This window comes from Streptomyces fragilis, from assembly GCF_003112515.1.
GTDB classification, from domain to species: Bacteria; Actinomycetota; Actinomycetes; order Streptomycetales; family Streptomycetaceae; genus Streptomyces; species Streptomyces fragilis.
This window is the reverse complement of sequence record NZ_BEVZ01000004.1, coordinates 400,150-628,508: the sequence shown is the minus strand read 5'-3', so window position 1 is coordinate 628,508 and position 228,359 is coordinate 400,150. Positions and strand designations below refer to the sequence as shown.

The 228,359-nt window shown below is 73.5% G+C and carries 199 protein-coding genes, 1 tRNA gene and 2 pseudogenes (1 of these 202 running past the window's edge); 122 read left to right on the top strand and 80 right to left on the bottom strand.

The features are described 5' to 3' along the window. Positions 1 to 44 precede the first annotated feature (44 nt). Positions 45 to 2,729, top strand: coding sequence for a winged helix-turn-helix domain-containing protein (locus Sfr03f_RS16055; RefSeq protein WP_108954573.1), 2,685 nt, complete (start codon positions 45 to 47; stop codon positions 2,727 to 2,729). 78 nt (positions 2,730 to 2,807) lie between these two features. Here the strand turns inward: Sfr03f_RS16055 and Sfr03f_RS16050 are convergent, their stop codons facing one another. Then, positions 2,808 to 4,214, bottom strand: coding sequence for a DUF2252 domain-containing protein (locus tag Sfr03f_RS16050; RefSeq protein WP_108954572.1), 1,407 nt, complete (start codon positions 4,212 to 4,214; stop codon positions 2,808 to 2,810). Between the two features lie 290 nt (positions 4,215 to 4,504). Here Sfr03f_RS16050 and Sfr03f_RS16045 point away from each other — a divergent pair, with 290 nt between their 5' ends. The 7 genes from Sfr03f_RS16045 to Sfr03f_RS16015 all read left to right on the top strand — a co-directional run bounded on the left by Sfr03f_RS16045 (position 4,505) and on the right by Sfr03f_RS16015 (position 8,863). Next, a complete protein-coding gene (locus tag Sfr03f_RS16045; RefSeq protein WP_108954571.1) occupies positions 4,505 to 4,933 on the top strand; it encodes a DUF7144 family membrane protein in 429 nt (142 codons plus the stop codon). A 132-nt stretch (positions 4,934 to 5,065) separates the two neighbouring features. Continuing rightward, complete coding sequence (locus tag Sfr03f_RS16040; protein WP_245967577.1) at positions 5,066 to 6,427, top strand: diacylglycerol/lipid kinase family protein; 1,362 nt, start codon at positions 5,066 to 5,068, stop codon at positions 6,425 to 6,427. Positions 6,428 to 6,456: 29 nt separating this feature from the next. Further along, positions 6,457 to 7,023, top strand: coding sequence for a hypothetical protein (locus Sfr03f_RS16035; protein ID WP_245967576.1), 567 nt, complete (start codon positions 6,457 to 6,459; stop codon positions 7,021 to 7,023). Between the two features lie 143 nt (positions 7,024 to 7,166). Next, positions 7,167 to 7,364 carry a DUF8691 family protein gene (locus tag Sfr03f_RS16030; protein WP_108954570.1) on the top strand — a complete coding sequence of 66 codons (198 nt, stop codon included), beginning with the start codon at positions 7,167 to 7,169 and terminating at the stop codon, positions 7,362 to 7,364. A gap of 137 nt (positions 7,365 to 7,501) precedes the next feature. Beyond that, positions 7,502 to 7,963 carry an SHOCT domain-containing protein gene (locus Sfr03f_RS16025; protein WP_108954569.1) on the top strand — a complete coding sequence of 154 codons (462 nt, stop codon included), beginning with the start codon at positions 7,502 to 7,504 and terminating at the stop codon, positions 7,961 to 7,963. Positions 7,964 to 8,058: 95 nt separating this feature from the next. Further along, positions 8,059 to 8,475, top strand: a complete 417-nt coding sequence (locus Sfr03f_RS16020; RefSeq protein ID WP_108954568.1) for a DUF7144 family membrane protein — start codon at positions 8,059 to 8,061, stop codon at positions 8,473 to 8,475. A gap of 82 nt (positions 8,476 to 8,557) precedes the next feature. Continuing rightward, positions 8,558 to 8,863, top strand: coding sequence for a chorismate mutase (locus tag Sfr03f_RS16015; RefSeq protein ID WP_108954567.1), 306 nt, complete (start codon positions 8,558 to 8,560; stop codon positions 8,861 to 8,863). A 51-nt stretch (positions 8,864 to 8,914) separates the two neighbouring features. On the opposite strand, the gene Sfr03f_RS16010 is transcribed toward Sfr03f_RS16015, so the two are convergent. Further along, the gene (locus Sfr03f_RS16010; protein WP_108954566.1) at positions 8,915 to 9,469 is read right to left on the bottom strand and encodes an NUDIX hydrolase; all 555 of its coding nucleotides are present in this window, start codon (positions 9,467 to 9,469) and stop codon (positions 8,915 to 8,917) included. A gap of 335 nt (positions 9,470 to 9,804) precedes the next feature. Here Sfr03f_RS16010 and Sfr03f_RS16005 point away from each other — a divergent pair, with 335 nt between their 5' ends. Continuing rightward, positions 9,805 to 10,701 (top strand): alpha/beta fold hydrolase, encoded by an 897-nt coding sequence (locus tag Sfr03f_RS16005; RefSeq protein ID WP_218028155.1) that lies wholly within the window; start codon positions 9,805 to 9,807, stop codon positions 10,699 to 10,701. Between the two features lie 27 nt (positions 10,702 to 10,728). Here the strand turns inward: Sfr03f_RS16005 and Sfr03f_RS16000 are convergent, their stop codons facing one another. Next, entirely contained in the window at positions 10,729 to 11,787 is a 1,059-nt protein-coding gene (locus Sfr03f_RS16000; RefSeq protein ID WP_108954565.1) for a phosphotransferase family protein, read from the bottom strand. A gap of 188 nt (positions 11,788 to 11,975) precedes the next feature. Here Sfr03f_RS16000 and Sfr03f_RS15995 point away from each other — a divergent pair, with 188 nt between their 5' ends. Continuing rightward, a complete protein-coding gene (locus Sfr03f_RS15995; RefSeq protein WP_108954564.1) occupies positions 11,976 to 13,343 on the top strand; it encodes a M28 family metallopeptidase in 1,368 nt (455 codons plus the stop codon). 90 nt (positions 13,344 to 13,433) lie between these two features. Here Sfr03f_RS15995 and efeU read toward each other — a convergent pair whose 3' ends face one another. The 5 genes from efeU to Sfr03f_RS15970 all read right to left on the bottom strand — a co-directional run bounded on the left by efeU (position 13,434) and on the right by Sfr03f_RS15970 (position 19,307). After that, positions 13,434 to 14,372, bottom strand: a complete 939-nt coding sequence (gene efeU, locus Sfr03f_RS15990) for an iron uptake transporter permease EfeU (RefSeq protein ID WP_108954563.1) — start codon at positions 14,370 to 14,372, stop codon at positions 13,434 to 13,436. 60 nt (positions 14,373 to 14,432) lie between these two features. After that, positions 14,433 to 15,671, bottom strand: a complete 1,239-nt coding sequence (gene efeB, locus Sfr03f_RS15985; RefSeq protein WP_108954562.1) for an iron uptake transporter deferrochelatase/peroxidase subunit — start codon at positions 15,669 to 15,671, stop codon at positions 14,433 to 14,435. A gap of 46 nt (positions 15,672 to 15,717) precedes the next feature. Next, positions 15,718 to 16,881, bottom strand: a complete 1,164-nt coding sequence (gene efeO / locus Sfr03f_RS15980) for an iron uptake system protein EfeO (protein WP_108954561.1) — start codon at positions 16,879 to 16,881, stop codon at positions 15,718 to 15,720. A gap of 288 nt (positions 16,882 to 17,169) precedes the next feature. Then, positions 17,170 to 17,607, bottom strand: coding sequence for a hypothetical protein (locus Sfr03f_RS15975; protein WP_108954560.1), 438 nt, complete (start codon positions 17,605 to 17,607; stop codon positions 17,170 to 17,172). Between the two features lie 242 nt (positions 17,608 to 17,849). Beyond that, complete coding sequence (locus Sfr03f_RS15970) at positions 17,850 to 19,307, bottom strand: aminotransferase-like domain-containing protein (RefSeq protein ID WP_108954559.1); 1,458 nt, start codon at positions 19,305 to 19,307, stop codon at positions 17,850 to 17,852. Here Sfr03f_RS15970 and Sfr03f_RS15965 point away from each other — a divergent pair. Beyond that, positions 19,306 to 20,202, top strand: coding sequence for a DMT family transporter (locus Sfr03f_RS15965; RefSeq protein ID WP_108954558.1), 897 nt, complete (start codon positions 19,306 to 19,308; stop codon positions 20,200 to 20,202). The genes Sfr03f_RS15970 and Sfr03f_RS15965 overlap by 2 nt on opposite strands. A gap of 27 nt (positions 20,203 to 20,229) precedes the next feature. Here Sfr03f_RS15965 and Sfr03f_RS15960 read toward each other — a convergent pair whose 3' ends face one another. Continuing rightward, on the bottom strand, positions 20,230 to 20,997 hold the full coding sequence (locus tag Sfr03f_RS15960) for a restriction endonuclease (RefSeq protein WP_108954557.1): 768 nt from the start codon (positions 20,995 to 20,997) through the stop codon (positions 20,230 to 20,232). Between the two features lie 288 nt (positions 20,998 to 21,285). Here Sfr03f_RS15960 and Sfr03f_RS15955 point away from each other — a divergent pair, with 288 nt between their 5' ends. Beyond that, positions 21,286 to 23,370, top strand: a complete 2,085-nt coding sequence (locus Sfr03f_RS15955; RefSeq protein WP_108954556.1) for an MMPL family transporter — start codon at positions 21,286 to 21,288, stop codon at positions 23,368 to 23,370. A gap of 44 nt (positions 23,371 to 23,414) precedes the next feature. Next, entirely contained in the window at positions 23,415 to 24,224 is an 810-nt protein-coding gene (locus Sfr03f_RS15950; RefSeq protein WP_108954555.1) for a GNAT family N-acetyltransferase, read from the top strand. Between the two features lie 386 nt (positions 24,225 to 24,610). Here Sfr03f_RS15950 and Sfr03f_RS15945 read toward each other — a convergent pair whose 3' ends face one another. Together Sfr03f_RS15945 and Sfr03f_RS15940 are read right to left on the bottom strand one after the other, a co-directional pair. Beyond that, on the bottom strand, positions 24,611 to 26,146 hold the full coding sequence (locus tag Sfr03f_RS15945; protein ID WP_108954554.1) for a vWA domain-containing protein: 1,536 nt from the start codon (positions 26,144 to 26,146) through the stop codon (positions 24,611 to 24,613). Between the two features lie 312 nt (positions 26,147 to 26,458). After that, on the bottom strand, positions 26,459 to 27,805 hold the full coding sequence (locus Sfr03f_RS15940; protein WP_174721593.1) for a glycoside hydrolase family 18 protein: 1,347 nt from the start codon (positions 27,803 to 27,805) through the stop codon (positions 26,459 to 26,461). Positions 27,806 to 28,345: 540 nt separating this feature from the next. Between Sfr03f_RS15940 and Sfr03f_RS15935 the strand changes: the two genes are divergently transcribed. The 9 genes from Sfr03f_RS15935 to Sfr03f_RS15895 all read left to right on the top strand — a co-directional run bounded on the left by Sfr03f_RS15935 (position 28,346) and on the right by Sfr03f_RS15895 (position 37,585). Then, positions 28,346 to 29,911 carry a S8 family peptidase gene (locus Sfr03f_RS15935; RefSeq protein ID WP_108954553.1) on the top strand — a complete coding sequence of 522 codons (1,566 nt, stop codon included), beginning with the start codon at positions 28,346 to 28,348 and terminating at the stop codon, positions 29,909 to 29,911. A 233-nt stretch (positions 29,912 to 30,144) separates the two neighbouring features. Beyond that, positions 30,145 to 31,047: a DUF4190 domain-containing protein gene (locus tag Sfr03f_RS15930; RefSeq protein ID WP_108954552.1), complete on the top strand. Its 903-nt coding sequence runs from the start codon at positions 30,145 to 30,147 to the stop codon at positions 31,045 to 31,047. After that, positions 30,963 to 31,655, top strand: a complete 693-nt coding sequence (locus tag Sfr03f_RS15925) for a septum formation family protein (protein WP_159105654.1) — start codon at positions 30,963 to 30,965, stop codon at positions 31,653 to 31,655. Before Sfr03f_RS15930 ends, Sfr03f_RS15925 begins: the two co-directional genes overlap by 85 nt. Before the next feature lie 364 nt (positions 31,656 to 32,019). Then, the gene (locus Sfr03f_RS15920) at positions 32,020 to 32,280 is read left to right on the top strand and encodes a hypothetical protein (protein WP_159105653.1); all 261 of its coding nucleotides are present in this window, start codon (positions 32,020 to 32,022) and stop codon (positions 32,278 to 32,280) included. A gap of 312 nt (positions 32,281 to 32,592) precedes the next feature. Further along, entirely contained in the window at positions 32,593 to 33,345 is a 753-nt protein-coding gene (locus tag Sfr03f_RS15915) for a GntR family transcriptional regulator (RefSeq protein WP_108954549.1), read from the top strand. A gap of 251 nt (positions 33,346 to 33,596) precedes the next feature. Continuing rightward, positions 33,597 to 33,809: an SPOR domain-containing protein gene (locus tag Sfr03f_RS15910; RefSeq protein ID WP_108954548.1), complete on the top strand. Its 213-nt coding sequence runs from the start codon at positions 33,597 to 33,599 to the stop codon at positions 33,807 to 33,809. A 24-nt stretch (positions 33,810 to 33,833) separates the two neighbouring features. Further along, positions 33,834 to 34,241 carry a (deoxy)nucleoside triphosphate pyrophosphohydrolase gene (locus tag Sfr03f_RS15905; protein ID WP_108955011.1) on the top strand — a complete coding sequence of 136 codons (408 nt, stop codon included), beginning with the start codon at positions 33,834 to 33,836 and terminating at the stop codon, positions 34,239 to 34,241. A gap of 63 nt (positions 34,242 to 34,304) precedes the next feature. Further along, positions 34,305 to 34,790, top strand: a complete 486-nt coding sequence (locus tag Sfr03f_RS15900; protein ID WP_108954547.1) for an ATP-binding protein — start codon at positions 34,305 to 34,307, stop codon at positions 34,788 to 34,790. A gap of 188 nt (positions 34,791 to 34,978) precedes the next feature. Beyond that, positions 34,979 to 37,585, top strand: a complete 2,607-nt coding sequence (locus Sfr03f_RS15895; protein WP_245967575.1) for a SpoIIE family protein phosphatase — start codon at positions 34,979 to 34,981, stop codon at positions 37,583 to 37,585. A gap of 118 nt (positions 37,586 to 37,703) precedes the next feature. Here the strand turns inward: Sfr03f_RS15895 and Sfr03f_RS15890 are convergent, their stop codons facing one another. Further along, positions 37,704 to 39,389 (bottom strand): hypothetical protein, encoded by a 1,686-nt coding sequence (locus Sfr03f_RS15890; RefSeq protein WP_108954545.1) that lies wholly within the window; start codon positions 39,387 to 39,389, stop codon positions 37,704 to 37,706. Positions 39,390 to 39,758: 369 nt separating this feature from the next. Here Sfr03f_RS15890 and Sfr03f_RS15885 point away from each other — a divergent pair, with 369 nt between their 5' ends. From Sfr03f_RS15885 to Sfr03f_RS15830, 12 genes are all read left to right on the top strand, one after another. Then, positions 39,759 to 42,065, top strand: a complete 2,307-nt coding sequence (locus Sfr03f_RS15885; protein ID WP_108955010.1) for an ABC transporter family substrate-binding protein — start codon at positions 39,759 to 39,761, stop codon at positions 42,063 to 42,065. Positions 42,066 to 42,356: 291 nt separating this feature from the next. Further along, a complete protein-coding gene (gene typA, locus Sfr03f_RS15880; RefSeq protein ID WP_108954544.1) occupies positions 42,357 to 44,264 on the top strand; it encodes a translational GTPase TypA in 1,908 nt (635 codons plus the stop codon). Between the two features lie 703 nt (positions 44,265 to 44,967). Beyond that, positions 44,968 to 46,002, top strand: coding sequence for an ABC transporter permease (locus Sfr03f_RS15875; protein WP_170145093.1), 1,035 nt, complete (start codon positions 44,968 to 44,970; stop codon positions 46,000 to 46,002). A 101-nt stretch (positions 46,003 to 46,103) separates the two neighbouring features. Further along, positions 46,104 to 47,897 (top strand): ABC transporter substrate-binding protein, encoded by a 1,794-nt coding sequence (locus Sfr03f_RS15870; protein WP_108954543.1) that lies wholly within the window; start codon positions 46,104 to 46,106, stop codon positions 47,895 to 47,897. A 97-nt stretch (positions 47,898 to 47,994) separates the two neighbouring features. Then, entirely contained in the window at positions 47,995 to 48,972 is a 978-nt protein-coding gene (locus tag Sfr03f_RS15865) for an ABC transporter permease (RefSeq protein ID WP_108954542.1), read from the top strand. Between the two features lie 15 nt (positions 48,973 to 48,987). After that, positions 48,988 to 50,049, top strand: coding sequence for an ABC transporter ATP-binding protein (locus tag Sfr03f_RS15860; protein ID WP_372514383.1), 1,062 nt, complete (start codon positions 48,988 to 48,990; stop codon positions 50,047 to 50,049). Positions 50,050 to 50,062: 13 nt separating this feature from the next. Continuing rightward, on the top strand, positions 50,063 to 51,214 hold the full coding sequence (locus Sfr03f_RS15855; protein WP_108954540.1) for an ABC transporter ATP-binding protein: 1,152 nt from the start codon (positions 50,063 to 50,065) through the stop codon (positions 51,212 to 51,214). Positions 51,215 to 51,496: 282 nt separating this feature from the next. Then, entirely contained in the window at positions 51,497 to 53,203 is a 1,707-nt protein-coding gene (locus tag Sfr03f_RS15850; RefSeq protein WP_108954539.1) for a peptide ABC transporter substrate-binding protein, read from the top strand. Between the two features lie 48 nt (positions 53,204 to 53,251). After that, positions 53,252 to 54,175: an ABC transporter permease gene (locus tag Sfr03f_RS15845; RefSeq protein ID WP_108954538.1), complete on the top strand. Its 924-nt coding sequence runs from the start codon at positions 53,252 to 53,254 to the stop codon at positions 54,173 to 54,175. Continuing rightward, positions 54,168 to 55,196, top strand: coding sequence for an ABC transporter permease (locus Sfr03f_RS15840; RefSeq protein ID WP_108954537.1), 1,029 nt, complete (start codon positions 54,168 to 54,170; stop codon positions 55,194 to 55,196). The genes Sfr03f_RS15845 and Sfr03f_RS15840 overlap by 8 nt, the downstream gene beginning before the upstream one ends. A 7-nt stretch (positions 55,197 to 55,203) precedes the next feature. After that, positions 55,204 to 56,220 carry an ABC transporter ATP-binding protein gene (locus Sfr03f_RS15835; protein ID WP_108954536.1) on the top strand — a complete coding sequence of 339 codons (1,017 nt, stop codon included), beginning with the start codon at positions 55,204 to 55,206 and terminating at the stop codon, positions 56,218 to 56,220. A gap of 197 nt (positions 56,221 to 56,417) precedes the next feature. Then, entirely contained in the window at positions 56,418 to 57,491 is a 1,074-nt protein-coding gene (locus Sfr03f_RS15830) for an ABC transporter ATP-binding protein (protein WP_108955008.1), read from the top strand. A 137-nt stretch (positions 57,492 to 57,628) separates the two neighbouring features. On the opposite strand, the gene Sfr03f_RS15825 is transcribed toward Sfr03f_RS15830, so the two are convergent. After that, positions 57,629 to 59,782 carry a prolyl oligopeptidase family serine peptidase gene (locus Sfr03f_RS15825; RefSeq protein ID WP_108954535.1) on the bottom strand — a complete coding sequence of 718 codons (2,154 nt, stop codon included), beginning with the start codon at positions 59,780 to 59,782 and terminating at the stop codon, positions 57,629 to 57,631. A 177-nt stretch (positions 59,783 to 59,959) separates the two neighbouring features. On the opposite strand from Sfr03f_RS15825, the gene Sfr03f_RS15820 reads away from it, so the two are divergent. From Sfr03f_RS15820 to Sfr03f_RS15805, 4 genes are all read left to right on the top strand, one after another. Further along, positions 59,960 to 60,154 carry a hypothetical protein gene (locus tag Sfr03f_RS15820; RefSeq protein ID WP_108954534.1) on the top strand — a complete coding sequence of 65 codons (195 nt, stop codon included), beginning with the start codon at positions 59,960 to 59,962 and terminating at the stop codon, positions 60,152 to 60,154. Between the two features lie 104 nt (positions 60,155 to 60,258). Beyond that, positions 60,259 to 61,176: an N-acetyl-1-D-myo-inositol-2-amino-2-deoxy-alpha-D-glucopyranoside deacetylase gene (gene mshB, locus Sfr03f_RS15815; RefSeq protein ID WP_108954533.1), complete on the top strand. Its 918-nt coding sequence runs from the start codon at positions 60,259 to 60,261 to the stop codon at positions 61,174 to 61,176. Continuing rightward, entirely contained in the window at positions 61,173 to 61,583 is a 411-nt protein-coding gene (locus Sfr03f_RS15810; RefSeq protein ID WP_108954532.1) for a DUF6113 family protein, read from the top strand. The genes mshB and Sfr03f_RS15810 overlap by 4 nt, the downstream gene beginning before the upstream one ends. Positions 61,584 to 61,762: 179 nt before the next feature. Further along, entirely contained in the window at positions 61,763 to 63,910 is a 2,148-nt protein-coding gene (locus Sfr03f_RS15805; RefSeq protein ID WP_108954531.1) for a hypothetical protein, read from the top strand. A 138-nt stretch (positions 63,911 to 64,048) separates the two neighbouring features. Here the strand turns inward: Sfr03f_RS15805 and Sfr03f_RS15800 are convergent, their stop codons facing one another. Both Sfr03f_RS15800 and Sfr03f_RS15795 read right to left on the bottom strand, forming a co-directional pair. Next, entirely contained in the window at positions 64,049 to 64,927 is an 879-nt protein-coding gene (locus tag Sfr03f_RS15800) for a transglutaminase-like domain-containing protein (RefSeq protein WP_108954530.1), read from the bottom strand. 17 nt (positions 64,928 to 64,944) lie between these two features. Then, on the bottom strand, positions 64,945 to 65,967 hold the full coding sequence (locus Sfr03f_RS15795; RefSeq protein WP_108954529.1) for a GNAT family N-acetyltransferase: 1,023 nt from the start codon (positions 65,965 to 65,967) through the stop codon (positions 64,945 to 64,947). A 140-nt stretch (positions 65,968 to 66,107) separates the two neighbouring features. Here Sfr03f_RS15795 and fdxA point away from each other — a divergent pair, with 140 nt between their 5' ends. Continuing rightward, positions 66,108 to 66,428, top strand: coding sequence for a ferredoxin (gene fdxA / locus Sfr03f_RS15790; RefSeq protein ID WP_077966227.1), 321 nt, complete (start codon positions 66,108 to 66,110; stop codon positions 66,426 to 66,428). Positions 66,429 to 66,565: 137 nt separating this feature from the next. After that, on the top strand, positions 66,566 to 67,663 hold the full coding sequence (gene dapC / locus Sfr03f_RS15785) for a succinyldiaminopimelate transaminase (protein WP_108954528.1): 1,098 nt from the start codon (positions 66,566 to 66,568) through the stop codon (positions 67,661 to 67,663). A gap of 69 nt (positions 67,664 to 67,732) precedes the next feature. On the opposite strand, the gene Sfr03f_RS15780 is transcribed toward dapC, so the two are convergent. Together Sfr03f_RS15780 and Sfr03f_RS15775 are read right to left on the bottom strand one after the other, a co-directional pair. Next, positions 67,733 to 68,134: an ATP-binding protein gene (locus Sfr03f_RS15780; protein WP_108954527.1), complete on the bottom strand. Its 402-nt coding sequence runs from the start codon at positions 68,132 to 68,134 to the stop codon at positions 67,733 to 67,735. Positions 68,135 to 68,554: 420 nt separating this feature from the next. Beyond that, positions 68,555 to 69,601 carry a VldE C-terminal domain-containing protein gene (locus tag Sfr03f_RS15775; protein WP_245967574.1) on the bottom strand — a complete coding sequence of 349 codons (1,047 nt, stop codon included), beginning with the start codon at positions 69,599 to 69,601 and terminating at the stop codon, positions 68,555 to 68,557. An 86-nt stretch (positions 69,602 to 69,687) separates the two neighbouring features. On the opposite strand from Sfr03f_RS15775, the gene dapE reads away from it, so the two are divergent. Together dapE and Sfr03f_RS15765 are read left to right on the top strand one after the other, a co-directional pair. Beyond that, a complete protein-coding gene (gene dapE / locus Sfr03f_RS15770; RefSeq protein WP_108954525.1) occupies positions 69,688 to 70,767 on the top strand; it encodes a succinyl-diaminopimelate desuccinylase in 1,080 nt (359 codons plus the stop codon). Between the two features lie 143 nt (positions 70,768 to 70,910). Further along, a complete protein-coding gene (locus tag Sfr03f_RS15765; RefSeq protein ID WP_108954524.1) occupies positions 70,911 to 71,717 on the top strand; it encodes an LOG family protein in 807 nt (268 codons plus the stop codon). Between the two features lie 42 nt (positions 71,718 to 71,759). Here Sfr03f_RS15765 and folP read toward each other — a convergent pair whose 3' ends face one another. Further along, positions 71,760 to 72,620, bottom strand: coding sequence for a dihydropteroate synthase (gene folP / locus Sfr03f_RS15760; protein ID WP_108954523.1), 861 nt, complete (start codon positions 72,618 to 72,620; stop codon positions 71,760 to 71,762). Between the two features lie 133 nt (positions 72,621 to 72,753). Here folP and Sfr03f_RS31245 point away from each other — a divergent pair. Next, positions 72,754 to 73,092: pseudogene (locus Sfr03f_RS31245) on the top strand (DivIVA domain-containing protein); the annotation flags it as partial. A gap of 164 nt (positions 73,093 to 73,256) precedes the next feature. Then, a complete protein-coding gene (locus tag Sfr03f_RS15750; protein ID WP_108954522.1) occupies positions 73,257 to 73,895 on the top strand; it encodes a DNA-3-methyladenine glycosylase I in 639 nt (212 codons plus the stop codon). 36 nt (positions 73,896 to 73,931) lie between these two features. On the opposite strand, the gene chcB is transcribed toward Sfr03f_RS15750, so the two are convergent. Next, complete coding sequence (gene chcB, locus Sfr03f_RS15745; RefSeq protein WP_108954521.1) at positions 73,932 to 74,750, bottom strand: 2-cyclohexenylcarbonyl CoA isomerase; 819 nt, start codon at positions 74,748 to 74,750, stop codon at positions 73,932 to 73,934. Positions 74,751 to 75,117: 367 nt separating this feature from the next. On the opposite strand from chcB, the gene Sfr03f_RS15740 reads away from it, so the two are divergent. After that, positions 75,118 to 75,285: a DUF3117 domain-containing protein gene (locus Sfr03f_RS15740; protein ID WP_003966491.1), complete on the top strand. Its 168-nt coding sequence runs from the start codon at positions 75,118 to 75,120 to the stop codon at positions 75,283 to 75,285. 214 nt (positions 75,286 to 75,499) lie between these two features. Here Sfr03f_RS15740 and Sfr03f_RS15735 read toward each other — a convergent pair whose 3' ends face one another. Then, on the bottom strand, positions 75,500 to 76,180 hold the full coding sequence (locus Sfr03f_RS15735) for an O-methyltransferase (RefSeq protein WP_108954520.1): 681 nt from the start codon (positions 76,178 to 76,180) through the stop codon (positions 75,500 to 75,502). Between the two features lie 168 nt (positions 76,181 to 76,348). Here Sfr03f_RS15735 and sigE point away from each other — a divergent pair, with 168 nt between their 5' ends. The 5 genes from sigE (at position 76,349) to Sfr03f_RS15710 (ending at position 82,025) form a co-directional block, all read left to right on the top strand. Continuing rightward, entirely contained in the window at positions 76,349 to 77,140 is a 792-nt protein-coding gene (sigE, locus tag Sfr03f_RS15730) for an RNA polymerase sigma factor SigE (RefSeq protein WP_108954519.1), read from the top strand. Then, complete coding sequence (locus Sfr03f_RS15725; RefSeq protein ID WP_108954518.1) at positions 77,137 to 77,952, top strand: zf-HC2 domain-containing protein; 816 nt, start codon at positions 77,137 to 77,139, stop codon at positions 77,950 to 77,952. Before sigE ends, Sfr03f_RS15725 begins: the two co-directional genes overlap by 4 nt. An 816-nt stretch (positions 77,953 to 78,768) precedes the next feature. Continuing rightward, on the top strand, positions 78,769 to 80,547 hold the full coding sequence (locus tag Sfr03f_RS15720; protein ID WP_108955006.1) for a trypsin-like peptidase domain-containing protein: 1,779 nt from the start codon (positions 78,769 to 78,771) through the stop codon (positions 80,545 to 80,547). A gap of 180 nt (positions 80,548 to 80,727) precedes the next feature. After that, positions 80,728 to 81,180: a sec-independent translocase gene (locus Sfr03f_RS15715; protein ID WP_108954517.1), complete on the top strand. Its 453-nt coding sequence runs from the start codon at positions 80,728 to 80,730 to the stop codon at positions 81,178 to 81,180. A gap of 191 nt (positions 81,181 to 81,371) precedes the next feature. Beyond that, positions 81,372 to 82,025 (top strand): hypothetical protein, encoded by a 654-nt coding sequence (locus Sfr03f_RS15710; protein WP_108954516.1) that lies wholly within the window; start codon positions 81,372 to 81,374, stop codon positions 82,023 to 82,025. A gap of 201 nt (positions 82,026 to 82,226) precedes the next feature. Here the strand turns inward: Sfr03f_RS15710 and Sfr03f_RS15705 are convergent, their stop codons facing one another. The 3 genes from Sfr03f_RS15705 to Sfr03f_RS15695 are packed head-to-tail and all read right to left on the bottom strand — an operon-like array spanning position 82,227 to position 85,381. Beyond that, positions 82,227 to 83,360, bottom strand: a complete 1,134-nt coding sequence (locus Sfr03f_RS15705; RefSeq protein ID WP_108954515.1) for an Mrp/NBP35 family ATP-binding protein — start codon at positions 83,358 to 83,360, stop codon at positions 82,227 to 82,229. 43 nt (positions 83,361 to 83,403) lie between these two features. Continuing rightward, the gene (locus tag Sfr03f_RS15700; RefSeq protein ID WP_174721592.1) at positions 83,404 to 84,066 is read right to left on the bottom strand and encodes a DUF1003 domain-containing protein; all 663 of its coding nucleotides are present in this window, start codon (positions 84,064 to 84,066) and stop codon (positions 83,404 to 83,406) included. Further along, positions 84,056 to 85,381: a magnesium transporter MgtE N-terminal domain-containing protein gene (locus Sfr03f_RS15695; protein WP_108954514.1), complete on the bottom strand. Its 1,326-nt coding sequence runs from the start codon at positions 85,379 to 85,381 to the stop codon at positions 84,056 to 84,058. The genes Sfr03f_RS15700 and Sfr03f_RS15695 overlap by 11 nt, the downstream gene beginning before the upstream one ends. Positions 85,382 to 85,587: 206 nt before the next feature. On the opposite strand from Sfr03f_RS15695, the gene Sfr03f_RS15690 reads away from it, so the two are divergent. Continuing rightward, positions 85,588 to 86,340 carry a hypothetical protein gene (locus Sfr03f_RS15690; RefSeq protein WP_174721591.1) on the top strand — a complete coding sequence of 251 codons (753 nt, stop codon included), beginning with the start codon at positions 85,588 to 85,590 and terminating at the stop codon, positions 86,338 to 86,340. Positions 86,341 to 86,390: 50 nt separating this feature from the next. Here Sfr03f_RS15690 and Sfr03f_RS15685 read toward each other — a convergent pair whose 3' ends face one another. Further along, positions 86,391 to 86,972, bottom strand: coding sequence for a hypothetical protein (locus Sfr03f_RS15685; RefSeq protein ID WP_108954513.1), 582 nt, complete (start codon positions 86,970 to 86,972; stop codon positions 86,391 to 86,393). 23 nt (positions 86,973 to 86,995) lie between these two features. Then, positions 86,996 to 88,153: a magnesium and cobalt transport protein CorA gene (locus tag Sfr03f_RS15680; protein ID WP_108954512.1), complete on the bottom strand. Its 1,158-nt coding sequence runs from the start codon at positions 88,151 to 88,153 to the stop codon at positions 86,996 to 86,998. Between the two features lie 557 nt (positions 88,154 to 88,710). Between Sfr03f_RS15680 and Sfr03f_RS15675 the strand changes: the two genes are divergently transcribed. From Sfr03f_RS15675 to Sfr03f_RS15660, 4 genes are all read left to right on the top strand, one after another. Continuing rightward, on the top strand, positions 88,711 to 89,295 hold the full coding sequence (locus Sfr03f_RS15675) for a suppressor of fused domain protein (protein ID WP_108954511.1): 585 nt from the start codon (positions 88,711 to 88,713) through the stop codon (positions 89,293 to 89,295). A 181-nt stretch (positions 89,296 to 89,476) separates the two neighbouring features. After that, positions 89,477 to 90,136, top strand: a complete 660-nt coding sequence (locus Sfr03f_RS15670; RefSeq protein WP_108954510.1) for a DUF6758 family protein — start codon at positions 89,477 to 89,479, stop codon at positions 90,134 to 90,136. A gap of 163 nt (positions 90,137 to 90,299) precedes the next feature. Continuing rightward, the gene (locus Sfr03f_RS15665) at positions 90,300 to 91,190 is read left to right on the top strand and encodes a PHP domain-containing protein (RefSeq protein ID WP_108954509.1); all 891 of its coding nucleotides are present in this window, start codon (positions 90,300 to 90,302) and stop codon (positions 91,188 to 91,190) included. Between the two features lie 142 nt (positions 91,191 to 91,332). Further along, positions 91,333 to 91,938, top strand: coding sequence for a MarC family protein (locus Sfr03f_RS15660; protein ID WP_108954508.1), 606 nt, complete (start codon positions 91,333 to 91,335; stop codon positions 91,936 to 91,938). Positions 91,939 to 92,031: 93 nt separating this feature from the next. On the opposite strand, the gene Sfr03f_RS15655 is transcribed toward Sfr03f_RS15660, so the two are convergent. Further along, complete coding sequence (locus Sfr03f_RS15655) at positions 92,032 to 92,184, bottom strand: DUF8834 family protein (protein WP_108954507.1); 153 nt, start codon at positions 92,182 to 92,184, stop codon at positions 92,032 to 92,034. A 197-nt stretch (positions 92,185 to 92,381) separates the two neighbouring features. On the opposite strand from Sfr03f_RS15655, the gene Sfr03f_RS15650 reads away from it, so the two are divergent. Further along, positions 92,382 to 93,287, top strand: a complete 906-nt coding sequence (locus tag Sfr03f_RS15650; protein ID WP_108954506.1) for an NYN domain-containing protein — start codon at positions 92,382 to 92,384, stop codon at positions 93,285 to 93,287. Positions 93,288 to 93,455: 168 nt separating this feature from the next. Here Sfr03f_RS15650 and Sfr03f_RS15640 read toward each other — a convergent pair whose 3' ends face one another. Then, complete coding sequence (locus tag Sfr03f_RS15640; RefSeq protein ID WP_108954505.1) at positions 93,456 to 94,361, bottom strand: alpha/beta fold hydrolase; 906 nt, start codon at positions 94,359 to 94,361, stop codon at positions 93,456 to 93,458. 80 nt (positions 94,362 to 94,441) lie between these two features. Then, entirely contained in the window at positions 94,442 to 96,721 is a 2,280-nt protein-coding gene (locus Sfr03f_RS15635) for a DEAD/DEAH box helicase (RefSeq protein WP_439959679.1), read from the bottom strand. A gap of 583 nt (positions 96,722 to 97,304) precedes the next feature. Between Sfr03f_RS15635 and Sfr03f_RS15630 the strand changes: the two genes are divergently transcribed. Next, a complete protein-coding gene (locus Sfr03f_RS15630) occupies positions 97,305 to 98,060 on the top strand; it encodes a ferritin-like fold-containing protein (RefSeq protein WP_108954504.1) in 756 nt (251 codons plus the stop codon). Positions 98,061 to 98,194: 134 nt separating this feature from the next. Here Sfr03f_RS15630 and Sfr03f_RS15625 read toward each other — a convergent pair whose 3' ends face one another. The 4 genes from Sfr03f_RS15625 to Sfr03f_RS15610 form a co-directional block, all read right to left on the bottom strand. Continuing rightward, on the bottom strand, positions 98,195 to 98,479 hold the full coding sequence (locus Sfr03f_RS15625; RefSeq protein ID WP_108954503.1) for a hypothetical protein: 285 nt from the start codon (positions 98,477 to 98,479) through the stop codon (positions 98,195 to 98,197). 130 nt (positions 98,480 to 98,609) lie between these two features. Then, entirely contained in the window at positions 98,610 to 98,837 is a 228-nt protein-coding gene (locus Sfr03f_RS15620; protein ID WP_108955003.1) for a DUF3107 domain-containing protein, read from the bottom strand. Between the two features lie 134 nt (positions 98,838 to 98,971). Further along, the gene (locus Sfr03f_RS15615; RefSeq protein ID WP_108954502.1) at positions 98,972 to 99,613 is read right to left on the bottom strand and encodes a TetR/AcrR family transcriptional regulator; all 642 of its coding nucleotides are present in this window, start codon (positions 99,611 to 99,613) and stop codon (positions 98,972 to 98,974) included. A gap of 420 nt (positions 99,614 to 100,033) precedes the next feature. Continuing rightward, positions 100,034 to 100,264, bottom strand: coding sequence for a hypothetical protein (locus tag Sfr03f_RS15610; RefSeq protein ID WP_108954501.1), 231 nt, complete (start codon positions 100,262 to 100,264; stop codon positions 100,034 to 100,036). Positions 100,265 to 100,502: 238 nt separating this feature from the next. Here Sfr03f_RS15610 and Sfr03f_RS15605 point away from each other — a divergent pair, with 238 nt between their 5' ends. From Sfr03f_RS15605 to moeZ, 6 genes are all read left to right on the top strand, one after another. After that, positions 100,503 to 101,549 (top strand): alpha/beta fold hydrolase, encoded by a 1,047-nt coding sequence (locus tag Sfr03f_RS15605; protein ID WP_108954500.1) that lies wholly within the window; start codon positions 100,503 to 100,505, stop codon positions 101,547 to 101,549. A 242-nt stretch (positions 101,550 to 101,791) separates the two neighbouring features. Next, positions 101,792 to 103,051 carry a DUF3152 domain-containing protein gene (locus tag Sfr03f_RS15600; protein WP_308216766.1) on the top strand — a complete coding sequence of 420 codons (1,260 nt, stop codon included), beginning with the start codon at positions 101,792 to 101,794 and terminating at the stop codon, positions 103,049 to 103,051. Between the two features lie 223 nt (positions 103,052 to 103,274). Beyond that, positions 103,275 to 104,888, top strand: a complete 1,614-nt coding sequence (locus tag Sfr03f_RS15595) for a DUF3492 domain-containing protein (RefSeq protein ID WP_108954498.1) — start codon at positions 103,275 to 103,277, stop codon at positions 104,886 to 104,888. 53 nt (positions 104,889 to 104,941) lie between these two features. Beyond that, positions 104,942 to 106,180, top strand: coding sequence for a hypothetical protein (locus Sfr03f_RS15590; RefSeq protein ID WP_159105652.1), 1,239 nt, complete (start codon positions 104,942 to 104,944; stop codon positions 106,178 to 106,180). Between the two features lie 105 nt (positions 106,181 to 106,285). Next, positions 106,286 to 107,254 (top strand): NAD-dependent epimerase/dehydratase family protein, encoded by a 969-nt coding sequence (locus Sfr03f_RS15585; RefSeq protein WP_108954496.1) that lies wholly within the window; start codon positions 106,286 to 106,288, stop codon positions 107,252 to 107,254. 185 nt (positions 107,255 to 107,439) lie between these two features. Beyond that, entirely contained in the window at positions 107,440 to 108,618 is a 1,179-nt protein-coding gene (gene moeZ / locus Sfr03f_RS15580) for an adenylyltransferase/sulfurtransferase MoeZ (RefSeq protein WP_108954495.1), read from the top strand. A 359-nt stretch (positions 108,619 to 108,977) separates the two neighbouring features. On the opposite strand, the gene Sfr03f_RS15570 is transcribed toward moeZ, so the two are convergent. Beyond that, complete coding sequence (locus Sfr03f_RS15570; RefSeq protein ID WP_108954493.1) at positions 108,978 to 110,519, bottom strand: alpha/beta hydrolase; 1,542 nt, start codon at positions 110,517 to 110,519, stop codon at positions 108,978 to 108,980. 362 nt (positions 110,520 to 110,881) lie between these two features. Then, positions 110,882 to 113,875: a lysylphosphatidylglycerol synthase transmembrane domain-containing protein gene (locus Sfr03f_RS15565; protein ID WP_435841942.1), complete on the bottom strand. Its 2,994-nt coding sequence runs from the start codon at positions 113,873 to 113,875 to the stop codon at positions 110,882 to 110,884. A gap of 185 nt (positions 113,876 to 114,060) precedes the next feature. Between Sfr03f_RS15565 and Sfr03f_RS15560 the strand changes: the two genes are divergently transcribed. The 5 genes from Sfr03f_RS15560 (at position 114,061) to nudC (ending at position 124,714) form a co-directional block, all read left to right on the top strand. After that, a complete protein-coding gene (locus Sfr03f_RS15560) occupies positions 114,061 to 114,420 on the top strand; it encodes an MGMT family protein (protein WP_108954492.1) in 360 nt (119 codons plus the stop codon). Between the two features lie 284 nt (positions 114,421 to 114,704). Continuing rightward, a complete protein-coding gene (locus Sfr03f_RS15555; protein ID WP_108954491.1) occupies positions 114,705 to 118,385 on the top strand; it encodes an ATP-dependent helicase in 3,681 nt (1,226 codons plus the stop codon). Between the two features lie 159 nt (positions 118,386 to 118,544). Then, positions 118,545 to 122,222, top strand: coding sequence for an ATP-dependent helicase (locus tag Sfr03f_RS15550; RefSeq protein ID WP_108954490.1), 3,678 nt, complete (start codon positions 118,545 to 118,547; stop codon positions 122,220 to 122,222). A 10-nt stretch (positions 122,223 to 122,232) separates the two neighbouring features. Next, the gene (locus Sfr03f_RS15545; protein WP_108954489.1) at positions 122,233 to 123,636 is read left to right on the top strand and encodes a dipeptidase; all 1,404 of its coding nucleotides are present in this window, start codon (positions 122,233 to 122,235) and stop codon (positions 123,634 to 123,636) included. A 175-nt stretch (positions 123,637 to 123,811) separates the two neighbouring features. Next, positions 123,812 to 124,714 (top strand): NAD(+) diphosphatase, encoded by a 903-nt coding sequence (gene nudC / locus Sfr03f_RS15540; RefSeq protein ID WP_245967620.1) that lies wholly within the window; start codon positions 123,812 to 123,814, stop codon positions 124,712 to 124,714. Between the two features lie 155 nt (positions 124,715 to 124,869). On the opposite strand, the gene Sfr03f_RS15535 is transcribed toward nudC, so the two are convergent. From Sfr03f_RS15535 to Sfr03f_RS15520, 3 genes are all read right to left on the bottom strand, one after another. After that, on the bottom strand, positions 124,870 to 125,526 hold the full coding sequence (locus Sfr03f_RS15535) for a hypothetical protein (RefSeq protein ID WP_159105651.1): 657 nt from the start codon (positions 125,524 to 125,526) through the stop codon (positions 124,870 to 124,872). Then, on the bottom strand, positions 125,523 to 126,338 hold the full coding sequence (locus Sfr03f_RS15525) for a MerR family transcriptional regulator (RefSeq protein ID WP_108954485.1): 816 nt from the start codon (positions 126,336 to 126,338) through the stop codon (positions 125,523 to 125,525). The genes Sfr03f_RS15535 and Sfr03f_RS15525 overlap by 4 nt, the downstream gene beginning before the upstream one ends. 175 nt (positions 126,339 to 126,513) lie before the next feature. Continuing rightward, positions 126,514 to 126,771, bottom strand: coding sequence for a mycoredoxin (locus Sfr03f_RS15520; RefSeq protein ID WP_108955001.1), 258 nt, complete (start codon positions 126,769 to 126,771; stop codon positions 126,514 to 126,516). Positions 126,772 to 126,963: 192 nt separating this feature from the next. Between Sfr03f_RS15520 and Sfr03f_RS15515 the strand changes: the two genes are divergently transcribed. From Sfr03f_RS15515 to Sfr03f_RS15500, 4 genes are all read left to right on the top strand, one after another. Beyond that, positions 126,964 to 129,186, top strand: a complete 2,223-nt coding sequence (locus tag Sfr03f_RS15515) for an ATP-dependent DNA helicase UvrD2 (RefSeq protein ID WP_245967572.1) — start codon at positions 126,964 to 126,966, stop codon at positions 129,184 to 129,186. Positions 129,187 to 129,372: 186 nt separating this feature from the next. Continuing rightward, a complete protein-coding gene (locus Sfr03f_RS15510; protein ID WP_245967571.1) occupies positions 129,373 to 129,813 on the top strand; it encodes a hypothetical protein in 441 nt (146 codons plus the stop codon). A 166-nt stretch (positions 129,814 to 129,979) separates the two neighbouring features. Next, the gene (locus Sfr03f_RS15505) at positions 129,980 to 130,348 is read left to right on the top strand and encodes a WhiB family transcriptional regulator (RefSeq protein WP_108954483.1); all 369 of its coding nucleotides are present in this window, start codon (positions 129,980 to 129,982) and stop codon (positions 130,346 to 130,348) included. After that, on the top strand, positions 130,345 to 130,677 hold the full coding sequence (locus Sfr03f_RS15500) for a putative WhiB-interacting protein (protein ID WP_108954482.1): 333 nt from the start codon (positions 130,345 to 130,347) through the stop codon (positions 130,675 to 130,677). The genes Sfr03f_RS15505 and Sfr03f_RS15500 overlap by 4 nt, the downstream gene beginning before the upstream one ends. 179 nt (positions 130,678 to 130,856) lie before the next feature. Here Sfr03f_RS15500 and Sfr03f_RS15495 read toward each other — a convergent pair whose 3' ends face one another. Beyond that, entirely contained in the window at positions 130,857 to 132,194 is a 1,338-nt protein-coding gene (locus tag Sfr03f_RS15495; RefSeq protein WP_108954481.1) for an ABC1 kinase family protein, read from the bottom strand. Then, positions 132,187 to 133,410, bottom strand: coding sequence for a ThiF family adenylyltransferase (locus Sfr03f_RS15490; protein WP_108954999.1), 1,224 nt, complete (start codon positions 133,408 to 133,410; stop codon positions 132,187 to 132,189). Before Sfr03f_RS15490 ends, Sfr03f_RS15495 begins: the two co-directional genes overlap by 8 nt. Positions 133,411 to 133,641: 231 nt before the next feature. Here Sfr03f_RS15490 and Sfr03f_RS15485 point away from each other — a divergent pair, with 231 nt between their 5' ends. The 4 genes from Sfr03f_RS15485 (at position 133,642) to Sfr03f_RS15470 (ending at position 137,565) form a co-directional block, all read left to right on the top strand. Then, positions 133,642 to 134,247 carry a M48 metallopeptidase family protein gene (locus Sfr03f_RS15485; RefSeq protein ID WP_108954480.1) on the top strand — a complete coding sequence of 202 codons (606 nt, stop codon included), beginning with the start codon at positions 133,642 to 133,644 and terminating at the stop codon, positions 134,245 to 134,247. 109 nt (positions 134,248 to 134,356) lie between these two features. Continuing rightward, a complete protein-coding gene (locus tag Sfr03f_RS15480; protein WP_108954479.1) occupies positions 134,357 to 136,099 on the top strand; it encodes a TerD family protein in 1,743 nt (580 codons plus the stop codon). 11 nt (positions 136,100 to 136,110) lie between these two features. Further along, positions 136,111 to 136,791, top strand: a complete 681-nt coding sequence (locus Sfr03f_RS15475; RefSeq protein ID WP_108954478.1) for an AIM24 family protein — start codon at positions 136,111 to 136,113, stop codon at positions 136,789 to 136,791. Positions 136,792 to 136,809: 18 nt separating this feature from the next. Next, complete coding sequence (locus tag Sfr03f_RS15470; RefSeq protein WP_108954477.1) at positions 136,810 to 137,565, top strand: AIM24 family protein; 756 nt, start codon at positions 136,810 to 136,812, stop codon at positions 137,563 to 137,565. A 61-nt stretch (positions 137,566 to 137,626) separates the two neighbouring features. Here Sfr03f_RS15470 and Sfr03f_RS15465 read toward each other — a convergent pair whose 3' ends face one another. Beyond that, a complete protein-coding gene (locus tag Sfr03f_RS15465; protein WP_108954476.1) occupies positions 137,627 to 138,154 on the bottom strand; it encodes an NUDIX hydrolase in 528 nt (175 codons plus the stop codon). Beyond that, on the bottom strand, positions 138,151 to 139,668 hold the full coding sequence (locus Sfr03f_RS15460; RefSeq protein WP_108954475.1) for a zinc-dependent metalloprotease: 1,518 nt from the start codon (positions 139,666 to 139,668) through the stop codon (positions 138,151 to 138,153). Before Sfr03f_RS15460 ends, Sfr03f_RS15465 begins: the two co-directional genes overlap by 4 nt. A gap of 195 nt (positions 139,669 to 139,863) precedes the next feature. Between Sfr03f_RS15460 and Sfr03f_RS15455 the strand changes: the two genes are divergently transcribed. From Sfr03f_RS15455 to Sfr03f_RS15435, 4 genes are all read left to right on the top strand, one after another. Further along, positions 139,864 to 140,994 (top strand): SDR family oxidoreductase, encoded by a 1,131-nt coding sequence (locus Sfr03f_RS15455; protein ID WP_108954474.1) that lies wholly within the window; start codon positions 139,864 to 139,866, stop codon positions 140,992 to 140,994. A 687-nt stretch (positions 140,995 to 141,681) separates the two neighbouring features. Then, the gene (locus Sfr03f_RS15450) at positions 141,682 to 142,152 is read left to right on the top strand and encodes a molybdenum cofactor biosynthesis protein MoaE (RefSeq protein ID WP_108954473.1); all 471 of its coding nucleotides are present in this window, start codon (positions 141,682 to 141,684) and stop codon (positions 142,150 to 142,152) included. A 226-nt stretch (positions 142,153 to 142,378) separates the two neighbouring features. Next, a complete protein-coding gene (locus tag Sfr03f_RS15440) occupies positions 142,379 to 142,561 on the top strand; it encodes a hypothetical protein (RefSeq protein ID WP_108954472.1) in 183 nt (60 codons plus the stop codon). 107 nt (positions 142,562 to 142,668) lie between these two features. After that, the gene (locus Sfr03f_RS15435) at positions 142,669 to 143,763 is read left to right on the top strand and encodes a YlbL family protein (RefSeq protein WP_108954471.1); all 1,095 of its coding nucleotides are present in this window, start codon (positions 142,669 to 142,671) and stop codon (positions 143,761 to 143,763) included. A 126-nt stretch (positions 143,764 to 143,889) separates the two neighbouring features. On the opposite strand, the gene Sfr03f_RS15425 is transcribed toward Sfr03f_RS15435, so the two are convergent. After that, positions 143,890 to 144,432, bottom strand: a complete 543-nt coding sequence (locus Sfr03f_RS15425) for a PPA1309 family protein (RefSeq protein WP_108954469.1) — start codon at positions 144,430 to 144,432, stop codon at positions 143,890 to 143,892. 137 nt (positions 144,433 to 144,569) lie between these two features. Here Sfr03f_RS15425 and Sfr03f_RS15420 point away from each other — a divergent pair, with 137 nt between their 5' ends. From Sfr03f_RS15420 to Sfr03f_RS15410, 3 genes are all read left to right on the top strand, one after another. After that, positions 144,570 to 147,458 (top strand): UPF0182 family membrane protein, encoded by a 2,889-nt coding sequence (locus Sfr03f_RS15420; RefSeq protein ID WP_108954468.1) that lies wholly within the window; start codon positions 144,570 to 144,572, stop codon positions 147,456 to 147,458. A 262-nt stretch (positions 147,459 to 147,720) separates the two neighbouring features. Continuing rightward, the gene (locus Sfr03f_RS15415) at positions 147,721 to 149,631 is read left to right on the top strand and encodes a tetratricopeptide repeat protein (protein ID WP_174721589.1); all 1,911 of its coding nucleotides are present in this window, start codon (positions 147,721 to 147,723) and stop codon (positions 149,629 to 149,631) included. A gap of 179 nt (positions 149,632 to 149,810) precedes the next feature. Then, positions 149,811 to 149,884 (top strand) — tRNA-Met (locus Sfr03f_RS15410). A 136-nt stretch (positions 149,885 to 150,020) separates the two neighbouring features. Here Sfr03f_RS15410 and Sfr03f_RS15405 read toward each other — a convergent pair. The 3 genes from Sfr03f_RS15405 to hisN all read right to left on the bottom strand — a co-directional run bounded on the left by Sfr03f_RS15405 (position 150,021) and on the right by hisN (position 151,909). Next, positions 150,021 to 150,434, bottom strand: coding sequence for a Fur family transcriptional regulator (locus tag Sfr03f_RS15405; RefSeq protein WP_108954466.1), 414 nt, complete (start codon positions 150,432 to 150,434; stop codon positions 150,021 to 150,023). Between the two features lie 50 nt (positions 150,435 to 150,484). Next, on the bottom strand, positions 150,485 to 150,898 hold the full coding sequence (locus Sfr03f_RS15400; RefSeq protein WP_108954465.1) for a CBS domain-containing protein: 414 nt from the start codon (positions 150,896 to 150,898) through the stop codon (positions 150,485 to 150,487). 210 nt (positions 150,899 to 151,108) lie between these two features. Beyond that, entirely contained in the window at positions 151,109 to 151,909 is an 801-nt protein-coding gene (gene hisN / locus Sfr03f_RS15395) for a histidinol-phosphatase (protein ID WP_108954464.1), read from the bottom strand. A gap of 196 nt (positions 151,910 to 152,105) precedes the next feature. Between hisN and Sfr03f_RS15390 the strand changes: the two genes are divergently transcribed. Continuing rightward, positions 152,106 to 152,699, top strand: coding sequence for a TetR/AcrR family transcriptional regulator (locus tag Sfr03f_RS15390; protein WP_108954463.1), 594 nt, complete (start codon positions 152,106 to 152,108; stop codon positions 152,697 to 152,699). Between the two features lie 136 nt (positions 152,700 to 152,835). Here Sfr03f_RS15390 and Sfr03f_RS15385 read toward each other — a convergent pair whose 3' ends face one another. After that, the gene (locus Sfr03f_RS15385; RefSeq protein ID WP_108954998.1) at positions 152,836 to 153,510 is read right to left on the bottom strand and encodes an alpha/beta hydrolase family protein; all 675 of its coding nucleotides are present in this window, start codon (positions 153,508 to 153,510) and stop codon (positions 152,836 to 152,838) included. A gap of 58 nt (positions 153,511 to 153,568) precedes the next feature. Then, positions 153,569 to 154,435: an SOS response-associated peptidase gene (locus Sfr03f_RS15380; RefSeq protein ID WP_108954462.1), complete on the bottom strand. Its 867-nt coding sequence runs from the start codon at positions 154,433 to 154,435 to the stop codon at positions 153,569 to 153,571. A gap of 171 nt (positions 154,436 to 154,606) precedes the next feature. Between Sfr03f_RS15380 and Sfr03f_RS15375 the strand changes: the two genes are divergently transcribed. The 10 genes from Sfr03f_RS15375 to def all read left to right on the top strand — a co-directional run bounded on the left by Sfr03f_RS15375 (position 154,607) and on the right by def (position 164,259). Next, entirely contained in the window at positions 154,607 to 155,293 is a 687-nt protein-coding gene (locus Sfr03f_RS15375) for a M50 family metallopeptidase (protein WP_108954461.1), read from the top strand. A 124-nt stretch (positions 155,294 to 155,417) separates the two neighbouring features. Further along, a complete protein-coding gene (gene aroA / locus Sfr03f_RS15370) occupies positions 155,418 to 156,767 on the top strand; it encodes a 3-phosphoshikimate 1-carboxyvinyltransferase (protein ID WP_108954460.1) in 1,350 nt (449 codons plus the stop codon). Between the two features lie 8 nt (positions 156,768 to 156,775). Then, positions 156,776 to 157,786, top strand: coding sequence for a ribosome small subunit-dependent GTPase A (rsgA, locus tag Sfr03f_RS15365; RefSeq protein ID WP_108954459.1), 1,011 nt, complete (start codon positions 156,776 to 156,778; stop codon positions 157,784 to 157,786). A gap of 95 nt (positions 157,787 to 157,881) precedes the next feature. Continuing rightward, complete coding sequence (locus Sfr03f_RS15360) at positions 157,882 to 158,205, top strand: DMT family transporter (protein ID WP_108954458.1); 324 nt, start codon at positions 157,882 to 157,884, stop codon at positions 158,203 to 158,205. Between the two features lie 259 nt (positions 158,206 to 158,464). Next, on the top strand, positions 158,465 to 159,142 hold the full coding sequence (locus tag Sfr03f_RS15355; protein WP_170145091.1) for a sigma-70 family RNA polymerase sigma factor: 678 nt from the start codon (positions 158,465 to 158,467) through the stop codon (positions 159,140 to 159,142). After that, positions 159,139 to 159,474, top strand: a complete 336-nt coding sequence (gene rsrA, locus Sfr03f_RS15350) for a mycothiol system anti-sigma-R factor (protein WP_108954456.1) — start codon at positions 159,139 to 159,141, stop codon at positions 159,472 to 159,474. Before Sfr03f_RS15355 ends, rsrA begins: the two co-directional genes overlap by 4 nt. 144 nt (positions 159,475 to 159,618) lie before the next feature. Beyond that, positions 159,619 to 161,124 carry an HD-GYP domain-containing protein gene (locus Sfr03f_RS15345; protein WP_108954455.1) on the top strand — a complete coding sequence of 502 codons (1,506 nt, stop codon included), beginning with the start codon at positions 159,619 to 159,621 and terminating at the stop codon, positions 161,122 to 161,124. Next, positions 161,121 to 162,449 carry an HD-GYP domain-containing protein gene (locus Sfr03f_RS15340; protein WP_245967570.1) on the top strand — a complete coding sequence of 443 codons (1,329 nt, stop codon included), beginning with the start codon at positions 161,121 to 161,123 and terminating at the stop codon, positions 162,447 to 162,449. Before Sfr03f_RS15345 ends, Sfr03f_RS15340 begins: the two co-directional genes overlap by 4 nt. Positions 162,450 to 162,543: 94 nt before the next feature. Further along, a complete protein-coding gene (locus Sfr03f_RS15335; RefSeq protein ID WP_108954454.1) occupies positions 162,544 to 163,524 on the top strand; it encodes a tetratricopeptide repeat protein in 981 nt (326 codons plus the stop codon). Positions 163,525 to 163,608: 84 nt separating this feature from the next. Then, positions 163,609 to 164,259, top strand: coding sequence for a peptide deformylase (gene def / locus Sfr03f_RS15330; protein WP_108954453.1), 651 nt, complete (start codon positions 163,609 to 163,611; stop codon positions 164,257 to 164,259). Between the two features lie 88 nt (positions 164,260 to 164,347). Here def and Sfr03f_RS15325 read toward each other — a convergent pair whose 3' ends face one another. From Sfr03f_RS15325 to Sfr03f_RS15305, 5 genes are all read right to left on the bottom strand, one after another. Continuing rightward, entirely contained in the window at positions 164,348 to 165,082 is a 735-nt protein-coding gene (locus Sfr03f_RS15325) for a D-Ala-D-Ala carboxypeptidase family metallohydrolase (RefSeq protein WP_108954452.1), read from the bottom strand. Positions 165,083 to 165,229: 147 nt separating this feature from the next. Next, positions 165,230 to 165,739, bottom strand: coding sequence for a GNAT family N-acetyltransferase (locus Sfr03f_RS15320; RefSeq protein ID WP_108954451.1), 510 nt, complete (start codon positions 165,737 to 165,739; stop codon positions 165,230 to 165,232). A 122-nt stretch (positions 165,740 to 165,861) separates the two neighbouring features. Next, positions 165,862 to 167,487: a monocarboxylate uptake permease MctP gene (mctP, locus tag Sfr03f_RS15315; protein WP_108954450.1), complete on the bottom strand. Its 1,626-nt coding sequence runs from the start codon at positions 167,485 to 167,487 to the stop codon at positions 165,862 to 165,864. Beyond that, positions 167,484 to 167,765, bottom strand: a complete 282-nt coding sequence (locus Sfr03f_RS15310; RefSeq protein WP_108954997.1) for a DUF3311 domain-containing protein — start codon at positions 167,763 to 167,765, stop codon at positions 167,484 to 167,486. Before Sfr03f_RS15310 ends, mctP begins: the two co-directional genes overlap by 4 nt. Before the next feature lie 177 nt (positions 167,766 to 167,942). Further along, on the bottom strand, positions 167,943 to 168,707 hold the full coding sequence (locus Sfr03f_RS15305) for a GntR family transcriptional regulator (RefSeq protein ID WP_108954449.1): 765 nt from the start codon (positions 168,705 to 168,707) through the stop codon (positions 167,943 to 167,945). 388 nt (positions 168,708 to 169,095) lie between these two features. On the opposite strand from Sfr03f_RS15305, the gene Sfr03f_RS15300 reads away from it, so the two are divergent. The 4 genes from Sfr03f_RS15300 to Sfr03f_RS15285 all read left to right on the top strand — a co-directional run bounded on the left by Sfr03f_RS15300 (position 169,096) and on the right by Sfr03f_RS15285 (position 173,767). Beyond that, on the top strand, positions 169,096 to 170,376 hold the full coding sequence (locus Sfr03f_RS15300) for an extracellular solute-binding protein (protein ID WP_108954448.1): 1,281 nt from the start codon (positions 169,096 to 169,098) through the stop codon (positions 170,374 to 170,376). 118 nt (positions 170,377 to 170,494) lie between these two features. Continuing rightward, on the top strand, positions 170,495 to 171,436 hold the full coding sequence (locus tag Sfr03f_RS15295) for a carbohydrate ABC transporter permease (RefSeq protein ID WP_435841947.1): 942 nt from the start codon (positions 170,495 to 170,497) through the stop codon (positions 171,434 to 171,436). Continuing rightward, on the top strand, positions 171,433 to 172,263 hold the full coding sequence (locus Sfr03f_RS15290; protein WP_108954446.1) for a carbohydrate ABC transporter permease: 831 nt from the start codon (positions 171,433 to 171,435) through the stop codon (positions 172,261 to 172,263). The genes Sfr03f_RS15295 and Sfr03f_RS15290 overlap by 4 nt, the downstream gene beginning before the upstream one ends. A gap of 7 nt (positions 172,264 to 172,270) precedes the next feature. Then, on the top strand, positions 172,271 to 173,767 hold the full coding sequence (locus Sfr03f_RS15285) for a glycoside hydrolase family 3 protein (RefSeq protein ID WP_108954445.1): 1,497 nt from the start codon (positions 172,271 to 172,273) through the stop codon (positions 173,765 to 173,767). A gap of 74 nt (positions 173,768 to 173,841) precedes the next feature. Here Sfr03f_RS15285 and Sfr03f_RS15280 read toward each other — a convergent pair whose 3' ends face one another. Further along, positions 173,842 to 174,102, bottom strand: a complete 261-nt coding sequence (locus Sfr03f_RS15280) for a UBP-type zinc finger domain-containing protein (RefSeq protein WP_108954444.1) — start codon at positions 174,100 to 174,102, stop codon at positions 173,842 to 173,844. Between the two features lie 59 nt (positions 174,103 to 174,161). Here Sfr03f_RS15280 and Sfr03f_RS15275 point away from each other — a divergent pair, with 59 nt between their 5' ends. Further along, the gene (locus Sfr03f_RS15275) at positions 174,162 to 175,766 is read left to right on the top strand and encodes a Na+/H+ antiporter (protein ID WP_108954443.1); all 1,605 of its coding nucleotides are present in this window, start codon (positions 174,162 to 174,164) and stop codon (positions 175,764 to 175,766) included. Positions 175,767 to 175,779: 13 nt separating this feature from the next. Here Sfr03f_RS15275 and Sfr03f_RS15270 read toward each other — a convergent pair whose 3' ends face one another. Further along, positions 175,780 to 176,679: a 1-aminocyclopropane-1-carboxylate deaminase/D-cysteine desulfhydrase gene (locus tag Sfr03f_RS15270; RefSeq protein ID WP_108954442.1), complete on the bottom strand. Its 900-nt coding sequence runs from the start codon at positions 176,677 to 176,679 to the stop codon at positions 175,780 to 175,782. 67 nt (positions 176,680 to 176,746) lie between these two features. Then, entirely contained in the window at positions 176,747 to 177,337 is a 591-nt protein-coding gene (locus Sfr03f_RS15265; RefSeq protein ID WP_174721588.1) for an N-acetylmuramoyl-L-alanine amidase, read from the bottom strand. A 275-nt stretch (positions 177,338 to 177,612) separates the two neighbouring features. Between Sfr03f_RS15265 and Sfr03f_RS15260 the strand changes: the two genes are divergently transcribed. The 5 genes from Sfr03f_RS15260 (at position 177,613) to Sfr03f_RS15240 (ending at position 182,714) form a co-directional block, all read left to right on the top strand. Then, positions 177,613 to 179,019: a family 2B encapsulin nanocompartment shell protein gene (locus Sfr03f_RS15260; protein WP_108954441.1), complete on the top strand. Its 1,407-nt coding sequence runs from the start codon at positions 177,613 to 177,615 to the stop codon at positions 179,017 to 179,019. 98 nt (positions 179,020 to 179,117) lie between these two features. Continuing rightward, positions 179,118 to 180,371, top strand: coding sequence for a family 2 encapsulin nanocompartment cargo protein polyprenyl transferase (locus Sfr03f_RS15255; protein ID WP_108954440.1), 1,254 nt, complete (start codon positions 179,118 to 179,120; stop codon positions 180,369 to 180,371). 102 nt (positions 180,372 to 180,473) lie between these two features. Then, on the top strand, positions 180,474 to 180,701 hold the full coding sequence (locus Sfr03f_RS15250) for a hypothetical protein (protein ID WP_108954439.1): 228 nt from the start codon (positions 180,474 to 180,476) through the stop codon (positions 180,699 to 180,701). A gap of 412 nt (positions 180,702 to 181,113) precedes the next feature. After that, positions 181,114 to 181,527 (top strand): ATP-binding protein, encoded by a 414-nt coding sequence (locus Sfr03f_RS15245; protein ID WP_108954438.1) that lies wholly within the window; start codon positions 181,114 to 181,116, stop codon positions 181,525 to 181,527. Between the two features lie 17 nt (positions 181,528 to 181,544). Beyond that, a complete protein-coding gene (locus tag Sfr03f_RS15240; protein WP_435841945.1) occupies positions 181,545 to 182,714 on the top strand; it encodes an RNA polymerase sigma factor SigF in 1,170 nt (389 codons plus the stop codon). Between the two features lie 9 nt (positions 182,715 to 182,723). Here Sfr03f_RS15240 and Sfr03f_RS15235 read toward each other — a convergent pair whose 3' ends face one another. Then, complete coding sequence (locus Sfr03f_RS15235) at positions 182,724 to 183,188, bottom strand: hypothetical protein (RefSeq protein ID WP_372514376.1); 465 nt, start codon at positions 183,186 to 183,188, stop codon at positions 182,724 to 182,726. Between the two features lie 73 nt (positions 183,189 to 183,261). Here Sfr03f_RS15235 and Sfr03f_RS15230 point away from each other — a divergent pair, with 73 nt between their 5' ends. Both Sfr03f_RS15230 and Sfr03f_RS15225 read left to right on the top strand, forming a co-directional pair. Further along, positions 183,262 to 184,230 (top strand): diacylglycerol/lipid kinase family protein, encoded by a 969-nt coding sequence (locus tag Sfr03f_RS15230; RefSeq protein ID WP_108954436.1) that lies wholly within the window; start codon positions 183,262 to 183,264, stop codon positions 184,228 to 184,230. Positions 184,231 to 184,548: 318 nt separating this feature from the next. Beyond that, positions 184,549 to 184,806 carry a WhiB family transcriptional regulator gene (locus tag Sfr03f_RS15225; protein ID WP_108954435.1) on the top strand — a complete coding sequence of 86 codons (258 nt, stop codon included), beginning with the start codon at positions 184,549 to 184,551 and terminating at the stop codon, positions 184,804 to 184,806. 186 nt (positions 184,807 to 184,992) lie between these two features. On the opposite strand, the gene Sfr03f_RS15220 is transcribed toward Sfr03f_RS15225, so the two are convergent. Next, on the bottom strand, positions 184,993 to 186,471 hold the full coding sequence (locus Sfr03f_RS15220; protein ID WP_108954434.1) for a sensor histidine kinase: 1,479 nt from the start codon (positions 186,469 to 186,471) through the stop codon (positions 184,993 to 184,995). A gap of 402 nt (positions 186,472 to 186,873) precedes the next feature. Between Sfr03f_RS15220 and nagB the strand changes: the two genes are divergently transcribed. The 3 genes and pseudogenes from nagB (at position 186,874) to Sfr03f_RS31800 (ending at position 190,685) form a co-directional block, all read left to right on the top strand. Next, positions 186,874 to 187,659: a glucosamine-6-phosphate deaminase gene (nagB, locus tag Sfr03f_RS15215; RefSeq protein ID WP_108954994.1), complete on the top strand. Its 786-nt coding sequence runs from the start codon at positions 186,874 to 186,876 to the stop codon at positions 187,657 to 187,659. 541 nt (positions 187,660 to 188,200) lie between these two features. Beyond that, positions 188,201 to 188,583: pseudogene (locus tag Sfr03f_RS31805) on the top strand (IS1380 family transposase); the annotation flags it as partial. Between the two features lie 945 nt (positions 188,584 to 189,528). After that, positions 189,529 to 190,685 (top strand): IS630 family transposase gene (locus tag Sfr03f_RS31800; protein WP_435841944.1). Its coding sequence is split into 2 segments (ribosomal slippage): positions 189,529 to 190,024 and positions 190,024 to 190,685, totalling 1,158 coding nucleotides; the frame shifts between segments, so codons are not numbered across the junction. Here the strand turns inward: Sfr03f_RS31800 and Sfr03f_RS15190 are convergent. Next, positions 190,596 to 191,090, bottom strand: coding sequence for a hypothetical protein (locus Sfr03f_RS15190; RefSeq protein WP_108954992.1), 495 nt, complete (start codon positions 191,088 to 191,090; stop codon positions 190,596 to 190,598). The two genes, Sfr03f_RS31800 and Sfr03f_RS15190, sit on opposite strands and share 90 nt — an antisense overlap. Before the next feature lie 729 nt (positions 191,091 to 191,819). Here Sfr03f_RS15190 and Sfr03f_RS31240 point away from each other — a divergent pair. Continuing rightward, the gene (locus Sfr03f_RS31240; protein ID WP_245967569.1) at positions 191,820 to 192,158 is read left to right on the top strand and encodes a hypothetical protein; all 339 of its coding nucleotides are present in this window, start codon (positions 191,820 to 191,822) and stop codon (positions 192,156 to 192,158) included. 222 nt (positions 192,159 to 192,380) lie between these two features. Here the strand turns inward: Sfr03f_RS31240 and sodN are convergent, their stop codons facing one another. Next, positions 192,381 to 192,776, bottom strand: coding sequence for a superoxide dismutase, Ni (sodN, locus tag Sfr03f_RS15175; RefSeq protein WP_108954432.1), 396 nt, complete (start codon positions 192,774 to 192,776; stop codon positions 192,381 to 192,383). A gap of 144 nt (positions 192,777 to 192,920) precedes the next feature. On the opposite strand from sodN, the gene sodX reads away from it, so the two are divergent. After that, positions 192,921 to 193,367 carry a nickel-type superoxide dismutase maturation protease gene (gene sodX / locus Sfr03f_RS15170; protein ID WP_108954431.1) on the top strand — a complete coding sequence of 149 codons (447 nt, stop codon included), beginning with the start codon at positions 192,921 to 192,923 and terminating at the stop codon, positions 193,365 to 193,367. On the opposite strand, the gene Sfr03f_RS15165 is transcribed toward sodX, so the two are convergent. From Sfr03f_RS15165 to Sfr03f_RS15150, 4 genes are all read right to left on the bottom strand, one after another. Further along, entirely contained in the window at positions 193,262 to 193,900 is a 639-nt protein-coding gene (locus Sfr03f_RS15165) for a CGNR zinc finger domain-containing protein (protein WP_108954430.1), read from the bottom strand. The genes sodX and Sfr03f_RS15165 overlap by 106 nt on opposite strands. A 168-nt stretch (positions 193,901 to 194,068) precedes the next feature. Then, positions 194,069 to 194,839, bottom strand: coding sequence for an amino acid ABC transporter ATP-binding protein (locus tag Sfr03f_RS15160; protein ID WP_308216764.1), 771 nt, complete (start codon positions 194,837 to 194,839; stop codon positions 194,069 to 194,071). Continuing rightward, positions 194,836 to 195,774, bottom strand: a complete 939-nt coding sequence (locus Sfr03f_RS15155) for an amino acid ABC transporter permease (RefSeq protein ID WP_108954429.1) — start codon at positions 195,772 to 195,774, stop codon at positions 194,836 to 194,838. Before Sfr03f_RS15155 ends, Sfr03f_RS15160 begins: the two co-directional genes overlap by 4 nt. 39 nt (positions 195,775 to 195,813) lie before the next feature. Continuing rightward, positions 195,814 to 196,779 carry an ABC transporter substrate-binding protein gene (locus Sfr03f_RS15150; RefSeq protein WP_108954428.1) on the bottom strand — a complete coding sequence of 322 codons (966 nt, stop codon included), beginning with the start codon at positions 196,777 to 196,779 and terminating at the stop codon, positions 195,814 to 195,816. Positions 196,780 to 197,309: 530 nt separating this feature from the next. On the opposite strand from Sfr03f_RS15150, the gene Sfr03f_RS15145 reads away from it, so the two are divergent. The 4 genes from Sfr03f_RS15145 (at position 197,310) to Sfr03f_RS15130 (ending at position 200,590) form a co-directional block, all read left to right on the top strand. Further along, positions 197,310 to 198,524 (top strand): NAD(P)-dependent malic enzyme, encoded by a 1,215-nt coding sequence (locus Sfr03f_RS15145; protein ID WP_108954427.1) that lies wholly within the window; start codon positions 197,310 to 197,312, stop codon positions 198,522 to 198,524. A gap of 168 nt (positions 198,525 to 198,692) precedes the next feature. Next, positions 198,693 to 199,658, top strand: coding sequence for a zinc-binding dehydrogenase (locus tag Sfr03f_RS15140; RefSeq protein WP_108954426.1), 966 nt, complete (start codon positions 198,693 to 198,695; stop codon positions 199,656 to 199,658). A gap of 153 nt (positions 199,659 to 199,811) precedes the next feature. After that, the gene (locus tag Sfr03f_RS15135; RefSeq protein WP_108954990.1) at positions 199,812 to 200,021 is read left to right on the top strand and encodes an HTH domain-containing protein; all 210 of its coding nucleotides are present in this window, start codon (positions 199,812 to 199,814) and stop codon (positions 200,019 to 200,021) included. Continuing rightward, positions 200,021 to 200,590, top strand: a complete 570-nt coding sequence (locus Sfr03f_RS15130) for a Clp protease N-terminal domain-containing protein (protein ID WP_108954425.1) — start codon at positions 200,021 to 200,023, stop codon at positions 200,588 to 200,590. The genes Sfr03f_RS15135 and Sfr03f_RS15130 overlap by 1 nt, the downstream gene beginning before the upstream one ends. A gap of 169 nt (positions 200,591 to 200,759) precedes the next feature. On the opposite strand, the gene Sfr03f_RS15125 is transcribed toward Sfr03f_RS15130, so the two are convergent. The 8 genes from Sfr03f_RS15125 to Sfr03f_RS15090 form a co-directional block, all read right to left on the bottom strand. Next, positions 200,760 to 201,935, bottom strand: a complete 1,176-nt coding sequence (locus tag Sfr03f_RS15125; RefSeq protein ID WP_108954424.1) for a PadR family transcriptional regulator — start codon at positions 201,933 to 201,935, stop codon at positions 200,760 to 200,762. A gap of 1 nt (position 201,936) precedes the next feature. Further along, on the bottom strand, positions 201,937 to 202,809 hold the full coding sequence (locus Sfr03f_RS15120; protein ID WP_108954423.1) for a DUF4097 family beta strand repeat-containing protein: 873 nt from the start codon (positions 202,807 to 202,809) through the stop codon (positions 201,937 to 201,939). Between the two features lie 223 nt (positions 202,810 to 203,032). Beyond that, entirely contained in the window at positions 203,033 to 203,368 is a 336-nt protein-coding gene (locus tag Sfr03f_RS15115) for a YnfA family protein (RefSeq protein WP_108954422.1), read from the bottom strand. Between the two features lie 174 nt (positions 203,369 to 203,542). Continuing rightward, positions 203,543 to 203,722: a DUF6104 family protein gene (locus Sfr03f_RS15110; RefSeq protein WP_003992906.1), complete on the bottom strand. Its 180-nt coding sequence runs from the start codon at positions 203,720 to 203,722 to the stop codon at positions 203,543 to 203,545. Positions 203,723 to 203,821: 99 nt separating this feature from the next. Continuing rightward, a complete protein-coding gene (locus tag Sfr03f_RS15105; RefSeq protein ID WP_108954421.1) occupies positions 203,822 to 207,613 on the bottom strand; it encodes a multifunctional oxoglutarate decarboxylase/oxoglutarate dehydrogenase thiamine pyrophosphate-binding subunit/dihydrolipoyllysine-residue succinyltransferase subunit in 3,792 nt (1,263 codons plus the stop codon). Between the two features lie 306 nt (positions 207,614 to 207,919). Then, entirely contained in the window at positions 207,920 to 209,053 is a 1,134-nt protein-coding gene (locus Sfr03f_RS15100) for a sensor histidine kinase (protein ID WP_108954420.1), read from the bottom strand. Next, positions 209,050 to 209,787 carry a response regulator transcription factor gene (locus Sfr03f_RS15095; protein WP_108954419.1) on the bottom strand — a complete coding sequence of 246 codons (738 nt, stop codon included), beginning with the start codon at positions 209,785 to 209,787 and terminating at the stop codon, positions 209,050 to 209,052. Before Sfr03f_RS15095 ends, Sfr03f_RS15100 begins: the two co-directional genes overlap by 4 nt. Positions 209,788 to 209,884: 97 nt before the next feature. Continuing rightward, on the bottom strand, positions 209,885 to 210,631 hold the full coding sequence (locus Sfr03f_RS15090) for a spermine/spermidine synthase domain-containing protein (RefSeq protein WP_245967568.1): 747 nt from the start codon (positions 210,629 to 210,631) through the stop codon (positions 209,885 to 209,887). 165 nt (positions 210,632 to 210,796) lie between these two features. Here Sfr03f_RS15090 and Sfr03f_RS15085 point away from each other — a divergent pair, with 165 nt between their 5' ends. Further along, on the top strand, positions 210,797 to 211,648 hold the full coding sequence (locus tag Sfr03f_RS15085) for a lysozyme (protein WP_108954417.1): 852 nt from the start codon (positions 210,797 to 210,799) through the stop codon (positions 211,646 to 211,648). Positions 211,649 to 211,678: 30 nt separating this feature from the next. On the opposite strand, the gene Sfr03f_RS15080 is transcribed toward Sfr03f_RS15085, so the two are convergent. Together Sfr03f_RS15080 and Sfr03f_RS15070 are read right to left on the bottom strand one after the other, a co-directional pair. After that, entirely contained in the window at positions 211,679 to 213,283 is a 1,605-nt protein-coding gene (locus Sfr03f_RS15080; RefSeq protein ID WP_108954416.1) for a M28 family metallopeptidase, read from the bottom strand. A 698-nt stretch (positions 213,284 to 213,981) separates the two neighbouring features. Next, positions 213,982 to 214,785 (bottom strand): hypothetical protein, encoded by an 804-nt coding sequence (locus Sfr03f_RS15070; protein WP_108954414.1) that lies wholly within the window; start codon positions 214,783 to 214,785, stop codon positions 213,982 to 213,984. Positions 214,786 to 215,190: 405 nt separating this feature from the next. Here Sfr03f_RS15070 and Sfr03f_RS15065 point away from each other — a divergent pair, with 405 nt between their 5' ends. The 5 genes from Sfr03f_RS15065 (at position 215,191) to Sfr03f_RS15045 (ending at position 221,230) form a co-directional block, all read left to right on the top strand. Next, positions 215,191 to 218,376, top strand: a complete 3,186-nt coding sequence (locus Sfr03f_RS15065; protein WP_108954413.1) for a sensor histidine kinase — start codon at positions 215,191 to 215,193, stop codon at positions 218,374 to 218,376. Next, positions 218,373 to 218,876 (top strand): roadblock/LC7 domain-containing protein, encoded by a 504-nt coding sequence (locus Sfr03f_RS15060; RefSeq protein WP_108954412.1) that lies wholly within the window; start codon positions 218,373 to 218,375, stop codon positions 218,874 to 218,876. The genes Sfr03f_RS15065 and Sfr03f_RS15060 overlap by 4 nt, the downstream gene beginning before the upstream one ends. After that, entirely contained in the window at positions 218,873 to 219,271 is a 399-nt protein-coding gene (locus Sfr03f_RS15055; protein ID WP_108954411.1) for a DUF742 domain-containing protein, read from the top strand. The genes Sfr03f_RS15060 and Sfr03f_RS15055 overlap by 4 nt, the downstream gene beginning before the upstream one ends. Beyond that, positions 219,252 to 219,902, top strand: a complete 651-nt coding sequence (locus Sfr03f_RS15050; RefSeq protein WP_108954410.1) for a GTP-binding protein — start codon at positions 219,252 to 219,254, stop codon at positions 219,900 to 219,902. Before Sfr03f_RS15055 ends, Sfr03f_RS15050 begins: the two co-directional genes overlap by 20 nt. Positions 219,903 to 219,997: 95 nt before the next feature. Then, positions 219,998 to 221,230 carry a styrene monooxygenase/indole monooxygenase family protein gene (locus Sfr03f_RS15045; RefSeq protein WP_108954409.1) on the top strand — a complete coding sequence of 411 codons (1,233 nt, stop codon included), beginning with the start codon at positions 219,998 to 220,000 and terminating at the stop codon, positions 221,228 to 221,230. A gap of 73 nt (positions 221,231 to 221,303) precedes the next feature. On the opposite strand, the gene Sfr03f_RS15040 is transcribed toward Sfr03f_RS15045, so the two are convergent. From Sfr03f_RS15040 to ligD, 7 genes are all read right to left on the bottom strand, one after another. Next, on the bottom strand, positions 221,304 to 221,975 hold the full coding sequence (locus tag Sfr03f_RS15040) for a hypothetical protein (protein WP_108954408.1): 672 nt from the start codon (positions 221,973 to 221,975) through the stop codon (positions 221,304 to 221,306). 102 nt (positions 221,976 to 222,077) lie between these two features. Continuing rightward, complete coding sequence (locus Sfr03f_RS15035; RefSeq protein WP_108954407.1) at positions 222,078 to 222,365, bottom strand: DUF8847 domain-containing protein; 288 nt, start codon at positions 222,363 to 222,365, stop codon at positions 222,078 to 222,080. A gap of 70 nt (positions 222,366 to 222,435) precedes the next feature. Continuing rightward, positions 222,436 to 223,374 carry an AurF N-oxygenase family protein gene (locus tag Sfr03f_RS15030; protein WP_108954406.1) on the bottom strand — a complete coding sequence of 313 codons (939 nt, stop codon included), beginning with the start codon at positions 223,372 to 223,374 and terminating at the stop codon, positions 222,436 to 222,438. Positions 223,375 to 223,568: 194 nt separating this feature from the next. Next, positions 223,569 to 225,020: a penicillin-binding transpeptidase domain-containing protein gene (locus Sfr03f_RS15025; protein WP_108954405.1), complete on the bottom strand. Its 1,452-nt coding sequence runs from the start codon at positions 225,018 to 225,020 to the stop codon at positions 223,569 to 223,571. Next, positions 225,017 to 226,573, bottom strand: coding sequence for an FtsW/RodA/SpoVE family cell cycle protein (locus tag Sfr03f_RS15020; protein WP_108954404.1), 1,557 nt, complete (start codon positions 226,571 to 226,573; stop codon positions 225,017 to 225,019). Before Sfr03f_RS15020 ends, Sfr03f_RS15025 begins: the two co-directional genes overlap by 4 nt. A 42-nt stretch (positions 226,574 to 226,615) precedes the next feature. Beyond that, complete coding sequence (locus tag Sfr03f_RS15015) at positions 226,616 to 226,981, bottom strand: SH3 domain-containing protein (protein WP_108954403.1); 366 nt, start codon at positions 226,979 to 226,981, stop codon at positions 226,616 to 226,618. Between the two features lie 193 nt (positions 226,982 to 227,174). Continuing rightward, positions 227,175 to 228,056, bottom strand: a complete 882-nt coding sequence (gene ligD / locus Sfr03f_RS15010; RefSeq protein WP_108954402.1) for a non-homologous end-joining DNA ligase — start codon at positions 228,054 to 228,056, stop codon at positions 227,175 to 227,177. 61 nt (positions 228,057 to 228,117) lie between these two features. Here ligD and ku point away from each other — a divergent pair, with 61 nt between their 5' ends. After that, positions 228,118 to 228,359, top strand: partial view of a non-homologous end joining protein Ku gene (ku, locus tag Sfr03f_RS15005; RefSeq protein ID WP_170145089.1) — the 5' end (the start) only. It continues 781 nt past the right edge of the window; the window shows 242 of its 1,023 coding nt (coding positions 1-242); it begins with the start codon at positions 228,118 to 228,120; its stop codon lies off the right edge, out of view.

The following is a 228,359-nucleotide window of genomic DNA, read 5'->3' as shown; positions in this document are numbered from 1 at the left end:
CCGGGGGCGGAAGCGGGTACGGGGCCGGGAGCGACGCGGGTCCCGTGACGGAGCCGGCCGGGCCCGTCGGGGAGCCGCCGCCGGACCCGTTCCTGCGGACCCGGATCGTGCCGCCCGCGCGGCCCGCCGCGTACCTGCCGCGCCCCCGGCTGGTGCGGCACCTGGACCGGGCGCTGCGGACCCCGCTCACGCTGGTCGACGGGCCGGCCGGCGCGGGCAAGACCCTGCTGACGGCCGACTGGGTGGCCGGCCTCCGGGAGCCGGTCGCCTGGCTCACCGTCGAGGAGGGCGACGAGCGGCCGGGCGTGTTCTGGGCGTACCTGCTCGGAGCACTCCGCGGCTGCGGCGCCCTGGGCCCCGGGCCGCTCCCGGCGGACGCCTCCCAGGTGGACGGCAGACTGCTGGCGGCGCTGGCCGCCGAGCTGGACGCGAGCGGCAGGCACGTGGTCGTCGTGCTCGACGAGTTCGACCGGGTGGACGCGCCGGAGGTCGCCGAGCAGCTCGAATTCGTCCTGCACCACGCCGGGCCCTGCCTGCACCTGGTCCTGGTCACCCGCACCGAGCCGCTGCTCCCGCTGCACCGCTACCGGGCGGCGGGCGGGCTGACCGAGATCCGCGCCGCCGACCTGGCGTTCACGCCCGAGGAGACCGTCTCCCTGCTGGAGCTGCACGGGCTGAACCTCTCGGTGCCGACCGCCCGCGCCCTGGTGGACCGCACCCGCGGCTGGGCGGCCGGGCTCGGCCTGTCCGCGCTGGCCGCGCGGGAGAGCCCGGACCCGGAGGGCTACCTGAAGGAGTTCGAGGCGGGGCACAGCGCGATCGCGGACTTCCTGCTCGCCGAGGTGCTGGAGGGACGGACCGCGCGGACGCAGGACCTGCTGCTGCGCGTGAGCGTCCTGGAACGGTTCTGCCCCGACCTGGCGAACGAGCTGACCGGCCGGGTCGACGCCGAGCCGCTGCTCGTCGACCTGCACCGGGCGAACGCCTTCGTCGAGGACCTCGGACAGTCCTGGTACCGGCTCCACCCGCTGTTCGGGGAGATCCTGCGGGCCCACCTGCGGGTGCGGCTGCCCGGTCTCGAGCCGGAGCTGCACCGGCGGGCCGCACGGTGGCTGCACCGGTCCGGCTTCCTGCCGGAGGCCCTGGCCCACGGTGCCGCGGCGGGGGAGTGGGACTTCGCGGCCGGAGCCCTCGTCGGCGACCTCGCCATCGGCGGGCTCTTCACGGGGCTGCGCGCCGGCGACCTGACGGAACTGTTCTCCGGCATGGGGCCCGAGGCCCGGACCCCCGCGACGGAGCTGGTGCGGGCGGCCCGCGACCTGGCACGGTGCGACCCGGAGCGCGCGGTGGCCCGGCTGCGCCGCGCCGAGGCGGGCCTGCCCACCGGGCGCTTCCCCGAGGAGTGCCTGGCCGACGGCTTGCCCGACCCGGCCGCCGTCCGGCTGAGCCGCACGCTGCTGGAGGCACTGGCCGCCCGGCTGTCCGGCAGCCCGACGCGGGCCGACGAGGCCGCCCGGGCGGCGGACGAGCTGCGACGGGAGGTCCCGGAACGCCTCCTGGAGGAGCACCCCGAACTGACGGCCCTCCTGCTGACCCACGTCGGGTCGGCACGCCTGTGGGCCGGACGGTTCGAGGACGCGCGCGCCGCGCTGACCGCCGTGGTGCGCGTCCCCGCCGGACCCTCCACCGTGCTGCCCCGACAGGACGCCCTGGGGCACCTCGCGCTGCTCGACCACCTCACCGGCTGGACCGGCAGGGCGGAGCGCAGGGCGCTGGCGGCGCTGGCCGAGGAGGAGCGGGCGGGGCTGGCCGAGCCCTCCGGCTCCGGCCTGGCCCGGCTGGTGCTGGCCGCCGTGGCCGTGGACCGCCACGAACCGGACCGGGCCGGGGAACTGCTCGGCACGGGGGACCCGGCGTCCGGCCACCTCGCCCCGGGCGGGCGCGACCCGGTGCCGGCGGCGGGCAGGGCCCTCGTCACCGCCCGTCTGCTGCTCGCCGAGGGCAGGGCCCAGGCCGCCGCCGAGGCCGTGGCGCTCCCGGTCGCGGCCGTCGAGGACTCGCCGTGGGCCTCCGGGCACGCGGCGGTCGTCACCGCGGCCGCCCACCTGGCCGAGGGACGCCCGGACGCGGCCGCCGCACTGCTCGACGGCGTGTCCGGCGACCAGCCGGCCTGCGCCGTGGAGGCGGCCGCGCTCCAGCTCGCCGCCGGGCGCGCCGGGGCGGCCGCCGGCCTGCTCGACGGCCTGCGCGCCCACGGCGGAACGGGCCCGGCGGTGGCCGTGCGGGCCGCGCTGGTGCGCGCCCGGGCGGCGGACGCCGCGGGGGACGCGGCCACCGCGCGCAAGCTGGTCGAGCGGGCGCTCCTCGACGCCCGCCGGGAGCGGCTGCGGCGCCCCTTCCTCGACGCGGGCGCCTGGATCCGGCCGGTCCTGGCCTCCGGCGGCACCCGCGAGCTGGCGGCCGGCTGGCTCACGCCCGGGTCGTCGGCGCGAGGCGGGGAACGGCCGTCGTCCCCGCCGCCCCCGGACCTCGTGGCGGCGGAGCTGAGCGGGCGGGAGCGGGACGTGCTGGTGCGGCTGGCCGGGATGATGTCGGCCGAGGAGATCGCCGCGGACCTCCACGTGTCGGTGAACACGGTGAAGTCCCACCTCAAGAGCGTGTACCGGAAGCTGGCGGTGAACCGGCGCGGCGACGCGGTGCGCCGCGCCCGCGAGCTCGAACTGCTCTGATCCCGGGGGCCCCGCCTCCCCCCGGCAGGAGTACGCGGCAGCCCAGCCGCTCCCGCCCCTCGGCGCCGTCCGCCCCCCTCACAGCTTCCGCGAGGGGAGGCGGCCCGAGGCGCAGGCGGCCCGCAGCGCCGCGAAGTCCCGCTCGTTCTGGTCCGCGTAGGCCTGGGCGAACTCGGCGACGGCCCGGTCGAAACGGTCGCCGCCGCCCAGGTAGGCGGCGACGGCGACGGGATCGCCGGAGCGGGCGTGGGCCCGCGCCAGGCAGGCGCCGCACTGCCGGGCGAACAGCACGAGCAGCTCGTGATCCATGGTCTCCGGCCGCGGGATGCCCTTCCAGTTCCACAGCTGGCGGACGTAGAAGTCCCGCTCCTGCCCGTCGAGGCCCACGACGCGCGTCCACCCGAGGAAGATGTCGCTGGTCGTCTGCATCAGGTGCTGGCCGGTCACCACCCGGCGGCCCTGGTTCTCGTGACGCTCGCCGTCCACGTGGTCGGCCAGGACGGACTCCTGCGCCTCCTTGGCCTGCAGCAGCAGGGGATCGTCGTCGTCCCTGCCGAGGAGCAGCACCACCCAGCAGCGGGTGCCGACGCTGCCGACGCCGACCACCTTCCTGGCGATGTCGACGAGGCGGTAGTGCCGCAGCAGGTGCCGGCGCTCGGGTGGCAGGGACTCCGCGTACCCGTCCAGGACGGTCCGCATCTCCTGGGCCCGCGCGGCCTCCGAGGGCCGGTCGCGCAGCTCGCGCAGCGGGGTGAGCAGCGGGGGGTCCGAGGCGATGCGGCGGCCCTCGTCCGTCACCCGGGTCAGCTTGGCGAAGGCCTTCAGGTGGGTCCGGGTGCGGGCCCGCTGGGCGGCCTCGGCGGTGCGGCGCCCGGCCTTGGCGTCCGCCGTCGCGGCCAGCTCCCGTATCCGGTCGGCGTCGTCCTGCGCGTACCAGACGTCGAGGGTGCGCATGCCGGCGAACTGCCGCATCCGCTCCCGGTAGGCGCGCACGCAGGCCCGCACGACCTCGTCCTGCCGCCGCACGGACAGGCCGTTCGCCCGGGCCGCCGTCACGAACCCGGCCGCCAGCCGCTCGACGTCCCACTCGAAGGGCCCCTGGTGGGTCTCGTCGAAGTCGTTGATGTCGAAGACCATCCGCCGCTCCGGGGACGCCAGCAGCCGGAAGTTCAGCGGGTGGGCGTCACCGCAGAGCTGGACCCGCAGCCCGGTGTCGGGGCGCGGCCCGAGGTCCGCCGCCATGATCGCCGCGGCCCCGCGGTAGAAGCGGAACGGCGACTCGAGCATGCGGCCGTAGCGGATCGGCACGAGCTCGGCGACCCGGGACCGGGACTGCTCCTCCAGCAGGCGGATCGGGTCGAAGCGCCCCTTCGCCGGCTCGTACCGGCCGTGGCCCGACCGCGGCACCCGGGCGCGAGCGTCCTGTCCGTACGCGGCGCGCTCGGCGGGGGACAGGGAGGGGGTGAAAGCGCTGGACACGGTCATCGTCCGGCCTCCTGGTGGTGGTGCGGACACGTGCGGAAACGTGCGGCCCCGCGCGGACACGGCGGAACGTGCGGCCCCGCGCGGACACGGCGGAACGTGCGGGCACGTGCGGCCCCGTGCGGACCCGGTGGGACCCGTGCGGACACGGCGACCGTGCCCTCCATGGCACCACCCGCGGGTCCCCCGCGGCTCACCCCTGCCGGGTGAGGCCCCAGGGGGGCCCGCCGGTCCACGCTGACCTGGTACCCACCGGTCGCCGAGCGTCCGGACCACACGAAACGAGGTGCACGATGAGCGCGTCCCACACCACTCAGACCCGGTCGGCGAACACGGCCAAGCAGGGTTGGGCGAGCGGCCTGACCGCCTTCGCCGCCGTGATGCTGTTCCTCCTCGGCCTGCTCAACCTCTTCCGGGGGATCATGGCCATCGCGGAGGACGACGTCTTCGTCGCCACTCCGAACTACGTGTTCGAGTTCGACCTGACGAGCTGGGGCTGGATCCACCTGATCCTCGGCATCATCGGGATCCTGCTCGCCCTCGGGCTGTTCAAGGACGCCCTCTGGGCGCGGGTCGCGGGCGTGGCCATCGCCTCGCTGCTGATCATCGCCAACTTCCTGTCGCTGCCGTACTACCCGATCTGGTCGCTGGTGATGATCGCCATCGCGGGCTTCGTCATCTGGGCCCTGTGCGTCCATCGCGACTCCGGGTTCGACCGCTGAGGGCCGGTGTCCTCCGCGGAGAAGGCAGGACGACCGGTGGCACGTGACGGCGGGAACAGGGACCGGACCGGGACCAGGACCGGACGGGGACCCGCGGCGACGGGGGCGGCGACAGCCGCCCCCGTCGGCGCCGTGGGACGGGCGCGGCTCGCCCTGCTCGCCCTGGTGGCGAGCGTGGCGGTGCTGCTGGTCGCCGCCGGCCTGCGCAGCGTGCTGTGGGTGCTGCTCGGCCTGGCCGGGCCGGCGCTCGCCGCGGTCGGCCTCTGGTGGGTGCTGGCGCACACCGGCGTCCTGCGGGTGCTCGGAGCCCTCGTCGCGGTGGCCGCGCCCACCGCCGTCCTCGTCCTGTTCGCCGTCTCCGGCATGCTCCTGCCCGCGCTGCTGTCCCTCGCCCTGTGGGCGCTGGCCTCCACGACGGCGCGCACCGCCCTGGGGCCCGCGAGGCCCCCCGCCGCGCGGCAGCGGGGGCGGGCCGCCGCCGAGGTGCCCCGCGCGCCCTGGGTGCTGATGAACCCGCGCTCCGGCGGGGGCAAGGTGGGCCGCTTCCACCTGGTGGAGAAGGCCGAGGCGGCGGGCTGCCGGGTGGTCCTGCTCGACGGGGGCCAGGACGTCGCCCGACTGGCCCGGCAGGCGGTCGCCGAGGGAGCCGACCTCCTCGCGGTGGCGGGCGGGGACGGCACCCAGGCCCTGGTGGCCGAGGTGGCCGCCCGCCACGACGTGCCGTTCATGGTGATCCCGGCCGGCACCCGCAACCACTTCGCCCTCGACCTCGGCCTGGACCGCGAGGACCCGGCGGGCGCGCTCGACGCGCTGGCGCACGGGACCGAGGTCCGGGTGGACCTGGGGTTCGCGGCGGACCGGGTCTTCGTCAACAACGCGTCGTTCGGCGTGTACGGGTTCGTCGTCACCGACCCCGCGTACCGCGACGCCAAGGCGGGCACCGCCCTGCGCGCGATGCCGGCGCTCCTCACCGGCGAGGACGCGCCCCGGCTGCGGATGCGGGCCGGCGACGTCGGCGTGGACGGACTCCAGGCCCTGCTGGTCAGCAACAACCCCTACGGACGGGCCGTCGACGCGGCCCGGCCCGGGCGCCGGGAACGGCTCGACACGGGGCTGCTCGGCGTGGTGTGCGTACGCGTCGCCAACGCCGCCCAGGCCGCGGGCCTCGCCCGGGGCCCGCACGCGGAGGGCCTGATCCGGCTCACCGCCGAACAGGTCGTCGTCACGGCCGGCACGGACACGGACGCGGACATGGACATGGACATGGACACGGGTACGGGTACGGACACGGACGCGGGTACGGACCCCACCCTGCCGGCCGGCATCGACGGCGAGCACGTCGTCCTGCCGTCGCCCGTGGTGTGCCGCATCGAGCCCGGCGCGCTCCGGGTCCGCGTGCCGCGCCGGCGCCGGCTGCGCCCGTCCCGCGCCGCGGCCACCGACTGGCGGAAGGTGACCCGGCTGGCCCTGGGCCGCACGCCGGGACGGCCGTGACGTGCGGGACGACGTGAAGGGAGAGGCCCGTGTCCGCGACCTCCGGCAGACCGGGAACGCCCGGTGAGGACCGGACCGGTTCCGGCGGAGCCACGGCGCACCGCGCCGACGGCGAGGGCGGGGCGGGACGGACCCGGCAGGACTACACCGGCGGCGTCCACGGATCCATGCTCGCCGCCTCGGTGGTGATCGGCGCCGGCAGCCTGGGCCGGTTCCCGCGCCTGCACCTGGTGCTGCTCCTGCTGCTCACCGGCGTGGTGTTCTGGACCGCGCACGTGCACGCCCACCTGTTCGGGGCGCGCCTGGCGCAGCGGGCGCCGGACCGTTGGGCGGTCCTGCACGTGTGCCGGGAGGAGTGGCCGATCGTCAAGGCCGCCGTCCCCCCGGCCGCGGCGGTCGCGGTCAGCGGGCTGCTGGGCCTGGACGTGCAGGGCGCCCTGTGGCTCGCCGTCTCGGTGGCCGTCGCCGGGCAGGTGGGCTGGTCGGTGGCCGCGGCGCGGAGCGCGGGCGCCCCTTGGCGCCTGGTGGCGGTGACCGCGTCGGTCAACCTGCTGCTCGGCCTGCTGATCATCTCCTTCAAGGTCGTCCTCAAGTGACCGGCCCGCGCCGCCCGCGTACCGGGCCCGGTGAGCCGGTCACCTTCGTGGGGTGAGGCAGGCGGGGGAGCGGGGGTGGAGCATCGCGGGGAGAGGGCACCGTCGGACCTGCCGGAGACGCCTGGTCCGGGGAAGGACACCTCGTGCGCTACGAGATCCGAGTCGAGGGACACCTGTCGGAGACGCTCGCCAGCACCTTCCAGGAGCTGGACCACGTGGTGATGGCCGGGCAGACCGTGCTGTACGGCCCCGTCGTGGACGAGGCGCACCTGTACGGCCTGCTGGCGCGCTGCCGGTCGCTGGGGCTGCGGGTGGTGGAGATGCGGCAGCTGCCGGAGTGACGCGACGCGGCCGGGCGGCCGCCGGGTCACCCGTGCTGGGTGAGGCCGCGCCCCCGCCGCCGTGGGCACCCTGAACACCGGTACACCCCCGCTGCCGGGAGAAACCCTTCCGGAGCGGCACGGGACGGAGGACGGACATGCACGCTCCCACCTATCTGGCCTACGACTTCCCCCTGCTGGGCGCCCTGTGGACCATGTTCGTGTTCTTCCTGTGGGTCATGTGGTTCGCCCTGCTGTTCCGGGTGATCATCGACGTCTTCCGCGACGACGCGATGAGCGGCTGGGCGAAGGCCGGCTGGCTCGTCGTCTGCACGTTCGTGCCCTTCCTGGGCGTCTTCCTCTACGTGCTGGTCCGGGGCAAGGACATGGGCCGCCGGGAGCGCGCCCAGGCGCGCGCGCAGCGGGAGGAACTGCGGGAGTACTTCGCGGACGGCGGGGACGGCGGGCGGCGCAGCAGCGTGGACGAGCTGGCCCGGCTGTCGGAGATCCGCGCCAAGGGCGACATCACGGACGAGGAGTTCCGGCGGGCGAAGGAACTGGTCCTGAGCGGCCACGGTCCGGCCGGCCCCGGCCCGTCCTCGCAGCCCTCCGGCTCCTGACCCGAGGGTCCGAGCGGCCCGGTCACCGCGCCCGAGGCTCCGAGGGTCCGGTCACCGCGTCCCGATCGTCCCTCCCCCGCGAAACGAGGCACACCATGACCGCGAAGCACGACCGGCACGCCCCTGCGGCGGCAGCGGGAGCGCCCGACGGCCTGAGGTTCTTCGCCGCCGTGATGCTCCTGCTCGCCTCGGTCCTGGACCTCCTGCGGGGCGTGATGGGGATCGCCGGGGACGACGTCTTCGTCGCGGCGCCGCACTACGTGTTCGGGTTCACCCTGACCGCCTGGGGCTGGATGCACCTGGCCCTGGGCGTGCTGGGCGCGCTCGTCGCCCTCGGGCTGTTCCGGCGGGAGCGGTGGGGGCGGGCCGGCGGGGTGGCCGTCGCCTTCTTCCTGGTCGTCGCCTCCTTCCTGTCGCTGCCGTACTCGCCGCTGTGGTCGGTGGTGGTGATCGTGCTGGCGGCCTTCGTCATCTGGGCCCTGTGCGGGGGCGGGCGGCCCCGCGGGCACTGACCGGGCCGCCCCGGCTCCGGCCTTGCCCCCGCGTGCGGGTGAAAGCGCCCCGCGCGGGGGCGAGGGCTGGAAGCATGGGCCCATGCCTCAGCCCGGGACCCCCGCCTCACTGGACGAGATACGCGACCGCATCGACGCCCTCGACGCCGACCTGGTCCGACTGCTGGCGCGGCGCGAGGAGTTGGTCCGTGCCGCGGCCGGCTTCAAGAAGGACGAGCAGGCGGTGCGGGCGCCCGACCGCGTGGAGCGCGTCGTCGCGGCCGCCCGGGCGGAGGCGGAGCGGGCGGGGCTCAGTCCGCAGGTCGCCGAAGCGGTCTGGCGGGCCATGATCGCCGCGTTCGTCGACCTGGAACTGACCGCCCACAGCCGTATCCGGCCGCGACCCTGACCCTCCGCCCGCGCGCCGTGGCCCCGCGAGGACGCGACGTCCGGAGCGGCGTCAGTCGGCGGCCGGGCCGCCCTCCGCGGGGGCCGGGTCGAGCAGGAGGGCCATCAGAGCGACCAGCGTGGCGCTGCTGACGATCTCCCGCCGGGAGATCATCCCGCGCACCCGGTCCAGCGGGACCCACTCCCGGCGGTCGGACTCGTTGCGTTCGGTCGGCTCGCCCGCCCGGACCGCGTCGTCGGTGCGGAACACGAAGTGGCGGGCGTCGGTGATCCCGGCCGCGGGCTCCGCGTAGACCAGCTCGCGCAGGGACCGCGGGCGCCACCCCGTCTCCTCCTCCAGCTCCCGCGCCGCCGCCGTCGCCGGGTCCTCGCCGTCCTCGACCAGGCCCATCGGCAGCTCCCAGGCCCAGGTGTCCGTGACGAAGCGGTGGCGCCACATCATCAGGACCCGCCGGTCCGCGTCCACGGCGGCCGTCACGGCCACGTCGCGCAGCCTGACCACGTGGTAGTCGGCGCGGGTCCCGTCGGGCTGTTCGACGTCCAGGCTACGCAGCCGCACCCAGGGTGTGTCGTGCAGCGCGTGCTCGGCATGGACGGTCCAGCGCATCAAGCCCTCCTCGGCCCGTTCGTCGTACCGGTATCCAAGCCCGCCTCCGCCCCGGTGCGGGAGGTGAACTGCGAGAGCCGGTCCTATTGACAGGAATTCGACAACGCTTACCTTGGGTAACTCCGTGCGGCGACACATGTCGGTCTGCGTCTCCCGCGCGGAGGAGGGAACCCTTCTCGCACCGGACGTGCCGGCCCCCGGCGCCGTCCCCGCTCCCGCCGTCACCCCTGCCGCTGCCACCGACGAAGGCGAGACCCCGCAGCCATGAGCACAGCCACAGCCCGGCCCCGCCTCCCCGGGCCGCCCGCGTTCCCCGTCGACCGGGCGGTGGCCCGGTGAGCGCCGCCGCCGAGGTGCGCCGCACCCGGGTCACCTCCGGGGACGTCTCCCTGGCCGTGTGCGAGCAGGGGGATCCGGCCGCGCCGACCGTGCTGCTCGTCCACGGCTACCCGGACACCCATCACGTCTGGGACGAGGTGGCCGAGGTGCTGGCCGCCGACCACCACGTGGTCCGCTACGACGTGCGCGGCGCGGGCGACTCCGAAGCCCCGGCGAACCGGGCCGGATACCGCCTGGAACTGCTCGCCCGGGACCTGTTCGCGGTCGCCGACGCCGTCAGTCCCGGGCGGCCCGTGCACGTCGTCGCCCACGACTGGGGGTCCATCCAGTCCTGGGAGGCGGTGACCGACCCCGGAGCCGCCGCGCGCATCGCCTCGTACACCACGATGTCGGGCCCCTGCCTGGACCACATGGGGTTCTGGCTGCGCCGCCGGATGCGCCGGCCGAGCGCCCGTCACCTGCGGCAGCTGGCCGTCCAGGGGGTGCACTCCTGGTACATCTACCTCTTCCACCTGCCGGCGCTGGCGCCCGCCGCCTGGAAGCTCGGCCTGGCCCGCCGGTGGGGCACGGTGCTGCGGGTGTTCGAGGGCGTCACCCCCCGCCCCGGCCACCCGGCCGCCACCCTCGCCTCCGACGCGGTGCGGGGCATCGAGCTGTACCGGGCCAACATGCGGCAGCGGCTGCGCAGGCCGCGCCGGCGTCCCACCGAGGTGCCGGTCCAGCTGGTCACCCTCACCAAGGACAGCTTCGTCAGCCCCGCGCTGAGCGAAGGGCTGGAGGAGTGGGTCCCGCACCTCGAACGCCGGGAGCTGCCCGCCGGCCACTGGTCCGCCCTGCTGAACCAGGCGCCCGAACTCGCGGCACTGGTGCGGACGTTCGTCGCCTCCACGTAGCGCGTCGGCGCGCGGTCCGTCGCCGCCCTAGTACCAGGGGCGGGTGTCGTGCGGCGGGAGCGGGCGCAGGCGCGGCCAGCGCTCCAGCAGACGGCCGGCCAGGGCGAAGCAGAGGCGGCCCAGGGCGTGCAGGTGGTCGTGGTCGCGGGTCAGCCCCGCGACCACGCCCAGACGGTGGACGAGCCGCTCGCGGGCGGAGACGTAGCCCCAGGTGAAGTCCTCGGCGGGCACCCGGGCGAGCTGGTCGGCCGTCCCGCGGTGGGCCCGCTCGACCAGCGCGTCGCCCTGGATCAGCCAGCCCGCACACGCGTCGGCGAGGTCGCCCGGCACGTCCCGGCCGGTGAGGTTCCGCCAGGTGGCGCGGTAGACGTCCTCGACCTCCGCCAGCGGGGCCCCGGTGACCGACATGGCGCACCAGCAGGTCGGGAAACCGATGCGGAAGTAGGCGAGTTCGACCAGGCCGTTGCCGAGCGAGGCCCGCTCGAAGTCGACGAAACGCACGCCCTGGGCGGTGCGCAGGTCGTTGCCGGGGCAGGGGTCGCCGTGCAGCAGCGCATGGTGCGCGGCCGGGTCCAGCCGCTCCAGCAGGCCGCCGAGTTCACCGGGGACCTCGGACGGCACGGGCACGTCCAGGGCCTTGGCCAGGGCGAGGAAGGACTCCGCGTCGGCGCTCGTGGGGCCCGAGAAGCGCGGAAGCGCCTCCGCGTCGGCGGGTCCGGTCAGGGCGTGCAGCCGGGCGAGCGCCTCGGCGTACCCCGGCATCCAGTCGTCCGTCCTGCCGAGGTCGTCGACGTGCTCGAGGACCATCAGCCGCGAGGAGGGGTCCACGGCGAGCACCGCGGGGGCCACGGCGGGCGCCGCCGCCCGCCCCGCCAGGCGCAGACCGGCGACCTCCCGCGCGAAGCGGGTGTCCGCGTCGGCGCCCGCGTCCCCGCCGTCGGCGATCTGCTTGACGATCACCGTCTCCGGGCCGGCCAGCCGCACCCGCCACACCCGTGACCGCGGACTGCTGTCCAGCAGGTCGGCCTCGCGGGGGGTGCCGACGCCGGAGAGCAGCGCCTCGTCGAACGGAACGCGGTTCGCCATGCCGACGAGCGTAGCCCCGGCTGCCCGTTCGCGGGGGCGTGTGGCCGGGGAGCGACGTGAGCCCGTCCGGAACCAGTATTGACGGAACACTGACAACTCGGTGAGCATCGGGCCGCACAGGGCCCACCCGGCCCTGAGCCCCCGTTCCGGACACCCTCCGGATCCACCGACGAGAAAGAGCGGCCCTCATGACGAGCTACCAGGCCGGCCCGCCCCGATCGTTCCGCAGACGCACCGCGACCGTCGCCGCCGTGGCGGTGGGAGCGCTGCTCGCCGTCACCCCCGCCTCCTACGGCAGCACGGCGGGCGCCCCCGCGGCCCCCGCTCCCGCCGCGGCCGCGCAGGCCGCCGCGCTCGCCGCCCCCGACATCCCGCTGGCGAACGTCAAGGCGCACCTGACCCAGTTCCAGTCGATCGCCACCGCCAACGGCGGCAACCGCGCGCACGGCCGCGCCGGCTACAAGGCCTCCGTCGACTACGTGAAGGCCAAGCTGGACGCCGCCGGGTTCACCACCACCGTGCAGCAGTTCACCTCCTCCGGCGCCACCGGGTACAACCTGATCGCCGACTGGCCCGGCGGCGACACGAGCCAGGTCCTGATGGCCGGGGCGCACCTCGACTCGGTCTCCAGCGGCGCGGGCATCAACGACAACGGCTCCGGCTCCGCGGGCGTGCTGGAGACCGCGCTCGCCGTGTCGCGGGCCCAGCTCCAGCCGACCAAGCACCTGCGGTTCGCCTGGTGGGGCGCCGAGGAGCTGGGCATGGTCGGCTCCAAGTACTACGTCAACAGCCTGACCAGCACCGACCGTTCGCGCATCGCCGGGTACCTCAACCTGGACATGATCGCCTCCCCGAACCCGGGCTACTTCGTCTACGACGACAACGCGGCACTGGAGAAGGTCTTCAAGGACTGGTACGCGGGCATCGGTGTCCCCACGGAGATCGAGACCGAGGGCGACGGCCGCTCCGACCACGCCCCGTTCAAGTCCGCGGGGATACCCGTCGGCGGTCTCTTCACCGGCGCCAGCAGCGTGAAGACCTCGGCGCAGGCCACCAAGTGGGGCGGGACGGCCGGTCAGGCCTTCGACCGCTGCTACCACTCCTCCTGCGACAGCACCACGAACATCAACGACACCGCCCTGGACCGCAACACCGACGCCCTCGCGCACGCGGTCTGGACCCTGGGCACGCAGGCCACGCCGCCGCCGGGCACCACCTTCGAGAACACCGCGGACGTCGCCATCCCGGACGGCGGCGCCGCGGTCACCTCGACCATCGCGGTCACCGGCCGCACCGGCAACGCGCCCTCGACGCTGCAGGTGGGCGTCGACATCAAGCACACCTGGCGCGGCGACCTGGTCGTCGACCTGCTCGCCCCGGACGGCACGGCCTACCGGCTGAAGAGCTCCAGCGGCTCCGACTCCGCGGACAACGTGATCGCCACCTACACCGTGAACGCCTCCACCGAGACGGCCAACGGCAGCTGGCGCCTGCGGGTCCAGGACGTGGCCGCCCAGGACACCGGCTACATCGACAGCTGGAAGCTGACGTTCTGACCCGGCACATCCCGCGTCCCGCGTCGCCACAGGCGAACGGCCCCGTCCGCGTGCAGCGGGCGGGGCCGTCCGGCGTGCGCGCTACGGGGGTCAGCCGCGGTCGGCCGTTGTGGAACCGGTGGCCGTCGTGGAGCCGGTCGCCGTCGTGGGGCCGGTCGCCGTCGTGGGGCCGGTCGCCGTCGTGGAGCCGGTCGCCGCCGTGGTCCCGGCGACGGCCGCCGCGGCGGGGCGGCGGCGTTCCGGGGCCAGGAAGAGCACCATCGCGGGCACCAGGTAGAGCAGCCAGACGGCGAGCTGCAGGACGGTCGGGTCGGGCTGGAAGTTGAAGACGCCCTTGAGGAGGGTGCCGTACCAGGACTCCGGCGGGACGGTCGCGCTGATGTCGAAGGCGCGGTCGCCCAGGCCCGGCAGGAAGTCGGCCTCCTGGAGGTCGTGGACGCCGTAGGCGAGGACGCCGGCCGCGACGACGACCAGCATCGCGCCGGTCCAGCGGAAGAACTTCGACAGGTTGATCCGCAGCGTGCCCTGGTAGAACAGCCAGCCCAGCGCCACCGCGGTGGCCAGGCCCAGCAGGGCGCCGACCAGCGGACGGACGCCGTCGCCGCTGGCCTGGACGGCGGTCCAGATGAACAGCGAGGTCTCCAGCCCCTCCCGGCCGACGGCGAGGAAGGAGGTGACCACCAGGGCGCCGGTGCCCAGGGCGAGCGCGGCGTCGAGCTTGCCGTGCAGTTCGCGCGCCAGATGACGGGCGGTGCGCCGCATCCAGAACACCATCCAGGTGACCAGGCCGACGGCCACGATGGACAGGGTGCCGCCGAGGGCCTCCTGCGCCTGGAAGGTCAGGGTGGAGGAGCCGAACTGGAGCGCCGCGCCGAAGGCGAGGGAGAGCGCCACGGCGACGCCGACGCCCGCCCAGACGGGCACGAGCCGGTCCCGGTTGCCGGTCTTGACCAGGTAGGCGATCAGGATGCAGACGACGAGGCTCGCCTCCAGCCCTTCACGCAGGCCGATCAGGTAGTTGGCGAACACGCCGGTTCCTTTCTCCGAGCGGGGACGGACAGGGGTCGAGCAGCGGGGCCGTGCGGTGCGTCAGGTGAACAGCGCCCGGCCCCACCAGTCGTCCTCGTCGCGGACGCCCGGGGGGACGGCGAACAGTGCCGAGCCCACGTGCTGGATGTACTCGTTGAGCGCGTCGGAACGCGCCAGGGCCCTCTGGACGGGGACGAACCCGGTCCGCGGGTCGCTCTGGTAGGCCAGGAAGAACAGGCCCGCGTCCAGGCGGCCGAGGCCGTCGGTGCCGTCGGTGAAGGAGTAGCCGCGCCGCAGCATCGCCGCGCCGCCGTTGGAGTCCGGGTGCGCGAGGCGCACGTGGGAGTCCGGCTTCATCGCCTTCAGGAACGGCTCGTCGTGCTCCCCGCTCCTGCCGACCGCCGCGCCCCGCCGCTTGTCGCGGCCGAAGACGTCCTCCTGCTCCTGCAGGGAGGTGCGGTCCCAGGTCTCGACGTTCATGCGAATGCGGCGGGCCACCAGGTAGGAACCGCCCGCCATCCAGCCGGCGTTCCCTCCGCCCGCCCAGACGTGCTGGTCCAGCGAGGCGGTGTCGGTGCCGGAGATGTTGCGGGTGCCGTCCTTGAAACCGAACAGGTTGCGCGGGGTCTGCGCCTCGGGCGTGGTGGAGGAGGTCTTGCCGAAACCGAGCTGGGACCAGCGGATCGCGACCGTGCCGAAGCCGATCCGGGTCAGGTTGCGGATGGCGTGCACCGCCACCTGCGGGTCGTCGGCGCAGGCCTGCACGCACAGGTCGCCACCGCTGCGCGCCGGGTCCAGGTTGTCGCCGGGGAACTTCGGCAGGTCCTCCAGCGCGTCGGGGCGCCGGCCGGCCAGGCCGAAGCGGTCGTCGAAGAGGGACGGGCCGAAACCGATGGTCAGGGTCAGCCGGGACGCCGGCAGCCCGAGGGCCTCACCGGTGTCGTCCGGCGGCGCCTCCGGTATGCCGCCGTAGGCGCCCTCGCCCACGGCGCGGCCGGCCGTCATCCGCTCGGCCGCCCGCGTCCACTCCTTCAGCATCCGCACCAGCTCGGCGCGGTCCTTCGTCCGCACGTCGAAGGCGGCGAAGTGCAGCCGGTCCTGGACGGGCGTGGCGATGCCCGCCTGGTGCCGGCCGTGGAAGGGAACGACGCCGTCGGACGAGGAGGGGCCGTCCTCCCCGGCGCCGGCGACGGCCACGGTGCCCCCCACCGCGGCGGCGCCGAGCGCGAGCCCGGCGCCGCCCCAGCCGAGCACCGCGCGACGCGAGGGTGCGGCGTCGCCGTGCGGCTTCTCGGACATGTCTCGCTTCTTCCTGACGGTCGTGCGGGCGGGAGGGGCCGGGCGGTTACTTCGCGACGGCGGCGGACAGCTTGGACAGCGGCTCGGCCAGGGCGTTCACGCCGTCGGAGAGCTCCTTGCGGTCCGCCTTGCCGACCTTGTCGTACGAGACGTAGGTGTAGGAGTCCGGCTCCTCGCCCTTGTCCGTGCGGTACTCGTCCAGCAGCTCGGTCAGCGCGGCGAACCGCTCGTCGAGCGTCTTGACCAGCTCGGGGTCGTTCTTCCCGGCGACCGGCTTGAGCAGTTCGTAGGACTTGGCGGCGCCCTCGAGGTTGGCCTTGAAGTCGACCAGGTCGGTGTGGGAGTAGCGCTCCTCCTCGCCGGTGACCTTGCCGGTGGCGACCTCGTCGAGGAGTTCCTTGGCGCCGTTGGCCATGGAGGTCGGGGTGATCTCGGCCGTGCCGACGCGCTGCACCCAGTCCTCGAGGTCCTTCATCAGCTGGTCGGCGAGCTCCTTCTCGCGGTCGCCGATCTTCCCCTCGTCCCAGAGGGCCTTCTCCAGGCGGTGCCAGCCGGTCCAGTCCTTCGCCGGGTCCTGGCCCTCCTCGAGGCCGTCCTCACGGACGTCGACCTTGGGGTCGATGTCGCCGAAGGACTCCGCGACGGGCTCGGTGCGCTCCCAGCCGATGCGGGACGGGGCGTAGAGCTCCTTGGCCTTCTCGACGTCGCCGGCCTTCACCGCGTCGGCGAACGCCTGGGCCCGGGGCAGCGTCTGCTCGGCCTGGGCCAGCACGTACGAGCGGAAGGAGGCGACCGCGGCGTCCGCCTCGGCGCTGCGCGCGGGGGCCTTGCCCTTGCCGGTGGCCTCGACCTTCTGGCGGATGCCGTCGCCCTTCATGCCGGGCTTGCAGGCGATCTGGTAGTCGCCGGCCTTCACCTCGGCGACCAGGGACGCCTTGGTGCCGGGGCCTATGTTCTCGCGCTCGGCCACGATCCGGTCGTCGGGGAAGAGGAGGTACACCTCGGTGACCTTGGACCCCTTGTTCTCCACATTGAGGGTGACGTGGCCGGCGGGGAAGTCCTTCGCGGAGACCTCGCAGGCCGAGTCGGTGGCCGTCACCCGGAGGGCGTCGTCCTCGCTCGCGGCCTTCTGGGTGCAGCCCGACAGGGCCACGACGGCGGCCAGCGCGGTGCCGGCGCCGAGAAGAAGGGGGCGAGTGCTGACGGACATGATGCCTCGATTCACGCGGGGTGGGCCTGGGGGCGCGGGCGTGACCGTCCGGGCCGCAGCGGAGTCTAGGCACGTGGAGGCGGGTTAGGAAAGGCTGTCCTTATCAGGATTTGGTCAAGCTTGCGCGTGCGCGGAACGGTGGCCGCCGCCGTGGGGGTGCGGCGGCGGTGTCGTGGATCCGCGACGGCGGCCGCCGGAACGCGCGAAGGCGCCCCGTGCGGACGGGCCGCACGGGGCGCCTTCGGGTGCCGGAGCCGGCGGCTCGGTCCGCCGCGGGCCGCCGGGGCGTCAGACCGCCGCGGCGGCCCGGCTCTCCTTGCGGTCGCGCAGGCGGCCGCGGAGCATGAAGGCGCCGAAGCCGAAGATGATCACGCCGGTGCCGCCGGGGATCGCCCACTTCTTCGGGTCGTCGGCCACGACGGTGGTGGCGTCCGGGCCCTCCGCCTTGGCCGCCACCGGGGCGGTGGGCTCGGAGTCGAAGGTGGTGTCCATCTCGGCGGACTCGAGGGTGAACGACTTGTCGTCGGCCACGAACGATCCGGTGCACGACCAGTTGACGCCGCCGCGCCGGGTCGTCTCGCTCTCGCAGAGCTGGGCCGTGAACCGGCCGGGCGTGCCGGTGAGCTGCGTGTCCATGCGGATGATGCTGAAGCCGATCAGGCAGACGCCGCCGACCAGGCCGACGATCATGATCAGGAACTGCCGGAGCGCGAAAAGGCGTTCCACGGGAACCCCCCCTGGGGTGTGGTGCACGGGTGTGACGGATGAGGCGCGTGTCCCCACGGGGACGGGCCGCAGGGCAGCGTAGGTGATCACCGTTGTTGGTGTGCAGTCATTTTGATCACGTAAGCGTTGCGGTCCGGCGCGCGATCGCCAGGTCGCGCGGCGTCCAGCCCGCGCGGTCCTCGGGGTGCGCGGTCCTCGGGGTGCGCGGTCCGCGGGCCGTGTGGTCCCGGGCCGTGCGGTCCTCAGGCGGTGGTCCCGCCCCCGAGCGCCTGCGCCAGCCGCTGGACGCCCTCCTCCAACTGCGCGGCGCCGGGTGTGCCGACGTAGCTGAGGCGGAGGTGGGCCGCGGCCGGCCCGGCGGGGAAGTACGGGGCGCCGGGGGTGACGGCCACGCCGCGGCGCAGGGCGGCGGCGGTGACGTCCCGCTCGTCGAGGCCGCCGGGCAGGCGCAGCCAGAGGTGGTAGCCGCCGTGCGGCGGGCGCGGCGGCAGCAGGCCGGGCAGCGCGGAGGCCAGGGCGGCCAGCAGGGTGGTGCGGCGGTCGCGCAGGGCCGCGGCGAGCGTCCGCAGGTGGCGTGACCAGGCGGGGGAGCAGACCAGTTCGAGGGCGGTCTCCTGCAGCGGGCGCGGCACGAAGAGGCTGTCGACCGCGTGCACCGCGCGCAGCCGCTCCAGCGCGGGGCCACGCGCGGTGAGGGCGCCCACGCGCAGGCTCGGCGCCGAGGCCTTGGTGAGCGAGCGGATGTGCACGACCACACCGTCCGGGTCGTCGGCGGCCAGTGGCCGCGGCGGCGCCGGGGCGTCCGCGTGGACCAGACGGCGCGCGAAGTCGTCCTCCACCACGAAGGCGCCCGCCCGGCGGGCGACGGCCAGCACCTCCTGCCGGCGCGCGGGGGAGAGCACCGCGCCGGTGGGGTTCTGGAAGAGGGGCTGACAGACCAGCAGGCGGGCCCGGGTGGCGGTGAAGGCCTCGGTCAGCAGGTCGGTGCGGATGCCGTCCGCGTCCACCGGGACCGGCACCGGACGCAGACCGGCGGCCCGGGCCACGGCGAGCGTGCCCGGGTAGGTGGGGGACTCCACCAGCACCGGCGAGCCCGGGGCGGTCAGCGCGCGCAGCGCGGTGGTCAGCGCGCTCTGCCCGCCGGCGGTGATCAGCACGTCGCCCGCGGTCAGCGCTCCGCCGGGGCCGCCGACATCGCGGGCGAACCATTCGCGCAGCTCCGGCAGGCCCTCCACCGGAGGGCGCGACCAGGTGCCCGGACGCCGGCCCGCCCGGGCGAGGGCGGCCGCGAGGGCGCGCTCCGGCTGCAGCGCGGCGTGCGGGTAGCCGCCGCTGAGGTCGACCACCTCGGGCGGCGGCGCGGAGAGGGTGGTGAGGATGCCGGAGGCGTCCGCGGCGCGCGCTCCCACGTCCAGCGCGGTGCGCGGGGGGTCGGCGCTCAGGGCGACCTCCTGCCAGGACAGGTCGCCGGTGGCCGCGGCGGCGGGCGGCGCGGCGGCCCGGAAGACACCGGCGCCCGGACGGGCCACGACCAGTCCCTCGTCGGCCAGGACGGCGACCGCGCGCGACACCGTCACCGGACTCACCTGGTGGCGGTCGGTCAGTTCCCGGCTGGAGGGGAGCTTGTGCCCCGGCGGGCGGTGCTCCAGCTCCCTGCGGAGGATCGCGGCCAGCCGGTCGACACTGCTACCGTCATTCATGACAGCACACGATAGCGCTACTGCGGTGACCGCACCGGACTTCCGCAGCGGTACTCTCCCCGCCGCCCTCGGCGTGGTCTCCTTCTCGCTGAGCTTCCCGGCCACCGTGTGGGCCCTGGAGGGCTTCGGCCCCTGGACCGCCACCGGTGTCCGCGGCCTGCTCGCCGGGCTGCTCGCCGCGCTCTGCCTGCGCCTGGCCCGGGTGCCCGTGCCCGCCCGCGCGCACTGGCCCGCCCTGCTCACCGTGGCCGGCGGTTGCGTCGTCGGTTTCCCCCTGCTGACCACGCTGGCGCTGCGGGTGTCCACCACCGCCCACTCCGCCGTGGTCGTCGGCCTGCTGCCGCTGGCCACCGCCGTGTTCTCCTCCGCCCTGACCGGCCGGCGGCCCTCCCGCGCGTTCTGGGCTGCGGCCGGGACGGGGGCGCTCGCCGTGCTGGCGTTCACCCTCCACCACAGCGGCGGCCGGCCGGCCCTGGGGGACCTCTACCTCTTCGCCGCCCTGCTCGTCTGCGCCGCCGGGTACGCGCAGGGCGGACGCCTGGCCGGGCACATGCCGGGCTGGCAGGTCATCGGCTGGGGCGTGGTGGCCGCGCTGCCCGTCTCGGCGCTGGTCACCGCGCTCGCCCTGCCCGCCGAACCGGTGCACCCGAGCGGCCGGGCACTGGCCGGGATGGCGTACATCGCCGCCGTCTCGCAGTTCGGGGGCTTCGTGGTCTGGTACCGGGGGATGGCCGTCGTCGGGGTGCCGCGCGCGAGCCAGCTCCAGCTCGCCCAGCCGCTCCTGACGATCGGCTGGGCGGTCTGGCTGCTGGGCGAGCCCCTCTCCCCCCTCGCCCCGCTGACCGCCCTGGCGGTCCTCGCCTGCATCGCCGTGACACAGCGGGCCCGTACCTGAGCACCACCTCGAGCGCCCGGCGGTCGGTCAGGCCGGGGCGGGTGCGCCCCAGGGCGGCAGGGCGGCGCCCAGCGTCCAGGCGAGCAGCGCCTCGCGGTCGACGCAGAGGATGCCGCACTGCTCGGCGTACTCCAGGGCCGGGGCGGTGAAGTCGCTGGTGGTGACCAGGGCGGCGACGTGCGCCTCGTGGACGGTGAAGCAGGTGCCGCCGAAGCGCTGGAGGTCCTGGGAGCCGACCTTGTTGGTGGCGCTGTAGCGCTTGCACTGCAGGACCACCCGGCGGCCGTCCGGGGTGACGGCGAGGACGTCCGCACCCAGGTCGCCCGCCCCGCCGACCACCTCGACGCCGGTGCAGCCGTCCCGCTCGCACAGCTCCGCCACCGCCTGCTCGAACTCGTCGGCGTCCATGGCGTCGTAGTCGGGCAGCGGGGGCAGCGCGACCGTCGGCTCGGGGGCGGAGGCCGGCAGGTCGGTGGCCGGCGCGGGCTCGGTCTCCAGCTCGTCCATCGCCGTCCCGGTGGCGCGGTCGAGCGCGTCGGCGGTGGTGCGGGCCAGCTGGGCGACCGAGCGGCGGCGTCGTCGTCGCCGCACGGCGAGGAAGGCGAAGACCGCCAGCAGGGCCAGCACGGCGATCCACCCGGGCCGGCGGCCGATCGCCCCCGCGGCCACCCGGGCCACCAGGCCCAGCATCAGCACCAGCACCGCGAGCAGGCCGAACTGCATCGCCGTCGAGTGCAGGTCGAAGCGGCGACGGCGGCCCGTCGCTGGAATCCGTTCACCGGGTGTGGTGGTCATGCCGTCCTCCCCCTCGCCGTCGCGCGCAGGGCCGCCGTCCGGCCGCCCGTCGACGGCCGTCTACCCAGGTGACGACGTTTCACCGAACGGGTGTTCAGGGGGTCCTGCCGGACCGAGGGCATTGGCCCGGCACCCGGACCCTGACGGCGGGGGCCTCCGCGCCGGCGCCGAAGCGCGGCACGCCCGGTCGCGTGGGGATGGGGCGCGCCGGGCGGGGCACCGGCCCCCGGGAACCGTAGGCTCCGCAGAGGGCGGCAAGACCTGACGGTGCGGCGGAGGAGACAGTCCATGCAAGCAACCCGCCGGTGGCGGCGGCTCGTCCCGGTCCTGCTCGTGGTGGTCGTCTGGGTGCTGGCGGGAGGCGTCCTCGGCCCGTACGCCGGGAAGCTCAGCGGCGTCGCCACCAACGACCAGGCCTCGTTCCTGCCCGAGAGCGCGGAGTCGACCGAGGTCGCCGAGGAGCAGCGGAAGTTCGAGAGCGACCGGACGGTGCCCGCCATCGTCGTCTGGGTGACCGAGGAGGGACGCGTCACCGCCGCCCAGCGCCAGGCGGCCGGTGAGGCCCTCGCCGAGGCCGCCAGGACACCCGGCGTGAAGGCCGACACCCCCGGCGCCGGACAGCTGATCCCCTCCGAGGACGGGCGGGCCCTGTCCGCCGTGCTGCCGCTGGAGTCGGCCGACGAGGAGGAGTCCAAGGCCGCCGTCGACTCCATCCGCTCCGACGCGGCCCGCGTGGACGGCATGAACGCCTACGTCACCGGGCCGGCCGCCACCCGCGCCGACCTCTCCGAGGCCTTCGCCGGGATCGACGGCATCCTGCTCCTGGTGGCGCTCTGCGTGGTGCTGCTCATCCTGCTGGTCGTCTACCGGAGCGTCCTGCTGCCGCTGGTCGTCATCATCACCTCGGTGTTCGCGCTCTCCCTCGCCTGCGCCGTCGTCTACGCGCTGGCCCGGCGGGACGTGGTCTCCGTCGACGGGCAGGTGCAGGGCATCCTCTTCATCCTGGTGATCGGCGCGGCGACCGACTACGCCCTGCTGCTCACCGCCCGCTTCCGCGAGGAACTCGCCCTGGGCCACGAGAAGTACGCCGCGATGCGCACCGCCCTGCGGCAGACCGCCGGCGCGGTCACCGCCAGCGGCCTCACGGTCGCCCTGGGCCTGCTGGCCCTGATGGTCAGCGACCTGTCCAACAACCGCGCGCTCGGCCCGGTCGGCGCGATCGGCGTCGTCTGCGCGATGGCCGCCGCGCTCACCTTCCTGCCCGCCGTCCTGGTGCTGCTGGGCAACGCCGCCTACTGGCCCACCCGCCCCGCCTCGGCCAAGGCGAAGGACCGCCGCGAGCACGGCCTGTGGCACCGCGTCGCCGACCTGGTGGACCGCAGGCCGCGCCGGATCTGGATCACCGCCCTGATCGGCCTGGCCGTCTGCGCCGCCTTCTCCCCGCTGCTCGCCGCCAAGGGGACGCCGCTGGACGAGATCTTCGTCAACGACGCCCCGTCCGTGACCGGACAGCGGGCGCTGGGGCAGCACTTCCCGGCCGGCTCCGGCAACCCCGCCGTGATCGTCGCCCGCGCCGACCGGGTCGGGGAGGTCACCCGGGCGGCCGCCGCGACCGAGGGCGTCAGCCGCGCCGTACCGGTCTCCGCGGAGGGCCCCGGGCGCGGGAAGCCGCTGGTGGTCGACGGCGAGGTGCGGATCGACGCCACGCTGGAGGCGGCCGCGGACAGCGACGCCGCCAAGGAGACCATCCCCCGGCTGCGCGACGCCGTGCACGCGGTGGAGGGCGCGGACGCCCTGGTCGGCGGCTACACCGCCCAGCAGTACGACACCCAGGCCACCGCCGCGCGGGACCGCGCGCTGATCGTGCCGGTGGTGCTCGCGATCATCCTGGTGATCCTCGTCGTGCTGCTGCGGGGCCTGCTCCTGCCGGTCCTGCTGGTCCTCACGGTGGGCCTCAACTACCTGGCCACCCTCGGCGTGACCGCGCTGCTCTTCCGCTACGGCTTCGGCTTCACCGGCACCGACGCCTCGGTGCCGCTGTACGGGTTCGTGTTCCTGGTGGCGCTGGGCGTCGACTACAACATCTTCCTGATGACCCGGGTCCGCGAGGAGACCCTGCGGCACGGCACCCGGGAGGGCATCCGCACCGGGCTCGCCGCCACCGGCGGGGTGATCACCTCCGCGGGCGTGGTGCTGGCCGCGACCTTCGCGGCGCTCACCGTGATCCCGCTGGCCTTCATGGCGTTCATCGCCTTCATCGTCGCGTTCGGCGTGCTGCTGGACACCCTGGTGGTGCGTTCGCTGCTGGTGCCGTCGCTGGCGCGCGACCTCGGGGCGCGGGTCTGGTGGCCCAACCGGTCGATGCGGCCCTGATATTCGGTTGCCCGCGGGAGGACGGGGGCCCAGAGTTCGGCCCCATGGACCACGCCACCGCCCTCCTGCGGGCCTACGACACCCAACTGCGCACCGACGCGGAGACCTCCAGCGCCCTCGCCGTGACCCGGCTGGGCCCGCTCCACCTCGCCCGCTACGAGGGCGGCCGCGGCTTCGTCACCTACCAGGACCTCGGCAGCCCCGACGCCGCGGAGGTGCGCCGGCTGGTCGCCGCGGCGGTGGAGCACTTCCGGGCGGACGCCTCGGTGGTCCGCGCCGAGTGGAAGACCCGCGGCCACGACCACGCGCCCGGTCTGCACGAGGCGCTTCTGGAGCACGGGTTCGTCCCCGAGGACCCCGAGTCGGTGATGGTCGGCGACGCCCGGGCGCTCGCGGTGGAGGTCCCGCTGCCGCCGGGCGTGACGCTGCGGCAGGTGACCGCGGAGGCGGACGTCCGCGCCATGTGCCGCATGCAGGCCGAGGTGTTCGGCCACACCGCCGACGGGGGCGCCCGCGACGCCGACGAGCAGCTGCGGCGGCTGGCCTCCGGTGAGGACCTGGAGCTGTGGGTCGCCGAGGCGGAGGACGGCCGGGTGGTGAGCGCCGGCCGGCTCGAGCCGGTGGACGGCACGGAGTTCGCCGGGATCTGGGGCGGCTGCACCCGCGAGGAGTGGCGCGGCCGGGGCGTCTACCGCGCCCTCACCGCCGCGCGGGCCCGGTCCGCGATCGCGCGCGGCAAGCGGCTGGTCCACAGCGACTCCACCGAGTACAGCCGCCCCATTCTCGAGCGCTACGGATTCCTCCGGGTCACCACGACGACGCCGTACGAATGGTCCCGCGGCCCGGGGGAGTGACGGGGCGTCGGGGCGCCGACGGCACCGGTGCGCGGGCGCCGCGCGATGCGGGGCAGCCGGGGCGCGGGGCCGGCGGGGTGTTACCCCGGGCCCGCGGGGCCTGCGGGGTGTTGCCCCGGGGGCGTGGGGCCCGCGGGGCCGACGGAGTGCGGGGTCGGGAACGTAGGACCCGTGGGGCCGACGGGGTGCGGGGCCGGGGACGCGGGACTCGTGGGGCCGGCGGGGTGTTGGGCCAGGGTGCGGGGCCTGCGGGGGTGCGGGGCCGGGGGCGCGGGGTCGGCGGAGCCGGCGGGTCGCAGGGCCAAGGGAGGCGGAGCCGGCGGGGCGCGGGGACGGCGGGAGGCGGAGGCCGGGGGTGGGTGACGCCCGGCCCCGGCCCCCTGCCGTCACTCCCCGCCGCGGAGGGCGACCGCCTGGTGGAGTGCCTCGGCGAGCTCCCGCACCTGCGGGTCCTCCGTGCGCTCCGCCAGTGCGTCCGCGTGCTCCGCGAGGCTCGACAGCTCCGGCGTCGCGGGCCCGAACCCGCTCTCCCGCAGCGCCGCCGCGAAGTGCGCCGCCACCGCCGTGACCTGGAACCGCGCCGACGCCTGGCGGACCGAGTCGTGCAGCGCGCCGGTCCCCAGCGACCGCGAGGCCTCCCGCGCCTCCTTCGTCTCCGGGTCCAGCCACCGCACCGTCGCCGTGGCCAGGCGCCCCTCCTCGCCCTTCTTCAGCCGCACCGCGTAGAGCGCGGTGACCGTGTGCCCGGGGCCGACCTCGCCCCCGTCGACCCGGTCGTCACGGAAGTCCTCGTCGGCCACCCTCCGGTTCTCGTAGCCGATCAGCCGGTGCTCGGCCACCGTCCGCGGGTTGAAGGCCACCTGCGCCTTGGCGTCCCGCGCCACCAGGTCCACGTTGCGGGGCAGGTCCTCGGAGAAGACCCGCTCCGCCTCCTCGGTGGAGGAGACGTAGACGGTGTGGCCGTCGCCCCGGTTGGTGAGCCGCTCCATCAGGTCGTCCCCGTACTCGCTGCCCACCCCCACGCCGAAGAGGGTGATCCCGTGGTCCGCGCGGGCGTGCGCCACCTCCCGGAGAATGGCGTCGGCGTCCGTCTCCCCCGTGTTGGCCAGGGCGTCCGACATCAGCACCACCCGGTTGGTGGCGCCGTCGCGCAGCCCGTCCAGCGCCGCCGTGTACCCGGCCCGCACGCCCGCGGCCAGGTTGGTGGAGGACAGTGCCTCCAGCCGGTCGACGGCGTCGCGGACCTCACCGCGGTGGCCGCCGACACGGGTCATCGGCAGGAGGGTCTCGGCCTCGTCGCTGAAGGCGACCAGCGCGACGGAGTCCTCGTCGCGCAGCCGCCCGGCCATCGTGCGCAGCCCTTCCTGGACCAGGCCGAGGCGGTCCTCGTCGGCCATCGAGCCGGAGACGTCCACGACGAAGGTGAGCGCGGCCGGCGCCCGGTCGCCGTCACCGGCGCCCGGCTCGGGCCTCGTGGCCAGGCCCACCCGCATCAGCGCCCACCCCGCCTCCCCGGCCCGCGCCCCGTCCAGGCTCACCGAGAAGCCGTCGCCCTCGGGCCTGCGGTAGTCCTGCCGGAAGCTGTTGACGAACTCCTCCGCCCGCACCGTGGACGGCTCGGGCAGCCTGCCGTCCGCCAGGGCGCGGCGGGCGTAGCCGTAGGAGGCGGTGTCCACGTCCAGAGCGAAGGTGGACAGCCGGTCGCCGCCCCGGTCGTCGTCGCCCCGCGAGGGCGCGGCGGAGGGGGCGGGCGCGCCCTCCTGCACGGACTTGTCCTGCGCCGTGCCGCTGCCGGCGCTGTCGCCGCCCGCCGAACAGCCGGTGAGCAGCAGCCCCGCGGCCGCCGCGCCCGCGAGCAGGGCGCGCAGCCGGCGCGGGCCGGTCGGCGCGGTGGCGGTTCCTGTCGTGTGCGGGATGCTCATCTCCCGTTCCCCCCTGGGATGTCGCGGCGCCCTCGGACGCCTGCGGAGTGCCCTTGCGCCACTGTGACGCGGGGGAGCGGGGGAACGTGCGGCACGGCCGGTTGCGCTTCGGTATCGGACCGGACACGGCGTGCCGGGTCCGTGACCGGCCCGTGAGCGGGGGGAGACGTTCCGCGTGGGCCCCGGGGCGGAGGGTTGTGGTCGCCCGCCGCCCGTCCGGACGGAACGATGCGGAGGGGGACGGGGCCGCCCGCGCCCGCCCCGTCGGGCGGGCGCGGACGCGGGCGGCACCCGGCCGGGCGCCGGGAGGGGTCAGCCGTTCAGACCGGCGTCCAGGGCCTTGATCAGCTCCCCGTCCGGGGTGTCCCCGTCGAGCGACCAGATCATCGCCCCGCCGAGCCCGCGGGACTTCACGTACGTGGCCTTGCGGGCCAGCACCTGCGGATCGTCGTAGGTCCACAGCGTGGTGCCGTCGAAGATCCAGGCGTGGCCGCCGGCCCGGTTCCGGTGGACGGTGAAGCCGCCCGATCCGGCCAGCGCCTTGAGCTCCTCGTAGTCGGCGTACCCGTTCGCCCACAGGGCGGGCGCCGGGCCCGCGGCCGGCTGCCCGAGGCCGTCGCCGCCGCCGGTCACGCCGGTCCAGCCCTGGCCGTAGAAGGGGACGCCCACCACGAGCTTGCGCAGCGGGGCCCCGCGCTCGCGCCAGGCCTCGACGGTGCCGTGGACGCTGTAGTCGCCGGCCGCGAACAGGGCGGACTGCTGCGCGGTCACCGGCTCGCCGCTGACGTGGAAGTCGTAGCCCTGCAGGGTCACGAAGTCCAGGTCCCGCATGATCTTCGGCACGTCGAAGCCGGCGTCGATCTTGGCCTCGGCGGTGGGCACGAACGCGGACAGCTCGTAGTGCCGGTCCTGCCGCCGGCCGAGCGCGTCGAGCTGCCGGCGGAACTCCGCGACCAGCTTGGTGAAGTTCCTCCGGTCCTCCGGACGGAAGACGGTGTCGGTGTCGCCGGAGGAGCCGGGCCACTCCCAGTCGAGGTCGATGCCGTCGAAGACCCCGGCCGCCGAACCCGGGCCGCCACGGCCGCTGTCCGCGGGCAGGTTGCCCTTCAGGTACAGGTCGACGCAGGAGGACACGAAGCGCTTGCGCGAGGCCTCGGTGCGGGCCGCGTCGGAGAAGTGGGTCGACCAGGACCAACCGCCCAGCGAGATCATCACCTTGAGGCCCGGGTGCTTCTCCTTCAGCTTCTTCAGCTGCAGGAAGTTGCCCGCCAGCGGCTGGTCCCAGGTGTCGGCCACGCCGTCCACGGAGTCCGCGGCGGCCAGCGGCCGGACGTAGTCCGCCCAGGCGTCGGCCTCGCCGGGGACATTGCCCATCAGGCACTCGCCCTGCGGACTCACGTTGCCGAAGGCGTAGTTGAGGTGGGTCAGCCGCTCGGCCGTGCCGCTGAGGTCGACGTCCTGGACCTGGTAGTCGCGGCCGTAGACGCCCCACTGGGTGAAGTAGCCGACCTGCCGCGGGGTGTTGTGCGAGCGGGTCGAGGCGGTGGTGGTGGGCGCGTCGCCGGGGGCGGCGGACGAGGCCGGGGCGAGCCCGACGACCAGTGCGAGCGCGGGAGCGACAACTCCCGCTGCGGAGAAGAGTCTTCGAGGCAGACGCATGCGCGGAAGCTATTGGTCTGGACCATCCGGGTCAAGGGTGAGGGGGCGAACAGGAGGAGCGGGAAGGGGAGTCGCGTGTTCCGGGGCCGGCCCGCCGACGGCGTGAAAGTGACTCTGCGTGCCGGGCTGCCGTCGTGGCGGGACGCGGGCGCCGGTGTCCGGAAAGCGTCCCGCTGGGTGCGGGGGAGCGGTTCGTGCCAGGTCAGGCCAATGGCGCCGCATGCCGGAAGCGCGGCGGTGCGTTCCCGGGACCGAGGGGGTGTGACCCTCGTCTCGTTTACCGAGCGTGTGTGTGCCGTTTGGTGGCGTTGTGTCGTCCCGTTATGTGAAACCGGTGTTACGGCCGTACGAAAGTCGGCCGGTGTCGCCACAGGGCCTCTTGTGCAATCCGCGTAGACCCTCCAATCTTTCGGCTTGACGACAGGGAGGCCACCGGGGTCCGAGCGGCCGCGATTGGCATGGACCTGTCGGCGCTCACGCCCCGGGGCGGACCCGACCGGTCCACCCGACACCGCTCCCCAATGCAGGAGGAATCCTCGGATGGCAGTCATGCGGAGCTCCCGTAGCAGAATGCTCGCCGGCGCCGGCGCCCTGGCCGCGGCCGCCCTCACCGGCAGCCTGTTCACCGCGCTTCCCGCCCAGGCGGCCGGGGCCACCGGCACGATCGCCTACGCGAACGCGGAGAACGCGGTCAAGGGCAGCTACATCGTCACGCTGAAGTCGGACACCAAGGCCGGCTCGGCCAAGGGCAAGGACGTCGCCAAGAAGCACGGCGCCCAGGTCGAGAAGACCTTCCGCAAGGCGGTCAACGGCTACACGATCGAGGCCACCCAGGCCGAGGCCGCCAAGCTGGCCGCCGACCCGGCCGTCGCGCTGGTCGAGCAGAACCGCACCTTCACCATCCAGACGACGCAGACCAACCCCACCTGGGGCCTGGACCGCATCGACCAGACCGCGCTGCCGCTGAACAGCTCGTACACCTACGACGACACGGCCGGCGCCGGCGTCACCGCGTACGTCATCGACACCGGTGTGCGCATCTCGCACACCGACTTCGGCGGCCGTGCCCGCAACGGTTACGACGCGGTCGACGGCGACAGCGTCGCCCAGGACGGCAACGGCCACGGCACCCACGTCGCCGGCACCATCGCGGGCTCCACCTACGGGGTGGCCAAGAAGGCGAACATCGTCGGCGTCCGCGTGCTGGACAACAGCGGTTCGGGCACCACCGCCGGCGTGATCGACGGCGTCGACTGGGTCGCGTCCAACGCGGTCAAGCCGGCCGTCGCCAACATGTCCCTGGGCGGCGGCGCCTCCTCCACCCTGGACACCGCGGTGCGCAACGCCATCGCCTCCGGCGTGACCTTCGCGGTCGCCGCGGGCAACGAGTCCGTCACCGCGACCGGGTCGCCGGCCCGGGTGAGCGAGGCCATCACCGTCGGCGCCACCACCAGCACCGACGCGCGCGCCAGCTACTCCAACTACGGCTCGGCGCTGGACATCTTCGCCCCGGGCTCGTCCATCAAGTCGACCTGGAACACCGGCGACTCGGCGACCAACACCATCTCCGGCACCTCGATGGCCACCCCGCACGTCGCGGGCGCCGCGGCCCTCTACCTGGCCGACAACACCTCGGCCTCGCCGGCGACGGTCGCCTCCGCGCTGATCGCCAACTCGGTCTCCGGCAAGGTCACCAGCCCGGGCACCGGTTCGCCCAACCGCCTGCTGTACGTCGGCGCGGGCGGCACGACCCCGCCGCCCGGCACGTCCTTCAGCAACACCACGGACTACGCGATCGGCGACAACAAGACCGTCGAGTCCTCGATCACCGTCAGCGGCGTCACCGGCAACGCGCCGGCCACCCTGCAGGTGCCGGTCAACATCGTCCACACCTACATCGGTGACCTCCAGGTCCAGCTGATCGCCCCCGACGGCTCGGCCTACACGCTGAAGGCGTACGGCACCGGCACCTCCACGGACAACATCAACACCACCTACACGGTGAACGCCTCCTCCGAGGTGGCCAACGGCACGTGGAAGCTGCGGGTCAGCGACAACGCCGCGGGCGACACCGGCTACATCAACAGCTGGGGCCTGACCTTCTGAGGTCACCCCGCCCCGCCGCGTCCCTGAGCCCCGCCCCCGTCACGTCCGTCGTGACGGGGGCGGGGCCTTTGGGGTGCCGCGGTGTGCCATGGGGCGCCCGTGGGGTGCCCTGAGTGGGGGAAAGGCCGTTCGAATAACATGCGCTCCTCACGCCCACCCCCGCCCGACCCCGATCCCGGCGCCGCGCCGACGCGGCACCGGATACCGGACACCCGCACGAGGAGCACCACCCAGTGGCCACCGAACCGCCCACCCCGCCGCCGCACCCCGGCAGTCCCGACTCCGACGGTCCGGAAACCGGCGCCGCTCCGACGCCTCCGGCGGTCTCCTTCACCAAGCCCCCGGCCACCTTGGGCGACCAGCCTTCCCCCGTCGAGCCGCCCACGCCGGCCGACGCCGTGCCGACCGCACCGGCGGCCGCCGTGCCGGCCGCCGTCGAGCCGCCCGCGCCGGCCGACCCCGCCCCGGCCGGACCGCCGCCGCAGGTGCCTGCGGCCCCGCGGGACCTGTGGGCCCCGCCGGAGTCGAGCGGTGTTCCGCAGGCACCCGCGCCGCCGGCCCCCACCCCCTACCCGGCGCCGCCCGGTGGGGCCGGCGGGTTCGGACCGCCGGTCCCGGCCGGCCCGCACGGCGCGGGGCCGTACCCGCACGGCCCGGGGCCGTACCCGTACGGCGCGCCCGCGCCGTTCGGCGGGTTCGCTCCCCAGAAGCCGCCCTACAACGGCCTGGCGATCACCGCCCTGGTGCTCGGCCTCCTGTGCTGCGTGCCGCTGGCCGGCGTGATCCTCGGCGTGATCGCCCTCGTCCAGATCAGGAAGAAGGGGCAGCGCGGCAAGGGCCTGGCCGTCACCGGCATCGTGCTCTCCACCATCGGCACTCTCTTCGCCGTGCTCTTCTTCACCACCGGAGGATGGACGGCGTTCAAGGGCGGCTTCGAGGAGGGCCTCCGTGGGGCACCGGCACGCTCCGGCCGGGCGACTGCTTCGACCGGCCGGGCGGCTGGGAGGGCGGCCCGGCGGAGGACGGCGGGCAGGCCGACCAGATCGACGAGGTGCCGTGCGACGTCCCCCACGACGGTGAGGCCTTCGCGCGCTTCGACCTCACCGACGGTGCCTACCCCGGGAAGGACGATGTGACCGACGAGGCCGACCGGCGCTGCGTCGCGCAGCTGTCCCGGTACGCCATGGACGCGTGGAAGCTCGCCCCGGAGGCGGAGTACTTCTACAACTACCCGTCCGATGCGGCCTGGTCGCTCGGTGACCGCTCCGTCGTCTGCGCTCTCGCCGCGCGGGAGGGGCAGCTGACCGGGCCGCTGCGCCTGGACGAAACGGTCCTCGGCGGCGACCAGCTGGCCTACCTGGAGCCGGTCGCGGGGCTCAACACCGCGCTGGCCGGTGCGCCGTTCACCGGGGTGGACGAGGACCTGGCGGCCCACCAGAAGTGGGCGGGCGAGGTCGCCGGCGAACTCTCCGCCGTCTCCGAGGCGTTGCGGGCCCACGAGTGGGACGCCGAGGCGGCCCCGGACGCCGAGCAGCTCGCGGACGAGGTCGACGTCGCCCGCGCCCTGTGGGAGAAGCTGGACACCGCGAAGAACGCCGACGAGTTCCGCATCGGCTGGTCGGCGGCCCTCTTCGCGCTGACCGACGGCACCGGCGGCGCCGAGGACCTGCGCAAGGCGCTCGACCTGAGCTCCGAGCGTCCGGACTCCGACTCCAGCCCCGTCATCCCCGCCGGCGCCCTCTAGGAACCGCGCTCCCCCGCCCCGCCGTGGCACCGCCGCGACGGGGGACTCCCCCCGGGCGCGCGCCCCACCCGCTGGGGGGAGTTCGGAAGGCGGATCGGCGTCGTCGGGACGGACGCCCGTCCGGCCGACGCGCGAACGACCCTGGCGGTGGGTGACCGCTTCGACGAGTCCGGGGAGGCGGAGGCCACCGCCGAACCGGAGGGCCACGAGGTGCCGGACGACGAGAAGGCGTCCTGCGACACCCCTCACCACGGCGAGACCTACGCGCGCTTCGACCTGCCGGACGCGTCCTACCCGGGCGAGGGCGAGCTGGTCACGGGGCGACCGCTCCGCGGTCTGCGTCTTCGTGGCGGCCGGCGAGGGGTTGGAGCTCCCCTCGGGGCTCCGCCAGGACCGGGACGCCTGCAGCAGCCACCAGCTCGCCTACCTGGAGGCAGCCGGCGAGATCAACGCCGTGCCGGCCCGGGTACCGCTGGGGGACATGGAGGCGGAACTGTGGGTCTACCAGGAATGGTCGAACGAGGTCGCGGGCTACCTCGGTCTGTTCTCCGCCGCGCTGCGCGACCACCGCTGGGAGGGCGAGGCCGCGCCGTTCGCCGCCGAACACGGCTCCCAGCTGTTCTGAGGACCGGCCGTCGGACACCGGGCCGGTGGGTCGCCCCCACCGGCCCGCCCGGTTCCGCTCCGTGAGGTGACCGGCCCTGGCGCTCCGGCGTCCGCGGCCCGTCCGGAGGCGCGCCGGGCGTACCGGAGCACGCCGGGGCACACCGCGGACGGCGGACTGAACGGGTCCCGCGCTGGGCAGGATTTGCCCCTCCAGAGCCTGGTCAACCGTGGTTCATCACTTCGGGTGAAACACTGGCCCTTGCTTGCGTGCAGCTACCCACGGTTGCCAGTCTGTGGCTGCCTGTACAGCCCGAGCGAAGCGGAGCGGCCAGTGACATTCGGTGAGCAGCCGGCGTACCTGCGCGTCGCGGGTGATCTCCGGAAGAAGATCGTCGACGGTTCGCTCGCGCCGCACACCCGCCTCCCCTCGCAGGCCCGGATCCGCGAGGAGTACGGGGTCTCCGACACGGTCGCCCTGGAGGCCCGCAAGGTGCTGATGGCCGAAGGGCTGGTCGAGGGCCGTTCGGGCTCCGGTACCTACGTGCGTGAGCGCCCCGTGCCGCGCCCGGTCGCCCGCTCCGGTTACCGCCCGGCGGGCGGCGCCAACCCGTTCCGCCAGGAGCAGGCCGACGAGAGGTCCCGCGGCACCTGGGACTCCCGCAGCGAGCAGGCCGAGGCGGAGCCGGAGATCGCCGAGCGGCTGCGCATCGCCCCCGGCGACCGGGTGATGCGCACCCGCTACGTGTTTCGCGAGAACGGGGAGCCGATGATGCTCTCCACCTCCTGGGAGCCCCTGGAGGTCACCGGGCGGACCCCCGTGATGCTGCCGGAGGAGGGGCCGCTCGGCGGGATGGGCGTGGTCGAGCGGATGGCCGGGATCGACGTGGTGGTCGACAACGTCACCGAGGAGGTGTCGGCCCGCCCCGGACTGGCCGAGGAACTGCTGGCGCTGGGCGGCGTGCCCGGCCACGTGGTGCTGGTGATCCGCCGGACGTTCTTCGCCTCGGGGCGGCCGGTGGAGACCGCGGACGTGGTGATTCCGGCCGACCGGTACCGGGTCTCCTACCACCTTCCGGTGCGGTAACTCCCTTACCGGCCGCGGTGGGCGGCCTGTCGCGGGCGTCGGATTCCGGACGATCTGATGGCCTGTGGGTCGTTCCGCGGCACGGGAGCGTGAAGGTCAGGCGCACGCCGGAGGGGGGCGTGCGCCCCCTCGTTATGGCCGGTTGCCTGCCTCTTTGGCCGAAGTCGTGTTCGCTGCGTGAAGGTTGGGCGTACGCTCGGGCATATGCGTACAGCGGTTTCATCGGCGAGACCGGCGAGCGGGGAGGCGCGATGAGCGACGGCACGATCACCCTTCCCTGGCAGGTCATCCGCCAGGACGACAACGGCAACCGCTACCGGGTGGGCCAGTACGCCACGCGCGCGGAGGCACAGAAGATCGCCGACAACCTCGACTCGCGCGGGCACAAGCAGCTGTACTGGGTCGAGCGGATCGGCGGGTCCACGGGTCCGGCCGGCTTCCCCGGCCCGTCCGACGCGGCCTGACCCGCGTCCCTTATGCTCCGGCGCATGACGGTTGGTGTCACCGTGGTCGGGGCGGCCCTCTTCGACGAGGGCAGGCTGCTGGCCGCGCGCCGCAGCGCGCCGCCCGAGCTGGCGGGCCGCTGGGAGCTGCCCGGCGGCAAGGTCGAGAAGGGCGAGACGCCCGAACAGGCGCTGGTGCGCGAACTGCGCGAGGAACTGGGCGTCGACGCGCGGACCGTCGGGCGGGTGCCCGGCGAGTGGCCGCTGCGCGAGCCCTATGTCCTGCGGGTCTGGACGGCCCTGCTGGAACCGGGCTCCCCGGCGCCCGCGCCGCTGCAGGACCATGACGAGCTGCGCTGGCTGTCCCCGGAGGAGATCTGGGACGTCGACTGGCTGGACCAGGACGTGCCGGCGGTGCGCCGGGCCCTGGAACACCGTCCCCCTGTCCGCTGAACATTTCTCGAACATCTCTTCGGCCGTGATGGTAAGCACCCTTGTGCCCGGGTATGGGCCCTTATGTCATCCATCGTCCGGCGGGCGGCCGGGGCCTTCCGGGGAGAGGTGGTCGAGGTGCTCGACGTACGGAAGACGCCCCGCGCCGAGTGGACCTTCCCGTCGTCGCCCCGCGCGGTGCCGGCCGCCCGGTCGGCGGTCGTCGGGCGGCTGGAGGCGTGGGGGCTCGACGGCGTGCGGGACACCGCGGCGCTGCTCGTGACCGAGCTGATCACCAACTCCGTCCGGCACGGGCCGGGCGGCCCCATCGACCTGCGGATCTTCGCTCCGGATGCCGAGGGCGGCCCGGAAGTCGAGGGCGGCCCGGGGACCGTGCGGATCGAGGTCCGCGACGAGGATCCCCTCCCGCCGCGGCCGCGCGAGGAGGTGCGCCCGGAGGACGAGAGCGGGCGCGGACTGCTGCTGCTCACCTCCCTGGCGAGGGCATGGGGTGTACACCCCGGACTGCGGGGGAAGACGGTGTGGTTCGAGCTGGCGGTGCCCGGGTGAGGGTCCCGCACCGGTCGCGGCTCGAGATCTCTCAGGTCACCCGACGTACTGGCGGTTCGGGCGGGATATGGGTGGTTAGGAGACCGGGGGAGTGAAGGACGGTGTCGCACGGCGGCGCGGTGCTGGATACTGCGGGCAGCCGCCCGAGGTGACCGGCCCGGGTGGGTGTGCTGGAGGGGACGGTTCGCGTGGGCGGGATACCACCGAGGGGCCCGGGAGAAGAGGCCCCCGAGGTCGACGGGGTGTGGCAGAGCGGGCCGCCCGGATCTCTGAGCGACGCGCTGGGCATCGCCACGTTCTCACTCGGCCCGGACGGGCTGGTCGACCAGTGGAGCGCACGCGCCGAGAGCCTGCTGGGCGTACCGGCCCGGCTCGCCGTCGGGCGCGACCCGGTGGAGACCTTCGTGCGGCCCGAGCTGCGCGGCGGCGTCCGCCGAAAGATGGCCGAGATACTCGACGGCCGTGAGTGGACCGGCGTCGTCCCCTACCTCCGCCCCGCCGAGGGCGGCGACGGCACCGCGGGCCGCGACGGCACCGCCGACCGCGCCGGACGCGGCGCCGGCGGCGGCGCGACCGAGGCCCTGGCCGAGATCCACGTGATGCCGACCCGCAACGCCGAGGGGGAGCGCGCCGCGCTCTGTCTGGTGATCGACGTCCGCACCCTCCAGGGACTCGAGGCGGACCTGGCCGCCTCGCAGGCGATATTCGGCCAGTCCCCGTTCGGCTTCCTGCTGATCGACGCCGACCTGCGGATCCAGCGCGCCAACCAGCGCTTCGCCTCCGTCTTCGGCGGCCGCCCCGACGACCACCTCGGCCGAGGCGTCCACGACTACCTGGCGCCCCCGGAGGCCGAACGCGTCGCCACCGCGCTGCGGCAGGTCCTGGAGACCGGCCACTCCGTCACCGACATGCACGTCACCGGCAGCGTCGGCGACGGCGCCCGGACCCGCGACTGGTCGATCAACCTCTACCGCGTGCACGCCGGCAGCGGCCGCCCGATCGGCGTGGCCTGGCTCGGCATCGACGTCACCGCCCGCAAGGAGGCCGCCCGCGAGGCCGCGGCGGCCCGCCGCAACCTCCAGCTGCTCAACGAGGCCGGCGCCCGCATCGGCAACAGCCTCGACCTGCAGACCACCGCGCGCGAGCTGCTGGACGTCGTCGTCCCGCACTTCTGCGACCTGGCCACCGTCGACCTCTACGAGGCGCTGCTGGTGGGCGACGAGGCCGCCCCCGGCCTCGCCGACGGCAGCGCCGCGCTGCGCCGGGTCGGCTTCTCCAGCGCCGTCGCCGACCTGGCCTTCCCCGCCGACGACGCGCCCCACGAGGTCGGCACGGTGCACCACTACCCGTTCAACTCGCCGTGCGCGGACGCGCTGCGCACCGCCGAGCCGCGGCTGGTGCCGCCCACCGGGGGCCACCGCAGGACCCTCTCCACGCTGGCGGTGCCGATGGTCGCCCACGACACCGTGGTCGGCCTGGTGAAGTTCGCCCGGGTCACCGGCAGCGAGCCCTTCGGCGAGCGGGACCGGGCGCTGGCCGCGCAGCTGGCCTCGCGGGCCGCCGTCTGCATCGACAACGCGCGCCTCTACCGGCGCGAGCACCAGCGGGCGCTCATCATGCAGCGCTCCCTGCTGCCGCCCGGCGACCCCGAGGCGGCCGGCCTGGACATCGCCTGCCGCTACCTTCCCGGCAGCTCCACCGCCGAGGTGGGCGGCGACTGGTTCGACGTGATCGAGCTGCCCGGTCACCGCACCGCCCTGGTGGTCGGCGACGTGATGGGCCGCGGTCTGCGGGCCGCCGTCGCCATGGGCGAGCTGCGCACCGCCGTCCGCACCCTGGCGCTGCTCGACCTCAGCCCCGCCGAGGTGCTGGGCGCGCTCGACGAGATCGCCCGCGGCCTCGGCTCGCCCGGACTGCCCGCGCAGAAGAGCGGCCGCACGGCACGGCGGCCGGACGGCGCCGACCCGGCCGAGGTGTACCTCGCGACCTGCGTCTACGCCGTGTACGACTCGGTCACCCGGCGCTGCGTCTTCGCCAACGCCGGGCACCTGCCGCCGGTGGTCGTGGAACCGGGCGGGCGGCCCGGGCGCATGCTCGAGGTGCCGCCCGGGATGCCGCTGGGCGTCGGGGGCGAACCCTTCGAGGAGGTCGAGGTCGAGCTCCCCGACGGGGCGCTGCTGGCCCTCTACACCGACGGCCTGGTCGAGTCCCGCCACCAGCCGCTGGACGACGGGCTCGACGCGTTCGTCGCCGCGATCACCGACCCCACGCGGCCGCTGGAGGAGGTCTGCGACCAGGTCCTGGGCGCACTGGACACCCACCACGGCGAGGACGACATCGCGCTGCTGCTGGCCCGGATCCGCGGACTGCCGCGCGAGGCGGTGGGGGACTGGACCTTCCCCGCGGAGGCGCGCAGCGTGGGCCGGGCGCGCGACCACACCCGTGAGCAGCTCGCCTCGTGGGGACTGGACGCGCTGGACGACACGGCGGAACTGCTGGTCAGCGAGCTGGTCACCAACGCGCTGCGGTACGGCGAGGGCGACATACGGCTGCGGCTGCTGCTGGACCGGACGCTGGTGTGCGAGGTGTGGGACGCGGGGCTGGTGCAGCCGCGGCGGCGGCGGGCGCGGGACACGGACGAGGGGGGACGCGGGTTGCAGCTGGTGCAGCTGCTCTCCGCGGCGTGGGGATCGCGGCGGACCCACCGCGGCAAGACCGTCTGGTTCGAGCTCGCCCTCCCCAAGGCCGGCGCCCCCGCCCCCGACCCCACCGAGGCCTTCCTCGACCTCTTCTGACGGGTCCGGCCCCCCGGCCCCCCTTGGCCCACCGGCCCCCCGCCCCCGGGACCTCCGCGCCCTGCGGGCGCCGCCCGCCCTTCGGCGGACGGCCGCTCCCGGCCCGGGGCCGCGGGGGTCAGGGGGTGATGCCGCCCGGGTCGGTCTCGCGCGGGGCGGTGGTGGAGCCGCGGCGGCCGCGGGTGGCGGGGCCGCCGAAGGAGCCGGGAGGGCCTCCGTCCGCGCCGCCCCCGAGGAGCACGCCCCCGAGCACCGCACCTCCCACGCCACCGCCCCGCGGCCCGTACGCGTCCCGGTATGCCCGCACGTCCTCCTCCGCCAGCCTCCGCGCCTGCCGCGCCAGCCCGTCCGCGTCCCGCGCGTCCTCCGGCGCCCGCTCCTGCACCGCGCGGCCCAGCAACCGGTGCGCCTCGGCCAGCCGCACCCGGGCCCGCACCCCCACAGCGCCCCGGTGCGCCCCCACGTAGTCCTCGGCCGCCGCCGCCGAGCAGCGCGCCACCAGCACCGCCGCCGGGAACAGCGCGTCGTCCTCCCCGGGCGGCTCCGCCTCCGGCAGCGGCACCGCCGTCGTCGCCGTCCGCACCACCCGCCGCAGCACGTCCAGCGGGTCGCACGCCCCCTTGTCCACCTCCGCCCGCAGCGCCGCCAGCGGCTCCTTGCCCACCCGGGCGAACGCCGCCTCGAAGGCCTGCGGGATCGCCTCGTCGGCCTCGGCGAGCTCCGCGGACAGCCGGTCCACGCCGTTCACCAGCGCGGCGACCTGCGAGATCGCCCCCTCGGCGGCGCGCAGGTGCAGCGCCGCGGCGACCGGGTCGCCCAGGTCGCCCGTCTGCCGCGAGCGGTTGAGCCGGCTGGTTGCGAAGACCAGCCGCTCCTTGGCCAGCTCGACCTGGCCCGACACCGTCATCACCGCGGACGGCGCGTAGCGCGCCCCGATCGCCGCCAGGTTGGCCTCGCTCGCGCCGACCCGCCCGGTCAGCGCCCGGAACCGCTGCTCCGCCACGGTCAGCGCCTCGGGGACGCCGGTCCCGTCCTCCAGGGCGCGCAGCCGGTCGAACTCCTCGGCCTCCGCGTCCAGCCGCCGCCCCACCGCCCGGCACCGGTCCAGCACGTCGTGCAGCACGGCGATTCGCCCGGGGCCGGGCGGCGTGCCCTCGGCGGGCGGCTCACCGGCGTCGTGGAGCAGGGCGAACACCGCGGCGACCTCGGTCTCGGCGCCGCGGACCGCGCGGGCGAAGCCCTGGACGGCGGCCGCCCCGAACCTCGCCTCGGCGAACCCCAGCTCCTCGCGGCTGGTGTGCACGCAGTCGTCGGCCGCGACCAGCGCGGCACCGGCCCGCGCCTCGAGCTCGAGGACCGGCACGTCGCCGCGCCCGGTCCGGGCCCGCAGCCGGGTCAGCGCGCCGCCGCCCTGCACGGCGGGCTCGGGCGGCGCCGAGGCGGCCGGCGCCGCGGCGGACTCCGCTCCGGTGCGCAGGGTCCGGGTCCGGGACCGCCGGGTGCGGCGGACGTAGCCGTACCCGGCCAGCACGCCGACCGCGCCGCCGATCACGACGGGCAGCGCCACGTCGGCCACCGAGGCGGCGGCCCGCGCCTCGGCCGGTATCCCGGCGGATCGCCGGGCCCGGTCGTCGGCGGGCTCGACGCGCCCGTCGGCCGCGGCGACCGCCACCGGGGCGGTCGCCGCGGCCGCGGGCGGGCTCCAGGCCGGGGCGGTCAGGAGAAGGAGGAGGGCGGCGGCCCTGGCCGGCAGAGGGGTGTGCCGGTGGGGCCGGGTGCGGGTCGATGGTGACGGGGTGGGCATCACAGGGGGGAGCGTATGGCCGGGTGCGTCCGTTGGCGACCGGTATGCGTCTGAATCAGGTCAAGGGCAGGCCATGAGTGGACGCGCGGTGATCGGAGGCGATCCGATCCACGTCACCGCACCCTCGCGCCCGGAACGGCCCCGGACCCCTTCCCGTTCGGCCGCACGTTGCTCCCAACGGGTGGGATCCGGGGCGAACTGTCGCCGTGTCGTGGGACAGGAGTGCGTGAGTTCGCCTTCAGTGAGCCATAAATCTCATCGGTTAATCGGGAAAATCGACCGCAGGCCGCGTTGCCCGGACGTTACGAGGAGCGGCTCGCCCCGGAGGCAGCAGTGACGTACCACCACCGTGTCGGACCGCGCGCCGTCATGCGCTCGGTCGTCTTTCTCACCGCGGGCCTGCTCGCGGTGACCGCGCTGTCCGGCTGCGGCTCCGGGGAGCAGGCGAGCGAGCCGCTGGCAGGCCCGGACATCGCGCCCGCCACCCGCGAGCGGATCAAGGACGGCGGCACCCTGCGCTGGGCCGTCGACTCCGTCCCGCAGACCCTGAACACCTTCCAGTCCGACGCCGACGCCACCACCACCCGCGTCGCCCAGGCCGTGCTCCCCGCCATGTTCCGGCTGGACTCCCGGGGCCGCCCGCAGCGCGCCGCCGAGTTCCTCGAGTCGGCGGAGGTGGTGGGGACCGAGCCCAAGCAGGTGGTGCTCTACAAGCTCGACCGGGCGGCGGTGTGGAGCGACGGCAGGAAGATCGGCGCCGCGGACTTCGCCGCCCAGTGGCACGCGCTGTCCGGGCGCAACAGCGCCTTCTGGACCGCCCACAACGCGGGCTACGACCGGATCGAACGGGTCCAGCGCGGCACGAACGACCAGGAGGTCAAGGTCACCTTCGCCCGCCGCTACGCCGACTGGCGTTCGCTGTTCTCCCCGCTGTACCCCAAGGACGTCATGGGCACCGCGGAGGCCTTCAACAACGGGGCCCGCAAGGCCCTGCGGGTGACCGCCGGCCCGTTCACGGTCAAGGAGGTCGACCGCAAGGCGGGCGACGTCACCCTGGAGCGGAACGAGCGGTGGTGGGGCGAGCCCGCCAAGCTGGACCGGATCGAGCTGCGCGCGGTGCCGCGCGGGAAGCGGACCGCCGAGCTGGCCGCGGGCAGGCTGGACCTCGCCGAGGTGGACGGCCCCCAGGCCCGCCGGATCGGCTCCGCGGCCCCCGGTCCCAAGGGCACCCCCGCGCCCGGCGGATCCGCGCGGGCGCTGGGTGGCCCCGGCGCCGCGAAGGCGGCGACGCCCGCGCTGCTGACCGGGGCGCCCGGAGCGGGCGCCGCCGGCACGGTGGCCGCCGCCGCGGCCACCCTCTCCTGGGCCGCCCTGCACGGCTCCGACGCGAAGGCCGCCGCGGCCGAGGGGGCGGCGCGCGCGAAGCGGGCCGAGGCGGAGAAGAGGTTCGCCGCCGAGCAGCAGGGGCTGGGCCGCTACACCGTGCGCAAGTCCCTGGAGCCCGCCTACACCCAGCTCGCCCTCAACGGCTCCCAGGGTCCGCTCGCCGACGAGCGGGTCCGCCGCGCGGTGGCCAGGGCGCTGGACCGCGAGGAGCTGGCCAGGACGGTGCTGGGTCCGCTGGGCCTGCCCACCGAGCCGGTCGGCAGCCACGTCGCGCTCGCCGGGCAGTCGTACTACGCCGACGGCAGCGGGGCGCTCGGGGACCACGACACCGAGAAGGCGCTGTCGCTGCTGGCCGAGGCCGGCTGGAAGGCGGGCGGTCCGGTCAGGGAGCCGGCCGCCGGCGTGGCGGGCGCGGGCGGCAACGGGCCCGGCGGGAAGTCCGCGACCTCGCCGTCCCCGGCCGGCTCCCCGCCAGCAGGCACCGGCGACTCCACCGGTTCCCCCACCGCCGGGGCCCCCACCCCGAGCGCGTCCGCCGCCGCTTCCTCGGCGTCCCCGGCCTCCTCGGAGTCCTCGCAGACCCCCGAGTCCTCGGAGTCCGCGTCGGTCGCGGAGGAGGACGACGGCGACGCGACCTACGTGGTCGGGGAGGACGGCAAGCCCGCCCGCGACGCCCGCGAGCAGCAGGGCGGCGGAATGCCCGGCGCCTACGCCCCGCGGGGCACCGCGGCGCCCGCCGGGGCGGAGACGGCGCAGCTCGCCAAGGACGGCCGCCCGCTCTCGCTGCGGTTCGTGCTGCCCTCCGGCCCGGGCTCGGAGTCGCTGCGGGCGGTCGGCGACCGCGTCCAGCGGATGCTGCGGCAGGTCGGCATCCGCGTCGAGATCACCCGGGTGCCGGACGAGGGCTACTTCAAGGACCACGTCGCCAACGGCCAGTACGACCTGGCGCTGTACTCCTGGCCGGTCTCCGCCTACCCGGCCACCGACGCCCGGCCGATCTTCGCCAAGCCGGTCCCGGCGGCCGACGGGTCGCTGGTGGTCGAGCAGAACTACACCCGGGTCGGCACGGACGAGGTGGACCAGCTCTTCGACCGGGCCGTCTCCGAGCTGGACGAGGAGGAGGGGCGCGAGCTGATGCGGCGGGCCGACGAGCGGATCTGGACGGCGGCCGGGTCGGTCCCGCTGTACCAGCGGCCGCAGCTGGTGGCCGTCCGGCGCACCGTCGCCAACGCCGGGGCGTTCGGATTCGGCACCCCCGTCTACGAGGACATGGGCTTCCTGAAGAAGTGATCCTCCGCCCTGAGCGGCCCCGCCCCCTCGGGAGCGGGGCCGCTCAGGGCGCGGGAGGCCGGCCGCCCCGGGTGCCGCGCGGGCGGTGGCTGCCGCGGGAGCCGGTGGAGGGCGGAGCGGAGGCGGCACAAAAGGGCGATGAGCTGGGCAGACTCTCCCTGGGGCGGGAAAAGCCGCCGTACCCCCGTACGATGGGGTAAGGCCGTGGCGTGCAACAGCCCGGCAGAAGGCCCCGCGCCACCCACCGAGGCGCGCGTTTGGCCACCTCACACTCCGGGAGATAGTCGCAATATGGCCACGCGCCACGACATCCGTAACGTCGCCATCGTCGCCCACGTCGACCACGGCAAGACGACCATCGTCGATGCCATGCTCAAGCAGGCCGGCGCCTTCGCCGCCCACCAGCTGGAGTCCGTCGACGACCGCGTCATGGACTCGAACGACCTGGAGCGTGAGAAGGGCATCACGATCCTCGCCAAGAACACGGCGGTGAAGTACCACCCCAAGGACGGCGGGGAGCCCATCACCATCAACATCATCGACACCCCCGGCCACGCCGACTTCGGCGGCGAGGTCGAGCGCGGTCTGTCGATGGTGGACGGCGTCGTCCTGCTGGTGGACGCCTCCGAGGGCCCGCTGCCGCAGACCCGCTTCGTGCTGCGCAAGGCGCTGATGGCCCGCAAGCCCGTCATCCTGTGCATCAACAAGACGGACCGCCCCGACGCGCGGATCGACGAGGTCGTCAACGAGACCTACGACCTGTTCCTCGACCTGGACGCCGACGAGGACCAGATCGAGTTCCCGATCGTCTACGCCTGCGGCCGTGACGGCGTCGCCTCGCTGACCAAGCCGGCCGACGGCACGGTCCCCGAGGACAGCACCAACCTGGAGCCGTTCTTCTCCACCATCCTGGAGCACATCCCGGCGCCGACGTACGACGAGGAGGCCCCGCTCCAGGCGCACGTCACCAACCTGGACGCCGACAACTTCCTCGGCCGCATCGCGCTGCTGCGCGTGATGAACGGCGAGCTGCGCAAGGGCCAGACCGTGGCCTGGATGAAGCGCGACGGCTCGGTGGCGAACGTCCGCATCAGCGAGCTGATGATGACCGAGGCGCTCACCCGCAAGCCGGCCGAGGTGGCCGGCCCCGGCGACATCTGCGCCGTCGCGGGCATCCCCGACATCACCATCGGCGAGACGCTGGCCGACCCGGAGAACCCGGTCGCCCTGCCGCTGATCCAGGTGGACGAGCCGGCCATCTCCATGGTCATCGGCACCAACACCTCCCCGCTGGTCGGCCGCGGCGCCACCGGCAAGGGCGCCGACAACAAGGCGGCCGTCAAGGACCGCAAGGTCACCGCCCGCCAGGTCAAGGACCGCCTGGAGCGCGAGCTCATCGGCAACGTCTCGCTCCGCGTCCTGGACACCGAGCGCCCCGACGCCTGGGAGGTGCAGGGCCGCGGCGAGCTGGCGCTGGCCATCCTGGTCGAGCAGATGCGCCGCGAGGGCTACGAGCTGACCGTCGGCAAGCCGCAGGTGGTCACCAAGGAGATCGACGGCAAGGTCCACGAGCCCGTCGAGCGCCTGACCGTCGACGTGCCCGAGGAGCACATGGGCGCCGTCACGCAGCTCATGGGCGTCCGCAAGGGCCGGATGGACAACATGTCCAACCACGGCTCCGGCTGGGTGCGCCTGGAGTTCGTGGTGCCGTCCCGCGGCCTGATCGGCTTCCGCACGGAGTTCCTGACCCAGACCCGCGGCACCGGCATCGCCCACTCCATCCACGAGGGCCACGAGCCCTGGTTCGGCACCCTGACGACCCGCAACAACGGTTCGCTGGTCGCCGACCGCTCCGGAGCCGTCACCGCCTTCGCGATGACCAACCTCCAGGAGCGCGGCGTGCTCTTCGTGGAGCCGGGCACCGAGGTGTACGAGGGCATGATCGTCGGCGAGAACTCCCGCTCCGACGACATGGACGTCAACATCACCAAGGAGAAGAAGCTCACGAACATGCGGTCGTCCTCGGCCGACTCGTTCGAGGCGATCGTGCCGCCGCGCAAGCTGTCGCTGGAGCAGTCCCTGGAGTTCTGCCGCGACGACGAGTGCGTCGAGGTGACCCCGGAGGCCGTCCGCATCCGCAAGACGGTCCTCGACCAGCGCGACCGCGCCCGCACGGCCTCCCGCGCCAAGCACAACTGAGCCGCCTCGCCGGCCGCCACGCGGCCGCGCACGGCCCGTTCCCGGAAGCCCGGGCGCCCCACAGGGGCGCCCGGGCTTCCGGGGTTTCCGGGGCGCCTCCGGACGCAACCACTTTGACTTGCGCGATGTCCGGTATTCGGCGCGCTTCGACCGGTAGCCATGTAACACGTCCGTTTCGTGGGCTTCTCGTGGTCGTCGGAATGTCTGGAGTCTGGGAATTTGGGCGCGAGATGTGATTGAACCGAGACCAATAGACAGTGGTCCCGGTCCGGGGTCATGGCAGATAGTTAGCGGCATGGCGCTTCGGTGAACAGTCCGCTGCCTCTGCGGAACGCGGTACGAACCATCGACGCCATGGGGGGTGTTCGTCCATCTGCCGCCGTCACCGGTGGTGACGTGGCAGTGGCGTGCTCCCTCCCCTGTTGGTGAACACGTGGAGTCATGAGGAGGAGTCCCATGGGTGGTGTGACAAGCAGCCTGTGGGCCCGGTCGTCCGCCGGCCGCGTCCAGGCCTGCGGGCTCGACGACTGGCTCTGAACCCACTCCCGGTGGTCCCCGCGAACAGCGCTACGCGCGTAGGTACGTGGTGGCCCGCCATCAATCCGGGTTCTCTGACACTTCATGATCCGGCCGACGGGCCGGCACCAGGTACACCCGTACCGGATGCCGAACGCGGCAAACCCAGACGCGAGATGGGCGAACAGTGACAAGTCCGATCGAGATCGAGGACAGCGCGACGAAGGTCGCCGCCGAGGGCGAGGCGAAGCCCGAAGCGGCCGAACCGACGCTGGAGGGCCGGTCCCCCGGTCAGTTGATGTGGATGCGCTTCAAGCGCGATCGCGTCGGCGTGATCTGCGCGTGGATCGTCCTCGCGTATTTCGTCATCGGCCTCGCGGCCCCGCTGCTCACCATGCTGAGCGGCACCGACCCGTACACCATGTACGGCCAGGACCCGGCGTACAGCGACAAGCCGGTGATCGACGAGTTCGGTCTGCCGCTCGGAACGTTCGGCGGAGTCTCGGGAGACCACTGGTTCGGCGTGGAACCCGAATTGGGCCGTGACATGTTCGCCCTCCTGATCTACGGCATCCGCACCTCGCTGCTGATGGCGCTGCTGGTCACCGTGCTGTGCATGGTGACGGGCGTGGTCATCGGTCTCGTCGCGGGCTTCCTGGGCGGCAAGACCGACTTCTTCGTCGGACGGGTCACGGACTTCTTCCTCGCGTTCCCGAGCCAGCTGTTCTTCATCGCCTTCATGCCGGTCATCACGGCGCTCTTCGTCGATCCGCAGGAGGAGACCCCGACCTACTTCCGGGCCCTCGCCATGCTGATCGTGCTGTGGATCCTGGGATGGATGGGCATGTCCCGCCTGGTGCGGTCGGTCGTGATGATGCTGCGCGAGCGGGAGTTCGTGGAGGCCGCCAAGGTCTCCGGGGCCTCCAACTGGCGGATCGTCTTCAAGGAGATCCTGCCCAACGTGGTCTCCCCGATCATCGTCCAGTTCACCTACACGCTGCCCAGCACCATCCTGACCATCGCGTTCCTCTCCTTCGCCGGCGTCGGCTTCGTCGAGCCGACCCCTGACTGGGGCCGTCTCTTCGCCAACGGTGCCGACTACACGCAGATGGTCCCGTCCTACATCTTCTTCCCCGGTCTCGCACTGGTGATCTTCGTTCTGGCCTTCAACCTTCTCGGAGACTCCGTACGGGACGCCTTCGACCCCAAGTCCGGACGGTGACCGTCCTTGGTGGGGGGTGACTGTCGCCCCCGGCCCGGCTTCATCGGGCCTGTGTCTCGGCAGTACTCAGGAAACAATCGACAGGTAGGTATCCACTCGTCATGAGAACCTTCAACAAGCGCACCACACGCGCCATAGTGGTGGCCCTGGCTGCCGGTTCGCTGGCACTGACCGGCTGCTCCTCCAACGACGGCGGGAGCAAGGGCGAGTCCAAGGCGAAGACGCAGGACGAGGCCAAGAAGCAGCAGAAGCCGGTTCAGTACGCGGACGCCGCTGCTTCCAACGGTCCGGCCGCCCCGGTCAAGGGCGCCAAGGCCGGCGGCACCATCAAGGCCTACTCCGAGACCGACCTGACCCACATGGACCCGGGTCAGATCTACGTCTCCGACGCCGGTCTGTGGGCCAACCTCGTCCACCGGGGGCTGACGAACTTCCAGGAGGACGCCGACGGCAACCTCACCGTGGTCGGTGACCTCGCCACCGACTCCGGCAAGTCGTCCGACGACGGCAAGACCTGGACGTACACCCTCAAGGAAGGCCTTGAGGACGAGAACGGCAACCCGATCAACTCCGCCGACGTCCGCCACACCATCGAGCGTCAGTACGCCGAGTTCATCTTCGACGGCCCGACGTACCTGCAGACCTGGCTGAGCGGCGCGGACTACCGCAAGGACCTGCCGGACGGCGGCTTCAAGAAGAAGCACCTGCCGGACTCCGTCCTGGAGACCCCGGACGACAAGACGATCATCTTCCACTTCGAGAAGCCGCAGCTCGACGTGCCGCAGATGCTGACCATGCCGGGCTACGCCCTGGTGCCGGAAGAGACCGACACCAAGGAGAAGTACGACAAGAAGCCCGTCGCCACCGGCCCGTACAAGATCGCCGAGTTCAAGCCGGGCAAGTCGCTGAAGCTGGTCCGCAACGACAAGTGGAAGGCCGAGAGCGACCCGGTGCGCAACGCGTACCCGGACGCCTGGGAGTTCGAGATCGGCATCACCGGCCCGACCCAGACCCAGCGTCTGATCGCCGACCAGGGTGACGACAAGAACGCGATCCAGTTCACCGGCTCCGTCGACGCGCCGCAGATCCCCAAGGTCGTCCGGGACAAGAAGCTGCGCTCCCGCACGGTCGAGGGCTACCAGCCCTACGTGTGGCAGCTGAACTTCAACCTTGACCGCGTCAAGAACAAGAAGGTCCGCGACGCCATCACCATCGGCATCAACGCCGAGGCGGTGCTCGCCCTCGACGGCGGCAGCTACGCCGGCGACCCGGCGCCGAACTACTTCGCGCCGACCCTGCCGGGCTACAAGGCCGACTACGACCCGTACGGCCGTCTGAAGAACCCCAAGGGCGACGTCGCCAAGGCCAAGGAGCTCCTGAAGGACGTTCCGGCCGAGGACAAGAAGATCGTCTACGCGTACCGCAACAACGAGCTCGGCCAGAAGCAGAAGGCCACCATCGAGAGCTCGCTGACCTCGCTCGGTCTCGACGTCGTCGCCAAGGAGGTCGAGGCCGCCAGCTTCTACGAGCAGATCGGCAAGGTCGACAACCCGTACGACGTCTACATGACCGGCTGGGGCCAGGACTGGCCGTCGCCGTCCACCGTCGTCACCCCGGTCTACGACCCGTCGCAGCTCCAGGACGGTTCGCCGAACTACTCGCACATCCGTGACGAGAAGGTCCAGCAGCTGATCGACAAGGCTCTCGGGCAGAAGCCCGAGGAGGCCGCCGCCACCTGGCAGGAGGCGCACGAGTACCTCCTCGAGGAGATCAACCCCGGTGCGCCGCTGTATTACACGAAGCAGCTGCAGCTGTTCGGTTCGAACATCGGTGGCGCTCGCTACAGCGTCGAGTCGAGCTACATCAACGTCAACGACCTCTTCCTGAAGTCCTGACGCCCCTCGGCTGACCGCGGGGATGCGCACCAGGCGGAGCGCATCCCCGCGGTTCCGTGACCCCCGTCTCCGTTTCCGCAGAGAGCAGCTCCCCGCCATGTTCAAGTTCATCCTCCGGCGCTCAATGGGTGCCGTGATCACGCTTTTCCTGATCGGAACGGTGACGTTCTTCCTGTTCCTTTCCGGACCCTCCGATTACGCCTCACTTGCCTGCGGCAAGGACTGCTCGCCTGCGAGAATCGAGTCCATCCGGCACGCCATGGGCCTTGATCTGCCGCTGTTCCAGCAGTGGTGGGACTTCATGTCCGGCATCGTGATGGGCCGTGACTTCCCGACCGGGCACTGCAGCGCCCCGTGCCTGGGCGTCTCCTACTCCAGCAACGAGCTGGTCTGGGACACCGTCGTGGACCGCATGCCGCTGACCCTGTCGCTGACCGTCGGCGGACTGGTCGTCTTCCTGTTCATCGGTCTGGCGGCCGGAATGATCGCCGCGTACAAGAAGGGCACCGCGGTCGACAAGTTCGCCACCGGTGCCTCGACGGTGCTGAGCTCCTTCCAGATCTACCTCCTCGGCCCGCTCGCCCTGCTGCTGTTCGTGTGGAGCACCGGCTGGTTCGAGAACCCGAAGTACTACCCTTTCCTGGAGAATCCGTTCCTGTGGCTCGCCGGCCTGTGGATCCCCATCCTGGTGATGTCGACGATCTTCACGGCCCAGTACACGCGTATGGCGCGCTCCGAGCTGGTGCAGCAGCTCCAGGAGGAGCACGTGCGAACCGCGCGGGCCAAGGGGATGAGCAAGAAGTACGTCTTCTTCCGTTACGCGTGGCGAGGCTCGCTGATCCCGATCCTGACGGTGATCGGCATCGACATCTCCAGCCTGCTCTCCGGCGGTGTCGTCACCGAGCTGACCTTCTCGCTGCACGGCCTCGGCCGGCTCGCCGTCGACGGCGCCACGACCAAGGACCTGCCGCTGACCATGGGCGTGATGCTGGTCTCCGCTTTCTTCATCCTGATCTGCAACATGGTCACCGACATCCTGTACGCGTACGTCGACCCGCGTATCCGGCTCTCCTAGGAAGAACGAACCACAGTGACCTCTCAGACCATGACTGAGGACGTGCCGAGGACGACCGGCTCGGACGCGTTCCTCTCGGTCCGCGACCTGCGGGTGCGTTTCTCCACGGAGGACGGCATCGTCAAGGCGGTCGACGGCCTCTCCTTCGACGTCGAGCGGGGCAAGACGCTCGGCATCGTGGGCGAGTCGGGCTCCGGAAAGTCCGTCACCAACCTGACGGTCCTGGGCCTGCACAACCCGGATACCAGCACCATCGAGGGGTCGATCAACCTCGACGGCCAGGAACTCCTCACCGCTTCCGAGCGTGAGCTGCAGAAGCTCCGCGGCAACAAGATGGCGATGATCTTCCAGGACCCGCTGACCGCGATGTCGCCGTACTACACGGTCGGCCGGCAGCTGTCCGAGCCCTACATGAAGCACAGGGGTGCCTCCAAGAAGGAGGCGAAGGACCGCGCCGTCCAGATGCTGGAGAAGGTCGGCATCCCGCAGCCCAAGCTGCGCTTCGACGACTACCCGCACCAGTTCTCCGGCGGTATGCGCCAGCGCGCCATGATCGCCATGGCCCTGATGTGCGACCCGGAGCTGCTGATCGCGGACGAGCCGACCACCGCGCTCGACGTGACCGTGCAGGCGCAGATTCTCGACCTGCTGAAGGACCTTCAGCAGGAGTTCGGCTCCGCGATCATCTTCATCACCCACGACCTGGGCGTCATCGCCAACATGGCGGACGACATCATGGTGATGTACGGCGGCAGGGCCATGGAACGAGGCACCGTCCGCGAGGTCCTGCACACGCCCCGCCACCCCTACACCTGGGGTCTGCTCAGCTCGATGCCGCGGCTGGACAGCGATGTCGACATCGCCCTCGAGCCGATCCCGGGCACCCCGCCGTCGCTGCTCAACCCGCCGACGGGTTGCCGCTTCAGTCCGCGTTGCGTCTTCAAGGACCAGGTGGCCGGGGACCTCTGCACGACGGTGACGCCCGAGCTGGGTGAAGGCCGGGACACCGCCTGCCACCTGACGTCCGCCCAGAAGCAGTCCATTTTCATCGACAAGATCCAGCCCCGGCTGCGCTAGGGAGCACCGAGACATGAGCGACAACCTCACCGCCCCCGAGCAGAAGCACGCCGAGGCAACCCCCGCCGCCGAGCGTAGGACGTTGCTCGAGGTCAAGGGCCTGACCATGCACTTCCCGATCTACGGGGGCTTTCCGTTCAAGCGGAAGGTCGGTGCGGTCCAGGCCGTGGACAACGTGGACCTGACGGTCGCCGAGGGCGAGGCCCTCGGCGTGGTCGGCGAGTCCGGCTGCGGCAAGTCGACCACCGGCCGCCTGATCACCCGCCTGATGGAGCCCACCGCGGGCACCATCACCTATCGCGGGCAGGACATCACCCACGCCTCGCGCCGGCAGTTGAGCCCGATCCGGTCCGAGATCCAGATGATCTTCCAGGACCCGTACTCGTCGCTGAACCCGCGCCAGACGGTCGGCACGATCATCAAGTCGCCGATGGAGGTCAACGGGATCGAGCCCGCGGGCGGCCGGACGAAGCGCGTCAAGGAACTCCTGGAACTCGTCGGCCTCAACCCCGAGCACTACAACCGGTTCCCGCACGAGTTCTCCGGTGGTCAGCGACAGCGCATCGGCGTGGCGCGAGCCCTCGCTCTCAACCCGAAGCTGATCGTCGCCGACGAGCCGGTCTCCGCGCTCGACGTGTCGATCCAGGCGCAGGTCGTCAACCTGCTGAAGAAGGTGCAGGACGAGCTCGGCATCGCGTTCGTCTTCATCGCGCACGACCTGGCGATCGTGCGGCACTTCTCGCAGCGCGTCGCGGTGATGTACCTGGGCAAGGTCGTCGAGGTCGGCGACCGGGACGACATCTACAACCGTCCCCGCCACCCGTACACGCACGCCCTGCTGTCGGCCGTTCCCGAGGTCGAGATCGAGGACGCCGAGCCGCGCGAGCGCATCCGCCTCTACGGCGACGTGCCCTCCCCGGTCAACCCGCCGTCCGGCTGCCGCTTCCGCACCCGTTGCTGGAAGGCGCAGGACAAGTGCGCGACGGAGGAGCCGCCGCTGGTCCAGATCTCCGGCAACCGCGACGGCCACCTCACGGCCTGCCACTTCCCGGAGGAGCCGACCACGCAGGCGCGCGGCGAGGACGTCGTCCTCGACCCGGCGCTGCAGGCCCTGGAGGCCGAGCACGCCGAGAGCGCCGAGAGTGCCGTGAGCGACAAGGACTGACCTTCCGGCCGGTCCGCCCACGAAGGGCCGGCAGGGGCATCACGCCCCTGCCGGCCCTTCGTCCTTCCCTCGCCCGGCCGGGCGACCTCCTCACCCGTACGGGTGGACATCGGGTGAACCGGAACGTCAACGGCGATATGCATCGTTCACCGGATGAATCGGTCGGCGATCGGTCGGTGATCGGTCGGCGACCGGCCGGCGATCCGTCGGTGACCGGTCACCGACCGGCCGGACCCCGACACGGGACCGGTCAGGCCCGGCCAAGGGAGAGGGAGGCACGCCATGCGCCGAGGACGAGACGGGGGCGCGGCGGACGCGAGGCGCCCGCGCGTCGTGACGGGCGCGCGCACCGCGCCCCGCACCGTGACCCGCACCGCGACCCGCACGGCCGCCGCCGCGGGCGCCACCGCGGTGGTGCTGCTCGCCGCGGCCTGTGGCGGCGGAGGCGGAGGCGGGGACGAGGGCGCGGTGCTCAGCTCGTCCTGGGGCGACCCGCAGAACCCGCTGGAGCCGGCCAACACCAACGAGGTGCAGGGCGGCAAGGTCCTCGACATGATCTTCAGGAACCTGAAGAAGTACGACCCGAAGACCGGCGCGGCCCAGGACATGCTCGCCGAGAAGATCGAGACCTCCGACTCGCAGAACTTCCGCATCACGGTCAAGGACGGCTGGAAGTTCAGCAACGGCGAGCCGGTCACCGCCCGCTCGTTCGTGGACGCGTGGAACTACGGCGCCAGCCTGAAGAACAACCAGAAGAACGCCTACTTCTTCCAGTACATCGACGGCTACGACAAGACCCACCCGGAGAGCGGCTCGCAGAGCGCCGACACCCTCTCCGGCCTGAAGACCGTCGACGACCGGACCTTCACCGTCAAGCTGTCCCAGAAGTTCTCCACCTTCCCGGACACCCTGGGCTACAACGCCTACGCCCCGCTGCCGCGCGCCTTCTTCGACGACCACGACGCCTGGGTCGCCAAGCCGGTCGGCAACGGCCCGTACCAGGTCGACTCCTACGCCAAGGGCTCGCAGATGTCGCTGCGGAAGTGGGACGGCTACAACGGCCCCGACAAGGCGCAGAACGGCGGGGTGGACCTCAAGGTCTACACGGACAACGCCACCGCCTACAACGACCTGATGTCCGGCAACCTGGACCTGGTCGACGACATCCCGGCCAGCCAGCTGAAGAACGCCCCGAACGACCTGGGCGACCGGTACATCAACACCCCCGCCGGCATCCTGCAGACGCTGGCCTTCCCCTTCTACGACAAGGCGTGGAACAAGCCGGGCATGGAGAAGGTCCGCAAGGGGCTGTCCATGGCGATCGACCGCAAGCAGATCACCGAGACCATCTTCCAGAAGACCCGCACCCCGGCCACCGACTGGACCTCCCCGGTCCTCGGCGAGGACGGCGGCTTCCGCGAGGGGCTCTGCGGGGACGGCTGCGAGTACAGGCCGAGCGACGCCAAGAAGCTCATCCAGGAGGGCGGCGGCCTGCCCGGCGGCCAGGTCAAGATCACCTTCAACGCGGACACCGGCTCGCACCGGGACTGGGTCGAGGCGGTCTGCAACAGCATCAACCGCGCCCTGGGCCAGGGGAAGGCCTGCGTCCCCAACCCGGTGGGCACCTTCGCCGACTACCGCAACCAGATCGGCGACGAGAAGATGCCCGGCCCCTTCCGGGCCGGCTGGCAGATGGACTACCCGCTGATCCAGAACTTCCTCCAGCCGCTCTACTACACCAACGCCTCCTCCAACGACGGCAAGTGGTCCAACCAGGAGTTCGACGACCTGGTCGACCAGGCCAACGCCGAGTCCGACACCACCAAGGCCGTGGACACCTTCGTCAAGGCCGAGGAGGTGGTCCGCGACGAGATGGCCGCCATCCCGCTCTGGTACCAGAACGGCTCCGCCGGCTACTCGGAGCGGCTCTCCGACGTCACCCTGAACCCCTTCAGCGTCCCGGTGTACGACCGGATCAAGGTCGGCTGAGCCGGAACCCGCCGTGGGTTCGGCCCCACCCCGAGGCCGGGAGGCACCATGGGACGCTACGTGATCCGGCGTCTGCTCCAGATGATCCCCGTGTTCGTGGGGGCGACGCTGCTGATCTTCCTGATGGTCAACGTCATGGGAGACCCGATCGCCGGGCTCTGCGGCGAGCGCGCCTGCGACCCGGCGACGGCGGCCCGCCTCAAGGCGGAGTTCGGCCTCGACCAGCCCGTCTGGAAGCAGTACCTCACCTACATGGGCAACGTGCTCACCGGCGACTTCGGCACGGCCTTCAACGGCCAGAAGGTCACCGAACTGATGGCCACCGCCTTCCCGGTGACCATCCGGCTGACCCTGGTGGCCATCGTCTTCGAGATCGTCATCGGCATCGTCCTCGGCGTGGTCACCGGGATGCGCCGCGGCCGCCCGGTCGACACCGGCGTGCTGGTCGCCACCCTGGTCGTGATCTCCGTCCCCACCTTCGTCACGGGCCTGCTGCTCCAGCTGCTGCTGGGCGTGAAGTGGGGCTGGATCAACCCGTCGGTCTCCTCCGACGCCACCTTCGGCGAGCTGATCGTCCCCGGCCTGGTGCTGGCCTCGGTGTCGCTGGCCTACGTCACCCGGCTGACCCGGACCTCCATCGCCGAGAACCGCCGCTCCGACTACGTCCGCACGGCCGTCGCCAAAGGGCTCCCGCGCCGCCGGGTGGTCTCCCGGCACCTGCTGCGCAACTCGCTGATCCCCGTGGTCACCTTCATCGGCACCGACGTCGGCGCGCTCATGGGCGGCGCCATCGTCACCGAGCGGATCTTCAACATCCACGGCGTCGGCTACCAGCTCTACCAGGGCATCCTCCGGCAGAACACCCAGACCGTGGTCGGCTTCGTGACGGTGCTGGTGCTGGTCTTCCTCGCGGCGAACCTGATCGTCGACCTCCTGTACGCCGTTCTCGACCCGAGGATCCGCTATGCCTGAGCCCCGGCCGAACACCGACCCCGGCGAGCTGGACGGCGGACGCTCCGACGACGGCGCCGGCCCCGAGGACGGGGCGGTCGCCGGGACGGGCTTCGGCGGCTCCATGGACCTGGCGGCCGACGAGGGCCGGACGCTGGAGCGCGACCCCGAGCACGACGGCGCCGAGCCGGCCGGCCGGCCCCGGTCCCTGTGGTCGGACGCCTGGCGCGACCTGCGCCGCAACCCGGTCTTCGTCGTCTCCGCGTTGCTGATCCTCTTCCTGGTCCTCATCTCGGTCTGGCCCACCCTGCTGACCTCGGGCGACCCCCTCGACTGCGACCTGGCGAAGGCCCAGCAGGGCTCCCAGCCCGGCCACCCCTTCGGCTTCAACGCCCAGGGCTGCGACGTGTACACCCGCACCGTGTACGGCGCCCGCACCTCGGTGACCGTCGGCGTCTGTGCCACCCTCGGCGTCGCCCTCCTCGGCAGCGTCCTGGGCGGGCTGGCCGGGTTCTTCAGCGGCATCTGGGACGCCCTGCTCTCCCGGCTCACCGACGTCTTCTTCGCCATCCCGGTGGTGCTGGGCGGCCTGGTGCTGCTGTCGGTGGTCACCAGCAACACCGTCTGGCCGGTGATCGGCTTCATGGTGCTGCTGGGCTGGCCGCAGATCTCCCGCATCGCCCGCGGCTCGGTCATCACCGCCCGGCAGCACGACTACGTGCAGGCCGCCCGCGCGCTCGGCGCGTCCAGCCCCCGGATGCTGCTGCGGCACATCGCGCCCAACGCCGTCGCCCCGGTGATCGTGGTCGCCACCATCGCGCTGGGCACCTACATCGCCCTGGAGGCCACACTGTCCTTCCTGGGCGTCGGCCTCAGACCGCCCACGGTCAGCTGGGGCATCGACATCTCCTCCGCCTCCCCGTACATCCGCAACGCCCCGCACATGCTGCTCTGGCCGGCCGGCGCGCTGGCGATCACGGTGCTGGCGTTCATCATGCTCGGCGACGCGGTCCGCGACGCCCTCGACCCGAAGCTGAGGTGAGCCGCCCATGCTGCTCGAGGTCCGCGACCTGCGCGTGGAGTTCACCACCCGGGAAGGCGTCGCGAAGGCGGTCAACGGGGTCAGCTACGAGGTCGCCGAAGGGGAGACGCTCGCCGTGCTCGGCGAGTCCGGCTCCGGCAAGTCCGTCACCGCCCAGGCGATCATGGGCATCCTCGACGTGCCGCCCGGCCGGATCACCGGCGGCGAGATCCTCTTCCAGGGGCGCGACCTGCTGCGCCTGAAGGAGGAGGAACGGCGCGGCATCCGCGGCGCGGAGATGGCGATGATCTTCCAGGACGCGCTCTCCTCCCTCAACCCGGTGCTCACCGTGGGGGACCAGCTGGGCGAGATGTTCGTCGTCCACCGCGGCATGTCGAAGAAGGACGCCCGCGCCAGGGCGGTCGAGCTGATGGACCGGGTCCGCATCCCGGCCGCCGCCCAGCGGGTGCGCGACTACCCGCACCAGTTCTCCGGCGGCATGCGCCAGCGCATCATGATCGCCATGGCGCTGGCCCTGCGCCCGGCGCTGATCATCGCCGACGAACCCACCACCGCGCTGGACGTGACGGTCCAGGCGCAGGTCATGGACCTGCTCGCCGAGCTGCAGCGCGAGTACCGGATGGGCCTGATCCTGATCACCCACGACCTCGGCGTGGTCGCCGACGTCGCCGACAGGATCGCCGTGATGTACGCCGGGCGGATCGTCGAGACGGCCCCGGTGCACGACCTCTACAAGGCGCCCGCCCACCCGTACACCCGGGGCCTGCTGGACTCCATCCCGCGCCTGGACCACAAGGGCCGCGAGCTGTACGCGATCAAGGGCCTGCCGCCCAGCCTCACCGCCGTCCCGCCCGGCTGTCCCTTCCACCCGCGCTGCCCGATGGCCCAGGACGTCTGCCGCACCGACGTGCCCCCGCTGTACGCGGTGGAACCCGGCGGCGCCGCAGGGCTCGCCACGGGGGAGGGGCGGGGCAGCGCCTGCCACTTCTGGCGCGACTGCCTGGAGGGCACCGGGTCCCGCTGACCGCCCGCCCCTGCCTCGCCGCCCGCGCCCCGCCTCGTCGCCCGTCCCAGTCCCCGCGCCTGCCCGCCGCCTCGCCGGTGGGAGTCCGCCACCCGCCCGTTCCCGTCCCCGCCTCCACCCGCCGCCTCACCGGTGGGGATCCGCCGCCCGACCGCCCCCGCCGGCCGAACCGACCGCCAGGAGAACCGATGGCCACCATGGCGCCCGTGCCCGGCACGGAGACGACGACCGAGCCGATCCTCGAGGTCGAGGGGCTCGTCAAGCACTACCCGCTCACCCGGGGCATCCTCTTCCGCAAGCAGACCGGCGCGGTGAAGGCGGTCGACGGCGTCGACTTCGCCCTCGGCCGCGGCGAGACCCTCGGCATCGTCGGGGAGTCCGGCTGCGGCAAGTCCACGGTGGCGCGGATGCTGGTCAACCTCGAACGCCCCACCGCGGGGGCGATCCGCTACAAGGGCGAGGACGTCACCCGGCTGTCCGGGCGCGCGCTGAAGGCCGTCCGCCGCAACATCCAGATGGTGTTCCAGGACCCCTACACCTCGCTCAACCCCCGGATGACGGTCGGCGACATCGTCGGCGAGCCCTACGACATCCATCCCGAGGTCGCACCGAAGGGCGACCGGCGGCGGCGCGTGCAGGGGCTGCTGGAGGTGGTGGGCCTCAACCCCGAGCACATCAACCGCTACCCGCACCAGTTCTCCGGCGGGCAGCGCCAGCGCATCGGCATCGCGCGGGGCCTGGCGCTGCGCCCCGAGATCATCGTCGCCGACGAACCGGTCTCCGCGCTGGACGTCTCGGTCCAGGCGCAGGTGGTCAACCTGCTGGAGCGGCTCCAGGACGAGTTCGGCCTCGCCTACGTCTTCATCGCGCACGACCTGTCCGTCGTGCGGCACATCTCGGACCGCGTGGGGGTGATGTACCTCGGCCGCATCATGGAGATCGGCACCGACGGCCAGATCTACGACCACCCCACGCACCCCTACACGCAGGCCCTGCTCTCCGCCGTCCCCGTCCCCGACCCGCAGGCCCGCGACCGCCGGGAGCGGATCATCCTCACCGGGGACGTGCCCTCGCCGACGAACATCCCCTCCGGCTGCCGCTTCCGCACCCGCTGCTGGAAGGCGCGGCAGCGGTGCGCGGACGAGGTCCCGCTGCTCGCCGTCCCGGAGGCGTTCCGCGGCGAGGGGGGCCCGGCCGCCCATCCGTCGGCCTGTCACTTCGCGGAGGAGAAGCGGGTCGTGCCGCCCGACGACCCCGCCGTCCAGCCTTAACAGCACGGCAACTGCGCGGACCCGCCCCCGCCACACGGACGGGGAAGACTCCGTACCGTACGGCCGTGCGGGTGCCGTGAACCGGGCCGGGGCCTCCCAAGACCCCGGCCCGGGCCCCCGGGCGCCGTGCCCCGGCCTCACCCCACCGCGGAACCGCCCCTCGGCGGCGTCAGGCCCAGGGACCGCCGCAGGAAGTCCACCTGCAGCAGGAGCAGGTTCTCCGCCACCCGCTCCTGCGGCGTCATGTGCGTCACCCCCGACAACGGCAGGACCTCGTGCGGCCGCCCCGCCGCCAGCAACGCGGAGGACAACCGCAGCGAGTGCGCGACCACCACGTTGTCGTCCGCCAGCCCGTGGATCACCATCAACGGCCGCACGGTCTCCGCCGCCCCGGAGAGCCCTTCGTCCGTCACCAGCGAACTCGCCGCGTAGGCGTCCCCGTCGACCGCCGGATCCCCGAGGTAGCGCTCGGTGTAGTGGGTGTCGTAGAGCCGCAGGTCGCTGACCGGCGCCCCCGCGACCCCCGCGGCGAAGACGTCCGGCCGCCGCAGCACCGCCAGCGCGGCGAGGTACCCGCCGAACGACCAGCCCCGGATCGCGACCCGCGTGAGGTCCAGCGGATACCGCTCGGCGAGGTCGTGGAGGGCGTCGATCTGGTCCTCCAGGGCGAGCGTCAGGTCACCCGCTACGGCCTTCTCCCAGGCGGGCGAGCGCCCCGGCGTTCCCCGCCCGTCGGCGACGATCACCGCGAACCCCTGGTCGGCGAGCCACTGCGAGGTCAAGTGGGCGTTGTGGGCGGCGTACACGCGCTGCCCGTGCGGTCCGCCGTACGGGTCCATCAGGACGGGCAGGAGGTCGCCGGCGCGGTGGTGCGCGGGCAACAGCACAGCGCACGGAATGCGCCGGGCGCCCGCCTCGGTCAGGGAGATCCTCGGGGTCAGGCCGGGGTCCGCGGCGTGCGAGGCGATCCGCGCGACCTCCTCCCCGTCGCGCAGCACCCGCGCCACCGCCCCGGGCCGGTCGAGCACGGAGGACACCAGGACCGTCACCCCGCCCGAGCGCACCGCCGTGTGGACGCCGGGCTCCCGCGACACCCGCTCGACCCCGTCGGCGGTGACCCGGTGGACGTGCACCTCGCCGAGTTCCGCCTCGCGCGCCCCCTCGCCCGCGGAGGCGGACACCAGGACGTCGTCCTCGCCGACGTCCAGCACCGCCCGCAGGTGCAGCCGTGCGTCGGTGAGGGTGCGGTCGCCCACCGCCAGGGCCCGCGCCCCGCTCTCGTCGGTGATCCGCACCAGCTCCCCGCCGGGACTCCAGCAGGGCGTGGCGGCGAACAATTCAAGCCATGTTGGATCTTTCTCGCGGAGCACCGTGCGGGTGGCCCCGGTGTCCGGGTCGACGGCGAGCGTGAGCTGCGTGCGCTGGTCCCGGCTCTGCACCAGGATCAGCGGCGAACCGGCCGCTGACCAGTGCACTCGCGCCAGGTACGGGAACGCCTCGCGGTCCCAGACGACCTCCGCGCGACTGCCGTCGAGACCCAGGGCGAACAGCTGTACGTCCGCGTTGGGGGTTCCGGCCGCGGGGTACGCGTGCGCCCGCGGTTCGCTGCCGGGGTTCGCGGGATCGGCGATCCACCACCGCCGGACCGGCGCGTCGTCGTACCGGGCGACCAGCAGCCGGTCCGATCCCGGGGACCACCAGAAGCCCCGGTCGCGTCCCATCTCCTCCGCCGCGACGAACTCGGCGAGCCCGTACGCGACCGTCCCGGACTCCGGTTCCGCCAGGGCCCTGTCCCCCTCGCCGTCCGCTCCGACGACCCTGAGCGCGCCGCCCGCGGCATAGGCGACGAGACGTCCGTCGGGGGAGGGGCGAGGGTCGGTCACCGGCCCGGGGACCCGCAGTTCGCGCACCGCCCCGTCCGCCGTCGCAGCGCAGAAAAGCCGCCCTGACAAGGCAAAACATGCCAAATCAGCGGCGGCGTCGGTGGCGTGGGAGACGATGCCGGCGCCGCCCTCGCGGCTCCGTTCACGCCGGGCCCGCTCCTGCGGGGAGAGGTCCTCCTCGCCGCCGCCGAGCAGGGCGACCGGGTCCGCCACGAGCCGTTCCGCCGGCTCCTGACCGGGCCGCAGGTCCAGCACCCACAGGGCGCCCGCCCGGTCGGTGCCGGAACGCGAGCGCAGGAAGACGACCCGTGAGCCGTCAGGCGCGACGGTGAACGCGCGGGGCGCTCCGAGGGTGAATCGCTGGGTGCGGGCGTACCGCCGGGGGAAGGATTCGGTGTCCGTCTGCATGACCCGACCATATTGGCCATGCGCCCCCCTTGTGCGGCTGTGCGCCGACCGATGCGTTGCCCCGAATAGTTATGATCACTGCCGTCCGGTGGGTATCAACCTGCTGGCTGCGCGAAGGATTTGTCGCCCCTTCGGTCCGACTGCCTGTGTCCTCGGGAGCTTTGGAGGTGAACCGCCGTGGCACTCTCGATCTCGGTGGTGGTGCTGCTGGCGATCGTCGTCTTCCTGCTGATCAAGAAGTCGGGGCTGAAGGCGGGGCATGCGATCGTCTGCATGCTGCTCGGGTTCTATCTCGCCGCGTCGTCGGTGGCCCCCACGATCAACGAGCTGACGAACAACATCGCCGGCATGATCGGCAGCTTCAAGTTCTGACCCGGCGTCCTCCACCGTCCCGGATACCCCCAGGACGGCGGCGTACACCAGGCGGTGCCCCGGGGTGTTCCGCCGGGCGGCGGGCCCGCGCCTAAGCTGGCCCCATGACGGAAACGCCCGCTCGCCGCCTGCTGCTGGTGCACGCGCACCCGGACGACGAGTCGATCAACAACGGCGCCACGATGGCCCGCTACGCGGCCGAGGGCGCCGGGGTCACCCTGGTGACGTGCACGCTGGGCGAGCTCGGCGAGGTGATCCCGCCCGAGCTGGCGCACCTGTCCGGCGCCGCCCTGGGCGCGCACCGCCGCCAGGAACTGGCCGCCGCCATGCGCGAACTGGGCGTCCACGACGTCCGGCTGCTCGGCGGGGCTGGCCGCTACGGCGACTCCGGGATGATGGGCCTGCCCGACAACGACGCGCCGGGCGCCTTCTGGGGAGCCCCCGTCGACGAGGCCGCCGAGCACCTGGTCGCCGTGATCCGCGAGGTTCGCCCCCAGGTCCTGGTCACCTACGACCCGAACGGCGGCTACGGCCACCCCGACCACGTCCAGGCCCACCGCGTCGCCATGCGCGCGGCCGAACTGGCCGCCGACCCGGGCCTGCGCCCCGACCTCGGCGAGGCCTGGGACATCCCCAAGATCTACTGGACCCGGATGCCCCGCGCGGTCGCCGAGGAGGCCTTCGCCCGCCTGCGCGAGGCGCTGCCCGGTCTCCCGTTCGCCGCGGCAGCCGCCGTGGACGACCTGCCCGGCATCGTGGACGACCCGTCCCTGGTGACTGCCCGGCTCGACGCCGAGGGCACCGCGTACGCCGCCGCCAAGGCCGCCGCGATGACCGCCCACGCCACCCAGATCGCCGTCCACGGCCCCTGGTTCGCGCTCTCCAACGACCAGGCCCAGCCGCTGTTCGCGGTGGAGCACTACCAGTTGGTGAAGGGCCGGCCGGGCGGACCGGGCGTCGAGACCGACCTGTTCGCCGGCATCACCCCGGCGCCCGCCGCGACCGAGGGAGGCGCCGCATGAGCGCGAACTTCAAGGACCCCGGGCAGCGGCCCGCCGGGAGCCTGCTGGCCCAGCCGCTGCGGATGCCGTCGGCCGGCCGGACCGCCGCGTACGCCGGGCTCCTCCTGCTGGGCGCCGTGGTCGGGGTGGCCGGGGCGCTGGTGCAGGGCGCCTTCTTCCCGGCCGGGCTGCTGCTGGCGCTCGCCGGGGCCGCCGGGACCTTCCTCGGCGGCGCCCGCCTGACGGGTACGCGGGCCGGCGCGGCGGTGCCGGTCGTCGGGTGGCTGGCCGCGGTCGTGCTGCTCACCACCAGCCGGCCCGAGGGCGACTTCGTGTTCGGCGCGAGCCTGCGGCCCTACCTGTTCCTGCTCGGCGGGATGGTGGTCGCTATGATCTGCGCCACCCTCGGGGGTGGCCGCAACCGCTGAGTCAGCCGCCCGACTTGGGAGAGACGTCCCGCTTCGTCCTGCCGTCCCGGCGTCCCCCGGGGCGGGAAAGCCCTCGGCCGTGGGTTACCCGCGGGAAGCGGCCAGTATCGTGGAGCGCGCCGCCGAGAAGCCCGCTGTGAGGTCGTGACGGGCGGCGGAGCCAACCGGGAGAACCTGCCTTGAGTCGTGAAACTGACAGTCCGTCCCCCACGCCCAACGGGCCCGGCGGATCCTCGCACCCCTCCGAGCCGTCGCGGCCCGAGGAGCGTAAGACCGAGACCACACTGACGACCCGGGTGAAGATCAACATCCCCGGGTCCCGGCCGATCCCGCCCGTGGTGGTACGCACACCGGTCGGCGACGGTTCCCCCGCCCAGGGCGACCAGCCCGAGGCGGGCGGTCCCGCCGCGCCGTCCGGGAGTGCCGTGCCCCCGTCCGCCGCGTCCGGCGACAAGCCGTCCTCCCCGTCCTCTCCCGCCGCCCCGGCGAAGGAGAAGACCAGCGACTGGTTCGCGCCGCGCAAGGCCCCCTCGGCCCCGCCGCAGGGCGCGTCCGAGACCGCCGCGCAGGGCCGGCCGGCGCTGCCCGGCCCGCCCTCCCAGGGCGGCGCTCCGGGCCAGGGAGGTGCTTTGGGCCAGGGTGGCGCCCGCGGCCAGGGTGGAACTCCGGGCCAGGGCGGAACTCCGGGCCAGGGTGGAGCCCCGGCGGCCGGTGGCCAGAGCCGCACGTCCGCCGCCGGCGCCCCGGCCCTCCCGCAGCGCCCCACCGCGCCCCGCCCCGGCGGCGGCGCGCCCACCGGGCAGCGCCCGCCGGGCGCCCCGCGTCCCTCCGGCGCGTCGGGCGCCCCCGGCGCCCCGCGCCCGGGCGGTACCAACGGCGCCGGGCTCCCCGGCGCGACCGGCGGACCGGTGGCTCCCGGCCACGGCGGCGGCACCGGCTCGGTCGACGTCACCGAGGCGCTCAACGCCGGCCCGTTCGCCCCCCGCGGCGGTCAGGCGCCGGGCGGCGGCCCGGCCGGGCAGGGGACCGGTCCCAAGCCCCCCACGGGCCCCACCGGCGGCCCCGTCACCGGCAGCGGCCCGCTCACCCCCGACCTCGGCGGCGGCCTGAGCGACGACACCGCGGTCCTCACCCCGCAGCGGCCCTTCCCCGGCGGCAGCGGCGGTACCGGCGCCCCGGCCGCTCCGGGCGCCCCCCGCCGGGACACCATCTCCGGCGACACGCTCACCAGCGGGCTTCCCCGGGTGCCCGGGGGCTCCGGTCCGGCCGGACCGGCCGGCGGCGTCCACGGCGGTCCCGCCGCGCCCCCGCCGGGCAGGCCCGGCGGTCCCGTGGCCCCCGCCCCGGCGCCCGTGCCCGCCCCGGCGGCGCAGCCCGCGCGGAAGAAGGGGCGCAACAAGCTGGCCCTGCTCGGCGGCGGCCTGGTGGCCCTGTGCGCCGTGGCGTACGGCGCCGGACTGCTGCTGAACCACTCCGACGTGCCCAAGGGCACCACCGTGCTCGGCGTGGAGATAGGCGGCGGCACCCGTGACGAGGCCGCGCAGAAGCTGGACCAGGCCCTGGGCGACCGCGCGGACAAGCCGCTGCAGCTCACCGTCGAGGGCGACACCGTCAGCCTCGAGCCCGACCGGGCCGGCCTGGACCTCGACACCCGGGCCACCGTCGGCGCCGCCGCGAAGAGCGACTACAACCCGGTCTCGGTGATCGGCTCGCTCTTCGGCCAGGAGCGCGAGATCGAGCCCAACCTGCCGGTCGACTCCGAGAAGCTGCGCGCCGCGCTCGAGGAGGCCGCCGGCGGCGCCGGCTCGGTCACCGAGGGCGGCATCGAGTTCAAGGCGGGCAAGGCCGTCGCGGTCCACGGCAAGCCCGGCAAGGGGCTCGACGTCGAGAAGGCCCTCCCCGCCGTCAAGGAGGCCTACCGCCGGCAGGTCGCCACCGGCGAGGCCGGGGCCGTCGAGCTGCCGGTCGCCACCCGCGAGCCCAGCGTCCCGGACGCCGAGGTGGACCGGATGATGAAGGAGTTCGCCCGGCCCGCCATGTCCGGTCTGGTGACCGTGCAGACCGACGCCGCGCACACCATCTCCTTCAGCCCGGAGAAGTCGCTGTGGCGCTTCCTGCGGGTGCAGGCCGTCGACGGCCGGCTGGTGGAGAGCTACGACAAGGCCGAGCTGGAGAAGCTGTACGGCGAGACCTTCGACGGCGTGCTGATCACCCGCGGCACCGGCAAGAAGACCCCGGTGACCGTCGAGGACGTCATCGGAGCGCTGCGTCCGGCCCTGGTCAGCACCACCGAGCGGGTCGGCGTCATCGACACCGACCCCAGCTGACCCGCGGCACTGCCGCACCGACGGGTCCGCCCGCACCGCCCCGGAGGCGTGCGGGCGGACCCGTTCGCGTACGGGCCGAGCCCTGCGGCAGGGCGCCGGTTCGGTCGCGAACGGGCCGGTCGGGCAGGGGGCGCCGGGTCAGTTGAGGCGGGCGCGGGCCGCGCGGGCCTGGCCGCGCACCCGCTCCGCCAGTTCCTCGTCCACCGCCTCCACCACGTCGGCGTACACCTCGAGTTCCTCCGCCCCGGCCATGAAGTCGCCCCTGGCGATCAGCAGCTGGGCGTACTCGTGGCGCAGGGTCGCCGGCCGGGCGGGCAGCAGCAGCGACAGCTCCAGCGCCCACAGCGCGGTCGCGGACTGCTCGGGGCGGGCCGCCGCCCAGGCACGGATGTTGTTGAGGATCCGCAGCACCACCTCCAGCGGCCGGGCGGGCGTCCACACCGAGGGGTCCGCCGGGTCCGGGGAGTCGCCCGTGGCGTCCAGCACCAGCAGTTCGGCGTCGGGCCCGGTGAGCAGCCGTCCGCCCGCGAACGGGTCGGCCAGCACCTGCCGCGCCGGATCGTCCGCGGGCCCGAAGCCGACGACGAAGTGGCCCGGCAGCGCCACGCCGTGGACGGGGGCGCCCGCCCGGCGGGCGACCTCGGTCCACACCACCGACAGCAGGATCGGCAGACCCCGCCTGCGCCGCAGCACCTCGTGCAGCAGCGAGGACCGCAGGTCGCGGTAGTCGGCCCGGCCGCCGCCGAAGCCCTCGCCCTCGCCGAGCAGCCGGCGCGCCGCCTCGGCCCACTCGCGAGGGCCGCCCGGCCGGTAGGGCAGCAGCCCGGCCAGCCGGTCGAGCTCCATCTGGGCCTCGTCCATGCCGCTCTCGTCGAGCGAGCCGTCCGCGACCGCGCCGATCAGCAGACAGAGCATCACCAGGTCGGGACGCTCGGCTCGGGCCTCGGCGGCGAACCGGGCGGTCCAGCGGGCGCGTTGCCCCGGCCCGGCCGGGGTGGGAGGTTTGGGGGTCAGCATGCCGTGCGGTCGCCTCCTCAGGCCTCGGGGGAGCGGTAGTGGTGGTAGGCGTGGTGGGCGGTGAAGCCCAGGGCGTCGTAGAGCCGCCGCGCCCCGGTGTTGTCGGTCTCCACCTGGAGCCAGCCCGCCGAGGCGCCCTCCTCCATCGCCTTCCCGGCGAGCGCCGCCATCACCCGGGTCGCCAGCCCTTCACGCCGCCGTTCCGGAGCGACCTCGACGGCGGCGAACCCGGCCCACCGGCCGTCCACCACGCAGCGCCCGATCGCCGCGGGCGGCTCGCCGTCCGCGCCGGGGACGGTCGCGAACCAGACCGACGGTCCGCCCTCCAGCACCCGGCGGGCCACCTCGCTGACGCCCTTGCGCCGGTAACGCGCCAGCCAGGACTCGCTCGTGTGCCGGGAGAACTCCACCGGGGCCGGCGCCCCCCGTCCGGCCCCCGCCGGGTCCACGGCGTCGGCCACGGCCGCCAGGCCGCCGATCCACAGCTCCGCGGTCACCTCACGGACCCAGCCGCGGTCCTCCAGCGCGGCGCAGAGCAGTTCGTCCGCGCCCTGGGCGCCGGTCGCCGCCTGGACGTAGGCGGGCAGCCCCCGTGCGGCGTACCAGGCGCGCACGGCCTCCAGCGCCTCGTCCAGGTCCCGCCCCGGATCACCCAGCGGGAGGACCGAGTTGGCGCGCCGGGTGAACCCGGAGGAGGCGCGCAGCACCCACTCGCCGAGCGGCTCGCTCTCCACCGGCGGCCACGCCCGCGCGCTGACGCGGGAGAGCTCCGGACAGGTCGCGGCGGGACCGCGGCGGCGCGCCGGAGCGTCCGGCACGACCTTGCCCGCCACGAGGGCGGACTCCTCGATCCGCACCCGCTCGCCGTTCCGACGGGTGATCAGGAGCACGCCGTCGTCCCATGATGTGAGAACGCCGACCGTGTCGGTGAACTTCGCCCCCGCGCCGCCCTCTTCGGCGAGCCGCCGTACGGAGACGCGTTTGCCCACGTCAGAGCCGGTAAGGTGCAGCGCGGCTCGAGCTGCGGTGGAGAATTCCACGGGTCGGTTCACCCCTCGTGTTCGGTTCGGGTCCCGAAGTGGAGATACTAGGGGCGGGCATCGACGACGCCGCGCTCCCGCGCGCCAGGCGGCGGAGCCTGCGGAGGCCCGCCAGCGCCCTATCGAGGAGGAACGACAGCGTGACCTACGTCATCGCGCAGCCTTGTGTCGACGTGAAGGACAAGGCGTGCATCGAGGAGTGCCCGGTCGACTGCATCTACGAGGGGCAGCGCTCCCTCTACATCCACCCGGATGAGTGCGTCGACTGTGGGGCCTGCGAGCCGGTCTGCCCGGTCGAGGCCATCTTCTACGAGGACGACACGCCGGACGAGTGGAAGGACTACTACAAGGCCAATGTGGAGTTCTTCGACGAGCTCGGCTCTCCCGGCGGGGCCAGCAAGCTGGGCCTGATCGAGCGCGACCACCCGTTCGTCGCCGCGCTGCCCCCGCAGAACCAGTAGCGGAACCCGTCGGAGTGATCCTCCGTGATCTCTCCCCCTCGGTCCCGTACGGCGATCCGGCATCGGTCGCCTGCGGGACCGAGGCGTTCCGCCCCCACGCCGCGGGCGCCGCGGCACGAGGAAAGTGAGCGAAACCCGTGTCCGAGCTCCTGAGCCGCCTGCCGGACTTCCCCTGGGACAAGCTGGAGCCCTACAAGGCGACGGCGGCGGGGCACCCGGACGGCGTCGTGGACCTCTCCGTCGGCACGCCGGTCGACCCGGTGCCGGACCTGATCCAGAAGGCGCTGGCCGCTGCGGCCGACTCGCCGGGCTACCCGACGGTCTGGGGCACCCCCGAGCTCCGTGACGCGATCACCGGCTGGGCCGGGCGCCGCCTCGGCGCACGCGACCTGACGCACCGGCAGGTGCTGCCGGTGGTGGGCTCCAAGGAACTGGTGGCCTGGCTGCCGATCCAGCTGGGGCTCGGCCCCGGCGACACCGTGGCCTTCCCGCGGCTGGCCTACCCCACCTACGAGGTCGGCGCCCGGCTGGCCGGCGCCCGCCACGTCGCCTACGACGACCCGGTGGCCGACCTGGACCCGGCCGGACTCAAGCTGCTCTGGCTGAACTCGCCGTCCAACCCGACCGGCCGCGTGCTGCCCGAGGAGGAGCTGCGGCGGATCGTCGCCTGGGCGCGCGAGCACGGCGTGCTGGTCGTCTCCGACGAGTGCTACCTGGAACTCGGCTGGGAGGCCGACCCGGTGTCGGTGCTCCACCCGGACGTCTGCGGCGGCTCGTACGAGGGCCTGGTGGCCGTCCACTCGCTCTCCAAGCGGTCCAACCTGGCCGGCTACCGGGCGGCGTTCCTGCTCGGTGACTCCGCGGTGCTGATGCCGCTGCTGCAGCTGCGCAAGCACGGCGGCATGATGACCTCCATGCCCACCCAGGCCGCCGTGGTGGCCGCGCTGGGCGACGACGCCCACGTGGCCGAGCAGCGGGAGCGGTACGCGGCCCGGCGCGAGACGCTGCGCGGGGCGCTGGAGCGGCACGGCTTCCGCATCGAGCACAGCGAGGCCAGCCTGTACCTGTGGGCCACCCGCGACGAGTCCTGCTGGGACACCGTGGCGTACCTGGCCTCGCTGGGCATCCTGGTGGCCCCTGGCGACTTCTACGGCCCGGCCGGCGAGCGCCACGTCCGGGTGGCGTTCACCGCCACCGACGAGCGGGTGGCCGCCGCGGCGGCCCGCCTGGGCTGACGCCCCGGGAAAACGCGAGGGCCCCCGGCGCCGTGCGCGCCGGGGGCCCTGCCGTCGTGCGGGGCGGCGTCAGACCGGCAGCGGGAGGGTGCCGACCGGCAGGTCGCCCACCGGCAGCTCGCCGGTGGCGTCGCCGACCATGGTGCCCGCCTGCCCGGCCACGCCGCCCACCACCTGCTGGACGTCCGGAGCGCCCTCGGCGGCCTTGGTGGCCATGCCGACGCCGCCCTCGGCGGCCTTGGTGCCGCCCTCGAACGCGCCGCCGGCCTGGCCCGTGAGGCCGGTCGCGTGGGAGGTCACGCCGCTCAGGGCGGAACCCAGGTCGCCGGCGCCGTCCAGCGCCGACAGCGGAGCCAGGTCCGGGACCGCGGGGGCGGCCTGCGCGGCGCCGGCCGCACCGACGACGGGCGCGGCGCCCGCGGCGACGAGGAGGGCGGCACGGGCGATCCGGCGGGTCAGGGGGAGGGACATGGTGCTCCTTCTGTTCGGTCCGCGGCCGCCTCGCGGGGCGGCCGCCAGGTCTGGGTCCGGTGAGGCGGACGCAGTGATTACGGACCGGGCGGGGCGAAGGTTGCGGACCGCCGCCGTAAAGAGTTGGCAATGCGTCGCATTATCGGCTGCGGACGGAACGGGGCGTTCCGGACAAGGGTCGGCGCGCTGCGGAAACCTTCCGCCGCAGCTGCCCCAACGGATTCCGCGCCCGGTGGGCCACCAGTGCGAAAACCGCCGCCGGACGCGGGGCGGCGGTCGTGGAGTTGGTCCCGCGGAGTGACTCGTCGAACGCCCGCACGACGGTGGTGGGCGGGCCGGGCGGGTGGCCCGCGGGACGCACGCCGGAAGGAAGCACGCCGGACGGGCCGGCCCGCAGGCCGGCCCCGCGGGCCCGGCCGTCTAACGCGAGGTCACGATGCGGACCCGGCTGTCGGTCGCCGGGGAACCGTGTGCGCCCCCGGCGCCGTCACCGGCGGCCTTCTGCCAGGAACCCTCGTCCGCCGTCCACACCCGGCCGCCGTAGGCCACCCGCTCGAGGCCGAGGTCGGAGGCGTTGGCCACCGCCCAGTGGGCGAACTGCCAGCCCCGCTTCCGGGCGCCCGGCTCCGCCACCGGGACCGTCACCGTCCGGGCGGCCGCCGGGGAGGGCGACTTCGGCGCCGCCGAGTCCCGGGAGCCCGCCGTCGAGACGTGCCCCCGCGCTTCCTCGCCCTGCCGGACGTCCGCCTGCCGGGCTGCCGCGCCCCGGCCGGCGGAAACCTCCGCGCCGGCCTTGCCCAGCACCTCGGTGCCGAAGTCCCGGGTCAGCGCCGCGCGCACCGCGTCCGGTCCGGCCGGCGCTTCCTGCGCGGGCCGCCCCGAGCAGGTCAGGGTGGCCGCGCTGCGGCCGGTCAGCGCCGCCGCCAGCAGTTGCGCGTCGGGCTCGTGCTTGGCGTAGGCGTCGGGGTACGCGCTGCGCTGCACCTCCTGCGCGGCCACCGTCAGCGGTAGGTCCTTGTAGTCCTGGACCTTCACCAGGTGGTCGTAGAACTGGCCGGCCGCGTAGGCCGGGTCCATGATCTCCGCCGGCGTGCCCCAGCCCTGCGAGGGCCGCTGCTGGAACAGCCCGAGGGAGTCCCGGTCGCCGTAGCGGATGTTGCGCAGCGCGGACTCCTGCAGCGCCGTCGCCAGGGCGATGGTGACGGCCCGCTCGGGCAGCTCGCGCGCGGTGCCGACGGCGGTGATGGTGGCGGCGTTCACCGCCTGCTCGGGCGTGAACTCGTACCGGGCGGGCTCGCCGCGGCCGCCGGAGGCCACCACCTCGCAGCCCGGCCCGGGGTCGGCTGCTCCGCCGCCGGGCAGGTACCGGGAGACGAAGCAACCCGAGAGGGAGAACAGCACCGTCAAGGCCGCCCCGTAACGGACGAGGCGACCACGACGCTTGGGGGCGGTTGACGTCTCTGTCACGGGTAACACGTTAACCGAGGTGCGCCCACAACCCCGAGCCCCTGTGGACAACCTCTCGCCGGCCCGCACGGGTTAGGGTCGGAGCCATGGCAGAAACCGAGCTCGACCTTGCGTCGGACGCCGCCGACCTGACCGCGCGGCTGGTGGACTTCCCCTCCGAGAGCGGCAACGAGAAGCCGCTCGCGGACGCGATCGAGGCGGCGCTGCGGACGCTGCCCCACCTGACCGTCGACCGGCACGGCAACAACGTGGTGGCCCGCACCCACCTCGGGCGCCCGGAGCGGGTGGTGCTCGCCGGGCACATCGACACCGTGCCGATCGCCGGCAACGTGCCCTCGCGGCTGGACGAGGAGGGCGTGCTCTGGGGCTGCGGCACCTGCGACATGAAGTCGGGCGTCGCCGTCCAGCTGCGGATCGCCGCCACCGTCCCCGAGCCCAACCGCGACCTCACCTTCGTGTTCTACGACAACGAGGAGGTCGACGCCCGTCTCAACGGACTGGGCCACGTGGCCGAGGCCCACCCCGACTGGCTGGCGGGCGACTTCGCGGTCCTCCTGGAGCCCAGCGACGGCGAGGTCGAGGGCGGCTGCCAGGGCACCCTGAGGGTGAAGCTGCGGACCACGGGCGAACGGGCCCACTCGGCGCGCTCCTGGATGGGCGCCAACGCCATCCACGCGGCCGCGCCGATCCTCGAACGCCTGGCCGCCTACGAACCGCGCCGCCCGGTGATCGACGGGCTGGAGTACCACGAGGGCCTCAACGCGGTGGCCGTCGAGGGCGGCGTGGCCGGCAACGTCATCCCCGACGCCTGCACCGTCACCGTGAACTTCCGCTACGCCCCCGACCGCAGCGAGGAGGAGGCGGTCGCGCACGTCCGCGAGGTGTTCGAGGGCTGCCCGATCGACGAGTTCGTGATCGACGACCACAGCCCCGGCGCCCTCCCCGGCCTCTCCCACCCGGCCGCCCGGGCCTTCATCGAGGCGGTCGGCGGCGTCGCGCGGCCCAAGTTCGGCTGGACCGACGTCTCGCGCTTCAGCGCCCTGGGCGTTCCGGCCGTCAACTACGGCCCCGGCAACCCGCTGCTCGCCCACAAGAGGGACGAGCGGGTCCTGGCGTCGAAGATCCCCGACGCCGAGCGGCGCCTGCGGGAGTGGCTCACCGGCTGAGGCGCGGCGGCCGAGTCGGCCGATTCGTACCGAAACGGGTACCGGACGGCACACGGCGGACATGTTCGCGTCCCCAGCGGGTAACCCGCGTAGACCTACTCTCTGCGGAGGACGCGGAGAACCCGTCACGGAGGGGAGAGCCCATGACCACAGGCAACTCCGAGGGAACGAAGGTGTCGGTGCGCCAGGAGAGGCGAGGTTACCTGCTGCACGGCCTCGACCCGGTCGAGGCCGAGGAGGCCGAGCAGGCGGGTCCGGCCGGCCGGACCGACGGCGGCGCGGGGGACAGCGACCGCAGACTGCTCGACCCGGACGGGGAGTCCGGCTGGACCGAACGGGACGCCTGGCAGGTGGCCCGTATCCAGGCGGAGTTCGGTGAGGGCTTCCGGGCGCTGTCCGGGCTGCCGCACGCCGTCAGCGTCTTCGGCTCCGCCCGCACCAGCCCCGACTCGGCCGAGTACGCGGCGGGCGTCCGGCTGGGCCGGGGCCTGGCCGAGGCGGGCTGGGCGGTGATCACCGGGGGCGGCCCGGGCGCCATGGAGGCCGCGAACAAGGGCGCCCAGGAGGCCGGGGGAGTCTCCGTGGGCCTGGGCATCGAGCTGCCGTTCGAGAGCGGGCTCAACCCGTACTGCGACATCGGGCTGAACTTCCGGTACTTCTTCGTCCGCAAGACCTGCTTCGTCAAGTACTCGCGGGGCTTCGTCGTCCTGCCGGGCGGCCTGGGCACCCTGGACGAACTCTTCGAGGCGCTCACGCTGGTGCAGACGGGCAAGGTGACGCGCTTCCCGATCGTCCTGTTCGGCACCGAGCACTGGGGCGGCCTGGTCGACTGGATCAAGTCCACCCTGGTCGCCTCGGGCAAGTGCTCCGAGCACGACCTGGACCTGTTCCACCTCACGGACGACGTGGACGAGGCCGTCGCCCTGCTCTCCCGCGAGACGGAACGCTAGGGCCTGTCCCGCCGCGTTCCGCCCGCCCCGCCCGACGCGCCGTCAGGCCAGGCCGCGTCGGGCCACCGCCGGCGGGCGGTGGCCCGCGATGGAGGCCACCATGTCCAGTACCTGCCGGGTCTCCGCGACCTCGTGCACCCGGTAGACCTGGGCGCCCAGCCAGGCCGACACCGCCGTCGTCGCCAGCGTGCCCAGCAGCCGCTCCTTGACCGGGCGGTCCAGCGTCTCGCCGACGAAGTCCTTGTTGGAGAGCGAGACCAGCACCGGCCAGCCGGTCTCCGTCATCTCGCCCAGCCGGCGGGTCGCCTCCAGGCTGTGCCGGGTGTTCTTCCCGAAGTCGTGCCCCGGGTCGATCAGCACCGACTCGCGGGGCACGCCCAGCGCCACCGCCCGCTCGGCCAGCGAGACGGTCACCCGCAGGATGTCCGCCATCACGTCCTCGTAGGTCACCCGGTGCGGACGGGTGCGCGGCTCGGCGCCCCCCGCGTGCGTGCACACCAGGCCCACCCGGTAGCGCGCGGCGACCTCCGCCAGCTTCGGGTCGACGCCGCCCCAGGCGTCGTTCAGCAGGTCCGCGCCGGCCTCGCAGACCGCCTCGCCCACCTCGTGCCGCCAGGTGTCCACGCTGATCACCACGTCGGGGAAGCGGCGGCGCACCTCGGCCACGAAACCGACCGTGCGGCGGACCTCCTCCTCGGCGCTGACCTCCTCGCCGGGACCGGCCTTCACCCCGCCGATGTCGATGATCGCCGCGCCCTCGGCCACCGCCTGCTCCACCCGGGCGAGCGCCGGCTCGTCACGGAAGGTGGCGCCCCGGTCGTAGAAGGAGTCCGGCGTCCGGTTCACGATGGCCATGATCACCGGTTCGTGCGCCTCGAACTCACGCCTGCCCAGCCTGAGCATCCCGTACGGCCTCTTTCCTCTACGTACGTCCGGTGTCCGGTCTTCCGGTCTTCGGCTGTCTGCGACCCTAACCGCAGCCGCGGCATGGCACGATCGGACCCCTGGCAACTACGACACGCGGGGGGCCGCAGCCTTGGCAACGTTTCTTCTCCTGGTCGTCGCGCTCGCCGTGGTGGTGACCGCGACCACGTTGGCCGTCGTCGGCGGCGGTGACCGCGCCGTGCTTCCCGACGCGCCGCCGGACGCCCTCCACGTCCCCCTGCCCCACGCGCGGGCGGTCACCGCGCGGGACGTGGAGGAGCTCCGCTTCGCCCCCGCCCTGCGGGGCTACCACATGGGCGACGTGGACGACGTCCTCGCCCGGCTCGCCCACGAGCTCGCCGACCGCGACGCGCGCATCGCCTCGCTGGAGTCCTCCCTGGGCGCCGCGCGCGGAGCCGCCGGCGCGACGCGCCCCGCCGCGCGGGACGAAGCGGAGACCGAGCGCCCCGGGGGCCTCCTCGTCAAGCGCGAGGAGGAGCCCCCCGCCCGGACGGAGGAGGAGAAGCCGGACCGGGCCGTGGCCGACGCCGGCGAGAGCGGCGGGCACGACGGCCCGCGCGAGGAGCAGGGGCCGGCCACCCCCGGGGAGGCCCGATGAGCCCTGCCGAACCACCGGTCGTCCCCGAGGCCGCGCCCGATGCCGCCCGAGCGGCGACCGGCGCCGTGCCCGGCCCCGACGGACTGCCGCGCTGCCCCTGGGGGCTGTCCGCCCCCGACTACGTCGCCTACCACGACGAGGAGTGGGGCCGCCCGGTCCACGGGGACGACGCCCTGTTCGAAAGGCTCTGCCTGGAAGCCTTCCAGTCGGGCCTGTCCTGGCTGACCATCCTGCGCAGGCGGGAGGGCTTCCGGGCCGCCTTCGCCGGGTTCCGGATCGCCGAGGTGGCCGCCTTCACCCAGGAGGACCGGACCCGGCTGCTCGCCGACCCGGGGATCATCCGCAACCGGGCCAAGGTCGACGCCACCCTCGCCAACGCCAGGGTGCTGGCCGACTGGCAGCCGGGCGAACTCGACGAGCTGATCTGGTCCCACGCGCCCGCGCCGCGCCCGGCCCCCCGCACCCTCGCCGACGTCCCGGCGGTGACCCCGGAGTCGACGGCCCTGTCCAAGGAGCTCAAGCGCCGCGGGCTGCGCTTCGTGGGCCCCACCACCGCCTACGCGCTGCTCCAGGCCTGCGGTCTCACCAACGACCACCTGGCCGACTGCGCGATGCGCGAGGCCCCGCGGCACTGACGGGGCGGGCGGCGCCGGCCGGGCCGGCGCACCCGGTCAGCGCCCCAGGTAGCGGGGGCGCTCCTTGGCGAGGAACGCCCGCACGGCGATCCGGTGGTCCTCCGAGGAGCCGGCCCGGCCCTGCAGTTCGTCCTCCTTCTCCAGCGTCTCCTCCAGCGAGTGGGTCAGGCCGTAGGTGACGGACTCCTTGAGCGCCGCGTAGGCGACCGTGGGTCCCTCGGCGAGCCGGCGGGCGACCTTCTCCGCCTCCTCGCGCAGCTGGGCGGCCGGCACCACGCGGTCGGCCACGCCGAGCCGCAGCGCCTCCTCGGCGTCGATCGAGCGGGGGAAGAGCAGCAGGTCCATGGCGCGGCCCGGGCCCACCACCCGCGGCAGCGTCCAGGAGACGCCGGAGTCCGCGGTCAGCGCGACCCCGGCGAAGGAGGTCGTGAACTTGGCGGTGTCGGCGACCACCCGGTGGTCGGCGGCCAGCGCGAAGCCGAAGCCCGCCCCGGCGGCCACCCCGTTGACGCCGGCCACCACGGGCTTCGCCATCCCCGCGATCGCGCGGACGATGGGGTTGTAGTGCTCAGTGACCGTGCTCAGCCGCCCGGCGTCCTCGCCGCCGTCGCCCTCGCCGGCGTCCTGGGCCGCGAGCAGTTCGATGTGCTCCTTGAGGTCCTGGCCCACGCAGAACGCCCGGTCGCCGGCCGCGGTGAGCAGCACCGCCCGCACCCCGGGGTCCTCCGCGGCGCTCCGCAGCGCGTCCCGCAGCGCGACCTTCGTCTCCACGTCGAGCGCGTTCATCGCCTCGGGGCGGTTCAGGGTGATGATCGCCAGCGCGTCGCTGACCTCGTAGAGCACGGTGTCGCCCATCTCGGCTTCCCTCCGTCGTTAAGTGGTCCGAGGACAGCATGGCGGACGTTCGGGAGGGCGGACGGTGGCCGGGGTGTGACCTCCGACAAAGAATTCCGGTCACCATTCGGTCGCGGCAGGTCAGATCGGGGGCGCAGTATCGCAGTGACATCCCCGAATTGAGTGGTTTTGGCCTCGCGCGTTGCGCAAGCGATGCGGACTGATGTTGGTGATTGGTGCATGAGATGCGGGATAATGGCCGGGAAGCAATGTGTTCGATGCCGGTGACGCCTGCCCCGCCTCGGGACGGGCGAGCCCTTTTCGAGGCGCGTCCTCCTCAAGGTCTTCCGGCACGGCGGTTGAGCTGGTTTCAGGAAGGGGAACGAGCATGGCGGCCATGAAGCCGCGGACGGGCGACGGCCCGCTCGAGGTGACCAAGGAGGGGCGGGGCATCGTCATGCGCGTTCCGCTCGAAGGCGGCGGTCGGCTCGTCGTCGAGCTGACTCCGGACGAAGCGGATGCGCTCGGCGACGCCCTCAAGAAGGTCGTCGGCTGACGCGCGAGTGACGCGCGACCACCACTCAGCGTGATGCCGCTGCCCGGCTCCCTCCCAGGGAGCCGGGCAGCGGCCTTTTTCCAGGGGGCGGGCACCGGCGCCCTCCGCGGGGGCCGCGCAGTGGCTTCTTCCCAGGCGGCCGGGCAGCGGCTACCTCCCAGGGGGCGTCGGGAAGTGGCTCCTTGCCGGAAGGCCCCGGCCGGCGCCGGCCCGGTCAGCGCTTGGCGGCACAGAGCAGGCCGTCGCCCACAGGCAGCAGGGAGGACACCAGGTCCTCGCTCTCGCGCACCTCGCGGATCAGCTCCCGCAGCCGCAGCACCTCCGTCGGCTGCGGCCCCGTCCCCACGGTGCGTCCGTTCGCCAGCACCCCGGCGAACACCACCAGGCCGCCGGGCCGCAGCAGACGCAACGATTCGGCGAGGTACTCCAGCACCTCCAGGCGGTCCGCGTCGCAGAAGACCAGGTCGTACCCCAGGTCCGCGAGCCGGGGCAGCACGTCCAGGGCCGGCCCCGGGATCAGCCGGGCGCGGTTGACCGCGAAGCCCGACGCGCGGAAGGTCTGGCGGGCCGCCTGCTGGTACTCCGGCTCGGTGTCCACCGTGGTGAGCACCCCGTCCGGGCGCATGCCGTGCAGCAGGTGGACGCCGGAGACGCCGGTGCCGGTGCCGATCTCGGCGACCGCCTTCGCGTCGACCGAGGCGGCGAGCAGCCGCAGCACCGAGCCCGCGGCGGGCGTCACCGGACGCAGCCCGGCCTCGCGCGCACGGTCGCGGGCGAGGAGCAGCGCCTCGTCCTCCGTGACGAACGCGTCGGCCAGCGTCCAACTCGCCTGCCCGTTGCCGCTGATGGCCGCCTCCCGTCCCCGTCCGCGCCTTCGGCGTCCCGCTGGATCCATCTCGCCCGTGACTGTATCCGGCGCGGTCGGGAACCTGGCGGCGGGACGCCGCGTTTGAGGAGTGAGGGGAAAGGCGTGCACGAGACGCACGGGACGGGGGAAGCGTCGATGGAGCGAGTGGTGAACTCTCGCAAAACTGCTTATCCGGAGCTGACGGACAAGATGGCTATGGTAGGGGCTCCACTGGACACCACCAGAGCCGACAGGGGAGGTGCGGCCGCACCCGCTGACCGCGGCGGAGGGCTGAGGCGCCTTCTCGGGTCGGCGGCCAGGCCGAAATCCGTGACCGACACCGCTGCTGACCGTCCGGCCGGCCCAGAGGCCGACCGTTCCTCCGAGCCCGCCCGCACCGCGACGTTCGCCACCGACGGCGACGGGCCGGCGTGGACTCCGCCCACCTGGGAGGAGATCGTCAGCACGCACAGTGCCCGGGTCTACCGGCTCGCCTACCGCCTGACCGGCAACCAGCACGACGCCGAGGACCTCACCCAGGAGGTCTTCGTCCGGGTGTTCCGCTCGCTGTCCACGTACTCGCCCGGCACGTTCGAGGGCTGGCTGCACCGGATCACCACCAACCTCTTCCTGGACATGGTGCGCCGCAAGCAGCGCATCCGGTTCGACGCGCTCGCCGAGGACGCCGCCGAGCGGCTGCCCGGCCGTGAGCCGTCGCCCCAGCAGGTGCTCAACGACGCCCACTTCGACGCGGACATCCAGCAGGCGCTGGACACCCTCGCGCCCGAGTTCCGTGCCGCGGTCGTCCTGTGCGACATCGAAGGACTGTCGTACGAGGAGATCGCCGCGACCCTGGGCGTGAAGCTTGGCACGGTCCGCAGCCGGATCCACCGGGGCCGTTCGCAGCTGCGCAAGGCGCTCGCCCACCGCTCCCCCGAGGCGCGCGCCGAGCGCAGGTTCGGCGTCACCCGCCTTCCGGCGCTGAGAGGAGGAGGCGCGACCGCGTGAGTGAGTCACGTCCGACGCCGGCCGAGCAGCACCTCGGGGACCGGCTCTCCGCCCTGGTGGACGGCGAGCTGGGACACGAGGCGCGCGAGCGTGTGCTGGCCCATCTGGCCACCTGCACCAGGTGCCGGGTCGAGGCCGACGCGCAGCGCAGGCTGAAGAACGTCTTCGCCGAGGTCTCCGGCCCCACGCCGTCCGAGAGTTTCCTCGCCCGTCTGCAGGGTCTCCCCGCGGTCGGGCCCGACGAGCTGCGCGATCCCGGCCCCTCCGGTGCCGAGGAGGAGCCGGGTGCCGCGTTCCTCCTCGGCTCCCGACGCGGGCTGCCCTTCGGGCCGGCCGCCTCCGCCACGCACGGCTTCCCGATCCATCACGTGGGGCGCGCCGACGTCGGCCGCGCCCAGGCGGAGCGGGCCGCCTCCCGAAGCCGCCGGCTCGCCTTCGCCGCCGCGAGCGCGGTCTCGCTGGCCGCGGTGGCGCTCGGCGGGGTGACGACCGGGGTCCCGGTCGCCGACTCCGACCGCGGAGGTCTGCGCAGCAACGCCACCCCTCCGGCGGGCCGGCAGAACACCGGCACCGTGGGCGCGGTGGATGCCCGGCGCCGTGCCGTGCCTCCGCTCGCGCACAGCGCCGCCGCCCAGCGTCAGCTCGCGCCCGTGGCGGCCCCCCTGCTCTCCGGAGGGGCCCAGTCGGTGGCCGGCGACGGTGTGCCCACGCCGCTGATAGGGCCCGGCGTCCCGGTGACGCCCGGGCTTCCGGTCCCGCTGACCGCGCCCGCCCCGACCGGCACCCTGGCCCCGCCCGCGGCGGGACGCTGACCAGGTTCTCTGCGCGCCCGCGCGGGAACCTGATTGAATCCGCACTGCGCCGTGTGGGCGGCGCGTCGACGAATCACGCCAGGTGTTGGGGAGAGCATGAACGAGGGCACGCCGGGGAAGTCCGCGAGGCCCAAGTGGTGGAGCCGCCCCCGCCCCGTCCCGGGACCGGACGCCTCCGGCGACTTCCCCCTCGCGGCCCCCGAGGCGGCCGGAACGGATCCGGCGGCTCCCGGTTCCGCGGCCCCCGGCCCTGCGGCTCCCGGCTCCGAGGTCCCCGGCCCTGCGGCTCCCGGTTCCGCGGCTCCCGGTCCTGAGGTCCCCGATCAGGCGGCTCCCGGTCCTGAGGTCCCCGGTCAGGCGGCTCCCGGTCCTGAGGTGCCCGGTTCGGCGGTTCCTGATCAGGCGGCTCCCGGTCCTGAGGTCGCCGGTCTGGCGGCTCCCGGTCCGGCGGTCGGTCCGGAGGCTCGTGACCTGGCGGCCCGTGACCTGGCGCAGTCCGGTGCGCCGGTACCCGGGCCGTCCGGCCAAGGGGAAGGCCCGCCCGAGGGTCGGCCCGCCCCACTGGCCGCGGCCCCCCGCCCCCTGCACGAGCCCGACCACTACAGCACGCCCCCGTACGGCAACCCCGGCCCCTGGGCCCCCGCCCCGCCGGTCCAGCACCCCTCCACGCCCGCCGCGGGCACCCCGGCGGGCGGCGGCCACCTCCCTCCGACGCCGCCGCCCGCCGACCAGGCTCCGGCCGACACCGGGGCCCACACGGTCCCGCCCGTCGGCCCCGCCGCCCCGGTGGGTCCCGGAGCGGACGAGCGGTCCTGGATGTCCGCCCCTCCGCCCCAGCAGCCGCCCGTCCCGGCGGGCCGGACCCTTGCCGCCCCCGACCCGTACACCCCGGACCCCTACGCCCCGCCGGTTCCGCCGCGGCAGGCCGCTGCCCCCGTGCCCCCCGCGGGTCCGGCCGGGCAGGACGCTCAGGCGGCGCAGACCTGGGCGGCCCCGGACGACCACGGGACCGCGGGTCGCGCGGTGGGCGAGAGCGTCGCCCCGCGGCCGGCCCCCGGCCCCGCGCCCGCTCCCGGGGACCCCGCACCGGTCGGAGCGGCCCCCGCAGCCCCGCAGGACGCGGCGTACGCGTCCACCACGGACCCGGACCGGTCGCCCGCAGAAGCCTGGCCCCCGCAGGCCCCCGGCGCCCAGCCCCCGGCGGCCGGCGCCGCGCACGCACCCGTGACTCCCGCAGCCGATCCGGCGCACGCACCCGTGGCTCCCGCTTCCGATGCCGCGCACGCGCCCGTGTTCCCCGCGGCCGATGCCGCGCACGACCCCAGCGCACCCACCGCCCCCGGCGCGTCAGGACCCGATCCGGACACCGCCGGCCCGTGGAGCCGCTACGACCCCTGGGCCACCCCCGGACCCGGACCGGCCGCCCCCGTGGCCCCGGGCCCGCTGCAGGGCGGCGCGGAGGCGGCCGAGCACCCCGCCCGGCGGCGGGCGCGCCGCAGACGCGCCTTCGTCGGCGGCGCCGTCGCGGTCGCCCTGGTGGCCGGGCTGGCCGGCGGCATGGCGGGCGTGTACCTGGAGCGCCACGGCGGCCTCGGCGTCGTCGAGCTCTCCCAGGCGCCCGCGGAGGACGTCCCCCGTGATCCGGACAGCGTCGCGGGGATCGCCCGGCGCGCCCTGCCCAGCGTCGTCACGCTGCACGTCCAGGGCAGCGGCCAGGCCGGAACCGGAACCGGGTTCGTGCTCGACGACCGCGGCCACATCCTGACCAACCGCCACGTCGTGGAGGCCGCCGAGGACGCGGGCGACGGCCGGATCACCGTCACCTTCAGCGGTGGCGAGACCGCCCGCGCCGAACTGGTCGGCGGCGACTCCGGCTACGACCTGGCCGTGGTCCGGGTGAAGGGCGTCAAGGGCCTGCGCCCGATGCCGCTGGGCAACTCCGACAGCGTCCGGGTCGGCGACCCGGTGGTGGCCATCGGCGCCCCGTTCGACCTGGCCAACACCGTCACCGCGGGCATCATCAGCGCCAAGGAGCGCCCCATCACGGCCGGCGAGGGCGACGGCGGCGACGTCTCGTACGTGGACGCGCTGCAGACCGACGCCCCGATCAACCCGGGGAACTCCGGCGGCCCGCTGCTCGACGGCCGCGGACGGGTGATCGGCATCAACTGCGCGATCCGGTCCGCCGACACCGGCATCGACACCGACGACGGCAAGTCCGGCTCGATAGGCCTCGGCTTCGCCATCCCGGTGAACCAGGCCAAGCGGGTGGCCGAGGAGCTGATCAACGAGGGTGAGGCCACCCACCCGGTGATAGGCGTCACCCTCGACATGGCCTACGCCGGCGACGGCGCGCGGGTGCACACCCGCGGCGCCGGCGGCGGGTCCTCCGTGACCCCCGGCGGCCCCGGCGCCGAGGCGGGGCTGAAGGGCGGGGACGTGATCACCGCCGTGGACGGCGTCCGGGTGCACTCGGGTGACGAGCTCATCGTCAAGACCCGGGCCCACCGCCCCGGCGACCGCCTCGAGCTGACCGTGAGGCGGGACGGCGAGGAGCGGAAGGTCTCCCTGGTCCTCGGCTCCTCCGCGGACTGACCGGCCGCCCCGGCCCTCGTCCGGCCCCCGCGCGCACCGAGCGCCACGCGGACGTCACCCGGCCGTCACCCCCGTGCGGCCGGGGATGTGTCGTACGCGTCAGAGGGTGTCGGGGCGGTACCGGTGGGGCGGGTTCGCCGGGTACCGTGGATCTGCCCCGGGACACGCAAGGAGCTTCAGGTGTTCAATGACATAGGATCGCTCGAGCTCATCACGCTCGTCGTCCTCGCCGTGCTCGTCTTCGGGCCGGAGAAGCTTCCGAAGGTCATCCAGGACATCTCCCGGACCATCCGGAAGATCCGCGAGTTCTCGGACAGCGCCAAGCAGGACATCCGCCAGGAGCTCGGCCCGGAGTTCAAGGACTTCGAGTTCCAGGACCTGAATCCCAAGACGTTCATCCGCAAGCAGCTGCAGAACGACGACCTCGGCCTCGACGAGATCCGCGAGTCGCTCGACCTGAAGAAGGACATCCAGCAGCTCGCGGACCCGAGCATCGCGAACGACCCGTCGTACAGGTCCCCGGCGGCCGCCTCGCCGCCGCCCGCCGCGGCCGCCTCCGGCCCGGTCGGCCTGGAGAAGAAGACGCCGCAGTCGGCCGCCGAGCGCCCTCCGTACGACCTCGACGCCACCTGATTCCGGCCCCGCACGGGCCCTGCGCGCGGCCGCGCCCCGTTCGCCGCTCCCCGCCCGCCCGACCCACCCGGTCGGCGGTAATCCCGGACCGGTGAAGCGGGGTGGCTATGCTGCCGAGTTGTTGTGCGGACCGGCGGACGATCCTTCACGATCCCTCCGCGGTCCGGCGAAGAACGAGGAGGCGTCCGGGCATGGAGACGAGAAGTCGGGTAGGCGCGCAGGCGTCGGCGGTCGTGGGCGGCTGGCCCACCGCGGGCGGCAGCGGGGTCGACGGCTACCTGCGGGCGCCGTTCCCGTGGTACGGCCTCGATGACGCGTTCACCGGTGAGCGCTGGCTGATGCAGGTGGGAGCCTCCACCGACGGCGCCGTCGAGCACGGCTCCCTCGGTCACGGCGACGAGCCGTCGGTCCGCTATGAGGCCGCCGAGGACAAGGAACGATTCGCCGTGGTGGTGACCGTGGCCGACCAGCCGGTCCGCCACAGCGCCGACGGCACCGGCGTGCTGGACGCCACCACCGTCTCCTCCGCCGCCTGGCTGGCCGGTCTGGGGCTGCTGTCCTACACCTGGCCCCTCCAGATGGACCACAGCCTGCGCGACGACTGGCTGGAGCAGCAGACCGAGACGGCCTGGGTGCTCGCCGACGACCTGGAGAGCCCGGCCTGGACCACCCTGCAGCTGCCGGTGGACGGCGAGGCGACCACCTTCCACTACCGGGAGTCGGAGTTCGGCTGGGTGCTGGCCGGCACCACCGGCCGCGGCGTCCACCTCGGCGCCTACGGACGCGGGATGAGCGCCTACGGCCTGGGCTTCTCGGCGGTCGAGGACATCGAGACCTACGCCTGATCCCGCCACGCCGTGCGGCCCACGCCTGACCCCGCCACGCCGGGCGGCCCCCGCCTGACCCCGCCACGCCGGGCGGCCCCCGCCGGGCGGCTCCCGCCGGGCCGCGTGACGGCGCCCCGGCACGACGAAGGGCGCCGTCCCGGGAAGGACGGCGCCCCTGGTGCGCGGCCGCGGGCGGGCGGCCGGTGCGCCGGACGCGGGTCAGAACTTGTTGCGCGGGGTGATCCCCAGCGACATGCCCGACAGCCCGCGCTGACGCCCGCCGAGCTTGCCGGCGATGGCCCGCAGCGCGGCGCCCGCCGGGGAGTCGGGGTCGGTCAGCACCACCGGCTTGCCCTCGTCGCCGCCCTCGCGCAGGCGCACGTCGATCGGGATGGAGCCGAGCACCGGCACCGTCGCACCGGTCGTGCGGGTCAGGCCGTCGGCGACCTTCTGCCCGCCGCCGGTGCCGAAGACGTCGACCATCTCGTCGCAGTGCGGGCACGGCAGGCCCGACATGTTCTCGACCACGCCGACGATCTTCTGGTGCGTCTGCACCGCGATCGAACCGGCCCGCTCGGCGACCTCCGCGGCGGCCTGCTGCGGCGTCGTGACGACCAGGATCTCCGCGTTCGGGACCAGCTGCGCCACCGAGATGGCGATGTCACCGGTGCCCGGCGGCAGGTCGAGCAGCAGGACGTCGAGGTCGCCCCAGTACACGTCGGCCAGGAACTGCTGCAGCGCGCGGTGCAGCATCGGGCCACGCCACACCACGGGCGCGTTGCCCGGGGTGAACATGCCGATGGAGATGACCTTCACCCCGTTGGCCGATGGCGGCATGATCATGTTCTCGACCTGGGTGGGGCGCCCGTCGGCGCCCAGCATCCGCGGCACCGAGTGGCCGTAGATGTCCGCGTCGACGACGCCGACCTTCAGGCCGTCCGCCGCCATCGCCGCGGCCAGGTTGACCGTCACCGAGGACTTGCCGACGCCGCCCTTGCCGGAGGCCACCGCGTACACCCGGGTCAGCGAGCCCGGCTTGGCGAAGGGGACCTCGCGCTCGGCGGTGCCGCCGCGCAGCGCGGCCGCCAGCTCCTTGCGCTGCTCGTCGCTCATGACGTCCAGCGTCACGTCGACCGAGGTCACGCCCTCGACGCGGGTGAGCGCGGACGTCACGTTGTCCGTGATGGTCCCGCGCATCGGACAGCCCGAGACGGTGAGGTACACCGTGACGGCGACCGCGCCGTCCTCGCCGATCTCCACCGACTTGACCATCCCGAGCTCGGTGATGGGCCGCTGGATCTCGGGGTCGTTCACCGTCGCCAGCGCTTCGCGCACCGCGTCTTCCGTAACCATAAGGACGATGGTACGGCCCTCGGAACGACACCCGGCAGGGCCGTCAGCGGTCGTCTGCGTCACGTCCCCGCTCGGAGGCCTGCCCCTGCCCCGCCCGCTGCTCGTCCAGCTCCCTGAGCACGTCGTGCAGCTCCGAGCGGATCCAGTCGCGGGTGGCGACCTCGCCCAGGCCCATCCGCAGCGCGGCGATCTCCCGGGTCAGGTACTCGGTGTCGGCGATGGAACGCTCGTTCTGCTTGCGGTCCTGCTCGAGGTTGACGCGGTCGCGGTCGTCCTGCCGGTTCTGCGCCAGCAGGATCAGCGGGGCCGCGTAGGAGGCCTGCAACGACAGCATCAGGGTCAGGAAGATGAACGGGTACTCGTCGAACCGCAGCGCCGGGGGCGCGGCGACGTTCCAGCCGACCCACAGGACGATCGCGAACGTCATCCACACCAGGAAGCGGCCGGTGCCCAGGAAGCGGGCGATCCGCTCCGACACCCGGCCGAAGGCGTCCGGGTCCCACTCGGGCAGCAGCCGGCGGCGGGGGCCCAGCGGAAGGTCCAGGCGTTCGCGGGTGCGGGTCCCGGTGGCGCCCGCCACGGGCCGCGCCTCCCGCGCCTCGCGCCTCTCCCGGGTCTCGCGGCGCTCCCGCCCGTGCGCCGTCGCCCGGCCGCGGCCCGGGGCGCGCTCCTCGCCGTGCCGGCGGTCGTCGCGGTCAGCTGCCATCCGCGGTGGCCTCCTTCGGCGCGTCGGCGGGCTGCCCGGCGGCCGGCGCCTCCTCGGCGGGTTCGTCGAGGTGGTACTCCGTCTCCCGCCAGTCGTCGGGCAGCATGTGGTCGAGGACGTCGTCGACGGTGACCGCGCCCAGCAGCGACCCGCTCTCGTCGACCACGGGGGCCGCGACCATGTCGTAGGCCGCGAAGAAGCCCGCCACCACCGGCAGGTCGGCGGTGGGCGACAGCGCCTGCAGGTCGTCGTCGATGATCGAGCCGACCAGCGTGTACGGCGGGTCGCGCAGCAGCCGCTGGAAGTGCACGGTCCCGAGGTACTTGCCGGTCGGGGTGTCCTCCGGCGGCCGGCAGACGTACACCTGGGCGGCCAGCGCGGGGGAGAGGTCGGCGTTGCGGACCCGGGCCAGCGCGTCGGCGACCGTCGCGTCCGGGCGCAGCACGATCGGCTCGGTGGTCATCAGACCGCCCGCCGTGCGGTCCTCGTAGGCCATCAGGCGGCGCATGTCGGCGGCGTCGTCGGGCCGCATCAGGCTCAGCAGCCGCTCCTTGTCGCCCTCCGGGAGCTCCGACAGCAGGTCGGCGGCGTCGTCCGGGTCCATCGCCTCCAGGACGTCGGCGGCGCGCTCCTCGGCGAGCTTGCCGAGGATCTCGATCTGGTCGTCCTCCGGCAGTTCCTCCAGCACGTCGGCCAGCCGGTCGTCGTCGAGCGCCGCGGCGACCTCGGCCCGGCGCTTGGCCGACAGGTGGTGCAGCACGTTGGCGAGGTCGGCGGGCCGCAGCTGCTCGAAGGTGGCCAGCAGGTTCTCCGCGCCCTGCCCCTTCTCCTCCAGGGACAGGCCGGTGACCGCGGACCACTCCACCAGGAACTGCTCACCGGCCTTGCGGCGGAACGCGCCGCCGCGGCCGCCCCGCTGCACGAACAGGCGGTCGACCTCCCACTCGCGCCGCGAGGACAGCTGCTGCACCGACAGGTCCAGGACGGTGACCTCCTCGCCGGTCTCCTCCAGCCGCACCCGCCGGTCCAGCAGCTCGCCGAAGACCAGCCGCTCCGGCGGCCGCTGCTCGAAGCGGCGCACGTTGAGCACGCCGGTGGTGATCACCTGGCCGGACTGGATGCCGGTGACCCGGGTCATCGGCAGGAAGATCCGCCGCCGGGTGGGCAGCTCCACGACCAGCCCCAGCAGGCGGGGAGCCTTGCGGCCCACCCGCAGCACCACGATGAGGTCCCGCACCCGTCCGACCTGGTCGCCGTTCGGATCGAACACGGCCACGCCCGCGAGGTGGGAAACGAAGATCCGCCCACCCGCCATGTACTGCCTCCTTCGTCAGGCCCGTCGTCGTCCCGTCCCTGCCCCGTGTTGCCCGGAAACGCCGCAGTGGGCGGGGATCAGGCTAGCCCGTACCGGTCCGGTACGGCCTGGTGAGGGGTCCGGACGGACTGCCTCCGTCTGCCCCGTCGGGCCCCCGGTACGCTGCCCCTCAGCCCGTCGAGACCGGATGAGAGGCAGCCGCGCCTGTGACCCCGATTCCCCAGCGTCGTACCCGCATGGCCGCCCGGGTCGCGGCGGTCTGCGCACTGGCCCTGGCGACGACGGGGCTCGCCGGGTGCGGGTCCGACCCGGACGAGGGGACCAACGGGGTCGGCAAGCTGGAGCCCGCCCAGATCCGCGCCCGGGCGATGAAGGCGGCCGGGTCGGCGGGGTCGGTGCACCTGGCCGGCACGGTGATCACCAAGGACGGCGGCGTCGAGCTGGACATGGAGCTGTCCGAGGGCGGCGGCCGGGGCGAGGTCACCTCCGGCGGCACCACCTTCGGCCTGCTGCGGATCGGCGAGACCCTGTACCTCCAGGCCGGCGCGGACTTCTGGAACCAGGCCGCCGGCGGCGACGGCGAGGGCGTGGAGGGCACCACGGCCGAGAAGCTGGACGGCAAGTACGTGAAGGTGCCCGAGAAGGACCCGGCGTACAAGCGGTTCAGCGGCTTCACCGACATGGACACCCTGCTGGACGGCCTGCTCGCGCTCGACGGCAAGCTGGCGAAGGACGACTACCACGAGGTCGGCGAGGTCCGGACGATCCGCCTCAAGGTGGACGACGGCGCCGGCGGGCGGATGGACGTCTCCCTGCAGGGGACGGCCTACCCCGTGCGCGTGGAGCGGCCCGGTGGCGGCGGCACGCTGAGGTTCACCGACTGGGACAAGAGGATCGACCTCGGCGAGCCGCCGAAGGACAAGCAGGTCGACTACGGCCAGGACCTTCCCGAGACGTAGGCGCGCCCGCCGCCGGACAGGGGTGCGGCGGTGCGGCCGCGGTGGCCGGCTCAGCCCCGGCGCCGACGGCGGAAGAGCAGGCGCGGGAGCGCCGCCGGGACGGGTTCGCGGGTGGTGGCCGCGGTGGGCAGCGGCGCGGCGGTCAGGGCGCCCTCGGGGGCCGGCAGCGCGGCGCCCAGCGGCTCCAGGCGCAGGACCCGGCACTCGCGGGCCCACCGCTGCGGCATCCGCTCGGCGTCCACGGCGTTGAGCCGCTTCCCCTTGAGCTCCCCGACGGCCTCCTCCCAGGCGGGGGTGCCGGCCGTGAGCTCGGTGACCGCGGCCCGGCAGGACACCAGCCGGGCGCCCTTGTCCTTGGCGCGCAGCGTGAGGACGGCCTGCCCGCCGTCGGTCAGCCCCGGCAGCGGCTGCTCGCCCGGCCCGTCGCCGACCAGGCAGACCGCGCCGTCGTGCCAGACGTGCCACAGCGCCCGCTCGGGACCGGCGGGCACGCCCGCGGCGCCCGGTGCCGCCGCGGACGCGGCCCGCACCCACACCAGGGCGGACTTCTTCGCGGCCTCCTCGACGAGGGCCCGGTCGAACAGCTCGTCCGTCTCGTCACCAGCGGTCGTCTTGTCACCAGCGGTCGTCATGGGCAGCAGCGTAGCGAGCCCGCCTAGAGCCACCCGTTGCGCTTCAGCGAGCGGTGGATGCCGAGACAGACGATCACCGTGAAGCCCATGACCACCGGGTAGCCGTACTTCCAGCCCAGCTCCGGCATGTGCTCGAAGTTCATCCCGTACACGCCGCAGACCATGGTCGGCACCGCGATGATCGCCGCCCAGGAGGTGATCTTGCGCATGTCCTCGTTCTGCGCGACCGACGCCTGCGCCAGGTTGGCCTGCAGGATCGAGTTCAGCAGCTCGTCGAAGCCGATCACCTGCTCCTGCACCCGGGCCACGTGGTCGGCGACGTCGCGGAAGTACTTCTGGATGTCCGGGTCGATCAGCCGCATCGGCCGCTCGCTGAGCAGCTGCATCGGCCGCAGCAGCGGCGCCACCGCCCGCTTGAACTCCAGCACCTCGCGCTTGAGCTGGTAGATCCGCCCCGCGTCGGTGCCGCGCGGCGCGCTGCCGCGGCGGCCGGGGCTGAAGACCTCGGTCTCCACGTCGTCGATGTCGTCCTGCACCGCGTCGGCGACCGCGAGGTAGCCGTCCACCACGTGGTCGGCGATGGCGTGGAGCACCGCCGAGGGACCCTTGGCCAGCAGCTCCGGGTCCTCCTCCAGCCGGCGCCGCAGGGAGCGCAGCGAGCCCTTGTCGCCGTGCCGCACGGTGATCAGGAAGTCCCGGCCGGTGAAGCACATGATCTCGCCGGTCTCGATGACCTCGCTGTCCGGCGTGAGGCAGTCGTGCTCGACGTAGTGCACCGTCTTGTAGACGGTGAAGAGACTGTCGTCGTAGCGCTCCAGCTTGGGCCGCTGGTGGGCGCTGACGGCGTCCTCCACGGCCAGCGGGTGCAGCCCGAACTCGGCGGCGATGCCCGCGAACTCGTCCTGCGTGGGCTCGTGCAGGCCGATCCAGACGAAGCCGCCGTCGCGCCGCGCGGTGCGCATCGCCTCCTGCGGGGTCGGCGCGGAGTCGAGGACGACGCGGCGCCCGTCGCGGTAGATGCCGCAGTCGACGACCGCCGAGGGCACGGGCGGGGCGGGCAGGACCGCCGGATCCAGGTGGGCCAGGGCCGCGGCGCCCCGCCGGGACGGCCGCACGCGCACCGAGCGGGCGACGCGCTGGGAGGGACGGACCGCTGCGCGCAGGTCTCGGATCATCGACATGGCGGGGCTCCTTCGCTTTCGGCAACGAAAGGGCGAGCGCCCGACGGCTGGTTCCCCGGAGCCTCGTGACGAGGGCGTGCACCGGTACCCATGGGCCGGCACGTCCGTGAAGCGGGGAGCACCGCACCGTCGCGGCGTTCGAGCAGTCGCTGCTGATGCAGATCGAAAAGATCGACAAAGATCAGGCAGGCGAAACGAAGTGCTCTTCCCCGGCGTGGAGGAATCGGCTGACACCGCCGTGCTGAGCGAGGGGGCGGTGGGAGCGGCGAGAACGCCGGAGCCGCGTCAGCGGCCGGAAGAGCGGGTGGTACTGCACGGTCGACTTCGGTCCATCGCAGCCCCACCTCCTCCGGCCGGTCCCTCGTGAGGGACGATCCCTTCCCCTGGCGGGCGAGCGCGCGGAGCGGCTCTCAGGGGGAGTATGACTGGCGTTCGGGACTCGATCGCGACGCTTGGCGTGCTGTCCCGGACTGCGGCCAGACTATCAGCCGAGGTGACTGTCAAGGTCTCCGCCCGTCCACTCCTGGCGCGTTCCGGACGAGTTCTATGCTCGCCGCATGGCTGATGTTCTCCCCCTGGTCGAGGCGCGTCTGCGGACGGCGCTCGGCGAACCCGGCGCCCGGGCCGCCGTCACCTTCCTCGGCACGGACCGTGTCGAGGTGCTCCGCTTCACCGAGGGGGACGTCGTCCGGTACGCCACGCTCGGGATGTCCGCGCACCCGATGAGCGACCCCACGGCGATGGTCGCGGACCCGGTGAAGGGGCCGCGGGCCGAGCTGGTGCTGTCCGTGCGGGGCGGCGTCGCCGACACCGACAAGGTGCTCCGTCCGCTGGCCGTGCTCGCCGCCTCCCCGCAGGTGGAGGGGCTGGTCGTGGCGCCGGGCGGATCACTGGACGTCGGGGAGCCGCTGTGGCCCGGCGCCCCCTTCACCTCCGTCCTGGTGGGCGAGCCCGGCGGGCTGGTCGAGGACCTGGAGCTGGACGAGCCGCTCGACCCGGTGCGGTTCCTGCCGCTGCTGCCGATGACCCCGAACGAGGCCGCCTGGAAGCGGGTGCACGGCGCGCAGGCCCTGCAGGAGCGCTGGCTGGCCCACGGCACCGACCTGCGGGACCCGCTGCGCCGGTCGGTCACCCTGGACTGAGTGACGCACGTCACCCTGGTTTCCCGGTCGGCTTCCGGTCAACGGATGGCCGGAACCAGCCAGTTGGGGCCGAGGTGCGGCGGGGCGAGGGCACGGGCCGGACCGCGCGCCACGCCGGCCCGGCCGCCGGACGGGTGATCGTCCTTGACGCGGCGCGGCCCAGGGAGGACCGTGGGACCTTATGAGGGGCGAACCCAGTTGCCCGAAGTGCGGTGGCCGGGTCAGGGCTCCCGGGATCTTCTCCGACGCGTGGCAGTGCGACGCGCACGGGGCGGTGCATCCGATGCAGCCCGTGATCCCGCCGAGCGTCGAGGCCCTCGGTGTGGTGGTGAACCGCACCCGGGTCCCCGTCTGGATGCCCTGGCCGCTCCCGGTCGGCTGGCTCTTCACCGGCGTGGCCGGTGCGGGTGACGACCGCAGCGGAGGGCGCGCCTCGGCGGTCGCCTGCTCCGGTCCGGGGCCGCTGGGCGGCATCGGCGAGCTGATCCTGGTGGCCGAGGAGCTCGGCGTCGGCCTCGGAGCCCGTTACGCGGGGATCGAGGGACCGGACCCGGGCCCCCGCATCGACATCGGCAAGCCCGCCGAGGCCAAGCTGCACGCGGCCGGCCGCCCCACCCCGATGTGGCTGGTGGAGGGCGCGCCCGAGGACCGCGCGGTCTTCGCGGGCGAGGCGCTGGGCCTGTGGCTGTGGGCCGTGGTGTGGCCCGAGCGGTCCGGGCTCCTGATGTACGAGGACCTGGTCCTCACCGACCTGCGCGAGGCGGGTGCGGAGATCGAGCTGGTGCCGTGCGGGGCGCTCTCGCCGCGCCTCCTCGAACCCGACCCCTCGGCCGGCCCCTGACGCCTGACGGCTGACGGCTTGGGCGAGTCCTGACGGACACCCTCGCGCGGCCTGTCCGGGGGAGGCGGGCGGCCTGTCCGGGGCAGGTAAGTGTCACCCACTCGGACGACCCCTTATCCTTGTGTCGACCTGTTCGTGCAAGCCCTCGTCCGCTGGAGTCGCCGTGCGCATCGACCTGCACTGCCACTCCACCGCGTCCGACGGCACGGACACCCCCGCCGAACTCGTGCGGGCGGCGGCCGCCGCCGGTCTGGACGTCGTCGCGGTGACCGACCACGACACCACCCGGGGTCACGCCGAGGCGCTCGCCGCGCTCCCCGAGGGCCTCGCCCTCGTCACCGGCGCGGAGCTCTCCTGCCGCTGGACGGAGCCCGGCGCCGACCCCGCCGGCGGCATCTCGACGCACATGCTGGCGTACCTCTTCGACCCCGAGGAGCCCGCCCTGCTCGCCGAGCGCGAGCTCGTGCGCGACGACCGCGTGCCGCGCGCCCGCGCCATGGTGGAGCGGCTGCGCGAACTGGGCGTCGGCGTCACCTGGGAACAGGTCGCCCGCATCGCCGGCGACGGCTCGGTGGGCCGCCCCCACGTGGCCACCGCGCTGGTCGAGCTGGGCGTCGTCGCCTCCGTGGACGAGGCCTTCACCGGGGACTGGCTGGCCGACCGCGGCCGCGTCTGGGTGCCCAAGCACGAGACCGACCCCCTCGAGGCGATCCGCCTGGTCAAGGCGGCCGGAGGCGTCACCGTCCTCGCCCACCCCGCCGCCGCCAAGCGGGGCCGGACGCTGCCGGAGTCCGCGATCGCCGCCATGGCCGAGGCCGGCCTGGACGGCATCGAGGTCGACCACATGGACCACGACCGGGCCACGCGGGCCCGGCTGCGCGGCCTCGCCGCCGAACTGGGCCTGCTGACCACCGGCTCGTCCGACTACCACGGCACCCGCAAGACCTGCGTCCTCGGCGAGAACCTCACCGACCCCGAGGTCTACGGCGAGATCATCCGCCGTGCCTGGGGCGCGTTCCCGGTGCCCGGCGCCGGCGGATCCTCCGCCGCCTGACCCGGCGCCGCGGCCCCTCCCGGTCCGCCGCCCCGCCGCGTCCGGCCCCCCTCACCCCCCACGTCCCACGCCGCGTCGCGCCGTGCCCTGCCCGGGCGCGCCCCGACGGCGGCGTTCCGCACCATCCGCAAGGCCAATCACCGTGTTCGACGTCGCCGTTTTCGGTTCCCTCTTCCTCACCCTCTTCGTGATCATGGACCCGCCCGGGGTCACTCCGATCTTCCTCGGCCTCACCGCCGGCCGGCCCACCGCCGTCCAGAAGCGCATGGCGCTGCAGGCGGTCCTGGTGGCCGGCGGCGTGATCGCCCTCTTCGGCCTGACGGGCCAGCACATCCTCGACTACCTGCACATCTCGGTGCCCGCCCTGATGATCGCGGGCGGCGTGCTGCTCCTGCTGGTCGCGCTCGACCTGCTCACCGGCAAGACCGACGAGCCGCAGCAGACCAAGGACGTCAACGTGGCACTGGTCCCCTTGGGCATGCCGCTGCTGGCCGGTCCGGGCGCCATCGTCTCGGTGATCCTCGCCGTCGAGAAGGCGGGCGACGTCGGCGCGCAGGTCGGCGTGTGGACGGCGATCCTCGCCATCCACGTGGTCATCTGGCTGGTCATGCGCAACTCGCTGCTGGTGGTCCGCCTGATCAAGGAAGGCGGCGTGGTCCTGGTGACCCGGCTGTCGGGCATGCTGCTCGCCGCCATCGCCGTGCAGCAGATCATCAACGGCGTGACCCAGGTGGTCCAGGGCTCCTGAGCCCCGCACCTGGTGCGGCCGGAAAAGCACTGCGGCCCGGTGGGTAGCCTCCTTCGTGGAAGCTGCCCGCCGGGCCGCGGTGGTTCGGAAATGTTATGAGGCCGTGGAATCGGCCGGACGGATCCAGAGGCGCTGGCCGATCTCGGCGGCCCGCTGCACGATCCCGTTGACGGAGGCGGCGTCCACGACGGTGCTGTCGACCGGACGGCCGCTGGCGTCGTCGAGACGCAGAATCTCGAAGCGCATGCTTCTCCCTTCCCACGTCGGTATGTACCGGGTACAACACCCGAACCGGGCGGGAAGATTCCCTAGCTAAGGAAAAATTTCGGCCGCCTAAGTAGATTTCTCATACCCCCAGGTCACGGGACCATGTGGGCGGAGGGTAGGAACCGGGTGAGACCGGTTGTGTCCGCTCCGTGACCGCCGGGACAATGGACCCCGGTATGAATGACGACCTCGCGGCGCTGACCGCAAGCATCGAGAGCACCAACGAGCTGCTCAGACGTGTCCTCACCGCGATGGACAGGACGCAGTCCGCGCCGCAGTCCACCCACGCCCTCTTCGTGGACGCCGGTTACCTGTACGCCGCCGCCGGCCGGCTGGTGGTCGGCACCGAGGACCGCCGGGCCTTCGAGATGGACACCGAGGGCGTCATCGCCGCGCTCATCGACAAGGCCGCCCTCCTCTTCCAGGACAGTCGGCTGCTGCGCGTGTACTGGTACGACGGCGCCCGCCGCCGCATCCACACCGCCGAGCAGCAGGCGATCGCCGAGCTGCCCGACGTGAAGGTGCGCCTCGGCAACCTCAACGCCAACAACCAGCAGAAGGGCGTCGACGGGCTGATCCGCTCCGACCTGGAGGCCCTGGCCCGCCACCGGGCCATCACCGACGCCGCGCTGCTCGGCGGCGACGAGGACCTGGTGCCGGCCGTGGAGGCGGCGCAGGCGTACGGCGCGCGCGTCCACCTCTGGGGCATCGAGGCCCCGGACGGCCGCAACCAGGCCGAGCCGCTGCTCTGGGAGGTCGACAGCGAGCGCACCCTGGACCTGCAGTTCCTCAAGCCCTACGTCTCGCGCCGGGCCACGGTCGCCTTCGAGGCGGCGATGGCCCGGCCCAGCTGGGAGGACGTCCGGTTCGTCGGTGCGCAGATCGCCGCGCGGTGGCTCGCCGAACGCGGGCCGGAGGCGATGGAGGCCCTGCTGGGCGAGCAGCCGTACCTGCCCGGGTCCGAGGACCAGGCCCTGCTGGTGCAGGCCGAGGGGCTGCTCGGCTACTCCCTGCGCGGGCAGTCCGACCTGCGCCGCGCGCTCCGGGACGGCTTCTGGGACCGCCTGCGCACCGTGCGCTGAGCCGGCGCGCGGGCACGGGTCCTCACCGTCCGGCGCGACGGGCGACGGGCGACGGGCGACCGGCGGCCAGCGACCGGCGGCCAGCGACAGGCGACCGGCGACCAGCGACAGGCGACCGGCGACCGGCGACCAGCGGTCGGGAGTCGGTCGGTGGTCGGCGACCAGTGGCTAGCGGCCGGCGGCGGGGGACGGTCCGTCGGGGGCGACGTCGTCCCAGAAGCCGGCGATCGCGCGTGCCGTCTCCTCGGGGCGGTCGACGTTGGGGGAGTGTTCCGCGCCCTCGACGACGGTGCGGCGGGCACCGAGGCAGGCGGCCATGTCGTCGAAGAGCTCCACCGGCCACACGTCGTCGCGGGCGCCGGAGAGCACGTGGCAGGGCAGGCCGACGGCGGCCAGCTCCGCGACCCGGTCCTGCTCCTCGCACAGCTGCCGCCCGGTGGCCGTCAGCTGGGCCGGACGGGTGCGCAGCCAGCGTTCCCGCAGCGGCCTGGTGTCGGGCTGCTCGGCCAGCACCTCGGGCGCGACGGTGGCCTCCATCGCCTGCATCACGTCCCACACCTGCTCCATCGACATCGAGGCCAGCGCCTCGCGGAGCATGGTGACGCGCTGCCGCTGGGAGTCGGAGATGCGGGCCGGGCCCGAGGACATCAGCGTCAGGCTGCGGAACGGGGAGGCGTCCCGCAGGACGGCGGCGCGGCAGATCTGCCCGCCGAGCGAGTGCCCCAGCAGATGGATCCGGGTGCCCGCCGTCTCCGCCAGGGTGTGCGCCTGGGACAGCAGGTCCTGGGCCAACTCGGCCTGTGCGTAGGCCTTCTCGTCGTGGTCCGGCCCCTCGGACTCGAACTGCCCGCGCCCGTCCACGGCCACCGTGCGGTAGCCGCGGGCCGCCAGCGGGGCGTGCAGCGCGATGAAGTCCTCCTTGCTGCCGGTGTACCCGGGCAGCAGCAGGGCGGTGCCGCGCTGTGCGGCGCCGGGGGCGGAGGGCATCTCGATCGCGGCGAACTTCCCGCGCGAGGTGGCCAGTTGAAACGCCCGCGCACCGGGCGGGGGAGTGAAGGTGTCGGGCCTGCTCATGGCGCTCAGATTACCGAGCGCGCCCGGGAACGCCGACGGCCCGGCTCCCCCGAGGGGGAGCCGGGCCGTCGGCAGGAGCCTCAGCTCTCGGCCGGCTGCGCGGCCTTGCGGGTGCGGCGGCGCGGCTTGGTCTGCGCCTCCTCGCCCGCCTGGGCGGGGATCTCGGCGACCGGGGCCGCCTCGGTCGTCTTGCGGGTCCGGCGGCGCGGCGCGGCCACGGCGTCCTCGGCGGGTGCCGCGGCGGTGGCCTCGGCCTCGGTCGGCTGCGCGGCCTTGCGGGTGCGGCGGCGCGGCTTGGCCTCGGCCTCGGCGGGGGCCTCGGCCACCGGGGTGGCGTCGGCGGTCTCCGCGGGGGCGGTGGCCTTGCGGGTGCGGCGCTTCGGGGCGGCCTCGACGGCCTCGACCGTGTCCGCGACAGCCTCGGCGGGCGCGGCCGTCTTGCGGGTCCGGCGGCGCGGCGCGGCCACGGCGTCCTCGGCGGGTGCCGCGGCGGTGGCCTCGGCCTCGGTCGGCTGCGCGGCCTTGCGGGTGCGGCGGCGCGGCTTGGCCTCGGCCTCGGCGGGGGCCTCGGCCACCGGGGTGGCGTCGGCGGTCTCCGCGGGGGCGGTGGCCTTGCGGGTGCGGCGCTTCGGGGCGGCCTCGACGGCCTCGACCGTGTCCGCCACGGCCTCGGCCTCGGCGGGCGCGGCGGCCTTGCGGGTCCGGCGGCGCGGCGCGGCCTCCAGCTCCACCGGGGCCGCCTCGGCGACCGGCGCGGTCTGCGCGGCGGCCTCCGTCACGGTGGCCTCCGTCACGGCGCCCTCCGCTGCGCCGGCGCCCGCACGGGTGCGGCGACGACGGCGCGGTGCGGCGCCCTCGGCCGTCTCGACGGCCGCCTGCGCGGCGGGAGCCGCCGCCTCGGCGGGGCTCTCCACGGCGGGCGTGGCGATCGCGGCGGTCGCCGGGGCGGCCGCCTGGCTCACCGGGGCGCCGTTGCGGGTGCGGCGACGGCGACGCGGGGTGCGCGGAGCGCGCTCGCCCTCGGCGGCCTCGGACGCGTCGGAGCCTTCGCCCCCACGCGCCGGACGCCCGTCGCGGGAGGGGCGCTCGTCCCGGGCGGAACGCTCGTCACGCCCGCCACGGCCACGGCCGCCCCGGCCGCCGCGGTCCCGGTCGCCCTTGCGGCCGCCCGGCTCGCCCAGGTCCTCGATCTCCTCGGCGCCCAGGCCCGCACGGGTCCGCTCGGAGCGCGGCAGTATGCCCTTGGTGCCCTCGGGGATGTTCAGGTCCGAGAACAGGTGCGGGGACGTCGAGTACGTCTCCACCGGGTCGTTGAAGCCGATGCCCAGCGCCTTGTTGATGAGCTGCCAGCGCGGGATGTCGTCCCAGTCGACGAAGGTGACGGCCGTGCCCTTGGCCCCGGCTCGGCCGGTGCGGCCGACGCGGTGCAGGAAGGTCTTCTCGTCCTCGGGCGACTGGTAGTTGATGACGTGCGTGACGCCCTCGACGTCGATGCCGCGCGCGGCGACGTCGGTGCAGACGAGCACGTCGACCTTGCCGTTGCGGAAGGCGCGCAGCGCCTGCTCGCGGGCGCCCTGGCCCAGGTCGCCGTGGACGGCGCCGGCGGCGAACCCGCGGCGCTGCAGCTGGTCGGCGATGTCGGCGGCGGTGCGCTTGGTGCGGCAGAAGATCATCGCCAGCCCGCGGCCCTCGGCCTGCAGGATGCGGGCGACCATCTCCGGCTTGTCCATGTTGTGCGCGCGGTAGACGAACTGCTTGGTGTTCGCGACCGTCTTGCCCTCGTCGTCCGGCGAGGTGGCGCTGATGTGCGTGGGCTGCGACATGTAGCGGCGGGCCAGGCCGATGACCGCGCCCGGCATGGTCGCCGAGAACAGCATCGTCTGGCGCTTGGCCGGAAGCATGTTGATGATCTTCTCGACGTCCGGCAGGAAGCCGAGGTCGAGCATCTCGTCGGCCTCGTCGAGGACCAGGCTGCGGACGTGCTTGAGGTCGAGCTTCTTCTGGCCGGCCAGGTCGAGCAGCCGGCCCGGGGTGCCGACGACCACGTCGACGCCCTTCTTCAGGGCCTCGACCTGCGGCTCGTAGGCGCGCCCGCCGTAGATCGCCAGGACGCGGACGTTGCGGACCTTGCCGGCGGTCTGCAGGTCGTTGGTGACCTGGGTGCAGAGCTCACGGGTGGGGACCACGACCAGCGCCTGCGGCGCCTCGGTCAGGTCCTCCGGATCCGCCCGCCCGGCCTCGACGTCGGCGGGGACGGTGACCCGCTCCAGGAGCGGCAGGCCGAAACCGAGGGTCTTGCCCGTGCCGGTCTTGGCCTGGCCGATGACGTCCGAGCCCGAGAGGGCCACCGGGAGCGTCATCTCCTGGATGGGGAAGGGGGTGACGATGCCGACGGCCTCGAGGGCCTCGGCCGTCTCAGGGAGAATTCCGAGATCGCGGAACGTGGTAGTCAGGGTGCTGCCTCTTCTGTGTGCGCGGCGCGAGGCGAGCGCGGGGGATCAACCGTGCCGAGCACGGCCGTACCGGACCGGAAGGACGTCGTCGGCCCTGCTTCGGGGCGGGCCTGTGGCACGGGACCACGCCGACGCTCCAGCACTCGTACCGCTGAGGGTCCCCTCCGTGGCCGCACGCGGAAGGCCTGCGGGCGAGGAGGGCTGTCGGGTCGGAGCCGATCGGGCCACCGACCGGGCATCCTCATACGTGCGGTCCGCCGGATACGAGCGGACGCAATACCACCATACCCCGGAATCACGCACATGCGACGGTCGATTCGGTGACGTTGTGGTCCTCACACCGCCCCGGCGCACACCGTGCGCCAAGGGCCGCGACGCCGCCCACCGGTGGGCGGACCCGCCCGGCGCGCCGCCGCGCCCGGGCGCGGCGGCGTGACGAGCGAGGACGGTGACGGCCGGAGCGCGGGGCGGGCGGACTATCGTTCGTTTCATGACGACGCCTGACAACGCCACCGGCCAGACCGACGCCCCCGCTCCGGACGCCGCGACCCAGAAGGTCGCCGCGCAGACCTGGGAGCAGGCCTCCGCAGACCCGCAGTACCGCGCCGCCGTCGTGGACCTGCTGGGAGCGCTCGCGTACGGCGAGCTGTCGGCGTTCGAGCGGCTCGCCGAGGACGCCAAGCTGGCGCCGACCCTGGCCGACAAGGGCGAGCTGGCCAAGATGGCCTCCGCCGAGTTCGGCCACTTCGACCGGCTGCGGGCGCGGCTCGCGGAGATCGACGTCGACCCGGAGGAGGCGATGGCCCCGTTCGTCGCGGCCCTGGACGGCTTCCACCGGCAGACGGCGCCCTCCGACTGGCTGGAGGGCCTGGTCAAGGCCTACGTCGGCGACTCGATCGCGGCCGACTTCTACCGCGAGGTCGCGGTGCGGCTGGACTCCGACACCCGCGAGCTGGTGCTGGCGGTGCTCGACGACCTCGGCCACGCCGAGTTCGCGGTGGAGAAGGTGCGGGCGGCCATCGAGGCGGATCCGCGGGTCGGCGGGCGCCTCGCGCTGTGGGCGCGGCGGCTGATGGGTGAGGCGCTGTCGCAGTCCCAGCGGGTGGTCGCGGAGCGGGACGCGCTCTCCACCATGCTGGTCGGCGGCGTCGCGGACGGCTTCGACCTCGCGGAGGTGGGCCGGATGTTCTCCCGGATCACCGAGGCCCACACCAAGCGCATGGCCGCCCTGGGGCTCGCCGCCTGACGTTCCCGGCGACGGTTGCTCGGGCCGGCGGTCCGGCCCGGCCGCCGGTGGTCGCGGAGGCCGCCGGTCCTGTGGTCCTGGCCGGTCGCCCGGGCCGCCGGGGCCTGCGGTTCCTTCCGGTCCCGACCGGTGGCTCAGGCCGCCGGGGGACGGGCCGGGGAGCGGCGGGGACCGGTGTGCTGCGGGCGCAGCAGCAGCGAGAGCGCGGCCGCGGACAGCGCCGCCGCGCCGAGCAGCAGGGGGGCGACCCGGCTGGGCGCAATGGCGGCGTGCGTGACCAGCGTGCCGAGCAGGGCGCCCGCCACCCCGGTGGGCAGGACCATGCCCGCGGGCGGCAGCCGGTGCGGGAGCCGGTGGACGGCCGCGTAGGCGAGCAGGAGCCCGATGAGCACCGAGGCCGGCGCCGCGAGGAAGAACATGGCGGGTCCCTTCACCAGGAGCGTGCACGGAAGGTCCCGGTGTGACTACCCGCCCATCACGCCCCGCACACGCCGAAGGGCCGGACGGCTCAATGCCGTCCGGCCCTTCACGTGCGTGTCCGCCCGCTGCTCAGAGCGCGCCGAAGCCCACCTTGCGGGGAGCCGGCTCGCCCAGCTCGACGTAGGCGAGGCGCTCCGCCGGGACCAGGACCTTGCGGCCGTGCTCGTCCACCAGGGTCAGCAGCGCCGACTTGCCGGCGAGCGCCTCGGCCACGAGCCGCTCGACCTCCTCGGCGCTCTGACCGCTCTGCAGAACGATCTCGCGGGGCGCGTGCTGCACGCCGATCTTGACCTCCACGGCCATGTCCCTCCGACGGTCAGTGGTGCGCGGACATCTCGCTTCCGTCCGCGCCGTACCCCGGACACATTAGTCCAGGCGGGGCCCTTCCCGGGGTGTCGCCGGGCCCCGGGTCCCGAGGGGGCCCGGAGTGCTCAGGCGTTCTCGGTGCCGTGCAGCGGGAACCCGGCGATGCCGCGCCAGGCGAGCGAGGCCAGCAACTGCACCGCCTTGTCCCGCGGCACGCTGCGGTCGCTGTGCAGCCAGGCCCGCGCCACCACCTGGGCGAGCCCGCCCAGGCCCGAGGCGAGCAGCATCGACTCCTCGCGGGAGAGCCCGGTGTCCTCGGCGATGACGTCGCAGATCGCCTCGGCGCACTCGTTGGTCACCTTGTCCACGCGCTCGCGCACCGCGGGCTCGTTGGTCAGGTCCGACTCGAAGACCAGACGGAACGCGCCGCCGTCGTCCTCCACGTACGCGAAGTAGGCGTCCATGGTCGCCCGGACGCGCTGCTTGTTGTCGTGCGTCGAGGCGAGCGCCGCGCGCACCGACTCGATCAGCGCGGCGCAGTGCTGGTCCAGCAGGGCCAGGTACAGCTCGAGCTTGCCGGGGAAGTGCTGGTACAGCACCGGCTTGCTGACGCCCGCCCGCTCGGCGATGTCGTCCATGGCGGCGGCGTGGTAGCCCTGGGCGACGAACACCTCCTGCGCGGCTCCCAGGAGCTGGTTGCGCCGGGCACGGCGCGGAAGCCGGGTGCCGCGCGGGCGTGCCGCCTCTGTCTGCTCGATGGCTGTCACGCCGCCTCCCAAGATCGTCCGTGCGCGGCGTGGGCCGCAGCACCATCGTACTTTTCGGTAACCGTCCTGCGCGTCCTGCGACCGGAGAAATTCAGCGGGCGGTGAGAGACCCCCGAGGCAGGGGCGACGCCGGTGGCGCGCACGGGCGTCCGCGACCGGTCCGCCGCGGCCGTCCCCGGCCGGTCCGCCGCGTGGTTCCCGGGGCGGTCCGCCGGAGCTTCTGGGGCGGTCCGCCGGAGCTTCTGGGCGGATGCCGCGGAGGTCCCGGCTGGTCCGCCTGAGTTCCAGCACCTGCCCGCCGGACTTCCAGCACCTGCCCGCCGGAGCTCCTGGGCCGGTCCGCCGGGGTGTTCCAGGGGGAGCTCCGCCCCGCGCACCGGCCGCCGAGGGCCCTCGCCGGGCCCTCGGCGGCGGCCGGTGTCAGCGGTAGTCGTCCTCGTCGAGTTCCACCACCCTCGCCTGTTCGGCGAGGTCCGCCTCGGCGGCGCGGTCGGCCGCCTCGCCGCGCACCGGCTCGTCCTTGGCGGGACGGACGTCCGCGAGCTGCTCGGCCGCGTCGTGCTCGGGGGCCTCGACGTCGATCTCCGGGGCGGCTTCCTCCTCTTCCTCCTCGTGCACGAAGGTGTCCGGGTCGGTCGGGTCGACAGGCATGGTGGGGCTCCCTTCGGTGGGGTTCCGGTCCGTTCGGCCCCGGCGGCGGACCGCTCCGGGGCGGGGTGCCCTGTGGAGTCGAGCCTAGGAGACACCCGGCGCAGGCGCGATGCCTCCGCGTGCGGATGTGTGCCCGGGGCCGCCCGGATCACACCGGCCCGTTCGCTGTGACCGCCCCCACACCCCCGGGGGCCGCCGGTACGCCTGGCAGGGCGTGATCGTCTCGTAACATTGGCGCATGTCTTCGACCGATGCCCCCGTCCCGCCCGCGGGCACCGTACTGCCCCGTGTGGGCCCGGTCGCCGCGGACGGTGAGCGGATCAGGTCGGTCGCGCTGCGGGGCGTGACCCTGTCGGTCCGCTCCCGTCCGTCCTCGCGCGAGGACGCCGAGCCGGCGCTCTTCGTGCACGGGCTGGGCGGCTCCTCGCAGAACTGGTCGGCGCTGATGCCGCTGCTGGACGACCTGCTCGACTGCGAGGCCGTCGACCTGCCCGGCTTCGGCGACTCCCCGCCGCCGGACGACGGCGACTACTCGATCACCGGCCACACCCGCGCCGTCGTCCGCTACCTGGAGCGGTCCGGGCGCGGCCCGGTGCACCTCTTCGGCAACTCGATGGGCGGTGCGGTCGCCACCAAGGTCGCGGCGCTCCGCCCGGACCTGGTGCGCACGCTGACCCTGGTCTCGCCCGCGCTGCCGGAACTGCGCGTGCAGCGCAGCGCCGTGCCGACCGGACTGCTCGCGGTGCCCGGGGCGACGGCGCTGTTCACCCGCCTCACCCGCGGCTGGACCGCCGAGCAGCGGGTGCGCGGAGTGCTCGGGCTCACCTACGGGGACCCCGGGCGGGTGACCGAGGAGGGTCTGGCCGCGGCGGTGGCGGAGATGGAGCGGCGGCAGCGGCTGCCGTACTTCTGGGACGCGATGACCCGTTCGGCCCGCGGCATAGTCGACGCGTACACCCTGGCCGGACGGCACCGGCTGTGGCGACACGCCGAGCGGGTCGCCGCGCCCACCCTGCTCGTCTACGGGGGGCGTGACCGGTTGGTCTCGTTCCGGATGGCCCGCCGGGCGGCCCGCGCGTTCCCCTGTTCGCGCCTCCTGGCGCTGCCGGAAGCCGGACATGTGGCCATGATGGAGTGTCCGGACACGGTCGCCCGGGCCTTCCGCGAGTTCCTCGCCGACGCCGGCGCCTCTGCCGGCAAGGGCGGGGAGGCCGGCGGGGAGGCGGGGGAGCGCCGTCCGGGCGAGACCGACGATGTCCTGGCCGTGACGGAAACCGAAAGCTGAGGGAGCGCGTGGGACGGCACAGTCGCCGGGGGCCTGCCAGGCCCGCAGATGCCGCGAATCCGGCCGCGGCCGCTCCTCACGACCTACGGGGCGCTCCTGGCGCCGCCGGGGCGTCGCGCTCCGCCGAAGCGGGTGGCGCCCCGGACGCCGAGGACGCCTGGAGCCCCTGGGAGCCGCCCCCGCGCCAGGCCCTCGGGGCGTACACCCCTTCGGCCCACGGCAGGGGCGGTCCTCCGTCCCCCGTGCGTGGAGGCCACCCCCAGGACCACGGCGGCCACCCTCAGCATCAGGGCGGCCGTCCCCAGGGCCACGACGGTCACCCCCAGCATCACGGCGGCCGTCCCCAGGACGACGGCGGGCGGCCCGGGTACGCCGGCTCCCGCGGGCCGCGGGAACAGGACGGCGGCTGGGACACCTGGGCGGAGCAGCCCCGTGACCTGGTGGCCCGGACCGAGGGCCTGGCCACGCTGGGTCAGCGGCCCCCCTACTACGACACGCTCGACGACCACGTCCGCCACCGGCCGTCGGCCGGACCCGGTGACGTTCCGGCACGTCCCGACGGGCCCCGCTCCGCGCAGGGCCCCGGTGGTCCCGCGGACGGTCCGGACGGCGATGGCGACCACGACCTCGACCCGGTGCCGTCCGCGTCCCGTCCCGCACCGCGCCGGGTCGGGCCGGGACGCGGGGTGAAGGGCCGCCTGTTCACCGGCGTGCTCGCGCTCGCGGTGCTGGTGGTCCTCGGGGTCACGGTCTCCGAGCAGGTCGCCGACGACCGGGCCCACTCGGTGCGCGGGGCGCAGGCCGCGGGAGTGCCGGGGGCCGAGGGGGAGAAGGGGCAGCCCGTGGGCGTCGCGGATCCCGCACCGCTGCCGAAGGCGTGGAACCTGCAGGGCCTCACCTACAAGCAGCGGATGGGCCTGGTCTACGACCTCAGCCCCACGCTCGCGGGCCCCGGAACCTTCACCTCGGTGCCGGGCACCGAGGAACCCCCGCGCGAGGGCGACGAGTTCACCTACCGCGTGGACGTCGAGGACGAACTGGCTCTGGACGGCGAGCTGTTCGCCGATGCCGTGCACAAGACGCTCAACGACGACCGCAGTTGGGCGCACGACGGCCTGGCGTTCAAGCGGGTGCCGAAGGGCGCCGACAAGGACCCCGACTTCGTGATCACCCTCGCCAGCCCGGGCACCACCGCCGAGTGGTGCGCCAGGTCCGGCCTGGACACCACCGTGGACAACGTCTCCTGCGACTCCGCCTCCACCTCCCGCGTGATGATCAACGCCTATCGCTGGGCGCGGGGTTCGGAGACCTACGGCGACCGGCGCATCCACTCGTACCGGCAGATGCTGATCAACCACGAGGTGGGCCACCGCCTGGGCTACGGGCACGTGGAGTGCGCCAAGGACGGCGGGCTGGCTCCCGTGATGCAGCAGCAGACGAAGTTCCTGGACCACGACGGCATCCACTGCAGACCGAACGCCTGGGCCTACCCGAACGGCTGACCCGCCCGCCGGTCCGTCCGCCCGCGCGCACGGCGCGCGACGATACCGTCGCTGTGCGCTGCAAAACGCCCCGTGAAAGGGAAAGTTACGGGCGTTCACCCCTTCCGGTGGCGCGACGGACAACCGTCCGTCGCGCCACCCGCATATCCGCATACGTTCGTCCCGGCTACCAGCCGCCGCCGTCGAGGGCGGCCGTTTCCTAGGGGAGATCGGGGATGTACGCGTGCGCATCGGACTGCTGACGGAGGGTGGTTATCCGTACGCGAGGGGTGAGGCCAGGCTCTGGTGCGACCGCCTGGTACGCGGGCTCGGCCAGCACGAGTTCCGGCTGTACGCCCTCAGCCGCGACCGTGAGCAGGAGCGGGCCGGCTGGGTCGACCTGCCCGCCCAGGTCACCCAGGTGCGCACCGCCCCGCTGTGGACGGCGGAGGTGGACGGCACCTGGTACGGCCGCCGCGCGCGCCGCCGGTTCGCCGAGCACTACGGCGACCTCGCCGCCGGGCTGTGCGCCGGTCCGGCGGCCGGGCCGGGCGCTCCCTCACCCGAGGAGGCGGACCGTTTCCGCTCGGCCCTGTACGGCCTGGCCGAACTCGCCCGCGAGGAGGGCGGGATGGTCGCCGCGCTGCGTTCCGAGGAGGCCGTCCGGGCACTGGAGCGCGTCTGCCGCGCGCCGGGCGCCCCGCGGGCGGCGCGCGAGGCGCGCGTGACGGACCTCCTGGAGGTCGGCGCGCACCTGGAGCAGGCCCTGCGCCCCCTCTCGCTCGACTGGTGCGAGGCGGGCGAGCTCGGCTCGGTGGACCTCTGCCACGCAGCGGCCGGCGGGCTCGCCGCCCTGCCCGGACTGCTGGCGCGGCATTTCCACGGCGTCCCGCTGGTGGTCACCGAGTACGGCGTCCCGCTGCGCGCGCACTACCTCGGCTCCGCCGAGGCGCCCCCCGCCGTCCGCGCGCTGCTGGCCGCCTTCCACGGGCGGCTGGCCGCCGAGGTGTACCGCAGCGCCGCCGTGCTCACCCCGGGCAACGCCCACGTCCGGCGCTGGCAGGAGCGCTGTGGCGCGGACCGGGCCAAGGTGCGCACGGTGTACCCCGGCATGTCGGCGGCGCGCTTCGCCGAGGCCGGGGAGCGCGCCCCGGCGGGCGGGCGGGCGTCGGGAGGGCGCGTCGGGCCCGGCACCCTCGTCTGGGTCGGGCGGATCGAACCGTCCAAGGACCTGGTGACGCTGCTGCACGCCTTCGCCGCCGTGCGGCTCCGGGCGCCCGGAGCCCGGCTGCGCATCGCGGGTTCCGCCCCCGACCCGGAGGGCGCGGCCTACCTGCTGCACTGCGAGGAGCTGGCCGGGCGGTTGTTCCCGGGCGACGGCACGGTGGAGTTCGTCGACATGAGCGGGCCCGGGGCGCCCCCGCTCGCGGAGGTGTACGCGCAGGGCGAGGTGGTCGTGCTCTCCAGCGTCGTGGAGGGGTTCCCGGTGAGCGTGGTCGAGGCCATGTTCAGCGGACGGGCGACGGTCTCCACCGACGTGGGCGCCGTGGTGGAGGTCGTCGGCGGGACGGGGCTGGTGGTGCCGCCCCGGGACCCGCAGGCGCTGGCCGACGCCTGCGCGGCGTTGCTGAACGACCCGGAGCGCCGTGAGCGGCTCGGCGAGGCGGCCCGGGCGCGGGCCATGGAGCTGTTCACCGTCGAGCAGAACGTCGCGGCGTTCCACCGCATCTACCTGGAGATCGCCGGGCGCTGCCCGGCCCGCCGCATCGCCGAGGCGGACGCCGCCGAGCCCCGGCCGTTCGCGGTCCCGGCCGAGCTGCGCGTCGCCGGCGCCGAATCCGTGGAGGTGACCCGGTGAACGGGCTGGACAAGCGTGAGAGAGCCCTCGGGGCCGAGGGGGCCGAGGGGGCCGTGGCAGCCGACAGGGCGGACGGGGCCGACAGGGCCGACGTGGCCGGTTCGGCAGCCGACTCCGCCGGCGGGTCCTCCGCCGCGCGGGCGCGTCACCCGCGCGGTGGTGGCGCCGCGGCGGGCGCCGACCCGGTGAAGGCGCTGATGCTGCGTCACCGGGACCTGTGCGAGCGGGCGGTGGACCCGCTGGAGATCGCCGCCGGTCTGGAGGCGCACGGCGTCACTGACCGCACCGCCGCCCGATTCCGCCACCGGGACGTGTTCTCGCTAGCCGAGGAGATGTACGCCCGGGCCGGCCGGGCCGACGGAGACGGGACGCCCGCCGGTCCGCCCCCGGCGGCCGGGCCGACGCCCGCGCGGTGGGCGGTCCGTGCCCTGCTGCCGGGCGCCCTGAGCGTGCTCGCGGTGGCGGCGCTGCGGTGGACCACCGGCGAGGCGCGGCCGGTGGTCGGCCTGCTGGGACTGCTGGCCGTGGTGGCCGGCGTGCGCGCGGCGCTCGGCCGCGGGCCGCTGAGCTCGGAGGGCCGCTCGCTCCCCGGACCGCACGACTGGCGGACCCCGCCGGGTGCGCGGGCCTGGGCGTACCTGCTGGTGGGCTACGCGCTGCTGGGCGACGGGCTGCTGCACGCCGGGCTCACCGGCGGCCCCGACGGGCTGCCGGACGGAGGGCGGTACGGCGACTGGCCGATCAGCCTGGCCCCGCTGCTCGCCCTCGCGCTCTCCTGCGCGCCCGCCGCCTGGAGCGCGCACCTCTTCCGCACGGGCGTCGGCCGCAAGCTGGCCGGGAGCCGCGGCCTGGAGGAGTTCGCGGCCACCGCCCGCCCCCTGCTGCTGGGCGTCGTCGCCGTGCACCTGGCCGCGGTGTCCGGACTGGCAGTCCTGAGCGCCGTGGCGCTCGGCGAGCACTCCACCCCGGCGGCCACCGCCGCGCTGGGCGCCCTCCTACTAATCGCGCGCCTGCTGACCGTGCACGGCTTCACCCACGCGCCGGGCGTGGTGCTGCGGGCGGTGGGCTGGACCGAGATCACCACCGTGTGCCTGGTGTTCGCGGCCCGGCTGCCCGGCTGCGGCCTCCTCTCGCAACCGGTCGAGACGGTGGTGTCGGTGGGGGGCGCGCACGCCGTCCCGCTGATCGCCTGCGGGGCCGGGGCGCTGGTGCTGCTGTTCCACGCCTGCCGCCGCCTCGCCCTGGCCTCCGCCCACGCCCCGGCGGCCCCCCGCCCGCCGTCCGACCGCTGAGGCCGGCGCACCGTGCGGGCCGCGCGGGCCGCACGACGCCGCGCCGCCCCGAGCACTGCCCCCACCCCTGAAGACCGCCCTGACCTCGAAGGAGAAGAAGCAGCCATGAGGGTTCTGCTGATCGGAGCCAACGGATATCTCGGCCGTTTCGTGGCCGACCGCCTGCTCGCCGATCCCGCCGTCCAGCTGACCGCGCTGGGCCGGGGCGACGACGCCGACGTCCGGTTCGACCTGGCGGCCGGCAGCCCCGGCGCGCTCACCCGCTTCCTGGACGCCGTCCACCCGCAGGTCGTCGTCAACTGCGCGGGCGCCACCCGGGGCGGCGCGCGGGAGCTGACCCGGCACAACACGGTGGCCGTGGCCACGGTCTGCGAGGGCCTGCGGCGCAGCGGCTGCGGCGCCCGGCTGGTGCACCTGGGCTGCGGCGCCGAGTACGGGCCCAGCCAGCCCGGATCCTCCACCGCCGAGGACGCGGTGCCGCGGCCCGGCGGCCCGTACGGGGTGAGCAAGCTGGCCGCCACCGAGCTGGTGCTGAACTCCGGCCTGGACGCGGTGGTGCTGCGGGTGTTCTCCCCGGCCGGGCCCGGCACCCCGGCGGGCTCCCCGCTGGGCCGGCTCGCGGAGGCGCTGCGCCGGGCCATGCAGTCGGGCGACGGCGAGCTCAAGCTCGGCGGGCTGGGCGTCCAGCGGGACTTCGTGGACGTGCGGGACGTGGCGCGGGCGGTGCACGCGGCGGCGCTCTCCGCCGCTCAGGGCGTCATCAACATCGGCTCCGGCCGGGCCGTCCGGCTGCGGGACGCCGCCGCGGTGCTGGCCCGGGTCGCCGGATACGGGGGCGCCCTGCACGAGCTGGACGGACCGCCCGGGGCCATGGTGCGCGGGCTGATCGGCCACCAGCGCACCGACTCCGAGCACCACGCGCCCACGATGCCGGTCCACCCCTATCCCGACGGCTGCGGCAGCTGGCAGCAGGCCGACGTGCGCACCGCCCGGGACCGGCTGGGCTGGCGCCCGCGGATCGGTCTGGAGGAGTCGCTGGCCGACATCTGGATGGAGGCCGCCTGCCGCATCTGACCCTCCCGGCTGCTGGTTCCGACCCTCCCGGCTGCTGGTTCCGACCCGCCCGGCTGCTGGTTCCGACCCGCCCGGCTGCTGGGACGGATACGTCTCGCAGGGCGGAACGGTTGTCTTGGAATGAAGAAGGGCGTGGCAGTGTTACGGGGAGAACAACCGTACTTATCCCGACCAACGGAGTCCCCGTGTCGTTGCCACCCCTGGTCGAGCCGGCCGACGAGCTCACCGTAGACGAGGTCCGCAGGTACTCCCGCCACCTGATCATCCCGGACGTCGGGATGGACGGGCAGAAGCGGCTGAAGAACGCGAAGGTGCTGTGTGTGGGCGCCGGCGGCCTGGGCTCCCCGGCGCTGATGTACCTCGCCGCGGCGGGTGTCGGCACGCTCGGCATCGTGGAGTTCGACGAGGTCGACGAGTCGAACCTGCAGCGTCAGATCATCCACAGCCAGGCGGACATCGGCCGTTCCAAGGCGGAGTCGGCCAAGGACAGCGTCCTCGGCATAAATCCGTACGTGAACGTCGTCCTTCACGAAGAGCGGCTCGAGGCCGAGAACGTGATGGAGATCTTCAGCCAGTACGACCTGATCGTCGACGGCACGGACAACTTCGCCACCCGCTACCTGGTGAACGACGCCTGCGTGCTGCTGAACAAGCCGTACGTCTGGGGCTCCATCTACCGGTTCGACGGCCAGGCCTCGGTCTTCTGGTCCGAGCACGGTCCCTGCTACCGCTGCCTCTACCCGGAGCCCCCGCCGCCGGGCATGGTCCCCTCCTGCGCCGAGGGCGGCGTGCTGGGCGTGCTGTGCGCGTCGATCGGCTCCATCCAGGTCAACGAGGCCATCAAGCTCCTCGCGGGCATCGGCGAGCCGCTGGTCGGCCGCCTGATGATCTACGACGCCCTGGAGATGCAGTACCGCCAGGTCAAGATCCGCAAGGACCCCAACTGCGCGGTCTGCGGCGAGAACCCGACGGTCACCGAGCTCATCGACTACGAGGCCTTCTGCGGCGTCGTCTCGGAGGAGGCCCAGGAGGCCGCCGCCGGCTCGACGATCACTCCCAAGCAGCTCAAGGAGTGGATCGACGACGACGAGAACATCGAGATCATCGACGTCCGCGAGCAGAACGAGTACGAGATCGTCTCCATCCCGGGCGCGCGGCTGATCCCGAAGAACGAGTTCCTGATGGGCAGCGCCCTCGAGGGCCTGCCGCAGGACAAGAAGATCGTCCTGCACTGCAAGACGGGTGTCCGCAGTGCGGAAGTCCTCGCGGTCCTCAAGTCCGCGGGCTTCTCCGACGCCGTCCACGTCGGCGGCGGCGTCATCGGCTGGGTCAACCAGATCGAGCCGCACAAGCCGGTGTACTGACCTCCCCTTCCGCCAACCCCGTTCGCGGGTCGGCGGACCTGACGAAGCCCACGGCTCCGACCACCTCGGAGCCGTGGGCTTCTGTCGTCGCCCGGCGGCGGAGCACGCCGCGGGGGGACCGGTGCCGGGAAAGTATCGGAGGGCTCAGGCGTCCGCCGGGGTGTGAGGGTCCGGGCGGGGCAGGGTCGCGGACCGGGGCAGGTCTTCGCGGCGGGTGGTGCGGAGCTGGGCCCGGGTGCGGGGGCGGAACCGGGGGTCGAGGCGGTAGCCGCAGGGTCGGTGGCCGTCGTACCGCAGGCCCGCGCCCAGGAGCGCCGCCGCCGCCACCGACCGGCCGCGGACGTTCCGCCGACGCCCCGTCAGCCGCAGACGGTGCCGGAGCGGGGGACCTTGCCCTGCAGGAGGTAGCCGTTCACGGCGTTCTGGACGCACTGGTCGCCGCTGTCGTAGGCGCCGTGCCCCTCGCCGCGGTAGGTGATCTCCACGCCCACGCCGGGACCCAGCGCCCGGGCCATCCGCCGGGCCCCCTCGTACGGGGTCGCCGGGTCGCCGGTGTTGCCGATGACCAGGATCGGCGGCGCCCCCGGGGCGCTGACGTCCGGACGGTCGGCGGCGCCCTCCACCGCCCAGTCGGTGCAGCTCAGCAGCGACCAGGCCATGTAGTCGCCGAAGACGGGTGACGCCTCCCGGAACCGCGGGAGTGCCCGCTGCACGTCGGCGGCCGAGTAGCGGGGCCGGTCGTCGGAGCAGTTGATCGCCGTGTTGGCGGCCACCAGGCTGCTGTACTCGCCGCTCTCGCTGCGCCCGTTCATCGCGTCGGACAGGACCATCAGGGTCCGGCCGTCGCCGTCGTAGGCCTCGTCCAGCGCCTGCGTGAGGTAGGGCCAGAAGTCCTGCGAGTACAGCGCCTGCGCGATGCCGCCGGTGGCCGCCGTCTCGGTGAGCCGGCGCGGGAAGATGCCGGGCAGCGACCGCTCGTCGAGCTGGTCGAGGAGCTGGGCGATGCGCTTCTTGACGTCCTCGGCGTCGGTGCCGATCGGGCACTCCTCCTGCGGCTTGGCGGCACAGTCCTCGGCGAAGTTGTCCAACGCCCGCTGGAAGCCCTGGGCCTGGCCCAGCGACCCCTGCTCCGGGTCCTGCGTGGGGTCGACCACCGCGTCGAAGACGGCCCGCCCCACTGTCCTGGGGAACAGGTGCGCGTAGACGCCGCCGAGTTCGGTGCCGTACGAGATGCCGAAGTAGTACAGCTTGTCGTCGCCGAGGAGTTCGCGCAGCAGGTTCATGTCGCGGGCGGCGTCGGTGGTGCGCACGTGGGGGAGGATCTTGCCGGAGTTGTGCTGGCAGGCCTCGTTGAAGCCGCGCAGACCCTCCTCGTACACCCGGCGCTCCTCGGCGTCGTCGGGGGTGCCGTCCTCCTGGAAGAGGGCGTCCATCCGGCTCGCGCTCTCGCACTCCACGGGCTCGCTGCGGCCGACCCCGCGCGGGTCGAAGCTGACCAGGTCGTAGCGGGAGCGGAGCGTGTCGTACTCCTTGCCGAAGGCGGGCAGGGTGGTGACGCCGGAGCCGCCCGGGCCGCCGAAGTTGAAGATCAGGGAGCCGATGCGGTCGTTCTTCGGGCCGGAGGAGCGGACCCGGATCAGCTCGATGCCGACACTCGCGCCGTCCGGATCCGCCCAGTCCAGAGGCGCCCGCATGGTGGAGCACTGCCAGACTCCGCCGCGCGGGAGCGGCGTGGGTGAGGCGCCGCCGCCCTGGGCGTCGGACGGGGCCGGGCAGTCCTCCCATTCGAGGGACTGCTCCCGCACGTCGCCGTCCTCGCCGCCGCAGGCCGTGAGGGCTCCGGCGGCGAGGACGGCCGAGGTCAGCAGGGCTGCGGTGCGGGTCCGGGCGGCGTAGGGCATGCCGCCATGTTCCTGCGCCCCGCCGGGCGCCGCGCGGGCGCGTGACCCGTCCGGGTTAACCGGCCGCCGCGCCCGTCGGCCGGGGCGAACGGCGCCCGTGCGCCGACCGGAGACCGGGGCTCGGAGCTCGGGGCTCGGGGCTCGGGGCTCGAAGGGCCGAGCGCGGAGGTCGGAGCTCGGGGGCCCGTCGGCCGGTGGCCCCCGGCGCCTCACCCGCCGACCGCGGCTCCTGGCCCGGCTCGCCGACCGCGGCTCCTGGCCCGGCTCGCCGACCGCGGCTCCTGGCCCGGCTCGCCGACCGCGGCTCCGGTTCCGGGCCTGCCGGCTGCGGCTCCCGGCCCGGTCCGCCGTCCGGGCCGGCCTCAGAGAGCCTCGCGGCGGGTGAGGTGGCTGAAGCAGAGCCAGCCGGGCAGCACCGGCAGCCACAGGGTGAACAGGCGGTAGAGGATCACGGCGGGGACCGCGACCTCCCGCGGCAGGCCGACCGCCACCAGACCCAGGGTCAGCGTGGCCTCGACCGCGCCGATGCCGCCGGGGGTCGGCGCCGCCGAGCCGAGCGCGTTGCCGGCCAGGAAGACCACCGCGACGCTCGCCAGGCTGATGTCGGTCGACCCGTCGCCGAACGCGCGGACCGAGGCGTCCAGGCACAGGACGAAGCAGGCGGTCAGCAGGAGCATGCCGCCGATGCCGGTGGCCAGCTTCTGCGGCCGCTGCAGCACGTCCAGCATGCGCGGCACCACACCCGCGAAGAGCGAGCGCACCCGGGTCGCCACGAACTTCCGCAGCAGAGGCACCGAGGTCACCACCAGCACCAGCACGGCGACCGTCAGCAGCCCGGCGATCACCGTGCGGGACGGCGACAGGGACGGCGTCTTCTCGATGCCGGTGAGGTAGCCGAAGACCATCAGCAGCATGATGTGCGAGCCCAGCCCGAACAGCTGGGAGGCGCCCACGCTGGCCACCGCCAGGCCGGGCCGGACGCCCGCCTTCTGCAGGAACCGCGTGTTCAGGGCCACGCCGCCGATCGCCGCCGGGGCGACGATCTTCACGAAGGAGCCCGCCACCTGCGCCGAGACCGTGCGCCGGAACGGCACCCGCTCGGGCACGAAGCCCAGCAGGGACATCGCCGCCGCGACGTAGCTGAGCGCCGCGAAGAACGCCGCCGCGGCCACCCAGCCCCAGTGCGCCGAGGCGATCGAGTCGAACGGGACGTGGGCCAGCTGGGAGAGCAGGTAGTAGGCGCCGATCGCGCCCGCGATGAAGGTGATCAGGGTGCGCGGACGGATCCGCTCCAGCCTGGCGGGTTCCACCGGGGCCTGCGGGCGGATACGGAGCACCTGGTGGCGGATCTGGGTGAGCAGGTCCTCCTCGCGCGCCTCCTCGCGCGCTTCCTCCAGGGCCTCGTCGACGGCACGCTTCTCGGCGCGCTGCTCGGCCTTGAGGGCCTTGCGCTCGGAGACCGCTCCGACCGACGCCGTCGCGGTGCCCGCCGTGGTCCCCGTGGCCGCGGTGGCGCCGGTGCCGGCCTCGCGTTCGGCGGCGCGCAGCGCCCGGGCGTTGTCGGCCGCCTCCAGCACCGCCTCCCGCTCCCGCTGGGCGCGCTCACGGCCCAGCCGGCGCAGGGTGGCGCGGGTCGAGCGGGTCAGCGCGATGGGCTGCAGCAGGGGCAGGCAGTCGGCGACCGCGTCGGGACCCAGGACGTCCACCGCGGCGGCCACCGCGCGCTCCGCGCCGGCCCGCAGGCCGAGCGTGGTGAGCAGCTGGGCGATGTCCATGCGCAGCAGCAGGTCGCCGGCGGCGATCTCGCCGCCGCGGAGGTCGGACAGGATCACCGCGCCGGAACGATCCACCAGGATCGCGTCGCCGGCCAGCCTGCGGTGCGCGATGCGCCGCGACTGCAGCGCCTTCACCTGCCGCCAGGTGTCCCGCAGCAGTTCGTCGGTGATCTCCTCGTCCGCCAGCTGGTCCAGCGGACGGCCGCCGGTGTGCTCGTACACGAGCATCACGGCGTCCGGGCCGAGCTCGGCGGTGGCGATCAGCTTGGCCGCGTTGGCCCCGGCCGCGATGGCGGCGTAGGCCAGCAGAGCCTCCTGCTCGAGCGCCTGGCGCAGCGACTGCAGACTCCGCCGGGTGGCCGAGCCGCGCAGCGTCAGGTTGCGCCAGGCCCGGTAGTAGAAGGCCTGCGCCTGCTGCTCCCGGTCGACCACGGTGACGTCGAGGGGGCGGCCGTCCTCCAGGGTGACGAAGTAGCGGCGCCCCCGGTCGCTCTCATGGCCCTCGCCCTCCGTCTCCTGCCGGGCGGAGGCCGGGTGGAAGCCGACGTGCCGCAGGCCCGCCATCAGGGTGCGGCCGGTGGGCCGGACGTTGGGCGAGCCGACGGCGTACAGCGTGCCGTAGGCGACGCTCCAGCCGATGAGGATGGTCAGGAGGATGGAGAAGGGGGTGGTGTAACCGCTGACCAGCATGGAGAAGGCGTCCAGTGCCAGCACCACCCACAGGACGGTCCGCCAGCGAGGTCTTCGGGACAGCCCCACGGCGGTCATGAAGGCGATCACCGGCGCCAGGTAGCCGTGCACCGGGTCGGTGAGCGCGGCGGTCGCTCCGCTGCCGCCCGGGGCGAGCTGGGTGAGGGCGTCCTGGATGGCCTGCGGGGCGGACCGCGCCACCCACAGGTCGGTGGCCAGCGTCACCCCGTGCGCGAGGACGGCGGCCAGCACGCCGTCGGCGATGCGCAGGGCGTCCCGCTTGATCAGCCGCTCCACCGCGAAGGCGACCGGGACCAGCAGGATCGCGATGCTGGAGGCCAGGCCGGCCACCTTGATCAGGAGGTCGGGGGCGGCGGTGGTGCCCTCGTTGATGTCCTGCTCGAGGCCGGAGGTCGCGCCCTCGGCGAACGCGGCGACGGCCAGCAGCACGGCGATGGCGAGGAGGCCGACCAGCAGCCGCATGAGGTCGGAGGGGCGGTGCACGCGGGCGGGGAGCAGGGGTTCGTCGCCCTGCACCTCGTCGCCGTTGTCGGGGGCGACGGTGGCTCCGGAGGGCTCCGAGGGCGTCGCTGGCTCCGCGGGCTCCTGGGAGTCCAGGGGCTCGTTGCCGTTGCCGGCTCCGCTGCCGCTACCGGTGCCGGAGCCCGTGACAGCGCCGGGGGCGCGGGCATTCTCGGCGTGGGAGCCGCCGCCGCGGGCGGGACGGCCTTCGGCGGCGTCGCCGCGGGCGTCACCCGGGCGCCGTGATCGGGGTGCCTTCGTCATGTCCGCTTCCGGGCGCGACGAGACCTCGGCAGCGCTCTCCGCCTTCTCGGGATGCACGCCCTGCCACTCCTCGGTCTCGTTCTGCTCACGTTGCTCACGTATCACCAGTCACCGCCCGCACGATGGTGGCATGCCGGGCATACCCATGGTGGGGTCAGGGGGCGATCCAGCGGCGTGAAATTGGCCGCGCGCGCCTCCGGAGCGCGTTCGTGGAGCGTTCCGGGCGCGTTCCGGGTCTGTGGCGGGGGTCCCGCCGGCGGTGGGCGGGTGTGTCGGAGGGGTGCGGCAGGATGGGTCGGATGAGTGACGTGGAGCGGTCCGGCGCCGAGCTCCCCGAGTACGCGGAGCTGGTGCTGGAGGTGGCGGAACGGATCCCGCCGGGCCGGGTGATGACCTACGGGGACGTCGCCGAGTGGCTCGGGGAGGGCGGGCCGCGCCAGGTGGGGCGGGTGATGGCGCTCTACGGGAGCGCGGTCCCGTGGTGGCGGGTGGTCCGCTCCGACGGCGTGCTGCTGCCCGGTCACGAGCTGCGTGCGCTGAACCACTACCGCGAGGAGGGAACGCCGCTGCGGGAGGCCGCCGGAGCCTCCCGGGGGTCGATGCCCCGGCTGGACATGCGGCGGGCCCGCTGGGACGGCGCGACGGGATGACCCGCGCGCGGCCGGCCCGGAGGGCAGGACGGGGCGGCCGCGGCGGCTGTCCTCCGTCCGGGTGAAGTCCGGTATCGGTGGACTCGTACGGGCACGCCCCCGCGATGCCGTACGTTCGACGGACGACCACATGCGCATCCGTCCCTCGGGGGCACCCTCCCCGCAGCCGTCCCGACCGCCCCGTCCCCTCCGTTCCTCACAGCCACCCCACCCGCCCGGACAGCCCCTCTCCGACGCACGTCCCTCCGACGCCCACCCCTCCGCACCACCAGGACCGGCGAACCATGAGCAACCCCTCCCTCACCGCGACACCGCCCCGCCGCACGGCGCGGCGGGCGTCCGACGGCGGGTACCGGCTGGTCCGCACCCCGGTCGCGGTGCCGGAGCCGCCGCGGCTCGACGCGTCGCAGCGCGCGGTGGTGGAGCACCGCTCGGGGCCGCTGCTGGTCCTCGCCGGTCCCGGCACCGGCAAGACGACGACGCTGGTGGAGTCGGTGGCCGCGCGGATCGCGCGCGGCGGTGACCCGGCGCGCATCCTGGTCCTCACCTTCAGCCGCAAGGCCGCCATGGAGCTGCGGGACCGGATGGCGGCGCGGGTCGGCGCCGCCCGGGCGCCGCGGGCCACCACCTTCCACTCCTTCTGTTACGCGCTGGTCCGCGCCCACCAGGACGGCGACCTCTTCTCCGAGCCGCTGCGCCTGCTCTCCGGCCCCGAGCAGGACGTGGCGGTGCGTGAGCTGCTGGCCGGCGAGCCGGAGCTGGAGCGGCTGGGTCTCGCCCACGTCCGCTGGCCCGACGACCTCCGCGCCTGCCTCACCACCCGCGGTTTCGCCGACGAGGTCCGCGCCGTCCTGGCCCGCACCCGTGAGCTCGGGCTCGGCCCGGAGGCGCTGGACGCGTTCGCCCGGCGCATAGGCCGGCCCGACTGGCGGGCGGCGGCGGCCTTCCTCGCGGAGTACCTTGACGTCCTCGACCTGCAGGGCGTGATCGACTACGCCGAGCTGGTGCACCGCGCGGTGCTGCTCGTCAACCGTCCGGAGGTCGGCGGCCGGCTCGCCGCCGAGTACGACGCGGTGCTGGTCGACGAGTACCAGGACACCGACCCGGCCCAGGTGCGGTTGCTGCGGGCGCTGGCCGGTGGCGGCCGGACGCTGGTCGCCTTCGGCGACCCCGACCAGTCGATCTACGCCTTCCGGGGCGCCGACGTGAACGGGATCCTCGACTTCCCGCACGCGTTCCCCCGGGCGGACGGCGCTCCGGCGCCGGTCGAGGTGCTGCGCACGTCCCGCCGGGCCGGCGCGGGGCTGCTGGAGGCGACCCGGCTGCTCACCCGGCGCATGCCGCTGACGAGGCTGCCCGCCGCGAAGGTGCGGGCGCACCGGGAGCTGGTGCCGGAGCGCGAGGGCGGCTCGGTGGAGGTCTACACCTACCCGACCCGCAGCACGCAGCTGGAGAACGTCGCCGACGTCCTGCGCCGCGCGCACCTCGAGGACGGCGTCCCGTGGCGGGAGATGGCCGTCCTCGTCCGGGCCGGTTCCCAGTCGATACCCGCCGTGCGCCGGGTCCTGAGCTCGGCCGGCGTCCCCCTGGAGATCGACGGCGACGACGTGCCGCTGCGGCACGAGCCCGCGGTGGCGCCGCTCCTCACCGCCCTGCGCGCGGTGGCCACGGCGGAGGCGACGGCCCGGACCGCCGCGTCCGCGGGCGACGAGGTCAGGGACGGCGCGGCCGGTGATGCGTCGGGCGACGCGGACCGCAGCGGGGACGGTGACGGTGGGGCGGGCCCGGTGGCCGGCGATGCCGATCGTGCGGGTGCGGTTGCCGCCGGGGCCGAGGGGGAGGTCGCCGACGACGACGCCGACGCCGGGGCCGACCGCGAGGCCGGGGCCGAAACCGAAGGTGACGCCGGCTTCGGCGCTACCGCCGAGGGCGAGGGAGACGGCGAGGGCGGCGCCGACGCCTCCGCCTCCGCCTCCTCCGCCTCCGCCGGCTCCGGCTCCGAGGGCGAGCGCGGTGCCGGAGCCGGTGCCGAGCTCGCGGCCGACGCCGGTGCCGACGGTGGGGCCGTGGGCGGGAGTGGTGGGGACGGGGCGGTGTGGCTCGACACCGAGACGGCGCTCACGTTGCTGACCTCCCCGCTCGCCGGGATGGACGCCGCCGACCTGCGCCGTCTCGGACGCGCCCTGCGCGACGAGGAACGCGCGGCGGGCAACGCCTTCCCGCCGCCCTCGGACGACCTGCTGGCCCGCGCCCTGTGCGCCCCCGAGCGGCTGATCGCCCACGACGACGCGTACGCCGGCGGCGCGCGCAAGCTCGGTGAGCTGCTCCGGGCCGTCCGCGCCTGCCTGGCCGCGGGCGGCACCGCCGAGGAGGCCCTCTGGCTGCTCTGGGACGGCACCCCCTGGCCGCGCCGACTGGCCTGGGCCGCCCACCGCGGAGGCGCGGCGGGCCGGAACGCGCACCGCGACCTCGACGCCGTCTGCGCACTGTTCGCCACCGCCGCCCGCGCCGAGGAACGCACCGGCGGCCGCGGCGCGCTCAACTTCCTCGCCGAGATCGAGAACCAGGACATCGCGGCCGACACCCTCACCCGCCGGGTGGCGCGCCCCGACGCGGTGCGCCTGATGACCGCCCACCGCTCCAAGGGTCTGGAATGGACCCTGGTCGTCGTCGCCGACGTCCAGGAGGGCCTGTGGCCCGACCTCCGGCGCCGCGGCTCCCTGCTCGAGGCCGACCGGATCGGCCGGGACGGGCTCGCGGACCCGCTCCCTGCGGGCGCCCTGCTGGCCGAGGAGCGCCGCCTGTTCTACGTCGCGGCCACCCGCGCCCGTGAACGCCTCGTCGTCACCGCGGTCAAGGCCCCCGCCGAGGACGGCGACCAGCCCTCCCGCTTCCTCACCGAACTCGGCGTCGAACCCCGTGACGTCACCGGTCGTCCCCGGCGCCCGCTGTCGGTGGCCGCCCTGGTCGCCGAGCTCCGGGCCACCACCGTCGACCCCCGGGCCTCGGACGCCCTGCGGGAGGCCGCCGCGCGCAGACTGGCCAAGCTCGCCGCCCTGACCGACGACGAGGGGCGCCCGCTGGCGCCCGCCGCCCACCCCTCCCGCTGGTGGGGCATGTACGAGCCGACCGAGAGCAAGGTCCCCCTCCGCGACCGGGACCAGCCCGTCGTCCTCTCCGGCAGCGCGCTGGACCAGCTCGCCAACACCTGCGCCCTGCAGTGGTTCCTGGGCCGCGAGGTGAAGGCCGACACCCCGGCCACCACCGCCCAGAGCTTCGGCAACGTGGTGCACGTGCTGGCCGACGAGGTGGCCTCCGGCCGCACCCCCGCAGACCTCGACGTGCTGATGGAGCGCCTCGACTCGGTGTGGAACGCCCTCGCCTTCGACGCGCCCTGGAAGTCCGACCAGGAACGCGACAACGCCCGCGCCGCCCTCGAGAGGTTCCTCAACTGGCACGTGATGGGCGCGGAGACCGGACGGCGGCCGGTCGCCACCGAGCACGACTTCGACGTCACCCTCGCCGCCGGCGAGCACCGGATACGCATCCGCGGTTCCATGGACCGCGTCGAGACCGACGCCGAGGGCCGCGCCTACGTCGTCGACTTCAAGACCGGCAGGTCGGCGCCCACCTCCGGCGAGGTCGCGCGCCACCCGCAGCTCGCCGTCTACCAGCTGGCCGTCCGCGAGGGAGCCGTCGACGAGGCGTTCGACGGGGAGCGCCCCGAGCCGGGTGGCGCGGAACTGGTCCACCTGCGGCAGGCGACCTCCCGGAAGGCCGAGGACCTTCCCAAGGTCCAGGCCCAGCAACCCCTGGACGGGGAGTGGGTCGGCGACCTGCTGGCCACCGCCGCCGGCAAGGTCCTCGACGAGCGCTTCGTCCCGGCCACCGGCACCCACTGCGACCACTGCGCGTTCAAGCAGTCCTGCTCCGCCCGCCCGGAGGGGCGGCACGTGGTGGACTGACCCGGCGGCCCGGCGGCCCGGCGGCCCGGCGGCCCGGCGACCCCGCGGCCCGGTGCCCTTGCTGCTGCGCGGCCCCGCGCGGTGCTGACAGGCCGCGGGCGGCACCTGGCGGCACCCGGCGCGGCGTCCGCTGTCCGCCCGGCGGGTTAGCCTCGAAGCGTGTCCGACCCCCGCATCACCGACCCCGAGCAGCTCAAGGAGCTGCTCGGCATTCCGTTCACCCCGGAGCAGCTGGCGTGCATCACGGCGCCGCCCGCGCCGCAGGTGATCGTCGCGGGCGCGGGGTCGGGGAAGACCACGGTGATGGCCGCCCGCGTGGTGTGGCTCACCGGCACGGGGCAGGTCGCGCCGGAGCAGGTGCTGGGGCTGACCTTCACCAACAAGGCCGCCGCCGAACTGTCCGAACGGGTCCGCAAGGCGCTCGTGAAGGCCGGCGTCACCGACCCGGACGCGTTCGAGCCCGGGGCGGAGCCGGAGGAGGGCGCCGGCGAGCCGATGATCTCCACGTACCACTCGTTCGCCGGACGGCTCCTCACCGACCACGGCCTGCGGATCGGACTGGAGCCCAGCGCGCGCCTGCTGGGCGGGGCCGCCCGCTACCAGCTCGCGGCGCGCGTGCTGCGCGAGGCGCCCGGTCCGTACCCGTCGCTGACCGGCACCTTCGCCAACCTGATCCGGGACCTGCTCACCCTGGAGGGCGAGCTCTCGGAGCACCTGGTGGAGCCCGAGCGGCTCCGGGCGTACGACGCGGAGCTGCTGGCCGAGCTGGAGGGCGCCAAGCTCACCAACGACGACCTGCGCAAGGTTCCGAAGGCCGCGTCGGTCCGGCGCGAGCTCGCCGAACTGGTCGGGCGGTTCCGGAAGGCCAAGCGGGAGCGGGACCTGGTCGACTTCGGCGACCAGATCGGGCTCTCCGCCGAGCTGGCGCGCAGCCGCCCCGAGGTCGGCGCGCTGCTGCGCGACCAGTACCGGGTGGTGCTGCTCGACGAGTACCAGGACACCTCCGTGGCCCAGCGAATCCTCCTGTCCGGCCTCTTCGGCGGCGGGACGGGCCACCCGGTGACCGCGGTGGGCGACCCCTGCCAGGCCATCTACGGCTGGCGCGGCGCCTCGGTGGCCAACCTGGACGACTTCCCCGAGCACTTCCCGCACGCCGACGGCACCCCGGCGACCCGCCTGTCGCTGAGTGAGAACCGGCGCAGCGGCGGCCTCCTCCTCGACCTGGCCAACCGGATGGCCGCCCCGCTGCGGGACATGCACGAGGGCGTCGAGGCACTGCGCCCCGCCCCCGGCGCCGAGCGGGACGGCCGGGTGCGCTGCGCGCTGCTGCGGACCGCCGTGGAGGAGACGGACTGGATCGCCGACTCCATCGCCCACCTGGTGGCCACCGGGACGCCCCCCGGGGAGATCGCCGTGCTGTGCCGCCGCACCGCCGACTTCGCCCCGCTGCACGCCGCCCTGGTGGCCCGGGACGTCCCGGTGGAGGTGGTGGGCCTGGCCGGTCTGCTCGACCTGCCGGAGGTCGCCGACCTCGTCGCCACCTGCGAGGTGCTGCAGGACCCGGGGGCCAACGCCTCGCTGGTCCGGCTGCTCACCGGCCCGCGCTGGCGGATCGGTCCCCGCGACCTCGCCCTGCTCGGCCGCCGGGCCCGTCTCCTGGTGGCGCGCGGCGGCCCCGACGACGAGGACCTGGAGCGTCGCCTGGTGGCGGCCGTCGAGGGGACGGACCCGGCGGAGGTGATCTCCCTGGCGGACGCCCTGGAGACCTTCGTCGACCCGTCCCTGGGCGGCGAGGACGACGGGCTGCCGTTCTCCACCGAGGCGCGGGTGCGGTTCGCCCGGCTCGCGGCCGAGCTGCGGGACCTGCGGCGGTCGCTGTCCGACCCGCTGATGGACGTCCTGCACCGCGTCCTCGCGGTGACCGGCCTGGAGGTCGAGCTGTCCGCCTCGCCCGGCGCGCTCGCCGCCCGCCGTCGCGAGACCCTCGGCAACTTCCTCGACACGGCCGCCTCCTTCGCCGCCACCGCCACCGCCGAGGACGGCCGGGCCACCCTGCAGGCGTTCCTGGGCTTCCTGCGGGCCGCCGCCGAGTTCGAGAAAGGGCTGGACAACGCCCTGCCCGGGGGCGAGAACACGGTCAAGGTGCTCACCGCGCACAAGTCCAAGGGCCTCGAGTGGGACGTCGTCGCCGTGCCGGGCCTCGTCCAGGGCGGCTTCCCCGACACCAAGGGGCAGGACCGGTGGACGGCCCAGGGCCGGGTCCTGCCGCACGCCCTGCGCGGCGACGCCTCCACGCTGCCGGACATCGCGTCCTTCGACGCCAAGGGCATGAAGGCGTTCAAGACGGCGACGGACGAACACCACCGCACCGAGGAGCTGCGGCTCGGCTACGTCACCTTCACCCGTCCCCGTTCGCTGCTCCTCGGCTCCGGCCACTGGTGGGCGCCGGCCAGGACCCGCCCGCGCGGGCCGTCCGCGTTCCTCCAGGCGCTGTACGAGCACTGCGAGGCGGGGCACGGCGAGATCGAGGTCTGGGCGGACGGGCCGGAGGAGGACGAGAAGAACCCCGTGCTGCACAGCGGCGGGGCCGAGCACGCCTGGCCGCTCCCGCTCGACGAGGAGGCGGCGCGCCGCCGCCGTGCCGCCGAGCGCACCGTCCTGGCGCACCTGGAGCGTGCCGCGTCGGGGGCCGCCGAGCCCGACGAGGCGGCGCACGCCCACCACCCCGACTGGCCCCCGCCGCCGGACGACGAGGACCTGCCCCCCGACCCGTACGACGACCCCCTCCCGCCGGACCCCTACGAGCACGGCGACCTGCCGCCGGACCTGTACGACGACGACCTGCCGCCGGACCCGTACGAGCACGACGACCTGCCGCCCAGCCGGTACGGCAACGACGACCTGGCGCCCGGCGCGTACGAGCACGACGACCCGGCGCCCGGCGCGTACGGCCACGACGCCCCGGCGCCGGCCCCGGCCGGAGCCGTGCCCCCCGACTCGCCCGTCCCGTTCGTGCCCCACCAGTTCGGCGACCCGCTCACGCCCGAGGAGGCACGCACGGTCGCGTCCTGGGACCGCGACCTGGACGCCCTCGCCGAGGAGCTGCTGATCGCCCGGCAGGCGGTCACCGAGGTGCGGCTGCCCGCCTCCCTCACCGCCACCGAGCTGATGCGGCTGCACGAGGACCCGGACGGCTTCGCCCGTGAGCTGGCCCGGCCCATGCCGCGGCCGCCGCAGCCCGCCGCCCGACGCGGAACCCGGTTCCACGCCTGGGTGGAGTCCCGTTTCGAGGCGCTGCGACTGCCCATGCTGGAGCCCGACGAGCTGCCCGGCACGGACGCCGAGATCGAGGACGAACGTGACCTGGAGGCGCTCAAGGAGGCCTTCGAACGCACCGGGTACGCCCGCCGCACCCCCTACCGCGTCGAGGCGCCGTTCCAGCTGGGCCTGGCCGGCCGGGTGGTGCGGGGACGGATCGACGCCGTGTACCGCGAGACGGACGACACGGAGGAGGGAGGGGTGCGGTACGAGATCGTGGACTGGAAGACCCACCGCGCCCCCACCGCCGACCCGCTGCAGCTCGCCGTCTACCGGCTGGCCTGGGCGGAGCAGCAGGGCGTGCCCGTGGAATCGGTCACAGCGTCCTTCCTGTACGTCCGCACCGGTGAGGTGGTCCGCCCCGCCGATCTGCCGGGCCGGGCGGAGCTGGAACGCCTCCTGACAGGGGACGATGCGGAGGAACCGGGCGAAGGCGGAGGGTTCGACGCGGCCGCAGTGGCCAGTTCCACTGGCCCCGGGAACCCTTCACCCCGTCGGGCGACCGGCTCGGCCGGATAGGGTCAAAGGCATGAGCGAGACCTTGGACAGCGCCGTCCAGACGTACATCGAGCAGCACCGCGCCTCGTTCCTCGAGGAGCTCTCCCAGTGGCTCCGCATCCCCTCCGTCTCGGCCCAGCCCGAGCACGCCGGTGACGTGCGGCGCAGCGCCGACTGGCTGGCGGGCGCCCTGAAGGAGACGGGCTTCCCGGTCGTCGAGGTCTGGGACACCCCGGGCGCCCCGGCCGTCTTCGCCGAGTGGCCCGCCCAGGAGTCCGACGCCCCCGTGGTCCTGGTCTACGGCCACCACGACGTGCAGCCCGCCGCCCGCGAGGACGGCTGGGACACCGATCCGTTCGAGCCCGTCGTCAAGGACGGCCGCCTGTACGCGCGCGGCGCCGCCGACGACAAGGGCCAGGTCTACTTCCACACGCTCGGGGTCCGCGCCCACCTCGCCGCCACCGGCCGCACCTCTCCCGCCGTCCACCTGAAGCTGCTGGTCGAGGGCGAGGAGGAGTCCGGGTCGCCGCACTTCCGCGCCCTGGTGGAGGAGCGGGCCGACCGGCTCGCCGCCGACGCCGTGATCGTCTCCGACACCGGCATGTGGTCCGAGGACACCCCCACCGTCTGCACCGGCATGCGCGGCCTCACCGAGTTCGAGGTGCGCCTGCACGGCCCGGACCAGGACATCCACTCCGGCTCCTTCGGCGGCGCGGTGCCCAACCCGGCCACCGCCGTCGCCCGGCTGGTCGCCGCCCTGCACGACGCGGACGGCCGGGTCGCGATCCCCGGCTTCTACGACGGCATCGTCGAGCTGACCGACCGCGAGCGCGCCCTCTTCGCCGAGTTGCCCTTCGACGAGGAGCGCTGGCTGCGCACCGCCAGGTCGCACGCGGCCTCCGGCGAGGCCGGCCACACCACCCTGGAGCGCATCTGGGCCCGCCCGACCGCCGAGGTCAACGGCATCGGCGGCGGCTACCAGGGCGCCGGCGGCAAGACGATCGTCCCGTCGTCGGCGATGGTCAAACTGTCCTTCCGGCTGGTCGCCGGACAGGACACCGCCCGGATCGAGCAGCTGGTCCGCGACTGGGTCGCCGAGCGGATCCCGGCCGGGATCCGGCACGAGATCGAGTCCGGCGGCGCCACCCGTCCCTGCCTCACGCCGCTCGACCACCCGGCGCTGCAGTCCCTGACCCGCGCCATGGGCCGCGCCTTCCGGCAGCCGATCCGCTACACCCGGGAGGGTGGCTCCGGACCCGCCGCCGACCTCCAGGAGGTGCTGGGCGCCCCGGTGCTGTTCCTCGGCATCTCGGTGCCCTCCGACGGCTGGCACGCGCCCAACGAGAAGGTCGAGCTGGACCTCCTCGTCAAGGGCGTGGAGACCACCGCGTACCTCTGGAGCGACCTCGCGGAAAGCCTGCGCGATGCCCGCTGACACCACCGACGCCCAGGCCGCCGCCGCAGGCGGGCCGGCCGCATCACAGGGGGAGCCCGAACCCGCCGTGACCGCATCGACCACCGAACGCGCCGCCGACGACTCCGCCGGTCCCGGCCACCCGGGCGCCGCCGGCAGCACGGCCGGCGGCGGCCTCGCCGGCCCGCCGGTCGCACTGACCGCGCCCTCCGGCATCGACCGCGCCGCGCACCACCGGCTCGACGAGGCGTGGCTCGCCGCCGCCTGGAGCCACCCCTCCACGCGCTGCTTCGTCGTCTCCGGCGGGCAGGTGCTCATCGACGAGACGCCGGACGGGCGCACCGAGCTGGTGACCACGCCGTCGTTCGAGGCGCCGCTCACCGAGGCCCACCGCTACTTCCTCGGCACCGACGAGGACGGCGTGCGCTACTTCGCCCTCCAGCGGGACTCGCTGCCCGGCCGCATGGACCAGTCGGCGCGCCCGGCCGGGCTGCGCGAGGCCGGCCTGCTGCTGTCCGACCGGGACGCCGGGCTGATGGTGCACGCGGTGGCGCTGGAGAACTGGCAGCGACTGCACCGGTTCTGCTCCCGATGCGGCGGCAGGACGGTCATCGCCGCGGCCGGCCACGTACGGCGCTGCCCCAAGTGCGGGGCGGAGCACTACCCGCGCACCGACCCCGCGGTCATCATGGCGGTCACCGACGACGACGACCGCATCCTGCTCGGACGCCAGGTGCACTGGCCGGAGGGCCGCTTCTCGACCCTCGCCGGGTTCGTGGAGCCGGGCGAGTCCATCGAGGCGGCGGTACGGCGCGAGGTCTTCGAGGAGGCGGGCGTGATCATCGGTGACGTCTCCTACGTGGCGAGCCAGCCGTGGCCGTTCCCCTCCAGCCTGATGCTCGGCTTCATGGCGCGGGCGACCACCACGCACACCCAGGTCGACGGCGAGGAGATCAGCGAGGCGCGCTGGTTCTCCCGCGACGAACTCACCGCCGCGTTCGCCTCCGGCGAGGTCCTCCCGCCCTACGGCATCTCCATCGCGGCGCGCCTCATCGAGAACTGGTACGGCCGTCCCCTGCCCACCCGGGCCGCCGCCTGACGGTTCCGGCGCGGTGAGGTCGGTCCGGCACCACGCACCGCGGGCACGGCGCGGTGCACGGTGCCGGACCGCTCCGTGCCGCCCGGTGACTTCGCGCCGTCCGGTGACTTTGCGCCGCCCGGTGGCTCCGTGCCGTCCGGTGAGGCCCCAGTGGGTCAGGTGACCTCACCGCGCGGCCGCGTCGCTCCGACCAGTGCCGCGTACATCGCGTCCGGCTCGTCCGCGTGGAACCGCACCACCCGGACCGGCCGCCCGGCCCTCAGCAGCCGTGGCGCCTCCACCGCCTCGCTCAGCTCCAGCTCGATCGACGTCTGCGACCCGACCGGGAGGTTCAGCTCCCCCTCCGCCCCGGCGTGCGAGTACGCCGACCGGCGCCGCACCACCGCGATCCGCTCCAGCGGTATCGCCAGGTCCAGGTGCGCCCCGCTGCGCACCCGCAGCACCCCGCCGCCCAGCACGTGCGGCCGGACCACCGCCGCCGCTCGCAGGCCCAGCAGGAACAGCACCGTCTGGACGTCGAGCACCAGCACCACCGCGTGCGCCGCCGGCCAGTCGGCCAGCAGCACCGACAGCCCCACCGTCTCGACCAGGCAGACGAAGAGCAGCCCGTACATCATGGCCGCGTCACCGCGCGCGTGACCGAACGCCAGGTCCCCCTCCCGTACGCCGTGCCGTGCCCGCCGCACCCACAGGACCAGGCTCTGCCACAGCCGCAGCTCGTGCCCGGCCAGCCGCAGCACCGGCTCGGGCACCAGCCCGCCCGCCGCCCCACGCCACGACAGCCCCGCGCGCCGCAGCCGCCGCCCGCTCATCGGGCGCCCGCCGCGCGCCCGTCCGGCTCCCCCGACCCCGCCGCCCGCCGCGCCCGCGCACGCCGTCCGGCCACCGCGAGGCCGTGCCGGAGCGCCTCCCGCTGCGCGGGGGACAGCCCGGACAGGAGGGCGTCCGCGCTCGCGCCGTCGGACTGCGCACCGCCCCACTCGACGAGGAGCTCCGGGGGGAGCAGGTCCGCCATCAGCCGGCCCGCCTCCACCACCCGGGGGTCGTCCGCCGGGACGTCCAGCAGCGCGTCCATCCGCCGGTAGAGCTCGTGCGACCGCTCCACCACCTCCGGCCGCGCGGTCATCGCCCCCAGCGTCTCCACCAGCCGGTCACGCTGCTCCGCGGGCATGACGGTGTCGAGCAGCGCCAGCACCTCCCGGTCCAGCGCCGCCGTCGGCGACCCGGCCGGCCCGCCGAGGGAGGCGAGCAGAGCAGCGAGCCGCGGCGACAGGGGTCCCTCGGGGGTGAGCCGTCCGGCCCGGGCGTCCACGAGGACCTCCGCGAGCCGCTCCCGGCGTTCGCGGATCAGCCGCTCCTGCCGCGCCAGGTCGTCGTCGAGCTCCTCCAGCACCTCGGCGAGGTCGCGGCCCGCGTCGTCGGCGAGCACGTCCCGCACCTCGTCGAGACCGAGTCCCAGCTCGGTCAGCCGCCGGATCCGCGCCAGCAGCACGGCATGGCGCAACGTGTACCGCCGGTACCCGTTGGGGTCCCGCTCCGGCTCCGGCAGCACACCGACGTGGTGGTAGTGCCGCACGGCGCGGGTCGTCACCCCGACCAGGGCGGCGAGCTCTCCTGTTCGCATACGACCAGGAGAAACCCTGACGCTGCGGCAGGGTCAAGCGGCCGCTCCGGTCGTCGGTGGACCAGCGGCCCGGACCGGTCCCCGGATGGCCTCGGCGAACCGGCGGCCCCGGAGGACGCGAAACCCCCGCCGGCGGCCGTCGAGGGCCGCCGGCGGGGGTCGCGGTGGAGCGGGGTCAGGCGCCGAGGGCCTGCTTCACCTGGGCCAGGCTCGGGTTCGTCATCACGACCGCCTCGCCGCCCGCGGCGGGCACGACACGGACCGTCGGCACGACCTGGTTGCCGCCGTTCACCTTCTCGACGAAGAGCGCCGACTCCGGGTCCTGCTCGATGTTTATCTCCTCGTACGCGATGCCCTCACGGCTCAGCTGGCTCTTCAGCCGGTGGCAGTAGCCGCACCACGTGGTGCTGTACATCGTCACAGTGCCGGGCATGGGCTTCGCGCTCCTCGGGGAGATGGGGGACGGCTGTCGCACGACGGTCTGTCGCACCCGGTGAACATCCCGTGCACGGCCGGCATTCCCGCCGCCCCGAGCCGGGTGAGCTACACCGCATTCGTACGACGAATACCTGTGCCCTGTGGACGGCCGCCTCATCCGCACCGGGCGACCTGGCAGCATGGCGGGGTGACACCAGCAACGCACTCCTCCCTCTTCCCCGCCGTCCCGGACTCGGCCGACGCGGTGCTGGAAGGGCTCGACCCCGAGCAGCGGGCCGTGGCCACCGCGCTGCACGGGCCGGTGTGCGTCCTGGCCGGTGCGGGGACCGGCAAGACCCGTGCGATCACCCACCGCATCGCCTACGGCGTGCGCGCGGGCATTCTCCAGCCCGCCACCGTGCTCGCCGTCACCTTCACCAACCGGGCGGCCGGCGAGATGCGCGGCCGGCTCCGCCAGCTCGGCGCGACCGGCGTGCAGGCCCGCACCTTCCACGCGGCGGCGCTGCGCCAGCTCCAGTACTTCTGGCCCAGGGCGGTCGGCGGGGCGCTGCCCCGGATCGTCGACCGCAAGATCCAGGTGGTCGCCGAGGCGGCCGCCGGCTGCGGCCTCCGGCTCGACCGCGGAGAGCTGCGCGACGTCACCGCGGAGATCGAGTGGGCCAAGGTCACCCAGACCGTCGCTGCCGACTACGCGGCCGCCGCCGCCAAGGCGGGGCGGGAGGCCCCCCGGGACCCGGCGGAGATCGCCCGCGTCTACGACCTGTACGAGGAGCTCAAGCGGGACCGCGGCGTCATCGACTTCGAGGACGTCCTGCTGCTGACCGTGGGCATCCTCCAGGACCGGCCGGACATCGCCCGCGAGGTCCGCGCCCAGTACCAGCACTTCGTCGTCGACGAGTACCAGGACGTCTCCCCGCTCCAGCAGCGCCTGCTCGAACTGTGGCTGGGGGAGCGGGACAACATCTGCGTGGTCGGCGACGCGGGCCAGACCATCTACTCGTTCACCGGGGCCACCCCCGACTACCTGCTGGACTTCCGCACCCGTCACCCGGGCGCCACCGTGGTCAAGCTGGTCCGTGACTACCGGTCCACGCCCCAGGTGGTGCGGCTCGCCAACGGCGTGCTCGGCCAGGCCACCGGCCGGGCCGCCGACCACCGGCTGGAGCTGGTCTCGCAGCGTCCGTCCGGGCCGGAGCCCCGCTTCGCCGAGTACGCCGACGAGCCCTCCGAGGCGGAGGGGGCAGCCCGCGCCATCCGTGGGCTGATCGCCTCCGGCGTCCCGGCGGGCGAGATCGCCGTGCTGTTCCGGACCAACGCCCAGTCCGAGACCTACGAGCAGGCGCTCGCCGACGCCGGGGTGCCCTACCAGCTGCGCGGCGCCGAGCGGTTCTTCGAACGCCAGGAGGTCCGCCAGGCCGTCCACCAGCTGCGCGCCGCCGCCCGCTTCGGCGGGAACGACGCGCTGCTCGGGGAAGCCTCCGACCTGCCCGGGCTGGTGCGCGCGGTGCTCTCCGGCCAGGGCTGGACGCCGGCGCCGCCGGCCGGCTCCGGGTCGGCCCGCGAGAAGTGGGAGTCGCTGGCCGCGCTGGTCCACCTCGCGGAGGGCTTCGCCGCGGCCCGGCCGCAGGCCGCCCTCGCGGACCTGGTCACCGAACTCGACGAGCGCGCGGCCGCCCAGCACGCCCCCACGGTCCAGGGCGTCACCCTGGCCTCCCTGCACTCGGCCAAGGGCCTGGAGTGGGACGCCGTCTTCCTGGTCGGAGTGACCGAGGGGATGATGCCGATCACCTACGCCCGCACCGACGAGCAGGTCGAGGAGGAACGCCGCCTCCTCTACGTCGGCGTCACCCGGGCGCGGGAGCACCTGCACGTCTCCTGGGCCTTGTCCCGGTCGCCGGGAGGCCGGCCGAACCGGCGGCCCAGCCGGTTCCTGGACGGCCTGCGCCCGGGCAGCGGCTCCGCGGCAGGGGCGCGCCCGGGCCTCGCGGGCGCGGGCGGCGTCGAGTACGGCACCGCGGCGGGCGGCGCGGACGGGATCCGGGCGGCCGCCCGCGCGGAGCGGGCGGTGCCCCGGCGGACGCGGCGCACCGTGGCCCGCTGCAAGGTCTGCGGGCGCACGCTCACCGACGCCGGCGAGATGAAGCTGATGCGCTGCGAGGACTGCCCCTCGGAAATGGACGAGGGCGTCTACGAGCGGCTGAGGTCCTGGCGCGAGGTGCAGGCGCGCCGCAGCGGGCAGCCGGCCTTCTGCGTCTTCACCGACAAGACGCTGATAGCCATCGCCGAGACCGTGCCCGAGGACCCGGTGGAGCTGGCGCGGATCCCCGGTGTCGGCATGCGCAAGCTGGACCGCTACGGGGCCGACGTACTGGCCATTTGCGCCGGTCAGGACCGGACGGAGGCGGACTGAGCGGCTCCGCAACGCACCGTTGCCAAGTCGTCGCAAAAATAGTTTGCGCCCGCCGTGTGATCCCCCATAGGTTCTAGACCACGGAAACACGGAGCCTCCGAAAAGGCTTCGGCTCCGTGCTGTACTGACGTCTGTATCCGCCGGACCGTTCGCGGTCCCCCAAGACGCCGAGAGGAGGCGATTGAAGTGATCAGCAAGACCAACACCACCGGCATCAGCACCACCCGTGCCTTCAGCACCGTCGCTCTGGAGAACGATCATCTCGTCGCCTCGCTGTGCGCTCTCGACGCCTTCGACCGTGGCACCGGTGTGTCCGCCTCCGTGCTGTCCGGCTCCGACGTCACCGGTCTCGGCTTCGGCCTGGTCGGCGGCGGTCTGGCCGAGGGTGGCCTGCTGCTCGGCGCCACTGTCTTCGGCGCCCCTGTCTTCGGCAGCCGGTCCGAGTCGGCCTTCGCGGGCATTTCCGTCCGCGAGGAGCGACCGACCAAGGCACTGGAAGCAGGAGTGGCGAAGGCTCAGGCCTTCGGCTACGCGGCGGCCGGTGCCGGTAAGCCCCAGCAGACGATGAACCACCCCCAGACGATGTGGGCCCTCCGCGGGCCGGAACCCTGGAGCGATCCAGCCTGATGTCCTCAGGCCGGCGCCTTCAGGGCCGCGGAACCCCATCAGGGATCCGCGGCCCTTCTGTTTTCCCTGGACAGGGGAGACGGACCGAAGGACCTCGGGACAAGAGAACAACCGGTACCCACCACCGGCCGACCGGCCGGACGACACCAGACGAGGAAGAAACCCCGTGCAACTCGAAGCGCACGCCCCGTCCGTACCGCCTTCCGACACGATTTCCCCGCCCGGCCTCACGGAGGACCTTTCCTTGACTCCTCTCATCACCCTGACCGCTCTCGACGACGCCATCGAGGGCCTCGGCACCCCGGTTCCGTGCCGTTCCAACGACCCCGAGGTCTTCTTCGCCGAGTCCCCGGCCGACGTGGAGTACGCCAAGTCGCTGTGCCGCACCTGCCCGCTGGTCGACGCCTGCCTCGCCGGCGCGAAGGAGCGGCGTGAGCCCTGGGGCGTCTGGGGCGGCGAGCTGTTCGTCCAGGGCGTCGTGGTCGCCCGCAAGCGGCCGCGTGGCCGCCCCCGCAAGAACCCGGTCTCGGCATGACCGGCCCCCGCACCATCGACGCTCCCCACACGCACGATCCCCGGAAACAGGCCCCGATGAAGCTGTCCACCTTCGAGCAGCCCGCAGGCTCCCTGCCTGCCACCCGAGACTTCCCTTACACCGGCGCACTCGAGGTGCGTCAGAACAGGACCCGAGAAATGCAACTCATCCCAGAAGCCCTCGCACGTGCGCATATGCACGAGCGGATGCGCGAGGCCGAGCTCGCTCGGCCCGGGCTCCGCATCCTCGCCGCGCGGCGGATGCAGCGGCGGGCCGAGCGCGCGTCGATGCGCGCCCGGCGCGCGCTGGCGCTCGCCGTGATGCAGTAACCGCCGCGACCGTCACGCCGCCCGGCCGCGACACGACGGAGCCGTGAGGCGATGCCGTCGTGAGGCGACGCCGTCGTGAGGCGATGTCGTACGGCGAAGTCGTGAGGCAGAGACGACGGGGCCGCTCCCTGCGGGGGGCGGCCCCGCAGTGCGTCCTGCCCGGCGCGGGTGCCGCCCTCTCACTCCGCCGGAGCGAACCCCGGGAGCCACGACTCCAGTTCGTGCCGCAGACGGACCGTCGCGCCCAGCTGGCACAGGACGCCGATGGTGCTCAGCGTCACCCGATGGATCAGCAGGTACGAGGGCGGCAGGTTGAGCCGCTTGCCCAGCTGGTGCGCGGGCGACCGCGGATCGGCGAGACGGCCCGCCTGCCCCCTCAGCCATCCCCGGCTGAAGGTGAACTCCGCGGCCCTCGCGGGTTCGATGATCGGCATCAGGTAGTCCAGCACCGCCTCCGGATCGAGCTCGACGGTCTTCTTCACGAAGCCTTCGGCGCACAGCCGGGCATGAACCGCCTCGGCCTCCCCGTCCAGCGCCATCCGCAGTGCCTCGCCGATGGGCGAGGGCAGCCCGCCCGGCAGCCGGTCCACCGTGCCGAAGTCCAGCACGCCCAGGCGCCAGTCCTCCGGATCGTCCGACCCCTCGGTGAGCAGACGGAAGTTGCCCGGGTGCGGATCGGCGTGCAGGAGCCCGGTGCGCGCCGGACCGGAGAAAAGGAAACGGGCCAGCAACTGCCCGGCACGGTCCCGCTGTTCCCCGGTGCCGTCGGATATGACCTCGGAGAGGGGCGTGCCGTCGATCCATTCGGTGACCAGCACCTGGTCGCAGTGGTGGACCACCGCCGGCACCAGCACGTCCGGATCGCCGGCGAACTCCTCGGCGTGGACCCGCTGGGCCTCGGCCTCCAGACCGTAGTCCAGCTCCTCGCAGACCCGCTCCCGCAGCTCGGTGATCAGCGGCTTGACGTCGATGCCGGGGACCAGCGGCCCCAGCAGCCGCGCGAAGCGCCCGAGTTGGGTGAGGTCGGAGATCAGCGCCTCCCCCGCACCCGGGTACTGCACCTTCACCGCCACCTCCCGACCGTCCTGCCACACCGCGCGGTGCACCTGGCCGATGGAGGCGGCGGCCGAGGGGATGTCGTCGAATTTCTGGAAGAGGTCCCGCCAGTCCTCGCCCAGGCGTTCGCGCAGCACCGCGTGGACCGTGCGGGTGGGCATCGGCGGCGCGGCCTCCTGAAGCTTGGTGAGCGCCGCCCGGTACGGACCGGCCAGCTCCTCCGGCAGGGCCGACTCGAAGACGGACATGGCCTGCCCGAACTTCATGGCGCCGCCCTTGAGCTCGCCGAGGACCTTGAACAGCTGGTCGGCGGTGCGCTGCTGGAGCTCACGGCCCACCAGCTCGGCCGACTCGCCGACGATCCGCTTGCCCAGACCCCAGGTGGCCCGGCCCGCGAGGCCCAGGGGGAGGGCGGCGAGTTTGGCGGTCCTGGTGACCGCCTTGCGGGGAAGATCAGACATGCGCCCTCCAAGTCCCGGGCCGGCGCGTCCGGTTTGCCCGATGGCACGACTCGGCCGACGGCCTCTGCTCAGCCATTGTGACCCGTGACCGCCCCGCTGCCCCGGACAGTTCCAGGACTGCCTGCCCCGCTGCCCCGCAGGGACAGTCCGGATGCGCGGCGACCTCCCGGGGCCGCCAGCGCAACCCGGGCAGCGCGGCCTCCCAGCGCACCCCCGCCGCGTGCGGCGCCCCGGCCGCGGAGAGACCATCGAGGAAGGCGAGGGCATGGCCGGCGGCCGTACCGGCGACCGCCGTGGCCAGCGCCACGTCGCAGGCGGGCGGCGTCCTGGGCCGGCGGGAGCGCCACTGCGCGAGGAGCCGGGGCCAGGTGGGGTCCCGCTCCACCCGCCACCGCTGCAGGCACTCGGCGCACGGCGTCTCGCCCGGCAGGACCAGCGGGCCCACCACGCCCGTCGCCTCCACCACCCCGGCGTACAGGTGCGGGATGCCCGCCGCCAGCAGAGGCTCGGAGTCGAGAGGGTCGGGGGAGTGGACGGCGAGGTCGTCCCGCGGGGTGAGCAGCACCAGCGCGAAGCCGGTGTCGTCGCGGAACGGGCAGGGCGAGCCCCGGCGCGGCGGACGCTCGGGGGCCGCGTCGCGGACCAGCCGGCGCGCGGCGTCGGAGCGGCGCTCGCCGACGGAACCGGGCGGAAGGCCGCCGGGAGCCACGTCCCACGGCTCCACGCAGCCGCCGTCGCGCACGTCCACCTCCCCCACGCCGGCCGCGGACAGCAACGCGGCCAGCGCCGCGCCCACCCGGCCCACGCCACGCACCTGCACGCGCAGCCCGCGGCGGGCCGCCAGCCGGCGCTCCGCGTCACCGGGTGCGGGCGCCGTCAGGGAGAGCGAGGCGAGGTCGGAGCGGAGCCGGTCCACGGCGTGCGGGCGCTCGCGCAGCGCGTCGGCCCCCGCCCCGCCGCCGGTGGCGTCGTCCAGCAGGCCCGCGTCGGAGAGGCGCTCCACCAGCCGGTCGGCATGGTCCTCCGGCAGCCCCATGCGCACCGCCTCCTCGCGCAGCAGCTCCATGCCGCGGGTGCCGTTGAGCAGGTCCAGGAAGGTGCCGGTCACCGTGTCCACCGGCCCGAGCGTCATCGCGTGCGCCGGGGTCATCCCGAACTGCACCGTGTTCAGATCGCGCCAGCCGCGGCGGAGCGCGGGCTTGACCCTGGGATGCACGACGACCAACCCCTTCACGGACGTATGTGACCGAATCCACCTGAACAGCCCGGAACGGGCCGTCGACCGCCAGCATGCCCCGATGTGCCGTGCGGGCGTCGGGAGTTGTCCACAGGCACCAGGCACTTGTCGTACCGATCCGATGAACGGCGGCCCGAGCCGGTATGGATGTCGGACCGGATCGGGTGCGGACCGGGGGACGCCTCCGGTCGCAGGCGGTAACGTCATGGGGTGCCCTCCGACCCTTCCCCCAGTGCCTTCACGCAGCAGCCCGGTCCCTCGGGTGCGCCTGTCGGAGGTTCCTCGGTGGACGCGGTGGAGGTCCGCAGGAGCACCCGCAGGCGCCGTACCGTCTCCGCCTACCGGGAGGGCGACCGCACCGTCGTGCTCATCCCGGCCCGCATGTCCGCGGCGGAGGAACGGCGATGGGTGCGGGTCATGCTGGACAAGCTGGCCGCCCAGGAGAGCCGGCGCTCCCTGGACGACTCCGACCTCGGCCGGCGCGCTGCCCTGCTCTCCGAGCAGTACCTCTCGGGCCGGGCCCGCCCGGCCACGGTCCGCTGGGTCACCAACCAGAACAGCCGCTGGGGCTCCTGCACGCCCGCCGAGGGCAGCATCCGGCTCTCCCACCGGCTGCAGGGCATGCCGGAGTACGTCGTCGACTACGTGCTGCTCCACGAACTGGCCCACCTGCTGGTGCCCGGGCACGGCCCCGACTTCTGGCGCCTGCTGGAGACGTACCCCCGCACCGAGCGCGCCCGCGGTTACCTCGAAGGAGTGGTGGCCGCAGAACGGTTGCCGCATCTGCCCGCCGCGCGGCCCGGCGATTCGGACTGAGATCGTCCGCGTTTCGTAGCGGCTCTGTCCCGAGGTGTCCGGTCCTGCGGATTACGGGCTAGCCTGACCCAGCACCTTTCGGGAACGGGATGGGGGACGGGCGTAACGCATGGCCAGGGAATTCCAACGCGGCCACAAGGCCAAGATCAGTGATCTCACAGCGGGCACCGACCTCTACGTCGGCGTGCGGATCGAAGGGCCCGGGCTGGGCTTCGACATCAGCTGCTTCGGTCTGGACGCCGACGAGCGTCTCTCGGACGACCGCTACTTCGTCTTCTACAACCAGCCGAAGTCGCCCGAGGAAGCCATCCAGTTGCTCGGCGAACAGGCCGGCGACACCCAGTCCTTCCGGGTGACGCTGGACCGGATACCGCCGCAGATCCACAAGCTGTCGCTCACCGCGACCATCGACGGCGCCGGACAGATGTCGCAGGTCTCCTCCGGCTACGTCCGCATCGTCGCGGGCGGCGAGGAAGTGGCCCGTTACGCCTTCACCGGAGCGGAGTTCTCCACCGAGCGCGCCGTGATGCTGGCCGACCTCTACCTCAAGGACGTCTGGCGGTTCGCCGCCGTCGGCCAGGGCTTCGACGGCGGACTCGAAGCGCTGCTGAGGAACTTCGGCGGCGAGGTGGCCGACGAGGAGCCCGCCGCGCCCGCCGCGCCGCAGGCCGCCCCGGGCTTCGCCGCCCCGGGCTTCGCCCCACCGGCGGCACCGGCCGCCCCGGCGTTCGGCGCGCCGGCACCCGTGCCCGCCCAGCCCGCCCCACCCGCCCCGGCCCCCGCGTTCGGCGCCCCGCCCGCGCAGCCGCAGACCCCCGTGCCCGCCGCGGCGCAGCCGTCCGGCTACGGCTTCCCGCCGCCCGGGCAGCCAGGACAGACGCCGCCCGGCTACGGCGGGCCCGGTCAGACGCCGCCCGGCTACGGCCAGCCGCCCGGCGCGCCCGCCGCACCGCCGATGCACGCCGCGCCGACCATGGCCGCCCCGACGGCGCCTCCCGGCTACGGGCAGCCCCCGACCGCCCCCGGCATGCCGCCGGGCCCGGGCGTCCCCGGCATGCCGCCCGCCCCGGGAGCACCGGGTGTTCCCGGCATGCCCGGACCCGGGGCTCCCGGCATGCCCGGTGCCCCCGGTGCCGCCCCCGGCATCCCTGGCCAGCAGGCCTACCCCGGCACGCCCAACGCCCCGCAGACCCCGGGCGTCCACGGCGCGCTGAGCCTGTACAAGGAGAAGCCCACCGGCCAGCGCTGGACCCAGCAGAACGAGAAGCTGGTCCGCGTCGACCTGAGCGTCGGCGGCCAGCCCGTCCTCGCCCGTCAGGGCAGCATGGTGCTGTACCAGGGCAAGGTCGAGTTCGGCTACAAGGGCGCCGGCTTCAGCGGCCGGATCGTCGGCAACGCCACCGGCCAGGAGATGCAGCTGATGCGCTGCACCGGCTACGGCCAGGTCTTCCTCGCCGAGGAGGCGGCCCACCTGCACACGGTGGAGCTCCAGGGCGACGCGCTGTGCGTCTCCGCCGAGAACGTCCTCGCCTTCGACGAGTCCCTGCAGTACGAGGTGCGCCGCGTCGAGGGGCACGGCATCCCCGGCGGCGCCCTGTTCACCATGCAGTTCCAGGGCACCGGCACGCTGGTCCTCAAGACCCACGGCGTCCCCGTGGTGCTGCCGGTCACCCCGACCACCTTCGCCGACGCCAACGCGGTGGTCGCCTGGTCGGCCGCGGCCCAGGTGATCGTCTCCAGCCAGGTGCGGATGCGGCGCAACGCCTACCCGGGCGACACCGGGGAGAGCGTCAACCTGCAGTTCCGGGGCGCGCCCGGGAACTTCATCGTCGTCCAGCCGTACGAGGTCTGAGGGAGCCCGACATGAACCAGCAGCTCGCGGGCCACGCCCCCGCACCCGTCGTCGCCCGCATGGAGAACCACGGGACCCACATGGCGAAGATCGCCATGCAGACCGGGCACGACCTCCTCGCCAGGGTCGGCTCCATGGTCGCCTACGAGGGCTTCGTGCAGTACGAGCCCAACCCGCCGGCCGTCCGGCAGATCGCCAAGGACTGGGTCACCGGCGAGGGCGCCGCGCTGATGCGCTGCCACGGCGACGGGATCCTGTACCTGGCGGACTACGGCGCCGACGTCATCGTGATCAACCTCAACGGCGAGGCGCTCTCGGTCAACGCGACCAACCTGCTCGCCTTCGACGCCCACCTGAAGTGGGGCGTCGAGCGGGTCAAGGGCATGGCCAAGTTCGCCGGCCAGGGCCTGTGGAACACCAGGATCGAAGGCCAGGGCTGGGTCGCCATCACCTCCCGCGGAGCTCCGATAGTGGTCGACTGCGGCGGCGGCGAGGACGAGACCTACGTCGACCCGGACTCGCTGATCGCCTGGTCCCCGAACCTCAAGGTGAAGGGCAAGCGCAGCTTCAAGGCGTCCTCGCTGATCGGCCGCGGCAGCGGGGAGGCCTTCCAGATGGCGTTCTCCGGCACGGGCATCGTCGTCGTCCAGCCGAGCGAGGACAGCACCGACCGTCTCCGGATCCGGGGCTGAGGGGGAGAACGACCGATCATGCAGAGCCCGATTTTCGCCTACAACGAGCAGCAGACCCAGGAGCACTGGAGCCTGCAGAACAGCCAGATGCTGCGCGTCCTGGTCGACGGCAACCGCGACGTCCTGGCCCGCAAGGGATCGATGGTCGCCTACCAGGGCCTCGTCGAGTTCGACGCCGAGTACCAGACGGGCAACCAGCGCAACGCCCGCCGCCGCACCGGCGAGGGCCTGGACCTGATGCGCTGCCACGGGCAGGGCACGGTGTACCTGGCCAACATGGCCCAGTACGTCCACCTGGTGGACGTCGACCAGGACGGCCTCACCGTCGACAGCTCCTACGTGCTGGCGATGGACTCCGCGCTGCACCACGAGGTCATCGCGGTCGACAGCCTGTACGGCATCTCGGGGTCCGGGAAGTACCAGCTCAACATCTCCGGCCGGGGCAAGGTCGCGCTCATGACCTCCGGCGCGCCGCTGATGCTCCAGGTCACCCCGGACCGGTACGTGAACGTGGACGCCGACGCCGTGATCGCCTGGTCGACCTCGCTGCGGGTCCAGATGCAGGCGCAGACCCACTCCTCGGGGGTCTGGCGGCGCCGCGGCAACACCGGCGAGGGCTGGGAGCTCAGCTTCATGGGCACCGGCTTCGCGCTGGTGCAGCCCAGTGAGCTGCTCCCGCCGCAGAACGCCCAGATCGGCTCGGGCGTCGCCGCCCAGTTCGGCATGGGCCAGCAGGGCGCGCGGGCGCAGAACCAGAACAACGCCTGGAACTGACGGCACGGGAAGGGGCGGCCACCGGCACGGTGGCCGCCCCTTCCCGTACGGGCTCACGCGCTCACAGCAGCGCCCGGGTCGCCTCCACCAGGCGGACCACCGAGGTGTCCGCGACGTCCGGCACCTCGGCGTACGGGAACCAGCGCAGGTCCAGCGACTCCTCGCTGATGGCCTCCACCGCCCCGCCCGGCGCGAGCGCCGCGTACTGCACGTCCAGGTGCCAGGCGCACGGGGTGTGGTGGCGGTCCAGCCGCACCGGGGTGTCGCCCAGCAGGCGCAGCCCGGGGATGCCGGACTCCTCCGTCGCCTCGCGCAGCGCCGCTCCGGCCAGGGTGGTGTCGCCGGGCTCGCAGTGGCCGCCCATCTGCAGCCACATCCGCAGCTTGCGGTGGAAGGTCAGCAGCACCCGGCCGCCCTCCGGGTCGATCACCAGCGCGCTCGCCGTGATGTGCCCGTCGGAGCACTCGCGCCACAGGCCGTCGGCGTGCTCGCCCAGGTGCTTCAGGTAGACCTGGCGGAGCTCCTCCTGGGAGTCCGTCGCGGTCCGCAGGCCGTCCAGCACCTGGACGGCGTCGTCGTGCAGGGTCACTCGGAACCTTCGCCCTTCGGGTCGTCGCCGGCCTGGCCCTTCGGGCCGGCCTCGGGGCCGCCCTCCGGCGGGCCGCCGCCGGTCTCCTTACCCGGACCGGAGCCCTGGGCACCGCCGCCCGCGGCCTCACCGAGCATCTTGTCCCACTCGGAAAAGTCCATCTGCTCGCGGTGGACGAAGCCGTCCGGGTCGTCGAGGTCGGTGGCGTTGGGCAGCATGTCCGGGTGTGCCCACAGGGCGTCCCGGCCGTCCACGCCGCGCGCGTCGGTGAGCGACGCCCACAGGCGCGAGGCGTCCCGCAGCCGGCGCGGACGCAGCTCCAGGCCGATCAGCGTGGCGAAGGTCTGCTCCGCGGGACCGCCCGAGGCGCGGCGGCGGCGCAGCGTCTCGCGCAGCGCGCCCGCCGACGTCAGGCGCGGCGTGGCGGCGGCGTGCACCACCGCGTCGACCCAGCCCTCGACCAGCGCCAGCGCCGTCTCCAGACGGGCCAGGGCGGCCTTCTGCTCCGGGGTGTCCTCGGGCTGGAACATGCCCTGCTGCAGGGCCTCCTGCAACTGCTCCGGGTTCTGCGGGTCGAACTGGCCGACCACGTCCTCCAACTTGGAGGTGTCCACCTTGATGCCCCGGGCGTAGCCCTCGACCGCGCCGAACAGGTGCGACCGCAGCCACGGCACATGGGCGAAGAGCCGCTGGTGGGCGGCCTCGCGCAGGGCCAGGTACAGGCGGACCTCCTCCAGCGGGACGCCGAGGTCCTTGCCGAAGGTCTCGATGTTCCGCGGCAGCAGCGCGGCCTTGCCGGCCGGACCGAGCGGGAGACCGATGTCGGTCGATCCGACCACCTCGCCGGCGAGCACGCCCACGGCCTGGCCGATCTGCGCGCCGAACATGGCGCCACCCATCGAACGCATCATCCCGAGCAGCGGGCCCGCCATGGCCTGCATCTCCTCGGGCAGCACCTGGCCCATGGCCGTGCCGACGCGCTCGGCGACCGGGTCGACGAGCTCCTTCCACGCGGGCAGGGTCGCCTCGACCCACTCCGCACGGCTCCAGGCCAGCGTCGTCGCCGCACCGGACGGCAGGGACGTCACGCCGTCCAGCCACAGGTCGGCGAGGCGCACGGCCTCCTCGACCGCCGAGCGCTCGGCGGGGCCGACGCTGGCGTCCTTGGTGCCGTCCGGCGCGCCCTGGGAGACCGCCTGGCGGGCGATCTGCTTGGCCATGTCCCAGTTCACCGGACCGCCCTCGTAGGAGAGCATCTGGCCGAGCTGCTGGAAGGCGGCGCCCAGGTCGGCGGGGTTCATGCCGCCGCCGGGCGGCATGGAACCGAAGGAGCCGAAGAGCGACGCGAACGGATTGTCCGCGCCACCGCCAAAGCCCCCGGCTCCCGGCACGCCGAAACCGAACGGGTTGGCCGGTTCCTGCCCACCGCCGCTCTGCTGGTCCTTCTTCTTGCCCTCGTCGCCGTCGTCCGGCTCCTCCGGCGGAAGGCCGAATCCGAATGGATTGTCACTCACGGGGTTCCTCGGCTGGTTGGGCCACCGGTCTTCCTCCGGCGGCGCGGCTGCCCGACATCACCACCCAGCGTAGACACCCCGGCCCGATAGAGCCTTGATGCTCCGCCGACCATCGGCCTGCGGCAGGATGGATGGCACCTGGTTCGTACACGCGGCACGCGCGTTCCTCTTCAAGACAACCGCTGGAGACACCTGGTGAGTTCCCCAGATCCGCAGGTTCGCGCAGCGCGAAACGCCCCGGCCGACGCGTCGTCGGCCCGACCCCCCGCCGGGCGGGGGCCCGTCGTGGCCGTCACCGGCGCGGCGTCCGGCGTCGGCGCGCTGCTGACCGAGCGGCTCGCCGCCTCGCCGGAGATCCGGCAGGTGGTGGCCCTGGACGAGCGGCGCGGCGACTGCGCCGCCGCCCGGTGGCACGTCCTCGACATCCGCGACCCGGCCCTCGCCGAGCGGCTGCGCGGCGTGGACGTGGTCGTCCACCTGGCGGTCGACCTCGACCTGGAGACCGACCCGGCGGCCCGCACCGCCTACAACGTGCGCGGCACCCAGACGGTGCTCACGGCGTCCGCCGCGGCCGGGGTGCGGCGCGTGGTGCTCTGCACCTCCGCCATGGTCTACGGCGCGCTGCCGGACAACGAGCTGCCGCTCGCCGAGGACGCCGAGCTGCGGGCCACCGCGGAGGCGACGGCTGTCGGCGACCTGCTGGAGATCGAGCGGCTGGGGCGGCGGGCCCCGCGCGCCCACCCGGGGCTCAACGTCACCGTCCTGCGCCCCGCCGTCCTGGTGGGCGGCGGCACGGACACCGCTCTGACCAGGTACTTCGAGTCGCCGCGGCTGCTCGTGGTGGCCGGGTCGCGGCCGGCCTGGCAGTTCTGCCACGTCGACGACCTGTGCTCCGCGCTGGAGTACGCGGTGCTGGAGAAGGTCGAGGGGGAGGTGGCCGTCGGCTGCGACGGCTGGCTGGAGCAGGAGGAGGTCGAGGACCTCAGCGGGATCCGCCGGATGGAGCTGCCGTCCGCGGTGGCGCTGGGCGCGGCGGCACGCCTGCACCGCATCGGGCTGACGCCCTCCCCGGCGGGAGACCTCGCCTACACGATGTACCCGTGGGTGGTCAGCGGCAGCCGGCTGCACGACGCGGGGTGGCGGGCGCGGTGGAGCAACGAGGAGGTGCTCGCCGAGCTGCTCGCCGAGGTCGCCGGACGGCACACGGTCGCCGGACGGCGGCTGGGCCGCAAGGACGCCACCGCGGCGGGTGCGGCGGGGGCGACGGTGGCCCTCCTCGGCACCGCGGCCGTCATCCGCCGAGCCCGCCGCGCCCGCCGCCGCTGACCCCCTCCGGCCCGCCGCCGCTGACCCCCTCCGGCCCGCACGGGCCCGCCACCACTGCCCCCGGCCCGCGGGTCTGCCGCCGCTGGCCCCGGCCCGCACCGGTCTGCCACCGGTGAGCCGCCCGGCGGGCCCGGGCCCGGTGGCACGGCCCCGTACGGCCGCGAGGCCTGTCTGCGCCGGCCCATCCGGCCGCCCCGGCCTGGCGACGACTGACTTGCCCGGCCATCCCGGCCTGGCGACGACTGACTTGCCCGGCCACCCTGGCCTGGCGACGACTGACCTGCCCAGGCCCCCGGGCCCACCGGCGGCTGGCTCGCGGGGCCTCGGCGCCGAGCCGCCCGGCGGGCCCGGGCCCGGTGGCACGGCCCCGTACGGCCGCGAGGCCTGTCTGCGCCGGCCCATCCGGCCGCCCCGGCCTGGCGACGACTGACTGCCCGGCCACCCTGGCCTGGCGATGACTGACCTGCCCAGGCCCCCGGGCCCACCGGCGGCTGACTCGCGGGGCCTCGGCGCCGAGCCGCCCGGCGGGCCCTGGCCCGGTGGCGCTCGCGCGTCGACTCACCGGGCAGCCCGGGTGGGGAGCATCCGGCCGCGGCTGTGCCGCCGGCGGCGTGGAAATCGCTGACCAGGGCGGACGGGCGGGTCGGGCCTTCCCGGTGGCGGGGCCCGTGGGGCACGATGGCGGGCATGGCTGACTCCACTTCCACCGACGTCCACCCGGGTGAGCGCGCGGCGCAGAACCCCCTGAAGCTGATCGCGATCCGCGACACGCCGTTGTCGCTGGACGAGGTCTTCCGGGCCGTCGGGGACGACGCGGCCGGCGGGACCGCGCTGTTCGTCGGCACGGTGCGCAACCACGACGGCGGAGCGGACGTGGACGCGCTGGGGTACTCCGCCCACCCCTCCGCCGAGACGGAGCTACGGCGGGTGGCCGAGAAGGTCGCCGCCGACTTCCCCGTCAAGGCGCTGGCGGCCGTCCACCGTGTGGGTGACCTTGAGGTCGGTGATCTGGCGGTCGTGGTGGCCGTGTCGTGCCCGCACCGCGCGGAGGCCTTCGAGGCGTGCCGGCGGCTGATCGACGACCTCAAGCACGAGGTGCCGATCTGGAAGCACCAGCGCTTCAGCGACGGCACGGAGGAGTGGGTCGGCGCCTGCTGAGACAGCCGCACGCCCTGCGCGAGCTCCGCAGGCCCCGCGCGAGCTCCGTGCGCCCCTCCGGCGCGCCCTCCCGCCCCACCCGTACCCGGCGCCGCACCCGTCTCCCACGCCCGCCCGGCACCGCCTCCGGTTGCGTATCCGGGGGGTCGATATGAGCGTTGTCACAGTGAATGGTTAATCTGCTGATCATTCAGTTGCAGTCGCTCATTCGGGTTGGGAGGTCGGCATGGCGGCTCTCGCCTGGTTGCTGATTCCGCTTGTGGCTGCGATCGGCGCGAGTCTGTGGGGCACCTGGGCCCTGCGGACCCGCAGGACCCGGGGGGACGGTCCCGAGCTCGTGGGGTACGCCCGTTTCCGTGAGGCCATGGAACGGTCGACGACGACCACCACCTCGGTCTCCGGTTCCTGACACGCGCCCCTTCCGGCACAAGCGGCACAAGGCCGGGGCACCGCCGGGGCAGCCCGTACGGACGGCCCCGACGGTGCTCCGGCCGGGCGGTCCCGTACTGTCGTTCCATGCCACGCCGCACTGCGACGATGCTCGCCTCGACCCTGATGCTGATCGTGCTCCTGTGCGCGGGACTGGCCGTCCCGACCGAGTACTCGGAGATGACGCCCGGCCCGACGGTGAACACCCTCGGCAAGCATGACGGCGAGCCCGTGCTGCAGATCTCCGGCCACCGCACCTATCCCGCGGACGGTCACCTCAACATGACCACCGTGCGGGTCACCAGCCCGGACTACCGGCTGAACCTGGTGTCGGCGATGTACGGCTGGCTGGCCCACGACAACAGGGTGGTGCCGCACGACACGCTCTTCCCGGAGGGGCAGACCGAGGAGGAGTCGAGCCAGGAGAACGCCGAGGAGTTCAGCCAGTCCCAGGAGAGCGCCAAGGTCGCCGCCCTGCGCGAGCTGGACATCCCGGTCGAGTCGTGGGTGGTGGTCTCCACGGTGGTCAAGGACACCCCGGCCGAGGGCGTGCTGCACGCGGGGGACGTCGTCAAGGCCGTCGACGGCACGCCGGTGAAGGAGCCCGGGGACGTGTCCAAGCTGGTGACGCGTCACAAGCCGGGCGAGAAGGTGGTCTTCACCATCGTGCCCGCCAAGGAGCAGGCGGCGGCCGAGCGGGAGGGCCGCAGGCCGAAGCGGACCGAGGACGTCACCATCACCACGGCGAAGTCCCGTGACGCAGCCCAGCCGCGCGCCATCGTGGGCATCGCGGCCGGGACCGACCACACGTTCCCGTTCTCCATCGACATCAAGCTCGCCGACGTCGGCGGCCCCAGCGCCGGCCTGATGTTCGCCCTCGGCATCTACGACAAGCTGACGCCGGGCAGCCTCACCGGCGGGGCGTTCGTGGCCGGCACGGGCACCATCGACGACGAGGGCGAGGTCGGCCCCATCGGCGGCATCAGCATGAAGACGCTGGGCGCGCGGGCCAAGGGCGCGAAGTACTTCCTGACGCCGGAGAAGAACTGCGCGACGGCCGCCGAGGACATCCCCGACGGCCTCACCCTGGTCAAGGTCGGCGACCTGGACGACGCCCTGGGCGCCCTGGACGACATCCGCGAGGGCCGCACCGACGAGCTCCCGCGGTGCGAACGTCACTGACCTGACCCCGCCGGACCTGACCTGACCCCGCCGGACCTGACCTGACCCCGCCGGAGCTGACCTGACCTCGCCGGACCTGACCCGGCCGGACCTGACCCGGCCGGACCTGTCGGCCCGGCCCCCGGGTCAGTCCTCGAAGGTCGCGGCGAGCGCCTCGGCCAGGCCGGGAACCAGGCCCGCACCGGTGAGCACCTCGGTGGCGGAGTCCTTCTCCCGCAGCCGCAGCGCCGAATCACGGGAGCCGTCGCGCAGCACGGCGACCGTCATCCGCACCTCCTGACGCTGCGGGTGCTCGGCCACCCAGCGGGCCAGCCCGGCGTCGTCGAGGCCGATGGGGACCTCGGCCTCCGCGGTCGGCGGCAGCATCAGGCGCTCCACGGTCAGCGCGCAGCCGGCCACGGCGTCCGGCCAGGCGATGGTGGCGAGGAACTCGTCCAGCGGCTGCGAGGCCGGGATCTCGTCCTGCTCGACGGGGGTGAGAGCGGCCGTCTCCGCCTCCTCCGGCAGACCGAGCTGGTCCGCGAGAGCGGGCTCCTGGGCGCGCAGCGAGGCGGAGTCGACGAGGGCGAAGAGGCGGGCGGGCTGGTCCCAGCCGAGGGTGGAGGCGTACTCGTCGATCTCGAGCACGGCCCGGGTGAGCGGGTTCGCCGCCATGGGAGTGTTGGACATGGTCACAATCCTGCCTGGTATCCACCCGTGATCGGGAACTGGGTAAAGCCTCGGTAAGTTGCATACGTGGGGATCCATGATGAACGGGTCCCCCCGTCGGGCCCGCGCGGGACCCGACGGATACACACTGACTTGAGGTGCGCACCTTGGCTTTCCAGATGCCGGACCGCGGCGGAGGCCCGACAGGACCGCGGATCAGAGTGGGCCGCCCGTCCCGGCGGTCCCGGACCCTGCTCATGACGCTGGGCGTCCTTGCCGTCCTCGGCATGGCGTTCACCATGTTCTCCGGGTTCTGGACCGACTGGCTCTGGTACCGCTCGGTGGACTACTCGTCGGTCTTCACGACCACGCTCTCCACGAAGATCGGGCTCTTCTTCGTCTTCGGCCTGCTGATGGCCGCCGCCGTGGGCCTCAACATCTGGCTGGCGCACCGGTTGCGTCCGCCGCTGAGCGCCATGTCGGTCGAGCAGCAGAACCTCGACCGGTACCGGATGGGCATCGCCCCGTACAAGAAGTGGGTGCTGATCGCCATCACGGCCCTGGTGGGCCTGGTCGCGGGCGCCTCGGCCGGCAGCCAGTGGCGCACCTGGCTCACCTGGGTCAACGGCGTCGACTTCGGCAAGAAGGACCCCCAGTTCCAGCTGGACGTCTCCTTCTACGCCTTCGACCTGCCCTGGTACCGCTTCCTGCTGGGCTTCGGCTTCGCAGCCGTGATCCTCTCGCTGATCGCCGCCGCCGTCACCCACTACCTGTACGGCGGTCTGCGGCTGAGCTCGCCGGGGGCGAAGGCCACCGGCGCGGCCACCGGGCACCTGTCGGTGCTGCTCGGACTGTTCGTGGCCCTGAAGGCCGTCGCCTACTGGCTCGACCGGTACGGCCTCGCTGTGAAGTCCAGCGACTTCAAGGCGACGGACAACTGGACGGGTCTGCGGTACGTCGACGCCAACGCCTACCTGCCGGCCAAGACCATCCTCTTCTGCATCGCCGTCATCTGCGCCGTGCTCTTCTTCGCCACCCTGTGGCGGCGGACCTGGCAGCTGCCGGTCATCGGCTTCGGCCTGATGGTCCTGTCGGCGCTGCTGATCGGCGGCCTCTACCCGGCCATCGTGCAGAAGTTCCAGGTTCAGCCGAACGAGCAGGCCAAGGAGGCGCCGTACGTCGCGAAGAACATCGACGCGACGCGCTACGCCTACGACATCGGCGACACGGAGGTCAGCCCGTTCTCCGGCCGCGGCGCCGCCCCGGACAAGAAGCCGGAGCTGCGGGGCCAGGCCGACCAGGCCGCCAGCATCCGTCTGCTCGACCCGAACATCGTCTCGCCGACCTTCCAGCAGCGGCAGCAGATCCGCAGCTACTACGGCTTCCCGGAGAACCTGGACGTCGACCGCTACACGGTCGAGGGCCAGACCCAGGACACCGTGATCGGCCTGCGTGAGCTCGACCTGAACGGCGTGCCGAAGCGGAACTGGATCAACGACCACTTCCGCTACACCCACGGCTACGGCGTGGTGGCCGCCAAGGGCACCGAGGCCGACAGCGAGGGCCTGCCGGTCTTCACGGAGTACGACCTGCCCTCGCAGGGCCAGCTGGGCAAGTACCAGCAGGCCGTGTACTACGGCGAGAAGACGACGCAGTACTCGATCGTCGGCGGTCCGCAGGAGGAGATCGACTACTCCAAGGACGGGCAGGAGGTCGGCACCCGCTACAAGGGGAACAGCGGCGTCAGCCTGTCGAACCCGCTGAACCGGGCCGCGTACGCGGTGGCGTTCAGCGAGCCGCAGATCCTCTACTCGGGCGCCATCGGCGAGGGCTCGAAGATCCTCTACAACCGCACGCCCAAGGAGCGGGTCGAGGCGGTCGCCCCGTGGCTGACCATCGACGGCGACCCGTACCCGGCGGTCATCGGCGGGAAGATCCAGTGGATCGTGGACGCCTACACCACGTCCAACGGCTACCCGTACGCCTCGCGCACCACGCTGGGCGACACCACCTCCGACTCGCTGACCACCGACCAGCGTGCGGTGATCGCCCAGCAGGACCGGGTCAACTACATCCGGAACTCGGTGAAGGCGACGGTCGACGCCTACACGGGCGAGGTCAAGCTGTACGAGTGGGACACGAAGGACCCGGTCCTCAAGACCTGGATGAAGGCCTTCCCGGACACGGTGGAGCCGCGTTCGGCCATCTCCGACCAGCTGATGGCGCACCTGCGCTACCCGCAGGACCTCTTCAAGGTGCAGCGTGAGCTGCTGACCCGCTACCACGTCGAGGACGCCGAGACGTTCCTCAGCGGCAGCGAGGTGTGGCAGGTGCCGGACGACCCGACCAACAAGGTCGGCGAGGCGGTGCCGCCGTACTACCTCTCCATGAAGATGCCCGACCAGCCGGAGCAGGCATTCTCGCTGACCACGACGTTCACGCCCAACGGCCGCGACAACCTGAGCGCCTTCATGGCGGTCAACGCCGAGGCGGGAGCGGACGACTACGGCAAGATCCGCATCCTCAAGCTGCCGACCAGCACCACGGTCCAGGGTCCCAAACAGGTCCAGTCGGCGTTCAACTCCGAACAGGACATCGCCGAGACCATCCGGCTGCTGAGCGGCGGTGACTCGCAGGTCGAGTACGGCAACCTGCTCACGGTGCCGCTCGACGAGGGCCTGCTGTACGTCGAGCCGGTCTACGTCCGCGGCGGCGGCCTCAAGTACCCGCTGCTGCGCAAGGTGCTGGTGAGCTACAACGGCCAGACCGCCTTCGAGGACACCCTGGCCCAGGCTCTGGACAAGGTCTTCGGCGCCGGAGGCGAGGCGCAGCCGCCCGAGGAGGAGACTCCGCCCGGCGAGGAGACCCCGCCGGAGAAGGGCGACGCCACGCTCGACCAGGCTCTGAAGGACGTGCAGAAGGCCTTCGACGCGGGCCAGGAGGCCTTCAAGAAGGGCGACTGGGAGGCCTACGGCCGGGCACAGGAAGATCTTGAGGAGGCGTTGAAGCGCGCCGAGGAGGCCCGGGCCCCCTCGGCCGGCGACTGACCGGGCAGGTCGGAAGCTGATCTCAGCGCCAATACCGGATCTTCGAATGCGGTGCAAGGCCCGGGTCCCTCGTTCGGGGGAACCGGGCCTTGTCCGTGCCGGACTGCCGTGCAGGTCGGGAGGGGGCGACGACCCTTGCGGGGACGGGGCTGTCGGGGAGTCCGTGTTTCACTTGTCTCTCTGTGGGCATGTCGACAAAACGCTGAAGTGACCTCCAAGGCTGCGGTATACCAGGTGTACCCGGGGTTCGGGTGGTGCGACGATGAACGTTATGGGGGACAAGGGAACTCTGTTGGACACAGGGCGATTTGCGCCGTCCGTCGATCCGGACGGGCTCGCCGGGGCCGATGAGGCCGCCGGCGTCGAGGGAGCCGGCCAGGCCGCCGGTCTCCTCGGCGACCCGGCGGACGAGGCCGGGCAGCGGATCGCCGCCGAGGCCGGGGACGTCGAGGCGATGAGCGTCCTCGGCGCCATGCTCCTGCGCCGCGGCGACCTCGACGGGGCCGAGGGCCCGCTGCGCGCCGCCACCGCCGCCGGGGACCGCGCCGCGGCCAACAACCTGGGCGTCCTCCTGCACCAGCGCGGCTACGCCGAGGAGGCGGCCGGCTGGTGGCGCATCGCCGCCGTGGCCGGCTCCGCCGCGGCCGCGCACGCCCTCGGCCGTCACCTGCGCGAGCGCGGGGACGAGCCGGGCGCCGAGTACTGGCTGCGCCAGGCCGCCGAACAAGGCCACGTGCTGGGCGCCTTCGCGCTCGCCGACCTGCTGGAGCACCGCGGCGCGGGCGACGAGGCCGAGACCTGGATGCGCGCCGCCGCCGACCGCGGCCACCGCGAGGCCTCCTACCGTCTCGCCGTGGCCCTCGAGCGCCGCGCCGCCGACGGCTCCCCGGCCGCCGGTGACCGGGCCGCCCGGCCCACGGGCGCGGCGCGCGCCGCCGACGCCGCGGGGGCGCCGTCCGGCGCCGTCCCGCGGGAGGCCGAGCAGTGGTACCGCCAGGCCGCCGCGCGCGGCCACCACCAGGCGGCGTTGCGCCTGGGCGAGATCCTGGAGCGCCGCGGCGACCTCAAGGAGGCCGGCCGCTGGTACCTGACCTCCGCCAAGGGCGGCGAGGCCCGTGCCGCCTGCGCACTGGGTCACCTGCTGCGCGACGCCGGGGACACCGAGAACGCCGCTTCCTGGTGGCTCAAGGCCGCCCGCGACGGCGACGGCGCCGCCGCCAACGCCCTGGGCGCGCTGCACGCGGAGCGCGGCGAGAAGCAGACCGCCGCCCGCTGGTACCGCGCCGCCCTCGACGCCGGCGACGTCAACGGCGCCTACAACCTGGGCCTGCTCTGCGCCGAGCAGGGCCGCACGGCCCAGGCCGAGCAGTGGTACCGCCGCGCCGCCTACGCCGGGCACCGGGAGGCCGCCAACGCGCTGGCCGTCCTGCTGCTGGGCAACGGCGACGCGACCGGCGCCGAGCCGTGGTTCTCCAAGGCGGCCGAGGCGGGCAGCGTCGAGGCCGCCTGCAACCTGGGCATCCTGCACAGCAACCGCGGCGAGGAGAAGGAGGCGCTGCGCTGGTACGAGCGGGCCGCCTCCGCGGGACACCCGGACGCCGCCCTCCAGGTCGGTGTGGCGCTGCTGCGCGACGGCGAGGAGCAGGAGGCCGAGCGGTACCTGCGCTGCGCGGCCGGCGCGGGCAGCGCCGAGGCGGCCTACCGGCTGGCGATGGTCCTGGACCGCCGCCGGCCGCCCGCCCACGCCCACGAGCTGGGCCAGTGCGCGCACCGCAAGACGGAGTGCGAGGAGTGGTACGAGCGGGCCGCCGGCCAGGGGCACCGCAAGGCGCAGGTCAGAGCCGGGATGCTGGCCGCGGCCCGCGGCGACATGGCGGAGGCGGCCCGCTGGTACCGGGAGGCCGCCCAGGCCGGGTCGGAGAGCGGCGCGTTCAACCTCGGCCTGCTGCTGGCCCGGGAGGGCAGCGAGGCCGAGGCCGTGCTGTGGTGGAAGCGGGCCGCCGCCGGAGGCCACGGTGGCGCGGCGCTGCGCCTGGCGCTGGCGTACGCGCGGCGGGGCGAGCTGTCCGAGGGGCAGCGCTGGGCCGAGCGGGCGACGGCGCTGGGGCCCGACAAGGTCCGCGAGCGGGCCGCCCGGCTGGGCGCCGTCCTGCGCGAGGAACTCTCCGCCTGAGCCGGTGTCCGGCCGGGTCCGGGCCGGCGGGGCCGAGCTGCTGCCGGCGGGGTTGACCTTGCGCCGGCGGGACTGAGCTTGCGCCGGCGGGCTGACGGGCCGCCGGGGGTGAGCCCGAGCCGGTGCGGCTGATCCGATTTGCCTGCCGCGCCCACGTCGCGTAGTGTTCAACGAGTCGACGCGGGGTGGAGCAGCTCGGTAGCTCGCTGGGCTCATAACCCAGAGGTCGCAGGTTCAAATCCTGTCCCCGCTACTGAAACCCGAAGGGGTCGGACCGGTTCTCCGGTCCGACCCCTTCGGCATGTCGCGTCCCTCGCGCGAGCCACCGCCCGCCCCGCGGGCGACGTAGGCAGCGGCGGCCGACACGGGCCGCGAGGAGGCCGCGTTCGTCAGGCGGAGCACCCGGGGCACAGACCCCGGTAGGTCACCTCGACGTCGGAGACGGTGAAGCCGAAGCGCTCGTCGGCCGGCAGGTCCGCCAGCGGATCGCCCGTCGGGTGGACGTCCTTGATGGCGCCGCAGCGCGCGCACACCAGGTGGTGGTGCGGCCGGTGGGCGTTCGGGTCGTACCGCTTGGCGCGCTTGTCCGTGGTGACCTCGACGACCTCGCCGAGGGAGACCATCTCGCCCAGCGTGTTGTACACGGTGGCCCGGGAGATCTCCGGGAGCTTCGCGGCCGCGCGGGCGTGGACCTCGTCGGCCGTCAGGTGGACGTGATCGCCTTCGAGAACCTCGGCCACCACACGTCGCTGTGCGGTCATGCGCCAGCCGCGTCCGCGCAGGCGCTCCAACAGGTCGCTCATGGCTGCCAGCCTAACAGCGGTCCGGGAGCTTGTCCGGATTTGGATCCGTTCTAAAGTCCGCCCGCGCCCCCCGCCCGCCCTGCCGGGTCCCCGCCCCGGGACAGGCAACGCAGCACGTCACGGACCGACACGATGCCCGCGGGCTCCCCGCGCTCCATGACCACCAGGTGACGGAAGCCGCCGTGCGCCATCGCCCGGACGGCGTCATGGATGGTCCACGAGGGATCCGCGAGGACGGCGTCCGCGGTCAGGTGGGCGTGGGCGCGCTCGACGTCCGGGTCCTGGCCCAGGCCGAGCGAGTTGAGTATGTCCCGCTCGGTCAGGATGCCCGGGTGGGCCGCCTCGGGGTCCAGCACCAGGGCGGCCCCGACGCGGCGGGAGGACATCAGGACGGCGGCCTGGCGGAGTGTGTGGGCGGGGCCCACGGTGAGCAGCGTGGTCGACATGGCCTCGCGGACGAGCATCTGGCTCGGTCACCTCCTCCTGTGAAACGCCTGGTCAGTGGCGCTTCACAAAAGCACAAACGGGGTGCTCCCAGAGTCGCAGGCAATGCGGAGGTCAACAAGAGGCAAAGCACAGGGCGCGCGGGGCACTGCGGGGCGGTCAGGAGGGCGTGCGGAACCGCCGCGCGAGGGCGGCGCGGGACCCGGTACCGCTTGGTCGAGGCGCGGAACTCAGTACCGCTGGTTGAGGTAGCCCAGGAGCTCGTCGTGGAGGAGCCCGTTCGAAGCGGCAGCGTTGCCGCTGTGCGGGCCGGGGCGGCCGTCCAGACCGGTGAAGGAGCCGCCCGCCTCCGTGACGATCACGGCGGTGGCCGCCATGTCCCACAGCGAGAGCTCCGGCTCCGCGCAGATGTCCACCGCGCCCTCGGCGACCATCATGTAGGGCCAGAAGTCGCCGTACGCGCGGGTCCGCCACACCTCGCGGGTCAGGTCCAGGAAGCCGTCGAGGCGGCCCTGCTCCTCCCAGCCGCTGAGCGAGGAGTACGCGAACGAGGCGTCCTCCATCCGCGACACCTGGGACACGTGGATCCGCGAGGCCGACGTCAGGCTGCGGCCGGTGAACGCGCCGTGGCCCTTCGCCGCCCACCAGCGACGGCCCAGCGCGGGCGCCGAGACCACGCCGACGACCGGCTGGAAGCCGCCCTCGCCGGCCTCCATCAGGGCGATCAAGGTGGCCCAGACGGGGACGCCGCGGACGTAGTTCTTGGTGCCGTCGATCGGGTCGATCACCCAGCGGCGGGGGCCGGTGCCCTCGACGCCGTACTCCTCGCCGAGGATCGCGTCGCGCGGGCGGGCGCGCTGGAGCTGACTGCGGATCAGCTCCTCGGCCGCCTTGTCGGCCTCGCTCACCGGCGTCATGTCCGGCTTGGTCTCGACCTTCAGGTCGAGCGCCTTGAAGCGGGCCGTCGTCGCGGCGTCGGCGGTGTCCGCCAGGACGTGGGCGAAACGCAGGTCATCGAGGTAGTCGGCCATGGCGGAACCGTATCGGCCGGACTCGCGGCCGGGCCACACGGGGCGGAGAGCGGTTGACGGGGCAGGAGGGAGGCCGGGGTCCCGGGGACTTGACAGTGCCTCAGGGCGCGTCAAGTGTGGGGGCGCGGGCCCTCGGGCCACGCCGCCGGGCCGAGCCCGGCCCACCGCCCGGCGAGCACGGGGAGGCGACGCGACGATGCGCACGGCACGCGAGACGCTGCTGGAGGCCGCCGGGAGAGCGCTGGAGCGGGAGTCCTGGGCGGCGGTGCGCATGGTCGACGTGGCCGCCGACGCCGGAGTGTCGCGGCAGACCCTCTACAACGAGTTCGGCAGCAAGGAAGGGCTGGGGCGCGCGCTGGTGCGGCGGGAGGCCGACGCGTACCTGGCGGGGGTCGACCGGGCGCTGGCCTCGCACGCCGACCCCCGGGAGCGGCTCGCCGCCGTCGCGGAGTGGACGGCGCGGGCGGGGCGCCGCGGACCGCTGGCCCGGGCGGTGCTCACCGGGTGCTGGACCGATCGGCTGCCGTCGCCGGTGCTCACCGCGGTGCCGTCCTCGACGGGCGCGCCGGCGCAGCGGCGGGCGGACGGGGCGCTGCCGTCCCCGGGCGAGCTGGTGGCGTCTGCGCGGGAGCGCGCGGTGGCGGCGCTGGGGTCGCCGCCGGGAGCGGGGAGGGTGTGCGAGTTCGCCCTCCGCCTGGGCCTGTCCTGCCTCCTCGCCCCACCGCCCCCGGGCACCTCGGCCGCCGACCTCGTCCGCACCACCCTTCCTCCTCGCCGCGAGCCGGCGTGAGCCTCCCGGCCCGGCGGCCGCCCGTCACAGCAGGATGGCGCTCCGGGTGGTCGTGAGCCTCCCGGCCCGGCGGCCGCCCGTCACAGCAGGGCGGCGCTCCGGGCGGTCGTGAGGCGCCCCGGCTCGCGACCGCCCGTCACGGCAGGGTCGCGGTCCAGGCGGTCACCGCGTCGGTGACGAGACGGAGGGCGTCGGCCTGGGTGAGGGGGGCGCGCTTGGGGACGGCGAAGGCGTGGTCGGCGTGCGGGACCACCGCGGCGGGGCGCAGCGCGGCCGGGAACTCCTCGGGACGCCCGAAGGGGTCGGCGCCGCCCTGGACGACCAGCAGCGGCACCGTCACCCCCGCCAGCTCCTCGGCCCGCGACCGCTCGGGACGCCCCGGCGGGTGCAGCGGGAAGCTGAGCGCCAGCACCGCGGCCGCCCCCAGCTCCCCGGCGGTCCGGCAGGCCACCCGGGCTCCCGCGCTGCGGCCGCCGGACACCACCGGGAGCCCCTCGCGCGCCAGGGCCGGCCACACCCCGCGCCATCCGGTGTCCAGCGTCCGGGGGGCCGGGGCCACCTTCTTCCCCGCCACCCGCCACGGCTGCTCGACCAGCGCCACGCTGACCCGGTGCCCGGGCAGCACCTCCGCCAGCGCCCGCAGGTCCCGTGCCTCGATGCCGCCCCCGGCGCCGTGGCTCACGGCCAGGACCAGCCGGGCGTCCGCCGCCCGCCGCCAGGTGATCCGGGCCCGTCCGGCCTCGGTGTCCACCAGCTCGGTCTCGGGGCCGGTGCCGAGGCCGGTCTCGGGGTGGGTCTCGGGGTCGGTCACGGTGCCTGCCTCGGGGCGCTCGGGCGGTTCGGGGACATCGTGCGAATCGGGGCTCACGTCAGAAGAGTGTGCCCTCCTCCGGCCCCGCCAGCTCCTTCAGCAGCTCCGGCCCGTTGTTGCGGACGTTGCTGACCGCCGTGGACACCGGGTAGGCCCGCATCAGGCCGGCCGGCGGCGGGGCGAGCAGGCCGCGCAGCGCGTCCGGGTCGTCGTGGCGCGGGTCGAGCCAGGCGTCCCAGCGGTCCGCCGTGAGCATCAGCGGCATCCGCGGGTGGATCTCCGCCAGTGCCCGCGGACCCTCGGCGGGGGCCACGGCCAGCGGCGCGGTCTCCGCCTCGGTGGTGATGACCGAGCAGGTCGCCCACCAGGCCCGCGGATGGTCGTCCGGCAGGGTGCGGTCGCGCCAGAACTCGTAGAGCCCCGCCATCGCGAAGACCGAGCCGTCGGCCGGCGTGACGAAGTACGGCTGCTTGCGCGGACGCTTCCGCCGCCCCTCGACCTCCAGGTCCCGCTCCTCCTTGCCGGTGACCCACTCGTAGTAGCCGTCGGCGGGCAGGATGCACCGGCGGGCGGCGAACGCCCGGCGGTAGGAGGGCTTCTCGTGCACCGTCTCGGCCCGCGCGTTGATCATGCGGGCGGCGCCGTCGGGGGACTTGGCCCAGCTGGGCACCAGCCCCCACTTCAGGCGGCGCAGCTGCCGCACCGGGCGGGGGTCGCCGGAACCCTTGACCGGGCGGTCGAGGACGGCGAACACCTCCTTGGTCGGGGCGACGTTGTAGTCGGGTTCGTGGCCGGGCGCGCAGGACTCCTCCGGGTCGTCGCCCGGCGTGCCGGGGTCCGGGCGCAGCGAGGGGAGTCCGGCCTCGACGCCGAAGATGTCCGCGAGGTCCTCCGGAGCCCGCGAGGATGCATACCGTCCGCACATACGTGCCACACTGCCAGGCCGGGCACCGCCCGGGCCACCGGCTTCCGGCAAGACGCCCAAGGACCGCGTGCCCGGCCGCGCGCCCACCCCGCGACCGAGCGTTCCGGCCGCGCGCCCACCCGCGACCGCGTGCCCCGACCGCACGCCCACCCCGCGAAGGAGACCCCACCGATGGACCAGGTGCTCGGCCGCCAGCCCGACCCCGACCTGTGGGTGGTGGTCGCCACCGCCGCGGCCGCCCTGGCCGTGGTGCTGCCGAACGCCGTCTGGCGGGTGGCGCGCAACGCCGTCACCATCGCGCACGAGGGCGGCCACGCACTGGTGGCCCTGCTCACCGGCCGCACGCTCACCGGGATACGGCTCCACTCCGACACCAGCGGCCTGACCGTGAGCCGGGGCAAGCCCCGCGGGCCGGGCATGGTGTTCACCGCGCTGGCCGGCTACACCGCCCCGCCGCTGCTCGGCCTGGGCGGCGCGGCCCTGCTCTCCGAGGGCCGGATCACGCTCCTGCTGTGGCTGGCCACCGCGCTGCTGCTGGCCATGCTGGTGATGATCCGCAACGTGTACGGCGTGCTCACGGTGCTGGTAACCGGCGCGCTGTTCCTGCTGGTCTCGTGGAAGGCGGGCCCCCAGGTGCAGGCCGCGTTCGCCTACGCGGTGGTGTGGTTCCTGCTGCTGGGCGGCGTCCGGCCGGCCTTCGAGCTGCAGCGGGAGCGGCGCCGCAACCCCACCGGCGCGTCCGACGCCGACCAGCTGGCCTCGCTCACCGGCACCCCGCCCGCGCTGTGGCTCTTCCTCTTCCACGTCGTGTCGCTCTGCTCCCTGACGGGCGGAGCGCGCTGGCTGCTCGGCCTCTGAGCGTCCGTGTCTCGCACTGTGGGCCTCCGGCGCGCGGAAAGCCGCTACCACGGACCTGTTTCGACGAAATTTCCGCGCTTTTGATCAGGAATCTCCTGTGCGGCCAGCCACTAGAGTGGGCCGTATGACCGTTCACTCCGCGCAGCAGACCGATCTCTGGCCCGCCCCCACCGCGAGCGGGCCCGTCGACGCGACGGTCCACGTGCCGGGATCGAAATCGGTCACCAACCGTGCGCTGGTGCTGGCCGCCCTGGCCTCCGAGCCTGGCTGGATCCGCCGCCCGCTGCGCTCCCGCGACACCCTGCTGATGGCCGAGGCGCTGCGCGCGCTCGGCGTCGGCATCGAGGAGACCGTCTCCTCCAGCTCCACGCTCACCCCCGGCGGCGACAAGGCCGGCGAGGCCTGGCGGGTCATCCCCGCCCCGCTGGCCGGTCCCGCCTCGCTCGACGTGGGCAACGCCGGCACGGTCATGCGCTTCCTGCCCCCGGTGGCCGCCCTCGCCGACGGCCCGGTCCGCTTCGACGGCGACCCCCGCTCCCACGAGCGCCCGTTGCACGGCGTGATCGACGCGTTGCGCGCCCTCGGCGCCCGGATCGACGACGACGGCCGCGGCGCCCTCCCGCTGACCGTGCACGGCGGCGGCGCCCTGGACGGCGGGCCGGTCGAGGTGGACGCCTCCTCGTCCTCCCAGTTCGTCTCCGCCCTGCTGCTGTCCGGCGCTCGCTTCAACCAGGGCGTCGAGGTCCGGCACACCGGCGCCACGCTGCCGTCGCTGCCGCACATCCGGATGACCGTCGACATGCTGCGCGCCGCGGGCGCCCAGGTCGACACTCCAGAGTCCGGCGGCGAGGCGAACGTCTGGCGGGTGACGCCCGGCGCCCTGCTCGGCCGCGACCTGATCGTCGAGCCCGACCTGTCCAACGCCCAGCCGTTCCTCGCCGCCGCCCTGGTGACCGGCGGCCGGGTGATCGTGCCGGACTGGCCGGAGCGCACCACCCAGCCCGGTGACCGGTTGCGCGAGATCTTCACCCGGATGGGCGGATCCTGCGAGCTCAAGGAGTACGGCCTGGAGTTCACCGGCTCCGGCCGGATCCACGGCATCGACGTGGACCTCTCCGAGGTCGGCGAGCTGACCCCCGGCATCGCCGCGGTCGCCGCGCTGGCCGACTCGCCGTCCACCCTGCGGGGCGTCGCCCACCTGCGCCTGCACGAGACGGACCGGCTGGCCGCGCTGACCAAGGAGATCAACGGACTCGGCGGCGACGTCACCGAGACCGCCGACGGCCTGCACATCCGGCCGCGCGCGCTGCGCGGCGGTGTCTTCCACACCTACGACGACCACCGGATGGCCACCGCCGGCGCGATCCTCGGCCTCGCCGTCGAGGGGGTGGAGATCGAGAACGTGGCGACCACCGCCAAGACCCTGCCCGACTTCACACACCTGTGGACAGGGATGCTCGAGGACCGGCGGTAAGGCACGTCATGCGTCGCTACGGCAAGCACACCGACGAGGACGACATCCGCAGCCGCCCCAACCGCAAGGGGAACCGGCCGAGGACCCACATCCGCCCCAAGCACGAGGACGCCGCCGAGGGCTTCGTCCTCACCGTCGACCGGGGCCGCCTGACCTGCCTGGTCGAGGACACCGTCGTGACGGCCATGAAGGCCCGCGAGCTGGGCCGCAAGGCCGCCGTGGTCGGCGACCGGGTGGCCCTGGTCGGCGACCTGTCCGGCGCGAAGGACACCCTGGCGCGGATCGTCCGCATCGAGGAGCGCGCCTCGCTGCTGCGCCGCACGGCGGACGACGACGACCCCTACGAGCGGGTGGTGGTCGCCAACGCCGACCAGCTGGCCATCGTCACCGCCCTCGCCGACCCCGAGCCGCGACCGCGGCTGATCGACCGCTGCCTGGTCGCCGCCTTCGACGGCGGGCTGACGCCGCTGCTGGTGCTCACCAAGTCCGACCTCGCCTCCGCCGACGAGATCCTCGAGCTCTACGGGGCACTGGACATCCCGTACGTGGTCACCAGCCGCGAGGAACTGGAGACCGGCCAGGCGGCGGACCGGGTCCGCGAGCACCTGGCGGGCAAGGTCACGGCCTTCGTCGGCCACTCCGGCGTCGGCAAGACCACCCTGGTCAACGCCCTGGTGCCGAAGGAACGCCGCCGGATCACCGGCCACGTCAACGCGGTGACCGGGCGCGGCCGGCACACCACCACCTCCGCGCTGGCACTGCCGCTGGAGGGGGCCGAGGGCTGGGTCGTGGACACGCCCGGCGTGCGGTCCTTCGGCCTCGCGCACATCGACCCCTCGCGGGTCATCCACGCCTTCCCGGACCTGGAGGCCGGGACGGGGGACTGCCCGCGGGCCTGCAGCCACGACGAGCCGGACTGCGCCCTCGACCAGTGGGTGGCCGACGGCCACGCCGACCCGGCGAGGCTCTACTCGCTGCGGCGGCTGCTCTCGACGCGCGAGCGGCACGAAGGGGACTGACGGGGCATTCCGGGCATAATCGCATCAACCGGCCGCCCCCGCGTGGCCGGAGCGGTCGGAGCGGTCACGGACGTGATTGATGCGGAGGACACCCCATGGCGTGGCTGCTGGTCGTGGTCGCCGGACTGCTCGAGACCGGTTTCGCGGTCTGCCTCAAGCTCTCGAACGGGTTCACCCGGCTGTACCCGACGATGGCCTTCTGCGCGTTCGCGCTGGGCAGCTTCGGCCTGCTGACCCTCTCGCTCAAGCGGCTGGACGTCGGGCCCGCGTACGCGGTGTGGACCGGCATCGGCGCGGCCGGCACGGCGATCTACGGCATGGTCTTCCTGGGGGACGTGGTGTCCGTGCTGAAGATCGTCTCGATCAGCCTGGTCATCCTCGGCGTCATCGGCCTCCAGCTGTCGGGCTCCGCGCACTAGGCGCGGGGCGCCGGGAATGCCACGGAGGGGCGTGAGGTTGAAGGGGGAGAACAAGCCGTCCTGACCAGCCGTCCCGGGAGGAATCCGCCGCATGGGATCCGTCGCGTGCCCCAGTCGTCGCGCCACCGACCTCGAGTGGTCGGTGCTCCCCTCGACCCGCACCGGCGCCGTCCGGCGGGCGTCCGGGGGAAAGCGCCGGGCGGCGGGTGAGGAGCAAAATCGTCTATCCTCCGATTCGAGTGGTACGACGTTGGAGGAGGTGGGTCCGGTCACCGGGACCGACGCGGAGCAGCCAGCGAGCGCCGAGGGCGCCGAGGGCAGGCGGACGACCGAGACGACCGAGGAGCGCAGCGCCCGGTTCGAGCGGGACGCGCTGGAGTTCCTCGACCAGATGTACTCGGCCGCGCTGCGCATGACGCGCAACCCGGCCGACGCCGAGGACCTGGTGCAGGAGACGTACGCCAAGGCGTACGCGTCCTTCCACCAGTTCCGTGAGGGCACCAACCTCAAGGCCTGGCTGTACCGGATCCTGACCAACACGTTCATCAACTCCTACCGCAAGAAGCAGCGGGAGCCCCAGCGCAGTGCCGCCGAGGACATCGAGGACTGGCAGCTCGCGCGCGCCGAGTCGCACATGTCGACCGGTCTGCGCTCCGCCGAGTCCCAGGCGCTGGACCACCTGCCGGACTCCGACGTGAAGTCGGCCCTGCAGGCGATCCCCGAGGAGTTCCGCATCGCCGTCTACCTGGCGGATGTCGAGGGGTTTGCCTACAAGGAGATCGCGGACATCATGGGGACACCCATCGGTACGGTGATGTCCCGGCTGCACCGGGGCCGCCGCCAGCTGCGCGGCATGCTCGAGGACTACGCCCGCGACCGCGGGCTCGTTCCCGCCGGCGCCGGAGAGTCGAACGAAGCGAAAGGCTCGGGCTCATGAGCTGTGGAGAGCCGCACGAGACGGACTGCGCGGAGATCCTCGACCATCTCTACGAGTTCCTCGACCGTGAGATGCCGGACTCGGCCTGCACGAAGTTCGAGGAGCACTTCGAGGAGTGCTCGCCCTGCCTGGAGAAGTACGGCCTCGAGCAGGCCGTGAAGAAGCTGGTCAAGCGGTGCTGCGGTCATGACGACGTACCCACCGACCTGCGCGCGAAGGTGATGGGCCGCATCGAGCTGATCCGCTCGGGCGAGGTGGCGCACGGCTCCGCGATGACGGACGTCGACCAGCAGGGTGCGACGGTGACCCCCGCGTCATCCGGCGACTCCTGAGTGTTCACCCGTACGTGCTAATCCGCGGGTCATAGGCCCGCGGATTCACCTATCAGGCCCCCCGTACCCCTTTCGGCCGCTCTACGCTCCGGTGCAGAACGGGCACGAACCGGACCGCCCCGGTCCGGCCGGGGAGGGGACGCCATGGGGTCTGTTCCGGCGGCATCGGTGCCGGCCGGCGCGCGTGTCTACGCGGCTGCCGCCGTACTGGCCGCCGGCGCCTGTCTGGTGTCGCTTCCGCAGCTGCGCACGCCGTGGTGGGCGGTGACGCTGCTGGCCGCGGTCTACGCCGCCTGCGGGCAGGCGGGGCGCCGGGCCGGCATCGACGCCTTCTACCCGGTGCTCCTGGCCGCCGCCTTCCTGCTCCCGCCGCCCGCCGCGGCCCTGGTCGCCGTGCCGGGCACCCTGCTCTCCCCGGTCGCCGACCCGCCCCGACTGCTGCGCCGCCTCTGGCGGGCCGCCGTGCTCTGCCTGTCCGTCCACGCCACCGCCTGGACGTACTGGGTGCTCGGCGGCCGGGACGCCGTGGTCGCCTCCCACCTGCCGCGGGCCCTGGCGGCCGCCGCCCTCGCGGTGCTGGTCTTCTGCCTGTGCGCGGCCCTGCTGGACGGCGGCATGAAGGCACTGGCCGACCGGGTCCCGGCCCGCGAGCCCTGGTGGCGGCAGTTCGTCCGCTCGCTGCCGCCGATGGCGGTCCACGGACTGGCCGGGGTGATGATGGCCGTCCTGTGGCGCTCCCCGCACGGCCCGGCCGCCGCCGTGCTGGTGCTGCTGCCGATGTACGTCACCTGGTGGGTGTTCGCCCACTCCGACCAGGAGCGCACGGCCCACCGCTCCACCGTGCGGGCGCTGGTGCGGGCGGTCGACCTCAAGGACAACTACACCCGCGGCCACAGCGAGCGGGTCGGCCAGGCCTCGGTGATGATCGCCCGCGAACTCGGCATGGCCGACGAACGCGTCGAGGTCATCCGCTTCGCCGGCATCCTGCACGACGTCGGCAAGATCGGCGTCCCCACCCGGCTGCTCCGCAAGGACGGCCCGCTCACCCCGCAGGAACGCCGGGCGATCGAGCTGCACCCCGAGTACGGCCACGAGATGACGCGCGGCATCGGCTTCCTGGAGGAGGCGCGGGCGGCCATCCTCCACCACCACGAACGGCTCGACGGCAGCGGCTACCCGTACGGGCTGGCGGGCGGCCGGATCCCCGAGTGCGCCCGGGTGGTCGCGGTCGCCGACGCCTTCGACGCGATGACCTCCACCCGCTCCTACCGCCGCGCCCGGCCGGTGCCGACGGCCCTGGAGGAACTCGCCCGGTGCGCCGGCACCCAGTTCGACCCCCGGATGGTCACCGCCCTCACCCGCGCGCTGGAGCGCCACGGCTGGAACCCCGTGGTCACCTCCGACGACCCGACGCCCTTCACCGCACCCTCCGAGCCCACCGCCCCCGGCCGGCCGGCCGCCCCGCCCGCACCCGCGCCCGCCCCCGGAGAACCGGCCGGGTCCGCGACGCCCGCCCCGGCCGAGCCCACCGTGCGGGCGGAGGCCACCGTGGCCGGAGGGCTCCGCGGGGTCTCCCGGGCGGCGGCCCCGTCGACCCGGCGGGCGTCCACCCGGCGGGCCCCCGCCCGCGGGGAAGGCGGTGCCCGGTGAGGCCGCGGCGCGCGTCCCCGCCGCGCCCCGGGGCGGCGCCGCGCGCCGCGGTCCACCTCGCCGCCGCGCTGCTCGCCGCGGTCTGTCTCGCCGAGGTGCTCCGGCACGGCGTCGCCGACCGGGAGAGCGCCTGCGTCTTCGTCCTGTTCATCGCCTTCGGCGAGCTGCTGCGCCTGCCCGAGTGCCTGCCCGAGGAACGCGACCCCGCCCCGGTCGGGGCCGCGGCGGCGCTGGCCTACGCGCTGCTGACCCCGGCCTCCGTCACCCAGGCGGTCGCCGTGGTCGCCGTCGCCACCCTCGCGGGGAGGACCGGGCACATCGCCCGGCCCCGGCCCGGCGGCCGGCCCACCGCCGACCACCTGGCCCGCCGGGTGCTCTCCGTTGGGTTCATCGCCGTCTGCTGCCGCCCGCTCGCCGTACACGCCCCGGACGCCCCCGGCCCCGGCCCCTGGCACGTCCTGACGGTGATCGTGGTGCTGCTGCTCGCCGCCCTCGCCGACTCGGTGACCGGCGCGGTCCTCAGCCGGTCCCGCACCGGCCGGGCGTTCGGCCCGCTGCTGCGCGAGGAACTGCGCGGGACCACCCGGATGAGCTCGGTCACCGGCTCCTCGGGCATGGTGATCGCCCTCGCCGTGGACGTCGCCGGGCTGTACGCGCTGCCGGTCTTCTGCGTCCCGCTGCTCCTGGCCCAGCTGTCCTTCCGCCGGTACGCCGCCGTCCGGGTCACCTACCGGCAGACCATCGCCTCCCTGGCCCGCGCCACCGAGGTGGCCGGCTACACCCCGCAGGGCCACGCGCACCGGGTGGCCGCGCTGAGCCTGGCCGTCGGCCGGGACATGGGCCTGACCGGCAGCGACCTCACCGTGCTGGAGTACGCGGCGCTGATGCACGACATCGGCCAGCTCGCCCTCGTCGACCCGGTCCCCGACGGGGCCACCACCCGGCTGTCGGCCGCCGAGCAGCGGCGCACGGCCCTCCTCGGCGGCGCCGTCGTCCGCCAGACGGGCGTGGACCCCCGGGTGGCCGCGGTCGTCGAGTCGCAGGCCGAACCCTGGACCCGGCAGCCGCGGGCGGCGCGCATCGTGCGGGCCGTCAACGCCTACGACGAGATGGCCCAGCGCACCGGAGGCCGGGGCGCCTGCCTGCGCGCCCTGGAGGAGCTGCGGCTGGGCACGGCGGGCACCTACGCGCCCGACGTGGTGGAGTCGCTGGCCAGGGTGGTGCTGCGGGACCCGGCGGGAGCGGCGGCGACGGGTGCGGGCGGTGCGACGGATCGCGCGGCAATCCGGTCTGAGCCCGCCCCCGGCTGGGTAACCCATGGGTAATGAGCGACCGTCCGACCGTCCGTGGTTGGATGCGGGAGAGCGGGCCCACGGGGGCAGGGACCGGTCCGCTCCACAGAACTGGCAGGCGGGAATCGTGAGGATCTTCGGCAAGGGACGGCACCGGCCCTCCGCCTCCTGGCGGCAGGCCACGGACCGCGCGTTCACGCTGATCGGGGACGGCCGCTACGAGGACGCGGGCGCGCTGCTCACGCGCGCCGCCGACCTCGAGCCCTGGCTGTCCGAGTCCTGGTTCAACCTGGCCCTGCTGCACAAGTTCCGGCACGACTGGGAGCAGGCCCGCGCCGCCGGGCTGCGCGCGGTGGCGCTGCTGGACCGGGACACCGGGGCCCCCGACTGGTGGAACGTCGGCATCGCCGCGACGGCCCTGCAGGACTGGCCGCTGGCCCGCCGCGCCTGGCAGGAGTACGGGCTGCGGGTGCCCGGCGGCGCCGCGGACGCCGGGGCGCCCACCGGGATGGACCTGGGCAGCGCGGCCGTGCGGCTCTCCCCCGAGGGCGAGGCCGAGGTGGTGTGGGGGCGCCGCCTGGACCCGGCGCGCATCGAGGTGCTCTCCATCCCCCTGCCGTCCTCCGGCCGCCGGTGGGGCGAGGTCGTGCTCCACGACGGCGTCCCGCACGGCGAGCGGACCACGGCCGACGGGCACAGCTTCCCGGTCTTCGACGAGATCGAGCTCTGGGCGCCGTCACCGGTGCCCACCTGGGTGGTGCTGCTGGAGGCCGCCTCCGAGGAGGACCGGGACGCCCTGGAGGCGCTCGCCTCCGACGCCGGGTACGCCGCCGAGGACTGGTCGAGTTCGGTGCGGCTGCTGTGCCGGATGTGCTCGGAGTCGCGGATGGCGTCCGTCGAGGGCGACGGCGCGCACCTGGACCCGCACGACCACAGCGAGCCCGGCCAGCCCGGCCCGCTCGGGCACCGCACCGACGGGCAGCTGTGGGTGCCCGAACGCGAGTGCGGGGTGGCCGCCCCGGCCGGCCTGGTGCGCGGCCTGCTGGACGGCTGGGTCGCCGACAGTCCGGACACCCGGGACTGGCGGGACCTGGAGGAGGTCTGCTGACGGCCAGGGGACCGCGGGCGCGCCCGGCCCCGTAGGCTATGCCTCTGTCAGAGGCGGGAACACTGAGGAAGGCGTACGTCGGGCATGGCGCAGCAGGAGACCGATCAGCAGCACGCGGGCGAGCTCCCCGTGGACGACGAGGGTTACGTCATCGACACCCAGGACTGCGAGGAGCGCGAGAGCGCCTACCGGGAGCGCGGGACCTCGCGGCCCATCACGGTCGTCGGCAATCCGGTCCTGCACAAGGAGTGCCAGGACGTCACCGAGTTCGACGACGAGCTGCGCAAGCTGGTCGACGACATGTTCGCCAGCCAGCGCACCGCCGAGGGCGTGGGCCTGGCCGCCAACCAGATCGGCGTGGACCGCAAGGTCTTCGTCTACGACTGCCCGGACGACGAGGGCGTGCGCCACGTCGGCGTGGTGTGCAACCCGAAGCTGGTGGAGCTGCCGGCCGACCGCCGCATCCTCGACGACAGCAACGAGGGCTGCCTGTCCGTGCCGACCGCCTACGCCTCCCTGGCCCGGCCGGACTACGCCGAGGTCACCGGCCAGGACGTGCACGGCAACCCGATCAAGGTGCGCGGCACCGGCTACTTCGCCCGCTGCCTCCAGCACGAGACGGACCACCTGTACGGCTACCTGTACATCGACCGTCTCTCCAAGCGCGAGCGGAAGAACGCGCTGAAGCAGATGGAGGAGAACGAGCCGCGCTACCCCGTGGTGCCGAACGACTGACGCGGATCCGCGCACACGCGCACGCGGGCGGAAGGCCGGGCTGTCGGCAGCCCGGCCTTCCGTGTGCGTGCGGGGGTCCGGCGACCGGTCAGATGCCGCAGTTCGGCGCGGACCAGTAGGGCGACGGGTCGAACGCCACGTGCGTGTGGTCGTTGTGGCCGGGGTAGCCCGGGCCGAGGATCTCCGAGAAACCGTGGACGCGGGCCTGCTTGGCGAGGGTGCAGAAGCTGGGCGAGCCGGTCAGGTCCGCCGCGTCACCGTAGAGGTGCCGGCTGGTGGCCGAGCCGCCCACCGCGTTGTTGCAGGACACCGAGCGGAAGCCGCTGGAGACGGTGATCGCGACGTCGCCCAGGGCGTGCCGCATCGCCTCGAGCTTCCACATGGTGCGCAGGGCGTTCTGCTTGGCCGTCGCGGCGCTCACGTTGCCGCCCGACCAGTCCGAGTTGCACTTGTTGAGCTCGGCGTAGGTGAAGTGGGCCGGCGTGCAGTCGGCGTCCTGCAGGGCGTAGATCTTGGAGAAGGTCGCCGGTCCGGCCACGCCGTCGGCGGCCAGGCCGTAGGCCGACTGGAACTTCTTGACCGCGGCGGCGGTGCGCTCGCCGTAGACGCCGTCGTAGGACAGGCGCTCGCCGGAGGTCACCCAGCCGGCCACCCGGACCTGCAGCTGCGTCACGTCGGCGCCGGTGGCACCGGTGGAGAGCGTGCGGCTCCACGTGTAGCACTCGTCGGCGTGCGCGGTGCCGGCGGTGGCGCCGACGCCTACCACTGCACCTGCCAGGATCATGACAAAACTGATGAGCGCGCGGGACATGCGTCTGATCATTCCGGCCTCCTGACCGTCGATCGGTGGGGGGCGGCGCCGCGCGATCACGTGGCGCCGCTGCAAGGGTGGGGCCGACGGGCTACGCGCGTCAACACCGCCCGCGCGTAGGGATGTCGACGCCCCGGTGACGGAACGGTGCGCTCCGGGTCAGACCGGGAGCTCGTACACCAGCAGATCGATGTCGGCCGTTTCCGGAACCGGGTTCCAGTCGCGCAGGGGCGCGCGCGCGAAGCCCAGACGCTCGTAGAGGCGGTGGGCGGTGTGCATCTTCGGCTGCGTGGACAGGACCAGCCTCCGTCGGCCGCCGAGGGCGCGGGCGCGGTCGGCGCAGCAGCGCACCAGGGCCTCGCCGACGCCGCGGCCGCGCGCGTGGCGGGCTACGGCGAGCATCCGCATCTCGGCCTCGTCCGCGGCGGCGATGTCGGCCAGGGGACCGCCGGCCACGAAGGTGACGCCGCCGAGGAGGCGGTCGTCCTCCGCCGCGACCAGCACCTCGGCGCCGGGGGCGGTGGCCCGGGACCGTACGTCGCGCAGGGTCCTCAGGTAGGCGTCGCTCCCGCCGAAGGCCAGCAGCCCGTCGTCCAGGTAGGCGGCGGCGGTGATCCGGCCGAGGGGCTCGTACTCGTCCTCCCTGGCGGGACGGATGGTGAAGTCCATCCGCCCAGGATGCTCGAGGGGCCCGGCGGCCGGGCGGTCGGGCGGTCGGGCGGGCGGGCGCCGGAAACGCCGACGGCCCCGCGCACCACGGTGCGCGGGGCCGTCGGCGTCGGAGCGCCCGGTCAGTGCGTGGCCGCGGTGAGCGGCGGCACCTCGGGGTCGACGCCGGGGTCGCCGGCGTCCGCGGTGTAGTCGGACGGGCTGGTCTCGTCGACGCCGTCCGGGGCCTTGACGGCGCGGAGGACGAAGGTGAGGACCACCGTGACGATCAGGTTCAGGACGATGGCGCTGAACCCGATGTAGCCGATCTCGCCGATCAGCGGCATCTCCTTGGCGGAGCCGCCGAAGTGCGCCTGGGTCGGGGAGGAGACCGTGTACGCCTGGTAGGTGCCGTAGACCATGCCGACCGCCCAGCCGGCGAGTAGGGCCCAGCGGTGGAACCAGCGGGTGAACAGGCCGCCGACCAGGGCCGGGAAGGTCTGCAGGATCCAGATGCCGCCCAGCAGCTGGAAGTTGATCGCCACCGTCTTGTCCATGGTGAGGACGAAGACGAGCGCGCCGACCTTCACCAGCAGGGAGACGATCTTCGAGACCTTGGTCTCCTGCTCCGGAGTGGCGTCCGGCTTCAGGAAGTCCTTGTAGATGTTGCGGGTGAACAGGTTCGCCGCGGCGATGGACATGATGGCCGCCGGGACCAGCGCGCCGATGCCGATGGCGGCGAAGGCCACGCCCGCGAACCAGCTCGGGAACATGTTCTCGAAGAGCTGCGGGATGGCCAGCTGGCCGTTGGCCACCTTGATGCCGGCCGCGATCGCCATGAAGCCGAGCAGCGCGAGCAGGCCCAGCATCAGCGAGTACAGCGGCAGGATGGTGGTGTTGCGGCGGATGACCTCACGGCTCTTGGAGGACAGCGTCGCGGTGATCGAGTGCGGGTACATGAACAGCGCGAGCGCGGAGCCGAGCGCCAGGGTGGCGTAGGTCCACTGGCCCGGCTCGGCCGGCACCAGGGCGCCGGTCGGTTTGCCGGTGGTCTCGTTGATCGTCTCGAACTTGCCGCTCGCCGCCTCGAAGATCGCGTCGAAGCCGCCGAGCTTGATCGGGATGTAGATGATCGCCACGGCGATCACCAGGTAGATCAGCGTGTCCTTGACGAACGCGATCAGCGCCGGGGCGCGCAGGCCGGAGGAGTAGGTGTAGGCGGCCAGCACGCCGAAGGCGATCAGCAGCGGCAGGTCCTTGACGAACCAGTGGGTGTTCTCGCCGCCGCCGACGCCCATCACGTCCAGCACGGCCTGGATGCCCACCAGCTGCAGCGCGATGTACGGCATGGTGGCGAGGATCCCGGTGACCGCCACCGCCAGGGACAGGCCCTTGGAGCCGTACCGGCCGCGGACGAAGTCCGAGGTGGTGACGTATCCGTGGCGGTGCGAGACCGACCACAGGCGCGGCAGGAAGGTGAAGATCAGCGGGTACACCAGGATCGTGTAGGGCACCGCGAAGAAGCCGGCCGCGCCGCCCGCGTAGATGGCCGCCGGGACGGCGACGAAGGTGTACGCGGTGTAGAGGTCGCCGCCGAGCAGGAACCAGGTGATCCAGGTGCCGAACGACCGGCCGCCCAGGCCCCATTCGTCCAGCGAGTTCTCGTTGGCGGCCTTGCGCCACTTCGCCGCCAGGAAGCCCATTACCGTGACGGCGACGAAGAAGAGGCAGAAGACGACGAGTGCCACGACGTTCACGCCCTCGTTCACGACGACGCACCCCCGTCCTGGGTGGAGGAGTTACGGGAGGCGGCCCGGGCGCGCTGGTCGCGGCGCCACAGGACGTAGGCGACCATCGTGAGGGCGGTGGAGATCAGCACCCACGCCATCTGGTACCAGTAGAAGAACGGGATGCCTATGAAGGTCGGTTCGACCTTGGCGTAGGACCCCACCCACAGCATCGCCACGAAGGGCGCGAGCAGGCACAGGGCGATGACGACCCGCGTCGGGGTCACCGTCCCTCTGCCTGCTCCTGACGTTTCGGACATCGACAGCTCCATTGCCGCTGGCGGATTGGCGTCGGCAATGTATGTGACGAAGAACGCAGGGGGAAGGCTCGTCCCGGTTGCGAATCGGTAAGCGGACGGACGAGTGCGACGAACGGCAGGCCAGGCCCCCGATCATGCCCCGCCCGGGCCTCCGGTCATGCCCGCCCGGGCCTCCGGTCAGGCCTCCGGACGCCGCAGACGGGCGACGAACTTGTACCGGTCGCCCCGGTACACCGAGCGCACCCATTCCACCGGTTCGCCGTCCATGTCCAGGGAGTGGCGGGAGAGCATCAGCATCGGCAGGCCCACGTCGGTGCCGAGCAGCCCGGCCTCGCGCGGGGTCGCCAGCGAGGTCTCGATGGTCTCCTCCGCCTCGGACAGCCGGACGTCGTAGACCTCGGCCAGCGCCGTGTAGAGGGACGTGTACTTGGTCAGGCTGCGGCGCAGGGCGGGGAAGCGCTTGGCGGACAGGTGCGTGGTCTCGATGGCCATCGGCTCGGAGTTGGCCATGCGCAGGCGCTCGATGCGCAGCACCCGGCCGCCGGGGCTCATGGCCAGCAGCCCGGCCAGGGTGTCGTCGGCGGTGACGTACCCGATGTCCAGCAGCTGCGAGGTGGGTTCGAGTCCCTGTGCCCTCATGTCCTCGGTGTACGAGGTGAGCTGGAGCGACTGGGCGACCTTGGGCTTGGCGACGAAGGTGCCCTTGCCCTGGATGCGCTCCAGCCGGCCCTCCACCACCAGTTCCTGCAGCGCCTGGCGGACCGTGGTGCGGGAGGTGTCGAACTCCGCGGCGAGGGTGCGCTCCGGCGGGACCGGGGTGCCGGGCGGCAGCGTCTCGGTCATCTCCAGCAGGTGCTTCTTCAGGCGGTAGTACTTCGGCACGCGTGCGGTGCGGACGACGGCTCCGCCCTCGCCGGCCGCGCTGCTGACCTCGGTGCTCATCTTCCGCCTCTCGTCGGGGCCTTCCGTGGGGTGGGAGGGGAGCGCCTACGCTCCGTGATCCCCGCGAAGATCCTGTATACCGCCGGTCCTTCGCTTTGGTCTAGTCCATAGCGTCACCGCGATGATTGGTCTACCTCCTCGCGCATCCTCGCCCGTGGACCCGGAGGCGGGTCAATCCCGCAGGAACCCTGCATATCTCGGAAGCGTCACGGACGCCCACGGCCTGCTGCGGACTGCTTGACAGCCCTATTGGTCTGGGCCAAGCTCCCCCTACTGGTCTACACCATTGGTCCAGGTCCCGGCCCCACGGGCAGTACACGGCGGCAGCACTCATGCGCTTGGCACCGAGGCGGGCAGGGGGGAACGTGGCATCCCTGAGGAGGGTGGCGTGAAGCGCAAGCTTGCAGCCGCGACGGTCGTCGCGGGCATGATGGTCTCCATCGCGGCGTGCGGTGGCTCTGACGGCTCGACCGACGAGGCGAAGTCCGGCAAGGACGGGTTCAAGGGGCAGACCCTGACCGTCTGGGCGATGGACGGATCCACTCCCAAGCAGTGGCAGAAGGACCTGACCGCCGAGTTCGAGAAGAAGACCGGCGCGAAGCTGAAGATCGAAGTCCAGCAGTGGAACGGGATCCAGCAGAAGGTCACCACCGCCCTCTCGGAGAGCAACCCGCCGGACGTCATCGAGATCGGCAACACCCAGACGCCGGCCTACGCGGCCACCGGCGGTCTCGCGGACCTGACGGACCTCAAGGCCGAGATCGGCGGCGAGTGGACCGAGGCCCTCAACAAGTCCTCCGTCTACGAGGGCGTGCAGTACGCCGCTCCCTGGTACTTCGCCAACCGCGTGGTGATCTACAACAAGGAGATCTGGGAGAAGGCCGGCGTCAAGGAGACGCCCAAGACGCGCGACGACTTCTTCAAGGCGCTGGACGCCATCGAGAAGAAGACCGACGCCGAGCCGATCTACCTGCCCGGCCAGAACTGGTACTTCTTCACCGGCCTGACCATCGGCAAGGGCGCGGAGCTGGTGAAGAAGGACGGGGACAAGTGGGTCTCCAACCTCGACGACCCGAAGGTCGCCGAGGCGGCGGAGCTCTACAAGAAGTTCCAGTCCTACTCCAAGGCCCCCAAGGACAAGGACGAGGCCACCCCGCAGCAGGGCGAGGTCTTCGGCAAGGGCAAGGTCGGCGCCTTCATCGGCATGGGCTGGGAAGCCGGCATCGCCATCGAGGCCGACAAGTCCATCGAGGACAAGATCGGCTACTTCACCATCCCCGGTGAGACCGCCGACAAGCCCGAGGGCGTCTTCCTCGGCGGCTCCAACCTGGCCGTCGCCGCGGGCAGCAAGAAGCAGGAGCTCGCCAAGGAGTTCCTGAAGCTCGCCCTCTCCGACAAGTACGAGGGCCAGCTGGCCAAGGAGAACGGCGTCCTCCCCAACAAGGAGTCGCTCAACTCCAACCTGACCGGCAACGCCGCCGCCGAGGCCGCCGCCCCGGCCGCCGCGTTCGGTGGCACCACCCCGCTGATCCAGAACTGGGCTCCGGTGGAGAACGACCCCAACCCGATCAAGACGTACCTGACGGCCGTCCTGAACGGGAAGACGCCCGCCGAGGCCGCCAAGCAGGTCGAGGGCGAGATCAACAAGCGTCTCGCGCAGACCAGCTGAGTGATGTGACGCCGGGGGCGGCTGCGGCCGCCCCCGGTCACGTCTCGACGACTTCACGGAGAGTGTTGTGACTGCGCAGACCGAGCGCGTGGACGCGGACCCGGCTGCCGGGTCCCCCGTGTCCGTCAAGATCCCGAACAGCTCGGGCGGCGGGAGCCGCCCGAAGCGGCGCGGCGGGTCGTCCGCCCCCTACCTGCTGCTGATCCCCTCACTGCTGGCCACGGCGGTGCTGCTGGGCTGGCCGCTGGTGAAGAACCTGGTCATCTCCTTCCAGAACCTCAACCCGCGCCAGCTGATCCTCCACCTGACCGAGTGGACCGGGTTCAGCAACTACCAAGAGGCCCTCGGCAGCGACGTGTTCTGGCGCGTCACGCTGCGGTCGATCGTCTTCACCTCGATCAACGTGGTGCTGATCATGGTGCTCGGCACCCTGGTCGGCCTGCTGCTGGCCCGCCTCGGCCGCCGCATGCGGACCCTGCTGCTGCTCGGCCTGGTCCTCGCCTGGGCCATGCCGACCATCGCCGGCACCACCGTCTTCCAGTGGCTGTTCGCCCAGCGGTTCGGCGTCGTCAACTGGATCCTGGCCGAGCTCGGCTGGACGTCCATGGCCGACTACAACTGGTTCGGCAGCCAGGTCTCCACCTTCTCGGTGGTCATCCTGCTGATCGTCTGGCAGTCGATCCCGTTCGTCGCGATCAACCTCTACGCGGCGACGACCACCATCTCCAAGGAGCTGTACGAGGCGGCCTCGCTGGACGGCGCCGGCGCGTGGAAGAGCTTCACCTCGGTGACCTTCCCCCACCTCAAGCCGTTCCTGTGGGCGACGACCTTCCTCGAGGTCATCTGGGTCTTCAAGGCCCTCACCCAGGTCTACGCCATCAACCGCGGCGGCCCGGACCGGCTGACCGAGATCCTCCCGCTCTACGCCTTCGTCGAGGGCCCCGGCAACCAGCACTACGGCATGGGCGCGGCGATCTCGTTCCTGACCATCGCCATCCTGCTGGTGCTCACCGCCTACTACCTGCGTACCGTGCTCAAGCAAGGGGAGGACGAGCTGTGAACCGCTCGCTGTTCGCCCGCACGTGGCCTGGCACCCTTGCCGTGCTGCTCTTCGCCGTCTTCGTCTTCCCCGTCTACTGGATGTTCTCCACCGCGTTCAAGCAGCGCGGGGACATCATCTCGGAGACCCCGGTCTTCCTGCCGCTCGACGGCACGCTGGAGAACTTCCGCACCGCGTTCGCGGCGGACCACTTCTGGACGCTGGTCGGCAACTCCGTCACGGTCACCGTGTCGGCCGTGCTGCTGTCCCTGCTCATCGGCCTCGCCGCGGCCTTCGCGCTGGCCCGGATGAAGTTCAAGGGACGCCGCGGCTTCGTGGTCGTCTTCATGATCGCGCAGATGGCCCCCTGGGAGGTCATGGTCATCGCGATCTACCTGATCGTGCGCGACGCCGACCTGCTCAACAGCCTGCTGCCGCTCACCGCGTTCTACATGGTGATGGTGCTGCCCTTCACGATCCTGACGCTGCGCGGCTACGTCGCTGCGGTGCCCAAGGAGCTGGAGGAGTCCGCAATGGTGGACGGCTGCAGCCGGCCGCAGGCCTTCGTGAAGGTGATCTTCCCGCTGCTGGCGCCCGGCCTGATGGCGACCTCCCTGTTCGGCTTCATCACCGCGTGGAACGAGTTCCCGATGGTGCTGATCCTCAACAAGGACGTCGAGATGCAGACCCTGCCGCTGTGGCTCACCAGCTTCCAGACCATCTTCGGCGACAACTGGGGCGCCACCATGGCCGCGTCCTCGCTGTTCGCCCTGCCCATCCTGATCGTCTTCGTCTTCCTGCAGCGCAGGGCCGTCGCCGGGCTGACCTCGGGCGCGGTGAAGGGGTGACCCGCCGATGACCACCACGGCACCACGCATGGACACGCTCACCCGGGACGCGCTGACCGTGCTCCAGCCCGGCTTCACCGGGACCACCGCCCCGGACTGGCTGCTGCGCCGGCTCGGCGAGGGCCTGTCCTCGGTCGGCCTGTTCGGACGCAACATCGACTCCCCGGAGCAGCTTGCCGCGCTGACCGCGCAGCTGCGCCAGGAGCGCGAGGACGTCCTCGTCGCCATCGACGAGGAGGGCGGCGACGTCACCCGGCTGGAGGTCCGCACCGGATCCTCCTTCCCCGGCAACAACGCCCTCGGCGCGATCGACGACGTCGACCTCACCCGCCGGGTCGCCGCCGAGCTGGGGCGTCGGCTCGCCGAGTGCGGCGTCAACCTGAACTGGGCGCCCTCCGCGGACATCAACTCCAACCCCTCCAACCCGGTGATCGGGGTGCGGTCCTTCGGAGACGAGCCCGGACCGGTCGCCCGGCACACCGCGGCCTACGTCGAGGGGCTGCAGTCCGCCGGCGTCGCCGCCTGCACCAAGCACTTCCCCGGGCACGGCGACACCGCGGTCGACTCGCACCACGCGCTGCCGCGGATCGACGCCGACGCGCGGCTGCTGCGGGAGCGCGAGCTCGCGCCGTTCCGCGCGGCCGTGGCCGCCGGGTCGCGGGCGGTCATGAGCGCGCACATCCTCGTCCCGGCGCTCGACCCCGAGTTCCCGGCCACCCTGTCGCAGCGGATCCTCGGGGGACTGCTGCGCCAGGAACTGGGCTACGACGGGCTGATCGTCACCGACGGCATGGAGATGCGCGCGATCGCCGACACGTACGGCATCGAGCGGGGCAGCGTGCTCGCCGTCGCGGCGGGCGCCGACGCCATCTGCGTGGGCGGCGGCCTCGCCGACGACGACACCGTGCGACGTCTGCGGGACGCCCTGGTGGGCGCGGTGCGCGCCGGGGAGCTGCCGGAGGAGCGGCTGGCCGACGCGGCGCGGCGGGTGCGGGAGCTGGCGTCCTGGGCGTCGTCGGCCGCTGCCCTCGCCGGCGCCTCCGGTCCGGTGCCCGCGCCCGAGGTGGGGCTGGACGCCGCGCGCCGGGCGGTGCGGCGCACCGTGGGCGGACAGGGATTCACCCCGCTCACCGGGGAGCCCTACGTCGCCTCGTTCACGCCGGTGGCCAACATCGCGGTGGGCGACGAGACCCCGTGGGGCATCGCCGCGGAACTGCGGCGAAGACTGCCGGGGGCCGAGGCGGGCACCTTCAGCGGCGACCTCGCCGGTGAGGAGGCGCTGGCCGCCGCGGGCGCGCGGCGAATCGTCGCCGTGGTGCGCGACGAGCACCGGCACCCGTGGATGGGGCGGGCACTGGACGTGCTCCTCGCCGCGCGGCCGGACACGGCCGTGGTCGAGATGGGCCTGCCGCAGGCCGCGCCGCGGGGCGCGGTGCACGTCGCCACACGAGGGGCGGCACGCGTGTGCGGCGTCGCCGCCGCCGAAGCCCTCCTGACCGCGTGACCCTCTGAGCCCCGCCCCGCGGGCCGGCCCCACCGCCGGCCCGCGGGGCGGCGGCGTTCCCGGGACGGGCGGTGTCAGGCGAGGACGTGGTCGACGAAGCACCAGCGCCAGGACTCGCCCGGCTCGAAGGTCCGCATGACCGGATGCCCGGTCTCCTCGAAGTGCGCCGCCGCGTGCTTCAGCGGGGAGGAGTCGCAGCAGCCGACGTTCCCGCACTCCAGGCACAGCCGCAGCTGCACCGGGTGGGTGCCGGCCGCCACGCACCCCTCGCAGGTGTCCGACCGAGGCCCCGGTTCCGGCCGCGGCAGCGAGTCGACGTGCGCGCAGTGTTTCATGGGTCTCAGGTTACGTCTGGTGCGGTCCGAGCACCTGGACAGAACGAGGTCGGGACCTGATGCATGTGATGCCCCTGCTCCTGCTGATCGCGGGGAGCACCGCCGTGGCCGGGCTCGCGCGGCGCACCCCCGTGCCGGCGCCGCTGCTGCTGGTCACCGCCGGCCTGCTGGTGTCGTACCTGCCGGGGATGCCCGCCTTCGAACTGAACCCGGAGATCGTCCTGCCGCTGGTGCTGCCCCCGCTGCTGTACACGGCGGCCACGGACAGCTCGTACCTCGACCTGCGGGCCCAGAAGCGGCCGGTGGCACTGCTCTCGGTGGGCTACGTGCTCTTCTCGACCCTCCTGGTCGGCCTGATCGTGCACACCTTCGTGCCCGGCCTGTCCGCCGCCGGCGCGCTGGTGCTGGCCGCGGTGATCGCCCCGCCGGACGCCGTCGCCGCGACCGCCATCGCCCGCCGGCTGCGCCTGCCCGCCCGCGTCACCACCATCCTGCAGGGCGAGTCCCTGGTGAACGACGCCACCGCGATCACCGCCTACAAGGTGGCGCTGGCCGCCGCCGTCGGCGAGAGCATCGGCTGGCTCGGCGGCGGCCTGGAGTTCCTGATCGCCTCGGTCGGCGGCGTCGGCGTCGGCCTCGCACTGATGGTGCCGCTGCACTGGCTGCGCACCCGGCTGAACGACGCGCTGCTGCAGAACACCCTCTCCCTGGTGATCCCCTTCTTCGCCTACGCGCTGGCCGAGCAGGTCCACGCCTCCGGTGTGCTGGCCGTGGTGGTGGTCGCCCTCTACCTCGGCCACCGCTCCTGGCAGGTCGACTTCGCCACCCGGCTCCAGGAGGGCGCGGTGTGGCGGATGGTCGCCTTCGTGCTGGAGTCGGCGGTCTTCGCGCTGATCGGTCTGCAGCTGCCGGTGGTGGTGGGGGACCTGGGAGACGAGTACGCCGCCGGTCAGCTCGCCTGGTACGCGCTGGCTCTCTTCGTGACGGTGGTGCTGATCCGCTTCGTCTGGGTCTACCCCTCCGCCTTCGTGCCGCGGCTGCTGTCCCGCAGGATCCGCGAACGGGAGGAGAACCCGACCTGGAAGGGCGCGTTCATCATCTCCTGGGCGGGGATGCGCGGCGTGGTCTCGCTGGCCATCGCGTTCTCCATCCCGGCCACCGTGCACGACGGCGAGGAGTTCCCCGGCCGCAACCTGATCCTCTTCCTGACCTTCACCACCGTCATCGGCACCCTGGTCGTGCAGGGACTGACGCTGCCACCGCTGATCCGCGCGTTCCGGCTGCCCGGGCGCGACGTCCAGGCGGAGACCCTCGTCGAGGCCAACGCCCAGGCGCAGGCCTCGCGCGCCGCGGAGGAGCGGCTGGACGAGCTGACGGCCGACGAGCGCAACGCCCTGCCGCCGCCGCTCGCGGATCGGCTCCGCAGGGTCATGGAGCGGCGCCGGAACTCCGTGTGGGAACGGCTCGGCTCGCCCAACCCGGTGACCGGGGAGAACACCGACGACACCTACCGCCGGCTCGCCCGCGAGGTCATCGCGGCCGAGCGGGACGTCTTCGTGCGGCTGCGCGACGCCCGGTACATCGACGACGAGATGCTGCGCACGCTGCTGCTGCGGCTGGACCTGGAGGAGGCCGCCGCGTTCCGCGAGGAACAGGGCACCTGACGGGCGGCGCGCGTCAGCCCTCCGGGAACGGGCGTCCGGTGATCACCGCGGCGAGCCGCGTCCCCGGCGGGAAGGCGCCCTCCCCGGTCAGCGCGGTCAGCGCGAACAGCAGCTTGGCGACGTACAGCCGCTCCACCGCGAGGCCGTGACGGTCCTCGAAGTCCCGGGCGAAGAACTCCAGTTCGGCCGGGACGCGGGCGAAGCCGCCGCCGTGGAAACGGTTCTCCACCTGCCACCGGCCCCGCGGCCCGCCGAAGGCCTCCCGCTGGAGCCTCCGCACCTCCTCCGCGAGGAAGCCGCCCTTCAGCACGGCCACGCCCAGGGCCCGCTGCCCGGGGTCCAGCCCGGCCGCCAGGCCCGCCAGCGTGCCGCCCGTGCCGCAGGCCACCGCGGCGACGTCGGCGACGCCCCGCAGCTCCCGGCCCAGGGCCACGCAGCCGTGCACCGCGAGTGCGTTGCTCCCGCCCTCGGGCACCACGAAGGCGTCCGGTGGGGCGCCCGCCCCCCGCAGCAGCCGCTCCAGCACCGGCGGCTCCGCCTTGCGCCGGTAGGACGCCCGGTCGACGAAGCGCAGCCGCATCCCGTCCGCGACGCACCGCGCCAGCGAGGCGTTCAGCTCCCGGTCCGCGAGCTCGTCCCCCCGGACGATCCCCACCGTCTCCTGGCCCAGCAGCCGCCCGGCGGCCGCCGTCGCCCGCAGGTGGTTGGACCAGGCCCCGCCGAACGTCACCAGCGGCCGGCCCGCGGCGGCCCGCACACTGGGCGCCAGCTTGCGCCACTTGTTGCCGACCAGGTCGGGGTGGATCAGGTCGTCCCGCTTCAGCAGCAGCCGCACCCCATGGCGGGCGAACCGCCCGTCGGCGACCTCCACCAGCGGCGACGGCACCCGCCCCGGCACCTGGACCTCACTCATCCGGCCATTGTCGCCCCGGCCCCGGCCGCCGCCTCACCGGCCCGCCCGGGGCGTGGCGCCCACCAGGTCACTTGAGGCGTTCCGCCACCCGCTCCCGGAGGGAGCTCATGGTGAAGCCCCGCGGGTCGGTCTTCCCCGGCTGCCACTCCAGGTGCCCGATCACCGACCGCGCCGACCACCCGTGGTGCCGGCAGAGCGCGGCGGCCGCCCGGGCGATCGCGTCCAGCTGCTCCTCGGGCCACGGATCGTCCCCGTCGCCGCGGTTCTCGCACTCGAAGCCGTAGAAGTGCCGGTTGCCGTCGGCCCGCGCCTCGTTCTCGGGCGGCAGCGCCCGCTCGGCGATCACCGCGCGCAGCACCTCGTCGTCGCCCAGGCCCGCGTGGTTCGCGCGGCCGTAGCCGACCAGATGGACCCTGCCGTCCTTGGTGACCACGCCGTGGCACAGCGGACCCGGCAGGTCGGGCCTGCCCGCGCGGCAGACGTCCACGGTCTGCCGCGCACCCTCGGTGGCCGTGTGGTGGATCATCACTCCGTGGACCGGCCCCCAGGGGCCGGCAGGATCGCGGTTGTGGTTCCGCCAGTCGCCGACCTCCTCCACCGTCAGGCCCTCGTCCTCCAGCAGCCTCAGGAACGTCCTCGCCGCCATGGGCTTGGCCACGACCGCCCTCCTTCGCGCTCGGTGACCGTGTGCTTTCGAGGAGTTACTACCGCCGCCGGGCCGAGCGGAACCCCCGCGCCAGGTGGTTTCCGGAGCGTACGGGCGTGTTCGGGGCGCATCCGGACCCGAAGGACGAGACCTGCCCCGTCAAGCACACGATCAGTCCCGCTCTTTCGGGTAATGGTGCGGACACGCTGCGTCGCCGAGAGTGGAGCCCGTCAACAGGCCCCGACCCGCTGCATCGGCGCGGGGCACAACCGGGAGGGCAATTCTTTATGTCGGTAGGCGAAGAGGTCCGCACCGAGCAGGACCGGCCGCAGCAGAGCCTCGGCACGGCGGCCGCGCGGAACCTGGCCACCACCACCAAGTCCGCTCCGCAGATGCAGGAGATCAGCTCCCGCTGGCTGCTGCGCACCCTGCCCTGGGTGAACGTGCAGGGCGGCACCTACCGGGTGAACCGCAGGCTCACCTACGCCGTGGGGGACGGCCGGATCACCTTCGTGAAGACGGGCGACCAGGTCGAGGTGATCCCGGCGGAGCTCGGTGAGCTGCCCGCGCTGCGCGACTTCGAGGACCTGGAGGTGCTGGAGGAGATCGCCCGGCGCTGCCGGCAGCGGGAGTTCGCGCCGGGCCAGATCATCGCCTCGTTCGGCAGCCAGGTGGACGAGGTCCACCTGCTCGCCCACGGCAAGGTGGAGAAGGTCGGCTCCGGCCCCTACGACGAGGACGCGGTGCTCGGCGTCCTGGCGGACGGCGCCTACTTCGGCGACCAGTCGATCCTGGACCCCGAGTCCATCTGGGACTACACCCTGCGCGCCGTCACCGGCTGCACGGTGCTCACGCTGCCCCGCCGCGACCTGGAGCAGGTCGCCGAGCGTTCCGAGCCGCTGCGCGAACACCTGCAGCGCCGGCGCGCCATCCCCGCCCAGCGGACCAACAGGTACGGCGAGCGGGCCATCGACCTGTCCGCCGGCCACACCGGCGAGGTGGACATCCCGCGCACCTTCGTCGACTACGAGGCGCGGCCCCGCGAGTACGAACTCAGCGTCGCCCAGACGGTGCTGAGCATCCACAGCCGGATCGCCGACCTGTACAACCAGCCGATGAACCAGACCGAGCACCAGCTCCGGCTGACGGTGGAGGCGCTCCGCGAGCGCCAGGAGCACGAGCTGGTCAACAACCGCGAGTTCGGCCTGCTCCACAACTGCGAGTACGACCAGCGGCTCCAGCCGCACGACGGCGTCCCCGGACCCGACGACATGGACGAGCTGCTCAGCCGGCGCCGCGGCACCAAGCTGTTCCTCGCCCACCCGCGCGCCATCGCCGCCTTCGGCCGTGAGCTCAACAAGCGCGGCCTGGTGCCCGAGTCGGTCGACGTCGGCGGCCAGCGGGTGCCGACCTGGCGGGGCGTGCCGATCTACCCGTGCAACAAGATCCCGGTGACCGAGGCGCGCACCACCTCGATCATTGCCATGCGTACCGGCGAGGACGACCAGGGCGTCGTCGGCCTGCACCAGACCGGGATCCCCGACGAGATCGAACCCGGCCTGTCGGTGCGGTTCATGGGCATCAACGAGCAGGCCGTCATCAACTACCTGGTGACGACCTACTACTCGGCGGCCGTCCTCGTCCCGGACGCGCTCGGAGTGCTGGAGAACGTGGAGATCGGGCGATGGAGGTGAGCTGACCCGGGCCGGGCGGTGTCCCCGCCCGGCAGGGTGGGGACATTGCGGGGGGAGAGCGGTGTGACGGAAGTGAAGGGAGTTCCCCGAGGGGGGTCATGAGCCACGTGACGACACAGGCGCGGGACGGACAGGACGGAGCGCGGGGGGCGCGGGACGGCTTCGCCGTGCCGCGGGCGCGACGGGCCACGGAGGACGAGTGGGCCGCGGAGGGCGGGCCGGACACCGAGGACGAGTGGGCCGCGGAGAGCGGGCCGGAGACCGAGGAGGGGCGGGCCGCGGAGGGCGGGCGGGCCCGTGACCGCCCTGACGAGCAGGAGGCCGCCGCCCTGCTGGAGCAGGTCAAGGCGGTCGTGGAGCCGGCGCTGCTGCGCGCGGTGGACGGCCTGCCCGGGCAGATCCGCCGCATCGCCCGCTACCACTTCGGCCGGGAGGACGCCGACGGCAACCCGGCGGCCGCCCCCACCGGCAAGGCGCTCCGCCCCGCGCTGGTGCTGACCGCCGCCTCGGCCTTGGGCGGAGGCGGCGGGCCGGCCGGCGAGGAGGCCGCCCGGGCGGCGGTCACCGCCGCGGTCGCGGTGGAGCTCACCCACAACTTCACGCTGCTGCACGACGACGTGATGGACGGCGACGCCACCCGCCGCCACCGCGCCACGGCCTGGACGGTGTTCGGTGAGAGCGCGGCCGTCCTGACCGGGGACGCCCTGCAGGCCCTGGCCTCCCGGCTGCTGGCCCAGGACCCGCACCCCGCGGCGCCCGCGGCGGCCGCCCGGCTCGCCGACTGCGTGATCGAGCTCTGCGAGGGCCAGCAGGCGGACACCGCCCTGGAGCGGCGCGACCCGGGCGAGGTCACCGTCGAGGAGGTGCTGGCCATGGCGGAGGCCAAGACCGGAGCGCTGCTCGGCTGCGCCTGCGCCGTCGGCGGCCTGTACGCGGGGGCCGGCGAGGAACAGGTCCGGGCGCTGGACGCCTTCGGCCGCCAGGCCGGTCTCGCCTTCCAGCTGATCGACGACCTGATCGGCCTGTGGGGGGACCCGGAACGCACCGGCAAGCCGGCCGGCGCCGACCTGACCGCGCGCAAGAAGTCCCTGCCGGTGGTCGCCGCCCTGGCCTCCGGCACCGGTGCGGGGGAGCGGCTGGCACGGCTGTACGCGGCCCCGCCCGGCCCCGGCGACGACCTGGAGGCCGTCCTGCGGGCGGTGGAGGAGGCCGGCGGCCGGGACTGGGCGCACGTCGAGGCGGCCGACCGGATGGCGCGGGCGGTGCACGAGCTGTCCCGTGCCGTGCCCGACCCGGAGGCGGCCGGCGGGCTGCTCGCCCTGGCCGAGTTCGTCACCCGCCGCACCAGTTGACCGCTGCGGCCCGGCCCGGCGTCCCGCACCCCCGACGAGGGCGGCGAGGGGCGCCGGGCCGGGCCGCGTGCGGGGCCCCGCCGGGAGATCTACCCTGGCGGTATGGACAGTGACCGATATGTCTGTCCCTCGTGCGGGCGACCCGTACCGATGGTGGTCCGGCGTCACAAGATGATGGGCACGTTCGTGCCCGTGTGGCGTCCCGGCCGCTGCCAGTCGCGGGGATGCCCCGCCGAGGGGTACGCGCCCGACGAGGAGCACCTGAGGGCGCCGGCCGCCGAGGTGCCCCGCGAACGGATCGTCCACCACCACCGCCGCGGCCGCCGCTGACCCCGCCGCCCGACCGGCCCGGCGCCCCGTGAGCCCACCGTGCCGACCCGGCCCGGCCGCCAGGCGCCCGTACCGCCACGCCCCGCCCGGCAGCCGCCGCGCGGGGCGCCGCACTGTCCGCCGCCCGGTTTCCGGCGAACCTCCCGTACCGATCCGGCACCCCTCGCGCGTGACGCGGTTGACGGGTGTGACGGATGGGTACGTCAACCCGGCACAGAGTGACGACGTGCGACGACGCACCCTCTGGACACGCTCCGTGAACAGGTGTTCACTGGGAGTGAGTTCGAGCGACGGGGTCCCGGGGACAGGAATGTCCGGCGCGCGGTAGCGTCACCGCTGAACCATGTATCGCGTTACCCCGGAGGGGCGACTCCCGGGGACCTAAGACGCTTGTACCACCTTGGAGGTGAGGGTGTCCCAGATCGCAGGCGAGCCCGCGACCCAGGACTTCGTGGAAGTCCGGCTGCCGGCCGCGGGTGCCTACCTGTCGGTGCTGCGGACGGCCACGGCCGGTCTCGCCGCCCGCTTGGACTTCACCCTCGACGAGATCGAGGACCTGCGCATCGCGGTGGACGAGGCCTGCGCGATCCTGCTCCAGCAGGCCGTGCCGGGTTCGGTCCTCAGCTGTGTGTTCCGGCTGGTCGACGATTCGCTCGAGGTCACGGTCTCGGCGCCGACCACGGACGGGAACGCCCCGTCGCGCGACACCTTCGCGTGGACGGTCCTGTCGGCCCTGGCGGGCAAGGTCTCGTCCGCCGTGGACGAGGACCGCACCGTGTCGATCAGCCTCTACAAACAGCGCGGCGCGGGGCCCGGGACCACGTGAGGAACGGGGAGGGGCCGGTGCGGGACGACGAACGCGGCGCCCTCGGGGCCGCGGCCGGAGCGGGCGGACGGGCGGGCGGGGCCGACGGGATTCCCGGGCAGGCCCGGCCGCATCCGGACGAGGCGACGGAGCCGGGCGGCGTGTCCGGCAGGCCTCGCACGACGGGGGAGGCCGGGCGGCGGGGGGCTCGGGGAAGGGCTACGGGCAGAGCGATGAGCGAGCACGACCGGGATGCCGGACAGGGCGCGGGCACCGCGCCCCGGGCCGAGCGCGGCCACGAACCGGCCGCGGACGCGGCCGCCTCCGCCGTGGACACGGCGGGTGGCCACGAGACGGCGTCGGACCACGAGCGGCCCGCCGGGCAGTCGCACCACGAGGTCGCCGCGGAGCCGCGCGAGCAGGGCCGCCGGCAGACCCGCGAGGAGCGGGTCGCGCAGGACCGGAGCGCGGCGCGGGCGCTGTTCGTCCGGCTGCGCTCGCTGGAGCCCGGCACGCCCGAGTACGGGGAGCTGCGCGACCGCCTGGTCCGCATGCACCTGCCGCTGGTCGAGCACCTGGCCCGCCGGTTCCGCAACCGCGGCGAGCCCCTGGACGACCTGACGCAGGTCGCCACCATCGGGCTGATCAAGTCCGTGGACCGTTTCGACCCCGACCGCGGCGTGGAGTTCTCCACCTACGCCACGCCCACCGTGGTGGGCGAGATCAAGCGGCACTTCCGCGACAAGGGCTGGGCGGTGCGGGTGCCGCGGCGCCTGCAGGAGCTGCGGCTGTCGCTGACCACGGCGACCGCCGAACTCTCCCAGACGCACGGCCGGTCGCCGACGGTCCACGAGCTCGCCGAGCGGCTGGGGATCTCCGAGGAGGAGGTCCTGGAAGGGCTGGAGTCGGCCAACGCCTACTCGACCCTCTCGCTGGACGTGCCCGACACCGACGACGAGTCGCCGGCCGTCGCCGACACGCTGGGCGCGGAGGACGAGGCGCTGGAGGGCGTCGAGTACCGCGAGTCGCTCAAGCCGCTGCTGGAGGACCTGCCGCCGCGCGAGAAGCGCATCCTGCTGCTGCGGTTCTTCGGCAACATGACGCAGTCGCAGATCGCGCAGGAGGTCGGCATCTCCCAGATGCACGTCTCCCGGCTCCTGGCCCGCACGCTCGCCCAGCTCCGGGAGAAGCTCCTCGTCGAGGAGTGAGGCTCCGCCCTACTCCCTGCCGGGTCCCCGCACCCCGAGGGCCTGGGCCGTCGCCGGGTGGACCAGCAGCACCAGGCCCACCACGGCGGCGGCGCCGAGCAGGATGCCGGCCCAGACGGCCACGCTGTTCACCTGGAGCAGGCTGTAGGCGACCGGGAGCGCCAGCAGCTGCGTGATCACCGCGGGCCCGCGGCTCCAGTTGCGGCGGGCCAGCAGGCCGCGCGCCGCCGTGAGCGGCAGCAGGGCCAGCACCAGCAGCGTGAGCCCTCCGGTGACGCCGGACCGGACGTCGCCGTCGCCCGCCCCGAGGACGATCATGGTGATGCCCCCGGCCAGCAGGGCGAGCCCTTCCACCCCGGAGATCGCCGCGGCGGCGGTCAGCCGTCCGGGCCGCGGGCCCTCGGGCGTCCGCGGGCCGGCGGGCGGGCCGGAGGGGGAAGGGGAAGCAGGGGTGGGTTTCCGCTGAGCGCTCACGACGGCCAGGGTAGTCCGTGCGCCCGGACCGTCCGTATGGGCCGGGTACCGATCAGTAGGTAACCTTCACACCATGCGCGCACTCCTCGTGGTCAACCCGGCGGCAACCACCACCAGCGCCCGGACGCGTGACGTCCTCATCCACGCGCTGGCGAGCGAGGTGAAGCTGGAGGCCGTCACCACGGAGTACCGCGGACACGCCCACGACCTCGCCCGGGCCGCCGCCCGCAGCAAGGACATCGACCTGGTGGTCGCCCTCGGCGGCGACGGCACCGTCAACGAGGTGGCCAACGGTCTGCTGCACGACGGACCCGACCCGGAGCGCCTACCCGGCCTCGCGGTGGTCCCCGGCGGCTCCACCAACGTCTTCGCCCGCGCCCTCGGTCTGCCCAACAACGCGGTGGAGGCCACCGGCGCCCTGCTGGACGCCCTGCGCGAGGGACGGGAACGCACCGTGGGTCTCGGTTTGGCCGAGCCCGCCCCGGGTACCGGGGACGACGGCGCTCCGGTGCGCTGGTTCACCTTCTGCGCCGGTCTCGGTTTCGACGCCGGGGTCGTCGGGAGGGTGGAGCAGCAGCGGGAGCGCGGCAGGCGGTCCACGCACCCCCTGTACGTACGCCAGGTGCTCCGCCAGTTCCTGGGAGACCCGCACCGCACCCGCGGGACGATCTCCCTCCACAGGGACGGCGAGGATCCGGTGGACGGACTGGTGGTGACCCTTGTTTCGAACACCGCCCCGTGGTCGTACCTCGGCGACAAGCCGCTGTACCCCTCGCCCGGAGCGTCGTTCGACAAGGGGCTGGACGTCCTGGGTCTGACCAGCATGTCGACGGTTTCGGCGATGCGCTACGGCAGCCAGCTGGTGGCGTCGACGCCGGAGCGGGGGCCGCGTGGAAAGCACGCGAAGTCGCTGCACGATCTCAGTGCGTTCACCTTGGTTTCCAAGGTCCCGTTGCCCTTCCAGGTGGACGGTGACCACCTGGGGCTGCGGACCGGCGTGAAGTTCACAGGCGTACGCCGTGCACTGCGTGTGATTGTGTGAGTGGAACCTGCCTTAAACCTTTCACTCGAACGTATTGAGCAGGGTCCACCCCATGGAAGTACGGCTGTGACCTAGCAGACACCGAAGAATCAAAAAAAACTTTCCGGAAGGGGTTGTATCCGCCGCTGAGGTTTGCGAGTCTCTACGTGGCGCTCGGGACGGCCCGACAGACGGCCTCCCGCCAGAGCCCCGAACCCCTCTCCGAGCCAAGGATGGCCTCCCCGGGAAACCGGATTGTGGCCCTTCACTTGTTGGGGGTTTCGTGAAAGCGTTCACATTCACAAGCACCTGCACATATACACAGGAGAGGTAGCAGCCATGGACTGGCGTCACCACGCCGTTTGCCGCGAAGAAGACCCCGAGCTCTTCTTCCCCATCGGCAACACCGGTCCTGCGCTGCTGCAGATCGAGGAAGCCAAGGCCGTCTGCCGCCGCTGCCCGGTGATCGAGCAGTGTCTGCAGTGGGCGCTCGAGTCCGGTCAGGACTCCGGCGTCTGGGGTGGTCTCAGCGAGGACGAGCGCCGCGCCATGAAGCGCCGCGCCGCCCGCAACCGGGCCCGTCAGGCCTCCGCCTGACAACCCACCCCGCGACAGCCTGAGCTTGGCGGCGCGTACAGCGTGTACGCATCTCCCGCCCCCGAGCCGCAGCGCGCAGTATTCCGGTTCTGACCCCGAGCCCCGGACCTTCTTCGGTCCGGGGCTCGAGGCATGTTCCGGCGGGCCCGCCCCGCCCCCGTCGGGCGGGCGCGAGCCGGCGTCACGTCACTTCGAGGCGCGGACCGGGATGTCCAGCAGTACCCGGGTGCCGCCCTCGGGGCCGACCCGCACCATGTCGAAGGCGCCGCCGAGTTCGCCCTCGACCAGCGTCCGCACGATCTGCAGGCCGAGGTTGCCGGAACTGCGCGGGTCGAAGTCCTCCGGCAGGCCCACGCCGTCGTCCAGCACCGTCACCAGCAGCCGCTCGTCACGGGGCGTTCCGCCGCGCACCGCGGACACCTCGACGGTCCCGGTGTCGCCGGGGCGGAAACCGTGCTCGAGGGCGTTCTGCAGCACCTCGGTGAGGACCATCGACAGGGGGGTGGCCACCTCGGCGTCCAGGATGCCGAAGCGCCCGCTGCGCCGGCCGGTGACCTTGCCCGGCGAGATCTCGGCGACCATCGCGAGCACCCGGTCGGCGATCTCGTCGAACTCCACCCGCTCGTCCAGCGTCTGGGAGAGCGTCTCGTGGACGATGGCGATCGAGCCGACCCGGCGCACGGCCTCCTGGAGCGCCTCACGGCCCTTGTCGGAGTCCATCCGGCGGGCCTGCAGCCGCAGCAGCGCGGCGACCGTCTGGAGGTTGTTCTTCACCCGGTGGTGGATCTCCCGGATGGTGGCGTCCTTGGTGATCAACTCGCGCTCGCGCCGCCGTAGTTCGGTGACGTCCCGGAGCAGCACCAGCGAACCGATGCGGGTGCCCTTGGGCTTGAGCGGGATGGCCCGGAACTGGATGACGCCCTCGCTGGCCTCGATCTCGAACTCCCGCGGCGCCCAGCCGCTCGCCACCTTCGCCAGCGCCTCGTCCACGGGGCCCCGGGACGGCGCGAGTTCGGCCGTGGTGCGGCCGAGGTGGCAGCCGACCAGGTCGGCGGCCAGGCCCATCCGGTGGTACGCGGACAGGGCGTTGGGCGAGGCGTAGGTGACGACGCCCTCGGCGTCCAGCCGGATCAGGCCGTCACCGACCCGCGGCGCCGCGTCCATGTCGACCTGCTGGTCCGGGAAGGGGAACGCCCCGGCGGCGATCATCTGCGCCAGGTCGGAGGCGGACTGCAGGTAGGTGAGCTCCAGCCGGCTGGGCGTGCGCACGGTCAGCAGGTTGGTGTTGCGGGCGATGACGCCCAGCACCCGGCCGTCCCGGCGCACCGGGATCGACTCCACCCGGACGGGGACCTCCTCGCGCCACTCCGGGTCGCCCTCGCGCACGATCCGCCCCTCGTCCAGCGCCGCGTCCAGCAGCGGGCGGCGGCCGCGGGGGACGAGGTGGCCCACCATGTCGTCGTGGTACGAGGTCGGGCCGGTGTTGGGACGCATCTGCGCCACCGAGACGTACTTGGCGCCGTCGCGGGTGGGCAGCCACAGGACCAGGTCGGCGAAGGAGAGGTCGGAGAGCAGCTGCCACTCGGAGACCAGCAGGTGGAGCCACTCGAGATCGGTGTCGTCGAGGTCGGTGTGCTGGCGTACGAGTTCGTTCATGGAGGGCACGACTGCGAGCGTACCCGGGACGCGCGCGGGCGCCGCACCCACGGGCCGCGGCGCAGGAAGGGACCCTCAACCCTCCCGGCACCGCAGCCCGGAGCAGCGTTCGGCCTCGGGTGTGCGGCCCGGAAACCGACCGGTGAGGACCCGGGCGCAGTCAGGGCAGAGAGGCCCGGTTCCTCGGTCCGCCTTCCTGTGCGGGGAAGGCGGCGTCTGTGCGTCCCTGCCTCCCACCCGATTGTGGCCCGGCCGCCGGGCCGTGTCCATGGGCAGAGGCATGGGCTCCCGCACCGTGAAGCCTAGCCCGCCGAAGCCGGATGCGGGACCGGCCGGGGCGGTTCCGCGGGACGGCCGTTCTTGCTAGATTGGTCTAAACCATAGGTCTATACCAGGATGGTGGTCCTCGGCGTGGAAGTCGTCATCGTTCCCGACGCGAAGGCGGGCGGCGAGCTCGTCGCCGGCGCCATGGCGTCCCTGCTGCGCGAGAAGCCCGACGCGGTGCTGGGCGTCGCCACCGGCTCGACGCCGATACCGGTGTACGAGGCGCTGGCCGCGCTGGTGCGGGCCGGCGAGGCGGACGTCTCGCGGGCCCGGATCGCGCAGCTCGACGAGTACGTGGGTCTGCCGGCCGGCCACCCGGAGTCCTACCGTTCGGTGCTGCGGCGCGAGGTGCTGGAGCCGCTGGGCGTCGAGGAGGACGCCTTCCTCGGCCCGGACGGCGGCGCCGCCGACCTGGTGGCCGCCTGCGCCGCCTACGAGCGGGCGCTGGCCGAGGCCGGCGGCGTGGACCTCCAGCTCCTGGGCATCGGCACCGACGGCCACATCGGCTTCAACGAGCCGTGCAGCTCGCTCGCCTCCCGGACCCGGCTCAAGACGCTCACCGAGCGGACCCGCGCCGACAACGCCCGCTTCTTCGACGGCGACGTCGGGCAGGTGCCGCGGCACGTCATCACCCAGGGCATCGGCACCATCCTGGACGCCCGGCACCTGGTGCTGCTGGCGACCGGCGAGGGCAAGGCGGACGCGGTGGCCGCCGCCGTGGAGGGCCCGCTGGCGGCCGTCTGTCCCGCCTCGGCGCTCCAGCTCCACCCGCACGCCACGGTCGTCGTCGACGAGGCCGCCGCGTCCAAGCTGCGGCTGGCGGACTACTTCCGCCACACCTGGTCCCACAAGCCGGAGTGGCAGGGCCTGTGACCCGGCCGTCGCGGCCCGGGGACACCGGCCGCGGAAGCCCGTGACACCGGCCGCGGGGCAACGGGAAGGGGCCCGGCTCATGACGAGCCGGGCCCCTTCCGGTGGAGGCGGGAAGGTCAGGCCTTCTTGGTCTTCTAGCTAGTACTGCCTGCATCAGGCGACGCTCGCTCTGTCGACGCCGGCGTGTAGGTGTCGGTCGTCGGCGTGGCGGTGTCGCCAGATGATGTAGCGGTGGATCATGCTGCCGTGTACCTCCCCTCGTGGCTGGCGTGGTCGGTGCCGTCGAGAACGTAGCGCAGGGCGGTGAACTGGGCCTCAGTACGGTTGAGCCAAGGAGTTGTTTGCGGGGGTGTGCGCCTACTCGACGTTTCCACCGCGGCCCAGGTGCCGACGTGATGGCACTAGGACGCGCAGACTCCGACAACGGCTATCCGCAGGCTGCCGGGCCAGGGAGGACCTTCCCAGTTCCCGCTGTCTCACCGTCACAGCGTTCCATGGGTTCGGGGGGGATTGCTACTGACGTCCACAAGGAACGGTCCCGCCCGGAGCCCAGTTGAGACTCACGGACGCGCACGGCCTGCGTCTGTCCTGCTTCGGCACCAACATGGCGGGGTGGCCGATCGCGGAGCTCGAGCTCCGTCACTGGCCGCGGGCCTGCGCGGGGTCCGGATCAGGGCCGCCCGCTACCGGTCTGCGCAACCTGCCTCCACAGCACTGGCCAGAGGACCGCATCTCGCTGGAGATCGCGCGGATCGCCCTTGGACGTGCTGGCCTGGGTACCGATGCTCGCTGTGACCGGCGAGACCCGCCTCTTCGAACGTGGCGTCTTCGACTCCGCCTGTGTGTAATTGCCGGACAGCACGACCACCGGCTGCCGCCGGACTTCACCTGGCCCAGCACCGGTTATGGACCAACTCTCGGTGACCAGCGGATCGACCCGCCCCTGTGAGAGAAACCCTTCGGGTTAGAGCCTTCATTATGCCCACCTCCTGCGACCCGCCTATGATGCTAAAACGGGCCCCCGACTCCGTCGGCGCCGTCAAGAGAAATAGAAACTGCGGTACGGTCGTGAGGGTTGCCTGCAGAAGTTAGCGTCCAGAAACGTAGGCGACCGTCACTTCACTCTCGAATTCGTTAGCCCCGTTGGCGCCATCTCGAATAGCGGTCCAAAACATTACGGTGTGACCCTCTGCAAGATCTTCGTTGCACCTTGTGGGGGGATTGTTGGCGCCGTCCGAATCATGACATTCGCCAGTGCGCCCGTAGTCGGTGAGCCACTGAAGGACCGCACGCTTCCCGTCCTTTCGAAGGTCCTGAACCTCGAAAATATCCCCATCAGAGTAAAAGCAGCCAGGAGTGTAAGAGTATGGGGCGTTGCAAAACGTAGTGATCGTGGCGCTGGCGGGCGTGCTGAGAGCAACGACTGCCGTCATGGATGCGGCGGCGGCAACTGCCCCGGTAGTAAGACGCTTGATCATGTGGCTGTCCGTATCGGTATTAGAGATGCGCTGTTTCGTTGACATTAGTTGACTTGATCAAGACGTGCAAGCGTTGTTTAGGGTTTTCTCTGGTGTGCTTGCATGAGAAAGTGCACATGTGGCTTGAATGGGTCAACTAAGGGCATCGATGGGCAAGTCGTCATCCCTGGAAGCGGTCCAGGTATGCGGGGGTTCGGATAGCAAATCTCTCAGGCATGGATCGCTCCCTGCGAGAGTCGATGCCTAGGCCTTCGAGTCGGGAGCACTCTCGGCATTTCTAATCAACCGCAGGGAAGGTCGCCTTGACAAAATGCGAGGCTACTGAACTTGAATGGGTGATGTCGGGTCATTCGCCTGCCGGTTGAGTGTCGGGTCCGGTAGGTCTGGGTGGGTGAGGTACGCGCAGGGCGGCGGTCTGACCGACGCCGGGAGGGCCGCGCGGGAGCGTGTTCGGCTTCAGGCCGTGGAACGCTTCGAGCGCGGGCAGAAGAACAAGGACATCGCTGCCGCGTTGTGGGTGTCGCAACGGTCGGTGGAGCGTTGGCGCAGGTCGTGGCGCGAGCGCGGTGAGGCCGGGCTGTTCTCGATGGGCTCGCCGGGCCGTCCGAGGCTGGGGCCGGCCCAGATGGAACGCCTGGAGCGGGAGCTGGAGCGGGGTCCGCTTGCCCACGGGTGGCCTGACCAGCGGTGGACGCTGGCCAGGGTCAAAACGCTGATCGGGCGGTTGTTCCACGTCTCGTACACGGTCGAGGGCACCTGGCTGCTGCTGAAGCGGCACGGCTGGTCCTGGCAGCAGCCCGCCCGGCAGGCGATCGAGCGGGACGACGAGGCGGTCGAATTGTGGAAGAAGGAGGTCTGGCCGCAGGTAAAAGACAGGCGGCGGCCCGGGGCGCGTGGATCGCCTTCGAGGATGAGGCTGGACAGTCGCTGACACCGCCGCGGGCCAGGACCTGGGGCCGCATCGGCAGTACTCCGGTGGTGAGGGTCCGCAGCCGGGGAAGCGGCCGTCTGTCCATGGCGGGCATGTGCTGCTTCAAGCCGGGGTTCCGATCGAGGCTGATCTACGGACTGCGCGAGCACAGGGGCCGCAAGGACGAGCCGAAGGGGTTCGGCTGGAAGGACTTCTCCCGCCTGCTGGTGAGGGCCCGGATCCAGCTCGGCGGCCCGATCGTGCTGGTCTGGGACAACGTCCGCCTCCACCTCACCAAGGGCATGCGGGAGTTCATCGAGAAGAACTCCGACTGGCTGACCGTGTTCCAGCTGCCCACCTACGCACCCGACCTCAACCCGCAGGAAGGCATCTGGTCCTTGGTCAAACGGGAGGTCGGCAACTTGGCCGCCGCCGATCTCTTCCAGGTCACGCGAGCTGTCAAGCGCAAGCTCAAGCAGATCCAGTACCGGCCCGACGTGGTCGACGGCTGCCTCGCCGGCACCGGCCTGTCCCTCGCCTCGCAGTCGTCAGAAGATTCCGAAGAAGCGGTGCCACCAGGTGGGTCGCTGGACATGCCAGGGCAGCTGGCTCGGCCCGGCGTAGTCGCGTTCCAGTAGTTCCTCGGGCACGATCACATACCCAAGGTCGGCCAATGTCCTGCAGACATTGTCAAGATCCGCAGCGTCCAACTCACCCTCTGCTTGGGCTTCCCCGGTGCCGAGGAAGGCGCCAGGATTCTCGGCGCAGACCAGCGCCAAGGAGCCGAATTTGCTGACGCAGACGACGATCCGGGTTCCGCATGCAGTCGCATCTGCCGGCACTGTGACCCGCCCGTACTCACTGGAATCCTGAGTGTCCCGCTCACTGACACACTGCGTGGCGAAGTCGTCCTTGAGACGCGCCACGAGGCCGTTGAACAACGCGCCAACCTTCCCCCGGTCGTAGTCCCGGGGTCGCTCCAACCACTCCGGATCATCGAGCTCGCGCAACATGGCGACCAGTTCCGCTTCGTGCTTCGTCACTCCCAGATCTTGGCTGATCAGCAGCAGACCTCGCCTGCCCGACATCACTCATTCAAGTGCAGTAGGTACTCGGCGACCGGAGGGCTGCGGCGTCGCGATAGCGGTGGTGTCCTTTATGCACGAGCGGATGGTGTCGCCAGCGCGTCGCGTACGGAGAGGTCGTCGAGGTGCGGGTACCCCTGCCCTCCGGCCCTCGCCATTTCTTCCGCTCGTACTCGGCCGCCTGATCACCGCACCCCCTCATGAGCGTGCCCTCCCATTGACTGACCGCACCGCCCAACTCCGCGAGATCAACTCCCGCCTCCAACACGTCGCACTCGTCGCCGCAGGCACAGTCAGCCGAGGCGTGTGCCAACCTCCTCGCCAAGCACAGTTTCCTCCAATGCCCTCCACCCGCGCTGAGGACGTCTGGCTCGGCACATCCCGCCATCCCGCCCAAACGCATCGTGTTGGTCGTCAGCACCCAGACCAGCGGTGCCCATCACATCGTCACCTCGCTCGTGCACTCACTGGCTTTCGCCATGGCCAACCGACTGGCGCTAATGAGGCGCTTCCCTGACGGCCGGCGGTGTGGGGCGCTGGGGCGCCCCTATCGGCCCGACCGAAGGCGGCCAGGCGCACTTTCCGGGGCCCGACCGCTCCCTCAGCCCCAGCTGTCGGAGGTCGCGGCGGTGATCCTTCGATCTGTTCTCGCTGTCGTCGTAGTCGAATGACGAATGGTCGCGCGAGGTGATCTCGGGTCGGGACGAGGTACTGAAATTCCTCGACCGCCCCGCGGCCAAACAGTTCGCGTGTGCCGGAATGCCCCTCCTGTCCGCAGGTGAGCAGGGGCACGGCCAGCGGGCCGTCGTCAGCACGGAGACGGCGATCAGCCTCTATCGCAGCGCGGATCGAGACGACCAGTCGTACGTCGTTGCCGGCTGCGGCGACGGAAAGTTCATCCAGCGGTTCCGTCAGGACCGCAGGGACCTGTTCCGACTCGGCCTCGACATCGCGCCCGGCGCCCTCGCCGGCCTTCCCAGCCCGGTCACCGTGGCGCGCACGCCACGAAGCTTCCACTGGCGGTGAGCGGCGTCGACGCCGCTCACCGGCAGATGTCAAGCAGGTGGGGACGGTCCTCGGACGGGCGTCGGCCGTCAGCAGGTCGCAGATCTCCGCGCACCTTTGGCCGGGGGAAGAAAGCCGCACCCGGGCCGTCATGGACGCCGTTCTCGGCGGACTGCGGACCGGGTGCGGACAAGCTAGGTGGCGCGACCCGCGAACGTGCAGGTCAGGCTACCTATAGGCAGATCAAGCCTTCTTGGTCTCCCAGAAAATCTTGTCGATCTCGGCGATCAGGTCCAGAGCCTTCTGGCCGGTCGCCGGGTCGGTCGACGCCTTGGCGGCCGAGAGGGCCTTCAGCGCGTCGTTGACCAGCTGGTGCAGCTGCGGGTACTTCTCGAAGTGCGGAGCCTTGAAGTAGTCGCTCCAGAGCACCGAGACGTGGTGCTTGGCAATCTCGGCGCGCTGCTCCTTGATGATGGTGGCGCGCGTCTGGAAGTGCGGGTCGTCGTTGGCCTGCATCTTCTCCTGCGTGGCCTTGACCGACTCGGCCTCGATGCGGGCCTGGGCCGGGTCGTACACACCGCAGGGCAGGTCGCAGTGGGCGCTGACCTTGACGCTACGGGCAAACAGGCGGGAAAGCATGCAGCAATCCTTCCTCGTGATCGTCTTCTCAGGTGGGACATTACTCCGTGGGCCCCGGGAAATCGCGGGTGCCCCCTGGGGCGTACGGCAAAAGTACGGGGCGGGACCGGGACTCCCGGAGGAGTCGGACTAGGAGGAACGGGCATGACGGAACAGCCGCCGAGGGAAGGCGGGCAGGACGGGCCCCTGCTGCCCTTCGGCCTGGCCGAGGTCACCGGGCCGTCGATGGTGCCCACGCTGCGCCACGGCGACCGCCTGGTGGTGCGCTACGGGGCTCGGGTGCGGCCCGGGGACGTGGTGGTGCTGCGCCACCCGTTCCAGCAGGACCTGCTGGTGGTGAAGCGGGCCGCGGAGCGCCGCGACGGCGGCTGGTGGGTGCTCGGGGACAACGCCTTCGCGGGCGGGGACAGCACCGACTACGGCGTCGTCCCGCCGGACCTGGTGCTGGCCCGGGTGCTGCTGCGGGTGCGTCCGCGCCCGGCCGGTCAGCGGTCGGTGCCCGCGCTGCTGGGCTGGGCGCTCTCCTCGGTGCGGCCGGTGCTCGGCGCCCGGCCCGGCGAGGCCGCCTCCAGGCGCTTGCGGGCCCGGTAGGCGGCCACGTTGGCCCGGGTGGCGCAGCGGTCGGAGCAGTAGCGGCGGGAGCGGTTGGTGGAGGTGTCCAGGAAGGCGTTGCGGCACGGCGCCGCCTCGCACAGGCCCAGCCGGTTCACCCCGTACTCGGTGAGGTGGAAGGCCAGCCCCATGGCGGCGATGGCCGCGTAACCGGCCGTCGCGTTGGACGGATGGTCGGCCAGGTGCAGGTGCCAGAGCGGGCGGCCGTCCTCGTCGCGGTGGTCGTGGCCGGAGATCTGCGGGCTCACCGGGAACTCCAGGAGCAGCGAGTTCAGCAGGTCGACCGCGAGCGTCTCGTCGCCCGAGGCGGCCGCCTCGAAGACCGACCGCAGCCGGCCGCGCACCGACCTCAGGCGGGTGACGTCGGCGTCGGTGGCCCGCCTGGCCGCGCTGCGGTTGCCGCCGAACAGGTCCCGGACGGCGTCCACCGACGTCAGCTCGTCCTTGCCCCGGGCCGGCTCCTCGCTGTTGACCAGACGGACGGCGTAATCCGAGTAATAGGCCAGTTCCACTTGTCGTCCTTACGCGGGGCTCTGTGGTCTCGCGCGTCCGGCGGTAATGGCCGATCGCGAGTACAAGGTATTACCTCGCGGGACGGAAAAGCGAAGGGGCGGTGCGGGTTCCCCCGCACCGCCCCTCCGGGCGTCCTCAACCGACGCAGGCGCCCGTGCCGGGCGGCGTCACAGCACCTTCGACAGGAAGGACTGCGTCCGCTCGTGCCGCGGGTTGGTCAGCACCTCGCGCGGGTCGCCGGACTCCACGACCACGCCGCCGTCCATGAAGACCAGGTTGTCGCCCACCTCGCGGGCGAAGCCCATCTCGTGGGTGACGACCACCATCGTCATCCCGCTCTCCGCCAGGTCCCGCATGACGTCCAGGACGTCGCCGACCAGCTCGGGGTCGAGCGCCGAGGTCGGCTCGTCGAAGAGCATCAGCTTGGGGTCCATGGCCAGCGCGCGGGCGATCGCCACACGCTGCTGCTGGCCGCCGGAGAGCTGCGCGGGGTAGTTCCTGGCCTTGTCGCCCAGGCCCACCCGCTCCAGCAGGTGGTGCGCCCGCTCACGGGCGGCCGCCTTGCTGACGCCCTTGACCTGGATCGGCGCCTCCATCACGTTCTCCGCCGCGGTCATGTGCGGGAAGAGGTTGAAGCGCTGGAAGACCATGCCGATGTCCCGGCGCTGGCGGGCGACCTCGCTGTCCTTGAGCTCGTAGAGCTTGTCGCCCTTCTGCCGGTACCCGACCAGCTCGCCGTCGACGTACAGCCGGCCGGCGTTGACCTTCTCCAGGTGGTTGATGCACCGCAGGAAGGTCGACTTGCCCGAGCCGGAGGGACCGATGAGGCAGAACACCTCACCCTTGCTGACTTCCAGATCGATGCCCTTGAGGACCTCGATGTGGCCGTACGACTTGTGGACGTTCTCGGCCCTGACCATGGGAACCGTCTCGGTCATGCCTGCGCTCCCTTCCGGCTGGACACGGACAGGACCGTGCTCCTGAACGACTGCCACGGGGTGGGCGGAAGCTGCCGGCTGGAACCCTGCGCGTAGTGCCGCTCGATGTAGTACTGACCGACGCTGAGGATCGAGGTCATCACCAGGTACCAGGCGGCCGCGAGGAAGTACATCTCCACAGGCGCGCCCGAGACCTGGCCGATGTCCTGAGTGATGCGCCACAACTCGGCGTACTGCACCACCGAGACCAGCGACGTGGTCTTCAGCATGTTGATGACCTCGTTGCCGGTGGGCGGCACGATCACCCGCATGGCCTGCGGAATCACGATCCGGCGCAGGGTCTTCGAGTGGCTCATCCCCAGCGCGTGCGCCGCCTCCGTCTGGCCCTCGTCGACCGACATCAGACCGGCACGGCAGATCTCGGCCATGTAGGCGGCCTCGTTGAGACCCAGACCCAGCAGCACCGTAAGGAGCGGGGTCATGAAGTCCGACCACTCGTCCTTGTACAGCGGGCCGAGCACGATGTACTCGAAGACCAGGCCGAGGTTGAACCAGACCACCAGCTGCACGAGGACCGGGGTCCCACGGAAGAACCAGATGTAGAACCAGGAGACGGCCCTGGTCACCGGGTTCTTCGACAGCCGCATTACGGCGAGCAGCACGCCGCCGACGATGCCGATCAGCATGGACAGCACGGTCAGCAGGAGCGTCTTGCCGACGCCCTCGAGCACGCGGTCGTCGAAGAAGTAGTCCGGGATCGCACCCCAGTTGATCCTGCCCTGGGAGAACGCCCAGACGATCGAGCCGAGGAGCCCGATCGCCACGAGGGCGGAGACGTACCGCCCGTAGTGCCGGACCGGGATGGCCCTGATGGCCTCCGGCCCCGCCGCGGGAGCGGGGGCCGGACCTGCCGTCTTGTCGATGTCATCAGTCACGGGACTTGCCTTTCGCGTGGCCTACGGCCGCTGGAGCGGTCACTTGCCGCCGTTGATCACGGCTTCCGTGACAGCACCCTCGGATGCGCCCCACTTGTCCAGAATCTTCTGGTACTCGCCGCTCTTGATGACCGCGTCCAGGGCCGCCTTGATGGCGTCGCGCAGCTTGGCGTCGTCCTTGGCGACGGCGATGCCGTACGGCGCCGCCTCGACCTGCTCGCCGACCAGCTGGAAGTCGTTGCCGCCGCCCGAGGTCTTCACCGCGTACGCGGCGACCGGGAAGTCGGAGGAACCCGCGTCGGCGCCGCCGGCGCGCAGACGGGTCTGGGCCTGCTGGTCGTTGTCGAAGGCCTCAAGGGTGATCTTCTTGCCCTTGCCGCACTTCTTCGACTCGGCCTTGGCGAGGTCCTCGGAAACCGTGCCGCGCTGGACGACCAGCTTCTTGCCACACAGGTCGGCCCAGGTCTTGATGCCCTTGTCGTCGCCCTTCTTCGTGTAGATCGAGACACCGGCGGTGAAGTAGTCGACGAAGTCGACGCCCTCGCCGACCTTCTTGCCGGTGTCGGAGTCCACGCCCTCCTGGCGATCCTTGGTGTCCGTCATCGCCGACATCGCTATGTCGTAGCGGCCGGAGCGCAGACCGGTGAGGAGGGTGTCGAAGGTGCCGGTCTCGAACTCGAACTTCACACCCAGCTGCTTGCCGAGGGCGTCGGCGAGGTCGGGGTCGATTCCCGCGGTCTTGCCGGAGTCGTCCTTGAACTCGACCGGGGCGTAGGCGATGTCGGATCCGACCTTGACGACGCCCTTCGCCTTGACGTCCTCGGGCAGCAGATCGGCCAGCGGGGCGGCGGCCGCGGAGGAGCCGGAGTCCTTGGACTTCTTGGCATCGGCCTCGTTGGTCTGGTCGCCGCAGGCGGTGAGCAGCAGCGCGCCGGCGACCGCGAGCGCACCGATCGCAGTGGGGCGCAGCGCGACGGACGGACGACGGGGGGAGCGTGCGGTCATGGTGGGATCCTCCGGCGGGTGGATGGAGTGCGAGCCACCGCCGCGAACACACGGCTTTGGGTGTCGCGCGGGGTAATGACCGCATCTTGCCATTCGGACTCACCCGTTCAGGTGCGCGCCCAGGTCAAAATCGCATAACGGACACGCCCGAAAGCCCAAGAACGGGCAGGAGATGGGCGGCACTTCTCCGGTCATATCCGGAACGGGCCGAAAGATCTCCCGTCCGTCTCGGGATGCGGACGAGTCGCGGAAGCGGTTCGGGTGACCGGGGGCGGAGTGGGGCGACTTGTCCATCTTTCCGGGCATGAGTCATGTCACTGACGTGTGAGGTTCCCGGTATGGACTCGTCCCCGGGATCGTCGTCGGGTAAGAAAGTTCTTTACACCCCACATCGGGGGCTCGGGGCGCGTGTGCGGCGCGCCCGTCGCGCGCGGCCGGTCATGGCATCCCTCCATGGTCGTGCGCGGTGCCCGCCCGCTCCTCACAAGGAGCGGTCACCCTCAACCAAAAAGCCTTAAGGGGTACGACACGTGTCAGCGGAGATCGTCAATCCTCGCAGCGACCACACCATCGAGGGCCAGGACGGCCTCGACTCCATCGACCCGGCGTTCGCCCTGCACCGGGGCGGCAAGATGGCCGTGCAGGCCACCGTGCCGGTCCGGGACAAGGACGACCTGTCCCTCGCCTACACGCCGGGCGTCGCCCGGGTGTGCAGCGCCATCGCCGAGCAGCCCGAGCTGGTCCACGACTACACCTGGAAGTCCTCGGTGGTCGCGGTGGTCACCGACGGCACCGCCGTCCTGGGCCTCGGCGACATCGGGCCCGAGGCCTCCCTCCCCGTGATGGAGGGCAAGGCCATCCTGTTCAAGCAGTTCGGCGGCGTCGACGCCGTGCCGATCGCCCTCGACTGCACCGGCGTCGACGAGATCGTCGAGACCGTCGCCCGGCTGGCCCCGTCCTTCGGCGGCATCAACCTGGAGGACATCTCGGCGCCCCGCTGCTTCGAGATCGAGGACCGGCTGCGCGAGCGCCTCGACATCCCCGTCTTCCACGACGACCAGCACGGCACCGCCATCGTCACCCTGGCAGCGATGCGCAACGCGGCGCGGCTGACCGGCCGGACGCTCGGCCAGCTGCGCGCGGTGATCTCCGGCTCGGGCGCCGCGGGCATCGCCATCGCGAAGATGCTGCTCGAGGCGGGCATCGGGGACGTGGCGGTCGCCGACCGCAAGGGCGTCGTCTCCAGCGACCGCGGCGACCTCACCCCGGTCAAGGCGGAGATCGCCGCGATGACCAACAAGGCCGGCATCAGCGGCTCCCTGGAGGAGGCGCTGGCGGGCGCCGACGTCTTCATCGGCGTCTCCGGCGGAACCGTGCCCGAGCCGGCGGTGGCCTCCATGGCCGACAACGCCTTCGTCTTCGCGATGGCCAACCCCACCCCCGAGGTGCACCCCGAGATTGCCCACAAGTACGCGGCCGTGGTGGCGACCGGGCGGTCCGACTTCCCCAACCAGATCAACAACGTGCTGGCCTTCCCCGGCATCTTCGCGGGCGCCCTCCAGGTGCGGGCCTCCCGGATCACCGAGGGCATGAAGCTGGCCGCCGCGGAGGCGCTGGCCGCGGTGGTCGGCGACGACCTGGCGGCGGACTACGTGATCCCCTCGCCCTTCGACGAGCGGGTCGCCCCCGCCGTCACCGCGGCCGTGGCGGCGGCCGCGCGGGCCGAGGGCGTCGCCCGGGTCTGACCCGGACGTCACCCGTGCGGGTACCCCCGCGGCCCCCGGCGCCCCTCACGGCGCCGGGGGCCGCGGCGTGCGGGGCCGGGACGGTGGGCGGCCTCACGCGGGGCGTGACGGCCACGTCACAGTGCCGGATGGTTCCCCGGGGCCCGCGGGCGACCTAGGGTCGAGGTCATGTTCGCTGCCTACGCCGCACGTATCGACCGTGACCAGCCGCTGAACGGACTCGAGTTGGGGGAGCGCCCCGCGCCCGAGGCGCGCCCCGGCTGGACCACCGTCAACGTGAAGGCCGCCTCGCTCAACCACCACGACCTGTGGTCCCTCAAGGGCGTCGGCCTCGCCGAGGACAAGCTGCCGATGATCCTCGGCTGCGACGCCGCGGGCGTCGACGAGGACGGCAACGAGGTCGTCCTGCACTCCGTGATCGGGCAGACCGGCCACGGCGTCGGCCCCCGGGAGCCGCGCTCCATCCTCACCGAGCGGTACCAGGGCACCTTCGCCGAGCAGGTCTCCGTGCCCACCTGGAACGTCCTGCCCAAGCCCAAGGAACTGTCCTTCGAGGAGGCCGCCTGCCTCCCCACCGCGTGGCTGACCGCCTACCGGATGCTCTTCACCAACGCCGGCGTCCGCCCGGGCGACTCGGTGCTCGTCCAGGGCGCCGGCGGCGGCGTCGCGACCGCCGCGATCGTGCTCGGCAAGGCCGCCGGGCTCAAGGTGTTCGCCACCAGCCGCGACGAGGCCAAGCGCAAGCGGGCCCTGGAACTCGGGGCCGTCGAGGCGGTCGAGAGCGGGGCCCGGCTGCCGCAGCGGGTCGACGCCGTCATCGAGACCGTCGGCGCCGCGACCTGGTCCCACTCGGTGAAGTCGCTGCGGCCCGGTGGCACCCTGGTCATCTCCGGCGCCACCAGCGGTGACGCGCCCTCCCGGGCCGAACTGACCCGGATCTTCTTCCTGGAGCTCAAGGTGGTCGGCTCCACCATGGGCACCAAGGACGAGCTGGAGGACCTGCTCTCCTTCTGCGCCACCACCGGCGTGCGGCCCGTCATCGACGAGGTGCTGCCGCTGGACCGTGCCCGCGAGGGCTTCGAGCGGATGGCCTCCGGCGAGCTGTTCGGCAAGATCGTGCTCACCGCGGGCTGACGCCCGCGCCCCTCACGCGCTCACCCTCGACCTCCGCCGCCCGGTCCCCGACCGGGCGGCGGAGGTTTTCTGTCCCCGCAGGCGTCGGCTTGTCACTCAGCGTTTGTCAATCAGGGTTGACAACGAGGTGGTCTGTCAACCATGGTTGACGACATGACGGAAGCAACGGACCTCGCCGAGCGGGCCGGGGACCGCGATCCCCGTGTGGGACTGCGTGCGGTCACCGCACTGCGGAAGCTGCTGGAGCAACTGGAGGCCGTCCAGGTGCGCAACGCGCGCAACCAGGGCTGGTCGTGGCAGGAGATCGCCGCCGAGCTCGGTGTGAGCAGGCAGGCCGTGCACAAGAAGTACGGGAGGCAGTGATGTTCGAACGGTTCACCAAGGACGCCCGGGACGTAGTCACCGGCGCCGTCGAGCACGCCGAGCGGGCCGGGGACGAACGGGTGGACGAGGGGCACCTGCTGCTCGCCCTGCTCGACCGCAGCGGAAGCCGGGGCTCCTTCGGGCTGGCGGCGCTGGGGCTGGCGGAGCGGCGGGAGGCCGTCGTCGAGTCGCTCGCCGCGGCGCGCCGTCGCGGCGGGCTCACCGGCGCCGACGTGGAGGCGCTGTCGGGGCTTGGCATCGACCTGGACGAGATCGTCTCCCGGGTGGAGGCCACCCACGGCGCGGGAGCGCTCGGCCGCCGCAAGGGCCTCGCAGGCCGCCGCAAGCTGCGCGGGCACCGGCCGTTCACCCGGGGGGCCAGGAACATCCTGGAGCAGTCCCTGCGCGGGGCCCTCGCCCACCGCGAGCGGTACATCGGCGACGAGCACCTGCTGCTGGCCCTCGCCGGCGGCCCGGGCATCGCCTCCGGCGTCCTCGCCGAGCACGGGGTGACTCCGGAGGCGCTGGAACGGGTGCTGTGGGGCGGGGGAGAGGCCGCCGCGAGCTGAAGGGAGGGGCCGGTGCGGGGATCCGGGGGTGCGGGGCCGGCCGCCCGGCACCGACCCCCCGCCCCCTTCCGGCCGCCCGTCCCTGACCGGCCGCCACGAGGCGCCGAGGCGGCGGGCGCCCGCCCGGACGGACGCCGGAGTCAGGCACCCGCCCGGACGGGCACCGGGGTCAGGGCCGCGGGGCGTGGAGTATCGCGGCGATGCGGGCGGCGGCGGTGGCCAGGTGGGCGCGGGCCTCGGAGACCTGCTCCGAGGTGACCCCCCGGTCGCGGGCGGCGTCGCGGACGTCGTCCCGGAAGCGGTCCAGCAGGCGCTCCAGGTCACGGGACGGGTCACCCGTGCCGCTCTCGTGGGCCCACCGGGGCTCGTAGCCGACCTCCAGCCCGTCGGCCACCGGGGTGAAGACGGGACCCGGGGCGGCGTCGGGAACGGGGGCGGGCGCGGGCTTCGTGACGAAGTCCCCGGCGGCGGGTGCGGACGTGGCGGAGTCTCCGGCGGCGGTCGCGGGCTCCGTGGCGGAGTCCCCGGCGGCGGGGGCCGCGTCCTCCTCCGTGGGCGCGGGCCTGCCGAAGGCGCCGTTCCTGCCGAACGGGCCGAACTGACCGAACTGGCCGAACTCCTTGGTGAGCTCGGACAGCCCCTCGCGCAGACCGGTGGGCCAGTCGCCGCGGGCGAAGTGGTCGTGCACCTGCTCCTGGACCCTGCGGGCGATCCGCTCCACCTCCTGCTGCGCCTCCCGCGCCTGCCGGCGGGCCCGGTCGGCCTCCTCGCGGGCGCGGCGGCTCTCGTCCTTCGCCCGGCGGGCCTGTTCCTTCCACTCCTGCCGGGCCCGGCGCATCTCCTCCTTGGCCGCCTGCCAGGCGTCCTTGTCGCCGAAGCCGCCGCCCTCGGTGAACGGGCCGAACGGGCCGCCCTTCGGGGCGCCGCCGCCCCGCGCTCCCCGAGGACCCGCACCCTGGCTCGTGCGGCCCGCGGCGGCGCGCATCTCACGGCGCAGGTCACCGGCCGCGTTGCTCACGTCCGTGCGGATCTCGGCGGCGAGTTCGGCGACCGACTCCAGGATCTCCACCTCCAGGTCGGCCAGCTCGGCGCTGCGGTCGGCGAGCTCCCGGCGGCCGGCGTCGGTGATCGAGTAGACCTTGCGCCCGCCTTCCGTGGTGTGGGTGACCAGGCCCTCCGCCTCCAGCTTGGCCAGGCGCGGGTAGACCGTCCCGGCCGAGGGGGCGTAGAGGCCCTGGAAGCGCTCCTCGAGGAGGCGGATCACCTCGTAGCCGTGCCGGGGCGCCTCGTCGAGGAGCTTGAGGAGGTAGAGGCGCAGACGGCCGTGGGCGAAGACGGGGGGCATGTCAGAGCACCTTCCCGGTGGGAGCGTCACTCGAGCTGTTGTCGGGGGCCTCGGGAGCCTCGGGGTCCGCCGCGGCGGGCCGCCGGAGCAGGGCGATCGAACCGGAGACGGTGGTGGCCCGGATCCGGCCCCTGCCCGCGCCGAGACGGCCGGTCACCCGGCGTGTGCCGGGCCTGCCGCCCACGCGCAGGTCCTCGAAGGCGTTAGAGATGGAACCGGCGGCGGTGTCCGCGTGCACCTCCGCGTCGGTGGGCTCCGGGAGGCGGACGGCGATCTCGCCCGAGACGTTCGACAGCTTGAGGTCGGCGGGGCCGGTGCGGCCCAGGTCGATCATCACCGAGCCGGTCACTGACTCGGCCCGGACGGAAGGGCTGGAGCCCTCCACGACGGTGAGGTCGCCGCCGACGGAACTGAAGCGCAGGTCACCCGTCAGCGCCTGCGCCTCGACGGCGCCGTTGACCGTCGCCGCGGTGACCGGGCCCGCGAGGCCCACGAGGGTCGTGTCCCCGTTGACGCCCTGGACCTCGGTACGGGCCTTGATGCCCGACACCACGGTGGCCGCGCCGACGGTGCCGATCTGTACGGCCGTGCCGGCCGGGACCGCCAGGGACACCACGGCGCGGCGACGCCAGGAACTGCGGTGCAGCAGCCGGTGGAAGTCCTTCCAGAAGAGGTCCCGGTAGGACACCGTCAGCGTGCCGTCCTCGAGGGAGACGTCCAGCGGCTCGCCCTCCAGCTCCGACACCTCCAGGCGGGCACCGGGCTCCTCCGTGCCGACCACGTTCACGGCGCCGTTGACCAGACGGATGTGCAGGGACGTGACGGGCTCGTCGAACGTGAGCTTGAGCGGCTCGGCCACGGACCACTCGGGCATGCGGACCTCCTCGACAGGACGCGGTGTATCGCGTCTTCCGTTACTCACGATATATCGCGGCTCGGGGAAGTCAAGGCGCACGGGGTGCACGAACGGGTGAGCGGAAACGCGCCCCCGGCGCGCCCGGCGGGAGGTCACGGTGAGCGGGCGGCTGCCCGGCAGCGCGCAGCACAGGGCCGGCCCGCGGCCTTGTGCGACGCGGGCACGGTGAAGAGGGGGTGGATCAGTGGCTGCGGGGCGCGTACATGATCACGGCCATCCCGGCGAGGCAGATCAGGGCGCCGATGACGTCGTACCGGTCGGGGCGGTAGCCGTCGGCGACCATGCCCCAGGCGATCGACCCCGCCACGAAGATGCCGCCGTAGGCCGCGAGGACGCGTCCGAAGTCGTCGTCGGACTGGAAGGTGGCCACGACGCCGTACAGGCCCAGCGCGATGACGCCGGCGCCGATCCAGATCCAGCCCTTGTGCTCGCGGATGCCCTGCCAGACCAGCCAGGCCCCGCCGATCTCGAAGAGGGCGGCGACGGCGAACAGGGCGAGGGAGCGAGCGACGGTCATACCGGCCGACCCTACCGACGGCCCGCGGCGCCGGCCGAGCCGCCAGGGACCTCGCAGGGGTTCACGTCGCGCGGAGCGAGCCGTCCCGCGAGGACGTGAGGCCCTACGCCGTTGCGGTGCAAGCCCGCGCCGACGCGGTCCGGCCACGCGCCGCGCGGGCGGCGGGAGGGAGGACTACTCGTCGTCCTCGTCGTCGAGGCGGGCGAGCCAGGTGGCGAGGCGCTCGACCGGAACCTCGAAGTCCGGGTTGAGGTCCACGAAGGTGCGGAGCTGCTCGGCGAGCCACTCGAAGGTGACCTCCTCCTCGCCGCGTCGCTTCTCCAGCTCCTCGATGCCGCGGTCGGTGAAGTACATGGGGTGGTGTCTCCTGCGCGATGGGACGGCCTACGGAAGAAAGGGTAAGGCCCGGACCGGGAACCCCGGTCCGGGCCTCACCTGGAGGGCTGGGAGGACCTACGCCTCGAAGACCTCACGGACCAGCTGCTCCTGCTCGGCCTGGTGACGCTTGGCGGAGCCGACCGCAGGCGAGGAGCCGTGCGGACGCGAGATGCGGCGCAGGCGCTCGGCGGCGGGGACGTCCGCGCCGACCTTCAGGTCGAGGTGGTCGATCAGGTTCAGCGCGATGAACGGCCAGGCGCCCTGGTTCGCCGGCTCCTCCTGCACCCAGAGGTACTTCTCGGCGTTCGGGTACTTGGCGAGCTCGGCCTGGATCTCCTCGCCCGGCAGCGGGTACAGCCGCTCCAGACGGATGATCGCCGTCTCCGTGTCGCCGCGCTTCTTCCGCTCGGCGTCGAGGTCGTAGTAGACCTTGCCGGCGCAGAAGACGACCTTGCGGACCGCGCCCGGGTCGACCGACTCGTCGCCGATGACCGGACGGAAGCCGCCCGTGGTGAACTCCTCCGCCTTCGACGCGGCGGCCTTCAGGCGCAGCATCGACTTCGGGGTGAAGACCACCAGCGGCTTGTGGTGCGGGTTGTGCACCTGCCACCGCAGGAGGTGGAAGTAGTTCGCCGGCGAGGTCGGCATGGCGACCGTCATGTTGTTCTGCGCGCACAGCTGCAGGAAGCGCTCCGGGCGGGCGGACGAGTGGTCCGGGCCCTGGCCCTCGTAGCCGTGCGGCAGGAGCAGGGTGACGCCGGAGGTCTGGCCCCACTTCTGCTCGGCGGAGGAGATGAACTCGTCCACGACCGTCTGCGCGCCGTTGACGAAGTCGCCGAACTGGGCCTCCCACATGACCAGGGCCTCGGGGCGGGCCAGCGAGTAGCCGTACTCGAAGCCCATCGCCGCGTACTCGGACAGCAGGGAGTTGTAGACGTTCAGGCGGGCCTGCTCGTCCGACAGGTACAGCAGCGGCGTGAACTCCTCGCCGGTCTCGCGGTCGATGATGACCGCGTGACGCTGGCCGAAGGTGCCGCGCTGCGAGTCCTGGCCCGCCAGGCGGACCGGGACGCCCTCGAGGAGCAGCGAGCCGACCGCGAGGGTCTCGCCCATGCCCCAGTCGATGGTGCCGTCCTCGACCATCGCCGCACGGCGCTGCAGCTGCGGCAGCAGACGCGGGTGCACGGTGATGTGGTCGGGGATGTTGACCTGCGACTCGGCGATCCGCTTGACGACCTCGCTGGTGATCGCGGTGGTCACCGGGACCGGGAAGCCGGCCTGCGGGTCGTAGCCCTCGGCGGGGACGGGCTGCGCGGTGGCCTCGCGGACCTCCGTGAAGACCTTCTCCAGCTGGCCCTGGTAGTCCTGCAGCGCCTGCTCGGCCTCTTCCAGGGTGATGTCGCCGCGACCGATGAGGGACTCGGTGTAGAGCTTGCGCACCGAGCGCTTCTTGTCGATCAGGTCGTACATCAGCGGCTGGGTGAAGGCCGGGTTGTCCGACTCGTTGTGACCGCGGCGGCGGTAGCAGATGAGGTCGATGACCACGTCCTTGTTGAACGCCTGGCGGAACTCGAAGGCGAGCCGGCCGACGCGGACGACGGCCTCGGGGTCGTCGCCGTTGACGTGGAAGATCGGGGCCTCGATCATGCGGGCCACATCCGTCGCGTACATGGAGGAACGCGAGGACTCGGGGGCCGCGGTGAAGCCGACCTGGTTGTTGATGACGATGTGGACCGTGCCGCCGGTGCGGTAGCCGCGCAGCTGCGACATGTTCAGGGTCTCGGCCACCACGCCCTGGCCCGCGAAGGCCGCGTCGCCGTGGATGGCGATCGGCAGGACGGTGAAGTCCGTGCCGCCCTTGTTGATGATGTCCTGCTTGGCGCGGGAGACGCCCTCCAGGACCGGGTCCACCGCCTCCAGGTGCGAGGGGTTGGCCACCAGCGAGACGGCGATCTGCTCGCCGTCCAGGCCGGTGAAGGTGCCCTCGGCGCCCAGGTGGTACTTCACGTCGCCGGAGCCGTGCATCGACTTCGGGTCGAGGTTGCCCTCGAACTCGCGGAAGATCTGCGCGTAGGACTTGCCGACGATGTTGGCGAGGACGTTCAGGCGGCCGCGGTGGGCCATGCCGATGACGACCTCGTCCAGGCGGGACTCGGCGGCCGAGTCGATCACCGCGTCGAGCAGCGGGATGACGGACTCGCCGCCCTCCAGCGAGAAGCGCTTTTGGCCGACGTACTTGGTCTGCAGGAACGTCTCGAAGGCCTCGGCGGCGTTCAGGCGGCGCAGGATCCGCAGCTGCTCCTCGCGCTCCGGCTTGGAGTGCGGGCGCTCGATGCGGTCCTGGAGCCACTTGCGCTGCTTCGGGTCCTGGATGTGCATGTACTCGATGCCGGTGGTGCGGCAGTACGAGTCGCGGAGCACGCCGAGGATGTCGCGCAGCTTCATCATCGACTTGCCGGCGAAGCCGCCGACGGCGAACTCGCGCTCCAGGTCCCACAGGGTGAGGCCGTGCTCGGTGATGTCCAGGTCGGGGTGCTTGCGCTGCTGGTACTCCAGCGGGTCGGTGTCGGCCATGACGTGGCCGCGGACCCGGTAGGAGTGGATCAGCTCGAAGACGCGGGCGGCCTTGGTGACGTCGTCGTCGTGCGAGGCGTCGATGTCCTTGAGCCAGCGGACCGGCTCGTAGGGGATCCGCAGCGCCTCGAAGATCTCGTCGTAGAAGCCGTTCTCGCCGAGCAGCAGGTTCGACACGATCCGCAGGAACTCGCCGGAGGCGGCGCCCTGGATGACCCGGTGGTCGTAGGTCGAGGTGAGGGTCATCACCTTGGAGATGCCCAGCTTGTTCAGGGTGTCCTGGGAGGTGCCCTGGAACTCGGCGGGGTACTCCATGGCGCCGACGCCCATGATCACCGACTGGCCGGGCATCAGGCGCGGCACGGAGTGCACGGTGCCGATGCCGCCGGGGTTGGTGAGGGAGACCGTCACGCCGGTGAAGTCGTCCATCGTCAGCTTGTTGTCGCGGGCGCGACGGACGATGTCCTCGTAGGCCTGCCAGAACTCGAAGAAGTTCAGGGTCTCGGCCTTCTTGATGGCCGCGACGACGAGCTGGCGGTCGCCGTTGGGCTTCACCAGGTCGATGGCCAGGCCCAGGTTGACGTGCTCGGGCTTGACCAGCGTCGGCTTGCCGTCCTTCTCCGCGAAGGAGTAGTTCATCGACGGCATGGCCTTGACGGCCTGCACCATCGCGTACCCGATGAGGTGCGTGAAGGAGATCTTCCCGCCGCGGGCGCGCTTGAGGTGGTTGTTGATGACGATGCGGTTGTCGAACAGCAGCTTCACCGGGACCGCGCGGACCGACGTGGCGGTCGGCAGCTCCAGGGAGGCGTTCATGTTCTTCGCGACGGCGGCGCCGGGGCCACGGAGCGTGACGTACTCGGGTCCCGTCTTCGCCTCGGTGGCGGGCTCGGCCTTCGCCTTGGCGGGGGCCTTCGCCGCGGGCGCGGCCGGAGCCGGGGCGGCGGCGGGCTTCGCCGGGGCGGGAGCGGGCTTCGCGGGGGCGGCCGGAGCGGCGGCCTGCTGCGGGGCGGCGGGAGCGGCGGCCTGCGCCGGAGCGGCGGCCGGGGCCGGGGCTGCGGGCTGGGCCGGGGCGGCCGGGGCCGGCGCGGCGGACTGCTGGGCGGAGGAGCCCGGCTTGTAGTCGGCGAAGAAGTCCCACCAGGCGCGGTCGACCGAATTCGGGTCCTGGAGGTACTGCTGATAGATCTCGTCGACGAGCCACTCGTTGGCACCGAACGCGGCCGCGGGGTTCTTACCCGCCGAACCTGCGTCGGTCGAGACACTCGAGTTACTGGGGGACTGTGGCGACACGGCGGCAACCGCCCTCTTCCGCTTCACAAGGTTATGGACAGCGGGAACAAAGGCTACGCCTCCCCGGCAGGGATGGTCAGGCCGGGCCCGGTCATCGTCACGCACATCACATCCGCGAGCGTGTTTCGGCGGCGGAAATGGCGGGAAACAACCGGGGTTCCCCTATGAAACAGGTGTGTACGGGTGCGACGGCGGCAGCCGCGCACGGCCTCCGCCACGAGCCCGTTCCCCCCTTCTGCGTGCTCACACGCCCCCACCGGCGCGAACGTCGATGGATCTTGAAGGGGTCTTGGTCCGAACTTTACGTCAACCCTCTTCCGGGATGTTTCCCGGAAGGGTGACGAGCATGCGGCAGCCGCGCTCGGATTCGGCCACCCTGATGCGTCCGCCGTGCAGTTCCACGGCCCAGCGGGCGATCGCCAGGCCCAGTCCGGTGCCGCCGTCGCTGCCGGGGCCGTGCGAAGGGGCGGCCGAGCCCCGGTTGAAGCGTTCGAAGACGCGGTGCCACTCGGTGCGCGGGATGCCCGGACCCTCGTCCTGGACCTCCAGCGTCAGCGAGCCCGGATACGGGCCCGGGCGGGCCCGCACGGTCACCCGGCCCCGGGGCGGGCTGTGCTTCATCGCGTTGTCGATGAGGTTGGCCAGCACCTGGTGCAGGCGCTCGGGGTCGGCGTGCGCGCTCAGGTGCGTGGGCTGCACGTCCAGGCGCAGGTGGACGTCGCTGCGGGTGTGGGTGCCGGATCCGGAGGCGAGGCCCGGACGGGCCGCGGCGACCATCCCGGCCTCCTTGATGATCCCGGAGAGGTACGGCCAGACCTCGAAGGTGCGGGCCCTCAGCGGCACCACGCCGTTGTCCAGCCGGGAGAGGTCGAGGAGGGTGTCCACGAGGCGCCCCAGCCGCTCGGTCTGCCGCAGCGCGGTCCGCATGGTCTCCGGGTCCGCCTCGCAGACGCCGTCCACCACGTTCTCCAGCACGGCCCGCAGGCCGGCGATCGGAGTGCGCAGCTCGTGCGAGACGTTCGCCACAAGCTCCTTGCGGTGGCGGTCCTGGGCGGCCAGCTCGTCGGCCATCCGGTTGATGGCCCGGGACAGGTCGCCGAGCTCGTCACGCCGGCTCTCGGGCACCCGGCGGCCGTAGTCGCCGTGGGCGATGGCCCGGGCGACGCCGGTCATGGCGTCCAGCGGCGCGGTCAGCGACTGCGCCACGAACTGGGTGATCAGCAGCGTCGCGATCATGGAGAAGACCATGACGAAACGGAACTCGGTGGCCGTCCGCAGCGCTATCAGCAGGAAGCCGGTGGTGATCAGCACCGAGGCCACGACCAGGACGCACAGCTTGGTCTTGATCGAGAACGGCCGCATGGCCGCCCGCCGGGGGCAGGACGGCCCGTACGGTCTGCGCCGGCTCGTCGGTCGCCCGGCCACCGGGTCGCTGGTCATGGCGCCGGCGTCTCCAGGGCGTAGCCCACGCCGTGCACCGTGCGGATGCGCTCGGCGCCGATCTTCCGGCGCAGGGCCTTGATGTGGCTGTCGACGGTCCGGGTGCCGGACGCGTCGGCCCAGTCCCACACCTCGGCGAGCAGCTGCTCCCGGGAGAGCACCGCGCGCGGGGTGTTGGCCAGGCAGACCAGCAGGTCGAACTCGGTGGGCGTCAGGTGGACGTCCTCGGAGCGGACCCGCACCCGGCGCTGGGCGTGGTCGATCTCCAGTTCGCCCAGGCGCAGCACGCCCGAGCGCGGAGTGGCGGCGGCCAGTGCGGCGCGCTCCATGCGGCGCAGCAGCACGTGGACGCGCGCCGCCAGTTCCCGCATGGAGAACGGCTTGGTCATGTAGTCGTCGGCGCCGACGCCGAGGCCCACCAGCATGTCGGTCTCGTCGTCGCGCGCGGTGAGCATCAGCACCGGCACCGGGCGCTGGGCCTGCACGCGGCGGCAGACCTCGAGGCCGTCGAAGCCGGGCAGCATGACGTCGAGGATCAGGAGGTCGGGCTGCCAGGCCTCCGCGGTGTCCACGGCGGCCGGTCCGTCGCCCGCCGTTTGCACCAGGAACCCCTCGGCGCGCAGCCGGGCCGCGATGGCGTCGACGATCGTCGGGTCGTCCTCGACCACCAGGATTCTGCGCTGAGCGCCCTGGGTCGCCGTGCTTCCGCTGTGCGAGGTGTGTGTCTGCTCCATCGCCCGCCCCTGGTGTGCTTTCCGGAATCCGTGGGGTGATTCCCATGCCTGCGGTCCTGGCGCCGATGATCGGCGCCAGGGGGCAGCGTATGCGGATTCACCCGGCAAGAGCCATCCCGGGCCGCAGAGCCAGGTGCACCGCGTCCGGAACTCCCCGGGCAACCGGGACCTCATCGGTACGCACCTGCCGGAACCCGGCATTCCGCAAGGTACCTTCGAATTCCGGGGAGGGTTGGGCGGACCACACCGCCAGCACTCCGTCGGGCCGCAAAACCCGTGCGCAGCTTGCGAGTCCGGCCGCTGAGTAGAGGCTGTCGTTGCCCTCGTCGACGGTCCATCCGGGGCCGTTGTCGATGTCGAGGCACAGCGCGTCCCAGGTGTGGGAAGTCACATCCAGATAACGAATCAGATCCGCCTCGACGATCTCCGTCCGCGGGTCCGCGAGGGCGTCCGCGGTGAGGTGCCGCAGCGGCCCGCGGCGGTGCCAGTCGATCACCGCCGGCTCCCGTTCGATCACGGTGATCCGGTCCCAGCGGGCGTCCGTGACGGCGTGTGCGAGCGAAAATCCGACACCCAGCCCGCCGATCAGCAGGCGGCGCGACGCGCGTGTTCTGGTCTCGTCGAGCCTGCGGGCGGCCGCGTCGACCAGGAGCCGCTCGGAGCGTCCGTCCGAGGTGTCCATCAGGAAGCAGCCGTTCGCGATGATCTGCAGCAACGCCCCGTGACGTCGCAGCACCACCTCGCCGTGGGGGCCGGTGCGGCGGTCCACGACGACCGGGGTCTCGTCAGGGGTCTCGTTCTCCCCGTCCGGTACGGGGGTGTACGTGGTGGACATGGCGCCCATCCTGCCAAGGGTGGTGGCCGGATATCGGCGAACGGCTGATCCACGGGCGAGAGGTGGGCGCGGGCGGTCTTTCCGGGGGACGTCTACGGGCGTAGCTTCGTCCATGACATCACTGACATGTCCGCGCCAAGCGGCAGTCTCCCGTTCCCCCCACCGGAGGTTCGCATGTCCGTGCTCAGACCCGCGCGCGCCGTTCTCGCCGGCGTGCTTCTCGCGGCTTTCGCCGCGCTCACCGTCACCCCCGTCCACGCCGCCGGCGACGGAGACGGCGGCAGAGACGTCGGAGACGTCAGAACCACGTACCCGGCCCGCGGTACCGCCCATCTGGGCATGGGCGTCCTCTCCCACGACGGGCAGCAGGGCGACCCCTCCGGCGGCCGGGCGGACGCCGTCCAGACCGAGGGCGTCGACGTCTCCGGCCACCAGGGCAACGTGGACTGGGGCGCGCTGTGGAACAGCGGCGTCAGGTGGGCCTACGTCAAGGCCACCGAGGGTACGTACTACAAGAACACCTACTTCACGCAGCAGTACAACGGCTCGTACAACGTGGGGATGATCCGCGGGACGTACCACTTCGCCACCCCGGACACCACCACGGGCGCCACCCAGGCCAACTGGTTCGTCGACAACGGGGGCGGCTGGTCCCGCGACGGCAGGACCCTGCCGGGCGTGCTGGACATCGAGTGGAACCCCTACGGGGCCTCCTGCTACGGCAAGACGCAGAGCCAGATGGTGGCCTGGATCCGGGACTTCGTGAACACCTACAGGGCGCGCACCGGGCGGGACGCGGTGATCTACACGGCCACGAGCTGGTGGACCGAGTGCACCGGCAACTACAGCGGCTTCGGCGCCACCAATCCGCTCTGGATCGCCCGGTACGCCACCGCGGTGGGGACACTGCCGGCCGGATGGTCGTACTACACGATGTGGCAGTACACCTCGACCGGGCCGATCGTCGGCGACCACGACCGGTTCAACGGGGCGTACGACCGGGTCCAGGCGCTGGCGCTGGGCTGACGTCGGGGCCGGCGGGTGACGCCCGGGGTGTCAGCGGGTGATGCCCGCGTGCCCCGGGCGGGGGCCCTCGGCGGGGCGGCCGGCGGTCGCCGTGGTGGCGGCGGGGGCCTGGGCGGCCGCCGGGACGGGGGCGGACAGGGGCGACAGGTCGTGCGCGTAGGAGCCGACGGCGTGGGCGATGACGTCGATGTTGACGTCGAACGCCTTCATGGAGAGGTTGTCCAGGTCGTCGCAGGCCTGGTGGTAGCACGGGTCGAACGGCTTGCCCGCCGTGCCGCCGAAGAGGGCGGCCATCTCCTCGGTCTTGACGCCCTCCGCGCCGGTGAACGTCCCCCCGGCGGGGATGCCCGCCTCGATGAACGGGCCGTAGTCCGACCGGCCGTCGAAGTCGGTACCGAGGTGGCGCAGACCGCGGCTGTCGAGGTAGGCGGTGATCCCCCGCTCCAGCTGGGCGGAGCCGGCGGGCCCCGGGCCCTCGCCCTTGCGGTCCGAGTCGTCGCCGTCGTAGACGAACTGGGCGGCGTTGGGGGAGGCGATCATGTCGAAGTTCAGGTACAGCCGGATGCTCTCGCGCTCCGCGGCGGACAACGCGGAAACGTAGTCCGTGGAGCCGAGCAGCCCGAACTCCTCGGCGTCCCACCAGGCGAAGCGCACCCGGTCGGCCGGGTGGCGCTCGGCCCGCGCGAGTTCGAGGGCGACCTCCAGGAGGCCCGCGGAGCCGGAGCCGTTGTCGTTGACGCCGGGGCCCTCGACGACGGAGTCCAGGTGGGCGCCGGCCATCACCGTGCGGGAGGGATCTCCGCCGCGGGTCTCGGCGATCACGTTGTGGGCGGTGCGCTTCTCGCGGCGCTCCCGCAGGTCGAGGGTGACGGTGGTCCCCGCCTTCGCGGCCGCGGCGGCGAGGGCCTTGCCGTCCTCGCGGGTGACGCCACCGGTGGGGATCGCGGCGGCGGAGGGGTCGCCGAGCGTGCCGCGCAGCGGGCCGTCCGCGTTGTTCACGATCAGCGCGGCGACGGCGCCGGCGGTGGCGGCGGCCTTCTGCTTGGCGGCGAACGAACAGGCGCCGCGGGGGATCAGCACGGCCTTGCCCTTGACGTCGCGCGTCGCGTAGTCGGACGGCTCGCAGCCGGGGGTGCCGTCCGGCGTCCCGTCGCCCTCGGCGCTCCCGGCGGGCAGCGCGGCGAGGGGAGCGGTGAGGCCGCCCTCGGGGGTGGAGACGGTGTACGTCATCAGCGCCACGTCGATGTCGCGTGGCGATGTTCCGGGGACGGTGACGCCGAGCTTCTCGGCGAGGGCCTCGGCGTAGGTGAACGCGAACGGGACGGTGGTGACGCGGTAGCCGGCCCGCTGGAGGGCCTTGCGCAGGTACGCGGCGGTGGCGTCGCCGCCGGGGGTGCCGGCGGCGCGGTTGCCGCCGTGGGCGTCGGCGATGCGCTGGAAGGCGGCGAGGTGGCGGTACGCGTCCTGTGCGTCGGCGTGGCGCACGAGGCGGGCGGCGAGGGCGTCGGCGGCGGCCGCGGGGTCCTTGGCGCCCCCGGGGTCCTCCCGGTCCGCCGCGGGGGAGGCCGCGAGGAGCAGGGGGGCGGTGAGGGCGGCGGCCGCGGTCACGGCGGCGGCGGCTCTGCGTCTGCGCACGCGGGGTCCTTCCGGCGGCGGGGCTACCTTTCGCCATGCTCGCCCCGGCGGGGGGCGGCTGCAACGCGGGGGCGCCGGGGGCGGTACGGCGCGGAGTGCGGCGGGACGGGGCTGACCCGCGTGGACGCGGGGTCGCGTTGCGGTCGCGTCGCGTGCCGGGCGGAGGACCGTGCCCAACCCTTGCGGGCGGGAGGTCGCGTGCGTACGCGTCGCCTGCGTCCACCCTCCCCCTAGCTCTCGGCTTCGCTCGAGCAGGGGTATCCCCGTCGCCGAGCGGCACGATTGCCCGCAGCGGGCGGGGGCCGGATCGCCCGGCGCCGCGCCCGCGTGCCGGGAGGACCGTGCCGCGGGGACCGTGCCTCGCGCCGCGGGGACCGTGCCTCGCGCCGCGAGGACCGTGCCGCGTGCCGCGGGGGCCGCGCCCGCGTGCCGGGAGGACCGTGCCGCGGGGACCGTGCCTCGCGCCGCGAGGACCGTGCTTCGCGCTGCGGGGACCGTGCCGCGTGCCGCGGGGGCCGCGCCCGCGTGCCGGGAGGACCGTGCCGGGAGGACCGTGCCGCGGGGACCGTGCCTCGCGCCGCGAGGACCGTGCTTCGCGCTGCGGGGACCGTGCCGCGTGCCGCGAGGACCGTGCCGCGTGCCGCGGGGACCAGGACGGGGTGCCGTGGGCGTGCGGTCGCGTCCCGTGGACGTGGGGGTCAGAAGGTGACGTGGGCGACCGTGGCGTCGTCGTGGGTCTTGGAGGGGCCGAGCCGGCGCCGCGCCTCCGCGTCCGCCCGCTCCAGCTCGCGGACCTCCGCGATCAGCGCCGCCGCCCCGCGGTCGCGGACCAGCGGGACGACGTCGGCCCACCCCCCGCGGCCGAAGACCTCCACCCACCGCGTCGCCCCGTCGGTGAGGGCGGTCACGGACCGCACCCCCTCCCGCGGCGCCGAACCGGTGACGGCCCGTTCCGCGACCGAGGGGTCCGCCGCCGCGGTCCAGAAGCCGCCCTCCTTGTTCCGCAGCGTCGCGTCGACGACCGCCGCCGACCGCAGCCGCTCCCGGGGGATCCGCGCGAGCCGGTCGTCGGTGAGGGCGGTCACCCCAGGGCCCGCACCGTCTCCCCCCGTCCGCTCCACCAGCAGTACCGAGTCGGCGAGCACCAGGTGTTCCAGCGTCTCCGCGTCCCATCGCGCCAGGGCCACCGTGGCCTGCGGCGTGCGCGGGTGAGAAAGGTCACAGCGGTCCGCGTGGGCGGCGGCCGTACGCGCGACGGCCGAGGCCAGCACCTCCGTCAGGGTGAGATCCCGCCGGGAAAGGGACAGTTCGGTCAGCGCCCCGCCGAGCCGGGCGGTGAACCACGGTACGGAGTGCACACACCCGGTTTCGCCGCGTGGAGGAGTGACCCCGTCGAGCACCACCACCACGCCCCCGAGGCCGGAAGCGGGTAGTCCGACGGAGACGAAGTCCTCGTTGGGAAAGCCGAGTTCGGAGGGCTCGGAGGCGAGTTCGGTGCGCATCCGGCCAGTCTGCACCCGCACGCCGCGGGCGCGGCCCCCGGAAGGGCGGGAGCGCCCGCACCTCCACCGTCACCCGGGGGAACTCCCCGTCGATGCCCGGTTGATGGGGAATCAGGTGCGATTGTGAAGGCGTGGCGGCGAATCCTGCCAAAGTCCGTGACGGTCGTCCACCTGGGGCTCCGGACGCCCGTGCGGACGACCCTGCGGGTGGGAGGGCGGAACTTGCCCCTCAACTACCCTCCGATGTTCACTCCTTCGGGTGGCGGGGCGGTTGATGACCGGTCACCGCCCACCGGCACTGGGAGGGTCGGACACCGAAAACCGGAACCGTACCGGGTGAGTGTCGCCCCAGTTGACGGCAGGTCACCCGGGCCTTGGGTACACGAGTCAGGAATGCGAGCACCGGTGCAGAAGACGCGGCCTCGGCGTACGGGCAAGAAGAAGGCCTCCCGCGAGGGCACGGAGAACTCGCCCACCACCACCGGCACCCCGGGCGCGTCCGCCCCGGCCGGCGGCGAGGTGGGCCGGGGCCGGCCCACGCATGTACGCAACCGGCTCATCGTCGCGGTGGCCGTGGTGGCCGCCGCCGTCGCGGGAGCCGGAACCCCCTCCCTCCTCTCCGCCGCGGGGCGGCTGGACGAGAGCAAGGACCTGGTCACGCTCACCGAGCAGACCCAGGACGCGCTGACCCTCGCCCACGCCCTGGCCGACGAACGGGACGAGGTCACCCCGTACATCGCGGCGGGACGCCCCGAGTCGCGGGCGCCCTCCGAGCAGCGCGGCGTCCGTGTGGACCGGGAGATAGAGGATCTGCGCGAGGACACGGACCTCCCGGCCGCGCTCCGGGCCGACCTCGACGAGATCGCGAGCGCCCGGCGAGCGGCGCTCTCCGGCAAGAGCACCGCTCTCGAAGCGCACGAGGCCTACTCCAAGGCCATCGCGGAACTGCACCGTCTGGCCGGCGACCTGGCCGACCGGATGCCGCCGCGCGCCGGGGCCGGCGCCCACGCGCTGGCCGACCTGGACACCGCCGTCCAGCAGGCGGCGGCCGCCCGCGGTCTGCTGCTGGCCGCGCTGGCGGTCCCGAGCACCTCCACCCCGGTCTACGACCCGGTCACCGGCACCACCTCGACCACCCGGGTGTCCACCCCGGCCGACGCCTCCCGGCGCGACGCGCTGACCTCGGCCGCCCAGCAGGCGCGGGTCCGCTCCGACGCCGCGCTGGCCGAGTTCCGCGCCAACGCCCCCGAGGAGGCCGCGGACGCCTTCGACGCCACCGTCACCGGCCGCGAGTCCGAGACGGCGGGCAAGTACCTGCGGAACCTCACCGACCGCCCGGTGCTGAACGACAAGGAACTGGCCACCGACCCGAAGAAGCTCTCCGCCGCGCTGTCCGCCCGCCTCGACCTGATGCGCGGCGCCGAGTCCTCCCTCTACGCGAGCCGCGTGAAGGCCCTGGAGGAGCTGCGCGCCGACGACGTCACCGAGCTGGAGATCCGCATCGCCGCGCTGGTGGCGCTGCTGCTGCTCGCGGTCGGCATCGCCACCGGGCTGGCCCGCTCGCTGACCAGGCCGCTGGCCGTGCTGCGGCTGGGTTCGGCGCGTCTCGCGGAGAAGCCGGAGGACGAGGAGCCCATCCGGTTCACCGGCCGCAAGGACGAGTTCGCCCAGGTCGTGCGCTCGGTGAACACCCTGCACGGTCACGCGCTGGCCCTCCAGGAGCGGATCAGCACGCTGGAGGCCGACCGCAAGCACCTGATCGGCGAGCGGCAGCGGATGGCCGACGCGCGCGAGGAGCTGCGCGCCGAGCTGAAGTCCGCGCAGGAGGAGCTGGACCGGTCGCAGAACTCGGCCGACGGCCCCTACGTGAGCCTGGCGCTGCGCATCCTCGGGCTGGTCGAGCGTCAGCTCACCGTGATCGAGGGCCTGGAGGCCCGCGAGGAGGACCCCGAGGGGCTGTCCACGCTCTTCAAGGTGGACCACTTCGCCACCGTGATGCGCCGCCACAGCGAGAACCTGCTGGTGCTGGCGGGCGTCGAGCACGGGCAGCAGCACGCCGGACCGGTTCCGCTGGTCGACGTGGTGCGGGCCGCGGTCAGTGAGATCGAGCGGTACGAGCGGGTGCGGATCGGTGCGCTGCCGCCGGCCGCGCACCTCGCGGGCTTCGCGGCCGACGACCTGAGCCACCTGCTGGCCGAGCTGCTGGAGAACGCCACCGCCTTCTCGCCGCCGGAGCTGCCGGTGGAGGTCTCCGGGTGGCTGCTGGAGAGCGGTGAGGTGATGCTCTCCGTGCAGGACGAGGGCATCGGCGTCACCGAGGAGCGCCTGGAGCGCCTCAACAGCCGCCTGGCCGACTTCGACCCCGATCAGCCGCACGTCCCGGACGGCGAGGGCGGCCTGGGGCTCGGCCTCTACGTGGTGGCCCGCCTCGCGCACCGGCACGGGGTGCGGGTGCGGCTGCGGGAGCAGAAGCAGGGCGGGGTCACCGCGGTCGCGGTGCTGCCCACGTCGCTGCTGGCCGCGGCCCCGGCCGCCGCGCCGGTCACCACCGCGCCGGTCGGCCGGCAGGGGGCTCCAACCTCGCTGCCGGGGGCCGACGCGGAGGCCAACTCCAACGTGCTGCGCGGCCGTACCGAGGCGAAGGCCGCCCTGCCGGGCGGCGCGGAGCCGGCCGCCGCGGGGGAGGACCGGCTCGCCGCGGCGGCGGTGGAGGCGGGGCCCGCCCCCGCCCCCCGGCCGCAGGCCGGGACCGTCTCGGGCGACGGCGCCGCTCCCGGCGTGACGGCGCCCGTCGTCGAGCAGGCGGTGGACCCGGCGATCGCGGCGGCCGAGAGGGCCATCGACGCCGCCGAGGCCGCCGAGGCGGCCCGCGCCTCCGTGGCCGGGCCCACGACCACCACCTCGGGCACGGCCACCCCGGCGGGAGCCACCCTCCCGCCGACGCCCGCCGCCGACACGGGGCAGACCGCCGGTGACGGCACCGGTGGCGCCGACGCGCCCGCGGGGGACACCGAGGGCACCGCGCCGCCCGCCGCCGGCGTGGACGACGAGGTGGCCGACGCGGCCCGGGCCGGTGGGGACCGGCACGAGGCCGTGGCCGAGGAGACGTCGAGCTTCCGGCTGCCCGCGCAGATGTCCGGCGAGGACGCCGAGCGCATCGCCGCCGGCGCGGGCGACGGGAGCACCGGCGCCGCCGAGGCGGAGGCCGGGCCCGGGACGGGCGACCCGTACGCCATCGGCCCCGAGCGGCACGAGCGCGTCGCCGACGAGGCCGAGGCCGAGACGGTGACCGACAAGGGCCTGCCCAAGCGCACGCCCAAGGTGGTGTCCGCCCCCGCTCCGCGCACGCGCATCGGCTCGGTGGACGCCGACGCGCTGCGGCGCAGGCTGGGCGGGTTCCACACGGGATCCGTGGCCGGCCGCCGCGACGTCGAGGCGGAGCTGGCGGGGACGAAGGGCGGACCGGGTGCACAGGGGGCGCCCGGGCCGCAGGGGGAGGGACGAGGCGACGCCACCGGCGCGCCGGGCCCTCGTCAGGGGAACGCATCCGAGCAGGCCATGGGGGGAACCGTCGAGGAGGCAAGCAGTTGACCGCGCCCAGCACCGTCGGACTGAGCAGTGAGGCTCGCAACCTGCACTGGCTGTTGACCAACCTCGTCGAGGAGGTGCCCGGACTCCAGTCGGTGGCGGTCGTCTCCTCCGACGGACTGCTCCTGCTCTCCTCGGACCCGGCCGACCACGCCCCGAAGGAGAAGAAGGACGCCCCCACCGGCCCGCGCGGCTCGGCCGCCGACCTGGCCACCGTGGTGTCCGGCATCGGCAGCCTGACCGTCGGCGCCGCCAAGCTGCTGGAGTTCGGCGGCGTCCGCCAGACCATGATCGCCATGGAGGAGGGCAGCCTCTTCGTCACGGCGATCAGCGACGGGTCCCTGCTCGGCGCGCACGCCGCGCCGGACTGCGACATGAGCGTGATCGCGTACCACATGGCGCTCTTCGTGGGCCGTGCCGGACACGTGCTGACCCCCGAACTGCGCGACGAGCTCCGTGACTCGATGGAACGCAAGAGCGGCGACGTGAGGAGCGGACGATGAGCGCCTCGAAGCTTCCGGTGCGCGGCGGGGACCGCAAACCCGCCCGGGTGCGGCCCTACTCGCTGACCGGCGGCCGGACCCGCTTCGGCCACGTGCTGCTGGTGGAGACCTTCGTGGCGGCGCTGGACGCGCCCCCGGAGCGCAAGGAGCTGCCGAACGGCTCGCTCGTCAGCCGGGTGATGCCGGAGATGCGGGCCATCGTCGAGCTCTGCCGCCGCATGCGCACGGTGGCGGAGATCGCCGCGCTGCTCAGGATGCCGCTGGGCGTCGTCCGCGTACTGCTGAGCGACCTCGCGGACCAGGGAAAGATCCGCGTGTACGGGACCGGGCACCCCACCGGCCGTCCCGACCGCGCACTGCTCGAAAGGGTGCTCCATGGCCTTCGCCGTCTCTGACGCCGCGAACGCGGGTGTCTCCGACGCCGTCGTCTCCGACGCCGAGGAGGAGGTGCTCCGGCCGTGGCAGACCGACCGCAACCGGGCGCCGGTGGCCACCAAGATCCTGGTGGCCGGCGGCTTCGGCGTCGGCAAGACCACGCTGGTCGGCACCGTCTCGGAGATCAAGCCTCTGGAGACCGAGGCCTTGATGACCCAGGCCAGTGCCGACACCGACGACATCACCGCCACGCCCGGCAAGACCACGACCACCGTGGCCATGGACTTCGGCCGGATCACCCTCGACGACGACCTGGTCCTCTACCTGTTCGGCACCCCCGGCCAGCAGCGGTTCTGGTTCATGTGGGACGACCTGGCCCGGGGCGCGGTCGGCGCCGTCGTGCTGGCGGACACCCGCCGTCTCAAGGACTGCTGGCCCGCCCTCGACTACTTCGAGAGCTGCGGCCTGCCGTACGTGGTGGCCGTCAACCACTTCGACGGCAGCGAGCGCTTCGAACCGGAGGACGTCCGGGAGGCGCTGTCCATACCCTCGGCCGTGCCTGTCATGATCATGGATGCGCGCAGCCGGATCGCGGTGATCGAGACCCTGCTGGCCCTCGTCGGTCACGCCATCGAGGCCCTGCCCGAATAGGCCCTGCCCGAACAGGCCCTGCCCGAACAGGTTCCGCCCGTCACACCCGAGCACCCGGGCGCGTCCCCCAGCGTCCCGAGTAGGAGACATCCCGCATGCGGAAGATACTCGTCGTCGGAGCCGGCCAGTCCGGTCTCCAGCTCGCCCTCGGCCTGCAGCAGCACGGGTACGAGGTCACCCTGATGTCCAACCGGACGGCGGACGAGATCCGCTCCGGCCGCGTCATGTCGACGCAGTGCATGTTCCACACCGCCCTCCAGCACGAGCGCGACCTGCAGCTGAACTTCTGGGAGTCCCAGGCGCCCCGGATCGAGGGCCTGGGCGTGTCGGTCGCCGGCCCCGAGTCGCAGCGGGTCGTCGACTGGGTCGGCAAGCTGAACGGCCACGCCCAGTCCGTCGACCAGCGGGTCAAGATGGCCGGCTGGATGGAGACCTTCGCCCAGCGCGGCGGCCAGCTGGTCATCCACGGCGCCGCCGTCTCCGACCTGGACTACTTCTCCCGCACCTACGACCTGGTGCTGGTCTCGGCCGGCAAGGGCGAGCTCGTCTCCATGTTCCAGCGGGACGCCTCCCGTTCCCCGTTCACCCAGCCGCAGCGCGCGCTCGCCGTGGCGTACGTCCACGGCCTGGGCCCGCGCCCGGAGCACCCGGAGTTCGACGCGGTCCGCTGCAACCTGGTGCCGGGCGTCGGCGAGCTGTTCATCATGCCGACGTACACCCTCTCCGGACGCGCCGACATCCTCTTCTGGGAGGGCGTCCCGGGCGGTCCGCTGGACGTCTTCCAGGGCGTCAAGGACCCCTCCGAGCACCTGGCGCTCACCCTGGAGCTGATGGAGCGCTTCACGCCGTGGGAGTACGCGCGGGCCACCAACGTGGAGCTCACCGACGCGGGCGGCACCCTGTCCGGCCGCTACGCCCCGACGGTGCGCAACCCCATCGGCCGGCTGCCCGGCGGCGGCTCGGTGCTCGGCGTCGCCGACGTGGTGGTGGCCAACGACCCCATCACCGGCCAGGGTTCCAACTCCGCCTCCAAGTGCGCCGCGGCCTACCTCGCGTCCATCGTCGAGCACGGCGACAAGCCGTTCGACGAGGAGTGGATGCAGGCCACCTTCGACCGCTACTGGGAGACCGCCCAGCACGTCACCAAGTGGACCAACGCCATGCTGACCCCGCCGCCGGAGCACGTCCTCAACCTGATCGGCGCCGCCGGGCAGCTCCAGCCGGTGGCCGACCGGATCGCCAACGGGTTCAACGACCCGGCGGACTTCGAGAACTTCTGGTTCGACCCGGAGAAGGCGGGCGGCTACCTGGCCTCCGTCAGTGGCTGACGCACCCTCCCCGCCTCGACGCCCCGCCGCCCGGCCCCGTGCCGGGCGGCGGGCGCGTTCCTGCCCGGCGCCGTCAGCTCCTGCCGCCGCCCTTGCGGCGCTCGTAGGCGGAGAGCGCCTTCAACTGGGCGGGCGTCAGCGCGGCGAGCAGCTCCTCGATGCGGCCCAGCTTGTCGCGGACCCGCTGGTCGGCACGCTTCCTCTTCGCGGCCAGCACCAGCTGCCGGTCCAGCGCGGCGCGCGCCCGCCGGGCCAGGTCGCGCACCCGGTGCTCGCCGCCGGTGAGCCGTCCCACCGCGCGCGCGTGCGCGTCGGCGGCGCGGGCGACCAGCCGGCCCTCCTCCACCGCCGTCTGCGGATCGCGGGCGAACAGCACCCGCAGGTAGGGCGAGAGGGCGCCCGCGGTGTTCCGGTACTGCGCCCGCGCGAACGCCCCGGCCGCCGCGCGGCTGTCGTCGAGGGAGAGCCGGGCGCGGGCGAGTTCGGCGTCCAGCCGGTCCACCCGGGCCCGCTGTTCGCGCAGCAGGACACCGGCGTCCTGGTACTGCTCGGCGGCCTGCCCGGCCTGCCGGTGGAGGGTGCGCAGATCGGCGAGGAGCACGGCGACCGGCCGCTGCCGCGCCGCGGAGGGCGGCGCCGGATCGTCCTCGGCGACGGCCGGGGCCGCGGGGGTCAAGGTGCCGGCCGCGACCGCGGCGGCGCACAGCAGGCGGGGAACGCGCCCGCGCGACGGGCGTGCTGACATGACGTCACCTCCGGCGCGGTGCGGTCCTTCCGCTCCGCACCGGCAGGATGGGCGCGCCCGCCGCGGTCCGCGCGCCGGAGGTCGGCGGGCGGCGCAACGACGTCACCCGTCGGTGGGGCGGGACCGCCGGCGGGACCACGGCCAGCGGGGGCGGCCCTCGTCGCCGGTCGCGTCGGGCACGAAGACGAACTTCCAGCCGACCGGCAGCCCCAGTCGCCGGCCGTGCCCACGCGGCTCGCGCCGGTACACCAGGACCGTGGGCCGCCCGCCGTCCGGGCCGGGTACCGGGACCTTGTAGTACCTCGGCGGCTGCCCGGTCGCGCCCAGCAGGACGGGCAGCGTCCTGCCGTCCAGCGGGCCGCCCTCGAAGGGCGTCTCTTCACTCTTCACCCCACCAGTGTCGCGGGTGGGGCGAGCAGCATCGGACCTGTGACGGGGGCGGTGCCGCGGCGGGCGGCGCTCAGGCCAGCAGGCCGGAGGACTGCCAGAGCTTGCGGCCCACGCCGCGCAGCACGCCGATGTCGTCCAGGAAGTCGGTCAGCTTCTTCGCGCCGGTCTGCATCACGTCCCGGCGGTGGCCGCTGTTCCTGACCTCCTCCATCGCCTGCCGCTTGTCGAGGCCGACGTTGGTGTACACCTCCGGGTTGATGAAGGCGACCGAGAAGACCCGGGCGAACTCGCCGGAGGTGACCCGGGTGAACTCACGCGACCAGCGCGGCGCGGTCACCATCTGGCGGCGCAGCTCCTCGCGGGCGTACCGGACGTGGCGGGCCTCCTCCACGACGTGGATCCGGGTGACGCCGCGGGTGAGGGTCTGGACCCGCTCGTCCGGGAAGGTCAGCCGCTGCATCCAGTCGAGGATCTCCTCGCCCAGCAGGGTGGCCGTGAAGGACCCCGGCGTGGTGGAGACGGTCTTGAAGAGCCGGCCGAGGTTCTGGTGGAGAGGGCTGACCGGGTACTCCGGGCAGCCGGACCGCTGGATGAACCGGGCGAACATCTTCGAGTGCCGGCACTCGTCCTCGATCTCGGTGAGGGCGTACCGGACGTGGTTGCTGGTCGGGTTCTTGTCGTAGATGTGCCGGCAGAGCAGCTGCATCAAGATGATCTCGAACCAGATGCCGAGCGAGCACAGCGCGGCGGCCTCGTGCTTGGAGAGCTCGATGCGCTGCTCCTCGCTCATCCGCTTCCACATCGGCGTGCCGTACAGCGACACCAGCTCCGGGGGCCAGAACCACTTGCCCTCCTCGAAGGGCGCGTCCCAGTCCAGCTCCTTGTCCGGGTCGAACGAGTGCTTCGCGGACGAGTCGAGCAGCCGCTTGGCCACCTGCTCGCGGTCCTTGAGCAGACCCAGCGCGTCGCGCAGTCCGGCGAGCGTGCCGGTGTCCGTCACGGTCGTCATGGCTCTCCACCTCGTCGTGCGAGTGTTACCGTCGGGTACACCCTTATGAGACTCCGTGTCAGCAAGCGCGTCAATCCCCTGGGCGGCACCAGTCACCGAATGTCCATGTCGCCGCGCCCCGCCGCCCGACCCGCCCGGCCGGACCCGCCCGGCCCGACCCACCTCGGCCCGCCCCGCCGGCGACCGGCTTCGGGTCAGGGCGCGGCGAGGGCCGCCCGCATCACCGCGCGGGCCACGGGCGCCGCGACGTCGCCCCCGGTGATGTCCCCCCGGTCCGCCGCCGCGTCCTCGACGACCACCGCCACCGCGACCCGCGGCTCCAGTTCCCGCTCCGCCCGCGCCCAGGACACGAACCACGCGTACGGCGTCCCCGCGTTCCCCACCCCGTGCTGCGCGGTCCCCGTCTTGCCGCCCACCACCGCGCCCGGGATCGCCGCCTGGCCCCCGGTGCCGTCGGTGACGACCCCGGTCATCAGCTCCCGCAGCAGTCGTGCCGTCGCCGGCCGCACCACCTGCCGCAGCCCCCGCGGACCGGCCCGGCCGATCGTCGTGCCCCGGTCGGTGGTCGTCCGCTCCACCAGGTACGGGGTCCGCGTCATCCCGCCCCCGGCCACCACCGCCGCGACCCGCGCCATCTGCAGCGGCGTGGCGCGGGTGTTGTACTGCCCGATCGACGACAGCGCCAGCTGCGCCGGGTCGACGTGCGGGTCGAAGGTGGAGGGGGCCACCCCGAACGGGATCCGCAGCCCGTCGTCGTTGAAGCCGAACGCCCGTGCCGTGCGGGCCATCCGCTCCGCGCCCACCCGGACGCCCAGCCGCGCGAAGACCGTGTTGCAGGACCACTCGAAGGCCTGCCGCAGGGTGGCGCCGCCGCATTCCGCCCGCTCGTCGGCCAGCTCGGTGTCCGTGCCCGGCAGCCGGTACGGGCCCGGCTCGCCCACCCGCTGGTCCAGGTCGCGCACCACCCGGGCCTCCAGCGCGGCGGCCGCGGTGACCACCTTGAAGGTGGAGCCCGGGGGATAGGTCTGCCGCACCGCCCGGTTCAGCATCGGCTGGTCGGGGTCCGCCAGCAGCCGGCGCCAGGCCCGCGCCGAGGACGGGCCGTTGCCGGACAGGTCGGCCGGGTCGTAGGAGGGGGTGGAGACCATCGCCAGGATGCGCCCGGTGGCCGGCTCCAGCGCCACCACCGCGCCCTTCCGGCCGCCCAGCCCGTCGAACGCGGCCCGCTGCGCCTGGGGCTGCACGGTGGTGAGCACGTCGCCGCCGGTGCCGGCCGGGCCGCCCAGCAGGGGGAGCGCGGAGAGCAGGGGGTGGCGGCCGGTGAGGACGTCGTCCTCGGCGTGCTCCAGCAGGGTGGTGCCGTACGCCTGCGAGGCGAAGCCGGTGACGGGCGCGTACAACGGGCCGTCGGCGTAGGTGCGTTCGTGCCGCAGCCGCCCGCCGGTGTCGACCGAGCCGGTCACCGGGCGGTCGCCGACCAGGATGTCGCCGCGCGGGTGGTGGTAGCGGTCGATGTCGGCCCGCCGGTTGGCCGGGTTGCGCTCGTACGTCCCGCCCTCGACCAGTTGCACCCGCGCCGCGTTCACCAGCAGCGCGGCGAGCAGCAGCAGGCAGAACGCTCCGGCGTGGCGCACGGTCCGGGTCACGACGGCCGCCCTTCCAGGTGTCCCGCGTCCCCGCGGGGTGCCTCGACGCCGTGCACGGGGGTCCGGCCCCGCCCGGCGGCCGGGTCCGCCGGGCCGTTCGCGCCGTCCGCCCGGTCCGCGCCGGCGACCGGGCCGTTCGCGCCGTCCGCCGTGCCCGGGGCGTCCACCGTGCCCGGGGCGCCTGCCTCGTCCGGGTCGTCCGCTGCGTCCGGGTCGTCCGCCGCGTCCGGGTCGCCCGCCTCGTGCCGGGCCGCCGCGTCGCCGAGCCGGACCAGCAGGGCGACGATCACCCAGTTGGTGACCACCGAGGACCCGCCCTGCGCGAGGAACGGCATCGCCATCCCGGTCAGCGGGATCAGCCCGGTCACCCCGCCCGCGATCACGAACACCTGGACGGCGATCAGCGAGGCCAGCCCCACCGCCAGCAGCCGTCCGAACCGGTCCGGCGTCGACAGGGCGGCCCGGTAGCCGCGTTCGACCAGCAGCGCGTACAGCACGATGACGGCGCCCAGCCCGGCCAGGCCGAGCTCCTCACCGGCGGTGGCCAGGATGAAGTCCGACTTGGCGGCGAAGCCGATCAGCACCGACTGCCCCTGGCCCAGCCCCTCCCCGAACAGCCCGCCCGCCGCGAACGCGAAGAGCGACTGGGCGAGCTGCCCGGCGCCCAGCCCCGCCTCCACCGAGGCGAACGGGTCCAGCCAGTCCGCCACCCGCCCGCGCACGTGCGGCTCGATCCGCGCCACGGCCGTCGCGGCGGCCGACAGCAGCACCAGCCCCAGCGCGATCCAGCCGAGGCGGCCGGTGGCGACGTAGAGGAGGATCACGAACAGGGCGAAGAACAGCAGCGAGGTGCCCAGGTCCCGCTCCAGGACGAGGACGCCGATGCTCAGCAGCCAGATCGCCACCACGGGTCCCCAGGCGCGGCGGCCGGCCCCGGCGAGCGCCTTCCGGTGCGCGGCCAGGTGCCCGGCGAAGAACACCACCAGCAGCACCTTGGCGAACTCGGCGGGCTGCAGCGAGAAGCCGGCCACCCGGATCCAGATCCGGGCGCCGTTGACCGCGGGGAAGAACACCGGCAGCACCAGCAGCACCGTCGCGGCGATCCCGCAGGCCCGGGTGGCCCGCCGCAGCGCCCGGTGGTCGCGCAGCAGCCACACCACGGTGATGAACAGCCCGGCCCCCAGCGTCGACCACAGCAGCTGCGCGGGCGCGGCCCGCTCGCCCGGGGTCTCCAGGTCCAGGCGGTGGATCAGCACCAGGCCCAGGCCGTTCAGCAGCACGGCGACGGGCAGCGGCAGCGGGTCCGCGAGGGGCGCCCGCAGCCGCACCACGACGTGCGCGGCCAGGGCCAGCGCCCCGAGCCCGGCGCCGTGACGGACGGCGTCGGGCGGGACGTGACCGGTGCGGGCCAGGCCGACGGCGCAGTAGCCGTACACGGAGAGGAACACGGCGAGGACGATCAGGGCGAGCTCCGCGCCCCGGCGGCTGACGGGTGTCGCCACGGCGGGCGTGGGCCCGGCCGCCTTCCAGTCCCGCGTGGCCTGGGTGGTCATGGGTCGGAACGTAGCAAGCGTGGGCCGTGATGTCCCGTTATGTCAGTGCGTCGGGCCGCACCAGCGGGGGGCGGGGCCGATGTTGTCGATGTACCGGGCGGGTCCCCAGGCCCAGGTTCCGTCGGCGAGCAGGTACCACAGCGGGTTGCCGTCGACGGTCTCGCCGGGCGTCTTGCAGAAGATGCTGACCACCGCCCCCTGGGGGGCGAAGCCGATCACCTCGCTGCCCCGGGTGGGCGAGGTGTGCAGCTGGAGGCCGCCGCGGGCGGTGACGACGCCCTGGTAGAACCGCTCCTCCGGCGGGTTGGGGTGGCTCTGCCCGGCGACGGCGGGCGCGGCCCCGGCGCAGAGCAGGGCGGTGGCGGCGGCGCCCATGGCGACGCGGGACAGGAAACGGCGCAGGGCCATGCTGACCTCCGGTGTGTCGGACCCGTTACGTGCTGCCACGCTAGGCACGCCGGGGTGCTCCCGGCGCGCCGTGCAGCGCCGTCCGGGTGCCGCGAGCGGTCCGGACGGTGAGGCACGGGGACGAGGCACCGCGGAGCGGTCCGGTTCCGGAGCCTTCGACGTGCGCGCCGCGCACCTGTGGGTCAGTCCGGCATCAGTCCGGCAGGGGGGTGGACCGGGCCGGGTCCAGGAGGGCCGCCATGAGGTCGCCGTCACGGGCCAGGCGGGCCAGGACGTCCGGGGCACGCAGGGTCAGGCGCTCCGGGGCGCCGGAGGCGACCTCCTCCCAGGACACCGGCGCCGACACCGCCGCCGTGGGCCGCGCCCGCACCGTGTACGGCGTGGCCGTCGTCTTCTTCGCCGCGTTCTGGCTCCAGTCGACGAACACCTTCCCCGGCCGCAGGCTCCGCGTCATCCGGTGCAGCACCAGCCCCGGCATCGCCGCCTCCGCCTCGACCGCCAGCGCCTTCGCGTACGCGCTGGTCCGCTCGGACGACGCGCCCCGCACCGCCGCCAGCAGGTGCAGGCCCTTCGACCCGGAGGTCTTCGGGTACGCCTCGATCCCGTCGCCGGCCAGCCGGTCCCGCAGCCACAGCGCCACCTCGCAGCACTCCTCGAGCCCGGCCGGCGGCCCCGGGTCCAGGTCGAACACCAGCCGGTCCGCCTCCCCGGGGGCGCCGGCGAGCCACTGGTGGGTGTGGAACTCGGTCACCAGGTTCGCCGCCCACATCAGCGAGGGGAGGTCCTGCACCATCACCATCCGCGACGGCCCGTCCGACCGCGGGACGTCCGCCGTGGTGACCCACTCGGGCGTACCGGGCGGCACGTTCTTGGAGAAGAACACCTGGCCGTGCGGTCCGTCGGGATACCGCAGGAAGGACACCGGCCGGTCCCGCAGGTGCGGCAGCAGCGCCCCCGCAGCCGTCGCGTAGTAGTGCAGCAGCTCCCCCTTGGTGAAGCCGTCCTCCGGATGGATCACCTTCTCCAGGTTGGAGAGCGGGATCCTTCGCCCCTCCACCTCTGTGATCGGCGTCATACGATGAGAATCCCACGCATCATGGCCATAACGGTGCAACTCCGGCGAAAGGGTGCTGAACGTGCGATCGATCTGGAACGGCGCCATCTCCTTCGGCCTGGTCAGCATCCCGATCAAGCTGGTGAACGCGACCGAGAACCACAACGTCTCCTTCCGGCAGATCCACACCGAGGACGGCGGCCGGATCCGCTACCGCAAGGTCTGCGAGCTGGAGGACAAGGAGGTCAGCCAGTCGGAGATCGGCAAGGCGTACGAGGAGTCGGACGGCTCGATGATCCCCATCACCGACGAGGACCTCCAGCA

Bases quoted from the DNA above. Each gene is read 5' to 3' on its own strand.
- Sfr03f_RS16050 (WP_108954572.1), bottom strand. From the start codon at position 4,214: ATGACCGTGTCCAGCGCTTTCACCCCCTCCCTGTCCCCCGCCGAGCGC.
- Sfr03f_RS16045 (WP_108954571.1), top strand. From the start codon at position 4,505: ATGAGCGCGTCCCACACCACTCAGACCCGGTCGGCGAACACGGCCAAG.
- Sfr03f_RS16025 (WP_108954569.1), top strand. From the start codon at position 7,502: ATGCACGCTCCCACCTATCTGGCCTACGACTTCCCCCTGCTGGGCGCC.
- Sfr03f_RS16020 (WP_108954568.1), top strand. From the start codon at position 8,059: ATGACCGCGAAGCACGACCGGCACGCCCCTGCGGCGGCAGCGGGAGCG.
- Sfr03f_RS16015 (WP_108954567.1), top strand. From the start codon at position 8,558: ATGCCTCAGCCCGGGACCCCCGCCTCACTGGACGAGATACGCGACCGC.
- Sfr03f_RS16010 (WP_108954566.1), bottom strand. From the start codon at position 9,469: ATGCGCTGGACCGTCCATGCCGAGCACGCGCTGCACGACACACCCTGG.
- Sfr03f_RS16000 (WP_108954565.1), bottom strand. From the start codon at position 11,787: ATGGCGAACCGCGTTCCGTTCGACGAGGCGCTGCTCTCCGGCGTCGGC.
- Sfr03f_RS15995 (WP_108954564.1), top strand. From the start codon at position 11,976: ATGACGAGCTACCAGGCCGGCCCGCCCCGATCGTTCCGCAGACGCACC.
- efeB (WP_108954562.1), bottom strand. From the start codon at position 15,671: ATGTCCGAGAAGCCGCACGGCGACGCCGCACCCTCGCGTCGCGCGGTG.
- efeO (WP_108954561.1), bottom strand. From the start codon at position 16,881: ATGTCCGTCAGCACTCGCCCCCTTCTTCTCGGCGCCGGCACCGCGCTG.
- Sfr03f_RS15965 (WP_108954558.1), top strand. From the start codon at position 19,306: ATGACAGCACACGATAGCGCTACTGCGGTGACCGCACCGGACTTCCGC.
- Sfr03f_RS15970 (WP_108954559.1), bottom strand. From the start codon at position 19,307: ATGAATGACGGTAGCAGTGTCGACCGGCTGGCCGCGATCCTCCGCAGG.
- Sfr03f_RS15960 (WP_108954557.1), bottom strand. From the start codon at position 20,997: ATGACCACCACACCCGGTGAACGGATTCCAGCGACGGGCCGCCGTCGC.
- Sfr03f_RS15955 (WP_108954556.1), top strand. From the start codon at position 21,286: ATGCAAGCAACCCGCCGGTGGCGGCGGCTCGTCCCGGTCCTGCTCGTG.
- Sfr03f_RS15950 (WP_108954555.1), top strand. From the start codon at position 23,415: ATGGACCACGCCACCGCCCTCCTGCGGGCCTACGACACCCAACTGCGC.
- Sfr03f_RS15945 (WP_108954554.1), bottom strand. From the start codon at position 26,146: ATGAGCATCCCGCACACGACAGGAACCGCCACCGCGCCGACCGGCCCG.
- Sfr03f_RS15940 (WP_174721593.1), bottom strand. From the start codon at position 27,805: ATGCGTCTGCCTCGAAGACTCTTCTCCGCAGCGGGAGTTGTCGCTCCC.
- Sfr03f_RS15935 (WP_108954553.1), top strand. From the start codon at position 28,346: ATGGCAGTCATGCGGAGCTCCCGTAGCAGAATGCTCGCCGGCGCCGGC.
- Sfr03f_RS15910 (WP_108954548.1), top strand. From the start codon at position 33,597: ATGAGCGACGGCACGATCACCCTTCCCTGGCAGGTCATCCGCCAGGAC.
- Sfr03f_RS15905 (WP_108955011.1), top strand. From the start codon at position 33,834: ATGACGGTTGGTGTCACCGTGGTCGGGGCGGCCCTCTTCGACGAGGGC.
- Sfr03f_RS15900 (WP_108954547.1), top strand. From the start codon at position 34,305: ATGTCATCCATCGTCCGGCGGGCGGCCGGGGCCTTCCGGGGAGAGGTG.
- Sfr03f_RS15890 (WP_108954545.1), bottom strand. From the start codon at position 39,389: ATGCCCACCCCGTCACCATCGACCCGCACCCGGCCCCACCGGCACACC.
- Sfr03f_RS15885 (WP_108955010.1), top strand. From the start codon at position 39,759: ATGCGCTCGGTCGTCTTTCTCACCGCGGGCCTGCTCGCGGTGACCGCG.
- typA (WP_108954544.1), top strand. From the start codon at position 42,357: ATGGCCACGCGCCACGACATCCGTAACGTCGCCATCGTCGCCCACGTC.
- Sfr03f_RS15870 (WP_108954543.1), top strand. From the start codon at position 46,104: ATGAGAACCTTCAACAAGCGCACCACACGCGCCATAGTGGTGGCCCTG.
- Sfr03f_RS15865 (WP_108954542.1), top strand. From the start codon at position 47,995: ATGTTCAAGTTCATCCTCCGGCGCTCAATGGGTGCCGTGATCACGCTT.
- Sfr03f_RS15855 (WP_108954540.1), top strand. From the start codon at position 50,063: ATGAGCGACAACCTCACCGCCCCCGAGCAGAAGCACGCCGAGGCAACC.
- Sfr03f_RS15850 (WP_108954539.1), top strand. From the start codon at position 51,497: ATGCGCCGAGGACGAGACGGGGGCGCGGCGGACGCGAGGCGCCCGCGC.
- Sfr03f_RS15845 (WP_108954538.1), top strand. From the start codon at position 53,252: ATGGGACGCTACGTGATCCGGCGTCTGCTCCAGATGATCCCCGTGTTC.
- Sfr03f_RS15840 (WP_108954537.1), top strand. From the start codon at position 54,168: ATGCCTGAGCCCCGGCCGAACACCGACCCCGGCGAGCTGGACGGCGGA.
- Sfr03f_RS15835 (WP_108954536.1), top strand. From the start codon at position 55,204: ATGCTGCTCGAGGTCCGCGACCTGCGCGTGGAGTTCACCACCCGGGAA.
- Sfr03f_RS15830 (WP_108955008.1), top strand. From the start codon at position 56,418: ATGGCGCCCGTGCCCGGCACGGAGACGACGACCGAGCCGATCCTCGAG.
- Sfr03f_RS15825 (WP_108954535.1), bottom strand. From the start codon at position 59,782: ATGCAGACGGACACCGAATCCTTCCCCCGGCGGTACGCCCGCACCCAG.
- mshB (WP_108954533.1), top strand. From the start codon at position 60,259: ATGACGGAAACGCCCGCTCGCCGCCTGCTGCTGGTGCACGCGCACCCG.
- Sfr03f_RS15810 (WP_108954532.1), top strand. From the start codon at position 61,173: ATGAGCGCGAACTTCAAGGACCCCGGGCAGCGGCCCGCCGGGAGCCTG.
- Sfr03f_RS15800 (WP_108954530.1), bottom strand. From the start codon at position 64,927: ATGCTGACCCCCAAACCTCCCACCCCGGCCGGGCCGGGGCAACGCGCC.
- Sfr03f_RS15780 (WP_108954527.1), bottom strand. From the start codon at position 68,134: ATGTCCCTCCCCCTGACCCGCCGGATCGCCCGTGCCGCCCTCCTCGTC.
- dapE (WP_108954525.1), top strand. From the start codon at position 69,688: ATGGCAGAAACCGAGCTCGACCTTGCGTCGGACGCCGCCGACCTGACC.
- Sfr03f_RS15765 (WP_108954524.1), top strand. From the start codon at position 70,911: ATGACCACAGGCAACTCCGAGGGAACGAAGGTGTCGGTGCGCCAGGAG.
- folP (WP_108954523.1), bottom strand. From the start codon at position 72,620: ATGCTCAGGCTGGGCAGGCGTGAGTTCGAGGCGCACGAACCGGTGATC.
- Sfr03f_RS15750 (WP_108954522.1), top strand. From the start codon at position 73,257: ATGAGCCCTGCCGAACCACCGGTCGTCCCCGAGGCCGCGCCCGATGCC.
- chcB (WP_108954521.1), bottom strand. From the start codon at position 74,750: ATGGGCGACACCGTGCTCTACGAGGTCAGCGACGCGCTGGCGATCATC.
- Sfr03f_RS15740 (WP_003966491.1), top strand. From the start codon at position 75,118: ATGGCGGCCATGAAGCCGCGGACGGGCGACGGCCCGCTCGAGGTGACC.
- Sfr03f_RS15735 (WP_108954520.1), bottom strand. From the start codon at position 76,180: ATGGATCCAGCGGGACGCCGAAGGCGCGGACGGGGACGGGAGGCGGCC.
- sigE (WP_108954519.1), top strand. From the start codon at position 76,349: ATGGTAGGGGCTCCACTGGACACCACCAGAGCCGACAGGGGAGGTGCG.
- Sfr03f_RS15720 (WP_108955006.1), top strand. From the start codon at position 78,769: ATGTCCGCCCCTCCGCCCCAGCAGCCGCCCGTCCCGGCGGGCCGGACC.
- Sfr03f_RS15710 (WP_108954516.1), top strand. From the start codon at position 81,372: ATGGAGACGAGAAGTCGGGTAGGCGCGCAGGCGTCGGCGGTCGTGGGC.
- Sfr03f_RS15705 (WP_108954515.1), bottom strand. From the start codon at position 83,360: ATGGTTACGGAAGACGCGGTGCGCGAAGCGCTGGCGACGGTGAACGAC.
- Sfr03f_RS15700 (WP_174721592.1), bottom strand. From the start codon at position 84,066: ATGGCAGCTGACCGCGACGACCGCCGGCACGGCGAGGAGCGCGCCCCG.
- Sfr03f_RS15695 (WP_108954514.1), bottom strand. From the start codon at position 85,381: ATGGCGGGTGGGCGGATCTTCGTTTCCCACCTCGCGGGCGTGGCCGTG.
- Sfr03f_RS15685 (WP_108954513.1), bottom strand. From the start codon at position 86,972: ATGACGACCGCTGGTGACAAGACGACCGCTGGTGACGAGACGGACGAG.
- Sfr03f_RS15680 (WP_108954512.1), bottom strand. From the start codon at position 88,153: ATGTCGATGATCCGAGACCTGCGCGCAGCGGTCCGTCCCTCCCAGCGC.
- Sfr03f_RS15675 (WP_108954511.1), top strand. From the start codon at position 88,711: ATGGCTGATGTTCTCCCCCTGGTCGAGGCGCGTCTGCGGACGGCGCTC.
- Sfr03f_RS15670 (WP_108954510.1), top strand. From the start codon at position 89,477: ATGAGGGGCGAACCCAGTTGCCCGAAGTGCGGTGGCCGGGTCAGGGCT.
- Sfr03f_RS15655 (WP_108954507.1), bottom strand. From the start codon at position 92,184: ATGCGCTTCGAGATTCTGCGTCTCGACGACGCCAGCGGCCGTCCGGTC.
- Sfr03f_RS15650 (WP_108954506.1), top strand. From the start codon at position 92,382: ATGAATGACGACCTCGCGGCGCTGACCGCAAGCATCGAGAGCACCAAC.
- Sfr03f_RS15640 (WP_108954505.1), bottom strand. From the start codon at position 94,361: ATGAGCAGGCCCGACACCTTCACTCCCCCGCCCGGTGCGCGGGCGTTT.
- Sfr03f_RS15635 (WP_439959679.1), bottom strand. From the start codon at position 96,721: ATGACGCTCCCGGTGGCCCTCTCGGGCTCGGACGTCATCGGCCAGGCC.
- Sfr03f_RS15630 (WP_108954504.1), top strand. From the start codon at position 97,305: ATGACGACGCCTGACAACGCCACCGGCCAGACCGACGCCCCCGCTCCG.
- Sfr03f_RS15625 (WP_108954503.1), bottom strand. From the start codon at position 98,479: ATGTTCTTCCTCGCGGCGCCGGCCTCGGTGCTCATCGGGCTCCTGCTC.
- Sfr03f_RS15610 (WP_108954501.1), bottom strand. From the start codon at position 100,264: ATGCCTGTCGACCCGACCGACCCGGACACCTTCGTGCACGAGGAGGAA.
- Sfr03f_RS15605 (WP_108954500.1), top strand. From the start codon at position 100,503: ATGTCTTCGACCGATGCCCCCGTCCCGCCCGCGGGCACCGTACTGCCC.
- Sfr03f_RS15585 (WP_108954496.1), top strand. From the start codon at position 106,286: ATGAGGGTTCTGCTGATCGGAGCCAACGGATATCTCGGCCGTTTCGTG.
- Sfr03f_RS15570 (WP_108954493.1), bottom strand. From the start codon at position 110,519: ATGCCCTACGCCGCCCGGACCCGCACCGCAGCCCTGCTGACCTCGGCC.
- Sfr03f_RS15560 (WP_108954492.1), top strand. From the start codon at position 114,061: ATGGGTCGGATGAGTGACGTGGAGCGGTCCGGCGCCGAGCTCCCCGAG.
- Sfr03f_RS15555 (WP_108954491.1), top strand. From the start codon at position 114,705: ATGAGCAACCCCTCCCTCACCGCGACACCGCCCCGCCGCACGGCGCGG.
- Sfr03f_RS15545 (WP_108954489.1), top strand. From the start codon at position 122,233: ATGAGCGAGACCTTGGACAGCGCCGTCCAGACGTACATCGAGCAGCAC.
- Sfr03f_RS15535 (WP_159105651.1), bottom strand. From the start codon at position 125,526: ATGAGCGGGCGGCGGCTGCGGCGCGCGGGGCTGTCGTGGCGTGGGGCG.
- Sfr03f_RS15525 (WP_108954485.1), bottom strand. From the start codon at position 126,338: ATGCGAACAGGAGAGCTCGCCGCCCTGGTCGGGGTGACGACCCGCGCC.
- Sfr03f_RS15520 (WP_108955001.1), bottom strand. From the start codon at position 126,771: ATGCCCGGCACTGTGACGATGTACAGCACCACGTGGTGCGGCTACTGC.
- Sfr03f_RS15500 (WP_108954482.1), top strand. From the start codon at position 130,345: ATGACCGGCCCCCGCACCATCGACGCTCCCCACACGCACGATCCCCGG.
- Sfr03f_RS15495 (WP_108954481.1), bottom strand. From the start codon at position 132,194: ATGTCTGATCTTCCCCGCAAGGCGGTCACCAGGACCGCCAAACTCGCC.
- Sfr03f_RS15480 (WP_108954479.1), top strand. From the start codon at position 134,357: ATGGCCAGGGAATTCCAACGCGGCCACAAGGCCAAGATCAGTGATCTC.
- Sfr03f_RS15475 (WP_108954478.1), top strand. From the start codon at position 136,111: ATGAACCAGCAGCTCGCGGGCCACGCCCCCGCACCCGTCGTCGCCCGC.
- Sfr03f_RS15470 (WP_108954477.1), top strand. From the start codon at position 136,810: ATGCAGAGCCCGATTTTCGCCTACAACGAGCAGCAGACCCAGGAGCAC.
- Sfr03f_RS15450 (WP_108954473.1), top strand. From the start codon at position 141,682: ATGGCTGACTCCACTTCCACCGACGTCCACCCGGGTGAGCGCGCGGCG.
- Sfr03f_RS15440 (WP_108954472.1), top strand. From the start codon at position 142,379: ATGGCGGCTCTCGCCTGGTTGCTGATTCCGCTTGTGGCTGCGATCGGC.
- Sfr03f_RS15435 (WP_108954471.1), top strand. From the start codon at position 142,669: ATGCCACGCCGCACTGCGACGATGCTCGCCTCGACCCTGATGCTGATC.
- Sfr03f_RS15425 (WP_108954469.1), bottom strand. From the start codon at position 144,432: ATGTCCAACACTCCCATGGCGGCGAACCCGCTCACCCGGGCCGTGCTC.
- Sfr03f_RS15415 (WP_174721589.1), top strand. From the start codon at position 147,721: ATGAACGTTATGGGGGACAAGGGAACTCTGTTGGACACAGGGCGATTT.
- Sfr03f_RS15405 (WP_108954466.1), bottom strand. From the start codon at position 150,434: ATGAGCGACCTGTTGGAGCGCCTGCGCGGACGCGGCTGGCGCATGACC.
- Sfr03f_RS15400 (WP_108954465.1), bottom strand. From the start codon at position 150,898: ATGCTCGTCCGCGAGGCCATGTCGACCACGCTGCTCACCGTGGGCCCC.
- hisN (WP_108954464.1), bottom strand. From the start codon at position 151,909: ATGGCCGACTACCTCGATGACCTGCGTTTCGCCCACGTCCTGGCGGAC.
- Sfr03f_RS15390 (WP_108954463.1), top strand. From the start codon at position 152,106: ATGCGCACGGCACGCGAGACGCTGCTGGAGGCCGCCGGGAGAGCGCTG.
- Sfr03f_RS15380 (WP_108954462.1), bottom strand. From the start codon at position 154,435: ATGTGCGGACGGTATGCATCCTCGCGGGCTCCGGAGGACCTCGCGGAC.
- Sfr03f_RS15375 (WP_108954461.1), top strand. From the start codon at position 154,607: ATGGACCAGGTGCTCGGCCGCCAGCCCGACCCCGACCTGTGGGTGGTG.
- aroA (WP_108954460.1), top strand. From the start codon at position 155,418: ATGACCGTTCACTCCGCGCAGCAGACCGATCTCTGGCCCGCCCCCACC.
- rsgA (WP_108954459.1), top strand. From the start codon at position 156,776: ATGCGTCGCTACGGCAAGCACACCGACGAGGACGACATCCGCAGCCGC.
- Sfr03f_RS15360 (WP_108954458.1), top strand. From the start codon at position 157,882: ATGGCGTGGCTGCTGGTCGTGGTCGCCGGACTGCTCGAGACCGGTTTC.
- rsrA (WP_108954456.1), top strand. From the start codon at position 159,139: ATGAGCTGTGGAGAGCCGCACGAGACGGACTGCGCGGAGATCCTCGAC.
- Sfr03f_RS15345 (WP_108954455.1), top strand. From the start codon at position 159,619: ATGGGGTCTGTTCCGGCGGCATCGGTGCCGGCCGGCGCGCGTGTCTAC.
- def (WP_108954453.1), top strand. From the start codon at position 163,609: ATGGCGCAGCAGGAGACCGATCAGCAGCACGCGGGCGAGCTCCCCGTG.
- Sfr03f_RS15325 (WP_108954452.1), bottom strand. From the start codon at position 165,082: ATGATCAGACGCATGTCCCGCGCGCTCATCAGTTTTGTCATGATCCTG.
- Sfr03f_RS15320 (WP_108954451.1), bottom strand. From the start codon at position 165,739: ATGGACTTCACCATCCGTCCCGCCAGGGAGGACGAGTACGAGCCCCTC.
- Sfr03f_RS15310 (WP_108954997.1), bottom strand. From the start codon at position 167,765: ATGTCCGAAACGTCAGGAGCAGGCAGAGGGACGGTGACCCCGACGCGG.
- Sfr03f_RS15305 (WP_108954449.1), bottom strand. From the start codon at position 168,707: ATGAGCACCGAGGTCAGCAGCGCGGCCGGCGAGGGCGGAGCCGTCGTC.
- Sfr03f_RS15285 (WP_108954445.1), top strand. From the start codon at position 172,271: ATGACCACCACGGCACCACGCATGGACACGCTCACCCGGGACGCGCTG.
- Sfr03f_RS15280 (WP_108954444.1), bottom strand. From the start codon at position 174,102: ATGAAACACTGCGCGCACGTCGACTCGCTGCCGCGGCCGGAACCGGGG.
- Sfr03f_RS15275 (WP_108954443.1), top strand. From the start codon at position 174,162: ATGCATGTGATGCCCCTGCTCCTGCTGATCGCGGGGAGCACCGCCGTG.
- Sfr03f_RS15270 (WP_108954442.1), bottom strand. From the start codon at position 176,679: ATGAGTGAGGTCCAGGTGCCGGGGCGGGTGCCGTCGCCGCTGGTGGAG.
- Sfr03f_RS15260 (WP_108954441.1), top strand. From the start codon at position 177,613: ATGTCGGTAGGCGAAGAGGTCCGCACCGAGCAGGACCGGCCGCAGCAG.
- Sfr03f_RS15255 (WP_108954440.1), top strand. From the start codon at position 179,118: ATGAGCCACGTGACGACACAGGCGCGGGACGGACAGGACGGAGCGCGG.
- Sfr03f_RS15250 (WP_108954439.1), top strand. From the start codon at position 180,474: ATGGACAGTGACCGATATGTCTGTCCCTCGTGCGGGCGACCCGTACCG.
- Sfr03f_RS15230 (WP_108954436.1), top strand. From the start codon at position 183,262: ATGCGCGCACTCCTCGTGGTCAACCCGGCGGCAACCACCACCAGCGCC.
- Sfr03f_RS15225 (WP_108954435.1), top strand. From the start codon at position 184,549: ATGGACTGGCGTCACCACGCCGTTTGCCGCGAAGAAGACCCCGAGCTC.
- sodN (WP_108954432.1), bottom strand. From the start codon at position 192,776: ATGCTTTCCCGCCTGTTTGCCCGTAGCGTCAAGGTCAGCGCCCACTGC.
- sodX (WP_108954431.1), top strand. From the start codon at position 192,921: ATGACGGAACAGCCGCCGAGGGAAGGCGGGCAGGACGGGCCCCTGCTG.
- Sfr03f_RS15160 (WP_308216764.1), bottom strand. From the start codon at position 194,839: ATGACCGAGACGGTTCCCATGGTCAGGGCCGAGAACGTCCACAAGTCG.
- Sfr03f_RS15150 (WP_108954428.1), bottom strand. From the start codon at position 196,779: ATGACCGCACGCTCCCCCCGTCGTCCGTCCGTCGCGCTGCGCCCCACT.
- Sfr03f_RS15140 (WP_108954426.1), top strand. From the start codon at position 198,693: ATGTTCGCTGCCTACGCCGCACGTATCGACCGTGACCAGCCGCTGAAC.
- Sfr03f_RS15135 (WP_108954990.1), top strand. From the start codon at position 199,812: ATGACGGAAGCAACGGACCTCGCCGAGCGGGCCGGGGACCGCGATCCC.
- Sfr03f_RS15130 (WP_108954425.1), top strand. From the start codon at position 200,021: ATGTTCGAACGGTTCACCAAGGACGCCCGGGACGTAGTCACCGGCGCC.
- Sfr03f_RS15125 (WP_108954424.1), bottom strand. From the start codon at position 201,935: ATGCCCCCCGTCTTCGCCCACGGCCGTCTGCGCCTCTACCTCCTCAAG.
- Sfr03f_RS15120 (WP_108954423.1), bottom strand. From the start codon at position 202,809: ATGCCCGAGTGGTCCGTGGCCGAGCCGCTCAAGCTCACGTTCGACGAG.
- Sfr03f_RS15115 (WP_108954422.1), bottom strand. From the start codon at position 203,368: ATGACCGTCGCTCGCTCCCTCGCCCTGTTCGCCGTCGCCGCCCTCTTC.
- Sfr03f_RS15110 (WP_003992906.1), bottom strand. From the start codon at position 203,722: ATGTACTTCACCGACCGCGGCATCGAGGAGCTGGAGAAGCGACGCGGC.
- Sfr03f_RS15100 (WP_108954420.1), bottom strand. From the start codon at position 209,053: ATGACCAGCGACCCGGTGGCCGGGCGACCGACGAGCCGGCGCAGACCG.
- Sfr03f_RS15095 (WP_108954419.1), bottom strand. From the start codon at position 209,787: ATGGAGCAGACACACACCTCGCACAGCGGAAGCACGGCGACCCAGGGC.
- Sfr03f_RS15090 (WP_245967568.1), bottom strand. From the start codon at position 210,631: ATGGGCGCCATGTCCACCACGTACACCCCCGTACCGGACGGGGAGAAC.
- Sfr03f_RS15085 (WP_108954417.1), top strand. From the start codon at position 210,797: ATGTCCGTGCTCAGACCCGCGCGCGCCGTTCTCGCCGGCGTGCTTCTC.
- Sfr03f_RS15070 (WP_108954414.1), bottom strand. From the start codon at position 214,785: ATGCGCACCGAACTCGCCTCCGAGCCCTCCGAACTCGGCTTTCCCAAC.
- Sfr03f_RS15055 (WP_108954411.1), top strand. From the start codon at position 218,873: ATGAGCGCCTCGAAGCTTCCGGTGCGCGGCGGGGACCGCAAACCCGCC.
- Sfr03f_RS15050 (WP_108954410.1), top strand. From the start codon at position 219,252: ATGGCCTTCGCCGTCTCTGACGCCGCGAACGCGGGTGTCTCCGACGCC.
- Sfr03f_RS15045 (WP_108954409.1), top strand. From the start codon at position 219,998: ATGCGGAAGATACTCGTCGTCGGAGCCGGCCAGTCCGGTCTCCAGCTC.
- Sfr03f_RS15040 (WP_108954408.1), bottom strand. From the start codon at position 221,975: ATGTCAGCACGCCCGTCGCGCGGGCGCGTTCCCCGCCTGCTGTGCGCC.
- Sfr03f_RS15030 (WP_108954406.1), bottom strand. From the start codon at position 223,374: ATGACGACCGTGACGGACACCGGCACGCTCGCCGGACTGCGCGACGCG.
- Sfr03f_RS15020 (WP_108954404.1), bottom strand. From the start codon at position 226,573: ATGACCACCCAGGCCACGCGGGACTGGAAGGCGGCCGGGCCCACGCCC.
- Sfr03f_RS15015 (WP_108954403.1), bottom strand. From the start codon at position 226,981: ATGGCCCTGCGCCGTTTCCTGTCCCGCGTCGCCATGGGCGCCGCCGCC.
- ligD (WP_108954402.1), bottom strand. From the start codon at position 228,056: ATGACGCCGATCACAGAGGTGGAGGGGCGAAGGATCCCGCTCTCCAAC.